A 227529-nucleotide genomic window follows, 5' to 3' on the forward strand; every position below is an offset into this window, starting at 1 on the left:
CCTTTGTTGTTGAAGAACAGTTTTGCCCAGTTGGGCCAGCGCCAGGACATTTGTTCGTAGAAGGCGTTGGTGGCGGTGTCTTCGGAGTATTGGCGTCGGCCGGCGTAGTCCAGGGAGAAGAACCAGTGGATGCGGTCTTGGGCGCCTTGTTGGTCGGCGGCGGGTTTGTTGTTGTAGTCGATCATGTAGCGCTCGTAGTAGACGGGTTCGACGTCGCGGGCGGCGGCCATGATCTGTTCGGCGGTGCAGGGGGTTTTGAGGATGCGGTTGGGGATGGGGTAGTCATCGGTGGCGTCGGCTGACGCGATGCCCGAGGTGGTCAGGGCGCCGGCCAGGGCCAGTGCGGCGATGCCGTAGCGGATTGCGGTGGATGCCATGGTGTTTCTCCGGTTCAGTGCTGGGCGGCGGCGGCCTGGTCGAGGATGACGCGTTTTTCCGGGCAGTAGTAGTTCAGGGCGGCGCCGAGGAACTGCCAGTTCTGTTGGGTGGTGTTGTGCCGGTCGAGGTTGTCGCCGATGAATTTGGCCGAGGCGAACGCGTCGTGGTCGACGTTGTTGTAGAGCCGTTTGCAGACCAGTTTGCCGATCCAGGCGTTGTAGTCCTTTTGCCCGTAGATGCCGTAGGTGTGCAACTCGTGGGCGAAGTTGGTGTCCGGATCCCGATCATACGCCGGATCCGCGGCCGCCGGTGCCGCCAACCCGATTGCGGCGCAGGCGATCACGATACCGATGGCGAACTTCATGACAGGGCCTCCTCGGACTCTTTCTGAATGGGAGCCGGCCACGGCGCCGGCACCGGGCGTTGGCGCACGGGCACCGGCCACCAGAACCACTTACCCAGCAAGGCCGCGATGGATGGCGTCATGAACGACCGCACGATCAACGTGTCGAACAACAGACCCAGACCGATCGTCGTGCCGATCTGACCCAAGACCACCAGGTCGCTGAAGATGAACGACGCCATCGTCGCCGAGAACACCAGTCCGGCGGCGGTGACCACGCGGCCGGTGCCCGCCATGGACCGGATGATGCCTGTGTTCAAACCCGCGTGCAACTCCTCTTTGAATCGGGATACCAGCAGCAGGTTGTAATCCGCACCGACCGCCAGTAGCAAAATGATCGCCAGCGGTACCACGATCCAGTACAGATGGATCCCGAAGATGTACTGCCACACCAAGACTGCCAGACCGACCGAGGCGCCCAGGGAGACCGCGACGGTTCCCACGATGACGATGGCGGCCACGATGCTGCGGGTCACGAACATCATGATCAGCAGGATCAGTGCTATCGCGGCCAACGCCGAGATCAGCAGGTCGTACTTCATCCCTTCCTGGATGTCTTTGTTGGTGGACCCGATTCCGGCCACATAGATCTTGGCGTCGGACATCGGTGTCGCCTTGAGCGCATCGAATACCGCGTCCTTTATGGCGTCGATGTGCGGGATGGCTTGAGGGTCGGCCGGGTTGCCCTGGTGGGTGACGATGAACCGGGCGGCTTTGCCATCGGGGGAGAGGAACAGTTTGAGGCCGCGCTTGAAGTCGGCGTTGTCGAAGGCCTCCGGGGGCAGGTAGAACGTGTCGTCGTTCTTGGAGTCGTCGAAGGCCTGCCCCATCGCGGTGGCGTTCTTGAGGGCCTCATCGCTTTGGGCGTTGGTGCCACCCGTGGTCGCGTAGTTCGACAGCGTGAGTTCCTTGTTGCGTTCCTGGATGGCGATCTGCGGCGGCAGCAGGGCAACCAACTGCGGCTGCAGGGCGTCCAGTTTGTCCAGGCTTGCGGTGATGTTGGTGAACTTGTCGGACAGCTCGGAAATGCCGTCCAGTGAGTCGAACACCGACCGCAGCGCCGAACACATCGGGATGTCGAAGCAGTGCGGCTCCCAGTAGAAGTAGTTTCGCAGCGGGCGGAACTGGTCGTCGAAATTGGCGAGCTTGTCGCGCAGGTCGTTCACCGTCTCGACGGTGTCGTGGAACGCCTCGGTCTGCTCGTGGGTGTATGCCGCGCTCTGCTTCTGCAGCGCCAGTTGCTGTTTGAGAACGTTGATGGTGTTGTCGATCTCGTTGGCCTGCTTGAGCAGATCGTCGGCCCGGTCCTTCTGGTAGCCCAGGTTCATGATCTGGCTGGCGCTGGTGGCGCTGATCTGGAAGGGGATCGAACTGTGCGTGATCGGGGTGCCGAGCGGGCGCGTGATCGACTGCACCAGCGCGACACCCGGTGTGTGCAACACCGCCTTGGCCGCACGCTCGAGGATGAGCATGTCCGCCGGGTTGCGCATATCGTGATCGGCTTCGATCATCAGCAACTCCGGATTGATCCGCGCCTCGGTGAAATGTCGTTCGGCGGCTTCCATTCCGACGACGCCGGGCGCGCTGGCCGGAATGTAGGGCCGGTTGTCATAGCTGGTCTGGTAGCCGGGTAGGGCCAGCACACCGATGAGGGCGATCCCACATGTCACCACCAGGATGGGTCCGGGCCAGCGCACGATCGCGGTGCCGATCCGGCGCCAGCCGCGGGCACGCAGCTGCCCTTTGGGTTCCATCAGCCCGAACCGGCTGGCGATCAACAACACTGACGGGCCCAGCGTGAGTGCTGCCGCCAAGGTGACGACGACACCCAGCGCCGCGGGGACACCCAGGGTTTGGAAGTAGGGCAGCCGGGTGAAGGCCATACAGGCCACCGCGCCGGCGATGGTCAACCCGGATCCGACGATGACATGGACTGTGCCACGCCACATGTCGTAGTAGGCCGGGATCCGGTCCAGTCCGTTACTACGGGCTTCCTGGTAACGGCCGACGACGAAGATCGCGTAGTCCGTGCCGGCGGCGATCGCGAGCAGCGTGAGCAGGTTCGTCGAGTAGGTGGACAGCCCGATGACGCCGGAATGGGCCAGCACCGCGACGACACCGCGAGCGGCGGCGAGCTCGATGGCGACAGTCACCAGCACGATCAGCATGGTGACCACCGAGCGGTAGACGAACAGCAGCATGATCCCGATGACCAGGAACGTGATGGCGGTGACCTCGTTGGTGCCCGCGCTGCCCACCTCGAAGTTGTCGGTCACCAGTGGCGAGGCGCCCGTGATGTAGGCCTTGAGCCCGGGCGGGGGCGGGTCGTCGGCCACGATTTTGCGTACCGCGTCGACCGATTCGTTGGACAATTCCTCGCCCTGGTTGCCACGCAGGTAGAGCTGTGTGAGGGCGGCCTTGCCGTCCTTGCTCTGCGAACCGCCCGCGGTCAGCGGGTCACCCCAGAAGTCCTGCACATGCTCGACATGTTCGGTGTCGGCTTGGAGCTTCTTGACCAGCCCGTCGTAGTACTTGTGAGCATCGTCGCCCAACGGTTGGTCGCCTTCGAGGACGAGCATTGCCGCACTGTCGGAATCGAATTCGTGGAAGACCTGGCCGATATGGCGCATCGCCAGGATGCCCGGCGCGTCAGCGGCGTTCAATCCGACCGAACGCTCCCAGCCGACCACTTCGAGTTGGGGCACGAGCACATTGGACAGCGCAGCGATGGCGATCCAGAGGAACAGGATGGGGACCGACAAGGTGCGGATGAGCCTGGCCGGCAGAGAGCCCTCGACGCCGGTGTCGGCCTGATGCTCGCTCATGCTGTCTTGTCCAAGCAGGCGATGTATCCGTTCACGTTGTCCGAAGACCTTTCGTCTTTGACGATCCCGTTGACGGTGATGCGGCAACTGATGACATCACCGTCACCCTGGGCCCGCAGATCGGCGTACATCGTCGGGTCGTCGGTGACCAGTTCCTGGGACCACGGCAACGGCACGTTGTCCACGCGTTGCGGCTGGGCGTGTATATCGAGGTAGTTGATGGTCGCCACCGATCCGGGCGACCCGAACACCTCGAACAACACGCGTTTGGGGTTGTAGCCGGTGTTCTCCAGGGCATCCGAGCCCGGCCTGGAGATCTCATTGTCGGAGCCGAAGATGCCGTGCAGTCGGCTGATCGCGAAGGCAACCACGGCCACCACCAGGATTGCGACGATCACCGTCCACTGCCGGCGTGCCAACGTGCTCAGCGAGAACTTGCTCAACCCCGACCCTTCCGACGCCCCCGCAGGCGACCGCGTTCCGCTAAGCGAAACGGGTCATAGAAGGAGAACGGTACGGTACCGTACGATCACTTGCAACCGCTTGACGTGCCAGTAACTGACTGCTCTCACGGTGTTTTCCGCACGGCGTTCGGTGTAATCCTGATCCGGCAGAGAACACGGGCAGAGAAAGGGGCAGGGTGACTTCCGATCTGCGCGACGACACCTCGGGCTGCCCGTGGAGCGCGCGGGAGGCCGAACTCCTCGCGATCACGCTGGAGCTGCTCCAGGAGCACGGGTATGACCGACTGACCGTCGATGCCGTCGCCGTCAGGGCCAAGGCCAGTAAGGCCACCATGTACCGGCGCTGGCCGTCCAAGGCCGACCTCGTGCTCGCCGCGTTCATCGAGGGCACCCGAAGTGCGTTCGTCCCGCCCCACACCGGCTCGCTGCGCGGTGACCTGCTGGAGATCGGCCGGTCGACCTGCCAGCAGGCGTGTGAGCACATGCGCACCATGCGGGCGGTGCTCAACGAGATGTCGCACAGCCCGGCACTGCAGGAGGCAATGCGCGAGAAGTTCATCCTGCAGCGCAGGTTGGTCATCGAAGGGGTGTTCGCCGAGGCGATCGCCCGAGGCGAGATGGCGGCCACGGCAATCAACGAGGAGATCTTCGATCTGCTGCCGGGGTATCTGGTCTTCCGGTCGCTCATCTCGGACCGGCCGCCGAGCGACGAAACCGTACGGGTACTCGTCGACGATGTGTTGCTGCCCAGTCTGACCGGTCACGGCAAGGCGTAGTCCATCGGCGCGCCGTTACCGCCGGTGGCCTCGCGGTGCGCGACCACCGTCGCGACGTTGGCACCGTCACGCGTCACCCCGAGGATGGCGACCTCGTCATTGACCGCAAAGGCGTTGGCCGCCGCCCCGACATGACTGCCGGACATGGTGATTCCGTTGGTCTGTGCGTCGATGACGTAGGTGCGTGCGACGCCGTCGGCGCCCTGAGCGGTCAGTGAATTGGGCGTCACAGCGATCAGCCGGCCCTCCTGCATGATCGGCTGCCCAGCCCCGACGGTCGGCGCGGGCGCGGATGCCGGGGTGGACGCCGAGTCGGCGATGTGCATGAGAACCGCCGCGGCCACCGCGGCGAATGCCACGACGAACGACACGGTGAGCGCGACCGCGGTGGCGCGCGGGGTCCTGCGCGCGTGCTTTCCGTGTCCGGAACTCATCTCACACCCACCTCTCGTTGGCTGCCACCCGGGTACCCGAGGGCTCGACGCGAAAAACCCCGGCAGCGTCGCACCCCTGCTCACCAGAACCCCGCCGACGGCCGTTCACATTCCCGCGGACCGGCCGACAACCTGGTGTGATCCCGCAGTCCTGCCCGCTTAATCGCCGGGTGCGCGGGTAGACGGGTGCCATGGCGAAGATCGGATACTTCTTATCGTGCGAGCAGTTCGGGCCGAAGGACCTCGTCGACCAGGCCAAGCGCGCCGAAGACGCGGGTTTCGAGGCGTTGTGGATCTCGGACCACTTCCATCCGTGGAACGACGAGCAGGGCCAGAGTCCGTTCGTGTGGGGAGTGCTCGGGGCGCTGTCGGAGGCGACGGCGTTGCCGGTGTCGACGGCCGTGACATGCCCGACGGTGCGGATCCACCCCGCCGTCATCGCCCAGGCCGCCGCGACGGCCGCGGTGCAACTCGACGGCAGATTCGTGCTCGGCGTGGGCAGCGGCGAGGCGCTCAACGAACACATCCTCGGCGATCCGTGGCCGTCCGTGGGCATCCGTCAGGAGATGCTCGAGGAGGCGGTCGACGTGATTCGGCTGCTGCTGACCGGTGACGAGGTCAGCCACCACGGATTGCACTATGAGGTCCAGGAGGCTCGGATCTACACCCGGCCCGCCCAGCCCCTGCCGATCTATGTGTCGGGTTTCGGTCCGCAAGGTGCCGCGCTGGCCGGACGCATCGGGGACGGCTACGTGCTGACCATGCCCGATGCCGAACTGGTGCAGACTTTCCGGTCCTCCGGCGGCGGGGACAAGCCGGTGCAGGCGGGGACCAAAGTGTGCTGGGATGCCGATGCGCAGCTGGCGCTGGACACCGCACACCGGCTGTGGGGTAATGAGGGCCTGCCCGGGCAGACCGCCCAGATCTTGCCGCGGCCAAAGGATTTTGCGGCGTTGCAGAATTTGGTCCCCAAACAGGACATCGCCGAGTCCGTGGCCTGCGGCGCCGACCCGGACAAGCATGTGGCGCAGGTGCGCCAGTACCTCGACGCCGGTATCGATGAGGTGTACGTGCAGCAGATCGGTCCCGACATGGAGGGCTTCTTCGCCGCCTGGCAGCGTGAGGTGCTGCCGCAACTGCGCTGACGGTGCTACGTCTTGATCGCCGTGACCAGCGTATTCGAGTTCACCATCATCGATGATTGCGAGCCTGGTGCCGGCAGCGGGCGACCGAGACCGCTGATCTGATCGGCCAGTGGCGTCGCTTCGGCGGTCCACCCGTGGCCGGCGAACCAATCGGCGGCCTTTGCGATCTGCTCGTTGTAGATCAGCTGGAAGAACGCGCCGTCACCGTCGGTATCCGCCGCTTCGGCCTGCTTGGCCGCCTCGTAGGCGGCCGCCGGCATCGGGTCACCCTCTTCGATGCCGGCATAACTGCCCGGGGCGGCCAGGGCATCGACACCGCGGAAGAGTTCGCCCTGCGCGGTGCCCGGCAAGTAGATGAGCAACCCTTCGGCGATGAACGCCGCGGGTGCGCCTGGGTCGAAACCGGCATCCCGCAACGCTGCCGGCCAATCATCGCGTAGATCGATGGGCACCTCGACACGGTGTGCGCCCGGCCGGGCGCCGTGCGCGTCCAGCACCTCACCCTTGAACTCCAGCACCTGCGGTTGGTCCAGTTCGAAGACGACGGTGCCGTCGGCCCAGGACAGCCGGTAGGCACGAGAATCCAGACCGGCCGCCAGCATGACCACCTGCCGCACGCCGGCAGCGGTGGCCCGCGTGAAGTAGTCGTCGAAATACCTTGTGCGCGCGGCTTGGAACGCGACGAAGTGGGTGCCGAAGTCGGCGGTTGTGAGCTTGCTGTCGGTGTCCTTACCGTCGACCAGGTCGGCCCACCGCCCGCCGACGGCCCGACAGAACAGGGCCGCGTACGGATCGACGGCCAGCGGATCGGGTTTGCGAGCCTCCAACGCTCGGGCGGCCGCGACGAACAAAGCCGTCGAACCGACGCTGGAGGTGATGTCCCAGGTGTCGTTGTCGCTGCGCATGGCGAGAGGCTACCCGCGCGCGCTGACACCGTGCTGTCGCGTTGTCGGTCAGGTCTTTTCGACTCGACGTCACCCAGGAACCGCTCGCGTGCCGGGGGCGGCGGTGCTGCCCGGGCGAAGACCTTGCCCGAGCACCCGGAAAATCGGGGGCCGGCGGCTGACTTTTCAGGACCAAGGTGTTTGCCAACGGAACTACTTACATGTGCCGGTGGCCACCGATCCGCATCCGCAACTGCATCCGCGCCGTCCACTTAGCTGCGCTATGGACTGATCACCACCCGTTTGTTAGATTGCTCACGCGCCGGTGGGGGCGTCGCGTTGTCGATTCGCCGGATCGGGACTGTGAGCGGGGGGCGTTTGCTGTCTAAGTTGAAGAGCCTGCGCGCGGTCATGCGCTTGTTCGGCGTGTGGTGGTCCGCCGAGGTCGAACCGGAATCGCATGTCAGGTACTTCGCGCACCGGGGCCTGCTCGACGGCATCCAACTGCTCATCGGGGCGTGCACCTTGGTGTTCGCCCTCATCCCGTTGATCATCCAGTTCTCGCCGAGCGGGCCCGCCACTCACGCGGCATGGCTGGTGTCCTTCGCGCTGGCGTTGTCGGCGCTGATCTGGACCGGCGTGTGGTGGTTCGGTCCGTGGCCGTCACGGCTGTGGTCGATTCTGTTCACGGTGTATGCCGACGTGGGGATCACCGTCGTCGCGCTGACCTACTCCAATCGGGTGGCCGGGATGTTCGGTCTCAACGCCCTGGTTTTGGTGTCGGTATATGCCAAGTTCTTCGAAACACCGAAAGTGCTTGCGCTGCATACCGTCGTGATGCTGTTGGCGGTGGGCGTCTTCGCCACCTCGATCGCCACCGGCTCGGATGGCGATCCCTACCTGGCCGCGGCCAATGCGCTGGCGGCCGTGGTGTCGTTGATGGTGACACCGGTGGTGATCCAGTTCGGGATCTGGATGCTGCGCAGCGACGCCAACGACTCGATGACCGACGAGCTGACCGGACTGCTCAACCGGCGTGGGCTCAACTTCCACATCGCGGACCTGGTCGGGGAGCGTCATCGCGATGGTGCCGGTGCGGTCATGGCGGTGGTCATCGACCTGGATCGCTTCAAGTCGATCAACGACGCCTTCGGGCACGCGACGGGCGATGCCGTGCTGGTGCGGAGCGCTCGCAGGATCGTGCACTCGGTACGCGGCTCCGCGCTCGTCGCCCGGCTCGGGGGAGAAGAGTTCGTCGTGGTGGACATCGCCCCACCCGAACACACCCGTGGCATCGCGGAGCGGATCAGAGCCGCGATCTCGGCACCGGCAGACGTCGCGCCGGTCACCGCGAGTGTCGGCGTCGCCTCGGTGGCGCTCGCCGACTTTCAGCGGATCGGCGCCGAACCGTCGGCGGTGCTGGCCGAGGCCATCGAGTGCGCCGACCGTGCCATGTTCGACGCGAAACGAACCGGCGGGGACGCTACCGCGGTGCCGGCGTCTACATCGAAAACGGTTCGATGCCAGCCTGATTGCCCGTCCGGCGGCAGATGCGGGGAGGCGGTTGCGGTGGGTGGCGCGGGGTTCGGCGACCGGTGTCGCCGCGCCGGGGAATGCTAGAGCGCGGAGACGCCCAGCGCGGCTAGCATGACCTGGCGACGCTCAGGAGACAACATGGCAATCACCCCGCGGGACCTGGTCAAGGCAAAGGGCCTCGGTCTGACGCTGGCTGCCGGAGCGCGGGGCGCCGACCGCGAGGTGACCTGGGCGCACGCCATCGAACTCGCCGACCCCACGCCGTACCTGTCCGGCGGCGAACTCGTCATGACGACGGGCATCAACATCGGCCGAGACGACGCCGCTCAATTCGACTATGTGGCACGGCTGTCCTCGGCCGGTATCACCGCATTGGCGGTGGACACCGGAACCACTCTGACCGACATCCCCGCCGGAATCATCGCTGCGGCAAACCAGTTGGGCCTTCCCGTCCTCAAAGTGCCGGCATCGACGCCGTTCATCGCCATCACCCGGGTGGTTATCGATGCGCTCAAGGCCGCCGAGCTGCGGGCTGTTCAGGAGGTGGTCGACCAACAGGAGGTCCTCGCCAGGGCGACCTTGCGCGGGGGTATTCCCGGCGTCGTCACGGCGCTGGCGGAGGGGCTGTCGGCCGGCGTCGTGGTGGTCGACGTCGACGGTAGGGTGCTGGCGGCCGCTGGGGCCGACCACGAACGAGTGACCGCGCTCTTGACCGGCCCGCCACAACCGATCGGCAGTTCCCGTGGTCACGCCGGGCGGGTCATCACCGATGGGGAAGCCTTCGTCGTCGTGCAGAGCCTGCGGGCCGCACAAGCATTGCGCGGGTATCTGGCGGTGCGTACCACCGCACCCCTGTCCACGACGGCCAGGCTTCTGGTGGCACATGCGGTGTCGCTGGTGTCGATTGCGATCGAGAAGCCGGCCAGGGTGGTCGACGCCGAACAGCGACTGCGATCGGCGGTGACCCGCACCGTGCTCGCTGGGGGCGACATCGACCGCGGCGTGTTGAGGTACTTCGGCTTCGACCCCGCCGGCGACGTCGTGGTGCTGCTGCTCACGGGTATCGGCCCGGTGCTGGCGGCCGAACATCACGCCGGTCGCCTGCTGGATGGTGTCGGCCCGTACCTGCTCGCCGCCGATGATCAGGACATCGTCGTCATCGTTCCCGCCTCGACCAAGCGGCGCGTCCTCGGCCTGCACGGGCAACTGGCCAAGCAGCTGAACGGACTGGGCGGGGGTCTGAGCCGGCCCACTCGACTCGCCGACCTCAAGGTGGCCGTCGCGCAGGCACGCATCGCGGCGACGGCCGGAGCCCACGGCACGTTCACCGATTTCGGCGAATTGGGCGCCTACGGCGTACTTCTCGGAGCCCGGACGCCGGCCGAATTACGTGTTCTCGCCGGCCTGCTGGACCCCCTGATCGGACAGCGAGACGATCTGGTGGGTGCCCTCACGGCCTTCCTGGAACGCAACGGGCAGGTGGAGGCCGCCGCGGCGGATCTCGGGATTCACCGCCACACCGTGCGAAACCGCATGCAGCGCATCAGTCACCTGCTGGGTGATGACCTCACCTCGGCCGATACCCGGGCCCAACTCTGGATGGCGATCAAGGCCCATCAGCTGCTGGCGGTTCGGAACGTCGGTCAGGATTGATCGCCGAGCCGCGGCGGGCCGCTGCGGTACGTCGCGGGTGTCGCCGACAACGAGATCGGATTGGCGACCTGCCCGGTCGAGGTGCCCGGCACGCTGACGATGGCGCCGAGTCCGAGGCGTTCGGCGAAGGCGAAAGCCTCCGACATGTCGTTGATCGGGCCCGCCGGGACGCCGGCCGCGGCAAGTGCGTCATACCAGTGGTCGGCGCCGTGTGCCTGGAATGCGGTTTGCAGGATGGCGCACAGCACATCCCGGTGACGCACCCGCAGCGCGTTGGATCCGAACCGCTCGTCGGCGGCCAGCCAGTCCACACCCAGTACCCGGGTGAGTGCCTTGAACTGCTTGTCGTTGCCGACGGCCACTGCCATCGGCCGGTCGGCGGTGGAAAACGTCTGATACGGGGCGATACTCGGGTGCCGATTGCCCATCCGCGTCGGCACGGCGCCTGCACCCAGGAACCCGGAGGCCTGATTCACCATGGACGACAACAACACCGACAGCAGGTTGGTGTCGACGCGCTGACCTTCCCCGGTGCGGGCGCGGTGGGCCAGCGCGAGCAGGATCCCACTGAGCGCATGCATCCCGGCGAGGACGTCGACGACGGCGACCCCCACCTTGGTGGGCTCACCGTCGGGCTGCCCGGTGACACTCATCAGGCCACCGACCGCCTGGACCAGCAGATCGTAGCCCGGTAGGTCGGCGCCGCCGTCCCGGCCGAATCCCGTTATGGCGCAGTAGATCAGGTCCGGGTTGAGCTCCCGCAGGGACTCGTACCCCAGGCCGAGTTTCTCCATGGTGCCCGGCCGGAAATTCTCCACGACGATATCGGCACCGGACACCAGCTCGCGGGCGCGCGCGATGTCGGCGGCGTCGGTGAGGTCGAGCACCACCGATCGCTTGTTGCGGTTCACCGCGTTGAAATAGGTGGCCACACCCTCGGCGTCGTACGGTGGGCCCCATTCCCGGGTGTCGTCACCCACACCCGGCCGCTCGATCTTGATGATGTCGGCGCCGAAATCACCGAGCATCATGGTGGCGTACGGTCCGGCCAGCACGCGGCTGAAATCGACGACCACGATGCCGTCGAGGGCGGTGCCGCTCACGGTCGCGTCGCCCCGCCGCGCAGATACACGGTGGTGGTGTGGGTGAAGAACTCCCTGGCCGCGCGGCCCTGTTCTTTCGGGCCCAGCCCGCTCTTCTTCGCGCCACCGAACGGGACGTGCGGGTCGGCGCCCGCCGACTCGGAATTGATGTGCAGCACGCCCACGTCGATATGCTCGACTGCCTCCAGTGCGCGGGTCAAGTCCTGCGTGAAAACCGCTGCGGAGAGGCCGAATTCGCTGTCGTTGGCGAGTTCGAAGGCCGCCGCGGTATCGGCGGCGCGACGCACCGCCAGTACCGGGCCGAAGAGCTCGTCGGTCCAGACATCGGCAGGCCGCCCGTCGAGTTCCAGGACGGTCGGTGCGACGAAGTAGCCGTCGGCCAACGGTCCGTCGCCGGGGAGGCGGCCGCGAGCCAGCGTGGTGGCCCCCTGCGTGGCCGCCGCCTCGATCCCCGCGGTGATGGTGCGCCGGGCGGATGCGCTGACGACCGGCCCGAGCTGGGTGGCGTCATCGGTGGGGTCGCCGGTGCGCAAGACGTGCACCCGTTCGGCCAATACGGTCAAGAACCTGTCGGCGATACCGTCGGTGACGATCAGACGTGAGGTGGCGGTGCATTTCTGCCCCGATGAGCGGAACGCGCCGAGCATGACCTGTTCGACGGCGAGGTCGGCGTCGGCGTCGTCGAGCACCACGGCGGCGTTCTTGCCGCCCATCTCGGCCTGGACCGGGACACCACGCGCCGCCGCCGACGAGGCGATGCGCCGCCCGATCGTGGTCGAACCGGTGAAGGAGATGGCATCGACCTCGGGGTGGTTGACGATGGCATCGCCGATATCCGTCCCGCCGATGAGCAGGTTGAGCACACCGGCCGGTAGTCCGGCGCTGCTGAGCGCGGCTGCCAGCCGCTGCGCCAGCAGCGGGACCGTGCCGGCGGGCTTCCACACGACGGTGTTGCCGTAGATGAGCGCCGGGGCGATCTTCCACGCCGGGATGGCGATGGGGAAATTGAACGGGGTGATGATGCCGACCACGCCGACCGGTTTGCGGGTCACCAGGATCTGCTCACCGGCGCGCGGCGATGCGTAGATGTCACCGGACCGGCGATCACCCTCGTTGCCGTAATAGCGCAGGATCTGGGCGGCGCGGCGCACCTCGCCGATGCCCTCGGCCTTGGTCTTGCCTTCCTCCAGGGTGAGGTCCAGCCCCCAGTCGTCGGCGTTTCGCTCCACGATCGCGGCCGCCGCGAGCAGCACCGCGCCGCGCTGATGCATCGGGGTGGCGGCCCAGCCGGCGCCGGCCCGGGTCGCGGCCGCCACCGCGGTGTCGACATCGTCCGCGGTGGCCGAATCACCTTCGGCGACAACGATTCGGGGCTGCGCCGGGTTGACGCTGTGCAGCCGGTCGCCGCCGCCGGCGATCCACTGGCCGTCGATCAGGTGCTGTAACGGGACGGGGCTGGATAGGGGGCTGGATGACGTCATGCGTGCTTCCTGTTCGGCCATGTGGTCAGCGGAATGCGGCGTGGCCGGTCAGCGCCTTGCCGATGGACAACAGGTGCATCTCGGAGGTGCCCTCGTAGGTGAGCACCGATTCCAGGTTGTTGGCGTGCCGCAGCGGTGAATACTCAAGAGTGATACCGCTGCCGCCCAACAGGGTTCGGCATTCCCGCGCGATGCCGATCGCTTCGCGCACATTGTTCAGCTTGCCGAGGCTGACCTGCTCCGGTCGCACACCCTCGGCGTCCTTGATGCGGCCCAGGTGCACGGCAAGCAAAGTGGCCTTGCCGAGTTCCAGGGTCATGTTGGCTAGTTTCTCCTGGGTCAGTTGGAAACTCGCCAGCGGGCGATCGAAGACCTCACGCGACTGGGTGTAGGCGATGGTCGTCTCCAGGCTGTCACGCGCCGCGCCGAGCGCACCGAAGACGATCCCGAACCGCGCCTCGTTCAGACAGGACAGCGGTGCGCTCAGACCCGCCGCATGCGGCAGCTGAGCCGATGCCGGCAGCCGCACCTCGTCGAGCACCAGCTCCGAGGTGACCGAGGCCCGTAGCGAGAGCTTGCGGTGAATCTCGTTGGCGGTGAAACCCGGTGTGTCGGTGGGGACGAGGAAACCGCGTACCCCCTCATCGGTCTGGGCCCACACGGTGGCGACATCGGCGAGGTTGCCGTTGGTGATCCACATCTTGGTGCCGGTGATGATCCAGTCGCTGCCATCGCGGCGTGCCCGCGTGCGCATCCCGGCGGGGTTGGACCCGAAGTCGGGCTCCGTCAAACCGAAACACCCGATCGCCTCGCCGGCCGCCAGGCGGGGCAACCATTCGTTCTTCTGCTCCTCGGAGCCGTAGCGGTGGATCGAGAACATCGACAGCGATCCCTGCACGGACACGAAACTGCGGAAGCCGCTGTCGCCGGCTTCCAGTTCCATGCAGGCCAGGCCGTAACTGACCGCGTTGGTACCGGCGCATCCGTAGCCGTCGAGGTGCATGCCGAGCACGCCGAGCGCACCGAACTCCTTGGCCAGTTCGCGCGGCAGGGTGGCCGACTCGAACCAGCCCTCGATGTTGGGCCGCAGCCGGGTGTCGACGAATTTGCGCACGGTGGAGGCGATATCGCGTTCGTCGGCATCCAGCAGCCGGTCGATGTCGAACAATCCCAGCGGGGAGTAGGTGGACGCCGAAGGCGTTGTGGTGGTTGCGGTCACGGTGGTTGCTCCAGGATCCTCGGATTGGGTGGTGTGCGGTATCAGAGCGCGGCGAAGCCGTCGCGCAGGACGCCGAGGGCCTCGATGAGCAGGTGGTCGGGGATGGTCAGCGGCGGCAGGAACCGCAGGACATTGCCGAAAGTGCCTGCCGTCAGGGTGAGTACGCCATTGTCGTGGCAATGCCGGGTGAGTGCGGCGACCGCGTCGCGGTGCGGTGTCCGGGTGCCGGGCAGGACGAGTTCGGCGGCGACCATCGCCCCACGGCCGCGGATCTCACCGATGACGTCGGTGCTGGTGGCGATGGCTTCCAGTTCGACGGTGAGGATTTCGCCGATCTCCCGGGCACGGGCGAGCAGCCCGCCGTTCTCGATCTCGTCGAACACGCCGAGGGCCGCGGCACACGCCACCGGGTTGCCGCTGTAGGTGCCGCCGATCCCGCCGGGATGCGCGGCGTCCATGATGTCGGCCCGGCCGGTGACCGCGGCCAGCGGCAGCCCGCCGGCCAGACCCTTGGCGGTGGTGATGAGATCGGGCACGATGCCTTCGTGCTCGCTGGCGAACCATGCGCCGGTGCGGGCGATTCCGGTCTGCACCTCGTCCGCGACGAAGACGATGCCCCGGTCCCGGCAGAAGTCGGCAACCCGGGCCAGGAATCCGTCGGCGGGCACGATGAACCCACCCTCACCCTGGATCGGTTCGACCACCACGCAGGCGACGGCGTCGGATCCGATCTGGCTGTCGACCAGCTGAGCAAACTGGGCGAACGCTTCGTCGGCGCAGTTCTGCGGCCCGGACGGCCAGCGGTAGGGGTAAGCCATCGGCGCCCGATAGACCTCTGGGGCGAATGGCCCGAAGCCGTGCTTGTAGGGCAGGTTCTTCGCCGTCATGGACATGGTCAGCAGTGAGCGGCCGTGAAAGGCGTGGTCGAACACCACCACCGCGGGGCGGTTGGTGGCGACGCGCGCGTACTTGACGGCGTTCTCCAGGGCCTCGCTGCCGGTGTTGAACAGCGCGGTGCGCTTCTCGTGGTCGCCGGGCGCGATGCGGTTGAGGCGTTCGGCCACCTCGATGTACTGCTCGTAGGGAGTCGCGAGGAAACAGGTGTGGGTGAAGCGGGCCACCTGTTCGGAGGTGCGCACCACCACTTCGGGTGCCGCGTTGCCGACGGTGGTCACCGCGATACCGCTGCCCAGGTCGATGAACGAGTTGCCGTCGACGTCGACCACCACGCCGCCCCCGGCGGCAGCGGCGTAGACCCCCGCGGCACTGGCCAGGCCCGCCGGCAGGGCGGCGTGCCGACGGCCGGCCAGCGCCAGCGATCGCGGTCCAGGGATATTGGTGACCAGCCTTCGCTCTTGCGGTAGTGCCGGGCCGCCGAGCACGGAGTCCGCCAGCGTCATATCGATCGTCCCTTTCGCCGATTTCACGTCAGCGTAGGAAGGGAGGGCTCGTCCCTCCATCGCCGAATTGGACAATATGTCGGCGTATGTTGTCCGACTCGGCGATGTCGCGGACGAACGGGACGAGCTGCCAGGGCGTCGCGTTACGAGAGGGCCATCCACGCACCGAGCGCCACCATGATGACGGCGATGGTGCCGTCCAGGATGCGCCACGTCAGCGGCGTCGCGAACAATCCGGCCAGCCGCCTCGCGCCCAGGCCGAGCCCGGTGAACCACAGTGCGCTGGCCGCCACCGAGCCGGCCCCGAAAAGCCAACGCTGATCCCGGTGTTCGTTGGCCAGTGAGCCGAGCAGCACCACGGTGTCCAGGTAGACGTGCGGGTTCAGCCACGTCATCGCCGCGCAGGTGAGCAGCACCTCGGCCAGCCGGGCCGGATTGCGCTCGGAGGGATTCAACGCCGACGGGCGGAACGCCCTGCGGGCCGCCAGCACTCCGTAACCGATCAGGAAGGCCGCGCCCCCGAGTTTGGCGACGGTCATCGCGTCGGGGTGAGCGCTGATCAACGCCCCGACGCCCGCGATGCCGGCCGCGATGAGGATGAGGTCTGACAGGGTGCACATCGCGATGACCGGAATGACATGTTCGCCGCGGATGCCCTGACGCAGCACGAAGGCGTTCTGCGCACCGATGGCGGCGATGAGCGTCATGGTGGTCAGGAAGCCGAGCAGGACGGGCGAACTCATGAAAACGACGGTAGGGGAGTGCTTCGATGCAGTACAGCTAATTATTTTTACGGTGCTTAAGACCTGCTCATGTCGGAGGGCGCCTCATCCCGTGAACACCGACAGTTCGTTCCCGCGGCTCGGCTCGAACGGAAGTGCCACGGACAGATATGCGGTGCCGGGGTCGCGGACATGGTGCCGATAGGCCGGTGTTGCGTTCTCGGCGAGGATCAGTGCGTTGGACCGCAGGTGTGGTTCCAGCAGCCGAAGCACGGGGAGGTAGAGGCTGAACGCTCCGTCGAGATGGACGAGGTCGATCGGTCCGCCCGCGCCATGCCGCAACGTGTCCAGGGCGTCACCGGTGCGGATCTCCACCACGTCGGCCAGGCCCGCGGCGTCGAGATTCTGCAGTGCCCGAGCGGCTTTGGCGGGTTCCAGCTCGGTGCCGACGACCGTGCCGCCACCGTTGTCCCGGACCGCGCAGGCCAGGTGAATCGTCGAAATCCCGAAGGAAGTACCGAATTCGACGACGCGCGCCGCTTGCCTGCCGCGCGCGCAGACGTAGAGCAGCCGCCCGAACTCCGGCGTGACGTTGAGGAAGTTGTTCACGGCCTGGCGGTAGAGACCCTTGTAGTCACGCGCCTCCGCGTCCAGCAGGGCGGCCACCGGTTCGATGCCGGGCTCGGCGTGCTGCTGTAAACGGGTGATCATCGCAGCGTCCGCGATCTCGGCTTCGGAGAACAGCCGTTGCAGGACGTCGGCGACCGGGGCTGTGGTGAGTGACTCCATCGGGTGCTCCCTGTCCTGTGCGGTGGTGGCGTTCGAATGTGGCTGCGGCAGAACGAGTTCAACTCGTCCGACAGAGGAATTATCGCGGCCGCGGCGCGGCCTGGCTACTCGCGTTCTGCGCTCGTCATCACCGGCGCGTGCCGGAGTTTCCGTCGGGTGTCGCGCCGGTGCTGCTCACATTCGGTGTGGTGATCGAGCCCATGCGCGCGGCGCAACGCACGGCGGTCCGGTGCGATCCGGTTTAGGCTGGGGTCGGCGCACACAGCGAGGAGGGTGTAGTGACAGCCGAGGGGACACTTCAGCCGCGCAAGCGCCCGCGTCAGCGCCGATCGGAACTCACCCGCGACCGGATCCTCGATGCGGCGGTCACCGTGTTCAGCGAGTACGGATACGCGCGGGGGACGACGAACCGCATCGCCGCTTTCGCCGATGTTTCCATCGGCTCGCTCTATCAGTACTTCCCGAACAAGGACGCCATCGTCGCCGAACTCGCCTCCAGGCACTTGGACGCCGGCGTCACGACGGCCGCCCAGCGCCGATCGCTGTACGGACCGGCCTCGCTGGAGCAGGTGATCGGTGACATCGTCGGCGCCGCGATCGACAACCACCGCCAGGATCCGGAGTTCCTTCGGGTCCTCGTCGAGCAGGCGCCGCGCTCACACGAGTTGCTGGTGAGGGTGGCCCAGCGGCGCACCGAGTCGATCGAGGCCATGCGGGAGATCCTCGCGGCGCACCCCGAGGTCGCGGTGGTCGACACCGAGGCGGCGGCCCGACTGGTGGTCATCACGGTCGAATCGGTGGTCCATCACGCATTGGCGGCGCCGCAAACGCTCGAAACAGCGGATCTGAGCCGGCACCTGGTGGACATGCTGACGCGCTATCTCGCGGCGGCCTGACGGCCGGCCCAACCGGAAACACCGGTCAGGGGTGCAGGTTCCACTGCCCGCAGTCCTGGGCCAGCACGTCGTTGACGTCGACCTCCAGCCCGCCTACCACCGGGCCCGGATTCGACGCGGTGCTCACGATGCGCTGATAAAGAACGGCGGCGGGGTGGATCTGCCCGCGCGACCAGGACCGGGTCTGCCACGCCCAAGCCCGGCCGGGCGTACTGGAACGGCCGATGACACCGTCGGCGATGGCCCACTGGCACGGGTTGATACCCGCATAGATGCCGGTGCGCTGCACCCCGATCACCGAGTTGATCCCGCGAAACCATTGCAGGGCAACGTTGTTCCATGTATTGCGGTCGATGTCGTCGTCGACGCTGAAGAAGATCGGCGCGCTGCGCCCGCCCCCGGCCGCGGTGTGCAACTGCCAGGCGGTGCGCGCGTCGGCGACACCCCCGGCGTAGCCGCGGGTGAAATCCGACGGTGCCGTCCCGCCGGGTTTGCCGTATTGGTAGTTGCTCACGATCACCAGTCCGGCGGCGGTGAGCGACTGGGCGTAGGGCAGGGTGATCGGCTTGGCGCCGAAGGACGATCCGGGCCGCGATGTGGAGACGTAGTTGATCACCCCGGAGTGGCCGGCCGCCAGGATGTCCCTGGCGGGTATCTGGCGCATGGCGAAGTCGATCAGGGTGGGCGCGGCGGCCGACGCCGTCGGCATGCCGGTCGACGCCAGGGCGGCGCCGAATCCCACCGCGGCGGTCGCCGCGCCGGCATAACGCAGCGCATCGCGCCGGGACACCATGCGTGATCGCCGGCGATGCGGCGTCCACGGCTCGTCGGACATTGCGCAATGTTAACAGAGTGGTCATTGTGAATGAAGTGACTGACGCGTTCGTGGCCGTCGCCGGCGGCGTGAGTTGTTCTCGTGAACATAATGTGCGGAATCTGGTGCTGACCCGGCGTGGACCCGACGATCTAAACGGCATCGTCGAGTGGGAGGTCATGAGCGTGGGTTCATCGCGGGTCGCCGAACGCATCCGTAGACCGCACTGGTCACTGGCCCGGACGTGGCTGTTGCAGCCGGGCCTGCCCGGCGGCGGGGACGCATTCGACTCCGCGGCGGCCGGGCGCGCCGACATCGTGGTGCTCGACATCGAGGACGGCCTGCCCGACTCCCAGAAAGCGGACGGTCGCCAGGCGGTGGCCGAGTACCTCGGCACCGGCGGGCGGGCGTGGGTGCGGATCAACTGCGTCAGCACACCGGCATGGTCGGCCGATCTGGACGCGCTGGCGCAGACCCCGGGCCTGGCCGGTGTGATGCTGGCCAAGACCGAGGGCGCCGACGATGTGGCCGCGACCGCCGCCCGGCTACCCGAGGGAACGCCGGTGGTGGCACTGGTGGAATCGGCGCTCGGCCTGGAATCGGCCGCCGATATCGCACGCACCCCCGGCTGTGGCCGAATCGCTTTCGGCGTGGGCGATTTCCGCCGCGACACCGGTATGAGCGATGACCCCACCGTGCTGGCCTACGCCCGGGCCAGGCTCGTCGTCGCGAGCCGTGCCGCGCAGCTACCGGCGCCCATCGACGGACCGACACTGCGGACCGCAGCGAACCGGCTGGCGCGGGAGACCGCCGTGGCCAAGGCCGCCGGGATGAGCGGACGGCTGTGCCTGGATCCCGCACACGCCGAGACGATCAACAGTCTGCTCAGCCCGTCGCCGATGGAGATCGACGAGGCACGCCGCACGCTCGCCCAACTGGACGCACCCGCCGGCCCCTACGACGGAAGCGTCGGCCCCACCAAGGCGCGCGCCGAAGCGGTGCTCGCTCTCGCGGCCAAACTCGGCCTGGATTAGACGCGCGGAACCCTACTCGGCGGGTGTCACATCGGTGCCGGCCCCCTTGACCGAGGCCTTCGCCCGGTTCTCCGCCCGCACCGGCTTCTTGCCGCGCACGAATCCGGTGGCCGAGATCGACGCCGCCAGCAGCGCAGCTTCGCCGGCCGCGAACGGATGGAATCCGACGCCCGCGCCGCCGCGCCCCTTCACCGGGATGTCGGCGACTTCGGTGACCTTCCAACCCTTTTCGGAGATGGACAGGATGGCCTCGCCGTTCTGGCAGGAGATGGGCAGCGCTGCGATCACCTCATCGCCGTCCGCAGCGAGCTTCACGCCGGCCACGCCGTTGCCTGCCACGCCCTGCGGATTCACCGCGGCCGGGTCGATCCGCAGAATCTTGCCGCGCCGCGTCACCAGAGCCAGGTGGTACCCCTCGGGCAGCACACCCGAGCGCAGCAACCCGGTGATGTCCGGGGCCACCGGGATGTCCCGGATCTTGAACGGCAGGCCGCCGCCGGTGGTGAACTTGATCCGCCCGTCGGTCCAGACGGCCCAGCCCAAACCCGAGGTCAGCAGCTCGCCGTGGCTGTCGGAGAACACGCCCCGATCATCGAGGCGCCACGCGGTGTTGACCTTCCGCTCGCGGGGCCCGTCCTCGTCCGACCCGGAGGTCACCGGCGTGGCGTCGAAGTCGAGCACGGTGCGACGGTCGAATTCCGGGCCCTTGAACAGCTTCGCCGTCTCGACCAGCTCCTGATCGATCACCGTGCGGCGCGCATCGGGGTTGGCCACCAACTCGGTGAGCTCGGCGAACTCGGCGTCCAGCTTCTCGGCTTCGGCCTGTAGTTCGATGACGTCCAGCTTGGTGAGCCGCCGAAGTTGCAGTCCCAGCACGTAATCCGCCTGTTCGGCGTCGATGGAGAACCTCTCCTGCAGACCGTGGCGGGCCTCGTCGACGGTCTCGGAGCCGCGGATCACCGCCACGGCCGCGTCGATGTCCAGGTGGATCGTCATCAGCCCGGCCACCAGGTGCCGGCGGGCGGCCACCTTCTCCAGTCGGTACTCACTGCGGTGCAGCACCACCGAATCGCGCAGGTGCAGGAACGCGGAGATCAGTTCACGCACCGACCACCAGCGCGGCACCCGGTTCTCGTCGAGCGCCACCAGGCTGGCGGCGAAGGTGGACTCCAGCGGTGTCAGGGCCAGCAATTGTTCGCGGATCTGCTCGGCGCTGTGCCCACGTTTGGCCGTCACGACGATGCGCAGCCCGTTACGGCGGTCGGTGAGGTCCGACATGTCGGCCACCCCGGACAGCTCGCCGGACTCGACGAGGGCCCGGATCCGGTCCTGCACGGTGTTGCTCGCGACACCCGGCGGGAGTTCGGTGATGACGCAGTTCTTCCCGTCCACCGACACCGTGCCGCGCACCGTGAAGGCGCCACGTCCGGTGGTGATGTACTCACGCAACCCGGCGGTGCCGACCACGGTGGCCCCGCAACCCCAGTCCGGACCGGGAATGAGTTTCACCAGCCGGTCATCGGTCATGTTCGGGGTCTTCAACAGGGCCCGGCAGGCCGCCATCACCTCGCGGGGATTGTGCGCGGGCACCTTGGTGGCCCAGCCCTCGGCAATGCCGACGGCGCCGTTGCACAGCAGCACTGGCCATTGGGCCGGCAACCACGTCGGCTCGACCCACTCACCGTCGAAGGTGGGCACCATCGGCACCGCGTGGCTGTCGAGTTCGGCGGTCAGCGCCGCGCCGGGGGCCGACAGCCGCATCTCCGTGTAGCGGTCGGCCGCGGGAATGTCACCCTGGATGCGGGGGAAAGCGCCTTGCCCGTCAATGACTTTCACGCGCTGGAACTCGGCGGCCATCAACGCCGCGGCACCGTACATCGATGCGCCGCCGTGCGGATGCAGGTTGCCGGTCACCGCCGAGCAGACCTTCGAGGACTTCTGCGGCTTGTTCCCGGGCAGCAGTTTGGAATCGTGCATCTGGTAGAGCAGCCGCCGCTGACCCGGCTTGAGCCCGTCGAACGCCGACGGGATGGCGCGATCGCTGACACTGTAGAGCGCGAAGGTCAGCTGGTAATGGTTCCAGTAGTCGTCGGCGCTCTGGTCGAGCACCAGGTCGGGATTCTGCTCGATAACGGCGGTCACGGGGTGTCTCCTAGGTCAGGTCCAGCGCGGAGGTGTCGACGCGGGAGGCGATATCGGCCATCCACGTGCGCCGGCCCTCGGGTGGCCCGCCGAACAGGGTGTGGTGCAGGTTGCGCTCACCGTCATCGGGATGAACCCGAATCACGGTGCGGCGCTGCGGATCCAGCACCGTGTTCCAGAAGTCGTCGGCATCCATCTCACCGAGACCCTTGTTGCGTTGGACTTCCACACGTTTCTTGGAGGTCGCTTTCAACTGGGCCACCGCGGCGTCGCGCTCGGACTCGTCCTGGCAGTAGATCCTCTCGTCGCCGTTCTTCACGACGAACAGCGGCGGCATGGTCACGTACACCATGCCCGCCTCGACGAGGGGTCGGTAGAAGTCCAGGAACATCGAGATGAGGCTCGAGTTGATGTTGCCGCCGTCGGGGTCGGCGTCGGAGGCGAACAGGATCCGGTCGTACCGGCACTGCTCCGGATCGCAATGATCACGGATGCCGCAGCCCAGGATCCGTTCGATGGCATCGAACTCGTCTTTCACCCGCGCCTTGCTGACGGTGAACCCGTAAACGTTGGGTGGCTTGCCTTTCAGCGGGAACGCCGCCTGGAACGTGGCGTCGCGCGCCGCCTTGATGGTGCCCAGTGCGGAATCGCCCTCGCACAGGAACAGCTCGGCACCGGACCCGCGCCCGGTCTCCCGGCTGGGCAGCAGCTTCGGCGGCAGCGACAGGTTGGTGCCCAAGCCCTTGGCCTTCGACGCCGCCCGGGACCGCGCCTTGGCACCCTCGGCGCTGCGCCGGGCGCGAGCCGATTCCAGGGCCAGCTTGGTCCACAGCGTCACCACGTCACCGTTGGCGGGATTGGCGGCCCAGATGGTGACGCTGCGCGCCACGTCCGGCGCCATCGCCACGTTCAGGGAGCGGGAGGACACCGCGGTCTTGGCCTGGGAGTCCCACGCCACGTCGGGGGCGCGGGTGTCCACCGCCAGCGCGGTGACGGCGGCGAAGTCCTGGGGTTCGGGGCCGTCCTCACCCTTGGCCAGGCCCAGGTCGCGGATGCGGGATGCCCGGTCGGCCAGCGCCTCGGACAACCCTTTCACCGCCGCCGTCAGATGTGATCCGCCACCGGGGGTGCGCACGGTGTTGCAGAACGCGGCCACCGTCGCCGGTTCGGCCGGCCCCGCGGTCAACGACCAACGGAACGGGGTCGGGCCGCGGCCGGTGGTGTACTCACCGCGGCCCTCCACGACGGCGCGCACCTCGGGCAGCGGGGTGCCCGCCGCGGTGCACATCAGGTCCAGCAACGTGTCGGTGCCCCAGGGGCCGCTGAACGGCTGCGTCAACGCCGGCGGGACCTCGCCGCCGGGCCAGCCCTCGTCGACCACCACCAGGTGCACGCCGGGCGACATCCGGGCGGCGGCGTGCGCCCGTAACAGCACCTCGCCGATGTCGATGCTGGAGTCGGGCACGACGGCCTGGTCGAACAGGATGCGCACCTCGGTGCCGTGCGCATCCGGCTTGCGGTTGCCCGCGCCGCGCAGTTTCTGCGTGTCGGCGCGGGTGAACGGGGCCTCCGGATCGAAATCCTTGCCCTCGAAGACGCCCGGATAGCCGCCCCCGAAGCTCTGCAGATAGGTCTTCCCACCGCGGCGCACCGTCACGTCGGTCCTGGCGGAGATGAACACGGCGGCCGCTGCGCCGATGCCGTTGAGGCCGGCGCCCGTGCTGCTCGCGTCGGCGTGGGCGGAGAACTTGCCGCCCGCGCGCGCGGTGCCCAGCGTCTTGACGATGCCGTTCTTACCGGTCACCGGGTCGGAGTCGACGGGCAGGCCGCGGCCGTCGTCGGCGACGCTGACCGATCCGTCGGCGTGCAGGGTGATGGTGACCGTCGATCCGCCGTGGCTGGGGTCGGCAACCTCTTCGATGGCATTGTCGACCAGCTCGCGCAGCGCCGTGTTGAGGACGTCGAGGCCCAGGTTGACCGCCGGCCGCAGGCGGGTGTGCTGGACATCGTCGAGCTCGGTGATGTCAGCGGCGTTGTAGCTCACGGCGGGTCCTTTCCTTGCCGGGCCGGGTGGGCGAGGACCGAGCCTGGGTCCTGGCGGGTTCGCGGTCGTCATCCGCGACGCGACGCGTGGTGCCGGCGACCGGTGCTCCGGCACGGTCTGCCGCAGAGATACTAGGCGCCCCGGGCGACAAGTTTGCGCACCCGCACCGGGAGCCACGGGCACGGCTGGATCACACCGTGCTCCGGCTGGACACCCAGATGCGGCGCGGTGAACCGTTCGTCGCGCACTCGACCAGGCACCTCATCGAGGCGCGGCGCTGATACCTCCTTGCGCGCAACGTTTTCGGGTAGCGGCCACGTTGTCCGCCGGGGACGGCGAACCGGCCTGACACAATGGTCTCATGGTCGAGCAGAGCCTCTGGATGCAAAAGGTCGCCGCCGACCCCGGGCACTCGCAGTGGTACATCGACCGCTTCCGGGCCATGGCGGCCGCCGGCCGCGACCTGGACGGCGAGGCCCGCCTGGTGGACGCGATGGTGCCGCGTGGCGCGCACATCCTCGACGCCGGCTGCGGGCCGGGCCGGCTCGGCGGGTACCTGGCCACGGCGGGGCACCGGGTGGTGGGTGTCGACGTCGACCCCGCGCTCATCGAGGCCGCCCGACAGGACCATCCCGGGCCGCGCTGGCTCGTCGGTGACCTGGCCGAACTGGACCTGCCCGCACGTGGCATCACCGAACCATTCGACGTCATCGTCTCGGCGGGCAATGTCATGACGTTCTTGGCCCCGAGCACCCGCGGCCCGACGCTGGCCCGGCTGCGCGCGCACCTGGCCGCCGATGGCCGGGCGGTGATTGGGTTCGGCGCCGGTCGCGACTACGAATTCGACCGGTTCCTCGACGACGCCGCCGACGCGGGCTTGCAGCCGGATGTCCTGCTCTCGACGTGGGACCTGCGGCCGTTCGCCGACGACTCGGATTTCCTGGTCGCGATCATGCGGCCGGCCTGACCCGCCTCACCCCTCGTCGAGTCGGGCAAGTTCGGAATCCGCTTGCCGCAGGGCCGTTTCCGCGGCTTCCAGGTTCTGGTGCGCGCGGTCGGCCGCACGCTGCGCGTCGTCGTACTCGCGTTGTGCCGTTGCGACATCGTGTTCCGCATCGGCCAGCGCCGCCCGCACTTCCGTCAAGCGGCCGCGGGCGGTGCCGAGCTGCTGCTGCCGCTCGTCGGCGTGTGCGGCGGCCTCGGCATGCGCGCTGCGGGCCTCGTTCAGTGCGCTTGCGGCGGTCTCGCGCCGGCGCAGCGCTCGCCCGAGCGCGGCCCGGTCTTCCGGCTCGGCGGGTGCCGGTTTGTTCGCGGGCGCGGTCCGCTTCGTCGCTGGGGCCCGTGTGCTCACCTCCGAGGACGCCCCGAAATCGGCGAAACCCGACCAGGTCTCGGCTTTGGAGAGCCGCCCCAGACGGGCGGCGACTTCGGGGTCGGCGACCGCGGCCTGCAGGGTGCCGGCCACCTCCTCGCGTAGCGCCGCCGTCGGATTTGCCGGCCCGGCCGCCGATACCGCTGCCGTGGTGAGTTCCTGCATCAAAGTCCGCTGCGCCTTGGACAATTCGCGGATTCGAGGCCCGTCCATGTCGGCATGCGCGGTGCGCAAAGCCTGATAGAGCTCGGCCAGCCTGGGCCGCACCGTCGGATCGGTCAGCACCAGCAGATTGACCACCCACGCCGAGGTCGTGGGTCGCCGCGCCGCACCGATGGTGCGGGCCGCGTCCGCGTCCCCACGCTCCTTGGCGGCGGTGGCCAACTCCTTGCGCCGGGCGGTGAACCGCTCCGGCGGAGTACGGAAGAGGTCGTCAAGGTCGGTGTCAACGACAGACATGCAACCAAGCCTCGCTTCCTCGGTGCCGCGATGAGATGGCGTCCCGGCGGGTATGCCCAACCATGCATCCAGTAGAGGCGCTCATGGCGGAATTTGCGCAACGCGGCATCGCGGCGCGCCCCGGCCATCGCGGCACCGAACGCTCGGTCCGCGCCGGCATCAACAACGTCGAGGTCGACATTCGCTTCCACGACGGCGGCGTCACCTGGCAGGGCAACGACGGCCGGATACACCGCAGGGCTGGCGACAGTGCACCCGGCACCCTGGCCGACGCGATCGTCGAGAGCCTGCTCAACCCGGCCTGACCGGCAGGCCGGCCTTCCACCGCCGATAGGCCCGTGGCAGGCAGACCGCGCAGGGACGGTACCCGGCCGCGACCGCGGTCGGCTCGTCGGCGAAGAACACCCGGTGCGCGGCATAGCCGCCGGCCGCCAGCGCCCGCAGCGCCGACGGGCAGTCCAGCCGCCCGTACAGCTTGCCGCTCCGGTGCCCACCGACGGTGCCGGGGACGGCGCTGCGGTAGGACCGCCCGTCGGCACCGACGAGCAGATAGCCCGTCATGCGGCGTCGTGGAACACCAGACCGAGGCTGAACCTGGTTCCGCTCAACACGGTGGACACCCCGTGCCGGACGGGTGCCGCCGACCACCCGCGCCGGGACGGCACCGGACGATCACGGGTGGTGAACACCAGCCCGTGGCCGTGCGGAATGAGCATCGCGGTGCCCCGCGACTGCGCCCGCGGGCGCTGCTCGTAGAGCAGGAACTCGCCGCCGGTATGGTCGACGCCGGGCGCGCTGAGATTCACCACCACCTGCAGCGGAAACACCATCTCCCCGTACAGATCTCGGTGCAGGGCGTTCCAGTCGCCCGGCCCGTACTTCAGCAGTATCGCCGTCGATTTGCGTTGCCCCGCGGCGTGGCATCGGCGCAGCCACTCGTCCAGGCTGTCCGGCCACGGCGCGTCGCGCCCCAACTTGGACCACCAGTCCCGCGCGATCGGCACCAGGCGGGGGTAGAGCGCCCGTTTGAGGTCCGCGACGACCGCCGGGTAGGGCGTGCCGAAATACCGGTATTCGCCCTGCCCGAAGCGGTATCGGCCCATGTCCACGGTGGAGCGGAACCGCGCGGCGTCGTCGTACAGCGCGGCGATGGCGGCGGCCTCGGGCGCCGACAGCAGTGGCCCGGTCGACGCGGCACCGACGGCATCCAATTCGGCGTGCACGCCGTCCCAGTCCACCGCCGCCACGCGGTCGGTGACCGGGGTCATGCGGCCTCCAGGTCGAGCAGCAGCCGCTTGGCCTGCGGGCCGCCGAGGTAACCGCCCATCGTCCCGTCGCTGCGGACGACGCGATGACACGGTACGACCACCGGTAGCGGATTGGTGGCGCAGGCGGTACCCACCGCGCGGACGGCCTTCGGGTTGCCGGCGAGTTCGGCGACCGCGGCGTAGCTGGCGGTCCGGCCGTATCCGATCTCGGGCAGGTGCGCCAGGACGGCACCGCGGAACCCGGCGGCCAGCCGCCAGTCCAACGGCACGTCGAATTCGCGTCGCGCACCGGCGAAGTACTCCTCGAGTTCGCGTGCCGCGGTGTCCAGACGGTCGGGTGCCAACACGATGCGGGGGCTGACCTTGTCGGCCAGCCGCTGCAGCACGGCATCGTGGCCCTCGTTGGCGTACGCGACCCGCAGCAGCCCGACCTCGGTGGCGGCGATCAACAGCGGCCCGACGGGGCTGTCGACCACGCGGTAGGCGATGTCGAGGACACCGTCGCGCTGTGCGGCCGCGGCCAACCGGTGCTGCAATGCCGCCAGGTGTCCGGCGTCTGCGCCGGTGACGGCGGTGAGGGGGCCGATGACGTCGTGGTGGTCGGTGATCATGAGTGCTGTCCTTTCCTGGACGCGCCCGACGCGGCGGGCGGAGAGCTGAGGCGACGGCGCAGCGCGGCTATCCCGTCGGCGGCAGCGCGGCGGGCGGCGCCGGGGCTGCTGCCGGTGATGTCGGCGACTTCGGTGTAGGGCAGGCCGGCCAGATAGTGATAGGCGACGGCCTGTTTTTGTTTGGGCGACAGGCGGTTCACCGCGTCGATGAGGTCCTGGTGTTCCCCATGGTGATCCCCGTCGTGCGGTGCGGTGGGGTGCTCCGGGAGATCGGCGGTGGGGACGGCGTGCCGGGCGCGGCTGCGGAGGATGTCGATGGCCTTGCGGTGTGCGATGGTCACCAGCCAGGCCGCGACGTTGGCATCCGCCGGCAGGTCCGGATAGGCCTTCAGCGCGGATAGGAAGGTCTCCGACCAGGCATCGTCGCCGTCGACGGGACCGACCAGAACCCGGCAGACCCGCAACACCGTGGGGCCGTGCTCGGAAACCACCGCCTGGAAGGGCTGTTTGAGTGTCACACCAAGTAGACGGCCCAGCCGCGGGTTTTGTGAGGATCAATTCGACGGGGCGGCGAACAGGAGCGCGTCGGCCGAGGTTTCACGCTTCTCCTGTCCGCCGGGGGTGCCTCGTATTCTCGCAAGCCGGTCAGCCGGCGGCGGCGAACAGCCGCGCGAGCACCGTGCGCGTGGTGTCGAAGCCCATGCAGGCATCGGTCACCGATTGCCCGTAGACCAGGTCGGGGCCCAGACTCTGGGCGCCGGCCACCAGGAAGCTCTCCAACATCAGACCGCTGATCCCGCGTTCGCCTGCCGCGATTCGGTCGGCGATCTCGGTCGCTACCTCGGCCTGGCGGACATGATCCTTGCCCGAATTGGCGTGTGAGCAGTCGATCATCACCAGGCCGGGTAAGCCGGCTCGCTCCAGATCGTGCACCGCGTTGCGGACCGATTCGGCATCGTAATTGGGTCCGGCCGTGCCGCCGCGCAGAATCACGTGGCAGTCCGGGTTTCCGGCGGTCTGTACCGCCGAGCCCTGGCCGAGCTCGTCGATGCCGAAGAAGACATGTTGCGCTGCAGCCGCGTTCACGCCGTCGATGGCCACCCGGAGGTTCCCGTCGGTGCCGTTTTTGAACCCGACGGGCATGGACAGGCCCGAGGCCAGCTGGCGGTGAATCTGGGATTCGGTGGTGCGAGCACCGATGGCGCCCCAGGCGATGGCGTCGGCGATGTACTGCGGGCTGGTGGGTTCCAGGAACTCACAGCCGACCGCGAGCCCGAGCGCGCCGATGTCGAGCAGCAGTGCCCGCGCGGTCCGCAACCCGCGTTCGACGTCGAAGCTGCCGTCCAGCCCCGGATCGTTGATCAGGCCCTTCCACCCGACCACGGTGCGCGGCTTCTCGAAGTAGACGCGCATGACGATCTTCAGCCGGTCGGCGTAGTCGGCGGCCAGCGGCGCCAGCCGGCGGGCGTAATCGAGGGCGGCGACCGGGTCGTGCACCGAGCAGGGGCCGACGACAAGCAGCAGCCGGTCATCGCGGCCGGCGAGGATATCGGCGATCTCGTCGCGGTGACGTTGGACGTCGGCGGCCAGGGCCGCGGTGAGCGGCAGTTCGGCCCGGATGTCCCGCGGACTGGGGATGTGGCGGAACTCGGTGATCCGTCGGTCGGAGGTGGGGATGTCGACGGCGGCGGTGATGGTCATGATCGGGGTGGTCTCCTTGATTGATATCAGGGCTCACCCGACCCGTCCGGTGCCCTGAAATGACGAAAGCAGTGACCGAAAGGTCACTGCCGGGCTCCGGGTGGTGGCGTCGCGCGCTGGTTACCGCACTTTATCCGTGGCTCCACCCGGAGCCGGGATAAAGCGCCAATAGCGACGCAGGCCGATGTTCACGAGGTCGACTATAACCACTCCGCCGGGATCGGGCGAACACCGGGCTGACCTCAGCCCGCACCGATCTGAGTCAGGTCGGGCCGCGCCGGGGTGGCGTCGGGGCGTCGTCCCCCGACCGCGGCGACCGCGGACGCGATCACCACCGTGACGATCGCAGCGGTGTCGACCCAGGTCAGCGATTGGCCGAGCAGGGCCCAGCCGGCGATGCCCGCGACGGCCGGTTCGAGGCTGAGCAGCACGCCGAACGTCTGGGTGTCGAGCCGGCGCATCGCGGCGAATTCCAGGCTGTACGGGATCACCGAGGACAGGACGGCGACGGCCGCGAGTGGCAGCAGCAGGCCGGGGGCCTGGGGCAGCGCCGGCAGGGCGGGCACGGCGAACGGCAGGGTCGCCGCGGCCCCGACCAGCATGCTCACCGGCAGGGCGCCGTGGCCGGGCACCCGGGCGCCGACTCGCTTGCCGGCGACGATGTAGAGCGCCCAGAAGCCCGCGGCGACCAGGGCGAGGACGACGCCGACGGCGTCGAGATGGGTTGTCGCGGTCCCCGAACCGTGCAGGCCGAGGGTGGCGATGGCGATCGCCGCCGCGGCGACGCACAGCAGGTGCCGGCGACGCCGGGCCAGCACGGCCGCCAGCAGCAGCGGACCGGCGAACTCGATGGTGACCGCGGTCCCCAGCGGAATTCGCGCGATCGCGGCGAAGAAGAAGCCGTTCATGCCGGCCATTGCCAGCCCGAACAGCAGCACCGATTTCCATTGCGCCGGTGTCCAGTGCCCGACGCGGGGGCGGAACACCGCCGCCAGCAGGCCGCCGGCCACCAGCAGCCGGAACATGACCGGCAGACCGGCGCCGAGCTGATGCAGCAGGGGCGTCGCGACCGCGGCGCCGAACTGCAACGAGATACACGACCCCAGCACCATCAGCACGCTTTGGGTGGACCCGGAGCGGTGGGGCGCGGACGACGGCATGACACCAGCCTGTCAAGATCAAAACAATCAGTCCAGCGAATGTTTATGATCAGAACCGGTAAGTAAGTTTGATGAATGTGGGTCGCGGGTGCTCAACTTGCAACGATTGACCATGCTCTACGAGTTGGACCGGCGCGGCACGCTGGCCGCGGTGGCGCGGGCCCTGTCCTACAGCCCGTCGGCGGTGTCCCAGCAGCTTGCTCAGCTGGAGCGGGAGGCCGGGGTGGCGCTGACCGAACCGGTCGGACGCGGCGTCCGGCTCACCGAGGCGGGCCGCATCCTGGTCGATCACGCCCGGGTGGCCATCGCCGCGCTGGAGGACGCTGAAACCGCATTGGCGGCGGCGCAGGGCAGGGTCGGCGGCCGGCTGCAGGTCGCGTCCTTCCAGACGGTTCTGCTGTCGCTGCTGCCCGCCGCACTCGATGCGCTGGAGCGTGATCACCCCGAGTTGCGGGTGGACGTCGCCCAGCGCGAGGCCGAGGCGGCCATGTCGGGACTGCTCACCGGCGGATTCGACGTCGTGCTCGGCGAGGAGTATCCCGGTGAACCCTTCCGGGGCCGTCCGGACATGCACCGGGTGGACCTCGGCGCGGACGAGGTGTTGCTGGCGGTGCCGACGTTCGGGCCGTGGAGTGCGCCCACCGCGCTGGCCGACCTCGCGGACGCGCCGTGGGCACTCGATCCCCGCGACTCCGCGCCCGGGCGCTGGGTGCGAGAACTATGTCGCGACAACGGATTCGAACCGCCCACTCGATTCGACGGGGTCGACCCGCTGGTCCATGTGCAGATGGTGGAGTCCGGTCGGGCGGTCTGCTTCGTGCCTGCGTTGCTCGGTCGGCAGCGACTGCAAGGTGTGCGGCTGTGTCGGCTGCCCGGTGCGCCCACGCGTCAGCTCTTCACGCTCGTCCGCGCCGCCTACGCCGTGCACCCGTCGGTGACCGCCTTCCGGGACGCCCTCGGTACCGGCTTCTTGGCTCACGAGTCCCGGACACTGGGAGCAAAACGGTTGCGCTGAAGCCTGTTTCGGATTCTGTCACGGTGCGCTGCGGTCGGCGGTTTCTCTTTCACCGACCGGCAGCATGTTGGGATGGAAGAACTTCAGCCAGGTGTAGGGATGTTCGGGCGAGGTCGTACCGCCCAGGATGAACGTCCGGTCGGTGCGGCTGGCCCGGGCAATGGTCACCAACCAGCTGCCCAGCGTGCTGATCCGGTTCTCGATGCCGGTGAGGAACGCGATGTGGATCAAGCCCCAACCCAGCCAGCCCAACAACCCCGCCAGGCGGATGGGTCCGGCTTGCAGCAGCGCGTTACCCCGGCTGATATAGGCCGCCGAACCCAGATCGCGGTAACGGAAGGGTCGCCGCGGCTTGCCCGCCAAACCGCGGCGGATACAGGACGCGGCGTGGATGCCGCCCTGCATGGCGTTTTCGGCGACACCGGGGAGGTGATCGCGGCCGACGAGATCGCCGATGACGAAGATCTCCGGATGGCCGGGAATCGACAGGTCCGAATCCACCGCGATGCGGCCGGCGCGATCGGATGGAGCTCCGGTGACCTCCGCGACGCGGCGCGCGAACGGCACCGCCTCCACACCGGCGGTCCACAACACCGTGCGCGCCGAATAATCCGTCGACGGACTGCCGTCCTTCGGGGTGACGGTCACGCCGTCGGGCCGGACATCGGTGACATGCACACCCAGGTGCAGTTCGACACCGAGTTGCTGCAGTGTCCTGGTGGCCTTTTCGGTCAGGTCGGGGGCGAAGCTGCCCAGAATGCTGTTCCCGCCGTCGAACAACAGCACCCGGGCCTCCTCGGGCTCGATGCTGTGGAACTCGTGTGCCAGGGCGCGGGTGGCCATCTCACGGATCTGGCCCGCCAGTTCCACCCCGGTCGGGCCGCCGCCGGCCACGGCGAAGGTGAGCCAGCTGTCGCGTTCCGGTCCCGGCGGCAGCGTCTCGGCGATCTCGAACGCGCCGAACAACCGCCGGCGGATGCTCAACGCGTCATCGAGCGTCTTCATCCCAGGTGCCCATTGCGCGAATTTCTCGTTGCCGAAATAGGCCTGCCGCATGCCGACCGCCACCACCAGCACGTCGTAATCCAGCGTGTAGGTGGACTCGTCGGGCCTGCGCACGGTCACCCGGCGCGCGTCGGCATCCAGGTCGATCGCCTCTCCGAGCAGTGTCGTGACGTTGCGGTGCCGTGCCAGTTCCTCGCGCAGTGACCGGCTGATCTGACCGATGCTGAGCGTCCCGGTGGCGCACTGGTAGAGCAGGGGCTGGAACACGTGGCAGGCCGCCCGGTCGACCAGCGTGACGTCGACGTCGGCCTTCCCGAGCCGGCGGGCGCAGAACAGGCCGCCGAATCCGCCGCCGACGATCACTATCTTGGTCCGAGACGTCGTCATCACCATCACTCCATGTCGCTAGCAGGGGCTCATCCCGTAGTACCCGTTGTGCGGCGTCTTGGGTACCTGACGGGCCGACGGATCACGCGTTGTCCAGCCTGGGGTACAGGATTTCGGCGACGAGCAGCGCAATGGCGGCGGCGACGGGGATGGCCACCAGCGCGCCGACGATGCCCAGCACCGCACCGCCGATCAGCACCGCCACGACGGTGACCAGTGCCGGCACGTCGACCGCTCGCCCGATGATGCGCGGTATCAGCAGATAGTCCTCGGCGAGCCGGAACACCACGAAGAAGACGATGGTCGCCACACACACCGGCCAGGACACCGTCCACGCCACCGCCGCGACCGTGACCCCGGCGATGGTCGAACCGACCACAGGCACCAGATCGAGCAAGGCGACCAAGATGCCGAGCAACAGGGCATAGGGAACGTCGAACGCGTAGAGCCAGATCATGGTGGCCGCACCGGCGATGAGCGAGATGATCACATTGCCCAGCAGATATGCCCCGACCTTGGCGAACACCTCGTCGCCGATGAGGATCGCGCGAGGTCGCCGGGAGTGCGGCACCAAGCGGTAGAGGAACGTCCGGATCCGCGGCAGGTCGATGAGGAAGTAGATGGTCAACACGACCACGATGACGGTGTCGACCACCGCCTCGACCAGAGCCGAACCCGCACTGATGACCTGGTTCAGCGCCGATCCTCCGGACGCGTCGAGCATGTCGGTGAGCCTGCGTTGCAGCTGGAAACGCTCGTTGAGCCGGCCGATCGTCGACGAGTGGTCCTGGGCCTGCTGCAGGTAGTGCGGCGCTTGGGTGATGAGCTGGCTGACCTGTTGGGACAGTGGCGGGATGGCGGCGGCCATGAACGCGCCCAGCAGTGCGGCGACCACCACGAACACGATCGTCGTCGCCGCCCAGCGTGGCAGCCGGCGATTCACCAGCCATGACACGGCCGGCTCGAGCCCGAGGGCGAGAAAGAAGGCGACACCGATCAACAGCAGCATCGACGACATGATCGACAACAGGTGAACCGCGCCGTAGGTGACCGCGACCCCGGCGGCCGCCGTCATCCCGATGTAGAAGGGCGAGCGGCGATCGAAGCGCCGGCCGGGAACGCCCAACGGCCGGTCGCCCGTGCTGATCTCGGCGGCGCGCTGCTCGGCGTCGGCCACCGGGCCCTCGTCGAGGACGGTGTGCGGCTGACCGACCCGGTCGTGATGGCCGTCCGGCGCCTGGGCGTCTGTCTGGACATCGTCAGCCGACATGACGCCTCGCCGAATCGAAGGAAGGAATCACGGCGACCTCCAGCTCCCGAGCGGGAAAGTGCGTGCTCGCCCGGCATAGCGGAAATACCCTGCACGAGGGTCAATTAATCGTCGTCCGGGAACGGTTGCCGCCCCCGACCGTGGTTATCCGGTGCCGCCGACCGCTCCCGCCCTGGAGGACATCGCGTTCTCGTAGACCCATTCGTATTCTTGTGCCACACGCGGCCAGCTGTAGCGGCTGCGGGCCCGGGCCCGACCGGCCGCACCCATGCTCATTCGCGCAAAGGGCTGGGCCAGAAGCGTTTTGATGGCTGCGGCCAGCTCCCGGGGCCGCCCCGGCGCAATCAGCAGGCCCGTGACGTCGTCGATGACGGTGTCGGCGAGGGCGCCGGTGTCGTGGGCGATCAGCGGGATGCCGGCGGCCATCGCCTGGAGCACCGTCGAGTGATCGGTGCACAGGGCCGGCGTGCAGGTGGCGATATCGGCACGTTCGAGCCGGGCCAGTGCCTCGGCCGGGGTGAGCACCGCCATCTCGACGCGGTCCTGCACCCCGAGCGCGTGGGCCAGCTGCATGGCGGCGTCCAGGCGGTGTCGTTGGGGCGGTCGACCGATGCCGAGGAAGTGCGCTTCCGGCACGACCGGCAGGGTCCGGATCACCGCCTCGAACCCGGGATCCAGGTCGTCGGAACCTGCCAGGCCGGCGATCAGGTGTCCGGGCCCGTGCGTCCGCGCCTCGGGCGGCAAGGACTGCTCGAACATCGTGACGTCGATGCCCCCGGCGATCACCGAGGTGCGGCGGCGTGACCGGCGCAGCCGGGCGACCGTCTCCAGTTCCTGGCTCGATCCGGTCGTGACCCAGGTGGCGGTTCGCGCCACCAGCGCCGCCAGCCGGGTCTGCGCGGGCTTGGCCATGCCGACACGCGGGCCGAGCGGGGCGGTGCCGTGGAACGACTGGACGGTGGGCAGCCCGTGCCGGTCGGCGGCGAGCTGGGCGAAAAGCCCGATCGGCCAGGAGTGTGCCTGGACCACATCGGGGCGGTCCCGCTCCCAGGCGGTGTCCAGCTTGGCGGCGAGTTCGCTTGCGGCCCCGGTGATCGTGACGACTTCCGATGCCGGCAGTCCCGGCGCGGCGGGGGCCTGCGACGCGTCGTCGCCGAGGCTGTACACGGTCACTTGATGGCCGGCCTGGCTGAGCAGCCCGGGCAACCACCGGCCGTGCTCGGATGCCGCGCAGGACTGCCCGGTCGTACCGATCACCATTGCGATTTTCAATGCGCCCCCTGAACCGCGCGTGCCTGAACACGAATTTGCTACCCGATCGCGAGGCGCGCGCAAACGCTGTCCGGTCAGCTCTTCGCATCGCGGTGAAGTGTTTCGCTGCGCGGACGATCGCCGCCATGCGGGCGCGGGGCGCGGGTCAGCGCGGGCGGATGCCGACGGCGGCCAACCCCAATCCGGCGACCGCAAGCCAGAAGGCGTAGGTCGCGGTCCACATCGGCGCCGTGACCGGCAGCTGTGTTGCGAGGGCGGCACGCAGCGCCCCGAAATGGGTTTTCCAATATGCGGCCGCCAGCAGGCAGGTGAGCACGAGGACCACCGCCCGCGCGGGCCATCCGGCGAGACGGCGGTCGCGCATCACCACCGCCAACACCACCGCCGCTGCCACGGCGACGAACAGCGCCGTCCAGCCCAGCAGCAGGGTCCGGTCGACCACGCGCCGGCACACGTACAGCCCACCGCATTCGGGCAGCGGTCCCACCACGGTGTAGGCGCCGGCGACGAGGGAGCCGACCGCACACAGCGCCCCAGCCGCCCATGCCGCGCGTCGGAGCGCGGACGGCGCGCCCCCGGTGCTGCGGGCCTGGATCACGCTCAGCAGGTTAGCGGGTCCGGCCTCACGGTGGCCGACAACGCGGCGATGGGACTGGTGTCGAGGTTTGCCAACAGGTCGCGCGGGTCGTCGTAGATCACCTTGGCCCCGGCACAATCCAACTCGCAGGTGCCCACCCCGCCGCTGCGCAACCCGATGGTGACCACACCGGCGCGCCTGGCGGCCAACGCATCCCAGGTCGAATCGCCGACGAACACCGCGCACGACGCGTCGACGCCGGCCCGGTCCAGCGCCACGTGCACGATGCCGGGGTCGGGTTTGGCCATGTCGACGTCTCGCGAGGACGTCACCATGGAGATCACGTCGTCACAATCCAGTACGCGCCGCAGCAGCATCAACTCGTCCTCGGGCGCCGACGTGACGAGCACGACATGCATGCCCAGGTCCGAAACCCGGTGCAGCAGATCGCGCGCACCGGGCAGCACCGTCAGCAACGAGGCCATCTCACGGTAGAACTGGCCGTGGTGATCCTTGAGCCGGTGCTGCATGGCCTCGTCGGCGCCCCGTGCCAGGGTGCGGATCAAGGTGTCGCCGTCCATGCCGATACAGCGGTGCACCCGCCAGGCGGACACGGGCTGATCCTCGACCTCGAAGGCACGCACCCACGCGTGCACGTGCACGTAATTGGAGTCCACGAGCGTGCCGTCGACGTCGAAGAGGACCGCAGGAACATCGGAAGAAGCCGGCCGCATCGTCTACTCCTCTTGTCACGTCGAAGTGTTCGAGGCATACCCGATGCCCGGCTGGGGCAAACTGGACGACAGACTGGCGCTCAGCGCACCGCGGGACGAAGCGGGGCGACGGCGAAATCGGTGATCCCGTCGGCGGGATCGACCGCCGCGCGGAACCCCAGCCGGGCGGCGGCCCGGCCGGGATCGGCGACGATGTGCCGGACGTCACCGCTGCGGTAGCGGCCGGTGATCTCCGGTTCGCCACGCCCGCGCGCTGCGCACAACCATTCGGCCACTTCCCGAATGGCCACCGGCCGCCCGGAACAGACGTTGAACGCCTCGAACCCGCCCGACTCGGCGGCGATGGCCGCGAGATTGGCGGCGGCGATGTCGTCGACGTGGACGAAATCGCGCATCTGCCCGCCGTCTTCGTAGACCTGCGGCAGCGTCCCCGCCTCCAGCGCCGACCGGAAGATCGCCGCCACACCCGAGTAGGGCGTGTCGCGCGGCATGCCGGGCCCGTACACGTTGTGGTAGCGCAGCGCGACGACCGACGCGCCCGTCGCCTCGGCCCAGGCCAGTGCGTAATGCTCCTGTGCCGCTTTGCTTGCCGCGTACAAACTGCGCGGACGCACCGGTTGATCCTCGTCGACCAGGCGCCACCGCAGCGGCTCACCGCCCAGCGGGCAGCGGTGTTCGAAGACCCCTCGATCCAGATCGGCCTTGGTGCGCGGCAGCGGGTCGACGGGCCCGTGAACATCGCAGTCGTACCGCCCCTGCCCGTACACCACCATCGACGACGCCAAAATCAGTCTGCGACAGCCGGTGGCATACATCTGGGCGAGCAGAACCGCGGTGGCGTAATCGTTGTTGGCCGCGTAGGCCGGCGCGTCGGCGGCGTCCACGCCGGCTCCGACGACCGCCGCCTGATGGCAGACCACGTCGACCCCGCGCAGCAGCGCGGCCAGTCCGTCGGCGTCGCGCAGGTCGAGGCGTGTGCAATCGTGCGGTACCTCGGCGCCGGGACCGTGCGCCGCGGTCAGCATGGCATCCACGGCCACCACCTCGTGCCCCGCGGCCCGCAACGCACCGGCGATGCGGCCACCGATGAACCCCGCGGCGCCGGTCAGCAGAACCCTCATCGGCTCAGATCTCCTCGGCCAGCGGCAGGCGCACCTCGAACCGGGCGCCCGTTCCCAGGTTGTGCGCCGACAACGTTCCCCGGTGGGCCTGCACCAAACCCGCCGCGATCGCCAATCCCAGCCCGGATCCACTGGGTAGCGACGAATCAGCGCGGGGCACACGGCCATTGGAGCCACGGTAGGCAATGTCGAAAACTCTGGGCAGGTCGGTCTCGTCGATGCCCACACCGGTGTCGTCGACGCGGGCCCACGCACCGAGGTCGTCGCGACCGGCCGTCAGCTCCACCCGCCCGCCCTCGGGGGTGTGCGCGATGGCGTTGGCGACGAGGTTGGACAGCACCCGCACCAGGGCCCGCCCGCTGCCGACGACGTGCACCGGCTGCGACGGCAAGCTGGCACGCAAGTGCACTCCGGCGCGTTCGGCCGCTATCCGGTGTGCGGCCACCACGTCGTCCACCACCTCGTCCAGGGCGACGGTGTCCAGCGCCGGTTGCACCGCGCCCGCGTTGATCTTCGACATCTCGAAGAGGTCGTCGACCATCTCCGAGAGTCGAATCGATTCCTGCTCTATGTGTTTGGCGTGTTCGCGGGTTTCGGCGCCGTCGACCAGGCCGTCGGCGATGGCTTCGGCAACCGCCCGGATCCCGGCCAGCGGTGTCCTCAGGTCGTGGCTGACGAAGGCCACCAACCGGCGCCGGGACTGTTCGGCGGCCCGCTCGGAATCGCGGATCTCCTGCTCCCACACGGTGCGGCGGGCCTGGTACCGGGCCAGCATGACCGCGGCCGGGATGGTGACCACCGAGACGATCACCAGGACGACCGCGGTGCGTTCGAAGGTCTCGGTGATCATGAAACCGCTGGCGCCCAGGACACCGGTGAAGGTGGCCAGCGTCGGAATGAGAACCAACGCCACCATGCTGACCGCCAGCGACCAGGAGCGCGCCAACCTGATGGTGAGCGCGCCGGCGATGACGACCGGCACTGAACACGCCAGCGCCCACCCCACGATCTCCCACACGTCGGTGGCCGGCATCGGCTAGTTCTCCCCGCTGATGTGTTCGGCGGTGCCCCAGAGATATCCCCGCCCCCAGACGGTCTGGATGCGGTGGTGGGCGCCGAGCTTGGCGCGCAACCGCTTGATGTGCACCGTGACGGTCGACATGTCCCCGAAGTCCCACTGCCACACCAGCTTCAGCAGTTGATCGCGGGAGTGCACCGTATCGGGATGCGACAGGAAGAAGGTCAGCAGATCGAACTCCCGCGCGGTCAAGCTGACCGGTCTGCCGTCCGCCGTCACGGTCCGCGCGGCGGTGTTCAGCCGCAGCCCCGCACAGTGCAATTCGGCGGGGAGTTCCGCCGGCGGCGGGGTGCGGCGCAACACCGATCGAACCCGCAGCGCCAGCTCACGCGGGCTGAACGGCTTGGTGAGATAGTCGTCGGCGCCCGCTTCCAGACCGGCGATGCGGTCATCCTCCTCACCGAGCGCGGTCAGCATGATCACCGGCATGCCGTAGTCGTCGCCGCGGCGCAGGCTGCGGCACAAGGTCAGACCGTCGGGGCCGGGCATCATCACATCGAGGATCGCCAGGTCGATGTGCAGGGATTGCAGCAACCGCAAAGCCTCTGCACCGTCCCCGGCCGCCGCCACCACGTGGCCGTCCCGTTCCAGATAGCGGCGCACCACGTCCCGGACCACGGGGTCGTCGTCGGCGATGAGTACCCTCGTCACCCCCGTGACACTACTGCGCCGACGTCGCGACCTGCAGCGATGTCACGGACTCGTCATTATTGCGCCCTTTCCATGCCCCTGCGGCAGGCATACGTTCGATGGCATGCGGCAATCCAGGGTGACGGTGGTGCTGCCTTGTCTGAACGAGGCGGCATCACTTCCCGGCGTGCTGGCGGCCGTCCCGCCCGGTTACCGCCCGCTGGTCGTCGACAACAACAGCACCGACGGCACCGCCGAGGTGGCCCGTGCCCACGCGGCCGAGGTCGTGCACGAGCGCAGGTCCGGCTACGGGGCCGCGGTGCACGCCGGGGTGCTGGCAGCCGACAGCCCGATCGTCGCAGTCCTGGACGCCGATGGATCGCTGGATCCCGCGGCACTGCCGGCGTTGGTGACCGAACTGGACAACGGTGCCGACCTGGTGGTCGGACGGCGCCGCCCGACACCGGGTACCCACTGGCCGTGGCACGCCCGGCTGGGAACCGCGGCGGTGTGTTGGCGGCTGCGCCACCGCCACGGCCTGCCGGTACACGACATCGCGCCCATCCGGGTGGCCCGCCGGGATGCCCTGCTGGCGCTGGGGATTGCCGACCGACGATCCGGGTATCCGCTGGAGTTGTTGGTGCTGGCAGCGCGCAATGGTTGGCGCGTAGTGGAACGCGATGTCAGCTATCGGTCGCGCACCGGCGGCCGGTCGAAGGTCAGCGGATCACTGCGTGGCAGCATCACCGCGGCGGTGGATTTCTGGCGGGCCATCACATGAGGGCGCCGTGGCCGGTGAACATCGTCGTGGTGGCCAAGGCACCGGTTCCCGGTATGGCCAAGACCCGGCTGGCGGCGACCATCGGCGCCGAATTGGCAGCCGATTTCGCGGCGGCCGCCCTGCTGGACACCCTCGACGCGGTGGCCGCCACCCCGGTGTCGGCCCGCACCGTCGTACTCACCGGTGATCTGCGCCGGGCCAGCGCCGCCGCCGAAATCCGGGAGCGATTGCAGGCCTTCACCGTCATCGGCCAGCGCGGCGCCGACTTCGCCGCCCGCCTGGCCAACGCCCACCGAGACGCGTCCCGCGCCGGATATCCGGTGCTGCAGATCGGCATGGACACCCCTCAGGTGAGTGCCGCACTGCTGGCCGAGTGCGCGCAGGCGCTGCTCGGTGCCGAGGCGGTCCTGGGCCCCGCCGACGACGGCGGCTGGTGGGCACTCGGGCTGTCCGACGCATCCGAGCCTGACTGGTTGGCGACCGTGCCGATGTCCCGGCCGGATACCGGCGCGCACACCCTTCGCGCCCTGCGCGGCCGTGGACTGGATGTCCGCCTACTGGCGACGCTGGCGGACGTGGACACCGTCCACGACGTGGAACCGGTTCGGCGCCAGTGTGACCCTGCCAGCCGGTTTGGCCGTGCGGCAAGCGCTTTGGAGGTCTGATGTTCGGTAACCTCTACGACCGCGCGCTCACCGGAGAGCGCTGCTGGATCCGGCACACCGACGGAACCGTGCATCGTCTGCCGGTACACAACTGGCTGGGTGGTCGGCATGCCGACGTGCGTTTCGACCGGGCGGTGCTGGACCGCTGCGACGGACCCACGATCGACCTGGGGTGCGGGCCGGGGCGGCTGGTCGCCGACCTGATCCGCCGTGGCATTCCCGCCCTCGGTGTGGACGTGTCGGCGACGGCGGTGGAATTGGCCCGGCGCAGCGGCGCACCGGCATTGCTGCGTGATGTCTTCGGCCCCCTTCCCGGCGCAGGACGGTGGCAGACGGTGGTGCTCGCGGACGGCAACATCGGGCTCGGCGGTGACCCGGTCAGGATTCTGCGGCGTGCCAGGGACCTGCTGAGTCACGGCGGGTGCTGCCTCGCCGAATTCGACTCGGCGCCAGGCGGAATACGCCACCAATGGGTGCGGTTGGAGTCACCCCGCACGATCGGCCCGTGGTTCCGTTGGGCGACAGTGGGATTCGACAATGCTGCGCGCGTCGCGGGGGAGGCCGGTCTGGCCATCACCGGGATTCATCCGATCGGTGAGCGGATGCTGGCCAGCCTGGCTCCGCGATGACCGGCGTGCGGGGGACCGCGGTGACCGCACGCGTCGGTATCGCGTTGGGTGTGGCCATCGCGGTGTGCTTCGGCACCGGACTGATCAGCCACCTGATCCAGCATCCGGTGCCCTGGTTCTCCTGGCCGACGAGGCCGGTCTGGCTGTACCGGTTCACCCAGGGCGCTCACGTCATCGCCGGCATCGCGGCTATCCCGCTGGCCATCGTCAAACTGTGGTCGGTGTGGCCGAAACTGTTCGAGCGTCCGGTGATCGGAGGTCTCACCCGCCAACTCGAGCGGCTGTCGATCCTGGTGCTGGTGGGATCGGTGCTGTTCGAGTTGTCCACCGGCCTGCTGAACATCGCCCAGTGGTACGTGTTCGGGTTCTTCTTCACCACCAGCCACTATGCGGTGGCCTATCTGGCGGCCGGGGCGGTGCTGGTACACGTCGCGGTCAAACTGCCGGTCATCCGCCGCGCGCTCGGTGATCGGATCGACGACGTGGCCGCCGGCGGCACCGTCGGGCCGACCCGGCGCACCGTGTTGCGGGGCACCTGGCTGGCGGTCGGCGTGGCGACGGTGGTCACCGCCGGGCAGACGATTCCGCTGCTGCGGCAGGTGTCGGTGCTGGCGCCCCGGTCCGGGGCGGGGCCGCAGGGGCTTCCGGTCAATCGCACCGCGATCGCGGCCGGTGTCCTGCGCCGGGCCTACGCTCCCGATTACCGGCTGACCGTCGTCGACGGGGCGGTGACCCGGTCGTTCACGCTGGCCGAACTGACCGCACTGCCGCAGGTGACGCACCGGCTGCCGATCGCATGTGTCGAGGGCTGGAGCGCGGATGCCGACTGGACCGGTGTCGTGCTGGCCGACCTGCTGGCGGCGGCCGGTGCAGGTCTGGACCGGGAGCTGCGGATGGTGTCCCTGGAACCTCCCGGCCCCTACTCGAGAACCGTGCTGCCTGCCGCGCATGCGCGCGATCGGATGACCTTGATTGCGTTGCGGCTCAACGGCGAACCGTTGCACGCCGACCACGGCTATCCGTGCCGGCTCATCGCACCGTCGCGTCCCGGGGTACTGCAGACCAAGTGGCTCAGCCGGATCGAGGTGATTCCGTGACCGCCGTGCGGGCAGGGCTGTTGCTGGCGGGTGCCGGGTTGGCGGGTTACGGCGCCTGGTTGTTGTCGGGCCAGCCGCCGGTGGTTCTGCTGCGCATGCTGACATGGGCGCTGGCGGCCGTGTTGATCCACGATCTGGTTTTCGCGCCGCTGTGTACGGCCGCCGGCTGGGCGGGCCGTCGGATCCTGCCGCAGCGCTGGTGGGCCCCGGTGGCGGTGGCCGGGTTGTGCACCGTCGTGCTCCTGGTGTTGGCGATTCCGGTGTACGACAAACCGGGGCTGCGGCCGGACAACAACACGGTGTTGAACCGGGATTATCCACGTGGCCTGTGGCTCAGCCTTGCGGTGGTGTGGCTGGCCGTGCTCGGGTATCGATTCATGGTGCGGCGCCTACCAATTCGTGAGAATGAGGTGGTTGAGCGCCAGCGCGCCGACGACGTTGACGGCCAGCCACCAGCGGCGTGACGACGCGGGTAGCAAGGCCCCCGCCGCGGTGAGCCAGACCGTGAACGGCAACCAGATCCGCTCCGTCTCGGCCTTGCTCAGCATGCTCAGATCGGCACAGACGACGGCCAACAGCGCGCCGAACAGCACCAGCACGAGCCCCCGGTGCTCGCGCAGCGCGGCACGGTCGAAGGCCCGGCTCAGGCCGGCGACCGAACCCAGCCCGATCGCGCAGACCACCGAGGCCAGGTTCGCCCAGGACCAGTACGCGAACGGCCGGTCGGCCGCAATGCCCTGCCAATATCGTTGCTGCACCAAGGTGTAGCCGTCGAACCACCAGAACCCGGCCACCGCGAACGCACCGGCCACCAGCCCGGCGGCGACGGCCGAGGCAGTCAGCAGCCGCACCGCGGTGCGCCGGTCGGTGGTGAGCAGGACCGCCAGCGCGGGCAACCCGATCAGCGCGAGCCCGTAGTTGAGGAAGATGCCCCAACCCAGCAACAACCCCGCTGCCAGGCCCAGAGAAACCGGGTGTCGGCTGCGGGTGGCCAGGGCCAGCAGAGCGATGCCCCACGCCGCGACTCCGGCGTAGTAACCGTCGGCCGACACCGCGATCCAGATCGCCGTGGGGGCCACCGCCACAAAGGGTGCCGCGGCCCGGGCCAGAGCTTCGCCGCAGAGGACCCGGACCGTGACGACGATCGCCGCCGCGGCGCTGGAGCCGATGAGCAGACACCACCATCCCGCCCACGCGCCGCCGCCCAAGCCCAGTCGATCCAGCCAGACGAAGGTCAGCAACGCACCGGGCGGATGGCCGGAGACGTGGGTGATCCAGGAGTCGGGCTGGTAGTCGAGAATCCTGGCCGAGAAGGTGCGGACCGCTTCGGGGATATCGGTGACCGTCGGCACCTGGCGCAGATACTCATGGCGGGCGGTCAGGCGCCCGGCGAACCCGCGCTGCCAGCCGTCCACCATCGCCAGCGCGAACGCCCACCCGCATGCGGTGGCCCAGGACGCCCAGGGCAGAGCACGCCATGGGAGCCGGTCTGCCACCGCCGGCCCCCACCACACGACCGCGGCACCGATCAGCAAGGCGGGACCCGATCCCCATCCGACATGCGCGTCCCACCAACCGAAGATCGGCGCGGTCTGGGCGAACGCCCTGATCTGGTCGGCGGAACTGTGGATCAGCGGGGTGACGCTGCCGAGGTGCAGATGGGGTACCGCGAACGCGGCGATGACGAGGAGCAGTCCGGCGCCCGCGGCGGCGGCTTCTCGGCTACGGACCTTCACACCCGACCACGTTATGGGACGCGGGCCGGCGCAGACCTGACGAAACGGTGACGTTGCGGCCGGTCAGCCGCACCGCCCTCACGAACAGTCGAAGCAGACCCGGGCGTCCTCGTCGGCCATGTTGTGCCGGTGATGGACCAGAAGACAACGACTGCAGACGAATTCGTCGAACTGATAGGGCAGCAACCCCACGGTGTCGCCGCGGCGCGCAAGATCGTGAGTCATGGTCACTGGCGGGTCCCTTCGAGTGCGGTATCACTGGCCTCAAACGCTGCGAGGATGATGCCCGCGCCACGCCCGTTATAAACCGGTTACCGCCGGCGGAGCTCGATGACGGGGATCACCCGGGTGGTCTTGGCCTGGTACTCGCCGAATCCGGGGGCCTGCTCGACGATGCGGTCATAGGCGTCGTCGCGTTCGGCGCGCGGTAGTTCGCAGGCCAACACGTCGTAGCTCTCGGTACCGATCTCGATATGGGCATGCGGATCGGCCCGCAGGTTGTGCAGCCAGGCCGGATCATGGTCGGCGCCCGCATAGGAACCGACGATGAGCAGTTTTCCGTCCAGCTCGAACGCCATCACCGGGTTGACCCGGGTCTGACCCGACTTGGCGCCGGTGGTGTGCAGCAACAGCAAGGTGTGCCCCTCGAAGGGGCCGCCCACTTTGCCGTCGTTGGCTCGGAACTCGGCGATGATCGAGTCATTCCAGTTGTCCGCCATGGTCGTCCGCTCCTCGGTGGGGTGGTCAGCTGCCGGGCCACTCTCCGGTTGCTCGCTCGAACATCCGGGCTCCCTGGCGATCGATCACCGTCTTGACGACGGAGAAGATCACGCCCTGCAGCGCCGCGGCCAGCAGTATCTCCCGGAAGGAGTATTCCGTCTGCAACGCACCGGGCGGGTCGGTTTGCTTCTTGTTGCCCACCGACCGTGCGGCGAGTTTCCAGACCTGTTTGAAGATCGCCCCGGCGACCAGGCCGCCGGCCACCGAACTGGCCAGGCCGACCGGCCGATACAGCACCCGGGCGGCCACACTGGGCTTGTTCGCGGCCATCGTCACCTCTCTTGTTTCTTGCGCCGCCAGATCACCAGGCCGATGACGGCCGCCGCCGCCCCTATCAGGGCCAGCGGAACTTTCCTGGCCGCGGCGGCGTCCTTGGTGTCGCGAGCGCGGTCGACGAGGTGGTCCTTGGTCGCCCGCGCCGTCTCGGTGGCCTTGTCCTGGACACGTCCCTTCACATCCAACTTGTCCGACAGTGCGCTCACCGTTTCGCCGAGTTCGTGCCGCGTCCGCTCGATATCGCGCTCGATCTCGTCGACGGCGGCATCGGCGCGCAACTCCGCGCGTGGTTGCTCAGGACCGGTCATGGCGCGCTCCCTTCACCTCGTCGATATCGGTCTTGACGCTGGTGACAACCTCGCGGGCGGCCGGCGGTACCTGCTGCACCTCTTTCCTGGCCACCACGCCGGCTATCGCTGCGGCAACGAACAGCAGCGCCGCGACGATCAGGCAGGATGCCCAGACCGGTAGGACCAGCGCCAGCGCGGCGGCTGCGGCGGCGACCACCGTGAGAAAGCCGGTGCCCGCCAGCAGGCCCGCGGTGCCGAACAAACCGGCGCCGAGGCCGGCTCGCTTCGCCGAGAGTTGAAATTCCTTCTGCGCCAACAGGATCTCATCCCGCACCAACCGTGACGTCTGGGCGGACAGCTGGGTCATCAGTTCGGTGACCGATGCCTCGTCCGCCGGTCGATGTGCAACGCTCGCCTCCGCCATCACACGCTTCCCTTCGCTCGCAGCTTCTCCGGCTGTGCCCGTCCGGAGGCGCCGTTAAACATCGCGGCACGCCCACATCAAGATCACCGTGAGTTATGACTTGGCCATGTCGAATGGGTATTGTCGGTTCTGTCACTGAAGCAGACGGTCAGCGCGACCAGGGTGACCTTCATACGTACTTTTTGAAGGACGTGATCATCCATGCGCGCCCCCTTGGATCCACCGCTCATGCCGGCACCGGTTGCCGGTGCCGCCGGGTTACCCGGTGCGCGGTTGTCGTTGTTGCTGGTCGAGGACGACCGCGCCGACGCCCTGCTGGTGGAGGAGCTGATCGCCGATACCGCCGCCGACATCGACTTCGTCTGGTCGCATTCGATGTCCGATACCGAGAGCAAACTTGCAGCGGCCCGGCCGGACTGCGTGTTGCTGGACCTGAACCTGCCCGACGCCGACGGCATCGACGCGCTGCACCGGATGGGCAAACTCGACCCCACCATTCCGATCATCGTGCTGACCGGACTCAACGACGAGCACTTCGGTGTCTCCGCGGTGGCCTCGGGTGCGCAGGACTACCTGGTCAAGGGGCGGGTGGACCCGGACACGCTGCGCCGCGCGGTGCTCTACGCCATCGAGCGCAAACGCGCCGAGCTCACGGCGGTGGACCTGCACGCCAGCCGGCTGCGCGCGGCCGAGAACGCGCGGCTGGAACGCGGGTTGCTGCCGTTACCGCTGCTGCTCGACGAGCCGGGGGTCAACATCGTCACCCAATCCCTGCCGAGCCGGCGCGAGGCCCTGCTCGGCGGTGATTTCTTCGACGTGGTGCAGACCGCGGACCGCACGGTGCACGTCATGATCGGCGACGTGTCCGGGCACGGCCCGGACGAGGCAGCACTCGGCGTCGCGCTGCGCATCGGCTGGCGGGCGCTGACCTTCGCCGGTCTGCGCGGAAACGACCGCATGCGTCAGCTGGACCGGATCCTGATGACCGAGCGCCCGGGCCGCGGGACGTTCGCCACGCTGCTGAGCGTCGCACTGGACCCGGACACCGGCGCGTTCAACGTGGTGCGTGCCGGGCACCCCGGCATGCTGCTGCACGGCGCGGGCACCGTGGAGTGGCTCGAACCCGCGGCCGGCCCGGCGCTGGGCCTGGGCGCCACCGAGTGGCCGGTCAACCGCCTGCAACTGCCGAAGAATCACGGTCTGCTCCTGCTCACCGACGGTTTGTTCGAGGGGCATTCGGGGCGCGGGGAGGAACGACTCGGGGAAGACGGTCTGCTGGCGCTGGCCCGCTCGGTGGCCGAGCTGCCGGGCCCGGACTTCGTGCACGCCCTGATCAGTCAGGCCGATGCGCGGGCCCGACCGCGCGGTGGTCTCACCGACGACATCGCGGTGATCCGGGTCGAGCGGGATGGCCGCGAGCCTGGGCCGACTCGATGAAGCTGACCGTACAAGGCTGGCAGAACCTGGTGCTGTCGGTGATGGGCTTGGTGGTGCTCTCCGGTGCGGTGGGCGGTGCGGTGCTGATGAGCCGGACCGACCAGGTCGCCGCCGAGCTGATCGACCACATCCAGCCCGCGCGGGTCGCCGCCTACGAACTGCAGGCCGCCTTGCGCGATCAGGAAACCGCGGTGCGTGGATACGCCATCGCCGCCGACCGGCAGTTCCTGAATCCCTATCAGGTCGGACAGCGCACCGAAGCCTCGGCGGCGCAGAACATCCGCGAGGACCTGGCCGGCCGTGCCGATCTCATCGGTGATCTCGACGCGATAGAACGCGCCGCCAACGACTGGCGTGCCGGGTATGCCGAACCCCTGATCGCCAGTGTCACCCCGGGGCGTCCGGCCGTGGTCGACGCCGCGACAGCGGAGCGTGGGAAGAACGAATTCGACGGGCTCCGTGATCTTTTCGATGTCCAGAACGGACATCTGGGCCAGGCGCGCAGCGCGGCGATCGACGAGCTGGACTGGGTGCGCAGCTGGCGCGACGGTGTGCTGGTGGCGATGGTGGTGGCGTTCCTGGTGATGGGGCTGCTGCTCGCGGTGGTGGTACGCAACGCTGTCACCCGGCCGCTGGACCTCCTTGCCGCGTCGTGCCGGCGCATCACCGAGGGCAACTTCGGCGAGCGCATCGTTCCCCGAGGCCCCCGCGATATCAGGGCCATCGCGGTCGACGTCGAGAACATGCGGCAGCGGATCGTCGAGGAGTTGGCGTCGTCGCAGTCGGACCGGGCCACCCTCGACGAACAAACCGAAGAGCTGCGGCGGTCCAACGCCGAGCTGGAACAGTTCGCCTATGTCGCGTCCCATGACCTGCAGGAACCGTTGCGCAAGGTCGCGTCGTTCTGCCAACTGCTGGAAAAGCGCTACGGGGACAAGCTCGACGAGCGCGGCGTCGAATACATCAACTTCGCCGTCGACGGTGCCAAGCGCATGCAGGTGCTCATCAACGATCTGCTCACGTTCTCCCGCGTCGGACGGCTCAACGCCACGCACACCGAGGTCGACCTCGATGCCACCCTGGACTCGGCGTTGAAGAACCTCTCGGTGGCCGTCGCCGAGTCGGGGGCAGAGCTGATCCGACCGCCGACGCCGCTGCCGTCGATCGACGGTGATCCGACCCTGCTGGTCATGTTGTGGCAGAACCTGATCGGCAATGCCGTGAAGTTCCGCCGCGAGGGTGTGGCACCGCGGATCACGATCGATTGCCGGCAGGGCGACGGCCAGGACGCGGACAATTGGGTCTTCACGGTGTCGGACAACGGCATCGGGATCGGTGAAGAATTCGTGGACAAGGTCTTCGTCATCTTCCAGCGCCTGCACGGCCGGGATGCCTACAGCGGCACCGGTATCGGATTGGCCCTGTGTAAGAAGATCGTCGAGCACCACGGCGGCACCATCTGGATCGACACGTCGTACACGGACGGCACCCGCTTCGTCTTCACGCTGCCCGTCACCCCCACCACAGAACCGAACGCCATCCCAGAGGCCGTCTTGGAAGGAACCCGCGAATGACCTTGCCCGAAGGTAGAGCAATCGACATCCTGTTGGTCGAGGACGACCCCGGTGATGAGCTGATCACCCGGGAAGCCTTCGAACACAACAAGATCAAGAACACTCTGCACGTCGCGCACGACGGCCAGGAGGGGCTGGACTTCCTGTATCGACGTGGCCCGTACGCCGACGCCCCGACGCCCGATCTGATCCTGCTCGACCTGAATCTGCCGAAATACGACGGACGGCAGCTGCTGGAGAAGGTCAAGTCCGATGCCGAGTTGTGCCACATCCCGGTCGTGGTGCTGACGACGTCGTCGGCGGAGGAGGACATCCTGCGCAGCTACAAGCTGCACGCCAACGCCTATGTCACCAAACCCGTCGACCTCGATCAGTTCATGAACGCGGTCCGGCAGATCGACGAGTTCTTCGTTCAGGTGGTCCGGCTGCCGCAGTTCTGAACCTCGGGTGGGCCGCCGGGAACCACGCCGATGTGGTCCCACTGCATCCGTACCTGGGTGCCAGCCGGCGTGCTGTCGATGTCCGCCCGGTCGGACAGGGCGTGCATCAACGGAATTCCGCGCCCCCGAGCCGGATCGGTGATCGTGGGGTCCTTGGGCCGCCACGTTCCCTCGTCGGCGACCGTCACGGTCAGCGTGCCCAGCCGCCGGTCGTGGTCGGCCTCGATGTGCATCAAGCCGGGCTGCTCGATGTTGACGTAGGCGAATTCCGCGGCGTTGGCCAACGCCTCGTTGACGGCCAGCACGATATCGCTGGCCTTGGTCGGGTCGAGCGTGAAGTGGCCACGCAACCATTCCGAAAACTCATGGCGCACAACGGCTGCGCGCTCGGGCGCCGCCGTTACGCCAATCCGCGTAAAGCGTGCACCTGATTGCGCTGCATCTACCATGTCGACTGCGGGCTACCCGATCGTGGTCCGTTTATGTCGCGATCGCGCTGAGGGCTTCGTCGAGTGTGGGGAACACGTCGACGACGTCGGCTATCCCGACGAGCTTGAGCGGCCGGCTGGTCGCGGGCCCGTCTGCCACCACGGCGAAGCGCACGGCCGGTGTCAGATCGCCGTGGGCGGCCACCAGCAGACCCATCCCGGCCGAAGCCAGGAAGTCCACCGCGGCCAGGTCGACCACCACGGCCTGTGGCGACGTCGCCGACGCCGCGGAGATCGCGGCCTCCAGTTGTGGCGCAGTGAGCATGTCGAGCGTTCCGGTCACCGAGATCACGCTGACCTCACCGATCCGCTTTTCTTCGACCGTGCAGCTGGGTGCGCCAGCGGCACCCTGCTCCGGCTGGTCAGTCATCGCCACCTCCGAGGTGTTCTTCGCTACTCCGGCAGTTGACAAAGTCTAACGACGAGCGCGGCACAACCCGCCGAAGCCTCGGGCAGCCGTCGATCACGGTTTGACCGCGGCGATGACGGCCAGGGTCTCGACGCGCTTGCCGACCGGCAGCAGCCCGGTCTCTTCCAGCCACCGGGCGCGGCTGTGCAGCACCGGTCCGAAGGGAATGCGCTTCTGGGCCACCACCGAACTGCGCAGGCCGTTGGCCGCCAGGGTGTTGACCGTGCGAGGGATGTCGGCCAGTTCCGACTGCACGACGAGCAGGGTGCCGTGCCGCCGCAGGAGCGCCGGCGCGGCCGCGCACAGGGGGTCGAGCACCTGCCTGCCGTCCCGGCCGCCGTTGACCGCCAGCGCGGGCCCTGGCACCTGCGACGGGCGCAGCTCAGGCGGCGCGGGGACGTAGGGCGGATTGCACAGCACCAGGTCGTACGGTCCCGTTGCCACGGCGCGGGTCCAGGTGCCTTCGAGCACCTCGATGTCGGCACCGGTGGCCAGCGCGTGAGCCCGGGCGCATTCGACGGCGGCGGGGGAGCGGTCGAAGGCGCTGACGGAATACGCGCCGGCGGCCGCGGCGGCCAGCGCCACCACACCGGATCCGGTGCACAGGTCGGCGACCGACAGCCCCTCCGGCGGCGCGACGGCCATCATCGCCTCGATCAGGAGATACGAATCGTGTTGTGGTTGATAGACGTCGGGGCCGACATCGAGCAATGGCCCGCTGAAGTCAGGCTTGGCGAGGCCATCGGCGGTGACGGTCATGGCATCCTTCCGGGCGGGCAATGTCGGCCGCTGGTCGGCCGGTCGTTGCGGACGGCTGATGATTCCCAGTTACGTGGGCCGTTAAACCCGGCCATGGGTGATCGCCGGCCGATGTTCGTGCACCGCGAACTCCAGACCGAACTGGTTCAACGTGAGGGGCAGCGCCCCGTCCGGCGGCAAACCCCGCGGCGAGGTGAGTTCGAGGTGCGATGTGCCGAAAAGATGGGCCAGCAGCGTGCTTCCGGTGAAGAGCACCAGATTCTGTCCGGGGCATGCGGCGGGTCCGGCGCTGAACGGCACCAGTTGGGGATACCGTTCGGCTCGGCCGTCCAGCCAGATGTCGGGCTCGAAACTGTTCGCGAACGGCATGGCGGCGGAGTCACGGTGGAACGCCGGGACGCAGATCAGGACGGCGGCGCCGCCTTCGGAGACCAGCGTTCCGTCGCGCCACTCGGTCGGTTGGGTGGTCTCCCGCAGGATGGCCGGCGTGGTGGGCCACAGGCGCACAGATTCCAGGACGGCGGACCGCAGGAAGGGGCGCACCGCCGGGGTATCCAGCTCGGTCACCTCGCAGCGGGACTGCAACCGTGGGCGCGATGCCAGCAGCGCGGCGGCCCGGATGGTGGCCATCCCGGCCGCGTCGAACGCGAACAGCCAGTGCGGTAGCTGACCGATCGGATCGACGCCGGGCGGAGCGGGGATCGCGGACAACGCGCCGAGCAGGCTCTCCGGCGCGGGATTCTCGGCGTACCGATGCAGCCGCTCGAAGAACCTGCTCCGCCGCCGCGTGTGCTGCGCGGCGGCGAACGACCAGTTGGCGGCCTTGCGCAGGCGCCAGAGGTCATCGGTGACGGCGTCGTCGTCGCGGGCCGACGGTCCCAGCACCACTTGCCGCACGACACGCCACCACGCCCTGGTGAACTGGGCGGCATCGAACCCGCCCGTTCGGCGCGCGGACGTGAGCAGCTCGGCGGTCTCGGCGGCGATGACGGCGCTGAACGGGCCGGCCAGCCGGTGCAGCGGCGCCGCGGTGTCCAAGGCCGTCTCGTTGACGACGCGTCGGGGCCCGCGCATCGCCCCTCGGGTGATGAGCACGGCATGTGGCTGGAACTGGCGTAGGGCCGCCCGCTTCTCCCAGCTGGCCGGGTCGAACGGGGTGGGCGTTGCGGCCAGGACGGCACCGACGTCATCGGCGTCGAGGACCGCGACGATGCGCCGTCCCGGGATCGCCAACTCGACGGGACCGCGCCCGTAGCGCTGGCGCAGCCCATGCAGCCGGCGTAGCGAGCGGTTGTCGGCCTGCACCCGCTCCAGGAAGCCGACCACGGGGCGTCGGCGGGCGATCACCCCGGCGGCGATAGACGCACCCGCCAGGTCGAGCAGGGCGGCGAGGGCGGGCAGGCCGGAGATCCGGGGAACGGCGTCGACGCTGTGACTGGGTGTCTCGCTCATCCGCGCTGGTTACCCCGCTCTGGGCAGGAGACACATTCCACCGAATCGATGTCGACGTGGCCACAGGTGGGGCAGACGAACGGGATCACGGTCACCTCCAGTTGACGGTCCGGCACCGACGGCGCGGCTGCCGCACCTGTACCCGCCGAGCGGCCGGACCGAAACGGGTTAGATTTCGGTGTTAGATTCCGAAGCCGAGTGGGTACCCCGGCCGCTATGGCGGTACGGGAGGTTCTGAACTCGGCATTGGCGTTCCTGCGTCCGGGCCACGCCGTGCACCCGGTGCCGGGCGCCTACATTCCGCTGTTGGCCCTGCAGCCCCGCGGGCCCGGGCCGGGGCCCAGCGGCGCGCGCTGACTTCCGGCTCCGCGATCGGCTCCGATCGGACGAATCGGTTAAATTTCATCGGTGGAGGGAAACGAGAATCGGCCGGTCGGCGGATCCGATGTCTCGCCGGTGGAGCAGGCGCTCGCGGGTGGTATCCCGCAGCGCGCGGGCTGGTACCGGTTCTTTTTCGCCGACGAGCGCTGGGAATGGTCGCCGGAGGTGGAGAGCATCCACGGGTACGAGCCGGGAACGGCCGCGCCGACCACCGAGCTGGTACTCCGGCACAAGCATCCCGACGACCAAGAAGCGATGGCGGCGACGCTGCACGACATCAGGCGCAGCCGCAAGCCGTTCAGCACCCGGCATCGGATCATCACCGTGCAGGGCACCATCCGCGAAGTCGTGGTGATCGGTGAACTGCTCCGCGACGACTCCGGCGATGTGGTCGGCACGCAGGGCTACTACATCGACGTGACACCCGCGCGCGACGCCCTGATCAGCGACGCGGTCGCCGAGATCGCGGACAACCGGGCGGTCATCGAGCAGGTGAAGGGTGCGCTGAGCCTGGTGTACCGGATCGAACCGGAGGTCGCCTTCGACGTCCTCAGATGGCGTTCGCAGGAGACGAACGTGAAGTTGCGGGCCCTCGCCGAGCAGTTGATGGCGGACTTCGCGATTGTCGGCGGCGGTGAGCGGTTACCGCCGAGGGAGGTCTTCGACCGGCTGCTGGTCACCGCGCATCAGCGCATCCGGGCGCGCAGCGCCCGGGCGAAGTGAGCCGGCAGTCAGCTGCTGACCAGGCGTGGAAAGCCTGATCCCCCGCGACGCACACTTGCCAGCGCGCCGCGCAGCGTGTCGTGAGTGGGCAACGCCGCGTCGGGGTCGCAGATTCGCAGCAGCCGGGTGACCTCGCGGCTGGGGATCAACGCCCAGTTCACATCGTGGCCGGCGGCCCGCACGCTGAGGGTGTGCAGCGCCGAGAACGCGGAGGTGCCGAAGAACCGGACGGCACTCAGATCGAGGATCAGACGTTCGGTCGACGGCAGCAGTGCCGAGACGCAGCGGATGAACTCGCCGGCGTTGGCCGCGTCGAGCTCGCCGTGCACGCTGACCGCGGCGGTCGACGTCTCCAGCCAGGTGGTCGAGAACGCGGCGAGCGCGCTTTCCTGTACGGGAAGGGGTGCGGCGGTGGATGCGGATCCCATGGTGACTCCATCAGTCGGAATAACGTGTATTCGACCTGCGGGAACAGCTCAGATGACGCACTGGCGGCAAAGCCAGAAGATGTCGGACGCGAAGTGGTGGCAGCCTCCGCGTCATCGTGCGACGTCCCGCAGCTGGCTGTGAACTCAACCTGCATCGACCCTACGTCAGGACCCCGGCCCACACAATCGTTGCCAGTGGATTCTCATAAAGCGACGGCGCGCAGAGATGTCAAATGTGACAATAGGGTCGCGGCCTGTTCAATTAGATTGTCGGACAGTCGATTCCGGTGTTGCGCGGGCCGTTCGTTTCGGCCCGGTTACGTGTTACCGTGGCGCGTTTCCGGCGTACCGGCCCGGGGTATACACGGGTAATGACGCAATCCGACGCTGTAGAAATCTGGCCGGGCAAAGCGTATCCACTGGGCGCCACCTACGACGGTTATGGAACCAATTTCTCGGTGTACTCCGAGGTGGCCGAACGGGTCGAGTTGTGCCTGTTCGATGCCGACGGTACCGAGACACGGGTCACCCTGCCGGAGGTGGACGCATTCGTCTGGCACGGATTGGTGCCCAACGTCGAACCGGGGCAGCGGTACGGCTACCGCATCCACGGGCCCTACGATCCGGCCAACGGGCAGCGCTGCAATCCCAACAAGCTCCTCGTCGACCCGTACGCGAAGGCGATCGACGGTCAATTCCAGTGGGATCAGAGCTTGTTCGGTTACAACTTCGGTGACCCCGACAGCCGCAACGACGACGACTCCGCGGCGAGCATGCCCAAGTCGGTGGTGATCAACCCGTACTTCGACTGGGCCGCGGACCGGTCGCCCCGGCACGAATACGCCGACACGGTGATCTACGAAGCCCACGTCAAGGGGTTGACCCAGACCCATCCCGACATCCCCGAGCAGATGCGCGGCACGTACGCGGGCGTCGGTCACCCGGCGATCATCGAGCATCTGAAATCGTTGGGGGTCAACGCCATCGAGCTGATGCCGGTGCACCACTTCGCCAATGATTCGACGCTGATCGACAAGGGGCTGTCCAACTACTGGGGCTACAACACGATCGGTTTCTTCGCCCCGGACGGCAAGTACAGCTCCAACACCACGCCGGGCGGGCAGGTGCAGGAGTTCAAGGCGATGGTGCGGGCGCTGCACGAGGCCGATATCGAAGTGATTCTCGACGTCGTCTACAACCACACGGCCGAAGGTAATCATCTGGGGCCGACTATCAGCTTCCGCGGTATCGACAACTCGGCCTACTACCGTCTGGTCGACGACGATGCGCGGTATTACATGGACTACACCGGCACCGGTAACAGCCTCAATGTCCGCAATCCGCATGCGCTGCAACTGATCATGGATTCGCTGCGGTACTGGGTCACCGAGATGCACGTCGACGGCTTCCGGTTCGACCTCGCCGCCACGCTGGCCCGGGAGTTCTATGACGTGGACCGTCTGTCATCGTTCTTCGAGCTGGTGCAACAAGACCCGACCGTCAGCCAGGTCAAGTTGATCGCCGAACCGTGGGATGTCGGTCCGGGCGGGTACCAGGTCGGCAACTTCCCGCCGCAGTGGACGGAGTGGAACGGCAAGTATCGCGACACCGTCCGGGACTACTGGCGCGGCGAGCCGTCCACCCTCGACGAGTTCGCCTCCCGGCTCACCGGCTCGGCCGACCTCTACGAGCACACCGGCCGGCGGCCCGTGGCCTCGATCAACTTCATCACCGCACACGACGGCTTCACCTTGCGAGATCTGGTGTCCTACAACGAGAAACACAACGAGGCCAACGGCGAGGACAACAACGACGGCGAGAGCCACAACCGGTCGTGGAACTGCGGCGCCGAAGGGCCCACCGACGACCCGGCCGTCAACGAGCTGCGTGCGCGGCAACAGCGCAACCTGCTCGCCACGCTGCTGTTGTCCCAGGGCGTGCCGATGATCTGCCATGGTGACGAACTGGGCCGCACCCAGCAGGGCAACAACAACGTCTACTGCCAGGACAACGAACTGTCCTGGATCGACTGGGCCAACGCCGATGAGGAGCTGATCGAGTTCACCAGGCACGTCGGTGCGCTGCGGCGCGCCCACCCGGTGTTCCGCCGGCGGCGATTCTTCGACGGCAGGCCGGTTCGGCAGCGTGCCGCCGGGGGGCTGCCCGATATCGCCTGGCTGCGGCCCGACGGCACCGAGATGGGCGATGCCGACTGGGACAGCGGATTCGGGAAGTCGGTGGCGGTGTTCATCAACGGCAACGGCATTCCCGACCGCGACGCCCGCGGGCAGCGGATCACCGATGATTCGTTCCTGCTGTGCTTCAACGCGCACCACGAGCCCATCGAATTCACGCTTGCCGCATCGGAATTCGGCGAACGGTGGGAACCGGTGCTCTACACCGCTGATGCCGTGCAGACCGACGGTACCAAGCCGATCGACGCCGGGCAGACGTTGCCGGTCGAGGCGCGCTCCATCCTGGTGCTGCGCGCGGTGCCGTCGTCGTGACCGTGGTCACCGCCCTGACCAGCGCACACGCCCGCCACACCAGGTTTGGGACGGTGCCCCGGCGGGGTATCCAGCGGCCACGAGTTCCCCGAGCGAGAGGAAAAACCATGGGCGACAGTGGACCCGAAGAAGCCGTGAAGGGCGTCGTCGAGGACGTCAAGGGCAAGGCGAAGGAAGTGGTCGGCATCGTCACCGGCCGCGACGACCTCCGCGAGGAGGGCCAGGCCCAGCAGGACAAGGCCGATGCCGCCCGCGACGCCGCCAAGAAGGAAGCCGAAGCCGATGCCGCCCGCGCCGCCGAAAGCGCCGCCGAGGCGCGCCAGCGGGCTGCCGAATAACCATCGCCGCACTCGAGCGGCAGGGGTCCACCGGGCTCCTGCCGCTCGTCTGCTGTCTGACACCGAGGATTCCGATGCGTGATTTCACCTGCCCCAACTGCGGGCAACGGCTGGCCTTCGAGAATTCGGTGTGCCTCAACTGCGACAGCCGGCTCGGCTTCTCACTGGACGCGATGGCGTTCCTGGTGATCGCCGACGACGACGCCGCCGATCAGGCCGGCTCGGTGCCCAGAAGTGAGTATCAACTGTGCGCCAATCTGCATCTGGCCGAATGCAATTGGTTGGTACCCGTGGCGCCGATTCGCAAGCTCTGCGTGTCCTGCGCGCTGACCAGGACCCGCCCCAACGATGCCGACACGGTGGCACTGGCGGCGTTCGCCCGGGCCGAGAAGGCCAAGCGCCGGCTGATCGCCGAACTGCACGGGCTCGGCCTGCCGATCGTCGGCCGCGACGCCGATCCGCGGTACGGGCTGGCGTTCGACCTGCTGTCGAGCGCGCAGGAGAAGATCTTCACCGGCCACGAGAACGGCGTGATCACGCTGGACCTCGCCGAGGGCGACGACGTGCACCGGGAACAACTGCGCATCGCGATGGACGAGCCGTACCGCACGCTGCTGGGCCACTTCCGGCACGAGGTGGGGCACTACTACTTCTATCGGCTCGTCGCGGGGGAGCCGGACCGGTCGCAGCAGTTCGGCGAACTGTTCGGTGACCCGGACCAGGACTATCAGGACGCGCTGGACCGCCACTACCGCAACGGTCCGCCGAGCGACTGGCAGCAGGACTTCGTGTCCTCGTACGCGACCATGCACCCGGCCGAGGACTGGGCCGAGACGTTCGCGCACTACCTGCACATCCGCGACACCCTGGACACCGCCGCGGCGTTCGGTTTCGCGCCGGCCGGTGCGGCCCTGGACCGGCGGGTGCTGGGCCCCAGCGGGTTCGGCACCATCACCGAGATGTGGTTGCCACTGTCGTGGGGGCTGAACATGGTGAACCGGTCGATGGGCAAGGATGATCTGTATCCGTTCGTCCTGACCTCCACCGTGCTGGACAAGATGCGCTTCATCCACACCGTCATCGACACGGTGATCGACGAACAGACATCCTGACCGTTTGGGTCGCTCATGTGCGGGTACTCACGGGTGTGCCGTCGACTGCCACGAATCTCCAGCCCGCACTTCCCTCCGCCGTCGGACCCGTCTCGGGTGCCCTTCTCGATCATCTGGCCTGCCGGGCCCCGCGTCGGCATTACGTCCCGGTGGAAGCCCCGGTGGGGGACACCCGGCCCTACGGCCACGATCTGCAACTGGCCCTCTACGTCTGCTACGAACTGCACCATCGGGGCTTCGCCGATGTCGATCCGCGGTGGGAGTGGGATCCGGGGGTGCTGCAGTTCCGGGCCCGGCTGGAAGAGGCGTTCGGCACCGCGCTGCGCGAGGATGTCGGCGACGTGTCGACAGACACCGCCGCCGCCGAGATCCGCCGCTTGTACACCCGGCCCTCGGCGCTGGCGGAGCACCTGCGCGAGCACGGCACCTGGTCGCAGATGCGGGAGTACTTCGTGCACCGTTCGGTGCACCGGCTCAAGATCGACGACGCCGGCGCCTGGGCCACCTACGCGATGACGCCGGCCGAATTCGACCGATCGGTGTCCGGTGCGCCGCAGCGCAGCACCAGATGCCGGTTCGCCGACGTCCTGAGCGCGGCCGGGCTGGACGACGCCTACCTGCATTACCTCGACGAGGTCACTCCCGAGGCGCTGGCCCTGGTCAACATGATGTCCATGTTCGGCCTGCACCGGAACCTGCGCGGCGCGGCCACCGGCCAGGTGGCGGCAACCAGGATCACCGTCAGGCGCGCCTCGGCCGGCCTGCTCGACGCGCTGCTGCGGCTCGGGGCGCCGCGGGCGTGCGTGCAGTTCTACCGCGACCACGCGGGCACGCCCGACGGACCGCCCCGCTGCGAGACGGTGGGTGCCCTGCTGGAGCGCGAGCCGGAGCTGGAACCCGACGTCGTGCTTGGCATCCGGGCCTTCGAGCTGCTCGAAGACCGCTTCGCGAATCGCTTGTTGGCGTGCTGGGCCGACGGGCGTTCGTCGCTGCGGCACCTGTCGCTGCGATGAACCAAGCCCTCCCCGAACTGGATCACGTCCTGCTGCGCGAGCTGCTGGCCACCTACGGGCCCTGCGGGCAGGAGGACGCCGTCCGCGACATCTGCCGGCGTGAACTGGAGCCGCTGGTCGACGAGACCTGGGTCGACGCCGCGGGCAACCTGGTCGGATGGCTGCGCGGCCAGGATTCCGGAGCCTCGCCGGTACGGGTGATGGCGCACATGGACGAGCTCTCGATGCTGGTAAAGCGGGTCGAGTCGGACGGATCCCTGCACGTGACCCAACTGGGCACGATGTATCCGGGCAACTTCGGGTTGGGGCCGGTCGTGATCCTGGGCGACCGCGAGCGGTTGACCGGGGTGCTCACGCTGGGTTCGGAGCACACCACCAAGGAGAGCCGGCGGATCTGGGAGACCAAACCCGACCAGGGCGACAAGGCGATGGACTGGTCGCACGTCTATGTGTTCACCGGGCGGACCCCGGAAGAGTTGGCCCGCGCGGGAATCGGGCCGGGTACCCGGGTGTGCATCGACGGCAGCAAGCGCACGCTCGTCGAGTTCGGTGACTATCTCGGTTGCTATTTCATGGATGACCGCGCCGCGATCGTCGCGGTGGTGCAGGCGTTGCGCGAGCTGGTGCGCGACGGTGGCCGCCCGGCGGGTGACGTCTACGCCGTGTTCACCACGAATGAGGAGATCGGTGCCGCCGGTGGTTCGTACGCCAGCCGCACGCTGCCGGGCGATCTCACGCTGGCGGTGGAGGTCGGGCCAACGGAGGCCGAATACTCCACCACCTGTTCGGGCGGGCCGATCGTCGGCTACAGCGACGCCCTGTCCGTATACGACAAGGTGGTGGCCGACCGGCTGGTCGACATCGCGGCCGGGCTCGGCCTGGACCCGCAGCCGGCCGTGCTCGGTGCCTTCGAATCCGATGCGTCCCACGCGAAGGCGAGCGGGGTGAGCGCGCGCGCCGGGCTGCTGTGCCTGCCCACGATGAGCACCCACGGTTATGAGGTGATCACCCGTGCTGCGATCCCGTCGGTCGCGGCGACGCTGGTCGCCTTCCTGCGCGAGCCCGGCCCGGCGGCCACCGCGCTGACCGGCTGACAGGTGTGTGGGCACCGGCCCGCGGGTATCCGGACAGGGTGAACCAGTCCGAGGCGCCGCTGCTGGAGGCGTTGGCGCAGTACCACAACCTCAACCGGTACGGCTTCACGCCGCCCGGGCACCGGCAGGGCCGGGGAGTCGATCCGCGGGTGCTGGCGGTGCTCGGCCGGGAACCCTTCCGTGACGACGTGTTGGCCAGCGGGGGCCTCGACGATCGCCGCACCTCCGGTCGCTTCCTCAAGCGTGCCGAGGATCTGATGGCCGCGGCGGTGGGCGCCGACGTCGCGTGGTTTTCCACCTGCGGCAGCTCACTGTCGGTCAAGGCCGCGATGATGGCCGTCGCGGGCGGCGACGGTGGCGGTCTGCTCGTCAGCCGCGACAGCCACAAGTCGATCGTCGCCGGCCTGATCTTCTCCGGCGTGCAGCCCCGCTGGGTCACCCCGCGCTGGGACCGCGAGCGGCACTTCTCGCATCCGCCGTCGCCGCAGGACTACCGCGACGCCTGGGACAAGTACCCCGATGCCGCCGGGGCGCTGGTGGTCAGCCCCAGCCCGTACGGCACCTGCGCCGACATCGCCGGGATCGCGCAGGTGTGCCATGAGCGGGGTAAGCCGCTGATCGTCGACGGGGCGTGGGGCGCGCACCTGCCGTTCCACGAGGACCTGCCGACCTGGGCCATGGACGCCGGCGCGGACGTGTGCGTGGTCAGCGTGCACAAGATGGGAGCCGGATTCGAGCAAGGGTCGGTGTTCCATCTGCAGGGTGATCTGATCGACCAGGATCGGTTGTCGGCCTGCGCCGATCTGCTGATGACCACCAGTCCCAATGTGCTCGTCTACTCGGCGATCGACGGCTGGCGCCGCCAGATGGTCGAATCCGGACACCAATTGCTCTCCGCCGCACTGGATCTGGCGGCACAACTGCGGGACGAGCTGGAACAGATTCCCGATGTCGAGGTGCTCGACGACGAACTGCTGGGCGTCGAGGCGTCCCACGACATCGACCGCATGCAGGTGCTGCTGGATGTCGCCGGCACGGGCACCTCCGGATATCAGGCCGCCGACTGGCTGCGTGAGCAGGAACGCATCGACATGGGGATGAGCGACCACCGGCGGATCCTGGCCACGCTCTCGTTCGCCGACGACACCGACACCACCAAGCGTCTGGTGGATGCGCTGTGGTCCTGGCGCAGTGCGGCCGAGCGGTTCGACCGCCCACCGGCCATCCGGCTTCCGGCACCCGAGGAGATCCAGCTGGAAACCGCGATGCTGCCGCGGGATGCGTTCTTCGGGGCCGTCGAACAGGTGCCCGCCACCGAGGCGGTGGGACGGATTGCGGCCGAACAGATCACGCCCTACCCACCGGGCATCCCGGCCGTGGTGCCGGGGGAGCGGCTCAACGAGGCGGTGATCGACTACCTGCGCTCGGGGGTGACCGCCGGGATGAACGTGCCGGACCCGGCCGATCCCAGCCTGCAGACCATCCGCGTCGTCGCGGAGTGATTTGTGGAGCCGCACCCGTAATGGTTACGGGTGCGGCTCCATGAATCGCCAGGAGCTAGGCCGACCGGTCGATGAGGTAGTCGGAACCGCCGACGTAGACGATGCCCGGGTGGTACGGCGAGCGGGTCGCACCGGCGATGGCCGCGGCGAACTCATCGATCGTCGGCAGCGGGGCGTGGGCGCGACGGGCATCGACCGCGCCGGGGTCGCGGCGCTGCAGCAACCGGATGATGATGGTCCCGTCGATCATGTCCCCGGACACCACCGTGAAATGGATTCCGCGCCGGTCGAACTCGTGCTTCATACCGTGCAGGGCGGTCTCGCCGGCCCGCTTGCTCAGTGCGATCGGGGCGTAGCCCTTCGGGACGGCCTTGTGCGGGTAGAAGTGCGCCTGGTGGCTGGTGACAAAGACGATCCGGGCGCCGGGCGGCATGAGCGGCAACGCCAACTCGACGAGCCGGCGCTGCGCGTCGCGGTTCAGCCGCATCGCATAACCGGCGTCCGCGCCCTGTTCCAGGCCGCCCGAGGCGTTGAGGACCAGCACGTCGAGGCGCCCGAAGCGCCGCCCGATATCGGCGATCATGGCGGCGGCCGACGCCTCGTCGGAGATGTCGGCGGCGACGGTCGACGCATGCCCGCCCAGGTCGCGGATGCTGTCGGCGACCGTCTCGGCCCGCTTGGCCTTCTCCCGGTAGTTGACGATCACGTGGGTGTCGGGCTCGGCGAGTTGCCGGGCAACCTCGGCGCCGATGCCGCGAGACGCACCGGTGACCAAGACGATCTGGTTGGCGGTCCGGGTGTCGTGCATGTCGGTTCCTTCCGCTGGTCACGGCGGAGATCGCTCCGCCGCGCTGGCCCTACCCGGGATCACGGTACACCGAATTTAAGAAAAATAAGAGATGCCTAAGGTAACGGTAAGGTGGAGTGTCGATCGCTTTCCGCGTGATGACGCAGGTGTGAACCACTACGGTGTGCCTGACAGCGGGCCGACGGGGCCGGCCGTGAACACGTGAGGAGAGGCCTTGTCCGACGAAGCGGGTGCCCGGATGGTGGCCCCGGTGTTGCCGGGCGGCGGTGTGCTGCCGTTCGCGCCCGTCCCGTCGGCCAGCATCGCCGGCCGCACCTTGGCGGAGTCGACGTACGCGCAGCGTGAGGTACCGCGCCGGCTGCATCCGGATACGCCGAACATCGTCATCGTGCTCATCGACGACGCGGGTCCAGGCCTGCCGTCCACCTTCGGTGGCGAGGTCACCACGGCGACGCTCGACCGCATCTGCGGCGAGGGCGTGTCCTACAACAGGTTCCACACCACCGCGATGTGCTCGCCGACGCGGGCGTCGCTGCTGACCGGCCGCAATCACCACGAGATCGGCAACGGCCAGATCGCCGAGCTGGCCAACGACTGGGACGGCTACGCAGGCAAGATCCCCCGGTCCAGTGCCACCGTCGCCGAAGTGCTCAAACAGTACGGCTACGCGACGTCGGCGTTCGGCAAGTGGCACAACACCCCGGCCGAGGAGACCACGGCCGCCGGTCCCTTCGAAAACTGGCCCACCGGACTGGGATTCGAGTACTTCTACGGTTTCCTCGCCGGTGAGGCATCACAGTACGAGCCACACCTGGTGCGCAACACCACCGTCGTCGCACCCCCGCGCACTCCGGAGCAGGGCTACCACCTGTCCGAGGATCTGGCCGACGATGCGATCGGTTGGCTGCGCAGGCACAAGGCCTTCAACGCAGACAAGCCGTTTTTCATGTACTGGGCCAGCGGTTGCCTGCACGGCCCGCACCACATCATGAAGGAATGGGCCGACAAGTACGCCGGGAAGTTCGACGACGGGTGGGATGCCTACCGGGAGCGGGTGTTCGAACGCGCCAAGGCCAACGGCTGGATCCCGCAGGACTGTGAGCTCACCGAGCGGGACGAGACGCTGGCGGCGTGGGACGACATCCCCGACGACGAGAAGCCGTTCCAGCGGCGGCTGATGGAGGTCGCCGCCGGGTACGCCGAACACGTCGACGTCCAGGTGGGCCGCATCGCCGACGAACTGGACGCGCTCGGATACGGGGACAACACCCTGTTCTTCTACATCTGGGGTGACAACGGATCCTCGGGTGAAGGCCAGAACGGCACCATCGCGGAGTTGTTGGCGCAGAACGGGATCCCGACCACGGTACGCCAGCACATCGATGCCCTCGACGAGCTCGGCGGCCTGGACGTGCTCGGCTCGCCGCTGGTGGACAACCAGTACCACGCCGGATGGGCCTGGGCGGGCAGCACCCCGTACAAGGGCATGAAGTTGCTGGCCTCACACCTGGGCGGGACGCGTAACCCCCTGGCCGTGCGCTGGCCGGCGAAGATCGCTGCCGACCCGGTGCCCCGCGAGGTGTTCCTGCACTGCACCGATATCGTCCCGACCATCTACGAGGTGGTGGGGATCGCCGCTCCGCGCACGGTGTACGGGGAACAGCAGATGCCATTGGCGGGAGCAAGTTTCGCGCGCACGTTTGCCGACCGCGCCGCGGCGGGTGGCAAGAAGACGCAGTACTTCGAGATCATGGGCAGCCGTGCCATCTACCACGACGGGTGGCTGGCCTGCGCCCGCGGTCCTCGGCTGCCGTGGGTTCCCGGGCAGCCCGCCGGGATCGCCACGTGGACCCCGGACAACGACCGGTGGGAGCTGTATCACCTGGACGAGGATTGGTCACAGGCCCACGACCTCGCGGATGCGATGCCGGACAAGCTGACCCAGATGCGGGAGATGTTCGCCATCGAGGCGGCCCGCAACGCGGTGCTGCCCATCGGCGGTGGGCTGTGGGTGCCGGTGTATCACCCCGAACTGCGGATCGCCCCGCCGTATCGGGAGTGGGAGTTCGCCGGGGACATGGTGCGGATGCCCGAGTTCTGTGCCCCCGCACTGGGCAACAAGAACAACACCGTCACCATCGACGCCGAGTTGCCCACTTCGGCCAACGGCGTGCTGTACGCACTGGGTGCCGGCGCCGGCGGCCTGACCTGCTATCTGGACGACGGCTACCTGTGCTACGAGTACAACCTGTTCATCTTGTCGCGCACCAAGATCCGCTCCGCCGCCGCCCTGCCGGCCGGCCCGGCCACCATCACGGTGACCACCCGGTACGCCGAAGTTCGGCCGGCCGGACCGCTGGACGTCACCATCGACGTCAACGGTGCCACCGTGGCCTCCGGGCAGGTTCCGGTGAGCGCGCCACTGCTGTTCACCGCCAACGACTGCCTCGACATCGGCACCTGCCTCGGCTCGCCGGTATCGCTGGATTACCGCGAGCGGGCACCCTTCCCCTTCGAGGGCCGGATCCACCGCGTGCACGTCGCCTATACGTGAGGACGTGCGGGCTCAGCCGCTGCCGTAGACGCGGGTCGGGTCGATGAGCACCGCAGTGCGGCCCTGCTCGCGCATCACCGCGTCGTAGGTGTCCCAATCGTCGTGCGTGCCGCCGGCCGCGGTGAAGATGTCGCGCAGCAGCACCCGCAACCGGTCGGGATCGGTCAGCCAGGGCCGCGGGTCGGCGGGGCCCGCCAGCTCGGCGCGACCTTCGACGGTGGCCCAGCGCCAGCCCGACCGGAAGGTCACCGAGATCTGCGGGCGCAGACGGAGATTGGCCAGCTTCACCGGTCCGTAGGTGACGAATGCCAGCACCGGTTCCGCCGTCGCGGGGTGCGCCAGCACGCCGGCGTTGATCAACGAGGACTGGATGGTGGCATCGGCACGCACCGTCGACACCACCGCCAGCCCCTGGTCGGCGGCCGCCAACGCGGCGGCCTCGGAGAGTGTGGGCATGGGACTCCTTCGGATCACCTCGCTGGTGAGGTCATTCTGGGGCCGCGCCGGGACCGGCGACCACATTCGACGGGATACCGCCCGCGGCGTGGCGCTCGATCTGGGTGCGGGCGACGAGCCACGCCCGTTCCTCGGCGCCCTCGGTGCTCCCGGCGACGTGCGGGGTGATCAACAGGCCGGGCGCCGACCACAAGGGATGTCCCGGCGGCAACGGCTCGGGATCGGTCACGTCGAGCGCCGCCCGCAACCGCCCGCTGGTCAGCTCGGCCAGCAGGGCGTCGGTGTGGATCGCGCCGCCGCGGCCGGCGTTCACCACCACCGCGCCGTCCGGAAGCTGCGCGAGCACCGCACCGTCCACCAGGCGGTAGGTCGATGCATCGGCGGGCAGCATCGCCACCAGGACATCGGCGCGGGGCAGCAGGTCGGCGAGATCGTCGAGTGCGCGCACGCCGGCGCGGGGCCGACGGCCGACCAGGGTCACCTCCGTTTCGAACGGGGCCAACCGCGCCGCGAGATTGACCGCCAGATCGCCCGCACCCAGGATGACGACCCGCTTCCCGATCAGTGTCTCGGTCGAGCGATGCTCCCACACTCCCGCCGCCTGCTGGTCGCCGAACGACCGCAGGTCCCGGAAGATGTTCAGCAGCGCCGCGACGACCCATTCCGCCGACGAACCGCCGTGCGCACCACGGCCGTTGGACAGGGCAACTCCCGGCGGGATCCACGGCAGCCACTGTTCATATCCGGCGTTGAGGGTCTGCACCAGACGCAGCCGGGGTAGTTCGGCGAGGTGGGCGCCGACGGCCGCTGCGTTGTCGAAGCCGACCACGACCACCTCGGCGTCGTGCCCGTCGGCCGGCCACACGGCGCCCGGCTCATAGCGGATGGCCGCCAACGCCGGCGATTCGCCGAGCACCTTGACCCCGAGGTCGTCGGGAACCAGCACCTTCACGGGGCTCACCAGCGTCCCCGGTGTACGACCTCGTCGAAGGGCCGGCGATCCGGTGTGGCGATCGGCCGCAGCGGGCGATCGGCCGGGTACCCGATGCCGAGCAGGTAGGACACCACGTGGTTCTCCGGCACACCCAGGATCGCCCTGGCCTTCTCCTGGTCACCGACGGAGGAATGCCCGGTCCCGATACCGAGGTCGGTCGCCGCCAGCGTCATCGCCAGCGTCGCCTGACCGAGGTCGTACTGATCGATGAGTTTGGTGCGCTCGTCCGGTGGCTCGGGCACCACCAGCGCGATGGCGGCGGCGGCCGACGCGATATGACCTGCACCTCGCCACACCGTCGAGAGTTCGGTCAGCTGCTGCCGGTCGGTCACAATGACGAAATCCCAGTGCTGCTGATTGCGCGCCGACGGCGCCCGCCAGGCGGCCTCGGCAATGCGCTCGAGGTCTCGCTGCGGCACCGGTTCCGGGCGGTACGTGCGCACGTTACGCCGGGCCCGGATGGCATCCCACGTTTCCACTTGGTCTCCGTTCGTCGACTCTCCTGCAAAACCGCCGTCTGGCGCGCGGTATTTCGGTGGGCACCTACGATTTGGCTGTGACCATCCTCGAGGTGCTGCACACCCACCCCTTGGCCGAGGAGATCCTCGAGTCCCACCGGTACCGCGCGCACGGTGACGACGAGGGGTTCGATGCTTACAAGGCGCATGTGTACCGCGTGCTGAACTTCGCCCGAGCGTTGGCCGGGGATGTCCCCGACCGCGACGACAAGCTGGCGATCGCCGCGGCGTTTCACGACCTGGCCGCTTTCGACTCCCTCGATTACCTGGCGCCCTCGATCGTGGCGCAGGACGCCTGGCTGCAGCGCACCGGACGGACCCAGTGGTCCGACGAGTTGGCGCTCATGGTGGCCGAGCACCACCGGTTCACCCGGTACGCCGCGCCGCGCCCGCACCCCGAACTGGTCGAGGCGATGCGCCGGGCCGACCTGGTCGACGTCAGCCAGGGGCTCATCCGATTCGGTCTGCCCGGCGCCTTCGTCAAGGAGGTGCGCGGCAGTTTCGACGCCGGCGTGTTCTTCAGACGGGTCATCCCGGCCGGTGCCGTGCGCACCGTGCGCACATTGCAGCCGCTGGGGTTCCTGCGGCCCGGTGACGCGCTGGCCCGCTCCGGGCATCGCGGTGCCGATCGCTGACCGCGCGGTCACGCCGCCCGCTGCTCCAGGCGCCGCACCCGCGGCAGGACGTGCTCGGCGAACCGGCGCATCTCGGACTCGAACGGCTGGAACTGCAGCATGAACAATTCGATCCCGAGACTGCCGAACCGCACGATGCGTTCGGCCACGGTGTCATAGCTGCCGACCAGCCCGGCGGCGGTACCGCCGTTGGTTCCGACGTGCGGATGCCTGGCGAAGGTCTTGAACATCTCGGCCTGCGGGTCGGCGTTGGACAGCACCGAATGCGTCTCGGCGGTGTCACGCCCGGCCAGTTCGAACGCGTAGGCCAGTTCGTCGGCGGCCGCCCTGGCGGTGTCCCTGGCGATGACGAAGGCGGCCAGGCCGAAACGGGCCGGTGTGCCGCTGCGCGGACGACGTGCCACATCGGTGACCAGCCGCCGCACGTCCTCCTCGGGCTGCCCGTTGACGAACCAGACGTCGGCATGGTCGGCGGCCAGCGCGCGGGCCGGTTCGGACTCACCGCCCACGTAGATAGCGGGCCGGGGGCGATACCGCCCTGCCGGCTTGAGCTGGTAGTCCTCGACATGAAAGTACTTGCCGTGGAACGTGGTCCGTTCACCGCGGACCAGCGAGTCGACGACGGTCAGCCATTCCCGGCCGTAGGCGTACCGCTCGTCGTGCTCCAGGAAGGGCAGACCCGCCCTGGCGATCTCGGGCCGGAACCAGGCGTTGACCACGTTGATGCCGAACCGGCCGCCGCTGATCTCCTCGATCTGCAGGGCCTGTTTGGCCAGCACCACCGGGTGGTAGAGCGCGGGTTTGATGGCGGTGATGATCTCGATGTTCTGGGTCACCGCCGCCAACGCGGCGCTGGCGGTCCAGGCCTCGAGCTGGTCGTAGTGATCACCCGACGGGTTCACCTCGTGCTGGGCCACCAGGGTGGCGTCGAAACCGAGCCGCTCGGCCTCGACGATCTGATCCCGGTTGCGCGCCCACGATGCATCGACCGGTTCCAGCGGGTGCTGCTTGGCGCCCCAGGTCCCGTACACCAGCGCCCACACGCCGAATCGCAACGCAGTGCTCATCACCCAAGGCTAGGAATCGGACGGCGGGCTGAAAACGGTTGGCTTCAGGCTGATTCTGTCAGCGGGGGTTCTGTTCGCCGGCTTCTACGGCGAACGTCAGCCGGTTCTCTGCCGGTGCCACCGGGCACGTCGCGAAATCGGTGAACGCGCAGGGCAGATTGGCGGCCCGGTTGAAGTCGAGGGTCACCACACCGTCGGCGCCGGGCGCGGGCACCGCGAGTGACCGCACACCTGGGTAGGTGGTGACACCGCTGGTGGCATCGGTGAACAACACCTGCAGGCCGTCCGCCGTGCCGCCGGCGCCCGCGAAGGCGACGAGGTGCTGCGTGGTGCCCTCCCATTCGAAATCGATCACACCGACCGCGTTGTGGTGGTGCTCAAGGCCTTCCACGACCGCTCCCGTGGTGACGGTGCGGGGCTGCGCGAAGGCGGTGAACGTGCCGGCGACCTGCCAGCGCGGGTCCGGCGCGAACGTCGGGATGCCCTGGTATGCAGTCAGATACGGCGACTTCGGGTCGTGTACCCGCAAGGCCACCGAACCGGTGCGGCGGATCACCTCGATACGCCGGTCGCCGTCCTCGACGAGCAGGCCGGGTGCACCCTCCACCGGTTCCAGGCGCTCGGTCCCGGCGACGCCCTCGACGTACACCCCCGCGTCATCGGCCCGCCAGCGGCCGGGCAGATCGGCCACCGTCTCGAATTCATCGGTGAGCCAGTACAAACCGGTCAGGCTCACCCACCCCAACGGGTCCCCGTAGTAGCGCTCCCGCTCGGCATGCCACTGGTTCCACAAGGCTTCGAAGGTGCCGGCATCAGTGACATCGGTGGACAGGGTCATCGTGGGTGCTCCTCATGTGATCGGATCGGTTACAGCGCAACGCTTCTACGGGTTGCCGACAGGGGCCGGCTCGGTATCTGGGCGCGCAGCACAGGGGCGACCTCGGACTGGAACAGCTCGAGGCTGGTGCGCTTCTGCGCGGGGGTGACGCCGTCGGTGTCGGCGCTGAGGTGGATGACCTCGTGACCGAGCTGTTCGTGATAGCGCCCGACCTTGTCGGTGACCTGCTGCGGGCTGCCGATCAGTGCGGAGCTGCGCTCGACGAAGTCCTCGATGGATTCGAAGACCACCGGCAACCCCGCGCGCCGGGCGAAGGCGAGTCTGGCCTCGAACGCCGGCCGGAACTCGCGCACCGCCTGCTGTGAGGTGGCCGCGACGTGGAATCCCGCGGTACCCGCGCCCACCAGGGCATCTTGGGGCTGGTGGCCGTACTCCTCCCACCGCCGGCGGTAGTGTCGGATCAGCGCGGCGTACGGTTCGACCGGGTAGGTGACGTTGGCCGAGAAGACCGGATCACCATGCCGGGCGGCGAGATCCACCGACTCCTCGCTCGTCGCGCTGCCGTGCCAGATCCGGATTCGGTCCTGCAACGGCCGGGGGAGCGCTTTGGCGGCGACGAGTTCCGGGCGGAACCGGCCCGACCAGGTGACCTGATCGCTTGCCCAGAGGGCGCGGAACAGCTCGTAGCCCTCACGGTTGCGGTCCCATTGATCGGCGGTGGTGACGTGGAACAGTTCGGCCTGCGCGGCACCGTTGCCCTTGCCGATGATCAATTCCAGGCGGCCGTCGGACAGGTTGTCCAGCGTCGAGTAGTCCTCGAACGCCCGCACCGGATCCAGCAGGCTCAAGGTGGTCACCGCGGTGAACAGCCCGATCCGTGCTGTCCGGGCCGCGATGTTGCTGAGCACAACGGGCGGGGACGACGAGATGAACGGGTCTTCGTGACGCTCACCGACGGCGAAACCGTCGAACCCGAGTTCTTCGGCGCGCACCGCCGACTCGACGACATCGAGCAGTCGCTCGGCCGGGCTCTTCTGCACACCGGTCACCGCGTCCGGCTGGTGTGTGATGAGGGTGAGCAGCAGAAACTTCACCGAGCTGCCTCCGTCGGTCGGGGCGGGAGTATCCGCACAAACCCGGCGGTGTCAGGATTCATTCCCCGGCCGCCATGACCCGAACGGTTGCAGACGACCGCGCTGGACGCCCCGGTTGCGATCACCGGGATTCGTGGCCGGCTACGCGGGGTGCGCTCGGGCGGTCGAGCAGCCCGCGGGTCATCGTCTGCCGGCCGCCCAGGATAGTGGAGGCACCAGAGAACGAACCGGCCACCGAACCGGTCCGGTGGCCAGGGCAGAACGACCGGCGGAAGGACAACCATGACCGACACTGCACCCTTCACCCGTCTGATCACGCTCGAGGACCTCGGCGACGGCGCGTTCACGGCGATCGTCGACCCGATCTGGACCATCGGCCCCAAGGTGCACGGCGGTTGCATGATGGCGGTGTGTGCCGCGGCGGCGCAGCAGGTGAACGCCGGTCTTTCCCCCGTCGCGGTGAGTGCCAGCTACCTCAACGCCCCGGATCCGGGACCGGTCCGGCTCACCACCACGGTGCGCAAGCGGGGCCGGCAGGTCAGTGTGGTCGACGTGGAACTGTCCCAGGGCGACCGGACGGCGGTGTCGGCCACCGTCACGCTCGGGCCGCTCGACGTGGCTGAACCCCGTCATCGGGAACCGCTCGCGCTGCACGATATGCCGATCGCACCGCCGGCCGACGCCGTCCACATCACCCCCGAGCACCCCATGGGGCAGATCGTGCACGTGGCGCAGGGCTGCGATCTGCGGGTCGATCCGTCGGCGGCGCACTACCTGTCCGGGCGCCAGGGCGAGCCGGTCAACCGGATGTGGTTGCGGCCGTTCGCCGACGACGAGGCCGACCCCGACACCGCACTGCTGTTCGCGTTGATGGCCGGTGACATCAGCGCACCGGTCACGATGAACCGTGGCCTGTTCGGCTGGGCGCCGACGGTGCAGCTCACCACCTACCTGCGTCGCCGTCCGGCCCCGGGGTGGATGCGCGTGATGGCGAGTGCCACCGTGCTCGGCGACGTGTGGTTCGAGGAGGACCATGTCATCCTCGACGCCGACGGGCACGTCGTGGTGCAGAGCAGGCAGCTGGCGATGATCCCGAAAGAGGCGTGACCGAATCAGTTTCGGCTGGCCACGGCGTCGACGGTGGGACGAAGTTCGGCGTCACCGGCGATGCCGGCCCGGCGCAGCTTCCCGACGATCATGCCGCGCAGCCGGCGGCCGACCTCGAACTGTTTGCCGGGCAGCGTGCGAGCCACCATCCGCACGTGCACGTTGTCGACCTCGATGCTCTCCACGCCCATCAGGGACGGGGTGTCGAGCAGCAGATCGCACAACTGCTCGTCCTTGGTGGCTTCGGTGGTGACATCCTGCAGTAGTTGGTTGACCTGGTTGAGGTCCTCGGACACCGGCACCGGGATGTCGATGACGGCGCGGGCCCAGTCCTTGGACAGGTTGTTCGACCGCACGATCTGCCCGTTCGGAATGGTGTAGACCTCCCCGTCGCTGTTACGCAGCTTGGTGACGCGCAAGGTGACGTCCTCGACGGTGCCGACCGAGTCCGTCGACGCGCCGGTCACCGTCAATCGCACGAGATCGCCGAAGCCGTACTGCTTTTCGACGATGATGAAGAATCCGGCCAGCAGATCCTGGACCACCCGCTGCGCACCGAAACCGAGCGCGGCGCCGAGCACCGCCGCAGGGGCCACCAGGGACCCGATGGGCAGGCCGAGCAGACCGATGATGTCCAGCCCGACGATGATGTACACCACCGCGATCGCCACCCAGGAAATCACCGAGGCGACCGCCTGCCGGTGTTTGGTGGCCTCCGAACGGACCAGCGTGTCGCCTTCGGATACGCCGAGCCGACGGGTGATCCGTTGTGCCGTATAGCGGATGAGCCTGGCCGCCAGAATGGAGAACAACACCAGCACGACGATGCGCAGGCCCTTGTGGGCCACCCAGGTGCCGACTTCGCTGTGCCAGAAGGAATTCCAATATTGTGCCGCCGAGGCGGTCAGTTGTGTTCCCTGCATGCCACCTCAGCTCACCGTGAACGTGTCGACGGTGGCGATGTGATGTTCCGGCATCCGGAACAAGAGCTGATCCATGAGAACCTTCCTGTTGATCGCGCGCCGCTCACCGCTGCTGGCGGCGACGCGTCGGCGGTCTTCGGCGACGTCCTGTCCGCGCACACGGCGCACGGCGCATCAGGACGAGACCTCTTCGGAGTTTCCCGGGGGTGTGACGGCCAAACCTGGCGGGAGGTTTCAGCTGGTGCGGGTCTGGGCATCATCAAACGGCACACGATTTGCCGAGGGGGTAGTCACGGTGCCCAATGCATCGATCAAGAACGAGGAGATGTACCGCGACCTGCGTGAGGAGGGCAACTCCAAGGAGAAAGCGGCCCGCATCTCCAACGCGGCGGCCAAACGCGGGACGTCCGCGGTGGGGCGTAAGGGCGGCCGGTCCGGCAGCTACGACGCCTGGACGGTCGCGGAGTTGCGTAAACGCGCCAAGGAACTCGGACTGTCCGGCTATTCGAACCTGCCGAAGGACAAGCTGATCAGCAAGCTGCGCGACTATTGAGATCGGCCGGCGGGGACCACTCCGCGCGGCACGATGAGCGGCAGGTCGTTGTAGGTGACGATGCCCGGTGCCGCTGCCACGACGGCGGGAATCGCGTGCAGCGGGGGTGTGGCGGTCATGATGTGGCCGAGCACCATGAATTCCGCCAAGGTGGTGGCCCCGAAGTCCGGTGGCGGCAGGAAGCCGACCTTCATCGTGACGGTCGGGCGCCCGGCGACCTCGATGACCCACCCGTCCTGGTCGATGTGCCAGTCGGGCTCCAGCGTCCGGCCCTTGCGCCAGCGCAGCGTCAGTTCGACCCGGGTGACCCCGGCCACGATTCCCAGCCACCGGACGAACACACCGGCGACGCAGCCGGCCGGGATGGTCCAGGAGCCCAGGTCGAGGTCCTCGGTGGTCTTGGCGTAGTCGGCCTCGCAGCGCACCTCGTCGAACTCGATGCCCAGCGCGTCACCGATCATCCGGACCGCCTCGCCGAACACACCGGTGCCGTGGGCGGTCATCGACGGCAGGTCGGGGTCGCCGATCGGGCGGCCGAAACCGACCGGCTTCTCCGTCTCGGGAGAGTCGTAGAAGGTGGTGTCGGCGGCCTCGTTCACGGTGATCCTGTCCACCCGGTCGCAGATGCCGGCCGCCACGATGGCCAGTTGGTTGACGTACCCCGGGCTGATGCCGGACCCGAACATGGTCGATGCGCCCCGCAGGCAGGCGTCGGCGATCCGGTCCCGGCCCTGGCCCTGGTTGTGCCCGGTGATGAACGACGCGGTCGCCACCACGTTGACGCCGGCCTCCAGGATGCGGACCAACTCGTCGACGTCGATCCACATCGGGTTGTAGACCACCACGTCCGGTTCGAGCGCCAACAAGGCGTCCACGTCGTTGCTGGCGGTCACCCCCATCGGCGCGATGCCGGCGAGTTCGCCGACATCTCTTCCGGCCTTGTCCGGTGACCACGCGTAGCAGCCGACCAATTCGAGCGTGGGATTGCGGGCGATGGCCGCCACCGAACTCTTGCCCACGTTGCCCGTCGTCCACTGCACCACGCGGTACGGCTTCGTCATGGCAGGAGTTTTTCACGGTCGTGAGAAAAAGGAAAGAGGGCTAGTGTCGGCCGGGTGACTGCGCAGCCGGAACCCGTCGACGGTGCCCCCCGGCGCCGAGGGCGGCCGCGCCGGATCAGCCGAGAGCAGATCGTCGCCGCCGCACGACGCATCGCCCCCGCGGAACTCACCATGCAAGCCGTCGCGGATGCGCTCGGCGTGGACCGCACCGCGCTGCACTACTACGTCGGTGACCGCGACGGTCTGCTGGAACTGGTGGTCGCCGACCTCTTCGACGCCGAACTCGGGGCCGTGCGGTTACCGGAGGATGCCGACTGGCAGGAGGTGCTGCGCGCCTACGCGACGGCGATCCGCGCGGGCGTGCTGCGGTGTGGGGTCACCACGACCAACTTCCGGATCCGGGGGATCGGCGGCGCCGCCGGCCTGGCGCTGGCCGAGCGGGTACTCACCGCCCTGACCGGCGCCGGGTTCGCCGTCGATCACGCGGGCCGGGCGCTGACCCTGGTCGCCGGTATCGCCATGTCCGCCGCGCACGACGTGCTCGGCAGTGCCCAGTCGCGGCTGCACCACCAGACTCCCGAGGTGGCGCGTGCCCTGAAAGAGCTTCCCGCGCAAAATTTCCCGGTGCTCGCGGCCGTCGTCGCGGGCCGTCCGGGGACCGACGATTTCGATTTCAACCTGGGCATCGTGATCGCCGGGCTGGAGCGCCATCTCCAGGGGTAGCCGCGCCGGCGTCGCGGCGCATGCGCCAGGATGGCGGTATGGCTCTCATCCCGATGCCGAAAGCCGAGCTCACCGACGAGGACGTGACCAGCGCGCTGGGCCGTGCGGTGGGCCTGATCGACCTGATCCTGGATGTGCTGGCCGAGGCCGACCCGCTCGGGTTACGGCCCCGACTGAGGTGCGTCGACGTCCCGGGCACCACGGCGTGGGACGCCAAGGATCGCGCGGCCCGGATCCGCTGGTGGGTCCGGCGCGTGGGCGCCCTCGACACGCTGCTGGTGGCGTTCCCGGGGGTCCTCGGTGCGGTCGCCGACCGCCTGCCGATCCAGGATCTGCTCGGCTTCACCAATCAGGCGATCGTGTTGTGCGCCGTGGCGCGCGAGCACGGCATCACCGATACGCCGACCCGCGTGCGGATGCTGGCGGCCGTGCTGTGCGGCCGCGACGTCAGGCCCGAATCGGACCCCGGATCGGACCCGGCGCCGCAGGATCCCGGCTGGGCCCAGATGTCGCTGGCCAGGAAGGTGTGGCAGCTGGCGGGCATCCTGGGCGCCGTCGCCGCTGAACTGGGCAAGCGGCCCCAACCCCGCGGCCTGTTCCGTTACCTGGGCATGCTGCCCTGGCTGGGAGCGGTGGCCGACTATCTCGGTGAGTACGGCGCCCTGGTGCGCGCCGCCGCGGCCGCCGAGCAGTGGATCACCTCGCACGCCGGCGTCACCGCGTCACCGGCCGGTCAGTAGCGGCTCGCGCGCGGTCTGGGCCCGCGGCGCCACACTGCGGCAGGCGGCAAGGCACAGTCCGGCGATGGCGAAGCACACCAGGGTGTACCAAAGGCTGCCGATCGGGTCGCCGTCGGCCGTGACCCCGTCGACGGCGCCGAAGTAGGCCGGCAGGGCCGCGACCCACAGCACCGCCATGACGACCAGGTACACCGCGGCGTAGCCGAGAATCAGCGGATTGCGGTGGCCGGACCCGGTTTCGCGCAGGCTGCGCCATTGACCGATCAGCACCGGCACCGCGACGATCGTCACGGCGACCAGCTCCAGCGCATACACGACGCCGCCGATATCGGTGCTACCGGTGATCCTGCCGACCACGGTGGCGGGCAGCGGCAGCACCGCGGTGCCGACGGAGGCCAGCACGCCGACCACGATGGTGCGCCAAAGTATCTGCAGGCCGGTGTAATTCGTGCCGGCATCGACGTAGCGGCCGACGAACAGCTGCACGCAGAAGGCCAGCGACATCGGCCACAGGGCGGCGAACACCACGACGCTGGGCAATGGGACCGAATCGAAGAACGGCTGATTCATCGGATGGTCCAGCGTCCATTCCCACCACCGCAACTGGGGCCCGAGATGGTCGAAGATCTCGTAGAACGCGTGATGGACGAAGCCGACGCAGATCGCGCCGACCAGTACCCCGCGCCGAGCGAACACCCCGAGGATGCGGACGATCTCGAACGCGACGGTGGCCATCATCGGGTAGATCGCGATGATGTAGAGGGGGAGCCGGCCCCACAGGAAGTCGACGGTGAACACGTTGTGCGCGAACATGGTGTCGACGTACTCGCCGATCCCGAACTGCGCCGGGAAGTACAGCGGCGGCTCGATGATGAGCAGATACGCGATCGCGCCGAACCACAGCACCACGTTGGTGGGGTCGCCGTGGCGGCGCCACCGGTTGACGGCGTAGACCAGCGACAGCACCGCGCCGGCGATGACGATGAGCTCCAGCACCGGCAGGGTCCAGTTCTGAAGGGCCAGCGGGTTGCGGAAGGAGATCAAACCACCCATCTCGTCGCACGAGAACCCAAGGCGCGCAGCCAGACCGGCGAACGTCGCGGCACAGAGATCAGACATCGGCGGCCGCCTTGGCGGTGTCGCCTGCGGTATACCACTTGGTCACGTCGTAGCCCTCGTCGTAGCGCCGGAACCACTCACCGGCCAGCGCAGGCAGCTTCTCGTGCGCCGGATCATGTCCGGGGATCTGGCTGCGCACGATACCCACAAACGCGGTGAGCAGTTCCCGCTTGGACAGATTGGGGAATGGGCTCTGGAACGGGCCGTAGTCGGGCCGGCGACCGATCTTCTGCAGAAAGGCGTTCTTGCCGCGCTCGAGGGCGAAGGTGGACACGGCGTCGACCTTGCGCACCTCCAACGGGATGTGCTTGTTGAAGCCGTCGCACGCCATCCGCACGACGTCGAGCACGTGCTTGAAGATGGACGGGGCGACCCTGGCCCGGTACCAGGGGTCGCCCACCAGGCCGTTGTAGATGATCAGGGCGGAACTGCGGTGTTCGACCTCCTCGACGAAATGCCACAGGAACAGCGAGGCCACCCGGTCGTCACCCGGGGCGAACAGCGTCGCGTCGTTGTCCAACATCAGCTTGAACACCGGGGTGAAGGTGGCTTCCAGGTCGGCGGTGTAGGCCAGCCGGTATTTCAGTGGTGTGTTCTCGACCAGATCGTCGAACGCGGCCATCACCTGGTCCAGCGTCTCCTTGAGCGCCGGGTAGGCCTTGATCAGTCCCCGCGCGTGCTGGCGATGGGCCATCGAATGCTGGCCCTCCTGCCGGGTGAACGCATCGGCCTCCTCGGCGATCACCGGATCGGTGAGCAGCGGCTTGGCCTCGGCCATGGTGCTGACGATCATCTTCTCGAACGCGATGGCCAGGAAGGACACCGCATTCGCCATCGCGGAGAACGCCGGATTGGTCTCGTTCCACAGGAACGGGACGTCGTAGTCGGCGAACGCGAACCGCATCTTGCGCACCACCAGGTCCGTCATCGGAGCACCTCGCTGTAATCATACAAATAAGCCGTCGTGTGTATGTTGACATCGTGCGGTGTGCCCCGTCAACGCGGGGTGGCGATATCCTGCGACCATGGCGCGCAGGCGCGGATGGGGCGGCGAACCGCCGCGCAGCGACGAGGAGGCGACGGCGCGGATCGTCGACGCGGCCGTCGAACTCATCGCAGAAACCGGCAAGGGCATCAGCATCGCGGATGTCGCGGCCTCCCTGGGCGTCATCCGCCAGACGGTGTACCGCTACTTTCCGACGGCCGATTCGCTGATGCACGCGGCGGCCATCGCGTCGGTGGACGGCTTCCTGGATCGGCTGGCCGGTCAGGTGAGCGGTATCGCCGACCCCGCCGAAGCGATGACCGAAGGCGTGATGTTCACCCTCGAAGAGGTGGCGCGCATCCCGCACCTGGCGATCCTGCTGTCCGAGCCGTACGAGAACGCCCGGCCGGGCAGCATGGCCTCCGACGAGGCGCAGGACTTCGGTATGCGGATGATCAACCGGTTCGACGTGGACTGGGCGGCTCACGGGTACGACGACGCGGCGCTGCACGAGTTGGTGGAGTTCACGCTGCGCGTGATGCTGTCCTTCTTCGTGGCGCCCAATCCGGCCGGCCGGTCACGGGAAGACTTGCGCCGCTTCGTCAAACGCTGGCTGGGCGGCGCGATCTCGGCCCAGCGTTGACTACCGGACCGGGGCGGCGGCCAGCAGGGTGTCGGCCAGCCGCGCGGTGGCCGGGGTCATCTGCCCGACCGGCGGCGAGGCGAGGTAGACCTGCCAGATCACCGGGTCGACCAGTTCGACGGCGTGCAGATGGGGGAACCGGCGCGCCTCGCAGCGTGGCATGAACGTGGTGCCCAGCCCGTTGCTCACCAACTCGGCGATGGCGGCGAAGCCGGCGGGCACCTCGTACTGGGTCTGGGCGTGCACGCCGGCGGCGTGAAAAGCGTTGTCCACCAGCTTGCGCAGCCCGAAGTCGGGCGGGAAGCCGACCAATTCCTCGGTGGCGACATCGGCAAGGTCCAATCGTCGCGATGCCGCCAGCGGGTGGTCGGAACGGCACACGAAGGTCATCGGCTCTTCGAACAACAGCCGCAGATCCAGCTGCGCGGGAAACCGGTTGGGCATCGACACCAGGGCCAGGTCCAGTGAACCCTCGGTCAACGCGGCCAGGTAGGCCGAGGCGCCACTCTGGCTGAGCCGCAACCGTAACCGCACATGCGGGTGCGCCCGGTGGAACTCGCCGAGGGCGCCGGCCACGTCCAGTGGGCCGAAGGAAATCAGCGATCCGAACTCGACCGTGCCGGAGAGGGTTCCGCGGAACTCGCCGATCGACTCGGTGGCCGCCCTGGTTGCCCGCAACACGTCGAACGCGTGCGCCCGGAAACGTTCACCGGCGGCGGTCAGGGTGATCTGCTGGCGGCTGCGGTCGAACAGCTGCACACCCAGCTCGCGCTCGAGCTTGCCCACCGAGGTGGACAGGGCCGACTGCACGACATGGGCGCGCTCGGCGGCCCTGGTGAAGCTCAGCTCGCCGGCGACGGCGAGGAAATGTTCGATCTGACGCAGTTCCACATCTACACAATAGATGGCATGCATGAAAGAGAATCGTTGGACCAGATGACGCCGTCGTGCTCAGATGAACACATGACTGGTGCGGCCTCACCCGCGATCAACCGTCGGAACTTCGCCCGGCTCACCACCCTTGCCGCGGGCGCGCTCACCGTGGCCGCTTGCAGCCCCGCGCCGAAGGAGGCCCCGGCCACCCCGGCCGGACCGTCCGGGCCACCGGCCGCGCCACGGCACTCGCTGGGGCCCGTCAAGCAGATCGACGCGGGACCGTTGACCGTCGGTTACGTCGACGCCGGGCCCGCCGACGGGCAACCGGTGATCCTGCTGCACGGCTGGCCGTACGACATCCACAGCTATGCCGATGTCACCGCCACCCTCGCCGGGCAGGGCTTTCGGGTCATCGTCCCGTTCGCCCGCGGCTTCGGGTCCACCCGGTTCCGGTCGGCCGACACCGTCCGCAACGGCCAGCAGTCGGCGTTGGCCCACGACGTCATCGATCTGATGGATGCGCTGAACATCCGCAGTGCCATCCTCGGCGGCTACGACTGGGGTGGTCGTACCGCCAATGTGGTGGCCGCGCTGTGGCCGCAGCGGGTAGCGGGACTGGTTGCCGTCAGCGGTTACCTCATCGTCAACCTGGAAGCCAATCTTGCGCCGCTGCCGCCGAAGGCCGAATACGGTTGGTGGTACCAGTACTACTTCGCCACCCCGCGCGGCGAACTCGGCTACCGGCAGAACACCAAGGAGTTCAACCGCTTGATCTGGCAGAACGCCTCTCCGCTATGGCATTTCGACGACAGCACCTATGACCTGTCGGCGGCGGCGTTCGACAACCCCGACCATGTGGCGATCGTCATCCACAACTACCGGTGGCGCCAGAGCCTCGCCCCCGGAGAAGCCCGCTACGACGAGGACGAACGACGGCTGGCCGCGAAACCGCCGATCACCGTGCCCACCATCACGATCGGCAGCGACTTCGACGGGCCGGCCAAGGACGGCGCCGGCTACCGTGCGCGCTACACCGGCCGCTACGCGCACCGGGTGCTCGACGGTATCGGACACAACGTTCCGCAGGAAGCGCCCGATCAGTTCGCCGCCGCGGTCAACGACGTGCACCGGATGGCGTGAGCCAGGCCGCGATATTGCGCACGTAGTCCTTGAAGGTCTCCAGACGCGACGGATCGTCCTTGATCGCACAGCCGGGCGACTCGGTGACGAAGGTCGGCGCGCCGCGGCCGACATCCCAGTTGTAGTCCGCGAAATGGTGGAACGTGGACTCCGCCAGGGCCCGGCCCGTCCTCTCGTTCGCCTGCGGCCCCGGTTCCTCCAGTGCCACGGCCAGATTGAACCGCCGACCGGTCGACGTGCTGCGACCCTGGGCCACCACTCGTGCACCCGGCACGTCGGCCGCAACCAACCCCTCGTGCGGGTGGGCCGGGAACCACTCGATGCGCCCGCTGGCCGTTCGGCCGGTGCGCAACAGTTCGTGCACGACACCGTCGACCAGCACCGGCTGGTAATCACCATTGGCGCCGGAATGGAAATTGGGCCAGGAGATGTCGGGATTGTCGCGGTCGTCGCACATGCTGTCCGGGTCGACCGCCGGATCGTGGAATCGATTGACCGCCCCCAGTGAACCCAGCCGCAGCAGACAACTGCCGAGTTCCTGATGATCACGCGCGGTGAGCACCCCGCCGCCGGCCAGCCGGAACCGCGTGATGGCCTCGCACTCGGCGGCGGTGAGACCGCCGCCGGTATCGACGGCCATCAACCACAACTGGTCGTACCCGAGCTCGTCGAGATGTGACAACACCGGATCGTCGTCATGGCCGGCGCGGTTGCGAGCGATCACCTGGTGCCCGGCCGCGCGCAATTCGTCGGCCAGCAGGGTGAACCGGGAGATGTCCCAGTCGTCGGCGGCGGCCGGAATGGTGGTCTGTAACAGGATTCTGGACATCGAGCTCACTCCTGGGACGGTGTGGCCGGCACGCGTAGGTGCGCGCGGGCGGCCAGTTCCTCGTCGTCGACGAGGGTCAGCATCGGTTGCCCGGGCACGCACATCATGGTGACCAGGAATCGGCTGCTGATGTCGTCACGGTTGTTGGCGTCGGAATAGTGGATGACGTCGCCGCCCGGCTCCCAGAACGCCTCACCGGCCCGGATCACCCGCGGCGGTTCGCCTTCCAGCTCGAACAACATCTCGCCTTCGAGCATGTAACCGAAGGCGGGGCCGGTGGGATGCCGGTGCGGCGGCGCACCGGCGCTGCCGGGTGGGTATTCGATGATCACCGTCATGGCGTGTGCGCCTTCGGGCATGAACGGCGGGACGACGTCCTGGACGACGGTCAGCGCGTCCTCCCAGCCCGGGTCGTAGCTCTTGGTCATGGGTGCTCCTCGGTGGTCGAGTCAGTCGGCGCTGCCGCGATATCCGCCGTGCCGCAGGTGATCTGTGCGGTCTGCTGTGCCAGCTCCACGGGTCAGGCGATCCGTCGCTCGTGCGGGGCCAGTGAGGTGCGCAGCCGCTGGCGGCCACGTGACACGCGGGACATCACCGTGCCCATCGGAATGTCCATGATGGCAGCGGTTTCGGCGTAGGTGTAGCCCTCGACGTAGGCGTAGAACATCGCGGTGGTGAAACCCTCCGGCAGCTCGGCCAGGGCCTCGGTGAGTTCCGGATCGGGCAGCGCGCCGAGCACCACGGCCTCGGCGGAGTGCAGGCCACCGGATTGATGGGTGGCGGCGCGGGCCAGCTCGCGGTCGGTGATGTCCTCCACCGCCACCTCGGCGGGGCGGCGTTGCCTGCCCCGGTGGTTGCTGACCCACCGGTTGTACATGATCCGGAACAGCCAGGCCTTCAGATTTGTGCCGGTGCGGAACTTGCGGAACCCGGTGTAGGCGTGCAACAGGGTGTCCTGCAACAGATCTTCGGCGTCGGCCTCGGTGCGGGTCAGCCGACGTGCACCGCGATGCAGCACGTCGAACAGGGGCTGGGTGTCACGGGTGAAGCGTGCCGCGAGTTCGGCATCGGATTCGGGCCCGTCCCCGTCTGCCGGGACGGATGTCAGGGTCATGAGTGCCTCCGCGCGTGATTGGGTTTCTCGTTCGAGAACCAGCCTCATCCGGCGAAGGGGCGCGGCGGACCTTTGAAAGTCCGTAGTCCGTAGTTCGTGGTCGGCTTCGTGGCCGGGGGTCACCCCGCCAGCCCTGGTGCCAGCGACAGCGTGCGCAACTGTTTGCGGGAGGTGATGCCGAGTTTGACGAACACCTTGCGCAGATGCCATTCCACGGTGTGGGCGCTGATGAACAGCTGGGCGCCGATCTCCTGGTTGGTCAGGCCGTCGCGGGCCAGCCGGGCGATCTGGGCTTCCTGCGCGGTCAGCTCGTCCCCGGAACCGACCCGTTGTTTGCGGATCTTGTCACCGCTGATGCTCAATTCGCGGCGGGCCCGCTCGGCGAAACCGTGCGCCCCCATCTCGGTGAACAGATCGTGGGCGGCGGTGAGCTGTTTGCGGGCGTCCCCGCGACGGTTGGCCCGTCGCAACCATTCCCCGTAGGACAACCGGGCCCGCGACAGCTGCAGGGCGATATCGGCGCGTTCCAGCCGCTCGATCGCCTCGACGAAGGCGCCCTCGGCGGCGTCGTTGTCGGCGAGCAGGGCCTGGGCGGCGGCGACCGCGCCGAGACCCCAATCGGTGCCGCTGGCGCCCGCGCGTTCGGCGAGCTTCGGCAGCGCCGCCGCGGCGGCGGCCCGGTCGCCGGTGTGTACGGCCGCCTCGATGAGTTCGTACAAGCACCAGCCGTAGAACCCCAGATCCTCGTACTCGCAGCAGCGGTGCGCGGCGGCCAGCGCCTCCTCGTACCGGCCGAGTCCGTTATAGAGCACGGCCCTGCTGAAGCCGGACAGGCCGAGCAGCCGCCCCTCGCCGCGCGCCGCACCGTCGGCGGCGGCCGCCTCGATGACGGTCTCGGCCTCGGCGACCGCGCCCCGCCAGGCCGCCAACAGCAACGTGTGATACCGCACCGGCGCATTGCCCATCGACGCCGTGATGGCCTTCGACTCCTCGATCAGCCTTGTGGCCGAATCGAATTCGCCGCGGTAGAAATGCACACCGGCCCGATAACCGAGCGCAGGCGGCAGCGCTGCCAGTGCGCCGGCCTCCCTGGCCCGGCGCACCGTGTCGCCGGCGATCCGTTCCAGCACCTCGTCGTCCCACATCTCGTGGGCGGCCGATTCCTGGGCGACCGGGAACGGCCAGTACAGCCATTGGCCGGCCCGCTCCTGAGCATGGGCGTTCCACAGCTCGAGCGCCGTGCGCAGGTCCGCCGAACCGGTGCCGGGACCGTCGACGATCCGGGTCGCCATGCCGCGCAACAGATAGTCGACCGGCCGCTGCAGCTGTGCAACGGTGCCCGCGGCCGTCAGGCCCGCGGTGGCCACCTCGGCCAACAGGCCGGGCTCGCCGAGGCGCCCGGCGTAGATCGCCGCGGTGAGGGCTTCCAGGTAGGTTTCGCGGGCCAGCTCGTCGTCCAGTCCGGTCAGCCCGTGTGCGGCGTCGAGCAGCTGAGCGGCGGCCGCACCGACCGGTGGCGTTCCGGTCGAGGTGGCGCGGCTGCGGACGAAGTCCATCTGGGCCCGCATCCGGGCGACCAGTGCTCGTTGCAGGGCCGAAAGCGGTCCCGCTTCGGCCAGCGCCAGCAGCTCGTAGGCGGCCTCGGGCGCGGCGGCCTCCCGCTTGGCGTCGGCCGCCGCGATGGCGCGTGCCCCACGGAGCGACGGGTCCAGGGTGAGGATGGCCGCGCGTTCCAGAAATGCTGCCGCGGCGGCGATTCCGCCTCTGGATTGGGCACGGCCCGCCGATGCCTCCAGCTCCGCGGCGATGGCATCGTCGGGTCCGGTCGCGGCATTGGCGGCGTGCCAGGCCCGGCGGTCGGGGTCGGCCTGCGGATCGGTGGCCTCGGCCAGCGCGCGGTGCACCATCCGGCGGTCAGCGAGGTCGGCGGCGCGGTACGCGGCCGAGCGCATCAGCGGGTGGTGGAACCGCATCCGGTGCCCGAATTCGATGACGCCCGCCTCTTCGGCCGGGGCCAGGGCATCGACCGGGATGCCCAATGCCGCGGCCGCCCGCAGGAACAGCGCCGAGTCACCCACCGGCTCGGCGGCGGCGACCAGCAGCAACCGCTGTGTCTCGGCAGGCAGCGCGGTGATGCGTCGCACGAAGCCGGCTTCGATGGCCGCCGTCGACGATCTCTTGCCGGCAATCCAGAAGCCACCGGCCAACTCGGTGGCGGTCACGGTGCGCGGGACATCGACCAATGCCAAAGGCAATCCCCGGGTTTCGGCGACGATCCGGTCTCGAACCCGCGGGTCGATCCCGCCGAGCATCACCGACTCCAGCAGTGCCCTGGCGTCGGCGTCGGACAACCCGGTGACCGGTAGTTCGGGCAGCCCGGGCAGGATCTCGCTGTAGCCCTCGCGGATGGCGAAAACCATGGCGATGCGCTCGGCGAGCAGCCGCCGCGCGACGAACGCCAGGGTCTGCACCGACGCCTGGTCGAGCCACTGCGCATCGTCGATCAGGCACAGCAGTGGGCGGTCGTCGGCGGCCGCCGCGAGCAGGCCGAGTACCGCCAGACCGACCAGGAACCGGTCCGGGGCGGGTCCGGTGCCGTAGCCGAACGCGACCGCAAGGGCTTGCCGCTGCGGCGCGGCGAGGCTGTCGGCGTGGCGCATCAGGGGCGCGCACAGCTGTTGCAGACCGGCGAACGCGAGTTCCATGTCGGTCTGCACCCCGGCGACCTGGACGATGCGGAAATCGGCGGCCGCGCCGGACACGTACTCGAGCAGCGCCGTCTTGCCGACCCCGGCCTCGCCGCGCAGCACCAGTGTCCGCCCGGTGCCGGAGCGTGCCTGGGACACCAGATCGGCCAGCGCGGCGCACTCCCGGCCGCGGCCGCGCAACTGCGTCCCCCGCCCCCCGGCCTGGCTCGACATAGCTACCACCGTGTCTGTTGATTCGATCTTGGATGCTAGCGAGTGCGAGCACGGGAGGCGATGGTGGGCCGCTGCGCGGTCGAGAAGGGGGACAGTTTCGGTCAGGTGCGTTGCCCGGTGGCCGCGGCCTCGAGAATCCAGTCGGCGAACCGGGTCTCGAAGAACATCGCATCGGCCGACGGCACCAGGGTGTCGGTGTCGATGTCGATACCCCAGTACTTGGCGGTGGGGTCGGCGATCACCGCGCGGTTGTCACCACGGGCGGTCAGCGCGGTCCGGATCAGGTCAGGCAGATCGAACCGTTGCGGCCCGCCGATCTCGGAGAACCCGTTGACCGGTTCGCCGAGGGCGGCGATGGCGACACCCTCGGCGACGTCGACCGCGGCCATCGGCTGAATTCCCTTGGCGGGCAACCGGACCGCACCGTCAGCCGTCGCCGAGTCGGCGATGACGCCCAGGAACTCGAAGAACTGTGTCGCCCGCACGATGGTGTAGGGAATCGGGCCCGCGCCGATGAGCTTCTCCTGGGTCAGTTTCGCGTCGAAATAGCCGCTCTGCTGGGCCAGTGTCGGGGTGCCCACCACCGAGAGGGCCACGTGATGCCGCACCCCGGCGCTCGCCTCGGCGGCCAGCAGATTGGTGGCCGACCTGGTGAAGAACTCCAGCGCCGGCCCGTCCTCGAAGCTCGGCGAGTTCGATACGTCGACCACCACGTCGGTCTGCCGGCCGGCGCCCGTGAGCACGTCGGTCAGCCCTTCGCCGGTGACGGCGTTCACCCCGGTCCGCGGCGATGCCGCGATCGCCTCGTGGCCGTGTGCGGTCAAGGCGTGCACCAGCTTCGATCCGATCAGGCCGGTGCCGCCGATGACGACGATGCGCATGCTGTCCCTCTCCGGCCGCAGCCCACGGCGGCCTCCGCGGACCAGAACGGATGCGCCGGTGGGGATTCATCCCGCGGCCGGTGGTGCGGTGGTACCCCGCACCACCAGCGTCGGGGGCACGACGAGGTCGACCGGTCCGGCATCGCCGGCCGCGTCGTCGAGTCGGCCCACCAGCCGGGCCACCGCCGCGCGGGCCAATTGCGGGGTTTCCTGGCGGATGGTGCTCAGGTCGATGTGCGCCAGCCGGGCCAGCGGGCTGTCGTCGAATCCCAGCACCGAAACCCGTTGGGGTACCGCGATGCCCGCGCGCACCAGGACGTCGAGCACGCCGAGGGCGCAGCGATCGTTGAAGGCGAAGATCGCCGACGGCAGGGCCGCGCCGGAGCCGAGCAGGGCCGTGGCGGCGGCCGCGCCTTCGCGTTCGGTCAGACCGCCGGGCACGGTGGTTGCCGGCAGGCCGGCGGCGCGCATGGCTTGCGTGTAACCGCGGCGCCGCTCGGCGGCGCCGGCTAGCCGGCCACCGTCGAGGTGGACGATGTCGCGATGCCCGAGACCGCGCAGGTGCTCGACGGCCATCGCCGCGCCGGCGGTGTCGTCGCTGCGGACGGCGTCCACGCCGCGTACCCGCCGCGCCACCACGACCAGCGGGGTGGTGGCGGCCAACCGGGTCAGGTCGGCTGCCGGTAGCTCGGGACCGAGCAGCAGCACGGCCTCGCACCGGTCGTCCAGCAGGGTGCGCACGGCGCGGCGTTCGTCGTGGTGTCTGGTGACGCCGCTGAGCACGACCTCGTAACCGAATTCGTCGGCGGCGGCGTAGACGCCGTCGACCAGTTCGGCGTGGAATTCCTGACCGGCGGCGAAGGTCACGCCGAGCAGCTTGGTGCGCAGTTGGCGCAGTCGCCGTGCTCGTGGGTCGGGGCGATAGCCGATCTCGTCGGCGGCCCGGCGCACCCTGGCGCGGGTCTCGTCGCTGGCGCCGGGGACGTCGCGCATGACGATGGACACCAGCGCGCGCGAGACACCGGCGTGCCGGGCCACATCCTCCAGCGTGGGGCGGTGCTGCATGACACGACACTAGAAGGTTCTAGTCGAGCCGTGCTTTACTGAGCGCAACTAGAACGTTCTAGTCGAACGGAGAGAGAAGATGGGTTTCCAGCTGGCCGTGTGCTCGGAGATGGTGTTCCGGGACCTGCCGATCGTCGAGCGGGTCGAGCGGATTCACGAGCTCGGCTTCGCCGCGGAGATCTGGAGCTGGCACGACAAGGACCTGGCCGCGCTGGCCGCGACGGGGGCCTCCTTCACGTCGATGACCGGTTATCTGCACGGCGACCTGATCGACCCGGCCACCGCCGGCGAGGTGGTGCGCACCGCGGAACTGAGCATCGAGGCCGCCGAGACGCTCGGCGTCACCCGGCTGAACCTGCACACCGCCGAACTGGTGGACGGTCAGGCGGCCCGGCCGCGGCAGCGCGCCACCGGGGAGATGTGGCTGACAGCGCTGCGCACCCTGGAGCGCATCGGCGAACTCGGGGCGCGTGCGGGCGTGACGTTCTGCGTGGAGAACCTCAACACCATCGTCGACCACCCCGGTGTGCCGCTGGCCCGTGCCAAGGACACCCTCGCGCTGGTGGAGGGCGTCGGGCATCCCAACGTCAAGATGATGCTGGACCTCTATCACGCGCAGATCGGGGAGGGGAACCTCGTCGAGTTGGTGCGGCGGTGTGGCCCGGCGATCGGGGAGATCCAGGTGGCCGACGTGCCGGGCCGCTGCGAACCGGGCACGGGGGAGATCAATTACCCGGCGGTGGCGCGGGGGCTGGACGGGATCGGGTTCACCGGCACCGTCGGCATGGAGGCGTGGAATTCCGCGGACAGCGAGACCGCGCTGACGGCGTTCCGGGCGGCGTTCACGGTGTGAGCCGCGTTGACTTGGCGTTGGTGGCGGGCGCTTCTCGCACTTTTGCGCCGCCACGGCCAAGTCAACGAGGTGTGCGGCCGCGCCAGGCGCGGTAGCCGCGGTGGGCGGCGAAAACCCCGACGATGGCGGTGACACACCACACCGCGGCGGCGGCGAACGCGAGCGCGGCGGACTTCTCGCCGAGCGCCGCGCCGAGTGAGGTGTACACGAACGCACGCGGCGTCGACCCGATGAGCGCGCCGAGTGCCATCTGCCACAACGGCATTCCGAACGCCCCGAACGCATAGGCGGCCATCGTGTCGGACATGCCCGGAATGAACCGCTGCCCGACGACGGCCCACAACCCGCGCCGCTCGATCAAGCCGTCGAGTCGATCGGCCCGGTCGGCGCCGAGCAGCGCGCGGGCGCTGTCGCGGCCGGCCCGGCGCGCGATCTGGCTGGCGATCATCGCGGTGCCGACGGTGGAGCCGAGCGTGACGCCGAGTCCCACCGCCGGCCCGAACAGCAGTCCGCTGCCGGCGGCCAGGATCGGGCCGGGCACGAAGAGGGCACCGAGCACGGCCGAGACCACGACGTAGGCCAGCGGCGCGGCGGGCCCGGCGGCGGTGACGACGGCGCGGATCTCGTCAGCGTCGACCACGCGGCCCACCGCCATCAGGGCGAACAGTGCCGCCAGCACCGCCGCGAACAAGACCAGGCGCACGATGTGGCGGCGCCGGTCTGCGGTGTCCGGGCTCGCTGCGCCCTCGGTATCGGTCATCTCGCCCGTCATTCTTCCTCACCTGTCCGGCGGCGCCGTGGCGGCGAAATCACCCTTGCCGTGGACCGGCACCCGGAGGATAATTCTAGACAGACTAATTAATTGGTCTGAGCAAGGAATGGCATGAGAGATGAAGGCGAAGATCGCCGGCGCCGTTCTGGTGGCGTTGGCCTTGTCGGGGGCGGGCGCGGTCGCTTCGGCGCCACCGGCCTCCGCGGAGTGTGGAAGTGCCGTCGTCTGGGGTAACGGCGGCGGCCAGTGCGACGGGCCGTTCTATCCGGACGGGAGTTTTCAGCGCTGCGTGACGGTGTACGTGCTGGGTATCGGCGGTTCGAACTGCTTCATCGTTCCTCCTCCGCCGCCCCCGCCCTGACGCTGACGCGGCCGGCATGTGCGCGTACCGCGGGCGCGACCCAGTCGTCGAGGTAGTCGCGCAGCGCCTGACCGTGCCGCGCGGGGCGGCCAGGGTCGACGATGAACGACTGCAGCAGGCGCAGCATGAACTCGACCAGCTCGTCGAGCTTGCTGTCGTCGAATCCCGCTGCGGCCCAGTCGATGTCGAAGCGCTGCAGGATGCTGCGGCCGAACCCGATGGCGATATCGGAGGTCACCCCCGCGGTGAAGGCGCTGGCCTTGCCGGGTTGGAGAACCAGGCCGAGGTAGCGGTCGTGCGGCAACTGCTCGACGGTGTAGGCGATGCCTTCGATGACGGCCTCCGTCGGATCGGTGATCGAACCCAATTGGCCGGCAAGGCGATCCAGGAATCCGGCCACCGATGCGACCGCCGTCGCGGCCATCAGCGTCTCCTGGGTGGGGAAATACCGGTAGACCGTCTGGCGGGTGACGCCGAGGGCCTGGGCCACCGCCGACACGCTCACCGTCCCCTGGGTGTCGATGGCGCGGCGGGACGCGGCGATGATCCGGTCCACCGCTTCCTCGTCGTCGGCCGGGATGTCGCCGGACCAACCATGCCTGCGCATGCGTCGATCGTCGCATGACGCGGCGTACGATCTTGACAATACAGTTACTAAAGAATGTATGGTCAACGCATGGTGGCCCAACCCGCGAACTTCGCCGACGAGGCGCTGACCCGGCGTGCCCTGCGGCACGCGCTCGACGGCACCACCGACATGGCGGATGCCGTGCTCAAGGTGCCGTTGCACTACTACCGCGATCCCAAGATCACCGAAATCGAAGAGACGCAGATTCTGCGGCGGGTGCCGCTGGCGATCGTCCCGTCCGCGCAGTTGCCGAAGAACAACGACTACGTGGTGCGCTCCGTGCTGGGCGACTCGCTGCTGGTGACCAGGGACCGGGCCGGTACCGCCCACGTCTTCCTGAACTACTGCCGGCACCGCGGGGCGATGCCGGCCTGTGGGTCCGGAAATGCCGCGCGCTTCGTGTGTCCCTATCACGCCTGGACCTATCGCAACACCGGCGAATTGTTCATGGTGCCCGGCAAATCGGGCTTCGACACCATGGACACTGCCGACTACGGGCTGGTCGAACTCCCGTCACAGGAACGGTACGGGTTCGTCTGGGCGGTGCTGACCGCCGACGCGACCATCGATGTGGACGACCACCTCGGAGCGCTGGGACCCGAACTGGCGCAATGGAATTATGGATCCTACGGCTACCACACCGATCGCGAGTTCTCCTCCGAGGTGTCCTGGAAGGGCGCGCTGGAGGCGTTCGCCGAGGGGTATCACTTCCCCTTCGTGCACGGCGAAAGCCTGATCGGGCAGAACACGCTGCCCAACACCTCGATCTACGACGAGTTCGGTAAGCACCACCGGATCGGGTTCCCGTTCACCTGGATCATGAACGTCGAACAGGACGCGGACGCGTCACGCGATCCGTCGGCGAACATGGGCGTCATCTACTGGGTGTATCCCAACCTCATCCTGGCCAACAGCCCCGTCGGGGTGGAGATCATCGACATGCTGCCCGAGGGTGAACCGACGCGCTGCACCGTGCGGCATAGCTGGATGGGGCGCGTGCCCGCGGTCGACGACGAGATGCGCGCGTTCTACGACGCCGTCTACGAGGGGGTCCATGCCGCGGTGCGCGACGAGGATTTCGCGATGCTGCCGCAGTGCGGCCAGGGCGTCCGGCACGGTCAGCATGACCACATGATCATCGGCCGCAACGAGATCGCCGTGCAGCACATGGTCAAGGTGTTCGCCCAGGAGCTGGGTATCGCCCTCGGATGAGACGTGCCTGTTCAGCGGCAGTCATGCCGCTGAACAGGCACCGCTCGGGCTATTCGACGGATTATTCGACGACGAAGACCGGGATCTGCCGGTCGGTCTTGGTCTGGTACTCGGCATACGGCGGGTAGGCGGCGACGGCCAGCTCCCACCAGTGCGCCCGCTCGTCACCCTCGACCTCGCGGGCGGTGCCCTCGGTGACCTTGTCCCCGTCCTGGACGGTGACCTGCGGGTGCACCTTCACGTTGTGATACCAGGACGGATGGTTCGGGTCGCCGCCCTTGGAGGCCACCATGGCGTACTTGCCGTTCTCCTCGACGCGCATCAGCGGGACGTAGCGCTTCTTGCCCGACTTCGCTCCCGTCGTGGTGAACAGGACGATCGGACGATCCAGGACCTCGACGCCGTCGGTGGTCCCGGTCTGCAGGATCTTCTCGGTCTGGGTACGGACCCAGTCGGTGGGGCTCAGTTCAGGCTGCTCAGTCACCTGCTGCGCAACACCGATCGGGGTGCGGATATTCCCGGCGATTGTGACGCAACGTTACGGAAGAGAATCGCACCGATTTGATCGCTATCGCAAAAATGTCCGGTCGGCCATCGTGTCGGCGGTGACCCGCCAGATCGTCCTCAACGCATTCGACATGAACTGTGTGACGCACATCGTCGCCGGGACCTGGCGGCACCCGGAATCTCAGGCGGCGCGGTACAAGGACCTGGACTATTGGATCGACCTGGCCCGGCTGTTGGAGCGCGGGCTGTTCGACGGGTTGTTCATCGCCGATGTGCTGGGCATCTACGACGTGTACGGCGGCGGTCCGGAGGCCGCGCTGCGCTCGGGTGCCCAGGTGCCGGTCAACGATCCGCTGCTGGTGGTGCCGGCGATGGCGGCCGTCACCGAGCATCTCGGGTTCGGCATCACCGCGGCCACCTCGTTCGAGCACCCGTACTCGTTCGCGCGCCGGATGTCCACCCTGGACCACCTGACCAAGGGCCGGGTCGGCTGGAACATCGTCACCGGCTACCTGGAGAGCGCGGCCCGCAACCACGGCCTGGACACCATCACCCCGCACGCCGACCGCTACGACATCGCCGACGAGTACACCGAGGTGCTGTACAAGCTGTGGGAAGGTTCCTGGGAGGACGACGCCGTCGGCACCGAACCGGGCCGTGCCCACTACGCCGACCCGGCCAAGGTGCACCCGATCGAGCACTCCGGCAAGCACTTCCGGGTGCCGGGTATCCACCTGTGTGAACCGTCCACCCAGCGCACCCCGGTGCTGTACCAGGCCGGCGCGTCGAACCGGGGTCGGCAGTTCGGCGCGGAGAACGCCGAGGTGATCTTCATCGGCGCACCCACCAAGGAGGTGCTGCGCGAGGCCGTCGCCGACATCCGGACCCGGGCCTCGGATGCCGGGCGCGACCCGTACGACGTGAAGATCGTCAACGGGCACGTCGCGGTCACCGGACCCACCCGGCAGGCCGCGCGCGACCGCTACGACGACTTCCGCCGATACACCGATCCCGAAGGCGCACTGGCCCTCTGGTCGGGCTGGCTGGGCAGCGACCTGTCCCGGTTCGACCTGGACGACCCGGTCGCCGTCACCGACAACGAGTACCTGAAGTCGTCGGTGCAGATGTTCGGGCAGGGCCAGTGGACGCTGCGCGACTTCATCGACGCGCACGCCATCGACGCCGAGGGCGGCTTCAGCGTCGGCGGCCCCACCGAGGTGGCCGACGATCTGCAGTCCTGGGTCGAGGAGACCGACGTGGACGGATTCAACCTCACCAACGTCATCACCCCGGGCTCGTTCGTCGACTTCATCGAGCACGTGGTTCCCGAGCTGCAACGGCGCGGCGTCTACAAGACCGCTTACGAACAAGGTTCGTTGCGGCACAAACTGTTCGGGCGCGGTCCGCGGCTGCCCGAATCACACCGCGCGGCGCGCTACCGCCGTGTCACCGAGGAGGTATCACGATGACCAACACCCTGTCCACCGAACCGCTGACCTACGGCTCCGACCGGCTGGCGCAACTGATCGCCGAGATCGGCGAGGGCGCCCTGGAACGCGAACGCAACAACGAACGGCCGTTCGCCATCATCGATCTGATCCGCGCGTCCGGGCTGGGCGCGCTGCGGATCCCCGCCGAACACGGCGGTGGCGGCGCCACCCTGCGGGAGTTGTTCGCCACGGTGATCGCGCTGGCTGCCGTCGACGTGAACGTCGCGCACATCCTGCGCGGGCACTTCTCCCACGTCGAGGAACGCCTGCGGCTCGACGAGGACCAACGCCGGCGCGTCATCGACCTGGCGCTGCGCGGCGCGATCGTCGGCAACGCGTCCACCGAACTCGGCTCCACCCCGGCCGGGTCGTTCACCTGGAAGACCAAGCTGACCCCCGACGGCGACGGCTTCCGCCTCAACGGCACCAAGTACTTCACCACCGGCACGCTGTACGCCGACTACGCCGAGGTGCTGGCCAGTAATCCCGAGGGCGCCACGGTGATCGCGCTGGTGCCCACCGACCGGGACGGGGTGAGCGTGCTCGACGACTGGGACGGCTTCGGGCAGCGCGCCACCGGCACCGGGACCGCCGTCTTCGACAACGTCGAGGTGCACGCCGAGGAACTGCTGCAGTTCGCGCCGCCGGACGCCGATGCCGAGCCGCCGGCGCTGTATCTGTCCGGGGCGTTCTTCCAGCTGTACGTCACCGCGCTGGAAGTCGGTGTGCTGCACGCACTCCGCAACGACGCGGTGGCCCATGTGCATCAGCGCCCGCGCAGCTTCACCTGGGCGCCGAATCCGTCGGCGCCCGATGATCCGCTGCTGCAGCGGGAGATCGGGGAGATCGCCGCGGCCGCCTACGCGGGTGAGGCCACGGTGCTGGCCGCCGCCGACGCGCTGGAGCGGGCCTACGACGCCGACGTCGCCAAGACCGATCCGAACCTCGAACTGGCGCATGAGGCGTCGCTGCAGGCCGCCGCGGCCAAGGTCGTCATCGACGGGCTGGCGCAGAAGGCCGCATCGCAGATCTTCGATGTCGGCGGGGCGTCGGTGGTACGCCAGGCGCATCTGCTGGACCGGCACTGGCGCAACATCCGCACGCTCGCCTCACACAACCCGACGTCGTACAAGGCCCAGGCCATCGGCGCCTACTACACCCGCGGCACCAAACTGCCCGGCAGCGGCTACTTCTGACCGGTGATTTGTGGAGCCGCACCCGTAATCATTACGGGTGCGGCTCCACAAATCGCGGTGATCCAGACGCTGGGGGTTTGTTTCGGCAGCCATTACCGTCTGCCCGATGAACGCCGAAGAGCGCCGCGCGATCGACCCCATCCTCGAGCGCCTGGACACCTACGGTCTGGGCCGGCGGCAGTTCGTGAAACTGTTGGCCGGCAGTGCCGCCGCGCTGACCGCCGCGGGTGCGTTGACCGCCGTCGGCCGGCGCAGCGAGGTCCACGGTGACGCGGTCGCCTACACCGACGGCCAGTTCGCCCTGCTGAACTGGTCGGCCACCGGTGACTATCAGGTGCAGTGGGCGAAGGCCTACCAAGAGGCTGCCGCCCAATTGGGTTACAAGAGCGTGGTTTTGGACGGTAAGAGCGACGCCGCCGTGCAGTCCAACCAGTTCAACCAGCTGCTCACCCAGAAGACCACCGCGATCTTCGTCGGGCTCAACGACGCCGGCGCGCTGCCCACCCTGGCCCACGACTCCAACGATCGCGGCGTGCTGTTCCAGGCGGCCTGGAACTCACCGGCCTGGTACACGCCGTGGCACAGTGACCCCGCCGGGAACAAGTACAACAGCTTCCTGATGCCCGACGAGTACGTCGCGGTCGGCAAGGCCGTCGACGTGCTGGCAAAGAAGATCGGCGAACAGGGCACCGTGGTCCGGGTCGGCGGGTACTACCCGTCGATCGACGGCTGCGAGGTGCAGCGCCGGCTGGCCGTGCACGACACGCTGAAGAAGTACCCGAAGATCACCTTCGCCGGTGAACTGCACGCCAAGTACGACGTGGACCTGTCCCAGCGGGCCGCGGCCTCGCTGCTGGCGCGCTATCCGGACACCGTCGGCATCGTGGCGGTCAACGACGACGTCGCCACCGGAGTGGTGGCCGGCATCGAGGCCGCGGGCAAGGTGCCGGGCAAGGACGTGTTCGTGGTGGGCGCCAACGGCTCCACCGCCGGTATCGACCGGATCGTCGCGGGCACCCAGCTGGTCACCACCGGCAACGTGCCGGCCTATCCGTCGTTCGTCACCATCGCGCAGTTCCACGACCGGCTCAACGGCTGGAAACCCGAAGCCGCCGAACGCTTCTACAGCTGGCACGCCGAGATCATCACGGCCGACAACGTGCAACCGTTCAAAGCGCGGTACGTCGACGGCCCGATCGGCGAATCGTTCGACGTCAAGCTCCTGTCCCGGGTGGAGCACCCGCACGACTTCGATCTGCAGTTCGATGCCTACCCGGTGGAGAACCTGGAGAGCATCTGGCCGGGTGTACCGAAACCCAAGGACTTCCAGCTGCCGGAGGCCTATGTGAACGCCCAGCGCAACGGGGATTTCGACCGGATACGCGCGCTCTACGCAGACCACTACCGCACCCCGGTGTTGGCACCGTCCCCCTACCAGAAGGTGTGACATGACCTCACGACCAGAACCCCGGTTGCAAGCCACCGGCATCGTCAAATCGTTCGGTGCCAACCGGGCCCTCAAAGGTGTCGACCTGACGGTCGGCGACGGTGAGGTCGTCGGGCTGATCGGCGAGAACGGCGCGGGCAAGAGCACGATCCTGAACATCATCTCGGGTGTGCTGCCGTACGACTCGGGCTCCCTTGTCCTCGACGGGCACGAGATCGCACCCAAGACCTATCAGGAGGCCAACAAACTGGGCATCTTCCGGGTGTTCCAGGAGGCCAACCTGGTGGATTCCCTGGCGGTCTACGAGAACGTGTTCTTCGGTTGGGAGCACCTGTTTCGCTCCCGCACCGGCGGATTGGACCGGCGTAGCCTGCGCCGGGCCGCCGCGGAGGCGCTCGGAAAGGCCGGTGTGGACGGTGTCGACGTCAACGCCCAGACCGGAAAGCTGACCCCCGGCCAGAGGCAGAACCTCGACATCGCCCGGGTGACCGCACTGGCGCAGCTGCTGGAGGTGGAACGCCCGGTCGTCCTGTTCGACGAGCCCACGACCGCGCTGGACTCCGAGCACGAGGACAACTTCCTGCGTCTGTTGAAGCGGCTGCGTGGTGTCGCCGCCGTCGTGTTCGTCTCGCACCGGTTGCCCGAGATCATCGAATCCACCGATCGGATCACGGTGTTCAAAGACGGTGAATCGGTTGCGCATCGCCCGACCGAGGGCGTCGACGAGAACGAGCTGCACCGCCTGATGGTGGGCCGAGTCCGCACCGAGAACTACTATCGCGAAAACGCCCAGCGGGCCATCGGAAGCGACACCCAACCGCGGTTGGTCGTCGAAGGTGTCGGCGGCGCCGGAGTACTGCGCGAGGCCTCCCTGCAGGTGGCGCCCGGTGAGATCGTCGGGCTGGCCGGCACCGAGGGATCGGGCAAGCGGGTACTCGGCGAGATCATCGCCGGTGCGGTGCGCCCAACCCACGGTCGCATCCTGGTCGACGGGAAACCGGTCGGTGGCACCATCGGTGATCACGTTCGTGCCGGAATCGCCTATGTGCCACCGGATCGCGCCGACAAAGGACTCGTCGTCACGCAGTCCATCGTCGACAACATCCAACTGGCCTCCCTGCACGACCGGTTCGCCACTCCCCGGGTCGGGTTGTGGGCTGTCGGCCGCGCGCGCAAGGTCGCCCAGCGGTATGTCGAGGAACTGGGCATCGTCGCCGAGAGCATCGACGCCCCGGTGTCATCACTCTCTGGCGGTAATGCTCAGAAGGTGCTCATCGCCAAATGGCTACTGCGCCAACCGAGCATCCTGGTCCTGGACGAACCCACCCAGGGTGTGGATACCGGAGCCCGTGAGGGAATCTACGACCTGCTGCGCACGGTGGCCGCCGCGGGCACAACGATAATCCTGGTCAGCGACGACCTGCCCGAACTGATCGGGCTGTCGAATCGGGTCGCGGTGATCACCGAAGGCAGGTTGGTGGCGACCGTCGACGCGCCGCCGGATGCCAAACCCGACGAGCACGACCTCGTCGCCCTGATGATCCCCGGCGCCTCCGCCGTCCCTACCACCATCGGATGAGAAATGACTGCTGAACTGACCGCCCCCGCACCCGAAACCGCCTCCGCCGCACCCCATGCCGCTGCGAGTGCGTCACCTCCGGGCGTGCTCACCCGCGTCAATCTGGTGCGCGACGTCCTGCCGCTGGCCGCGCTGCTGGCTCTGGTGGTGTTCTTCTCGGTGCGGGCCGAGGCCTTCCTCACCGCGGCCAATCTGACGCTGATCAGCGGACAGGCCGGCATCCTGCTCCTCGCCTCGCTCGGCGCCACGCTGGTGATCGTGGCCGGCAGCGTCGACCTCTCGGTCGGGTCGATCGCGCTGCTCACCGGTGCGGTGGTGGCCTCGCTGATCAACGACGGACTCGGCAATCCGCTCGTGGTGTTGCTCATCGCGATCGCGGTCGGCGCCGCGATCGGGCTGCTCAACGGCGTGGTCTTCGCCTACGGGCGGGTGCCGTCGTTCATCGCGACGCTGGGCACCCTGTCACTGTTCGCCGGTATCGGTCTGACCATCCTGCAGGGCAGCACCATCAACTTCACCAACCAGGGCATCCGCGACCTGGCCATCGGGCAGTTCGTCCCGAACATCCAGAACGCCGCGCTGATCGCGCTGCTGGCCCTGGCCGTGGTGTGGTTCTTCGCCCGGCGCACCCGGTTCGGGCTGTACGTGTACGCGGTCGGCGGCAACGAGAAGGTCGTCGAACTGGCCGGGGTGAAGACGCGCCGGGTCAAGGTCCTCATCCTGGTGGTCTCCGGGATTACCGCCGGGGTGGCCGGTCTGCTGCTGACGGCCCAATTGGGCGCGGCCGGACCGACTTTGGGGTCGCAGATCCTGCTCGACTCGGTGGCGGCCATCGTGATCGGCGGCACCGCGTTGTCCGGCGGCGTGGGCGGTGTCGGCCGGACCGTGTTGGGAGTGCTGATCCTGACGGTGCTGTCCAACGGACTGAACCAGATCGGCGCGGCCGACTACACCCAGACCATCATCAAGGGCCTGGTGATCATCGTGGCCGCCGTGTTCACCATGGCGTCGCAGCGCAAGCTGATCGTCAAATAGCGTGGCGGGGTCGCCGGTCGAGGATCGCCGGCGAGACTGAAGTCAGGGACGCGATAGCCGCGGAATCGGTCCCAGGATTCAGTCTCGACGGGACCGAAGGGGGAGAATCACGGTATGCCCCGAACCTATGCCACCGCCGACACCGTCAGCCTCGAGCAATTGCTGGAGTTCGTCCGTCCACGTCATCGGATGGTGTTGACCACCTTCCGGGCGGACGGCTCGCTGCAGAGTTCCCCGGTCACCGGCGGGGTGGACGACCAGGGCCGCATCGTGATCGCCAGTTACCCGCAGCGTGCCAAGTCGGTGAACATCGGCAGGACCCCGCGGGCCAGCGTCACGGTGCTGTCCGACGAGTTCAACGGCCCCTACGTCCAGGTCGACGGTGACGCCGAGCGCATCGACCTGCCCGATGCGGTCGAGCCGCTGGTCGACTACTTCCGGGCGGTCGCCGGTGAGCATCCGGACTGGGACGAGTATCGGCAGGCCATGGTGGATCAACGAAAGTGCCTGCTGCGCATCACTCCACGCCGGTGGGGCCCGGTGGCCACCGGTGGGTTCCCGCCGCCCGGCGACTAGGCCGTGGATGTCGCCTCGAAGAACCCCAGTTCCAGCCGCATGGCGCGGCGGTAGGTGTCGTGCAACGCCGGCGTGTCGATGTCCTGCTGGTCCAGCAGTGTCTCCAGCTGCGCCGCCAGCGCCTCGAATCCCGGATCGGCATAGGTCTGCACCCAGTCGGTGTACGGTCCGGCGTCGCCGCCCACCAACGACTGACCCAGCCACGCGTAGAGCCGCATGCACGGCGTCATCGCGGCGTACACCGCGGCGGCGTCCTGGGTGGACGCGGTGGCCAGCAGGAAATCGGTGTAGGCCAGGGTTGCCGGCCACGGTGTCACCCCGGCCATGTCGATACCCCACGAGTCGGCGTAGGACGCATGCAGGCGGAGTTCGTCGCGGACCCCGGCGAGCAGGTCCGCCAGCGTCAGTAAGGTGGTGGTGTCGGCGCTGCGCGCGAGCGCCAAAGCGTAAGCCCGCGCGAAGGATTCGAGAAAGAATGCGTCCTGGGCGACGTACCCGGCGAACAGCTCCCGCCGCAGTGACCCGTCGCCGATACCCTGCACGAACGGGTGCGCCAGGGTCTGGGCCGCGAGGTCGTCGTTCTCCGACCACAGCCGGGCGGACAGTGTCATGCGCCCGCCATCTCCCAGAAGTCCACCTCGTGGGAGAGCACCTCGTCCACCAGTGCGTCGTTGTCCCCGGGATTAGCCAGCGCGCCGAGGGCGTCGACGTAGGACGCGAATTCCGGTGTGCTCCAATGCTCGACGAACTCGCGGAAGCGTGAGCTTTCCGAGTGTGCATGTTGCCAGGCCAGCAAGTACACCCGCTCCAGCGCCCACAACGCGGTGATGGCCGCGTCGAACGGTTCGGCGTCGAGCACCCGCAGCAGTTCCCGGTAGGCCAGGGTGGCCGGCAGCGCTTTGCCGTGCAGCTCGATGCCGCGCCGAGCGGCCTGCTCCTCGAACCAGTCCAGCTCGGCGACCAATGCCCCGCAGCCGGAGACGAGGACCGCCTGGGCGGCCCGCGGCGAGCGGGCCAGCAGCCGCGCCTGGAACTTCAGCAGGTCGGCGACGAAGATGGCGTCCTGCACCAGCCAGCGGTCGAAGGCCTCGTCGGTGATGGTGCCGTCGCGCACCGCATTCAGGAACGGATGCCGGGTGGCCGACGTCCAGAGCTCATCTGACACGCTCGAAGAATAGCGCCCACCGCCTGGTCGCCGGGGCGGCGCGGTAGTGCTCATTCGTCGTCGGTGAACACGGGGCGTGCCGGCGGAAACCGCGCGGCGACGGCCGGCAGGAAGAACACCTCGATATAGCGCCTGGCGGTTTCGGGGTCCTGCGAGCCCGGCACGACGCCGAGCAGCAGGCTCATGCTGGTGGCGATGAGAAAGCGGGCGAGGTCCTTGCCGCGCAGGCCCGGCCGCAACGACCCACCGTCATCGGACTCGACGACGGTGGCCGTCCATTCCTCGACCATGCGATGCAGTTCGGCGTGGTTGGCCAGCATGTTGGCAACGATGCGGTCGTCGGCCTGGTCCGAGATCGACCGCACCAGCGGGTCTCGGTTGAGTTCGCTCGCGACGATCACCAGGCTCTCGACGATGATGTCGAGCGGCTCGGCATCAGGGGGTAACCGGTCGAGGATGCCCACCATGTGCCGCCGGGTGGTGCGTTGCACGAGCGCTTCGACCAGGCTGTCCCGGGTGGGGAAGTGCCGGTAGACGCTGCCGCGTGAGTACCCGGCCGACCGGGCGATGGCCTCGATGGTGGTGGCCCGGTAACCCCGCGTGACGAACAACCGTTCCGCCGTATCGAGGAAGGTCTCCCGCAGTTCTTCTGCCACCGCGCCGCCGCCGGCCGGGCGGCCCCGACGGCGGCGTACCGGCTCCTCGCCCACGTGCGTGCCCGTCCTTCGTGCTGTGCCGTAACACCAAAACGCTACTCCGGATCCGGCGACCGCTCTCGACACATAAATATCAAATGATCTAGTTTGTGCAATTACGGCGCATCGTGCGGCGCAGGGCAGGGGGATTCGGATGGTCGCTCGGTTGATGGCATGGCTGGGTGCCGTGGTCGCGATGACGGCGGTCGCGGCCACGCTGCTGGTCGGCGCGGCGACCGCCGTCGCCGACACCGATGCGGAGTCAGCCGGTGGCAGCGGTAAGCCGGCCGCCGAGGGCCCGCACGACACGAAGACCCCGGACCCGGCGAAGAAGGAGGAACCCGCCGCCGAGCCCGAGCAGGAGGCTCCGAAACCGTCGACGCCGGCCGACGAGAAACCGGCACCCGGCGAAAGTGTGAAGTCCGGCACCGCCAAGAAGAAGGGGACGACCACCCGGTCGCCCAACGCCGCTGCGGCCTTCCGTCGCGCCGCGACTGTCCCGTCCACCGCCAAACCCGCACCGGCGCAGGAGCAGACGAAGGGCGCCGCGGTGCGCCCGAAGGCCGCGTCCGAGCCGGTGGCACCGGCGGTGACGGCCGATATGCCGCCGTCGGTCACCGCGGCCGCGGTCACCGCTCGCCCGGCCGACCCCGTCGTCGCCCAGGCCGCCGCTCCACGCCGGCCGACACTGGTCGACGCCCTGGGATCGGCCATTCTCAACGCGGTCATGGGGCTCGTGCAGTTCTTCTCGGGACCACCGGTGCTGCCGGCCGACGCCAAGGTCACCGTCCGGACGTCGACACTGCGCATCCCGGTCGCGGGCGGGCGCACCGTGATCGCCGACTGGTATTTCCCCGAGCATTCCGATGACCAGGCACCGACCCGGCTGATCTATCTGCAGCACGGGTTCGCCGCGGTGGGATCGATGTACAGCTTCACCGCGGCCGCACTGGCCGAACGCACCAACAGCGTCGTCGTCGCGCCGACCATCACCTCGAATTTCCTTGCCGCCGACGGCGCCTGGCTGGGAGGCACGGCCATGCAACAGGGCGTCGCGGACCTGTTCGCCGGGGACCGAGCGGCCCTGACGGCGAGCGCGTCGGCGGCGGCCGGACACGAGGTGACCCTGCCCACCCGCTTCGTCCTGGTAGGGCATTCCGCCGGCGGCAGCCTGGTGATGGGTGCGGCGGCCGACATGATCGACAACGCGGCGCTGGCCGACCTGGCCGGTGTGGTGCTCCTGGATTCGGTGGACATGAACGGCACGGTGCCCAGGGCCTTGGCGCGGCTCACCGGCGCCAATTACCGCCCCGTGATGGATATTTCGTCGGAGCGCTACGTGTGGAACATGTTCGGCGTGGTGGGCGACGAACTGGAGGCCGCTCGTCCCGGCCAGTTCAACGGTGTGATGCTGGCCGGTGGGCGTCACATCGACGCCCTGCTGGGCGGCAACAAGATCGTCCAGTTCGCCGAATATCTGGTGGCCGGCTTCTCGGCACCCTCGAACGTCCAGGCCGTCCCGACCATCGCCGCCGGCTGGATCAACGACCTGTTCGCCGGCACCTACGACGGGTACTACCCGTCGCCGGGCCAAAGCGTCGAGATCCCCACCTCGGCCGGGGCCGCCACGGCGGTCGCGCTGCCGTTCGCCTCCACCGAGCGCGTCCAAGCCACACCGCTGGACGGCATCTTCGAACTCGTGCTCGGCCTGATCACCCGAGTGGCACTCTTCGATACGGTGCCGGATCAGTTGCGGCTCTTGGCTCTAAGGCCGTGACCGTGCATTAGCATGGCGGGTATGAGGCTGGACGGTCAGCAGCTGGCCGCCTACGCGGCCGTCATCGAACTGGGCAGCTTCGACGCCGCCGCAACCCATTTGCACATCACCCCGTCGGCGGTCAGTCAGCGCATCAAGGCGCTGGAGCAGCGGGTCGGCCAGGTCCTCGTCGTTCGCGAAAAGCCCTGCCGGGCAACACCAGCCGGCACACCGCTGCTCCGACTGGCCGCCCAGATGGCGCTGCTGGAGGCCGAGGCGCTGGCCGAGACCGGGGACGGGCCGCGGGAACCCATCAGGGTGGCCGTCGCGGTGAACGCGGACTCCATGGCGACGTGGTTCGCCGGCATCTTCGCCCGGCTGCCCGGCATCCTCTTCGATATCCGGATCGAGGACCAGGACCATTCGGCCCGGCTGCTGCGCGCCGGTGAGGTGATGGGGGCCGTCACCACCGAACGGACGGCCGTCTCCGGATGTCGCGTGCAATCCCTGGGCGTGATGCGCTACATCCCGGTGGCGACCCAGGACTATCTGCGGCGGTACCTGCCGGGCGGCTTCACCGCAAAGGCGGCGGCCGAGGCGCCCTCGCTCGCCTGGAATCGCGATGACGCGTTGCAGGACAACCTGGTGCGCAAGGCTTTCCGGCGTGATGTGCGTCGGCCGGTGCACTATGTGCCGACCGCCGAGGGGTTCCGTGCGGCGGTCCGAGCGGGATTGGGCTGGGGCATGTACCCCGAGCAGCTGATCGGCCCGGACTTCGTCCGGATCGCCGAGATCCATCTGGACGTCCCGCTGTACTGGCAGTGCTGGAAGCTGGACAGTCCCGTGGTGGACACCGTGACCGAGGCCGTCCGCAACGCCGCCGCGGTGCTGGAGCTCAAGACCGCAACACGCCGACGCAACTGACTTATTACGGTCGTCATAAGACCAGTTAGACGTACACTATGACGACTGTCATAAGAGGAGGGTGAATGCGCGGCGAGGATGTGGATGCGCGGGCCCGGATGGTGGCCGGTGCCGCCGAGATGATCCGGCGCCGCGGCATGAACGCCACCAGCGTGCGCGAGCTGGCCAAGCACACCGGCGCCCCACTCGGCTCGACCTATCACTATTTCCCCGGTGGCAAGAGCCAACTCGCCGCCGAGGCCGTCCGGTGGGCCGACGACCTCACCGCTCACAGGCTGACCGAGGCGACGGCGGCGGGGCCGGCCGACGGCCTGGAGGCCTTCCTGGCTATGTGGCGAGAGACGCTGGTGGACAGCGACTTCCGAGCCGGTTGCCCGGTGCTGGCGGTCGCGGTCGAGGAGATGGCCGACGGCGATTGCGCCCCGCGCGATGCGGCGGTGTTCGCGTTCGGGAACTGGACGACCATCCTGGCCGGCGCACTGCGCAAGAGTGGCGTGCCCCCGCACCGCGCCACCGGGACGGCCACCCTGATCGTCGCCGCGGTGGAGGGGGCGGTCGCGATGTGCCGGGCGGAGCGGGCCACCCAACCGCTGGACACCGTGGGGGAGCAGTTGCGCGACGTGCTGCGGGCGGTGCTCGGCTGAGGCCGACTAGGGCAAGGGCACCTGCCAGCGTAGGACGGTTCCGCCGCCGGCGGCCTCGCTCAGGGCGAGATCGCCACCGTACTCCTGGGCCCGCAGACGCAGGTTCGCCAGCCCGCTCTCGGTGATCGGCCCGTCGAAACCCCGGCCGTTGTCGGTGATTTCGACGGTCAGGTCGTCGTCGACACGCACCGATACCGCGATCTCCGTGGCGCGGCCGTGCCGCACCGCGTTACTGACGGCTTCCCGCACCACGGCCTCGGCGTGGTCGGCGATCGCCGGCTCGATGACCGACAGCGGGCCGTTGTACTGCGCGGAGGCGCGGACGTCGGCCGATGTGAACTGTGCCAGGGCGGCGTCCAGGCGCTGGCGCAACCGGGTGCTCCCCGCGGCTCCGCTGTGCAGATCGAAGATCGCGGTCCGGATCTCGGAGATGACGTCCTGCAGGTCGTCCACGCACTTCTCGACCCGCTGCGCCGCGTCGGCCGGGCGGATCCGGGGGATGGCCCCCTGCAACGCCAGTCCGGCGGCGAACAACCGCTGGATGACATGGTCGTGCAGGTCCCGCGCGATCCGGTCGCGGTCGGTCAGCACGTCCAGTTCGTGCATCCGCCGCTGCGTGGTGGCCAGCTGCCAGGCCAACGCCGCCTGGTCGGTGAACGCGGCGGCCATCGAGAGGTCGTCGTCGGTGAACGGCGCCGAGCCGGCCTCGCGTTGGGTGATCACCACGCCGGCAACCGTTTCGGTGGTGCGCAGCGGAAGTATCAACGCGGGTCCCGCGCTGCCCGCCACGTCGAGATGATTGGCACACAGCGGAATTCGCCGGGTATACGCCTCACCGACCGGGCCGTCGGCCACCGGGATCGGCGCCAGCGCCGCGATGTCCACCGATTCGGCGCCGGTGACCTCGGCCACGAGCAGCTCGCCGACGGCCCCCGGCTCTTCGTCCTCGTCCTCGGCGATCGCGACAACGGCGACCGCGGACGCGGTGAGTTGGCGGGCGCGCTCGGCGATGACCCGGAACACCGCCGCCGGGTCGGTGCCGGACAGCAATTCGGTTGCGATGTCCCGGGTGGCCTCGATCCAGGCCTGCCGTTGTTGCGACTGCTGGTACAGCCGGGCGTTCTCGATCGCGATGCCGGCGGCCGCCGCCAGGGCCTGCGCGAGCACCTCGTCGTCCTCGCTGAAGGGCTGCCCGGATTTCTTCTCGGTGAGATAGAGATTGCCGAAGACCTCGTCGCGAATCCTGATCGGAACACCGAGGAAGGTCGTCATCGGCGGGTGGTGCGCCGGGAAGCCGACCGACGCCGCGTGATCCCGGATGTTCTCCAATCGGATCGGGCGTGGATCGTCGATGAGCACACCGAGCACACCCAGGCCCTGCGGCAGATTGCCGATCCGGTGGCGGGTGGGCCCGTCGATGCCCTCGTAGACGAATTCGACGAGTTCGTGCCCGTGCCCACGCACACCCAGCGCCCCGTAACGGGCGTCGATCAACTCGATCGCCGTGTGCACGATCGTCGTCAGGGTGGCGTCGAGTTCCAGGCCGGCGGTGACCGTCAGCATCGCGTCGACCAGCCCGTCCAGCCGGTCCCGGCCCTCCACGATCTGCTCGACCCGGTCCTGGACCTCACTGAGCAGCTCCCGCAACCTCAATTGCGACAGCGTCTCGCGCATCGGTCGGTTGCGTCCGTCATCGGCTGCAGGCACAGCTGGAGTCTATTGTCCGCGCTGGACCGGACGATCGAGCTTCGAGACATAGACGGCGGCCTGGGTGCGGCGCTGCATGCCGAGCTTGGCCAGGAGCCGGGACACGTAGTTCTTGACGGTCTTCTCCGCGAGGAACATCCGGGCGGCGATCTGCTTGTTGGTCAATCCTTCACCGAGCAGGTCCAGCAGCACCCGTTCCTGGTCGGTGAGCCCGGACAACGGGTCGGAATGGTCGCTGGAGCCGCGAAGCTTGGCCATCAGCGCCGCGGCGGCCCGGTTGTCGAGCAGGGATCGGCCGGCTCCGACATCCTTGATGGCCTGCGCCAGCTCCATCCCCTTGATGTCCTTCACCACATAGCCGCTCGCGCCGGCCAGGATCGCGTCCAGCATCGCCTCGTCGGAGGTGAACGACGTGAGCATCAGGCAGCGCAGATCGGGCAGCTGTGACAGCAAGTCGCGGCACAGCTCGATGCCGTTTCCGTCGGGCAGCCGGACGTCGAGCACCGCCACGTCCGGGCGCAGCGCCGGTATCCGGGCCAGTGCCTCGGACACCGACCCGGCCTCGCCGATGACATCGAGATCGGGATCGGACCCGAGTAGGTCGACGAGCCCGCGGCGCACCACCTCGTGGTCGTCGACGAGGAACACGGACACCATGGGCGGACCTTTCGGAAGAGAGTCTGTGCTCATCATTGTGGACGCAGGCCGCGTGCGGCGGCGGTGGAAGCGGGATCAGATCTCGACGCGCAGCACGTCGTGCAGCGGGCGGCGCGGTGTCGGCGGGGGCACCTCCTCCAGCGGCGATGCGACCCCCAGCCGCACGACCACCTGCGGTGCGGCACGCCCGACGAGCGCGCCGACGATCTCGCGGCTGACGGGCACCTCGGTCAGATGGCTCAGCGTGCAGGACGACAACCCGGCCATGGTGGCGTCCAGCAGTACCGCCGAGAGCGCCTCGCCGGCGGCCAGGATGCCTTCCCGGCTGTCGTCGAGGGCGGAGACGACCAGCAGGCGGGCCTGATCCTCGCCGACGTCGAGGCGGCGCTCACGATTGCCCGTGACCGGGAAGGTCCGGCCGACGTCGACGCGATCGGCTTCCTGCGCCGAAATCAGGGCGGTGTGCGGTATACCATCGCTCACCTCATAAGGCGTTGTCCACCAGGTGATCTCGTGGTGATACTCGGAATCGTAGAGGCGCACCGCGTCGGTCAGGGCGGACGCCTCGGCCAGGGCCGGGCGGTCGGCGGGGTCGACGACGTCGACGGCGCAGCCGAAGTGGTCCGTGGCACCCAGCAGGCGCTCGAAGGCGTCCCAGTCCGGTGGTGCCGCGAACGGCAGCCGGTCGGTGCGTCTGCGCAGGATGGCATCGGCCCGCCGCCGCTGGTCGTCGGTGACCTGGGCAAGCTTGCTCAGACCGATGTCTGCGACGCGATACCGGTCCTCGGCGTCGGGGTACAGCGCGATATGGGTGGCGTAGCCGGCCGCGGCGATGGCCACCCGGAAATGATCGAGGGCGGCCCCGCAACTGATCAGGGCTTGCCGGCCGCCGGCGTCCGAGGCGACCAGATGGTCGGGATCGATGAACAGCGATACCGTGCCGGACCGGATCACCCAGCGCCACGGCTGGCTGTTGTGATACGACGGGGCGCGGCACGCCAGGTGTACGGCATCCTCGACGAGCGTGACGGGGACGAGTGTCGTCGGCATGTCTCGATCTTGCGCCGCGGACCGGCCGGTGGGGCAGGGCCAGAAGTCCCTAATCGGATGTGAGCTACGTCGGCGGTTTCACGAGCCCGGGCGCGAACCCTCCAGGTAGGCCACGATGGCGTTGGACAGTCCGCGGCGCGCCTCGTCCAGGTCGATATAGCTGCCGAGTTGTCGCTCCGAGGTGATGCCGCGCATGGCGCCGGGGATGAACAACGCCACCTCGCGCACCCGGGCCGGATCGACGTCGAGGTCGGCAAAAGCCTTCTGGCAGGCCTCGATCCAGTCCAACTGCCACGATGCCAGTTCCGCCGCCGTCTGCGGGTACAACCGCTCCAACTCGGCACGGTCGCGCGGCAGGGCGGCCCGCAGGTTTTCGATGGCGCGGGAGTCCGTCGCGGTCAGGCCGTCATACATGACATCGAGGATGGCCGACACGCGACCGGCGAGCGGCCCGTGCGGTGCGGCGCGCGAGGGCAACTCGCCGCGTCGCTCGGCGGTGAATTTCAGTACGGCCGCCCACAATCCGTCGATGTCACCGAACTGGTACTTCACCGTGCCCCAGGTGGCGCCCGCGTCCTTGGCGATCCGGTTACCCGACACCGATCCCGGTTCACCGGACGCCAGCGCATGCAGTGCGGCGTGCAGCATGCTCTCCCGGGTGGCCTGGCCGCGCCGGTTGGTGCGGCGTTCGGCGGCGTCGGTCACCAGGCAGATGCTACGCGAGTCTTGACTTTGATAGAACCCTCTGTGATTGTTGGCCGCATGGCAAAACCGCCACTGTCGATGGTCCCGACGGGCTGGTTCCAGGTGGCCTGGTCCGATGAGATCGGTGCCGGCGAAGTGCACCGGATGACGTACTTCGGCCGCGAGATGGTGGCCTGGCGGGCCCGATCGGGGCGGCTGACGGTGATGGATGCCTACTGCGAACATCTCGGCGCGCACCTGGGCCACGGCGGGCACGTCGAGGGCGAGGTGATCCAATGCCCGTTCCACGGGTGGCAGTGGAATCACGAGGGCCGCAACGTCTGCATCCCGTACCAGGACCGGCCCAACCGGGGCCGGCGGATGACCACCTACCCGGTGGTCGAGCGCAATGCGTCGGTGTACATCTGGCACGACATCGAAGGCCGGGAGCCCTATTTCGAGGTGCCCGACATCTTCGCCGACTTCGGTGAGCGCACCGCCGACGACTATTACCCCCAACAACGGCTGTACCGCACGGGGTTGGAGATCCATCCGCAGTACGTGCTGGAGAACGGCGTGGATTTCGCGCACTTCAAGTTCGTGCACAAGACGCCCATCGTCCCCGAGTTCACCCGGCACGACTTCGCCGAACCGTGGTCCTACGTCGATTTCACCATCACCTTCGAGGGGGACGACGGGCAGCGCATCGAGGATGTCAACAGCGGGGTGGAGGCCATCAACGGGGGGCTGGGTATCGCGGTGACCAAGAGCTGGGGGATGGTGGACAACCGCACCATCTCCGCGGTCACCCCGATCGATGACCGCACCTCCGATGTCCGGTTCATGGTGTACATCGGCCGCACCCCGGGCCGGGACGACCAGCGCACCGCGGACAGGGCGCGCAAGTTCGGCGACGAGGTGATCCGCCAGTTCGCCCAGGACATCGATATCTGGCGGTACCAACGTTATTCGGATCCCCCGGCCCTGGCCACCGCGGAGTACGAGGGTTTCACCGCTATCCGGAAATGGGCCGTCCAGTTCTATCCCGATGGTCTGGGCGGCTCCGCGGCAGACCTTGCGAAAGTCAGGAAGGTAGACACGCTATGACCGAGCAGATCCGCGTCTTCCAGGTGGCCACCGGCAATGTCGGTACCGAGATGATCAAGCGCATCGGCAAGCACCCCGATCTCGAACTCGTCGGCTTGCATTGCTACTCACCGGAGAAGATCGGCCGCGACGCCGGCGAGATCGCCGGGTTGGATCCCATCGGCGTCCTCGCCACCGGGTCGGTCGAGGAGATCATCGCGGCCAAACCCGATGTGCTCACCTTCCACGGTGTCTTCCCGGATGAGGACCTCTACGTGAAAGTCCTTGAGGCGGGCATCAATATCGTCACCACCGCGGACTGGATCACCGGCTGGCACCGCGACACCAATCACCCGCACCCGTCCGGGCGCCCGGTCAGCCAGGTGCTGGCGGAGGCGGCGGCCAAGGGTGGGGCGACGTTCTACGGCACCGGCATGAACCCCGGGGTGAACCAGATCCTCGGTGTGGTGTGTTCGGCAGATGTCGCCGAGATCGACAACGTCACCACCATCGAATCGGTCGACGTGTCGTGCCACCATTCCGCCGACACCTGGAAAGAGGTGGGTTACGGCCTGCCGGTCGACGATCCGCGCCTGCCGGGCATGCTGGAGCGCTACACCCGGGTGTTCGCCGACAGCGTGCTGCTGATGGCCGACTGCTTCGATGTGCAACTGGACGAGGTGACGTTCAGCTACGAACTGGGTGCCTGCACCAAGGATGTCGACCTGGGCTGGTACCAGCTGCCCAAGGGGTCACTCGGCGGCAACTACATCAAGTACCAGGGCCTGGTCGGCGGTGTGCCGAAGATCGAGACCCACCTGGAGTGGCAGATGACCCCGCACACCGATCCGAGCTGGGATATCAAGGGCTGCTACATCACCCAGATCATGGGTGACCCGTGCATCTACAACAAGCACATGATCTTCCCCAAGCCCGGCGTGGACCTGTCCGACCCGGCCAGCTTCGCCTCGATCGGGATGACCGTGACCGGCCTGCCTGCGCTGAACGTGATCACATCGGTGGTGGCCGCCCCTCCGGGCTTGCTCACCAGCGCCGATGTGCCGCTGCGCGGATTCGCCGGCCGGTTCAGGTGACGTTGAGCGCCGGTCCGATCCAGCGCCGCAGGTAAGCCCGCAGCCGGGCGCCGGTCCGCGGCGGGTCGGTCGGCGCGACGATCATCGACTGGATGTTGCGCAACAGGAATTCGACCAGCTCGTCCAGCATGTCATCGTCGTAACCCATTGCCGCCCAATCGATATGGGTGTGACGCAACATCGTCCGGCACCGGGCGATGACGCCGGCGGTGAGCATGCCACGGCTGAAGCTGCTGGTGCGGTCGCTGTCCAGCAGCAGTTCCAGCAGTGGCTCGTGGGGGAGGCGTTCGATGATGTGGGCGACCACCTCGACCAGTTGGTCGGTCACGTTCAGGTTGGCGGTCAGGATACCGACCTCGGCGACGAAGCCCTCCAAACTCACCTCGGCCACCGCGGTGAACAGGTCCTCGGTGCCGGTGAAGTAGCGGTAGATGGTCCTGCGGGTGATGCCGAGCGCCTCGGCCACGTCGGCCAGTGCGGTGCGGCCGGCGCCCCGCTCGTCGATCATCGCCCTGGTGGCGTCGATGATCCGCTTGCGCGCCTCGGCATCGTCGGTCGGTGGCGCGCCGCCCCATCCTTTGCGTCCCACACCCTCGACTCTTCCAGATGGCGACATCGGCGCGCACGCAGCATCACGGGCACTGTCCGTTGTTGACGCACGTCGGTGCCGCGGTCGCCTTGAAGGTCGGTGCCGCGAACGTGGTGGCCGGCATCGACGCGGGCACCTGCGCGGTGGCCGTGGAACCCAGCTTCATGGCCGCCGTGGGGTTGACCAACATGACCGGCACGGTCGGTGACGAGTAGGTGCCGGTGGTCGAGGAATCTCCCGAACCACCGGCCACCGTCGAGCCGGGGGCGCCGCCGTCGACGATGTCGATCAGGAGGCCGACGGCGATCGCCCCGCCGCCGACCACGGCACACACTCTTTTCTGCAGACCCGCCATCGTCGCTCCTCCACGGGATTTGGCATCGGGTGACAGCAGGAACAAAGACGCCCGGGGTATGCGGCATTCCCGAAAAAGGCTGTCTCAGCGGCCTTTACGTGCACCCACAAGGGACAGGCAGCTCACAGTTGGACACACAGGGCTCAGCCGGACAGGCGGCGCGGATCTGGAATCGGCAGGCCGAACAGCAAAAGGCCCGGCCGGTGAGTCGGGTGACTCGCCGGCCAGGCCTCTGGACGATGGAGTTAGTGAGCCGGCTTGCGGTGACGGCGTACGAGAGCGGTCAGCCAGCGAACGTCGAGCAACATGCGATCCGCCTTTCCTTGTTATGCGGTCTTGTGCAGCAGTGGGAGCAGGCGCCGGCGGGCCAGGGTGCCCTCGGCGAAGTGATGCAGCGCCTCGGGAACCGACGCGGTGATCGGGAAGGCGTCGTCGAGGAGCCGCAGGATGTCGAGCACCTGCGGGCTGGCCACCAGGGCCCATTCCACCCCGGCCAGATCGCACTCGTCATCGAGTCCGTACAGCAGGGACACGCCACGGGCGGACAGTCCGGTCACGCCGCTGAGATCCAGCACGAACGGCTTCTCGGTGAGTACCAACTGCCGGACCCGGTGGGTGAGTCGCTCGAAGTTGGCGTCGTCGATGACGCCGGTCAGTGTCGCGACGGTCGCCAGATGGCGGCACTGCGCGCGCAACTGGGCACCGTCACACTCGACCGCCGGATTGCCGTACCGGAATGCGATCGTCATGTTGGGCCTCCCTTCGGTGTCTCTCCACGTCGGTGAACGTGATACCGAAGTTATCCACCGAATTTAAGGTACCTGGGAGTACGCATTAATACTTTGCTAAGAAGTACCCCTGAAGCGCGCGTAAGGGTTTGCTGAGAAAATCGTACACCGTTGTGCGACAACATATTTCGTGAAAATAAGACATTTTCTCAGTAATTGACGCCAACTTACCGTGCAGTAGCCTCAGTTTATTCTCAGTGTCGAAACTGGCCGCCGGTGTAACCGATCCACGGCGAATAATCGGCGATCAACGCCTCCTGTGCAGGGCGTTCCTCCTCGGGCACGTGCTGCAGATTGATCCGCACCCGGTACCAGATCGAGCTCGGCCCGCGCATCCCGTCGACGAGCACATCCACCGGGGCCAGCCGTGCGGCCGCGCCGGGATGGCGGCCACGCCATACGTCGAGCGCCGCCAGCGCCTCGTCGCGGGTCTTGGTCCGGGCGACCTCGATGAGCGGCATGGTTGATTGCCTGCGCCCGTCTTTCGGCGCCTTGCCCCGCTTCTCCATCGGCCCGAGCTGCTCGGCCAGCTCCAGCAGCGGCTCCAGCCCACCTGCGGAATTGTCCATGCCCTCCCACGGATCACCCATCTCGGCGAACCGCGCGGGCACGGTGGCGATGGTGAACGCCTCGGCGCGGCACCCCGCCACCTCGTCCCAGCGCAGCGGCGTCGACACCCGCGCGTCCGGTGTGGCCCGCACCGAGTAAGCCGAGGCGACGGTGCGGTCCTTGGCGTTCTGGTTGAAATCCACGAACACCCGCGCGCCGCGTTCCTCTTTCCACCAGCGTGCGGTGGCCAGGTCGGGGGCGCGCTGCTCCACCACCCTGGCCACCGTCTCGGCGGCCAGCCGGACCTGTTTGAACGGCCAGCGCGGGTGGATGCGGGCATAGATGTGGAAGCCGCGCGACCCCGAGGTCTTCGGCCAGGCCGTCAGCCCGTGATCGGCGAGCACCTCACGGGCCACCTGGGCCACCGCCAGAATCTGCTCCCACTCCACACCAGGCATCGGATCCAGATCGACCCGCAGTTCGTCGGGATGGTCCAGGTCCGCGGCGCGCACCGGGTGCGGATTGAGGTCGACGCAGCCGAGGTTGACGGCCCAGACCAGCCCGGCGGCATCCGTCAGCACGGCCTCCTTCGCCGAGGTGCCGGAGGCGTATTTGAGTTCGGCCACCTCGATCCAGTCGGGCCGTTTCTCCGGGGCCCGTTTCTGGAAGATCGCCTCCTCGGTGATGCCCTTGACGAAGCGCTTCAGGATCATCGGCCGGTCGGCGACACCGCGCAGCGCGCCATCGGCGACGGCCAGGTAGTAGTCGATCAGATCGCGCTTGGTCACCCCGGCGTCGGGGAAAATCACCTTGTCGGGATGGGTGATGGGCACCCGTCGGCCACCCACGTCCAATGCGACCGCGTCGGCCATAGCGCCATCCTAGTTAGCTCTCCGGCTGCGACCTGAGTCACATATTGTGGCCGTATGCCCAGTCTCTTGGACCTGCCTGCGCAGGCGGTGGCGAAAGCCCAGCAGTATTTCGACCGCGGCTCGGCGGAGCTGCATTACGCGCGCAAGATGTTCGAGGCCGGTGCCTTCAAGCTCGAGCCTCCGCAGAACTTCGTCGCCATGCTGGCCGATATCCGGCGCTGGGGCGAATTCGGGATGATCCCGGCGCTCAACGCGCGGCGCTACCCGGACCGGATCGCCGTCATCGACGACGACGGCGCGATCACCTTCGCCGAGCTGGACCAGGCCGCGCACGCGGTGGCCAACGGCCTGCGCACCATGGGCGTCAAAGGCGGCGATGGCGTCGCCCTGCTGATCCGCAACCACCGCTGGTTTCTCATCGCCCTGTACGGCGCGGCCCGGGTCGGTGCCCGCGTCATCCTGCTCAACAGCGAGTTCTCGGGTCCGCAGATCAAGGAGGTCTCCGAGCGCGAAGGCGCCAAGGTCATCGTCTACGACGACGAGTACACCGGCGCGGTGGCGCTGGCCGAACCGCCGCTGGGCAAGTTGCGTGCCCTGCCCACCAACCCCGACAAGCCCGATGAGCCGTCGGGCACCGACGACACGCTGGCCGACCTGATCAAGCGCAGCAGCAAGCAGCCCGCACCCAAGGCCACCAAACACTCCTCGGTGATCATCCTCACCAGCGGCACCACCGGAACGCCCAAGGGTGCCAACCGCAGCACCCCGCCGTCACTGGCGCCCATCGGCGGTGTGCTGTCCCACGTCCCGTTCAAATCCGGTGAGGTCACCTCGCTGCCGGCACCGATGTTCCACGCGCTGGGATTCCTGCACGCCACCATCGCGATGATGTTGGGCACCACCCTGGTGCTGCGCCGGCGCTTCAAACCGGCGACCGTGCTGGCCGATATCGAAAAGCACCAGGTGACCGCGATGGTGGTGGTCCCGGTGATGCTGTCGCGCATCCTCGACGAACTGGAGAAGACCCAGCCCAAGCCCAACCTGTCCAGCCTGCGGATCGTGTTCGTGTCCGGTTCCCAGCTGGGCGCCGAACTGGCCACCCGGGCGCTCAAGGACCTGGGGCCGGTGATCTACAACCTGTACGGCTCCACCGAGATCGCCTTCGCCTCGATCGCGCGGCCCAAGGACCTGTCCGTCAACCCGGCAACGGTCGGCCCGCCGGTCAAGGGCATCACGGTGAAGATCCTCGACGACAACGGGATCGAGGTGCCCCAAGGCGAGGTCGGGCGCATCTTCGTGCGGAACACCTTCCCGTTCGAGGGTTACACCGGCGGGGGCGGCAAGCAGATCATCGACGGCATGTTGTCCTCGGGGGATGTCGGGTACTTCGACGAGAACGGGCTGCTCTACGTGTCCGGCCGCGACGACGAGATGATCGTCTGCGGCGGCGAGAACGTCTTCCCGGCGGAGGTGGAGGACCTCATCAGCGGGCATCCCGAGGTGATCGAGGCGACCGCCCTCGGCGTCGAGGACCAGGAGTTCGGCGCGCGGTTGCGCGCCTTCGTGGTGAAGGCCGAGGGGGCCAGCATCGACGAGGACGCGATCAAGGCGTATGTGAAGGAGAATCTGGCGCGCTACAAGGTGCCCCGCGACGTCGTCTTCCTCGACGAGTTGCCGCGCAACCCGACCGGCAAAATCCTCAAGCGCGAGCTGCGTGAACTGTGATCGCGGAATAGATGTGGGTGCCCACGGGTAGTAACTGCTCGTGAATATCGACCTCTCCGGGAAAACCGCGCTCGTCACCGGCTCCACCCAGGGCATCGGCCTGGCCATCGCCGAAGGCCTGGCCCGCGGCGGGGCGCGGGTGGCGGTCAACGGTCGCACCGCGTCCCGCGTGGACGAGGCCGTGGAACAGTTGCGGACCATCGGCGGTGACGTCTTCGGGGTGGCCGCCGATGTGAGCACCGACGAGGGCGCGGCGCAGCTGCTGGCCGAACTGCCCGAGGTCGACATCCTGGTGAACAACCTGGGCATCTTCGGTGCGGTGCCGGCCCGGGAGGTCACCGACGAACAGTGGCGCACCTACTTCGAGGTGAATGTGCTTGCCGCGGTGCGGCTTATCCGCGCCTACCTGCCGGGCATGACCGAGCGCGGCTGGGGCCGGGCGATCCAGATCGCCAGTGACTCCGCCATCGTGATTCCTGAGGAGATGATCCACTACGGCGTGTCCAAGACCGCCCTGCTGGCGGTGTCACGCGGTTTCGCCAAGGACGCTGCCGGCACCGGGGTTACGGTCAACTCGGTGATCGCCGGGCCCACGCACACCGCCGGGGTGGAGGATTTCGTCTACCAATTGGTGGACAAGAGCCTGCCGTGGGACGAGGCGCAGCGCGAGTTCATGCGCAAGCACCGGCCGCAGTCACTGCTGCAGCGCCTCATCGAACCCGCCGAGATCGCCAACATGGTCACCTATCTGGCGTCGCCGCTGGCGTCGGCCACCACCGGCGGGGCGCTGCGCGTCGACGGCGGATACGTCGACGCGATCCTGCCCTAGGGGTTGTTGACGTAGTAGGACAGGCAGACCGGGTCGTGCCGGCACGCGATGATCGCCCCGGCATCGGGTGCCGAGCCGCGGATCTTGGGCGGCCGCGGGCCGAGATTGCAGTTGACCACATAGGGGTTGAGCGGGACGACACCGTTGACACAAGGCTGCGCCAGCGTGCGATCGGCGTTGTGCTCCGACATCGCGACGACGGCCGCGGGGCCGAGCAGGGCCAGACCCGCGACCGCGGTACAGAGTGCGCGGACGGCGCGATGGTGCGAGGTACTCACTCTCTCAAGCAACGGGTGTCGACGGCGGGCTGATTCCCGTTTGGCCCGTTGTGTCCGAGATCACGCCGTTACGGATCGCGGGGCAGGCCCAGCAGGCGCTCGGCGATGATGTTCAGCTGCACCTCGGTGGTGCCGCCGTAGATCGTGGTCGCCCGGCTGAACAGCAGGTAGTCGGCCCACTTGCCGGTGATCTGATCCTTGTCGCCGATCACGGCGTCGGTGCCGAACGAGGACACCCCGAACTCGGCGTAGCCCTGACCCGTCTTCATCGAGAGCAGTTTGGAGATGGCCGCGGCCGGCATCGGATCACCCCCGGCCAGGGTCAGCAGCGTCGAACGCAGGTTGAGCACCTTGGCGGCGTAGCCCTCGGCGATGAGCTTGCCCGCGTGGTTCTGCTCGATCTGGTCGAAGTGCCCGTCGGCCAAGAACTGCACGAACTGGTCCAGGCTGGCCAGGAACGGGGGCTCGCCGCTGCCGATGGACACCCGCTCGTTGGTCAGCGTGTTGCGGCTGACCTCCCAGCCCCGGTCGACCTCGCCCAGCACCATCGCATCCGGCACGAACACGTCGTCGATGAAGACGGTGTTGAACATGGCGTCGCCGGTCAGTTCGCGCAGCGGCTTCACCTCCACGCCAGGCGATTTCATGTCCAGCAGGAAATAGGTGATGCCATTGTGCTTGGGGGCGCTGGAATTCGTCCTGGCCAGCAGGGCGCCCCACTGCGAATACTGGGCGCCGGTGGTCCAGATCTTCTGCCCGGTGATCCGCCAGCCGCAGTCGACCTTGGTGGCCTTGGTGGTCAGGCTGGCCAGGTCGGACCCGGCACCGGGCTCGGAAAACAGCTGGCACCAGATCATCTCGCCGCGGAAGGTCGGCGGCAGGAACTGCTGTTGCTGCTCGTCGGTGCCGTAGGCGACGATGGACGGGATGATCCACGCCGCGATGCCCATATTGGGACGCGCGACCCGCCCGGTGCTGAACTCCTGCGCGATGATGATCTGTTCGACCGGACCCGCGTCGCGGCCCCACGGCTTGGGCAGGTGCGGCTGCACCCAGCCACCCTCGGCAATCGCGGCGTTGCGTTCCTCGCGCGCAATGGCTTTCAGGGCGGCGACCTCGGCCCGGATCTCCTCACGCAGCTTCTCGGTCTCCGGGTCCAGGTCGATGTCCAGCTTGCGCAGGCCGGTGCTGGTGGCGGTGTCCACCACCAGCTGCGGGTAGTCGGCGGCGCGCCCGAAGCCGGCCGCCAGCACCAGTGCCCGGCGGTAGTACACGTTGGTGTCGTGTTCCCAGGTGAACCCGATACCACCGTGCACCTGGATGCACTCCTGCGCGCAGTGCTGCGCGGCGACCGGGGCCAGCGTTCCCGCGACCGCTGCGGCGAACTCGAAGTGCGAATCCGCTGTACCGCCGGCGAATTCGTCGAGCGCACGGGAGGCGTCCCACACCGCGGCGGTGGCCCGTTCGGTCTCGGCGATCATGCCGGAGCACTTGTGCTTGATGGCCTGGAACTGGCCGATGGGCCGGCCGAACTGTTCCCGGATCTTGGCGTACTCGGTGGCCGTGTCGGTGGCCCAGCGCGCGACACCGACACATTCGGCCGACAGCAGCGTGGTGATGAGCGCACGGGCATGGCCGCGAGTGAGGTTGGAAAGCACCTTGTCCAGGCCGATCTCGACGGCGTTGGCGCGCACATGCGCCACCGGGCGCAGCGGGTCGATGCTGGTGACGGGTTCGATCTCCAGCGCGTGCGCGTCCAGGACCACCCATTCCTCGCTGCTGTCGATCGACACCGGTAGCACCAGCAGCGACGCCTGCGCGGCAGCGGGCACGGCCCGCACCTCGCCGCGGATGGTGAGGGTGTCGTCGTGCCGGGTGGCCGTCAGGCCAGAGTCGATGGCGTAGGCGGCGATGACCGCACCGGAGGCCAGCCCGGTCAGCAGCGTGGACCGCGGGTCGTGGGCCGAGATCAGGGCACCGGCGATGGCCGACGGCACGAACGGGCCGGGGACCGCGCCGTAACCGAACTCGGCCAGCGTGATCGCCAGCTCGAGGATGCCGAAGCCCTGCCCGCCAACCTCTTCGGCGATGTGCACACCGTGCAGCCCTTGCTCGGCGGCGGCCTTCCAATAGCCGGGTGGGTTGGCAATGGGGGTTTCCAGCGCCTCGTGCAGCACCTCGGAGGGGGCGACCTTGGCCACCAGGGACCGGACCGAATCGGCCAGGTCGTTGTGCTCAGGATTGATCGCGATCGGCATGTGCGCCCTTCCCTAATAACCGGTCGGTTGGGACCGAGGTTACCCCCATCGTGACGGGCGCCACTTTCGGGGGCTATCTGACTTCGTTTACCAGGTGTACCAGCGCGGCGCCGTCGCGAAGCCGCCGGCAGTTGTCGACGGCCATCTCCAGATAGCGGCGCATGGTGTCGACGGTGTACCACGTGACATGCGGGGTAACCACGACGTTGTCCAGCGTCAGCAGGGCGGCGTCCGCCGGTACCGGTTCCTCGGCGAAGACGTCCAGCCCGGCCGCGGCCAGGTGACCGGTCCGCAGCGCGTCGACCAGGGCCGGCTCGTCGACGATCGGGCCTCTCGAGGTGTTGACCAGGACCGCACCGGGTTTCATCGCGGCGATCTCGGCGGCACCGAGCAGGTGCCGGGTGTGCTCGTTCAGGGGCAGGTGCAGCGAGACGATATCGCTGGACGCCAGCAGCTCGGGCAGGGTGCGCCAGCCGCGGGTGCCGTCGTCGCGGGTGCTGGTGTGCACCACGTCGGCACCCATGGCCGTGACGATGGCCTCCACCTGTCTGGCGATGTTGCCGTACCCGATCAGCCCGACCGTGCACCCGCCGATATCGCGCACCGTCTCGCCCAGGCTGGGATCCGATGGCCAGCCGCGGCCCGCCCGGGTGGCCCGGTCCAGGATCGGTAGCCGGCGCAGCGCCGCCAGCATCAGCAGCAGGGTGCCCTCGGCGACCGACGGCGCATTGGCCCCCGGCATGTTGGCCACCGCGATGCCCAGTCGGGTGGCGGTGTCCACGTCGATGGTGTTCACGCCGGCACCGAGCTTGTGGACCAGCTCCAGACGCTTGCCCTGCTGCAGATCCGCTCCCGAGATGGGCCGTAGCACATGCCAGATCACCTCGGCATCGGGCAGTTCGCGGTAGAACGTCGCGTCGTCGTCCTCGGCGCACCACCGGATGTCCAGCCAATCAGATTCCGGTGCAACGAAATCCAGTACCCTGGCGCCGGGGGTGAAGTGCGCGAGAACTCTCACCGCGCAGCGCCCGGGAGGGGAATCATCGGCTAGCGCCACCGCTTCGCGATCCATTTGGCGATCGTATCGGCCTGTTCGGTACGGGCGCCCGGGGTGGTGAAGTAGTGATCGGTGTCGATTGAGCACAGCGTCTTGTCCTGGGACGCCAGGGCGGTGTGGATGCGTTGCGCGTCCGACGGATACACCCCGGTGTCCTGGTCGGCATTGATCACCAGGGCCGGGCAGTCGATGAGCGCCAGGTGCGGTTCGGCCCTGGTCTGGGCGTGGCGCAGGCTCCACATGCCGAGCCAGTTGCGCAGCGTGCAGGCCGCCGCGATACCGCGCGCGGATCGGTTGGCGTGCATCGGAACTCCCGCGTAGCACAGGTTTGCCTGGCGCCTGGTCGGTTCCAGCGTGGGGTCCACCATCCTGGGGTCGGCCCAGGTGCGCAGCACCGAGAACGGCCGGTCGCTGAAGCCGGCCGCGCGCACCCGCTTGAGCTCGGCTTCGGCCCAATCGGTGATGGACTCGTTGCGTGCGACCTGTGCCGCGCGATACCGGGTGACGAAGTCCTCGGAGTACGGCGGGCCGTTCTGCTCGTGGAACAGGTCCAGCGCGAGATCGGTGGCCACCGGGTCGTTCTCGTCGACCACCGCGGCATCCATCCAGGCCGTCAACACGTCGGGCCGGCCGGGGTGCGCGGCGCTGGCGACGTAACCGTCGGCCGGCGGCAGGTCCGACACGCCGGCCGCGGGACGCATGCCCTCCAGCGCCGGCCGGACATGGTTGTGCAGCGCCTGCGCCTGATAGGCCGCCATCAGCGATCCGCCGCCGGAATTACCCAGCAGCACCACGGTTTCGATGTTCTGCACCTCCCGCAACCAGCGCACGCCGACCCCGATGTCGACGAGCGCGTGGTCGAGCAGGAAGCTGCTCTCGAAACCGCGGAACCGGGTGTTCCAGCCCAGGAAGCCGATGCCCCTGGTGGCCATGTAGTCGGCGAGATAGTGCTCGGAGAAGTCGATTTGATAGTGCGTGGCGATCATGGCGATCTTGGGCTTCCGCCCGACGCCGCGGTAGTAGAGCCCCTGGCACGGATGACCGCCGGCGCCGGCGCGCAGGGCGGTCGGTGAATCGAGCCCGACGAATTCACGGGTCACGCCGGCTGCTGCGCTCCTGCTCATGGTGCGGCGGTCTCCTCGTGGTAGATCGTCCGGTAGAAGATGTTGGCCAGGGTGGCGATGCAGGCGTCGTCGTCGACGGTGGCCGCGCCGTCGCCACTGAGCTGGGTGTAACAGAACTGGTTCAGCATGGACACCAGTGCCACCGCCACCAGCTGCGGATCGTCGTCGGGGCAGAACCCTTGGCGCTGAGCGTCTTTGACCATGGTGGTGACGAGGCTGATGGGCAGTGCGCAGATGTCGCGCCAGTACTGCGCGAAGTCGTCGTTGATCATGGCCAGCTGCGAGACGCTGATGATCTCGGCGAGCCGATGCCGGTAGGTGTTCCAGTGCGCCGCGGCCGCGGCGTGTGCCCGCTCGGCGTTGCTCAGGCCGGGTTCGGCGGCCGCGCGTGCGCGGTCGCGGGCCTCGTCGCGGAACCGCAGCGCCCACTGCCGGACCATGGCCTCCTTGGAGTCGTAATAGTTGTAGAACGACGCGGTGGAACGTCCCGCCTCGGCCGCGATGTCGGCGATGGTGGTGGCCAGGATTCCCTTGCGGGCTACCACATTTCGCGCCGCGACATCGATCGCGGCCTGCGTCTGGCGTCCGCGCACGGTCGGCAGCTGCACGCGTGCGGTCACCGTGTTCCCCTCGTCCGTCCGGGCATTGATCGAAACTGAATCTGATGTTAGATTCAGTTTCGGATCTGCGCTAGAGGTGGGAGATCGTCATGATCAAGCCGGACAATCCGAATTCCGAATTCCAGCTCGGCGGTATCAACCACGTCGCGCTGGTGTGCTCGGACATGCAACGCACCGTGGAGTTCTACTCCGGGGTGCTCGGCATGCCGCTGATCAAGGCGATCGACCTGCCCGGCGGCATGGGGCAGCACTTCTTCTTCGACGCCGGCAACGGTGACTGCGTCGCCTTCTTCTGGTTCACCGACGCGCCCGACGGCGTCCCCGGGATCTCCGCGCCGATCGCGCTGCCGGGCCTCGGTGAGATCACCAGCGCGGTGTCCACCATGAACCACCTGGCCTTCCACGTGCCGGCGGAGAAGTTCGACGAGTACCGGGAGAAACTCAAGGCCAAGGGCGTTCGGGTCGGACCGGTGCTCAACCACGACGAGAGCGAATGGCAGGCGTCGCCGACCCTGCATCCGGGTGTCTACGTGCGGTCGTTCTACTTCCAGGACCCGGACGGCATCACGCTGGAATTCGCCTGCTGGGTCAAGCAGTTCGACCCGGACGAAGCCAAGGTGGCACCGCGGACCGCGGCCGACCGCCGCGTCAAGGTTTCTTCGCGCGAACGTTGACTACCGCTCGAAGTTCACGCGGCGATTCTTCGAGCGGTAAGCAACGTTCGCGCGGAATGGCCGCGGCGTCTTGACACCTGTCCAATCCGAGCGGCAATATCAGGAAACAACCGTTCGCACATTTGGGTAGGGGTGTCCATGACCATCGCCGAACGTCCGGTCAACGAGACCGCTCGCACCGCGGTGCGCCGGCCGCGGTGGGGCGCCGGCTTCGACGACGGGCTGATGGGGGTGGCCCTGCTGGCCGGTCCGGCGAACGTGATCATGCAGTTGGCCCGCCCCGGCGTCGGCTACGGCGTCATGGAGAGCCGGGTCGACAGCGGCCGGGTGGATCTGCACCCGATCAAGCGGGCCCGGACCACCTTCACCTATCTGGCGGTCGCCGGCCGGGGCAGCGACGCGCAGAAGGCGGCCTTCCGGCGCGCGGTCAACCGGGCGCATGCCCAGGTCTATTCCACCGAGGACAGCCCGGTGCAGTACAACGCCTTCGACAAGGATCTGCAGCTGTGGGTGGCGGCGTGTCTGTACAAGGGTGCGGTCGACGTGCACCGGCTGTTCGTCGGGGAGATGGACGAGGAAACGGCGGACCAGCACTACCGCGAGGGCATGACGCTGGGCACCACCCTGCAGGTGTCGCCGGAGATGTGGCCGGCCGACCGGGCGGCCTTCGACAAGTACTGGGCCGAATCGCTGGAGCAGGTGCACATCGACGACGCGGTGCGTGAATACCTGTACCCGATTGCGGTGGCGCGGTTGCGCGGCTTACAGCTGCCCGGCCCGCTGCAGCGGTACGCCGAGGAGTGGGCCGGATTGATCACCACCGGTTTCCTGCCGCAGCGATTCCGCGACGAGATGCGGCTGCCCTGGGATGCCCGGCGCCAGCGCCGCTTCCACCGGTTGATGACGGTGCTGCGGACGGTCAACAACGCCATGCCGGGATTCGTGCGGCAGTTCCCGTTCAACGTTCTGCTCAAGGACCTCGACTGGCGTATCCGCACCGGCCGCCCATTGATCTGACCAAGCTCTGACCAAGCTCTGACCAAGCTCTGGTCAAGCTCCAGCCAACTTGTGGCGGGTGCGCCGGGACCACGAGGCGAACCGGCCGAATCACGCAAATCACAAGGTCGCGGGGTGGTGAACGTCTCGACAGTTAGTTTATGCAATGCTAACTTCAGCGGAGTTAGCATAGGCAAACTTAAGGAGACGGCGGGCGGCGTTGTGCCCCGCGATGGCATATGGATACGGTCAGTGGCACGCTCACGCCGAGCGTAGGAGGAGCGCGCGTCGACCGCGACGTCGCGAGCAGGTTCGCGACATGCTGTCGCGCCCTGGGGCTGTCGGTCCACGATCGGCAGCGTCCCGCCGATCTTGCCGCAGCCCGGTCGGGCTTCACCGAGCTGACCCGCATCGCGCGGGAGCACTGTGACGGGTGGGTGGGCCTGGCCGCCGCGGGAGCCGGCACCGGCGACCAGGCCGGCCGGGTCATCGAAACCATCTGGCGCACCGCCGCGACGCTGGGCGTCCTGCAGCGCAATATCGAGCTGAGCCCCGGCGCGCTGGGCTTCATCTATGACACCGGGTTGTATCTGCAGTTCCGGGCGACCGACCGCGACGATATCCAGCTCGCGTATGCCGCCACCCTGGCCGATTCCGGTGACTTCGCCGCCGCGGACAGCCTGGTCGCCGAGCTGGTCGAGCGCAGGCCGCACTGGCTGCAGGCGCGCTGGGTCCGGGTCGCGATCTTCCACCGCACCCGCCGGTGGGCCGACGTGGTGCGCCTGCTCACCCCCGTCGTCAACGATCCCGCCCTCGACCAGCACTACGCGCACGCCGCCCGGGTGACCCTCGGTATCGCGCTGGCCAACCTCGGCATGTTCGCCCCGGCGATCTCGCACCTGGAGGACCCGGACGGCCCGGTCGCGGTGGCCGCCGTCGACGGCGGCCTGGCCAAGGCGCTGTCGCTGCGCGCCCAGGGCGAGACCGAGGAGGCGGCCGACGTGCTGGCCGCGTTGTACGCCGCCAATCCCGAACACGCGGGAATCGAAGAGGCGCTGCAGGATTCGTCATTCGGGTTGAACACCACCACCGCTGCCCGGATCGACGCGCGCACCGATCCGTGGGATCCGGGCACCGAGCCGGGTGAGGCCGATTTCGTCGACCCGGGAGCCAAGGAGCGCAAGGCGCACCTGCTCACCGAGGCCGAGGCCGAACTGGCCGAGTTCATCGGCCTCGACGAGGTCAAATACCAGGTGGCCCGGCTGAAGAGTTCGGTCGCGATGTCGATCCGGCGCCAGGAGCGCGGCCTGGCCGTCGCCCAGCGCACCAACCACCTGGTGTTCGCCGGCCCACCCGGCACGGGTAAGACCACCATCGCCCGTGTCGTCGCCAAGATTTATTGCGGCCTGGGCCTTTTGAAGAAGGAGACGGTGCGCGAGGTGCACCGCGCCGACCTCATCGGTCAGCACATCGGCGAAACCGAAGCCAAGACCAACGCCATCATCGACAGCGCCCTGGACGGCGTGCTGTTCCTCGACGAGGCCTACGCGCTGGTGTCCACCGGCGCCAAGAACGACTTCGGTCTGGTGGCCATCGACACCCTGCTGGCCCGGATGGAGAACGACCGCGACCGGCTGGTGGTCATCGTGGCCGGCTACCGCGCCGACCTGGACCGCTTCCTGGACACCAACGAGGGCCTGCGTTCCCGCTTCACCCGCAGCATCGACTTCCCGTCCTACAGCGCCCCGGAACTCGTCGAGATGGCGATGCGGATGGCCGAGAAGCGCGACAGCGTGTTCGAGACGGCGGCACACGACGAGATGGAGAAACTGTTCGCGCAGCTGGCGCAGGGAACGACCCCCGATGCCAACGGCGTGCCGCGGCGCAGCCTCGACATCGCCGGTAACGGCCGCTTCGTCCGAAACCTCGTGGAACGTTCCGAAGAGGAACGCGAATACCGATTGGACCACATGCCGCGATCGATCGGCGCCGCCGCGGATTCCGACGACTTCACCGACGACGAATTGATGACCATCACCGCCGATGACGTGAGCCGCTCGGCCGGCCCGCTGTTGCGCGGCCTCGGACTGACGGTGCCCGAATGAGCCCACAGGACAACGACGACCGCCGCGAGTTCGCTTCGCGCACACCGGTGAACGAGAACCCGGACCAGATCCGCCATCGGCGCGGGTTCGTCACCCGGCACCAGGTGTCGGGCTGGCGGTTCATGATGCGCCGCATCGCCTCCGGGGTCGCCTTGCACGACACCCGGATGCTGGTGGATCCCTTGCGCAGCCAGAGCCGTGCGGTGCTCGTCGGTGCCCTGGTGTTGGTCACCGGGCTGGCCGGCTGTTTCGTGTTCTCGTTGATCCGGCCCGCCGGGGACGCCGGCGCGTCCACCATCCTGGCCGACCGGGACACCTCCGCGCTGTACGTACGCATCGGGGACGTGGTGCATCCCGCCCTCAACCTCACCTCGGCCCGGTTGATCGCCGGCCGGCCGGACAATCCGACACTGGTCAAGAGCAGCGAGATCGACCGGTTCGCCCGCGGCAACCTGATCGGGATCCCGGGTGCGCCGGAACGCATGGTGCAGAACACCTCTCGGTCGGCGGACTGGACGGTGTGCGACGCGACCGCGTCGTCTCCCGTCGCCCCGGCGGGTGTCACCGTACTGGCCGGGCCTGCGGACCAGTCCGGTGAGCGGGCCGCCGCGCTGCCGCCCGGCCGTGTCGTCCTGGTGCAGAACGTGGGTGGCGTGCACGCCGGGACGTGGCTGTTGTGGAACGGCAAGCGCAGCCCGATCGACCTGGGTAACCGGGCCATCACCGATGCGCTCGGCCTGGGCGCCGACATCCCCGCCCCGCGGGTCATCGCGCCCGGCCTGTTCAATGCCATTCCGGAATCGGCGCCGCTGGTGGCCCCCACGCTGCCCGGCGCCGGCGCCCCGCCCCGTTTCGCGTTGCCGGTGCCGGTCCCCGTCGGTGCCGTAGTGGCCGCCTACGAGGCGAACAACAGCATTCGCTACTACGCCGTGCAGGCCGATGGCGTGCAACAGATCTCGCCGGTGCTGGCGGCCATGTTGCGCAACACCGATTCGTACGGCCTGCAACAGCCGCCGCGGCTCGGTGCCGATGACGTGGCCCGGCTCCCGGTGGCGTCGGGTATCGACACCGCTGCCTACCCGGCCGAGGAGGTGACCCCGGCGGACGCCGCCGCCGATCCGGTGACCTGCGCACACTGGTCCAAGCCGGCCGGCGCCACCGAAAGCTCGCTGACCCTGCTGGCCGGGGCCGCCCTGCCGCTCCCGGACGGGCTGCGCACCGTCGACCTGGTGGGAGCCGGCTCCGGCGGCACCGCCGACCGGGTCGCCCTGCCGCCGGGTCGGGGCTACTTCGTCCAGTCGGTGGGCGCGGAAGCCGGTGCCCCACAATCAGGTTCGGTCTTCTGGGTGAGCGATACCGGCGTTCGGTACGGCATCGACACCGTCGGCGACACCAAGGCTGTCGAGGCGCTGGGCCTGACCCCGCCGCCGGTGCCCATCCCGTGGTCGGTGCTCACGCAGTTCGCGGCCGGGCCGACGCTGTCGCGCGCCGACGCGCTGGTCGCTCACGACGCCCTGCCCGCCGACCCCAAACCTGGCGTGGTCACCACCGCGCGCGAGGGAGAAAACTGATGAGCCGCTTGATTTTCGAGGCCCGGCGGCGCCTGCCCGCGCCGGAGGTCCGTAAGGGCGCCATCACCATCGAGGCGCCGCCCACACTGCCGCGCCTGGTGCCACCGTCGCTGCTGCGCCGGGTGTTGCCGTACCTGATCGTCATCCTGATCGTGGGCATGATCGTGGCGCTGGTGGCCACGGGTATGCGGCTGATCTCCCCGACGACACTGTTCTTCCCGTTCGTGCTGCTGCTGGCCGCCACCGCGCTGTACCGGGGTTCGGACAACAAGTTGCGCACCGAGGAGATCGACGCCGAACGCGCCGACTACCTGCGCTACCTTTCGGTGGTTCGGGACAACGTGCGGGCGCAGGCTCAGGCCCAGCGCGCGGCGCTGGACTGGTCACACCCGGATCCCGAACTGCTGGCGGCAATCCCGGGCACCCGCAGGCAGTGGGAGCGCGACCCGCACGACACCGACTTCCTGGTGCTGCGGGCCGGTCTGCACGATGCGCCGTTGTCGGTCGCGCTGCGCGTCAAGGACGCCGTCGACGAGGTCGACCTGGAACCGGTCTCGCACACCACGCTGCGCGGTCTGCTGGACGTGCACCGCACCGTGCGTGCCGTGCCTGCCGGGATCGAGGTGGCCAAGGTTTCCCGGATCACCGTGCTCGGTGATCGCGACGAGGTGCGGGGTGCGGTGCGGGCCTGGCTCGCGCAGGCGGTCACCTGGCACGACCCCGCGGTGCTCGGGGTGGCCCTGGCCACCCCCGACCTGGAGGCGCCGGACTGGTCGTGGCTCAAGTGGTTGCCGCACGCCGACATTCCCGGTGCCGCCGACGGCGTCGGACCGGCCCGCTATCTGGCGACCGGCACCGACGAATTGCGCGCGCTGCTGGCGCCGGTGCTCACCGACCGCGGCCCGTTCACCGGCGAAATCGCGGGCAAGCACCTGCTGATCGTGCTCGACGATCCGGAGATCGACCCCGACGAGATTCTCGACCGGACCGGGGCGGCCGGTGTCACGCTGGTGCATCGGAGCACCAAAGAGCCGCACCGCGAACAATATTCGGATCCGGAGCGGCCGATCCTCAAGGTCGCCGACGGCAGGATCGTCCGGTGGCAGAACGGGGGCTGGCAGCCCTACATCGACGCCGCCGACACGTTGTCGGCCGCCGCGGCCACCCACCTGGCACGCCGGTTGGCCCGCTGGGACTCCAATCCCGACCAGGCGCGCACCGCCGCCTCGGGTGCCTCGACGTTCACCACGCTGTTCGGCATCCCGGATGCCTCGGCGCTCGATGTCGCGAGCCTGTGGGCGCCGCGCAGCCGCGAGGACGAACTGCGGGTGCCCATCGGCGTGACGGCCACCGGTGAACCGTTGATCTTCGATCTCAAGGACGAGGCCGAGGGCGGCATGGGTCCGCACGGCCTGATGATCGGGATGACCGGATCGGGCAAATCGCAGACGTTGATGTCGATCCTGTTGTCGCTGTTGACCACCCACCCGGCCGACCGGCTCATCGTCATCTACGCCGACTTCAAGGGTGAGGCCGGGGCCGACATCTTCCGGCACTTCCCGCAGGTCGTCGCCGTCATCTCCAACATGGCCGAGAAGCGGTCGCTGGCCGACCGGTTCGCCGACACCCTGCGCGGTGAGGTGGCCCGGCGGGAACAGCTGCTCAGGGACGCCGGCCGCGCGGTGCAGGGCAGCGCGTTCAACTCGGTGACCGAATACGAGGCGGCCAGGGAATCGGGGGTGGCCGGTGCCGCTGATCTGCCCCCCATCCCGACATTGTTCGTGGTGGCCGACGAGTTCACCCTGATGCTGGCCGAGCATCCCGAGTACGCCGACCTGTTCGATTACGTGGCGCGCAAGGGCCGATCGTTCCGGATCCACATCCTGTTCGCATCGCAGACCCTGGACGTCGGCCGGATCAAGGACATCGACAAGAACACCTCCTACCGGATCGGCCTGAAGGTGGCCAGCCCGTCGATCAGCCGGCAGATCATCGGCGTGGAGGACGCCTTCCACATCGAGGCCGGGCGGGAGCACAAGGGCGAGGGCTTCCTGGTGCCCGCCCCCGGCGCGACGCCCATCAAGTTCCGCAGCACCTATGTCGACGGCATCTACGACCCGCCGCGCACCGCGCGTTCCGTGGTGGTGCAGTCGCTTCCGGAACCGCAGCTGTTCACCGCGGGCCGGGTGGAGCCGGCGGTGGAGACCGTGATCCTGTCGAGTGAGCCGGACGAGGCACCGATCCCGCGCAAGCTGATCACCACCATCGGCGAGCAACTGGCGGCCTACGGTCCGAAGGCGCCGCAGCTGTGGCTGCCCCCGCTGGAGGAATCCATCCCGCTGGCCGAGCTGCTGGGCCGCGCAGCGACGGGAATCGACCCGATCGCCGAGCATCAGTTCCGCTGGCCGCTGGGCGAGATCGACAAGCCGTTCGAGATGCGCCGGGACACACTGGTCTTCGCGGCCGACTCGGCGGCGGGCAACGTCGTGGTGCACGGTGGGCCGAAGTCCGGTAAGTCGGGCGCGTTGCAGACGTTCATGCTGTCGGCGGCGGCCCTGCACGCCCCGGGCGAGGTCAGCTTCTACGTGCTGGACTACGGCGGCGGGCAGCTGGCGCCGATGGCCGACCTGGCCCACGTGGGTGCGGTTGCCTCACCGCTGGAGCCCGAGCGCATCCGCCGCACCTTCGCCGAACTGGAGCAGTTGCTGCGGGCCCGGCAGGAACGCGGCTCGGCGGCCGGTGCCGGCGGGTACGCCGACGGCCACGGCGAGGTCTTCCTGCTCATCGACAACCTGTACGCCTTCAGCCGCGACAACGTCGACACCTTCAACACCCGTAACCCCTTGCTGGCCAAGGTGACCGAACTGGTCAACACCGGGTTGGCGTACGGCATCCACGTGGTGATCACCACGCCGAACTGGCTCGAGGTGCCGCTGGCCATGCGTGACGGGCTGGGTCTGCGCCTGGAGCTCAAGCTGAATGATTCGCACGACAGCAATGTCCGGGTGGTCGGCGCGCTGCGCAGGCCTGCCGAGGCCGTGCCCGCCGACCAGCCGGGCCGTGGCCTGACCATGGCAGCCGAGCACTTCCTGTTCGCCGAGCCGGATCTGCGCCTGATTCCCGCGATCAACGCCAAGTACCCGGATCGGCGCGCCCCGGAGGTGCGGTTGCTGCCGACGCAGCTGTCCCCGGAGGTGTTGGGCCCGTTGTACGTCGGTTCCGAGCAGGTGGTCATCGGCCAGCGCGAACAGGATCTGCGCCCGGTGGCGATCGACTTCGCCCGCAACCCGCTGATGATGGTGTTCGGGGACACCCGCTCGGGCAAGACCACCCTGCTGCGGCACCTGATCCGCACCATCCGGGAGGGCTCGACCGAAGATCAGGCCGCGTTCACCGTCGTGGACCGCCGCCTGCAACTGGTGGACGAGCCGCTGTTCCCCGACAACGAGTACACCGCCAACATCGACCGCATCACGCCCGCGATGCTCGGGCTGTCCGCGTTGATCGACAAACGCCGGCCACCGGCCGGGTTGTCACCGCAGGAACTGCGCAACTGGACGTACACGGGGCACACCCACTACCTGATCATCGACGACGTCGACCAGATCCCGGACGGGCCCGCCGTCAGCGGACCGTACGTCGGGCAGCGGCCGTGGACACCGTTGCTGGGCTTGCTGTCGCAAGCCGGGGACCTGGGGCTGCGGGTCATCGTCACCGCGCGGGCCAGCGGGTCGGCGCACGCGGTGATGACCGCGCCGCTGCTGCGCAGGCTCAACGACCTGCAGGCGAACATCCTCATGCTCTCGGGCAGCGCGGCCGACGGCGGCAAATTGCGTGGCCACCGGTTCCACCGGCTGCCCCCCGGGCGTGCCGTGCTGCTGAGCGACAGTGCCGACGCCACCCACGTGCAGTTGGTGAATCCCTTCGCTGCAGAGCATGTTTCGGCCAGTACAAACGGAAAGGAATACAGCTGATGACGCTGCGTGTCGTTCCCGAAGGTCTGACCGCGGCGGCCGCCGCGGTGGAGGCGCTCACCGCACGGCTGGCCGCGGCGCACGCCGCCGCCGCGCCGGTGGTGAACGCCGTACTGCCGCCGGCCGCCGACCCGGTGTCGCTGCAGACCGCTGCCGGTTTCAGCGCGGCGGGCACCGAGCACAACGCGGTCGCCGCGCTGGCCGTGGAGGAGCTGGGCCGGTCTGCCGCCGGGGTGGCCCAATCCGGCGCCAGTTACGCCGCCGGTGATGCGCTGGCCGCCTCGTCGTACCTGATCGCCCGCGGCTGACCCATGTTCACCCCCGTCTGGATGGCGCTGCCGCCCGAAGTGCACTCGGCACTGCTCAGCAGCGGTCCGGGACCCGGGCCGCTGCTGGCTGCCGCGGGGGCCTGGCAATCGCTCAGCGCCGAATACGCCTCCGCTGTCGCCGAACTGACCGCCACCCTGGGTACCGTCGGCGCCGGTTCGTGGGAAGGCCCGAGCGCGGAACAGTACATCGCCGCGCACCAGCCGTACCTGGCCTGGCTGGCCCAAGCGGGCGCCAACAGCGCGATCGCGGCCGCCCAGCACGAGACCGCGGCGGCCGCGTACAGCACCGCGCTGGCCACCATGCCGACGCTCGCGGAACTGGCCGCCAATCACGTCATCCACGGAGTGCTGTTGGCCACCAACTTCTTCGGTATCAACACGATCCCGATCGCGGTGAACGAGGCCGACTACGTCCGGATGTGGATCCAGGCGGCCACCGTGATGAGCACCTACCAAGCGGTGTCGGCGGCGACCGTCGCGGCCACACCCGCACTGCCGCCCGCGCCGATGCTGGTGAAGCCCGGGGTCGGCGAGGCGGGCAACGCCACCGCGACGGCCACCCAATCGGTCGCGCAGGCACAGGCACTGGATTCCGGTACCGCGCTGGACAGTTCGAACTCGATCCTGAGCTACCTGGAGTCCTACATCAAGTCGCTGCCGGGCGGCGACCTCATCTGGGACTTCCTGCAGAACCCGATCGGGACGACGCGGCAGATCATCATCGACTTCCTCACCAACCCGTCCGCGGCGCTGGTGCAGTGGGGACCGCTGCTGGCAGCGCTGTTGTACCAGGCCATCTTCCAGCCGGTCGGCTGGGGCACGTGGGGCGCGCTGCTCGTCGCCCCGTTCCTGCTCCCTGTGCTGGCCGGGGTCGGCCTCGGCATGCTGGGGCTGCTGGCGCTGCTGCCGGAACCGGAGGTACCCGCCGAGGCGGCGCCCGAGGCGCCGGCGCCGCAGCGGGCCGACCAGCCCAACGTGTGGCCGGTCGCCAGCGTCGCCCCGACCATCGGCACCCCGGCAGGCGCTCCGGCCGGGGCGCCGGCAGGTACGGCTCCCGCCGGCGCGCCCGCCGCCACCCCGGCCGCGGCCACCACCGTCGCCTACGCGGTGCGCGGTGGCGACCCCGGCGAGGGCTTCACCCCGGTGATCCGGGATCGCACCGCGGCCAAGGCGCCGGCCTCCGGATCGGCAGCCGCGGTGGGGTCGGCAGCGGCGCTGAGCGCCGCCGAACGCCGGAAACGGCGCCGCAAGAAGGCCGCCGAGATCCAGGATTTCGCGTATGCCGACGAGTACATGGACTACGACGAGAACGACGACCGCCCACCGGTGCCGCACGAGCAGGAGCCCGCGGTCACCGCGTCCACCCGCGGGGCGGGAACGATGGGCTTCACCGGCGCGGTGAGCGGTGACGCCGAGGACACCACCGCCGCCGGCCTGACCGAACTGACCGGTGACCAATTCGGTGGTGGACCGGTCAATCCGATGTTGCCGGGTAACTGGCCATCCGATGGACAAGGGGGACAACGCAACTGAACGCAGCACCCAACGTGACCAGCACTGATCGACACATCGAGAAGGAAATCCCATGAGCATGCTCGACGCCCACATCCCGCAGATCGTCGCCTCGGAGAGCGCCTTCGGAGCCAAGGCCGCGCTGATGCGCAGCACCATCGCCCAGGCCGAGCAGGCCGCGACGGCCTCACAGGCCTTCCACATGGGCGAGGCCTCGGCCGCGTTCCAGGCCGCGCACGCCCGTTTCATCGAGGTGGCCGCCCGGGTCAACGCCCTGCTGGACATCGCCCAGGCCAATCTCGGCGACGCGGCGGGCACCTACGTGGCGCAGGACGCCGCCGCCGCCAGCAGCTACACCTCCATCTGACCTTCCACCAGGAGAACACCATGTCGCAGATCATGTACAACTACCCGGCCATGCTGGGGCTCGCCGGTGAGATGGCCGGGTACGCGGGCGCTCTCAACGCGGTGGGCGCGGATATCGCCGCGGAGCAGGCCGCGCTGGGCAGCGCCTGGCAAGGTGACACCGGGATGACCTACCAGGCCTGGCAGGCCCAGTGGAACACCAGCATGAGCGAGCTGGTCCGGGCGTACCAGGCGATGGCCAGCACGCATGAGACCAACACCGTCGCGATGAACGCCCGCGACCAGGCCGAGGGCGCCAAATGGGGCTAGATGGCTGCTAACGCGGTCGAGCTGACCGTCGAGCAGGCCTGGTACCTCGCCGAGTTGACCGGCTCCGGCTCGTTCCCGTGGGTGCTGGCGATCACGCCGCCCTACAGCGAGCCGTCCGCCGGTGCCGGCTTCGCGGCCGACCGCACCGCCGAACTGGTCGACCTGGGCGTGTTGTCCGGCAGTGGGAGCGTCAATCCCGCTGTCGCCCGGTGGATCCGGATGACCTGCCGGGCCCGGCAGTGGCTGGAGCTGCGGGTGGTGAGCCCCGGCGGCGGGATGCTGCGGGGTGTGGTCGGCAGGCAGGAGGGGCACACCGTCGTCGCGCTGCGCAGCGGCGGACTGGTGACGTTCACCGAGGTGGACCTCGCCGACCCGGGCGATATGGTGCCGGTGGTCACGGCCGGCCTGCAACGCCGGCGGCCGGCCGACTTCGACGAGTTCACCATACCCATGCGGGCCGGCGCGCGCGCGGACGAAAAGCTGCGCGGCGGAGCCGATCTCACCGAAGTCGTGGCCCACCTGGGTATCCCGGCGTCGGCGCGGCCGGTGGTGGAGGCGGTGTTCACCGGACCGCGCAGCTACGTCGAGATCGTGGCCGGTGAGCACCGGGACGGCTACCGGGTGAGCACCGAGGTCGGGGTCAGCGTCATCGACTGCGCCGCGGGACGCATCCTGGTGCACCCGCACCGGGCGTTCGACGGGGAATGGGTGTCGACCTTCACCCCGGGTGACCTGCCGGCGATCGCCGCCGCGGTGGACCGCTTGACCGCAAGCCTGCCGGACGGCTCGTGGTTCGCCGACGCGAGGAACGATCGACCTTCAGCCGCACCGCCCAACCGAGATTTCGAACAGAGAACGGAAAACCGATGCCCGACAACACTGTGATGCCGATCGTGCGGGTGGCCGTGCTGGCCGCCGGCGCCGACGAGGAGTCCGGTCGTGCCGCCGGGCGGCTCACCGAGCTGGCGCTGCCGGCCGAACTGCCGCTACGCGAGATCATCCCGGCCGTGCAGCGCACCGTGCTGCCCGCCGACGACGGTGCCGATCTCGACGGCACGCCGGCGAGGTTGAGCCTGGCCCCGATCGGCGGCGCACCGTTCAGTCTGGACGCCACGCTGGACACCGTCGGGGTGGTCGACGGCGATCTGCTGGCATTGCAGGAAATTCCGGCCGGCCCGGCCGCACCACGCATCATCGAGGACATCGCCGATGCCGCGGCCATCTTCTCCACCGCCCGGGAACGCGCCTGGGGGGCCGGCCAGATCCAACGCGGCGCCGTCGCGGCGGTGATCGCCTTCCTGCTGCTGGCCACCGCTTTGGCGGCCACCTTCCGGGTCGGCACCGGCCATGCGGGCGGGTTGTTCACCCTGGCCGGAGTCGCCGTCGTGGCGGTGGTGGCGTCGCTGGTCGCCCGACCGCGGTCGGTGTCGCTGGGTACGGCGCTGGCGGTGACCGCACTGGTTCCGGTGGCCGCGGCATTCGCGCTGGCCGTCCCCGGTGACTTCGGTGCCGCACAACTGCTGCTCGCCGCGGCCGGCGTGACCGCCTGGTCGATCATCGGCATCGTCGTGTTCGAGCGCGCCATCGCGACCTTCACCACGACCGCGGTCACCGGATTCGGTGTGTTGCTGTTTGCCGCCCTGGCTTCGGTGTGGGAGCTGAACGACACCCGGATCGGTTGCGGCTTGCTCGTTTTCGCGCTCGTGGTCACGGTGCAGGCCGCCCAACTGTCGGCGCTGTGCGCGCGGCTGCCCGTCCCCGTCATCCCCGCACCGGGCGACCCGACCCCGTCGGCGCAACCGCTGCGGGTGCTGGAGGATCTGCCCCGCCGGGTGCGCGTCACCAACGCGCACCAAACCGGTTTCCTGGCCGCCGGCGTTCTGCTGTCGGCCACTGGTTCGGTGATCCTGGTCGCCGGACCCGTGGTGTCGCCGTGGGCGTGGGTTCTGGTGGTCGTCGCGGCGCTGGGCACGGCCTTGCGCGCCCGGGTGTGGGATTCGGCCGCCTGCAAGGCGTGGCTGCTGAGTCATTCGTTCCTGGTGACGTCCGCGCTGCTGATCGTCCTGCTGGTCACCGATCGCTACACCGCGGCCTGGTGGGCCTTGGGTGTGCTGACCGTGCTGGTCGCCGGCTGGGTGCTGGTCGCGTCGAATCCACGGATCGCCGCGCCGGACACCTACTCGCTGCCGGCGCGGCGCCTGCTGGGCTTCGTCGCGGCCGCGGTGGACGCCTCGGTGATCCCGCTGGCCGCCTACCTGCTCGGCCTGTTCGAATGGGTTCTGAATAGGTGACCGGATCCCGTTGTGGCTCAGCACTCCTCGGTGCCGTCGGTGCCGTGGTGCTGCTGAGCTGTCCCGCCGCGGGCGCCGTCACCCCGCCGGCGGTCGACGATCAGGTGGCTCCACCCACCGGTGCCGCGGGTCCGGTGCAGGCCATGGCGCTGCGCACCCCGTGCGTGACCACCGGCGTGCTGCCCGGCACCGACTCGGCGGCGGTGAACCCGAACCAGGTGGCGCTCGACCTGCCCGGTGCCTGGCGGTACAGCCGCGGTGACGGGCAGACCGTCGCCGTCATCGACACCGGCGTCCGCCCTGGCCCGCGGCTGCCGAATGTCGAGCCCGGCGGTGACTTCGTCGAAGCGGGGGACGGGTTGTCCGACTGTGACGGGCATGGCACGCTGATCGCCGGGCTGATCGCCGGGCAGCCCGGCGCGGACGGGTTCTCCGGGGTGGCCCCTGGTGCCCGGCTGGTGTCGATCCGCCAGACCTCCGCGCACTACTCGCCCGCGCAGCAGGGTGCAGACCCGGTGCTCACCCGGGCCGGGATCGATATCGCGACGCTGGCCCGCGCGGTGGTGCGGGCGGCCGACCTGGGTGCGCGGGTGATCAACATCTCCGCGGTGACCTGCCTGCCCGCCGACAACACCGTCGACCAGTCCGCGCTCGGCGCGGCGCTGCGGTACGCCGCGGTCGACAAGGACGCCGTGATCATCGCGGCGGCCGGTAACAGCAGTTCCACCACCGCAGCCGGAACATCATGTGCGGCAAACCCACTCGCCGATCCGGCCCGGGCAGGCGATCCGCGCAACTGGGGTGGCGTCACATCGGTGTCCATCCCGTCCTGGTGGCAGCCCTATGTGCTGTCCGTCGGTGCGCTGACCCGCCAGGGTGAGCCCGCACCGTTCACCATGGCCGGACCGTGGGTCGGCATCGCCGCGCCGGGGCAGGACATCACGTCGCTGAGCAACAGCACCGACGGTGGACTGGCCAACGGGTTGCCCGATGCCAGAGGCGAACTGGCGCCCGCCAGCGGCACCAGTTACGCCGCGGCGTACGTGTCAGGGGTGGCTGCGCTGGTGCGGGCCCGTTTCCCCGAACTGACCGCGGAGCAGGTGGTGCGGAGGCTGACGGTGACCGCGCACGGTGCCGACCGCTCACCGTCGAATGTGGTGGGCGCGGGCAGTATCGACCCCGTAGCCGCCCTGACCTGGGATGTTCCCGGACCGGGCGGTCCCGCCGATACGGCGAAAGCGGTTGCCGCACCGCCGGTCCCGGCGCCCGAAGACTCCACCCCACGGACCGTCGCATTCATCGGCACCGGGGTACTCGCGTTGGTGGTCCTGGTGGTCGCCGCTCTTCGACGGAAGGACTCAGCCGCATGACGGCCCGACTCGCCCTGGCGTTGCTGTTCATCATCCCGGCCGCGCTGGCCTATCCCTGGCCGACGGTCACCTCGCGATGGGTGCTCGGAGTGGCGATCACCGTGGTGATCCTTGTGTTTGCCTGGTGGCGAGGCGAATTCGTCACGACGCTGCTGGGCCGCCGGCTGGCGATCGTCGTGCGCAATGCCCGCAAGTCCCCGACCGGTGGGCAACCGGCCGATCGTGGCTCGGTGCTGCTGCGGATCGACGGCACCGGTGACCTACCGGTGCCGCTGATCGCCGGGTACGTCGACCGGTACGGACTGCGCTGCGACAAGGTCCGGATCACCAGTCGGGACCAGGGCGGGCAGCGGCAGACCTGGGTGGGACTGACCCTGGCCGCCGAGGACAATCTGCCTGCACTGCAGGCACGTTCGGCGCACCTTCCGCTGCACGACACCGTCGACGTGATCGGCCGCCGGTTGGCCGGCCACCTCAGGGAACATGGTTGGACGGTCACCGCGGTCGAGGGTGGTCAGCCGGCACCGGTTCGCGGTGACGCGCGTGAATCGTGGCGTGCGCTGGCCGATGACGCCGGATTCGTTGCGGCCTACCGCATTCCGGTGCAGGCGCTGCCGGAGCTGCTGGACGCCGTATGGGCGAGCCCGGCGCAGGAGACCTGGACCGCCGTCGAGTTCGGCGTGCACAGTGTCGCGGCTGTCGTCGCCTTCCGTACCGCCGAGGCCCCCGGCGCCGCGGTACCGGTACCGGGGCTGGCCCGGCTGGGCGGGCGGCAACGGCCCGTGCTCGACGCGCTCGAACTGTCCGCCGCGCAACGGCTGGACGGTCACGGACCGGCCACCCCGGACCTGCCGACGTGGTTGTCCTGGCCGGTGGATGCCGCCGGTGTACCGGTCAGGACGTAGCACGCACACGGGTCAGTTCAGCCCGAACAACGCCGCACCGTTGTGGTGGAACACCGCACGCAGCCAGGCGTCGTCGACGCCGGGCAACCGGGTCAGCGCCGTCATCGCATCCAGGTAGCCGTACGGAATGTTGGGGAAGTCGCTGCCCCACAGGATGCGGTCACCGAGTGCGCGTAGCCGCGGGTATTCGGCGGCGGGAAACGGCATGGTCTCCTCGGCGAACCCGGTGAAGGCCATGGTGGTGTCCAGGGCCACGTCGTAATCTTCGGCCAGGTCCAGGAATTCGGTGTACTCCGGCATGCCCATGTGCGCCACGATCAACCGCAACCGTGGGTGGCACCGCAGGACGGCGCGCACCGGATCGGGTCCGGTGTGGTTGCCCGGCTGCGGCCCCGACCCACAGTGGATGACGATCGGGATACCGGCGTCGGCCAGCATGCCCCAGACGTCGTCGAGCAACGCGTCGGTGGGGTCGAACCCGCCGACCTGCACGTGCACCTTGAACACCCGGGTGCCCCCGGCGATGGCCGCTTTCACGTACTCGGCGGCGCCCGGTTCGGGATAGAAGGTGGCCGTCGACAGGCAGTCCGGGGTGTCGGCCGCGAACCGCGCGGCCCACTGGTTCAGCCACGCCGCCATGTCGGGCTTGTGCGGGTAGAGCAGGGAGGTGAAGGCGCGGACCCCGAACGCTCGCAGCGTGTCCAGCCGGGCCTGCTCGTCGCTGCGGTAGGTGATGGGCCAGGGCCGGCCCACCAGCGGGCCCGCCGCGTCGAAGTACTGCCAGACCTTGTCCATGACGTTCTTGGGCATGAAGTGGGTGTGCACGTCGACGATGCCGGGCAACCCGAGGGATTCCCAGATCCGACGCACCGAAGTCGGTTCGTCCATCGTCACCGAACATACTCACAGCCCGGGGAGGACAATCGCAGGCGTGTGGAATCCCGATGTGTACCTCGCGTTCGCCGATCACCGCGGACGCCCGTTCTTCGACCTGCTGTCGCGGGTGGCCGCCGACGCGCCACGCCGGGTGGCCGACCTGGGCTGTGGTCCCGGCAACCTGACCGAGACGCTCGGCCGGCGCTGGCCGGGTGCGCAGATCGAGGCGTGGGACTCGTCGCCGGAGATGGTGGCGAAGGCGCGCGAGCGTGGCCTGGACGCCGCGGTCGGCGACATCGAGGGCTGGACCCCGCGCCCCGATACCGACGTGGTGCTGTCCAACGCCGCGCTGCAGTGGGTGCCGGGGCATCGGGACATCGTGCTGCGGTGGACCCGGCAGCTGGCACCCGGTTCGTGGATCGCCTTCCAGGTGCCCGGCAACTTCGACGCGCCTTCGCACCGGGCGATCCGGGAGGTGGCGCGGCGCGAACCGTTCGCCGAGCCGCTGCGCGAGATGCCCTGGCGGGAGGCTGATGTCGTCGGTGACCCGGAGGATTACGCCGGGCTGCTCACCGACGCCGGTTGCACGGTGGACGCCTGGGAGACCACCTATATCCACGAACTCCGCGGCGAGACACCGGTGTTGGACTGGATCACCGGGACCGCGCTGACCCAGGTGAAGGCCAGGCTGTCCGAGGAGCTGTGGCAGCAGTACCGGCGGGCGATCATCCCGGTGCTCGCGCAGGCCTACCCGGTGCGTGCCGACGGCATCACGTTCTTCCCGTTCCGGCGGGTGTTCGTCGTCGCCCAAACGCGGTGATTCGTGGAGCCGCACCCGGAATGGTTACGGGTGCGGCTCCACAAATCGCTTCTTGTCGAGCAGTTCGATGACCTGTCGGACCAAATGTTCGATATCGGCGCCGGTGGTGTCGACCACCAGGTCGGGGGCGTCGGGTGCCTCATAGGGCGCATCGATCCCGGTGAGGCCCTTGAGTTCCCCGGACTTGGCGCGTGCGTACAGGCCCTTCGGGTCGCGGCGCGCGCACTCCTGGACCGGGGTGGCGACGTGGATTTCGATGAACGGCAGCTTGGCGGCGTCGTTCAGGGATCGGGCGATCTCGCGATCCGAGCGCAGCGGCGACACCAGCGCGGCCAGCGCGACGACGCCGGCGTCGGCCAGCAGCCGGGTGAGATGGCCCACCCGCCTGATGTTCTCGGTGCGGTCGCCCGCCGAGAAGCCGAGATCGTCGGACAAGCCGTGCCGCAGATTGTCCCCGTCCAGCAGATAGGCCACCTGGCCGGACTCGACCAGTGCCCGCTCCACGGCCACGGCCAGCGTGGACTTGCCCGAGGCGGGCAACCCGGTGAACCAGATGGTGGCGCCGCGCTGCCCGGTCTTGCTCCAGCGGTACTCGCGGTCCAGGGACGACGGATGCCACTTGATGTCGGAGCGGTTGTGACCGCTGGGCTTGAGCTCGCGGGCCTCGACGATGATGCCGGCGCCCACGGTGTCGTTGGACACCTCGTCGATCAGGATGAAGGCGCCGCTGTCCCGGTTCTCGGCGTACGGGTCGGCCACCACCACCGAGCTGGTGCGCAGTGTCACCGAACCGATATCGTTGAGCGCCAGTTCGACCGGGCCGTCGAGCTCGTCGAGCGTCTCGGGGTCCAGCTTGGTGTGCAGATCCTGCACGGTGGCCCGCACGGTGCGGGTGCCCTGCTTGAGCGCCAGCCGATCACCGGCGCGTAACGGGCTGTCCTGGAACCAGCACACCGTGGCGTCGATCTCGCGGGCCAGCACCGGCAGCGCGGCATGGTCGGCCGCGCTGACGAACACGTCGCCGCGCCCGACGTCGATATCGTCGGCCAGTTCGATCGACACCGACAGCGGCGCCACGGCGGTGGTCCGGTCGTCGTCGAGGGTGTCGAGCACGGTGACGGTGGACCGGGTGCCCGCGGGCAGGCTCACCACCTCGTCGCCGACGCTCAGCGTGCCGGCCGACAGCCGGCCGGTGTAGCGGCGACGCTGTTCTGAGGTGGGGCGCGACACCCACTGCACCGGGAGCCGCAGATTGGCGGGCTCCGGGTGCGGTGCCGAGAGTTCGATGGCCTCAAGGTATTCCAGTAGCGTCGGGCCGGCGTACCACGGCGTGTTGGTGGAACGGTGCACGACGTTGTCGCCCAGCTTGGCCGCGATGGGGATCACGGTCAGCTCGGCACCGCCGAGCCGGTCGGCGACCAACTGCAGTTCGCGCTGCACCTCGGTGAACCGGCCCTCGTCGAAGTCGACCAGGTCGATCTTGTTGACGGTGGCCACAAAGTGCTTGATTCCCAACAACTTAGCGATCCTGGCGTGCCGGCGGGTTTGGCGCAGCACGCCCGCGCGGGCGTCCACCAGCAGGATGGCCACGTGCGCGTTGGAGGCGCCGGTGAACATGTTGCGGGTGTAGCGCTCGTGCCCCGGGGTGTCGGCCAGGATGTAGCTGCGGGTCTCGGTGGAGAAGAACCGGTAGGCCACGTCGATGGTGATGCCCTGCTCGCGCTCGGCGCGCAGGCCGTCGGACAGGGCGGCCAGGTCGGCCACGCCCTCCTCGTCGGTGACCGCCTCCAGATGATCCAGCGGCAGGCTGTCGGTGTCGTGCAGCAGCCGGCCGATCAGGGTGCTCTTACCGTCGTCGACCGAGCCGGCGGTGGTGATGCGGAGCAACTGCCGGGTCGTCGAGCCCGTCTGAGAACCCATCAGAAGTAACCCTCTCGCTTGCGGTCTTCCATGGCCGCCACGGATGTACGGTCATCGGCCCGGGTCTCGCCCCGTTCGGAGACGGTGGCCGCCGAGATCTCGGCGATCACCCCGTCGATGGTGGTGGCGGTGGACCGCACCGCGCCGGTGATGGTGAGGTCGCCGACGGTGCGGTAGCGCACCCACTCGACGGCGGCCTTCTCGTCACCGGTCGGCTGCGTGTACTCCGACACCGCGAGCAGGATGCCGTCCCGCTCGAACACCTCGCGTTCGTGGGCGAAGTAGATCGACGGCAGCTCAAGGTTTTCCAGTTCGATGTAGCGCCAGATGTCGATCTCGGTCCAGTTCGAGAGGGGGAACACGCGGACCTGCTCACCCTTGCGGATGCGGCCGTTGTACAGCGACCACGGCTCGGGCCGTTGGGCCCGCGGGTCCCACTGGCCGAACTCGTCACGGAAGCTCAGGATGCGTTCCTTGGCACGGGCGCGTTCCTCGTCGCGCCGGGCTCCGCCGAACGCGGCGTCGAAACCGCCGGCCTCCAGCGCGTCGAGCAGGGTGCGGGTCTGTTGCCGGTTGCGGGAGGCGCCGGGGCCGGGATCGGCCACCCGGCCGCTGTCGATGGTCTCCTGCACCGAGCCGACGAGCAGCTTGTGACCCTGGCCGGTGGTGCGCCGGTCCCGGAACTCGATGACCTCGGCGAAGTTGTGCCCGGTGTCGACGTGCAGCACCGGAAAGGGCAGCGGGAGAGGCCGGAAGGCCTTCTCCGCCAACCGGAGCAGCACGATGGAATCCTTGCCTGCGGAGAACAGCAGCACCGGGCGCTGCAGTTCGGCCACCACCTCGCGGATGATGTGCACCGCTTCGGCCTCCAGCAGCCGTAGCTCGTCGACGTGGACGGTGTCGGTGGTCATGTCGGCAGTCCTTCCCGGTGCGCATCCGCGCGGTAACGGTCGACCCATTCGTCGGATCGCTGATCGGCCTGGCGTTCCAGTACCGGCTGCGGCGCCAACCGCGGGTCCAGGCCCAGTTGCTCCAGCACGGTGGCCACCACGGTGGTGAGGTTGCGCCACAGATACGGGTAGGAGACGTCGATCGGTTCCACGCCTTCCTCGGCGAACCAGTTGCGCCAGCCCTCTTCCTGGGCGCGCAGCAGTTTCACGACATGCGCGATGCCACCGGCGTGGTATTCGGCGCGGGCATCGCGCACCGGGTCGGGCCGCCCGCGCCACACCCGGGTCTGCACCGCCCGCCAGAACGACACCGCCTGGGACACCACGTCGGGCCGGTAGACGTGGATCAGTACCGGGTCGCTGCCCACCACATCGCGGATGGCGGCCAGCAGCCCGTCGCCGGAGCGGTTCGGTAGATCCTTGGCCCGGTCCAGCAGCAGCGGCGTCTGGTTCCACATCAGCTTGCCGCCCCACACCCCGTTCGGGGTGCGCCCGACGGTCTGGATGTAGTCGCGCCAGATCTCGGCGGGCGCCAGGTCGGGTTTGCCCTCGACCAGCGGGTCGAGCAGTCGCAGGATCGACTCGTCGGTGACATCGGCGAACCACTCCCGCGGCTGCGGCGACATGCTGGTGGTGGGCAGGTACTGGAAGAACTCCTGCGGCTCGCCGGCCACGCCCGTCGCGCGCAGCGATTCCACCAGCAGCGTGCTGCCGCTGCGCTGCGAGGCGAGGACCAGATACGCCGTGGGTGCCGTCGGTGAAGCCATGCGCGAGAGCCTAACGGGTGCGGTTATCTGCTGCTCAGAGGCATTTTTTACTCATGGTGAGCATTAGTCTTGCCCGCTGCGTTCGCGGTCGACGCCGCGGTCGGCCGCGATGCCCGAGCGGCTGGTGGCGGGGCGGCCGTGGATGCTCAGATACGTCTGGGTGTAGCGCTCTGAGATGCGGGTACCGGCGAAGTCCGACGGGATGACGTCATTGGTCTTATGTCGCCAGTCGTCGAGTTTCAGGGCGAGCTCCCCGGCGAGCGCCTCGGCGGCGAGCACATCGTCACCGGAAGTGTTCTCGGTGAGCAGATTTCGGCTCTCGGCGGGATCGGCGGTGAGGTCGTAGAGTTCGCGCGCCGGCCGCGGTGTGGTGACCCGAGGCCCGACGGCCTGCCCGGGTGGGCTGTCGGCGATGTCCCACGGCAGATCCAGCAGCGGTCGCGGCGCGTAGTTCTCGATATAGCTGTACTCCTTCGTCCGGATCGCGCGGATCGGATCGAAGGAGTCGTGGAAGGTCTTGGTGGTGTAGACCTCGGTGCGGACCTCGTCCTGCGCCGCCCCGCGCAGATTGGCGGCATGCGAAAGGCCTTGCACCGCTTCGGGGATCGGCACCCCGAGTAGGTCGAGCAGGGTGGGGGTGAGGTCGACCCCGCTGAACAGGTCGTCATAGATCCGGGGGGCGATGTTCGCGTCCCGTGGCGGGCGCACGATCAGCGCGATGCCGGTGCCCGCGTCGTACAGCGTGGACTTGGCGCGCGGCAGCGCGGGCCCGTGGTCGGTGAGGAACACCACCCAGGTGGTGCGGTCCAGACCGGTCTCGGCGAGCGTGTCCAGCAGTTCGCCCACCGCGGCGTCGGCCACCGTGATGGACCCGTAGAAATCGGCGAGGTCCTGACGGATGTCGGGCGTGTCCGGCAGATAGCCCGGCACGGCCACCGCGTCGGGATCGGCCGGGTCGTAGCGTTCCGGCGGGTAGGGCCGGTGCGTCTCGAAGAAGCCGGTGGTGAGCAGGAACGGCGTGCCGGTCGGGTCGGCGGTCCGCCGGCGCAGCCAGTCCACCGCCCGCTCGACGACGTATTCGCAGTACGAGTTGGACACGTCGAACTCGTCGAAACCCAGCCGCGCGGGATACGACGTCTCGTGCTGCATCCCGAACAGGGCGGTGTGCCAACCGGATTCGGACAGCAGGGCAGGCAGGGTCTGCACGTCCGCGCGGTACTCCCAGCCGTGGTGGGCCAGGCCGAGCAGTCCGTTGCTCTGCGGATACCGGCCGGTGAACAGCGACCCGCGCGACGGCGAGCACAGCGGGGCGGTGGCATGCGCCCTGGTGAACAGGATGCCTTCGGCGGCCAATCGGTCCAGCCGCGGGCTGTCGACGTCGGTGTGCTGGTAGGCGCCGAGGTAGCGGCCCAGGTCGTGCCAGTGCACGAACAACACGTTGGCGCGGGGGCCGGTCACAGGAAGTCCTTCATCGGAGGTACAGGCAACATCGTGAACCGCGGTTCGGCAACCCTTTCGTTCACCGAGATGATCACTTCCAGGCGAACACCGGTTGTTCGAGATCGTCGACGCGGTCGGGTCTGCCCTCCAGGCCCAGCCAGCGCAGCTGTAACAGGACGGCACCGGTCGGCGCGTGGATCAGGTCGTTGCCCAGCGGGATCTGCACCACCGGTCGCGGGCTTTCCGGGATGCTGATGTAGCGCGGTGAATCGTCGCGCAGCAGCTGGTGCAGGCCCACCCGGTAGGCGGCGACCACCTCGGCGGGTTGTGGCCGCAGTTCCAGCCGCCCGCCGCCCCACATCACCACGGGGGTGATGACGTACCCGGAGCGGGTCGGATAGTCGTCGAGCAGCCCGAGCACCGACGAGCCGGGCAGCTCGACGCCGACTTCCTCATGGGTCTCGCGCAGCGCCGCGTCGACCGCTGTCTCGCCGGGGTCCAGGCGCCCGCCGGGCAGGGCCCATTGCGCCGCATGGGAATTGAGCCGTGCCGCGCGCCGGCACAGCAGGAAGGCCGCGCCGCCGGACACGTCGACCATGCGCCCGTCCAGACCGGCGTCGGGCATCGGCCGGCCCGCGATCCACTCGTCGACGGGGGCCGGATCCACCCGGTCCTCGCCGAGTTCGGAATCCACCAGCACGATCGCGACCGCGGCGTGCCGCTTGGTCGGGTCGGTGATATCCCGCCGGTCATGCCCGGCCAGGTTGGCCCTGATCCGCTCCCGCAGCTCCGCGTCGTAGCCGATCGTCGCCGTCACGAGGTGCGGAGCAGCGCGACGTCGGACACCATCCGGATGTGTTCGGCCATCGCCCGGCCGGCACCGACGGGATCCTGCCGGCGCACGGCATCGGCGATCTTGCGATGCCCTTCCAGCGATGCGCGCGGGCGCTCGGACTGCGACAGCGACTCGATGCGTGTCTCGCGGACCAGTTCGGCGATCTCACCCATCAGCCGGGCCAGCAGCGGGGAGTGGGCGGCGGCGGTGATCGCGGCGTGGAAATGTTCGTCACCGGACACCCCGCGCTCACCGTCGGTGATCTCGGACTCCATGATCGCGAGCGCGTCGTCGATGGCGGCCATCTCTGCCTCGCTGCGGCGCGCCGCGGCCAGCTCGGCGAGTTTGACCTCCAGCGCCTCGCGCGCCTCGATGACCTCGGGGAGCCGGTCGGCGTGCTCACGCAGGGCGCGGACGGCCGCATCCTCGACCGGGCGACGGACCAGGACGGCGCCGTCGCCGTGCCGCACCGACAGGATGCCCTGCACCTCCAGGGCGACCAGGGCCTGGCTCAGCGAGGCCCGGCTCACGCCGAGCTGAGCGGCCAGTTCCCGTTCCGGTGGCAACCGCTCGCCAGGCTGCATATCGCGGTCCGCCATGTGCTTGCACAGCTGTTCCACGATGACCTCGTAGAGCCTCGGTCGGGCTACCGGGCGAATTTGCTCAGCCACTGGGTCACTCACACTCCGTTCCTTCGAGCCAAGGATAACTGCCGTGGCAGCATGATCTCGGGCACATCTGGGGTTGACAGTGACCTGTTTCACTGTTTCACTGCCTAGTGACTTAGTGGCTAGGCCAATTAGCCACAGGGAGAGTGGAGTTCCGATGCCTGTAGAAGTGATTCCGATCCTGGCGTTGGTCGTCATGTTCGTCGCCGCCACGGTCCTGCCGGTCAACATGGGTGCGCTGGGCTTCGTGGCGGCGTTCTTCGTGGGGACGATGGCCGTGGGTATGGACGCCGACAAGATCATCGGCGGTTTTCCGAGCAGCCTGTTCCTCACCTTGGTGGGCATCACCTACCTGTTCGCGATAGCGCAGAACAACGGGACGGTCGACCTCCTGGTGCGGGCGGCGGTACGACTCGTCCGCGGCCGGGTCGCGTTGATCCCGTGGGTGATGTTCGGCGTCACCGGCCTGCTGACGGCGATCGGGGCGCTCGGTCCCGCGGCGGTGGCCATCGTGGCCCCGATCGCGCTGGGCTTCGCCGCGCGCTATCGGATCCGGCCGCTGTTGATGGGGATGATGGTGGTGCACGGCGCGCAGGCCGGCGGCTTCTCGCCGATCAGCATCTACGGCGTCACCGTCAACAACATCGCCGCCAACGCGGGGCTGCACAACAGCCCGCTGACCCTGTTCCTGGGCAGCTTGTTCTTCAACGCCGCCATCGGCGTGCTGCTGTTCGTCTTCCTGGGCGGGCGCGAGCTGATCGGCCGCAGCGTGCACGACGACGACGAGACGCGGCCCGAGGGGGATACCGGTGCGGTCGGCGGCGGCCGGACCCCGGCCACCGTGATGCGCGGCTTCGGCACCACGACCACCAAGGCCCGGTCCCAGGCCGTCACCGCGGAGAACGCCCCGCCGCTGGCGACGGCGGTCAAGGCGATCACCTTCGACCAGATCCTCACCCTGGTCGGCCTGGCCTCGCTGGCGGTGTTCGCGCTGATCCTCGACCTGGACGTCGGTTTCGTGTCCATGACCGTCGCCGTCGTCCTCGCGCTGGCCTCACCCAAGGCGCAGAAGGGCGCCATCAACCAGATCAGCTGGTCGACGGTGCTGCTGATCGGTGGTGTGCTGACCTTCGTCGGCGTGCTGCAGGAGGCCGGCACGGTCGAATGGGTGGGCAACGGCGTCGCGGCGCTCGGCGCGCCGTTGCTGGTGGCCCTGCTGCTCTGCTACATCGGCGCCATCGTCTCGGCCTTCGCATCCTCGACGGCGATCCTCGGCGCCACGATCCCGCTGGCGGTGCCGTTCCTGATGGCCGGCGAGGTCGGGGCGGTGGGCGTGATCGTCGCCCTGTCCATCGCGTCGACCATCGTCGACGTCAGCCCGTTCTCGACGAACGGCGCACTGGTGCTGGCGAACGCGCAGGGCATCGACCGGGACGCGTTCTACAAGCAGATCCTCAAGTACAGCGGGCTCGTCGTGGCGGTCGGGCCGTTCATCGCCTGGGCGGTGCTCGTCCTCCCCGGGTGGTTATGACCGCATGACACCGGCCGGCGGCGGCGACCACACCAGCGTGGGGTCGCCGCTTCCTGCTGCCCGGAAAATGGCGCTGAGCTGCACGGATGACTCTTGACAGCGGTGCGGACGCGATGCTGAAATGAATTGGCTAGGCCACTAGGTCACCAATCCATAGGAGTCGCGCTGATGGCAAGCACACTGAATACGACGGGTCGCACCGGTCCGCTGAACGGGACCGTGGTGGTCGACCTCACCAGGGCGCTGGCGGGTCCGCACGCCGCGATGATGCTCGGCGATCTCGGTGCCGACGTCATCAAGGTCGAGAGCCCCAAAGGCGGCGACGACACGCGCGGCTGGGGCCCGCCGTTCGTCGAACCCGCCGGCGCCGAGCGCGAGTCGACCTACTTCCTGTGCGCCAACCGCAACAAGCGCTCCATCACCCTGGACCTGAAGACCGATGACGGCCGCCACGCGCTGGCGGAGATGGTCGCCAAGGCCGACGTGCTGATGGAGAACTTCCGCACCGGCGTCCTGGACCGGCTGGGCTTCTCACCCGAGCGCCTGGCCGAGCTCAACCCGCGCCTGGTGATCCTGTCGATCAGCGGGTTCGGTCACGACGGCCCGGAAGGCGGCCGAGCCGGCTACGACCAGATCGCCCAGGGCGAGGCCGGCCTGATGTCGTTCACCGGTTCGGGTCCCGACGACGTGCAGCGAGTGGGTGTCCCGATCGCGGATCTGCTGGCCGGCATGTACGGCGCGTTCGGGGTGCTGGCCGCGCTCCGGCAGCGCGACCGCACCGGGACGGGCACGGTGGTGCGCACCTCGCTGCTGGCCAGCGTCGTCGGTGTGCACGCGTTCCAGGGCACCAAGTGGACGGTCGCCGGCGAGATCGGCGAGGCCCAGGGCAACCACCACCCGTCGATCTGCCCGTACGGCCTGTTCCCGACGGCCGACGGTGCGGTGCAGATCTCGGTCGGCAGCGAAGGTCTGTGGCACCGGTTCTGCGCGGGGTTCGGCGTGGACCCCGACACCGAGGGCATGGCCACCAATCCGCAGCGGGTGGCCAACCGGTCGGAGGTCATCGCCTTGGTCTCCAAGCTGTTCGCCGGGTACGACACCACCTCACTGCTGCGGTTGCTCGACGAAATCGGTGTTCCGGCAGGGAAAGTCCGCAATGTCCGGGAGGTTTACGAGTGGGAGCAGACCCGGTCGCAGGGACTCCTGGTCGACGTCGAGCACGCCACCCTGGGCCCGGTCACGCTGCCGGGGCCGCCGTTGCGTTTCTTCCGGCCGGACGGCACCGAGGTCACCGAGACCCGGCATCTGGCACCGCCGGTCCTCGGCGCGGACGAGGACCTGGTGCGCGCCTGGCTCAAGGAAGCGGTCTGATGCGCCGGCTGTCCGCGCGTGAGGTGCTCGACATCGTCGCCGACGCCGACAGCTTCGAGTGCTGGGACGCGCCGATCCCCGAGTACGCCGTGGATGCCGGCTACGCCGAGGAACTCGCGGCGGCCAGGAGCAGGACGGGTCTCGACGAATCGGTCACCACGGGTGCGGTCACCATTCGCGGCCGCCGGGTCGTCGTCCTGGTGAGTGAGTTCGGGTTCCTGGCCGGCTCCATCGGCGTCGCGGCGGGGGAGCGGCTGGTCACCGCCATCCACCGCGCCACCGCCGAGGGGTTGCCGCTGCTGGCCCTGCCCACCTCCGGCGGTACCCGGATGCAGGAAGGCACGGTGGCCTTTCTGCAGATGGTCAGGATCACCGCCGCGATCACCGCGCACAAGGCGGCCCATCTGCCCTATCTGGTGTATCTGCGGCACCCCACCACCGGCGGTGTGTTCGCATCCTGGGGGTCACTGGGACATCTGACCGTCGCCGAGCCGGGCGCACTCGTCGGTTTCCTCGGACCGCGGGTCTACGAGGCGCTCTACGGCGACCGCTTCCCGGCCGGCGTGCAGACGTCGGAGAACCTGCAGGCGCACGGCCTGATCGATGCCATCCGCCCGCCCGAACAACTCGGCGAGATCGTCGACCGCGCCCTGCGCATCATGACCGACAGCCCGCGCAGTTGCCCGCACGCGGTGGACGGACCGGACTGGGAGGTCGACGACGTCCCCGCCTGGACCTCGGTGCTGGCCTCCCGCCGCCGCGATCGCCCGGGCGTGCGGGAACTGCTGTTCCACGCCGCCGCCGACGTGCTCCCGCTCAACGGCACCGGGCAGGGCGAAGCGGACCCCGGACTGATCCTGGCGCTGGTGCGCTTCGGTGACATGCCCTGCGTGCTGCTCGGGCAGGACCGCAGCGGTCAGACCCCGTTGACCCCGCTCGGTCCCGCGGCGCTGCGTGAAGCGCGACGCGGGATGCGCCTGGCCAACGACCTTCGGCTGCCGCTCGTCACCGTCATCGACACCGCCGGGGCCGCGCTGTCCAAGGACGCCGAGGAAGGCGGGTTGGCCGGGGAGATCGCTCGCTGCATCGCCGACATGGTCGATCTGGACACCCCGACGGTGTCCCTGCTGCTGGGCCAGGGCACCGGGGGCGGGGCGCTGGCACTGGTACCGGCCGACCGGGTGCTCTCGGCTCAGCATGCGTGGCTGTCACCCCTGCCGCCCGAAGGTGCCAGCGCGATCGTGCACCGCGACGTGGAGCATGCCCCGCAGATGGCCGTGCGCCAGGGCATCCGCTCCCTGGATCTGTGCCGCGCCGGGATCGTCGACCTGATCATCCCCGAACTGCCCGATGCCGCCGACGAGCCGCGGCAGTTCTGCGAGCGCGTCGGCGCCGCGCTGCACCGCGCGCTGAGCGAACTGATCGCCCAGGACGCCGACATGCGGCGTATCGCGCGCGGCAAGCGCTTCAACCGGGTGGGACCCGTCCCGCCGGCCGGTGCGCCCCGGACCGGCCCGTGACAATGCTGTCGTTCCTGGTGACGCTGGAGGCGCGGCATGGCCGGGAGGCCGACGTCGCGGCCGTTCTCCGGGAAGCCAACAAGCTGGTGGGTGCCGAACCGGGTGCCCATGTCTGGTTCGGATTCCATTACGGGGGAACGACGTTCGGGATCTTGGATGCCTTCGAAACCGATTGCGAGCCGCACGCGCGGCTGCACAGCCGGGTCCGGACGGCGGTCGAGGCCCATGCCGAACTGTTCGCCACGCCGCCCGTCATCACCATCGTGGACGGGCTGGACGCGCCGCTGCCGCGCGGTCCGGTCTAGGGGTGGTACGGCACCCCGACGGCCCGGAACACCCACTCCGGCGGCACGTCATAAGCCAGGTGCAGGGCGGGCAGCCGCGCCAGGACCTCGGCGGGCAGCGGCTCCTTGTAATGCAGCGACAACTGTCCGCTGCAGCGCGGGTCCACCCGGCCGACGTCGACCTCGATGTGCAGCCCGGATTCGGAGATGTCGGCGGCCACCATCCCGGATTGCGGTGCATCCCAACGCTGGTCGATCACCCGGCCGGCCAGCTTCGGTACCGAGGACAGGGTGCCCAGCACGCGCTGTGAGGTCAAGACCAGCGACCCGGTGTAGCTGCTGACGCTGCCAGCCGAGCGCAGCCCGGGGACCCGGCCGGCGAAGTGCCGGGTGACGGCCACGTATTCGGCCAGGTGGATGATGCCCTCGGCTTCCACCGCGGCACGCAGATCGTCGGGCAGCTTGCCGATGCCGAACAGCTTGCGCAGGAAGACGGCCATGGGCACACAGTACGACGACTTGTGCACGTTCCGTAACGCTCGGCGTCACGGAACGTGCACAAATCACCCGCGATCAGGCGGGCAGCACGTGCTCCCCGGTCTTGTCGGTGCTCAGGCACAGCGAGCAGATGAACCCGTTGCCGGTCGCCGATGCGATCATGTCGGGCCGCTCGTAATCGTGATGGCAGACAAGGCATTTCAGGTGGTCGGCGGCGGGGTTGCCGTGTTCGTCGAACATCGGCAGGTCGATGCCGTCGTCGGTGCGGCGCAGGTAGTACTTGCCCTTGGTGGCGATCGCGATGATCGGCGGCAGCACCACCGCCAGGCCGATGGCGACCAGCGGCGAGTACGGCCGGATGGCCGCGCCCAGGCCACCGAAGAAGGCGATGACCGACAGGCCCGCGGCGATCAGCATCGAACCGAAGCCGACCGGGTTGAACGCGTAGAGCATGCCGCGGCGGAACTCCGGCACCTTCGGCGACAACTTCAGCAGGTACTTGTTGAACACGATGTCCGAGGCGACCACCACCACCCAGGCCATACCGCAGTTGGCGTAGAAGCCCAGGATGGTGTTCAGGAAGTCGAACATGTTGGCTTCCATCAGGATCAGCGCGATCAGCAGGTTGACCCCGAGGAACACCAGCCGGCCCGGGTAGGTCTTGGTGACCCGGGTGAACGAGTTGGTCCAGGCCAGCGAGCCCGAGTAGGCGTTGGTCACGTTGATCTTGATCTGGCTGATGACCACCAGCACCACGGCCAGGGTCATCGCCAGCCAGCCCGGCAGGAAGTTCTGGTAGATCTCCAGGAACTGGTGCACCGGCTGGTTGGCGATGCCGGCGCTGTCGGCGACGTTGGCGATCAGGTACACCGCCAGGAACAGGCCGACGATCTGCTTGATGGCGCCGAAGATCACCCAGCCCGGGCCGGCCAGGAACATCCACGTCCACCAGCTGCGCTTGTTCTCCGGGGTCTTCGGCGGCATGAACCGCAGGTAGTCGTTCTGCTCGGCGATCTGGGCGATCAGCGACAGGCACACGCCGGCGGCCAGCAGGGTCGAGCCGATGTCGAAGCCCTGCACCCCGTTCTCGCCCTGATAGGCGAAGAACTGGCCGACCGATTCGGGATGGCTGATCACCAGGTAGATGAACGGTGCCACCATCAGGATCAACCACAGCGGCGTCGTCCACACCTGCAGGGTGGACAGCACTTTCATGCCGTAGATGACCAACGGGAAGATGATCAGCGTCGACACCGCGTAGCCGAGCCACAACGGGACGCCCAGCCCGAGCTTGAGGCCCTGGGCCATGATCGAGCCCTCGAGGGCGAAGAAGATGAAGGTGAACGTCGCGAAGATGACGTTGGTGACCACCGAGCCGTAGTAGCCGAATCCGCTGCCGCGGGTGACCAGGTCGAGGTCGATGTTGTAGCGCGCCGAGTAGTAGGCCACCGGGAAACCGGTCAGCATCACCACGACGGCGAAGATGAGGATGCCCCACAGCGCGTTGGTGGTCCCGTAGGAGATGCCGATGTTCGCGCCGATCGCGAAGTCGGCCAGGTAGGCGATGCCACCGAGGGCCGAGATGCCGACCACCCTGGTGGACCACTTGCGGTAGCTGCGCGGGGCAAAACGCAGCGTGTAGTCCTCGAGGGTCTCTTTGGTGGCGGTGAGCCGGTCATCCGGGTCGACGGCGGCGTCGGCCGGCTCGTCCGTGAGCTCTTGTGTCATGGTCAGCAAACTTATGGGGGCTATGTTTCCGCCGTATCACCGTGGCGTTGCCCTCAGGCTGCGTCCAGCTGTGGGTGGTAGGACTGATCTGGTGACACGCATGACGCGGGGGGCGGCGGTGCCGGCGGCCGTCAGTGCCCTCGTGTTCGTCGTCCTCCTCGCCGCGGTGCTGACTCATGCCGCCTGGCTGGCAACGGTGGACGCGGCGATCCTGGATCCGCTGCACCGGTACGGTCTGCAGCATCGGGACTGGGTGCGGGGCTGGACGGTTTTCTGCGATGTGTTCCATCCCGGAGTGTTCCGCGTCGTGGCCGGAATCTGCATCGTCGTCGCCCTGCTGCGCCGGCGGTTCCGGGTGGCGCTCTTCCTGACGCTGTCGGTGGAGGCATCCGGTCTGCTGGTCGCCGCGCTGAAGATTGCGGTGCGCCGACCGCGCCCGTCCTTCGATCTCGCCTACGAGCCGTCGTGGTCGTTCCCGTCCGGGCATGCGCTCGGGGTGATGGCCGGTGTGCTGGCTCTGACGATCGTGGCGTTGCAGCTTTTTCCGGGGACGTTGCGCCCCGGCCGGCGGACGGCGCTGGTGGCCGTCGGCGCGGTGATCGTCATCGGGATCGGGGTGGGGCGCGTGGTGCTCAACGTGCACAACCCCTCCGACGTGCTGGCCGGCTGGGCGCTGGGCTACCTGTGGGTGCTGGCGTGCCTGCCGGTGTTGAGCCGGGAGCCGGTCAGGCCAGCGGCCGAAACACCGGCAGCGCTCGGTAGCGCACCTTGAACGTGGCCTCCCGGCAGGAGTTCTCGACCTCCCCGTCGTGAGCAACCGGTGTCGGTCCGTCCACCGCGACGAAGCTGAACTCGGGCACCCGCAGCTCGTGATAGAGCGGGCTGCGCACCAGGCGGCCCAGTGCGAGGGACACCAGGATGCGGGTGCGACTGAACCGGCGCCCGGTCTCCAGGATGCGGACGTCGATCAGCCCGTCGTCCATCCGGCTGCGCCGGGACGGGGCGAAGCCCGACGGCGCGTACACCGCGTTCCCGAGGAAGAACAACGACGTCTGCACGGTCTTGTTGTCGTAGGTGATCCGGACCGCGGCGTCGCTGCGCAGCGTGCGCCACAACGCGTACGCCCCGGCCAGCGGTTTGCCGATGCGGTGTTCGAGCTTCTCCCGGATCCGCACGAACGCCGGGTAGGCGCCGATGCTAGCGGTGTTGACGATGGTGTCGGCCTCGTTGAACTGGATCACGTCCACATGCGCCCCCTGCCCGGCGCGGATGGCCGCCACGGTGGCGGCCACGGTGTCACAGCCGATGTCCTTGGCGAAGTGGTTGAACGTCCCGCCCGGGAACACCGCCAGCGGCACCCCGGCGTCGACGGCGATCCCGGCGGCGCACGACACCGTGCCGTCCCCGCCGCCGACGGCCAGTACCTCGGCGCGGGCGGCGGCGCTGCGCAGCACCTCGGCGATGTCGTCGCCTTCGCCCACCTCGACGATCTCGGTGCGGGGCAGCGCCCTGTGCACTTCGTCGACGACGCGGGCCCCGGTGCCGCTGCCCGAGGCCGGGTTGATGACCAGCACGACGCCTTCGCCGTCGGGGCGCGGCGGGGTGTCCAGTCGCAGTAGTTCCGACGTCGGGGGCGGGGCCTCGACGATGGGCGGGACGATGCGGGCCCCCAGCACCGCCACGGCGGCCCCGATGCCGAATCCGGCGAAGACGTCACCGGGGTAGTGGGCACCGGTGGCAACCCGGGACAGGCCGACCAGACCGGCCAGCAGGGCCAGGCCCAGCCCCAGCGGCGGACTCTCCAGGCCGACGCCCACCGCGAAGGCGGCCGCACTGGCCGAATGCCCGGACGGCAGCGAGTTCGACGTGGGAGCCCGCCGCGACCTGCGGATCAGGGGAACCGGGGTGCGGTCCGGCCGGGGCCGCAGCCACAGCCGTTTGGCGCCCTGGTTGGTCACCAGGCTGGTGACGGCCAGCGTCACCAGGCCGCGCGCCGCCCCGCGCCGCATGGACGGGGTGCCCGCGGCCGACAGCGCCGCCCCGATGGCGATCCACAGTTTGGAATGGTCGGCCGCCGAGGTCAGCCGGGGCATGAGGAAGTCCAGCAGCGGGCTGGGCGATTCGGCGACCGCCTCGAAGATCTCGCGGTCCAGGGTGCCAAGGCCCCGACCGATCTGCTGGAGTCCGCGTGCCCGTCTTCCGATCATGGCTCCAACCTACGTGTGCGTTTCGTGTGCCTAACGTGTCCGAACCTTGACTTGACCCCGCTCGGTGCGGCTGCCGACGATGGTGTGATGCGCCGACTGGTCACGCTGCTGTGCGCGCTGATCCTCATGTCCGGCGCGACGGTGGGTTCGCCGGTGGCCCGTGCGGTGGAGACGCCGTGGTTCGCCGACGCCGTCGGCGGCGCCACCCAAGTGATTTCGGTTGTCGGCGTTGGTGGTTCGGCGGCGAAGATGGATGTCTGGCAGCGCACCACCGCCGGCTGGGAACCGATCGGCGTGGGTATTCCGGCGCATATCGGGGCCAACGGCATGGCACCGCAGACCCACGACGGCGAAATGAAAACGCCGATGGGCATATTCACCCTCGACTTCGCGTTCGGCACCAAACCCAATCCCGGGACGGGGCTGCAGTACGTCCAGGTCGGGCCCGATCACTGGTGGGACGGCGACATGAAAAGCCCCACCTACAACACCATGCAGGTGTGCAAGAAGGCCCAGTGCCCGTTCGACACCGACCCCAGCAGCGGCACCGAGAACCTGCAGATCCCGCAGTACGCGCACGCGGTGGTGATGGGCGTCAACAAGGCCAGGGTGCCGGGCAACGGCGGCGCGTTCTTCCTGCACACCACCGATGGCGGCGCGACGGCGGGCTGCGTCGCCATCGACGACGCCACCCTGGTCAAGATCATGCAGTGGCTGCGGCCGGGCGCCCTGATCGCGGTCGCGAAGTGATCAGATGTTCAGTGCCCGACCGGGTTTCAGATGAAAGTTCAGGTTTTCCAACGACATGGTGGCGTCGTATGTGCGGTCATACGACGTCGCGCTGATCCGCCAGCCGTCCGGGGTGCGACGGTAGCGGTCGTGGTAGAAAGCGGCGCCGATGAGCATGAAGTTGAAGTCGGGCGCGATGACGCGGTCTTGCAGGTACCAGGTGGCCGAGGCTTCGTCGGGGCCGTCGATGGTGATCTCCGGATGGTCCACCCGATGTTCGGTGATGATCGACGGGCCCAGTGACGTCCGCATGAAATCCACCAGCGCGTCCCGGTCGGTGAAGTGCAGTTCGTTGCCCAGTGACGGGCCGTAGTCACCCTTGACGTCCTCGACCAGGGTGTCGGCGAAGTCGTCCCAGTGTTTGGTGTCCAGCGCCCGCAGGTAGCGGTACTTGACCTCTTTGATGGCCTCGATGTCGCGTGCGTTATCACTCACAGGCGACATTGCAGCACAAATGTCTCCTCACGCAGGCCGATCGGGCGCAGTTGGGCCACGCCCTCGACTGACGGCAACGTCAAAAATGACGAGTCGCCGCGGTGGGGTGGCGCAAAGCGGACACACAACGGATCCAAAAGTTCAGCGGCGGAACGCAGTTCGAATCGGTGCGGTGTGTCCGTTCGTGCCGGCGGCCCGTCGGCGGCTAAGGTGTGCTCAATATGAGCGACCCGTTGGGGTTGTCGATCGGGACGACCAATCTGGTCGCGACGAGTGTCGGCGGCCAGTCTGTCACGCGGCGCGCTGTGCTGACACTGCCCACGCACGGTGCGCCGGTCGTCGGCGTGCCCACCGGAGACGGCCTGGTGTTCGCCGGCTTCGTGGACCGGGTGGGTGATCCGGTGCCGCTGGTGGCGACGGACGGATCGTCGTACTCCGCCGACGATCTGCTGGTCGAGGCGCTGGAGGCGATGGTCGGCGCGGCCGGCGCCGGGCCGGCCCCGCAGGCCGCCATCGCCGTCCCGGCGCACTGGACGGCCGCGACGGTGCGGACCCTGCGCGCGGCCATCCGCACCAATCCGGTGCTGGCGCCGAACGGGACTCCGCCCCGCCTGATGTCCGACGCGGTCGCCGCGTTGACCTCGCTGCGCACCAATCCCGGTCTGAACGGTGGCGGCCCGGTGGTGCTGCTGGATTTCGGCGGTGGCGGTACGAGCATCACGCTCGCCGACGCCGGGGCCGCGTTCGACCCGTTGGACGAGACGCTGCGGGTGACCGAGTTCTCCGGTGACCTGATCGACCAGGCAGTGCTGACCAAGGTGCTCGGCGGCTCAGCCGACACCCGTGCCGATGCCGATGCCACCGCCGCGGTGGAGCTGCTCGGAACGCTGCGTGAGGAATGCCGGCAGGCCAAGGAGCGGTTGTCGTCGGTCACCGCCACCGAAGTGCCCCTGGCGCTACCGGGCCGGCCGCCGGTGGTCCGCCTCACCAGGGCGGAATTGGAGGAACTGCTCGACGAGCCGTTGGCCGACGTTCTGAGCGCCCTGGACAACCTGCTGCGGCGCAACAGGATCACCTTCGCGGACCTGTCCGCGGTGGCCGTCGTCGGCGGTGGTGCGAGCATTCCGCTGATCACCCAACGACTTTCCGAACACACCCGGCTCCCGGTGGTGAGCACCGCCCAGCCGGCGCTCGACGCGGCCACCGGCGCAGCACTTTTCGCCGCGTACGGCGCCGAATCCGACCTGCGTACCGGGCTGGCGCCCATCGCCCCGGACGCGCCGACCGGCCTGGCGCCCGCCGCGGCCGACGCACCGACGGGTCTGGCGCCCAGCGTCGCCGACACCCAACAGGCGCCCGCCGCCGCGGGCGCGGTCGGTGCGCTGGCCTGGTCACAGGACGACGCCGCCGGCGCCGACCCGGTCCCGTACACCGGGCCGGAGATTCCGTACGTCATGGACCACCGGGACGACCGGGACAACCCGTACAGCCTGGACACCAGCACACGTGCTGTGGCGCAGCATGTTCCGCGCACCTATGACGAACCGGCGCGAGCCTGGCAGCGACTGCCCATCCTGGTGTTCGCCGGAGCGGGGGTACTGACCCTGGTCGCGCTCGGCGGGGTGGCGGTCGCCCTGACCGGCAACTCGGAGCGCCCCAGCCCGGCACCGTCGACCGCACCGGCCACCCACGCGATCACCCCGCCACCGGCCGAGACACCGCCCGCCGCGATCGCGCCGTCGTCGGTACAGGCCCCGCCACCGGTGGTGACCGTGACCACCGAACTGCCGCCCCCGCCGCCGACACAGACACCCGAACCGGTGGTCACCGCGACGCACACCGTCACCGTCACCACCACCACGCAGCCCACCACCACGACCACGACGACAACCACGACCACGACGACCACCACCACGACGCCGAGCACCACCACAACCACCCCGCCGACCACCACCACGACCGAGACCACCACGCCGGCGATGACCACCACCTACATCAAGGTGCCGTTGATCCCGGTGCCCATCCCGATCCAGGTGCCCAACCGCGGCGAGTCGACCTATCCGACCCCGGCGCCCTACCCGGGCTTCCCGCAATGACCCGGTAACGAGGACGGCAGCAACATCACAGCCAGGGTCCAGCCAGTCTGAGGTTGGCCGCAGCACGATCTGGGCATGAACACACAACCGCCATCACGCTCTCGGCGCGCGATTCTGGGCGTCGTCGGTGCCGGCGCGCTGATCACCCTCGGCGCGCTCAGTGCCACGCACAGTGCCGGAGGCCCGGCAAGCATGCTGGCAGGATCGGGCGACGCCCCCGCCAACACCACCTACTCGTCGCCGGTCGTTCAGCCTGCCAACATGGGCGCGACCGCGACGTGGACGACTCCCTCGGCGGTGGAAGCCACCACCATGGCCGTCCCGAAGAAGGGCTGACCATGAAACGCATTGCCCTCGGCGCCGGACTCGCCGCGGTGTCGGCCGGTGTCGTCGTGGTGATCAGCACCGGCAGCGCCGCCGCCGCGAATACCGATGTGACGGGCCAGAAGTACAGCGACGCATCGTCGACGCTGAGCGGGGCCGGCTACACGGTCATCGTGGGCACCACCTTCGGTGACGAGCAGCAGCGGGATGACTGCATCGTCGTCAACGCCCAGCCCCGCACCGCGCAGCCGCCCCCGAACAGCAGTGGATCGGCCACCAAGGAGATGGTGGTTTCGCTGAACTGTGATTCCGGTGCCGCCTCGAACAAGTCGGCGGGCTACTCGGCCGGCAGCCCGGAGGGCCGGGCCGCCAAGGCCGCCGCCGCATCGGCCGCCGCGCAGGCGTCGGCGCAGGCTGCGCCGTCGGGTGGCTGACGCCACCGCGGCTGCTCTCCGGGGGTCGTCGGGCTGACCGTTTTTGTCGGACCCCTCTGCGAGAATGGGTGTCATGTCCACCGCCGCAGCGTCTTTGGAGCCCAAAGAGCGGTTGGCGGTGCTGTTCGGTGAGATCGGTGAGTTGTGCGGGCAACGCAACGCCATCGACGGCCGACTGGTCGAGATCGTGGCCGAGATCGAGCGCGAGGATCTGGCCGGGATGACCGGTTGCCGCTCGATCGCGGCCCTGGTGGCCTGGAAAACCGGGCAGGCACCGCGCAACGCGGAAACCATGACCGCCGTCGCGCACCGCCTCGACGACTTCCCCCACTGCGCCGACGGCCTACGCGAAGGCCGACTGTCGTTGGATCAGGTCGGGGTGATCGCCGAGCGCGCCGCCGACGGCTCCGACGCTCACTACGCCGAACTGGCGCTCTCAGCGACCGTCGAGCAGTTACGCACCGCGATCAAACTGGCACCCCACCCGGACTCACCGCCCTAAGCCCGAACCCACGCCGCAGATCACCAAAACCGAGCACGGCGAGCACACCACCTACCGCATCACCCTGCCCCGGCTGGAAGCCGTGAAGTTCGACGCCGCCCTGAAATCCCGCCACGACGGGCTGATCGCCGACCACCCCGGAGACCAGACACCGTTCCCCACCCAGGTCGATGCGTTCATGAGCCTCGTCAAGGCCGGCTGGGACACCGACGTCGCCGCCCGCCCGCACGGCCAGCACACCACCGTCATCGTCCACGTCGACGTCGATCAGCCCGCCGCCCTGCATCTCGGGCCCGTCTTGACCGATGAGCAGCGCCGGGAACTGCTCTGCGATGCCACCTGTGAGGTGTGGTTCCAGCGCGACGGCCGACCGATCGGGGCCGGGCGCTCCACCCGGACCATCAGCCGCCGGCTCCGCCGCGCCCTGGAGCACCGTGACCGCCACTGTGTCGTGCCCGGCTGCGCCAACAGTCGAGGATTGCACGCGCATCACCTCGTGCATTGGGAGGACGGCGGCCCTACCGAGCTGGACAACCTGGTCCTGCTCTGCCCACTGCATCACCGCATGCATCACCGTGGCGAGATCACCATCACCGGCCCCGCGCATCGGCTCGTCGTCACCGACAATGACGGCGACCCACTGCACGGCGGGTCACTGGCCCACCCTCCCACCACGGCGCCACCGACCGTCGGCGCCTACAAGGGCCCGACCGGCGAACGCGCCCAATGGTGGTGGTACCAACCCTTCCAATCACCACCGACAACGAATGGTGACAACTAGGTCGCCGACCGGCATCGATTGCCTGCCGGGCTGCTGTGACCCGTCGCGCCCGGCGGATCACGCACCTACGGTGAAAGCGTGTGCTGCGGAGGCGCTTTCAGTCAAGGATCGACGACGCGACGTGATGTGTTGCGCTATGCGGCGGCGGCGCCGGTCTTTCTTGTGCCCGCTGCGGTGCTGAGTGCCCCCGGCGCCCACGCCGCCTCCAGCGTGGCCGGCCGGATCGTCTTCCTCGATCCGGGTCACAACGGGGCGAACGACTCGTCGATCGTCCGGCAGGTCACCGACGGGCGAGGCGCCACCAAGGAATGCCAGACCACCGGCACCACCACCGACGCCGGTTATCCCGAGCACACTTTCAACTGGGACACGGTTTTACGGATCAGGGCCGGTCTGAGCCAGCTCGGCGTGCGGACCGCGCTGTCCCGGGGTGATGACAATGCCCTCGGCCCGTGCGTGGATCAGCGTGCGGCCATGGCGAATTCGATACGTCCTGACGCGATCGTCAGTATTCACGCCGACGGCGGCCCGCGGCAGGGCCGCGGATTCCACGTGAACTACTCGGATCCGCCGCTGAACGCGGCGCAGGCCGGCCCGGCGCGCCGGCTGGCGCAGGTGATGCGCGACGAACTGGTGGCCTGCGGCATGCAGCCATCCACCTACCGCGGCACCGACGGCCTGTACGGACGGTCCGATCTGGCGGGCCTGAACCTGGCGCAGTACCCCTCGATCCTCATCGAGATGGGCAACATGCGGAACCCCGACGACGCGGCCGCCCTCACCGATGCCGGCACCCGGGCCCGCCTCGCCGATGCCGTCACACGCGGTGTCGCAGGCTACCTCCAAACGCTCACCTAGATCGCGATTTGCCGGAATGGGCGCTCCACCAGGCTTTTCGGGCATCGGCCGGCAGGCGTCGACCGCGAACCTGGGAACTCGAGTTGACGGCGGCCGGTTTTCCTCAAAGATGGTCCACAGCCCGTTGAGGTGGCGTACAGCTTATGGACATCAAATCGACAGCTGGTGGACGAGGGGAAATGGCAATGAGCAGGCTGCGCAGAGGCGCGACCACAGTATTCGCGGTCGCGCTGACGGCGTTCGGGGTGGCCGCGTGTGGAGGAGAGTCGTCGGACAGTGCCGGCGGTGGTGGTGGCGGTGACATCAACATCTCGATGACGTCGTTCCCGGACTACATCGATCCGCAGCTGTCCTACACCGTCGAGGGGTGGGAGGTGATGTACAACGTCTACACCCCGCTGCTGACCTACAAGCACCAGAAGGGTGAAGCCGGCACCCAGGTGGTGCCCGGCCTGGCCAAGGCCATGCCCGAGGTATCCCCGGACGGCAGGACCTACAAGCTCGCGCTGCGGCCCAACATGAAGTACTCCGACGGCACCCCGATCAAGGCATCGGACTTCACCTACGCGATCAAGCGGCTGTTCAAGGCGAACTCCGGCGGCTCGGTGTTCTACGAACCCATCGTCGGCGCAACGGATTACGCCGAAGGCAAGGCCGACACCATCTCCGGTATCAAGACCGACGACGGCACCGGCGACATCACCATCACCCTCACCGAGCCCAACGGCACGTTCGAGAACGTGCTGGGGCTGCCGTTCGCGGCGCCCGTGCCGCCCACGACGCCGCTCGACAAGGACGCGACCAACAACCCGCCGCCGTCCAGCGGTCCGTTCGTGATCACCAAAGTCGAAGCACCGCAAACGCTCACCATGGAGCGCAACCCCAACTTCAAGACCGTGAAAGACGCCGGGGCCAGCGAGGTTGCCGACGGGCACGTCGACAAGATCACCGTCACCCAGAACAAGAGCAACTCCGCTCAGGTCACCGGTGTCGAACAGAACACCATCGATCTGATGGTCGACCCGCCCGACGCCGACCGGCTGACCGAGGTGAAAACCAAGTACGGTGACCGATTCCGGCTGGAACAGTCCATCAACACCTACTACTTCTGGATGAACACCCAGAAGGCGCCGTTCAACGATCTGCGGGTGCGGCAGGCGGTCAACTACGCCGTCGACCCGGAGGCGCTGAACCGGGTGTTCGGCGGCCGCATGCATCCGACGCAGCAGATCCTGCCGCCGGGAATGCCCGGCTACCAGGAATACAAGCTGTACCCGGGACCGGATATGAACAAGGCGAAACAGCTGATCGCCGAGGCGAATCCGGCCGACAAGGACATCACGGTATGGACCGATGACGAGCCGGACCGCAAGCGCATCGGCGAGTACTACCACGACGTGCTCACCCAGCTCGGGTTCAACGCGACGCTCAAGGTGATCGCCGGCGACGTCTACTTCACCACCATCGGCAACCAGTCCACCCCGGACCTGGACACCGGTTTCGGTGACTGGTTCCAGGACTTCCCGCACCCGGACGACTTCTTCCGCCCGCTGCTCAACGGTGCAAGCATCCTGCCCACCAACGGCAACAACTTCTCCAGGGCGAACATCCCGGCGCTGGATGCCACCATGAACAAGCTTCGCACCGAGGAACTGACCGACGACGTGAAGAAGCAGTACGCCGACCTGGACCGTGCCTTCATGGAGCAGGCGGTGTGGGCGCCGTACGGTAACGAGGAGTTCAGCACCTTCGTCTCGGAGCGGATCGACTTCGACAAGGCGTATTACCATCCGCTGTTCAACGAGGACTACTCGGCGCTGGCGCTGAAGTAATCCCACGGTGACCATCCAGATCTCGGAGTCCGCACGTACCCGTGGGCCCTGGTACCTCGGCTGGTTGCGGTTGCGCCGCAACAAGATCGCCCTCGCGTTCGGGGCGCTGTTCCTGCTCATCGTGTTGGCCTGCCTGGCGGCACCGGTGTGGGCCGAGCACGTGGCCCACACCGGCCCGAACGACAACCACATCACCGACAAGGTGCTCATCGACGGGCACGAGGAGTACGTCGTCACGCCCGACGGCACGCCCCTGGGGCCGGGCCTGCACGGCCGATACCTGCTCGGTGCCGATCAGAACGGCCGCGACGTCATGGTGCGGCTGCTCTACGGCGGGCGTACCTCCATCTTCATCGGGGTGTTCGCCGCGCTGGTGACGACGGTGCTCGCGGTGATCACCGGCCTGCTGTGCGGTTACTACCGCGGCTGGATCGACGCCGTGTTGTCCCGGGCCATGGACGTGGTGTGGGCCTTTCCGGTGCTGCTGCTGGGCATTGCCCTGGGCACCGCACTGGCGTTGGGCGGGTTGAAGATCGGTGACCTGGTGGTCGCCGGCGACTCGTTGTGGATCCCGATCCTGATCATCGGGTTCGTGTACGTGCCCTATATGGCCCGGCCGATCCGCGGTGAGATCCTGGCCCTGCGTGAGAAGGAGTTCGTCGAGGCCGCCGTTGCCCAGGGCATGGGCTCGGTGCGGATCATGTTCACCGAGCTGCTGCCGAATGTGGTGTCGACCATCATCGTCTTCTTCACCCTGAACATCGCCAACAACATGCTGTTGGAGTCGTCGCTGTCGTTCCTGGGAGCGGGGGTGCGGCCGCCCAACGCGTCGTGGGGCACGATGATCGCCGACGGTTACCAAACCATCTACACCGCACCGCATCTGACGATCGTGCCCGGCCTGATGATCGTGTTGACCGTGTTGTCGCTCAACGTGTTCGGTGACGGCCTGCGCGACGCACTGGATCCGCGGGCCAAGATCAGGCTGGAGCACTAGGCCATGGTTCGTTTCGTCGCCCGGCGGCTGGCCGGCATGGTCGCGGTGCTGTTCGCGATCTCGGTCGTCGTCTTCCTGATCTTCAACGTGATTCCCAACTCCGACCCGGCGGCGCGGATCGCGGGCAAGAACTCCGACCCGGCGCTGATCGCCAGGGTGAGCGCCGATCTGGGACTGGACCAGCCGCTGCCGGTGCAGTACCTGACCATGATGCGCAAGATCCTGACCGGTCAGCTGACCTCCTACGCGAGTTCGCAGAACGTCACCGAGCAGATCTGGAAGGGGCTGCCCGCGACGTTCTCGCTGTGCATCGGCGCGGCGGTGCTGTGGATGACGCTGGCGATCCTGTTCGGCTATCTGTCGGCGGTGCACTCCGGCAAGTTCACCGACCGGATTCTGACCGTGCTGTCGCTGACCGGCGTGTCCATGCCGGTGTTCTGGCTGGCCGCAATTCTGTTGTACTACTTGAGCTTCAAGGCCCAACTGTTCCCGACCAGTAGTTACGTCCCGTTGACCAAGGACCCGGTGCAATGGGCGTATCACCTGATCCTGCCCTGGATTACGCTGGCCGTGCTCTACGTCGGCTTCTACAGCCGGGTGTTGCGGTCGAACATGCTCGACGCGATGAACGAGGACTATGTCCGCACCGCGCGGGCCAAGGGCATCAGCGAACGTCAGGTGCGGATCCGGCATGTGTTGCGTAACTCGATGATTCCGGTGGTGACGATGTTCGGGCTGGACTTCGGCGTGGTGGTCGGCGGTGGCGCGATCCTCACCGAGACGGTGTTCAACCTCAACGGGGTCGGGTTGTACGCCGGGCAGGCCATCGGCAGCCTGGATCTGCCACCGCTGATGGGAGTGACGATTTTCGGGGCGTTCTTCATCGTGCTGTTCAACACCATCGTGGACATCCTCTACGCATTCCTCGACCCACGGATCCGGCTCGGAGAGGCGGCACCGGCATGATGCTGCAAGTGGACGGGCTGACCGTCGGTTTCAACACCGAAGGCGGGCTGGTGCACGCCGTCGACGGTGTCAGTTTCGGGCTGGACCGCGGCGAGATCCTGGCCATTGTCGGCGAATCCGGCTCCGGCAAGAGCGTCACCGCGCAGACCCTGCTCGGCCTGACCCGGGCCCCGAACGCCAAGATCGGCGGCTCGGTGCGCTTCGACGGGATCGAATTGAACACCCTCGACGACGACGGTTGGCGGGCGGTGCGCGGCGAACGTATCGCGATGATCTTCCAGGATCCGATGACATCGCTGAACCCGGTGTACCGCGTCGGCGATCAGCTGATCGAGATGATCCGGGCGCATCGCGACGTCTCCAAGAACGAGGCCCGGGACCGCGCCGTCGAACTGCTGCGCTCGGTGGGCATCCCGAATCCGGAACGGCGCGTGCGGGATTACCCGCACGAGTTCTCCGGCGGTATGCGCCAGCGGGTGATGATCGCGATGGCATTGTCGTTGGATCCGGACGTGCTGATCGCCGACGAGCCGACGACCGCGCTCGATGTCACGGTGCAGGCCCAGATCCTGCGGCTGCTGGCGCGGCTGAACGAGGAGCGCAGCCTCGCCGTCGTGCTGATCACCCATGACCTGGGCGTGGTTGCCGAAGTGGCCGACCGGGTGGCCGTCATGTATGCCGGGCAGATCGTCGAAGAGGCCACCCTGGACGAGTTGTTCTACGACCCACAGCATCCCTACACCTGGGGGCTGCTGGGCTCGCTGGCCCGGCTGGACCAGCCCAACCCGGAACGGCTGGCCCAGATCGCCGGGGCGCCACCGTCGTTGACCGATTTGCCGAGCGGCTGCCGGTTCGCCCCGCGCTGCCCGCATGTCTTCGACGCGTGCGCCGAACCGCCACCGCTGCACCGGGATCGGTGCTGGCTGTCCGCTGAGCAGAAGCGCACGCTGCGGGTCGTCGACGGCCGGATCGGATTACGGAAGCCGGTGACCACATGAGCGCGCTCCTCGAGGTCACCGACCTGGTGAAGCACTTCCCGATCAAATCGGGCGTGATCGTCGACCGGGAGATCGGCCGGGTGCGCGCCGTCGACGGCGTCAGCCTGAGCTTGTACGAGGGCGAAACCCTCGGGCTGGTCGGTGAATCCGGCTGCGGGAAGTCGACCCTGTGCCGGCTGATCATGCAGCTGACCGCGCCGACGTCGGGTTCGGTGCGGTTCGACGGGCAGGAGCTGGTCGGCCGGAGTCAACGCGACCTGCGCGGCATGCGGCGGCAGATCCAGATGATCTTCCAGGATCCGTACGCGTCGCTGAATCCCCGCAAACGGGTGGCGCAGATCATCGGTGCGCCGATGGAGCTTCACGGCCTGGCGTCGGGTCGCGACACCCGCACCCGGGTGCAGGAGCTGCTGGAGCGCGTGGGTTTGCGGCCCGAACACGCCGACCGCTTCCCGCACGAGTTCTCGGGCGGCCAGCGTCAGCGCATCGGCATCGCCAGGGCGCTGGCCCTGCGGCCCAAGCTGATCATCGCCGACGAACCGGTCTCGGCCCTCGATGTGTCCGTCCAGGCCCAGATCGTCAACCTGCTCAAGGACCTGCAGGACGAGTTCGGGCTGTCCTATCTGTTCGTGGCGCACGACCTGGGCGTCGTCCGGCACGTCTCCAATCGGGTCGCGGTGATGTACCTGGGCAAGGTCGTCGAAAGCGCCCGCGCGGCCGAGCTGTATCAGCACCCGCTGCATCCCTACGCCAATGCGCTGCTGTCGGCGGTGCCGGTGCCGGATCCGCGGCGCAACGCGACCCGTGAGCGGCTCGTGCTCGAGGGCGACGTGCCCAGTCCCATCGACCCACCGTCGGGGTGCCGGTTCCACACCCGTTGCCCCTGGTCGACGGAGGTATGTCAGACCGACGAGCCGCAGCTGGTCGACCACACCGGAGGCCGGGAGCCCGGGCACGTGGCGGCCTGTCATCACCCTCGCAACCTCGACTGAAGGCATCCGGCCTGCGGAAATACGCTCACTCTCAACTTGAGCGTCAGCGACACGCCCGGTTATGATCACGAACTTGTAACAACAAGTGCACGGTGAGATATCGGAAGTTGCTGCGTATGCCTCGTCTCGGTCGTAATGTGCTGTCGGTGAGCCGACACGCATTGGCCAAGAAGCGGCGTGCTGTTTCCCCCTCGGCTGCCGTGGCTGCGCTCGTCGTTCCCGCCGCCATCCTGGCCGCCACCGCCGGTGACGTGCATCCCCTGACGGCTCAACGGCCCGCCCCGCCCGTGCTGGGTGATGTCGTCACGGTCGCCGACAGCGCCCCGTACGGGCTGGAGATCGTGGCCGCCCCGGCCGCCTTCTCCTCGGCGCCCACCGTCGTACAGCCGGCAGCGAACTTTGCCGCCGCGCCGACCGGTGTGGCCTCACGGTGGCGGGTGGACACCCGGCCGCTGTTGCTGCCGGTCGGCCTGGCCCCCGAACGTGGCCTGCAGGTGCGCACCATCCTGACCTCACGCGCCGTCACCGCAACCTTCCCGGAGATCCACAGCATCGGCGGGGTGCGCCCCGACGCGCTGCGCTGGCATCCCGACGGCCTGGCATTGGACGTCATGATCCCGGACGCCGGCTCGGCGTCGGGCATCGCGCTCGGGAACGAGATCGTGTCCTACGTGCTGAAGAACGCGGTTCGGTTCGGCATCCAGGACGCCATCTGGCGCGGCGTCTACTACACCCCGGGCGGCGCGCAACGCGGCGGCTACGGCCACTACGACCACGTGCACATCACCACCACCGGCGGTGGTTATCCCACCGGCAACGAGGTGTACCCCCGCTGATCGCGTTTGTGGCGCGCGAAAGCCGAACATCGCGCATCCTGATCGCGTGTCCGACGCTCGAGTCAATACATCCCGCCTGATCTGGCGCAGCCTCGGCATGCTGCGCGCGGTGCGCGGCCTCATCGTGATCTCCCTGTTGCTCGGCGTGATCGCCTCCGCGCTGCCGTACCTGTCGGCCGCGGCGTTCGGCCCGATGATGCAGGTGGTCGCCGACGCCGGAAACGGCGGAAATCTCAGCGACGTGTGGAATATGCGGGGCCCCATGGTGGCCCGCGAGGACGGGTTGCTGCACTCGGTGGCGGGATCGGTTCCGTTCGCGGTGCTGCTGGCCACCTGGGCGGTGTCACTGGTGCTGACCCAGTTCATGTACTTCGTCAACGGCTGGGTCGGGGCGAAGGTCGAGCAGATCCTGGTGGTGGACATCCGGCAGCGGGTGCACGACCATCTCCAGACACTGTCGATGGACTTCTTCGCCCGCTCGCGCACCGGTGAGCTGATCCAGCGGGTCACCACCGAATCGGCCGGGGTGCAACGACTGTTGACCGGATGTCTCATCCCGCCCCTCATCGACACCATCGTGCTGTTGGTCGCCGTGAGTTATCTGATGATCCTGTGCTGGCAGATGACCATTGCCGCGCTGGTGCTCACACCGCTGGCGCTGTTCACGTTGCGCTTCGCGGGAGCGCATGTGCAGGCGGCGGTCCGCAAGGAGATGACCGCCGACCGGGCCATGTCCACCGAGTTGGAGCAGACGGTCAGCGGGATCTCCGAGATCCAGATGTTCAACGCCCAGTCGTTGCGCAGCAAGCGCTTTCACGAGGTGTCCGAGAACGCCGCGAAAGCCGGCGCCTCGTCGGTGGCGTGGATGCAGGCCACTGCCAACGGTTCTCAGATCTTCGTGGCGCTGAGCACCGTGGTGGTGTTGCTGGTGGGCATCGGGTTCAGCGCCAGCTTCGGTTTGACCTTCGCCGGGCTGCTGGTGTTCGCGGGCATGGTGCCGACGATGTTCGGTGCGGCGCAACGGGTGATGGGCGCCTACACGACCTACAAATCCGTCGCGCCCAACGCCGCCTCGACCTACGAACTGCTCGACACGCGGCCCTCGGTCGTCGAGATGCCCGGCGCGGCCGAACTCGGTGCGGTACAGGGCAACCTGGTGTTCGAGGACGTCACGTTCGGCTATACGCCCCAGCATGCGGTGCTGGACGGCCTCACGTTCAGCGTCGCCGAAGGCGAGACCGTCGCCCTGGTCGGCGGCATCGGATCCGGCAAGTCCACGGTGTTCAACCTGCTGTTGCGGTTCCTGGACCCGCAGCGCGGGCGGATTCTGCTCGACGGGCACGACATCTCCGGCGTCACCGTCGCCTCGCTGCGCGAGCAGGTTTCCAAACTGGCCCAGTTCCCGTTCTTCACCAAGGACACCATCCGCGAGAACATCCGCCTGGCTCGGCCGGCGGCCACCGACGCTGAGATCGAGGCGGCCTGCGTCCAGGCGCACATCCACTCGGTCATCACCGACCCGGTCAAGATGCACGACGGCTACGACACGGTGATCGACGTCCAGGTGCCCTCCGGCGGGCAGAAGCGGCTCATCGCACTGGCGCGTTGCCTGTTGCGCCGCCCGGAAGTGTTGCTCCTCGACGAGCCGACGGAGAACCTCGACGCCGATCAGCGGGCCCGGCTGACCGGGGTGATCCGCGGCTACGCGCGGGACCGCACGTGCATGGTGATCAGCCACGACATGGATTTCATCGCCGCCGTCGCCGATCGGATCCTGGTGCTGGAGGACGGCAGGATCGTGCAGTCGGGAGATCACCGCGCGCTCATGGCCGAGGGCGGTCTGTACAAACGCCTGTACGAAGCGCAGAACGCCGAGACCGGCTGAGGTGTTGCCGCACGTTAACGGCGCGCAAACACAGGCTGAATCACCATCGTCACTTGCATCGTCTAAGGTTCTGCTGTGCCTGAGATGGATCGTCGCAGCGTCATGATGATGATTGGTCTGGGTGCGGCCGCCGCCGTGCTGCCCACTCAGACGGCCCACGCGGAGCCGCTCCCAGGAGATCTGGGGCCTGGTCCGGTCCCCGGGCCGGCAGCGCCGGGTGCGCCCGCCCCGACCCCCGCCGCGGCCGAACCGGCTTTCCTGTGGCGCGACGAGTTCAACGGTCCCGCAGGCGCACCGCCCAACCCGGCGGACTGGTTCATCGTCCCGGCGCGCGAGACCATCCGGAACCCCGTCGAGTGGGACAAGCCCTACAACATGGGCCGCTACGTCACCGACCAGGAGCACGTGTTCCAGGACGGCAAGGGCAATCTGGTCATCCGCGCCACCCGTGGGCCCGGTAACAACATCCAGGAGCGCTACGCCAGTGCCAAGATCATCGGCAACTGGCGCGGTGCCATCGGGACCACGTGGGAGGCCCGGGTCAAGCTCAACTGCCTCACCGACGGTGCCTGGCCCGCCTTCTGGCTGCTCAACGATGATCCGGTGCGCGGCGGCGAGGTGGACCTGGTCGAGTGGTACGGCAACCGGGACTGGCCGTCGGGCAGCACGGTGCACGCCCGGCTGGACGGCACCTCGTTCGCGACGGATCCGCACCCGATCGACAGTGCCTGGCACACCTGGCGGATGACGTGGCTGCCGACCGGCATGTACTTCTGGAAGGACTACGCGCCGGGTATGGAGCCGTATTTCACGGTTCCGGCCAACTCGCTGGAGGACTGGCCGTTCAACGATCCCGGCTACACGCTGGCCCCGGTGTTCAACATCGCCGTCGGCGGCTCGGGTGGGCGTGAGCCGGCGGGTGGCAACTACCCGGCCGAAATGCTGATCGACTGGATCCGCGTCTTCTGATCCGTCACCGGTGCATCCGGCGGGCGTTGGCGACGATCGCGTCGCGCAACGCCTGCTCGGGCTCGGACAGCGCGCTGCGCCGGCACACCAGCACGAACTCCAGTTCGCCCAATTCCGGCAGCCCGTCGTCGACGGGGTAGAGGCCTTGTGGCAGAAGGGTTTCGGCGTGCGGCACGACGCCGAGCCCGGCCAGCACCGCCGCCTGCAGGCCCAGTTGACTGTCGCTGACACAGGCGATGCGCCAGCTGCGGTGTTCGCGTTCCAGCGCCCGCAACGCCATGTGCCGGGTCAGGCTGGGCGGGGGATAGGTCACCACCGGCACCGGGTCACCGACGCCGGCCAAACCGGCTCGGCCGGCCCACACCAACCGGTCCTGCCACAGCAATTCGCCGTGCTGCTCGCCCGGTAACCGCTTGGCCACCATCATGTCCAGCTCGCCGGCGGCCATCCGCACCTTGAGGTTCTCGCTGAGCCCGACGACGAGTTCCAGGTCGACGGCCGGATAGGAGCGCTGGAACTCGACGAGCACATCCGGCAGGTCCAGGGTGACCAGGTCGTCGGAGGCGCCCAGCCGGATGAAACCGGTCAGGCGGGACTCCGAGAAATACCGGTCGGCCTGCGCCTGGGCGTCCAGGATGTTGCGTGCGAAGCCCACCATGGCGGCACCGTCGGCGGTGAGGGCCAGATTGCGGGTGTCCCGGCGGAACAGTTCGCGGCCCACCGCCTGTTCCAGGCGGGCGATGTGCCCGCTGACGGTGGACTGCCGCAAGCCGAGCACCCGCCCGGCCGCGGTGAAACCACCCGCCCGCTCGACGGCCAGGAAGGTGCGCAACTGCTCGGGATCCAACATATTCATCACGCTACGTGATCAGAGATATCCAGCGCATCGCCTTTCGCAATGAGTCGAGTGGCTCCTACCGTGGAGCGGTGACCTTGCTGGCCAAACTCCGGATCGACGGCTTCCTCCTCGGATTGTTCGCTGCCATGGCGATCGGGCTGCTGCTGCCCGCCGGCGGGGCGGCCGCCGATGTACTGGACTGGGCCACCAAGATCGCCATCGCCGTGCTGTTCCTGCTCTACGGCACCCGACTGGAACCGCGCGAGGCGCTGCACGGGTTGCGGCACTGGCGGCTGCACACCACGGTCCTCGCCTGCACCTATGTGCTGTTCCCGGTGCTGGGCTTGGCGCTCAAGCTGCTGGTGCCCTCGGTGCTGACCGACGACCTCTACACCGGCGTGCTGTATCTGTGCCTGCTGCCGTCCACCGTGCAGTCCTCCATCGCATTCACCTCGATCGCGCGCGGCAATGTGGCGGCGGCCGTGGTGAGTGCCTCGGCGTCGAACATGCTGGGCATCTTCGTCACCCCGGTGCTGGTGACGCTGCTGATGCAGACCACGGGTGCCGCCACCGTCTCGCCGCGGCAGATCCTGGAGATCGTCGTCCAGCTGCTGCTGCCGTTCATCGTCGGACAGTTGTTGCGGCCCAAGCTGCATCGGGTGCTGGCGCACACCACGCTGACCAAGGTGGTCGACCGCGGCTCGGTGTACCTGGTGGTGTACGCGGCGTTCAGCGCCGGCATGACCGAGCACATCTGGGCCGGCATGACCGCAGTGCACCTGCTGGCGGTGGTGGGGGTGTGCGCGCTGTTGCTGGCGGTGGTGCTCGGCGTGACGGCGGGGCTGGCCCGGCTGCTGCGGTTCAACCGGGCCGACCGCATCGTGGTGATCTTCTGCGGGTCCAAGAAGAGCCTGGCCACCGGGCTGCCGATGGCGACGGTGCTTTTCGCCGGTCATCCGGTGGGGCTGATCGTGTTGCCGCTGATGATCTTTCACCAGATCCAGCTCATCACCTGCGCGACGCTGGCCGGGCGCTGGGGGCGGGCCGCCGAGGCGGCGGACGCCCGGCAGGCCGTCGCTCAGGGTTGCGCGTAGACCGTACCGGTCTGCGGGGACGGCCCACTCACGCGCCGGACACCTCGGTGAACTCGATGTGCAACTCGGTCAGCCCGCGCAGCAGGAACGTCGGCTCGTAGGCATAGTTACGGTGCCCCGGCGCACCGTGTTTGGCCTCGCTGATCCGGATGTCGCGCATCCGGTCCAGCAGCCGGTTGATGGTGACCCGGCCCTCGACGCGGGCCAGGGGAGCGCCGGCGCAGGTGTGGATGCCGCGGCCGAACGTGATGTGTTCACGCACGTTCTTGCGGTCGATGCGGAATTCGTCGGGGTCCTCGAATTTGCGCGGATCCCGGTTCGCGGCGCCCAGGCACAGCATGATCACGGTGCCGGCCTTGATCGGCACCCCGCCCAGGGTGGTGGACTTGCGTGCCAGCCGGAAGTCCACCTTCGTCGGGCTCTCCAGGCGCAGCGCTTCCTCGATGAACGACGGGATCAGCTCACGGTCGGCTCGCAGCCGCTCCTGTAGTTCGGGCTGATCGCCGAGCACCCGCACGGCCGAGCTGAGCAGCTTGGTCACCGTCTCTTGCCCGGCGGCGAACAGGAACGTCGCCGGGCGGACCACCTCCAGCAGCGGCGGGACGGAACCGTCGGGATAGGTGGCCGTCGCCAGGCCGGTCAGCACATCCTCGCGCGGGTTCTCCCGGCGATCGGCGATATACGTGCTGAACAGATCGTCGAGGTATTGCAGCGGATTCGATCCCACCGGCTCGTGGTCCAGGGCGCCCACCCGCGAACCCGGGGCGTTGCCGGCGCCGAGGTTGCGCCGGATCTCGGGACGATCCGCCTCGGGGACGCCCAGCAGGTCGGCGATGGCCAGGGTGGCGAACGGCTTGCCGTACTCGCCGAGGAATTCGCACTGGCCGTTCGCGATGAACTCGTCGAACTGCCGGTCGGCCAGGGTCCAGATGTAGTCCTCGTTCTCCTGCAGCCGGCGCGGTGTCAGCAGCCGGCCGAGCAGGGAGCGTGCCTTCTCGTGCTCCGGGGGGTCCATCACCACCATGTGCTCGAAGATCGGGAATTCGTGCCGGTGCGCCTCGATCAGCTCGCTGATGTCGTCGCCTTCCGGCGTGAACGGCAGCGGCGGGAACGGACCCCCGATGGCATTGACGGCGGAAAACGCATCGACGTCCTTGAAGGCCGCCTGGACTTCCTGGTATCCGGTCACCGCGACCACACCGTAGTGCGGCTCGCGCACCACCGGGCCGAGGTTACGCAGGTGGTCCCAGTACGCGTACGGGTCCTGGGCGATCTCGGCGTTGGTGAAGTAGTCGACGTCGGCGAGGTCGGTCATGGTGCGGGCCTTCCGGGCTAGATCCAGCTGATGGCTTGACGGGGACATGCTGCGATGGCGGCTTCCACACTGTCCCAATGTGATCGACCGATCTCGGGGGTGCAGGTGGCGATGTCGTCGCCGAGATCGAAGACCTGGGGGGCCAGTTCGATACAGAGTGCGTGCGCTTCGCACAGTTTCGGGTCGACCCGGAGCCGGCGGCTCGTGGTCGGCGTGGACTGGGGTTGCACGGTCGTACCTCCTTGCCGCCGCGGCCCCGGGGGGTGCGGCGGAAACTGATCGACTGACCAAAATGTTAGACTGCCGTATGCCTACCACGCGGCGTGATCGCCGGTCAAGCATTCGCGGGCCGGTTCGGTGATGGCATCGGCACCCAGATCGAAGGCCGATGACGGCGGGGCTCGGCAGCGCCTGATCGAGGCGACCGTGCAGATCATGCACGACGAGGGCTACGCGGCCGCCACGTCGCGACGGGTCGCGGCCAAGGCCGGCGTCAAGCAGGCGCTGGTCTACTACTACTTTCCGACGATGGACGACCTGTTCATCGAGGTGCTGCGGGCCGGTGCGGAGGTGGCGCTGGAACAGATGCGCGCCGTGCTGCTCGACGACGATCCGCTGCGCGCGCTGTGGCGCATCAACAGTGACCCCCGACAGACCGTGCTGAGCACCGAGTTCATGGCTTTGGCCAACCACCGCAAGGCCATTGGCGCCGAGCTCAAGGCCTACTCGGAGCGGGTCCGCGATATCGAGACCGCGGCCGTCACCCTGGTGCTGCGGGCCAACGGGGTGGATCTCAACGACTACCCACCGGTGGTGATCTCGATGATCGTCGCGCAGATCGCCCGCAGTGTCGGTAACGAGAACGCGGTGGGCGTGACCCAGGGCCACGACGAGTTGCGCGCGTTCATCGACCGACAGATCGACCTGCTGTCCAGGCCGTCGGAAGTCGTGCGCGACTGAACGGCGCGCCGGCCTCGGCCGGCCGCGGTGCTCGGGCTGCGTGCGGTCCCGGTCGAAGCTTTTTGGTTGACAGTGCGTCGCCTCCGTGTCATGGTTCCTGATCGATCGACAAAATCTGATCGACGGATCGGACCGCCCCCCTCTGTGGCGGCCGCAAGAACCCGAACAGTGAGGTGACCCCATGGCGGGACGGGTAGAGGGCAAGGTCGCATTCATCACCGGCGCGGCGCGTGGGCAAGGGCGCAGTCACGCGGTGCGACTCGCCGAAGAGGGCGCCGACATCATCGCGGTCGACATCTGCGGTCCGGTGAGCAGCAATCCACAGATCGAACCGGCCACCCGCGACGACCTCGCCCAGACGGCCGATCTGGTCAAGCAACTGAACCGGCGCATCGTCACGGCGGAGGTGGACGTGCGTGACTACGACGCCGTGAAGGCCGCGGTGGACAGCGGAGTGGAGCAGCTGGGCCGGCTCGACATCATCTGCGCCAATGCCGGTATCGGCAATGGCGGACAGACCCTGGACCAGACCAGTGAAGCGGACTGGACGGACATGATCGACGTCAACCTGTCCGGCGTCTGGAAGACGGTGAAAGCCGCCGTGCCGCATCTCATCTCGCAGGGGCAAGGCGGATCGATCATCCTGACCAGTTCGGTGGGCGGCCTGAAGGCGTACCCGCACACCGGGCACTACATCGCCGCCAAACACGGTGTGGTCGGGCTGATGCGGACCTTCGCCGTCGAACTCGGCCAGCACTCGATCCGGGTGAACTCGGTGCACCCGACCAACGTGAACACCCCGCTGTTCATGAACGAGGGCACCATGAAGCTGTTCCGTCCCGATCTGGAGAACCCGGGCCCCGATGACCTCAAGGTGGCCGCACAGTTCATGCACGTGTTGCCCGTCGGCTGGGTCGAGCCGGTGGACATCAGCAACGCCGTCCTGTTCCTGGCCTCCGACGAATCGCGTTATGTGACCGGTCTTCCCGTGACCGTCGACGCCGGAAGCATGCTCAAGTAACCCCTTCCCCCTCCAACTGAATAACCAACTGAATAGGAATCAACCCAACGGCAACGGAGCCAAAGCCCATGGCCAGTACCAGTTCTCGTGTCAACCCCCTGTTTGCTGCAGATCCGCCTGACGTGCCTGCCCTCCGAACATGTCAGCGCGCCGCGAAGATCGGCGGTTATGGCGGCCTGGCGGTGGCGGCCTGGCTGGTCACCGCGGTAGCGACCGGCCACGGGGTGGCCGTCGCGGACACCACCGGCGGATCGACGGATTCGAGCGGGTCGACCGCGTCGAGTTCCTCGACGTCGTCCGGCGACACCTCGGGTGCCGCGTCGTCGTCCGGGAGCACGGGTACGTCCGGGGCGGCGGTCAGCACCGGAACGACCGGTGGCACCGAGGTGTCCGGTGGCACCGGCGCGACGGGCAGCACGGGAACCACCGGAACGACATCGGGAACCACCTCGGGATCAACCTCGTCGAGCACCGAGGTGGGCTCCGGCGTGATCGTCAGCAGCAGCGGCGGGGCTCATACCAGCGGCTCGTCGACGACTCCGAAAGACGACACGTCCGACAACCACACCGACGAGACGCCGAGCTCCACCACATCGAGCACGACCACCAAGTCTTCGTCCAAATCGACGCATACCGAGACGACCACCGCCGTCGCGAAGACCTCGGCACAGGCCACGGTGAGCACCGCCGCCGCCGTCAGCACAAACGTCACCACCAAGACCGCCGCCGTGGCCGCGGCAGCGGTGGCGCCGGCGACCCAGGCGGTGCAGGTCGCCCCGGCTGCGGCCACGCCGGCCACTGCGGCGGTGCCGGCCGCCGTGACGGCTCAGGTCGTCTCGCCGGCAACGGGTTTGGTCGGCTTCCTCAACAATGTGGTGACCAACCTGCTGAATCCGTTCCTCAAGCCGGTGCCCAACACTCCCGACCCGTTCACCCCAGCGGTGTGGGCGGTACTGGCCTGGGTGCGTCGCAACGTCTTCAATCAGGCCCCCACCATCGCCTACAACCCCACCACCACGGTGCAGACCGGTCAGACGGTGACCGGCAACATCGGCGCCACGGACGCCGAGGGTGACGCTCTGACCTACAAGGTGACCCAGGGGCCGAAGTACGGCACCCTGTCGATCGATCAGGCCACCGGAAACTTCACCTACACACCGAACGACATCAATTACACCGAGGTGCAGACCGATTCGTTCTCGGTGTCGGTGACCGACGGCAAGTTCAACCTGCTGGGCCTGTTCAGCCCGCACAGCGCCAAGGTGGGTATCGACGTGTCGGTGCTCAACCCCGAAGTCCAGCGGGTGATTCTCGACCTGCCCGACACCATCGCCAGCCCGGCCAACCCGCGCTACTCGGCCGACGGTAAGTCCATCTTCTTCGCCGGCCAGCCGACCGCCGGGGGCCGCTCGGAGATCTACCAGATCAACACCGACGGCACGGGCCTGCAATGTGTCACCTGCGGTGTCACCGTCAGCGAGACCGGCAACCTGGCCAAACCCGTTCCCGTCGAGGATGGTTCGGGGCGGGTGCTGGTGCTGGTGAACGTCGCCGGGCAGTCGCCGCGGTACTCCATGCTGGAAACCGGGGTGAACGGGCCGCAGCTGCTGTCCATCACCACACAAGCCGGCGGCGGCACGATCCTCGACCGACAACGCGAGATGCGGATCTCACCGGACGGCACCCATGCGCTGTACACCAGAATCGTGCTGGGTCCCAACGGCCTTCTGCAGGCGCTGCCGATCGTCGGGACGCTGACCCGCACGGACACCGGTTACACGGTGACCAATGAGCGGGTGGTGTACCCCACCGGTGAAGGCAAGCAGTGGACACCGGACGGCAAGGGCGTGGTGATCCTCGGCGGCCAGTTCGACGCCGGCAACGTCGACGATATCGAGGTCGACCTGGCCACCGGCAAGGTCACCAGGGTGACGGCCAACCTCGATTACGACGAGGACATGGACTACTCACCCAACATGCAGTGGATCGCCATCGGCAGCACCCGCGGGTTGAACGCGCTGACGCCGATGACGCAGATCATCCGGCAGAACTTCCTGCCGGTCTACGTCGGCGCGCCGGTGTACGACGCGTACGCACTTCCGATCAACGTCTCCAATCAGGAGTGGATTGTCGCCGTCGGCGACGAGTTGAACCGGGAGAACGGTGTTCCGCTGTTCGATACCGGTGACGGCTACACCGCGCGCAGCATGCCCAGTTGGAATCCCACCGGCGACGCCGTTACGTTCTGGGAGTCCAGCGTCACCGATCCGACGGTGTCCCGACTGGTCATCGCGAACCTGAAGTACACCACCAGTGTCGGTCCGGTGGCGGCCGATCGGTCGACCCCGAGCTCGGATTCGTGGGCGCCGGCCCTCGGCAGCTACGTCGCCGCCACCACGCCACTGCCGGCCACCGGGACCTATGCCGGGGTGAACGGTGGTACGGCGGTGGTCACCGAGACGGTGGACCCCAACGATGCCACGCGCACCATCCGCACCGTCACGTATACCGATTACGTGAACGAACTGGGGATGATCCTCAACGGCACCGAATCTGCCGACTACAACGCCAGCCAGACGACGGTGCACTACCTGGCCGATATCACCGTCACCGGAGCCCACACCGGGTATCTGACGGCCGACGCGAACATCAACGCGTTCCAGCAGTCGTTGACCGGCACCATCACCTCCAGTGTCGACGGTGATGTGCAGTCGTTGCCGGATCCGGATGCGGCACATCAGGCGCAGCAGGACGCCTAGCGGTACAACGTGATCTGCCGGCGGTCGCGGACCGCCGGCAGAGCACGTGTCGTGGAAGGACATATGCGCAAGATCGCGGTGGCCGCGCTATCGGTGCTGTGGTGTGGACTGTCGATGATGCCGCAGGCCCACGCCGAGTTCGGCTTCGAGCTCAACGGCACCTATCGGGTGGTGTCCAACGGTGAGTGGGCCAAGACCAACGAGGTCTATATGGACGAGAAGGTCGTCATTTCGACCTGGACGTTGCGCTCGTCGTGTGCCGACTCGCAAACGTGCACCGGCACGGTGAGCAGTGACCAGGGCTGGACCGCGCCCCTGGTCTACCGGGGAAGTCGCTGGATCGTGGACCGCGATATCCCCGACTGGGAGCCATGCCCGGACGGCAGTCTCGCGCCGGGACGGCAGCGTTTCCAATTCTTCGGTACCGATGCCAACGGTCAGCTCGACCAGAGCAACGTGACGACCCTGCAAGGTTACGAACGCACCGTCGGTGTCAGCGGTGCATGCGGTATCAACAAGCCGTTGGTGATCCAGATGCCGATCACGTTGCACAAGATGTGAACCGACGTCGTCTCAGCGCCGCGCCGCCCGAGGCTCGTCGTAGGCCACCACGATCACCACGGCCGGCTGATCGCCGAGCTGACGCAACTTGTGCGGCACCGAGGCGTCGATGTACGCACAGTCACCTTGGGCCAGTGTGACGATGTCGCCGTGGTAGCTGAGTTCGGCCTGCCCAGCGTGGACGAACAGGAACTCCTGGCCGGGATGGCTGGGATGTGGATGACCGGCGAACTGACGCCCGGGCCGCACCACGAACGGTGACATGGCCTTGCCGAGCATGGCTGCCGCGACGGGATGGTGCCGGTCGGCACTGCCGGTCACCGCCCGTTCGACGGTGATCGAGGATGCCGCTGCATCGTCGGAGAACAGCTGTGCCACATCGACATCGAGTGCGCGCGCAATCTTCAGTGCGGCCGCGATGGACGGTGTGCTCTGGCCCCGCTCGACCTTGGACAGATAGCTCTTGGTGAGGCCGGTCGCGGCCGCGAGGTCATCCAGTGTCATGCCGTGTTGCGTCCGTACGGCACGCAGGAGGGCCACCATGCGGTGCAGTCTACGCCATTGACGATATGACACAAAGTGTCCTATCGTTTCCTCTGTGTCATTCCGATGGAGAGGAGACGGGCTTTGGCTTCCACCTTGCAGGACTCGAAGGACGATCTGATGCGCCGAGCTCACGATGAGCTCAGCCGCGATGTCGCCGATTCCACACTGACCGCGCGGGAAAAGCTCGCGCTGACCTGCCGGGCGTTGTTCGACGCGGGGCACGACTCGGGGCTCGCCGGGCAGATCACCGCGCGGGCCGACGAGCCGGGCACCTACTACACGCAGCGCCTCGGCCTCGGATTCGACGAGATCACCGCGGGCAATCTGCTGTTGGTCGACGAAGACCTCAACGTGCTGGACGGTAAGGGAATCGCCAATCCGGCCAACAGGTTCCACACCTGGATCTACCGGGCCCGGCCGGATGTGAACTGCATCGTGCACACGCACCCGTTCCACGTGGCCGCGCTGTCCATGCTTGAGGTTCCGCTGGTGGTGTCCCAGATGGACATCGCGCCGCTTTACGACGATTGCGCGTTCCTGCCCGACTGGCCGGGGGTTCCGGTGGGCAACGAGGAAGGCGAGATCATCTCTGCAGCACTGGGGGACAAGAAGGCGATCCTGCTCGCTCATCACGGCCACGTCGTTGCCGGTGCCAGCATCGAGGAAGCCTGCTCACTCGGCATGCTCATCGAGCGGGCGGCCAAGCTCCAGCTGACCGCGATGGCGGCAGGCGCCATCGCTCCACTGCCGGAGCGGCTGGCGCGGGAAGCGCACGACTGGACGCTCACCCCGAAACGCAGCCAGGCCAACTTCGCCTACTACGCGCGCAGAGCTCTGGCGAAACACCCTGATGCCCTGGACAATTGAGAGGAAAACTATGACAACACCAGCCCTGCACGGAATCATCGCCTACCCCGTCACGCCGTTCACCGCAGACGGCGCCGGCATCGACACCGATAAGCTCGCGGCACTCGTCGACCGGCTGGTCGAGGCTGGGGTGCATGCCATCGCGCCGCTCGGCAGCACCGGCGAATCGGCATACCTGACCGAACCAGAGTTCGACGCCGTCGTCGAGGGCACGGTCGCCGCCGTCGCCAAGCGTGTGCCCGTCGTCGTCGGCGCCTCGGATCTCACCACTGCCAACACGGTGCGTCGGGCCCGGTACGCCCAACGGGCCGGTGCGGACGCGCTGATGATCCTGCCGGTGTCGTATTGGAAGCTCACCGACCGTGAGATCGTGGCCCATTACGCGGCGGTCGCGGCCGCCGTCGACCTGCCGATCATGGCGTACAACAACCCGGCCACCAGCGGCATCGACATGACGCCGGAACTACTGGTGCGAATGTTCACCGAGATCGACAACGTCACCATGGTCAAGGAATCCACCGGTGATCTCACCCGGATGCTGCGGCTTGCCGAACTGACCGGTGGTGCGCTGCCGTTCTACAACGGCAGCAATCCGCTTGTGCTGCAGGCCCTGACGGCCGGGGCGGCCGGGTGGTGCACCGCGGCGCCCAACCTGCGACCGCAACCCTGCCTGGACCTCTACGGGGCGGTCCGCGCCGGCGACACTGCGGCGGCCCAGTCGATCTATGACGAGCTGGCCCCGCTGTTGCACTTCATCGTCGACGGCGGCCTGCCCACCACGGTGAAGGCCGGGCTGGACCTGCTCGGCCGCGGTGTCGGTGATCCCCGACCGCCGCTGCTGCCGCTGGATCCGGCCCGGTGCTCCGACCTGCGGACGCTACTGGCCGCCGGCTAGGTATCAGCCCAGCGGCGGAAGCGCACCCCAGGCACCGTAGGGTCCGTTCATCACGCCGCCGGTGCCGGACTCCGGAACGGAGAAGCCGCCGATGCCCTGCGGGCCCAGGCATCGCGACGTCGACACCGCAACGGTGCACGGGTCGTTCCCGGCCGCGAGTGCGGTGGGGGCGCCGGACAGCCCCAGGGCGATACCGGCTGCGGCGAGAACGGGGACGGCAAATCGCTTGAACGACATGAGAAACCTCTCTTTCGGGACAGCCGCACCGTGCGCAGCTGTTGGGGAAGGTGTCGCGGCCGTGGGTCGTGCGCCGCGCCTGACTCCTGTCTACCCGCCGTTCGTATCGCCGCAAAGTATGTGAAATGCACTCATAGACAACACATATTCGATTCGTGGTGGGTGTGACGCGCGCCTCGCGAAAGATATGAGGTTCACATGTTTGTGGTCCAGCGGTCTTCGGTGACCGCTGGACCACAAGCGTTCGGGAGTGTTCAGAACGGCAGGTCGACCTCGCCGTTGGAGGTGATGCCCTCGTCGTGGTTGCGGTTGACGTAGCCGGTGGTGACGGGCGGTTGGGGATCGGTGCCGTACGGGATGAGCGGGTCGGTGCCGGCCTTCGCGTCGCCCAGCGGCGCTCCGGTGTCGGCCGAGATGGGGGTGTTCTTCTGCCACGACGCGGTGGAAGTGGGGCCGGCGGCGACCGCGATGGTTTCGCCGGCGGGTGCCAGGGCGACGAAACCGGCGGCCAGGCCGACGGCCAGCAGGGGGGCTGCGAATGCGATCCGGGTCTTCATGGTGGTCTCCTGTTCCTTTCGGGTACTTCGATCAAACGCCGGCTTGCTGGAGGAATCGCCACGGCTAGCTGGCAACTTGCACTTCCGGCTAGCCGGTAGTCCGAGGGGTCTTGGCGGACCGGAGGGTAAGTGGTAACTTACCGTTAGTGACGACTTACGGAGTGGCCGATCCCTGGTCAGCCCTCGCCGACGGCACCCGCCGGACGATCTTCAAGCGCCTGGCCGACGGGCCGATGGCGGTGGGGGAGATCGCCGAGGGGTTACCGGTGAGCCGGCCGGCCGTCTCGCAGCATCTCAAGGTGTTGCGGTGCGCCGGCCTGGTCGCCGACCGCCGGGTGGGGACGCGGCGCCTGTACCACGTCGATCCGCGCGGTGTGAATGCGCTGCGCGCCGAGCTGAATGTGTTCTGGGACAAGGCGATGGCCGCGTTCAAGGCGATAGCCGACGAAGGGGAGTGATCATGACAGTGGAACCGATCCGCAAGAGCGTGGTGGTCAAGGCGCCGCTGGAACGGGCGTTCGCCTTGTTCGTCGGCAAGTTCGACGCCATCAAACCGAGGGAGCACAACCTATTGGCGGTGCCCATCGCCGAGACCGTTTTCGAGCCGCGCGTGGGTGGACACATCTACGACGTCGGTGTGGACGGCAGCAGGTGTCTGTGGGCGCGGGTACTCGAGTACCAGCCGCCCCATCGGGTGGTGTTCTCCTGGGATATCGGACCGACCTGGCAGGTGGAGTCCGACCCGGCGAAGACCAGCGAGGTGGAGGTGCGCTTCACCGCCGAACCGGACGGGCGCACCCGGGTGGAGTTGGAGCACCGCCACCTCGAACGGCACGGTGACGGTTGGCACTCGGTGGCCGACGGGGTCGGCGGCGAGGCCGGCTGGCCGTTGTACCTGCAGCGCTACGGTGAGGTGGTGGCGGCCGCGGAGTCGTGACCGCCCGATGCCGACAGTGACCGCGACGGCCGCCACGCCAGGAAGCCGATGACCAACCCGGCGAACGGGATCGCGGCCAGGATGGTGCTCAGCGTCGGGCTGCCCCCGGTCACCAGGGTGAAGTTCGACAGCACCAGCCACAGGCTGCCGAGCAGGCCGAGAACGGCCAGGCCGGGCGCGATCCGCGTCGACCACAGCCCGTGCGTGCGGTCGCGGTTGCGCAGGAAGAACACCAGCACGGCGATGGACGTGGTGAGCATCAGCAGCACCATGCCGACGGTGGCGACACCGGCCATCGACCCGAACACCCCGACCAGCGGATCGATGCCGAGCACCGCCAGTACGGCGACAATGATTGCGGCCGTGCCGGTTTGCACCACCGAGGAGAACGACGGCGAGTGGTGGCTGCCGTGCACCTGGGCCAGCCGCGCGGGCAGCAGCCCCTTGCCGGCCAGCACGAACTGGTAGCGCGCGATCACGTTGTGGAAGGACAGCACACAGGCGAAGAGGCTGGTCAGCAGCAGCACGTTGACGACGTCGCGGCCGACGGTGCCCAGCATATCGCCGGTGGTATCCAGCAGCATGTTGCCCTCACCGGCGAGGGTGCGCTGCGCCACGCCGGTCACCTGGTCCGGGCCGAGGGCAACGACGAAGGACCACACCGTGATTGCGTAGAAGGCGCCGATGATGATGACGGCGGCGTAGGTGGCCCGCGGGATGGTGCGCTCCGGATCGCGCGCCTCGTCCCGGAACACCGCGGTCGCCTCGAATCCGATGAATCCGGTCAGGGCGAAAAGGATTGCGATGCCGATGGTGCCGTTTGTGAACGTGGCCGGGTCGAAGGAGGTGAACGTGATTCCGGCCGGGCTGGGCTTGGCCACCATCACGATGTCGAGCAGCACGACGATGCCGATCTCGCACGCCAGCGCCACCCCGAGGACTTTGGCGCTCAGTTCGATGTGCCGGTAACCGAGTACCGCGACGATGGCCAGCACGGCGAAAGAGTAGACCGGCCAAGGGATCGACGGGCCGTGGTAGTGGGCTACCGTGTCGGAGATGGCCCAGCCGATGTAGCCGTAGATGCCGATCTGGATGGCGGTGTAGGCGATCAGCGCGACGACGGCGATGCCCTTGCCCATCCGTTCGCCGAGGCCGACGGTCACGTAGGAGAAGAAGGCGCCCGCCTCGGGGACGTGCGGCGTCATGGTCACGAACCCGACGCTGAACAGCAGCAGCACCAGCGCGGCGATCACGAAGCCCATGGGTGCGCCTGCGCCGTTGCCCAGTCCCATGGCCAACGGCATGTTGCCGCCGATCACCGTCAGCGGTGCCGCCGCCGCGACCACCATGAAGACGATCCCGACGGGCCCCAGGTGCCCGGTCAGGCGTCGCCGCTCGGCCGTGCTGGGTGTGGTGGTCATGAGGCCTCCTGGGGTCGAGAGGTGTTGGGAGACAGTACTTGACGTAGCAGGTCGTGGTCGATGGCGTGGGCGGTGAAACCGTTGCGTCCGGTGACGGTGGTGGCCGCGACCATGGCGTTGACGATGGCCTCCTCGGTGGCCTCGATCGTCAGGTCGAACAAACGGGTCATCAGCTGCGGCGCGACCATCCGCAGCGGGATCTCCGGGCGCGGGGTGGCAGCGTCCTCATCCCATGCGTACGGCGGGATGCCGCGGTTGCCGGTGGCGAAGGCCAGCATCAGGTCACCGCTGTACTGTTCGCCGGTGCCGCCGAGGCGGCCGACGGCCAGTGTCGCGCGCTGGGCCAACCGGGTGCATTGATGGGGGAGCAGGGGGGCGTCGGTGGCGACGATGACGATGATCGACCCGGAGCCCGGCTCGTACTGGCGCGGCAGGTCCGGCAGCGGTACCTCGTTCGGTCCGATCAGCTCGCCGACCGGCACCCCATTGATCCGAAGTCGTTCGCGCCGACCGTGATTGGCCTGCACCAGCACACCGACGGTGTATGTGCCGGCGGCCGTCTCGGTGGTGCGCGACGCGGTGCCGATGCCCCCTTTGAATCCGTGACAGATCATGCCGGTGCCGCCCCCGACGGTGCCCTCGGCCGGGGCGTCGGTGGAGGCGTTCTCCAGGGCGGAGCGGGCGTGTTCGGGCCGGACGTGGAAGCCGTTGATGTCGTTGAGCAATCCGTCATAGGTCTCGCCGACGACGGGCAGTGACCAGTACAGGCCCTCGCCGCGAGCGCGGACCTGGGCGGCCACCAACTCGTCGCGCACCACGCCGACGCTGTGCGTGTTGGTCAGACCGATGGCGGTGGTGAGCTCGCCGGACTCACGGATCCATTCGAGACCGGTGAGCTCGCCGCTGCCGTTGAGCCGGTGCGCCCCGGCGAACACCGGCTCGGTCCAGATGTCGTCGTGCGGGACGATCATGGTGACGCCGGTGTTGATGCCCTCGCCCTGCAGCGTGGTGTGCCCGACCCGCACGCCGGCGACGTCGGTGATGGCGTTGAGGGGGCCGGTGGGGTGTTCCCCGATGACGACACCGAGATCTCTGGCACGCATTGGTTCCGCTCGCTTCATCAATAGTTTTTTTCCTGATTGGAAAAGAACTATGCGCCTGTGTGCGGCGTCACGCAACAGAACGGGCAAGATTGGTGTCATGGCACGGCCGAACAAGCAGGTGGAACGGCGTCACGACATCATGGACGCAGCGATCACGCTCATCGAGCGCCACGACCTGGCCACCCTCAAGCTGTCCGATGTCGCCGACGAGCTCGGGCTGACCACCAATGCGGTGCGCTACTACTTCAAGGACATGACGCAGCTGCTCTCGGAGCTGGCGCTGCGCTCCGACGTCCGGTTCTACGACGAGCGCCTGGAGCTGCAGCGCTCATCGGGTGATGTGTGCGAGCAGCTGATGCTGACCATGGCCGCCGGCTTGCCCACCGGGCCCGAGGACGCCGAGTGGCGCGCGATCTGGCGGGCGGTGCTCTCGGCCGGCTTCGAACTGGACCAACGTCGCGATGTGCAGGGCATCTATCACCGGCAGGTGGGGCTGTACGCCGACCTGTTGACCGCCGGCGCGCAGCAGGGCGTGTTCGTCCTGCGGCATCCGGCGCGCGATATCGCCATGACGATCATGGGGATGGAGGACTACTTCGGCTACCGCATCGTCGCGCGGGACCCGGACTTCAGCCGGACGACCGCGCTGCGGTTGATGCGGCAGTACGCGGAGCTGGCGGTCGGGGTGGCGTTGCCGGAGATCGACTGACGGCGATGACTTCTGCGTCCCACGCCGGTCGATACCGGTGTGGAAAGGAGAATTCCGTGAGCGCGGAAGCCGACGTTCGAGACGTGATCACCCGGTGGGTCGACGGCATCAAGGCCTGTGACGTGGAGACCGTCGTCGCGGCGCACTCCGATGACTTCGTGCAGTTCGACGTGCCGCCACCGTATGACGGTGTCCGAGGGGTGCCGGCGTACCGCGACACCTGGCCGCCGTTCTTCGAATTCCTCCGTGGCGGAGCAGTTTTCGAGATCGTCGAACTGAACATCGTGGCCGGTGCGGACGTCGCCTTCGCCTACGGGCTGGCGAAGTGCGGGCGTGCCGAGGATTTCGCGAAGAACCCGGACATCCGGCTGCGGATGACGGTGGGGCTGCGCAAGGTCGACGGCGAATGGCTGATCGTGCACGAGCACCATTCGTTTCCGATGACGGGGTAGGTCAGTCGGGGCGGTGCGGTGTCACCCCGCGTCGGTACGGTGGGCCGGTGTTTGACGATCACCGTGAACCCGATGACGAACTGGCCGACCTGATCGCCGAGGAGGAGGACGACGAGCAGACGGCCAACGGGTCGATGCTCTCGATCCGCAACGCGGACGGTGAGGAGGTGGTGAGCATCTTCGCCACCGGTGACGAGTGGAACGTGCACCTGCAGCCCGGCGGCTCGATCCGCAACGCCTTCCTGGGCAGCCGCGCCGAGTCGCCGGTGTGGGTGAGCAGCGCGGACAGTGAGATCGAGCGGGACGAGGACGGGACGTACGTGATCCGGCTGGGCTGACGGTCAGCGGATCATCGCGGCCGCCTTCTCGCCGATCATGATGGCCGCGGCGTTCGTGTTCACGGGCATGATCCGCGGCATGATCGATGCATCGGCAACCCGTACACCGGTCAGCCCGTGCACCCGCAGATCCGGTCCGACCACGGCATCGGGCCCGATGCCCATCGCGCACGTGCCGACCGGGTGGTAGTAGGTGCTGGTGCCGTGAGCCAGGAAGCCCCGCAAAGCCGCCTCGTCGGCGGCGTCGGCGCCCGGCAGCACTTCGCGCGCTCGCCAGGGGGCGAAGGCCTCGTCGGCGGCGATCTCGCGCGCTACCTCGATCCCGTGGACCATGCGCCGCACGTCCGACTCCACGCCCAGATAGTTCGGGTCGATCAACGGCGGGGTCTCCGGATCCGGTCCCGCCAGCCGGATCGAACCGCGCGCATCCGGCACCGTCGCGACCGCCAGTGTGAAGCTGTTCGGTGGTGCCGCCAGGTGTGGGGGATGGAACGGCACGTGGATGAACATCAGCTGCATGTCCGGGCCGGCCAGCGAGGCGTCGCTGCGCCACAGCAGCGACACCTCGGCGTGGTTCGTCTTCGCGGCCGGAATCGGTTGCGCCGCTTCGTAGACGACGCCGCATAGCGGATGGTCGTGCAGGTTGCGTCCGACCCCGGGCAGGTCGTGGACAACCTCGACGCCGGTGGCGCGGAGTTCCGCGGCGGGTCCGACGCCCGACAGCAGGAGCAGTCGTGGTGAATCCACGGCACCGGCACTGATCACCACCTCCGCGGCGGCGTGGACGGTCGTTTTTCGACCGTCGTGTACGAAATCGACTCCCGTACAGTGCGTCCCCGCGAATCTCAGCGCGTGCACGCGGGAATCCGTCATGACCGTCAGGTTTGCCCTGCCGCGCACCGGGTGCAGATAGGCGGTGGCGGTGCTCTGCCGGGTACCGCCGGAGATCGACAGGTCGTGCCAGCCGGCGCCCTCGGCTCGGCTGCCGTTGAAGTCGTCGGTCGATGGGAACCCGGCCGCGGCCGCAGCGTCGAGGAACACCTGCGACAACGGATTGGCCACGTCGGCGGTGGCCGGCGCCGGGGTCATCGGACCGGCGGTGCCACGGTAGTGCGGATCGGCGGCCGGTACCGTCTCGATGCGCCGGAAATAGGGCAGTACCGACTCGTAATCCCAACCAACACAACCCGATTTGGCCCACCCGTCGAAATCGTTCGGGTGGCCGCGCAAGTACACCATTGCGTTGATGCTGCTGCTGCCCCCGAGTGTGTGGCCACGGGGCCAGTTGTGGGCGTGTCCGGCGGTGCCGGCCTGTGGGACCGTGTCGTAGGAGTAGTCGACCTCGGTGCCCCACAGCGCCGGCCAGGCGGGTGGCGCGGAGATCTCAGACCGGGTGTCGGCGGGCCCGGACTCCAGCAGCAGCACCCGGGTTGTGGGATCCTCCGACAGCCGGGCGGCGATCACACACCCGGCCGATCCGGCGCCGACCACTACATAGTCAAACTCGGCGAATTCTGTCATCTGCCAATCACTTCCAGTCGTCTTCACACCATCGTCCAGCGCTGCGGCTGGAGCACGAAGTCGTATGTTGCGAGCAGCCACGGCTCGTCGGACGTCCGCCCGTCGGGTGTCGGGCCTGCCGGGCGGCGTTCGAACTCGACCACCAGCTCGGCCTTGGTGCCGTACACGGCATCGGTGTCGAGGTACGGTGCGCCCGCCTCGAACAGATGGGTGATCAGCGGCTCGTAACCCGGGGCGGTGATCAGGAAATGCACGTGAGCCGGGCGGTGGCGGCTGATACCGGCGCGCGAGATCAGCTCGCCGACCGGGCCGTCCATCGGTATCGAGTAGCCGCGCGGTGCGATGGTTCGCACGCAGTAGCCCCCGCCGGGTTGCGAGGTGTACTTCGCACGCAGGCGCGCGTCCCCGTCGGGGAGCTGTCCCTCGTAGATGCCGTGGGCGTCGGCCTGCCACACGTCGAGCACCGCCCCGCCGACGGGCTGGTCGTGGAGGTCGCGGATCACGCCGGTGATGTAGAGCGGAGTCCCACTCGACCCCTCGGCCATGTTCGCGCCGTACTCCAGTTGGGGGGAGCCCGCGACGTGGAACGGCCCGAGGACCGTCGGCGGGGTCGCTCCGGGGTCGCGGCGGTGATTCATCTCGACGACGAGCATCGACAGTCCCAGGACATCGGAGGCCAGGATGAACTCCGCGCGCTTGGCGTCACTGATCTGTCCGGTGCGGGCGAGCCAGGACATCGCGGTCTTCCATTCGGACTCGGTGAGCCGCACCTCGCGCGCCATGGCATGCAGGTGGCGCACCAGCGCCCGCATCACCTCGGACAGCCGGGCGTCACGGGCGCCCGCCCAGCGTTCCGCCGCAAGGGCTGTGATGTCCGCACCCACGGATTGGCCCGTGGTCACGAGGCGGTGGCGCGAGCGGCCTGACCGATCAGCTCGGCGACGGCGTCGGGGTGGGAGACCGTCACGGCGTGGGACGCGTCGATCTCCACCGAGTGTGACGTCGCCCGGTCACCCATGAAGCGCATCGACTCGGCGGGAATCGCGAGGTCGGCGGTGGTGACCATGTTCCACGACGGGATGTTCTTCCACGCGGCTTTACTGGCCGGCTCGTTCAGGGCGTCCTCGGTGATGGGCCGCTGGGTCGCCGCCATCAGCTCGGTGACCTCCGGTGCCACGTCCGCGGCGAACACCCGCTGGAAATCTTCCTGCTTGATGTAGAGGTCATTGGCCGTGCCGCCGCTCGGCAGCGGCGCGGCGACGGTCTGCAGGGCGGGGCCGAGCTGTCCACCGGGGAACTTGCCGGCCAGCTCGGAGGTGCTCTCTCCCGGTTCCAGGATGAAGCTGGCGATGTACACCAGAGCCTTGACATTGGGGTTGCCCGCGGCGGCCTCGCTCATGACCGATCCGCCGTACGAGTGGCCGGCCAGCACGACCGGACCTGGCACACTCTTCAGGACAGCGGCGACATAGGCCGCATCGTCATGCAGCCCGCGCAGCGGGTTCGCCGCAGCGATCACCGGGTAGCCGTCCCGTTTCAGGCTCGCGACCACGCCGTTCCAGCTCGAGGAATCGGCGAACGCCCCGTGGACCAGCACCACGGTGGGCTTGGCCGCCGGGGCGGGCTGGTCGGGCGAGCCCGGTTGCTCGGCCGATGCGCCGCCGCAGGCCGAGAGCGCCAGCACCGCGCCGGCGGTCATCGTCGTCAACAGGGATGTGAATCTCATTGATCTCCTTGGATTTCGACCGGGACGTGGTCTCGGGCAAGCTGGCGACGGACACGGCAGTCCATCGGCGCCTTCGGCCCGCACGGACCACTCTGGTGCCCGTGGCGGCTGGGGGAATCAGTCATCCGACTGCCGAAGCGCCGAGCCCGGATCGGTCGCGATGCAGTCATTCGACTCGACTGCATCGGCGGTGGTTGCCTGCCGTCGGTACGCCGCGATATATTGCATATCGCTTGCCCGTCGGTCGAAGCGCCGCCCAACCGGGCCCGGTGAGCCACGGCCATGAAGGGGGCGCCATGTGGCACGTCGTCAGCGAAAATGTCGTTGACGCAGTCGAAGTCGACCCTCGGCGATCAGCCGTCGGAGGCGTGCGCGTCCAGGGTCATCCAGTTCTTCCGGGTCTCGGTCGCGGCGGCGTCCGCGTCACCGGCCTCGGCGAAGGTGATGATCCGGGCATGCTGAGCCACCGAATCGCGTCCGCGCAGCGAGGCGAACCGGATGCGCTCCACCCGCCTGAGCACCGGCGTGTACTGATCGAGCACGGTGCGAACCGCCGCGTTCCCCGCACGGTCGACGAGAATCCGATGGAATGCGTCATCGGCCGCGACGGCAGCGACGACGTCTCCCGCCGCCAATGCCTCGGCGAACGCGGCGTTGGCCGCCCGCATGCCGGCCAGATCGTCGGCGGTGAGCAGCGGTACGGCCGTGCGCGCCGCAAGCTCGTTCATCGCTGCCGTCACCGCCTGCGCGTCGGCGAGGGTACGCGGGTCGATCGGGCTGACGATCGTGTACCGGCCGGGCCTCGTCTCGACCAGGCCCGCCGCGTCGAGGCGCGCGAGTGCTTCCCGGATCGGGGTCCGGCTGACGCCGAGCCAGGCACTGAGCTCGCCGTCGACCAGTCGCTCTCCCGGCTCGAGGGTCCCGTCGATGATGGCGTCGCGAATTCGCACGAACACGCTGTCGCGCAGCAACTGCCGCCCCTCAAGGGCACTGGCAACGGGAACCGGCATACCCCATCATGCACCGTCGAACGCGCCCCGCGAACGCCGACCCGGCGCCCGATCCCCACTCCATGGAACGAGGAATCATGTCCCTTGCCGACTTCGAACGCCATCCCCTGCTCTTCGGCCCCAGCCCCGTCCACCCGCTGGAACGCCTGACCGAGCATCTCGGCGGCGCGCGGATCTGGGCCAAGCGCGAGGACTGCAATTCGGGACTCGCCTACGGCGGCAACAAGATGCGCAAACTCGAGTACATCGTTCCCGACGCCCTGGCCAAGGGTGCCGACACGCTGGTCTCGATCGGTGGTTACCAGTCCAACCACACCCGCCAGGTGGCCGCGGTCGCAGCGCGGCTGGGGATGAAGGCGCGGCTGGTCCAGGAACGCTGGGTCGACTGGCCCGACGTCGTCAACGACAAGGTCGGCAACATCCTGCTCTCCCGGATCATGGGCGCCGATGTACGCCTGGACCCCGCCGGATTCGGTATCGGCATCAAGGATTCCTGGGAGACGGCGCTCGAAGAGGTGCGCGCTGCCGGCGGTGTGCCCTACGGCATCCCTGCCGGTGCATCCGAACATCCGCTCGGCGGACTCGGTTTCGCGAACTGGGCCTACGAGGTGCAGCAGCAGGAGCGGGAACTCGGCGTCTTCTTCGACACGATCGTCGTCTGCACCGTCACCGGCTCGACACACGCCGGGATGATCGCCGGATTCGCGGGGCAGGACCGGCCTCGCCGTGTCCTGGGCATCGACGCCTCCGCGACCATCGTCAAGACCCGTGAACAGGTGGCGCGCATCGCCAGGCACACCGCCGACCTCATCGGCCTGGGCCGGCCGCTGGAGGACGACGAGATCACCGTGCTTGAAGGGTGGGCCGGTGATCGCTACGGCATCCCGGTGCAGTCCACGATCGACGCCATCCGGTTGACCGCCCGCCTCGAGGGAATGATCATCGACCCGGTGTACGAGGGTAAGTCGATGGCCGGGCTCATCGACCTGGTGCGGCGCGGTGACATCGCACCGGGGTCGACGGTGCTCTATGCCCATCTGGGCGGACAGCCCGCGCTCAACGCGTACGCGGGTGCGTTCGACTGACCGGGATGTCCGGGCTCGCGTCGGCGGACAGCGCGTCGCGAAGCCCGGCTCGTGAGGACACGCCCAGCTTGGGGAACGCGCGATACAGGTGGGCGCCCACAGTGCGGTGTGACAGGTACAGCCGCTCGCCGATCTGCCGGTTGGTCAGACCGCTGGCGGCCAGGTGGGCGATTTGCAGCTCCTGCGACGTCAACGTCGACTTCGACGGCGGGTTCGAAGACCGAAATCCGCTGGCACGCAACTCCTGTCGGACACGCTCCAGCAACGGCTGCGCGCCCATCGCGGCGAAGCCGTCTTCGGCGATGAGGAGGTGCCGCTGCGCTCGCTGCGATTCCTTACGTCTGCGCAGGGCTTCGGCGTAGGCCAGACGGATGCGGCATGCCTCGAACAGCCACCGATCCGAGGCCGGGGAGGCCAGTGATTCCTCGAGCGCGGCGTCGGCGGTCTCGTGGTCGAGCACCAGCGCCGCCACCCCGCGCTGGATCAGGTTCATTCGCGGTGACAGTGCCGCGACATCGGTAGCCCGCATGGCACCGAGGTGGGCCCGGGCTTCCGCATCGCGACCGGTGCGTAGCGCCGCCTCGACGAGGTCAAACATGACCCAGGTGCACTGCGGGACATGGACGTTGAGGACACCGGGCGCGCTGAGCGCAGCAGCGTGGCGGAAGGCGGCGTCGAAGTCGCCGGTGACCGCGGCGGCGAGCGCACGGGGGTGGTGCGCATAGAGAAGGACACTGGTGGCGCCGCGGGGTCGTGCCCAATGGCTCATCTCGTCGGCCAGTGCGGACGCCTCGTCGTTGCGACCCCGGCCGGCCGCGATCACCGCTCGGTTGTACAGGAAGTACCACGTGAAGAAGGTGAAACCGGTTGCGTTGCACAGCTCTTGCCCCTCGTGGGCGAGTTCCTCGGCTTCGTCCCAACGTCCGGTGAGGTAGTCGTCCAGGCACAGGTGCATCAGGGCGCCGATGTGTCTGCGCGGGGAACCACCGTCGCGGCCGTGGCGGACCACCCGCCAGTGCGCTTCGCGCGTGTCTGCCAGCCGGTCCAGGAAGACCGATGCCGCACCGATCCGGACGATCCGCGAAGGGTCGGTCTCACCGGGGAGCGTGGCCAGGACGCGCTCCAGCTCGGGTGCTGCCGCCGCACCGGTGCGCAGCGGGTCGGCGAAGGTCCTGCTGGCCAGTGCCAGCAGCTCAGGTGGTTCGGGGGTCAGCATGCGCAGAACGCGGAAGAACGACTCCCAATGGGCGGGCGTGCCCGCGTACCAGGAGAGCAGGAGCAGCGTGTGCATCGCCTCGACGAGTGCCGCGTCGTCGGCCCGGTAACCGTGGTCGGCGGCCTCGATCGCGCCGAGGAGGAGTCGGTGCGCGGCGTCGACGGCTCCGCCGGCGTTGAGCATCAGGAACGTCGCGGCGTTCGCCGCGTGCAGCGATCCCGTCGAGTCCGGACCGGCCCGACGGGCCTCGGTGAGAAGGGTTTCCGGATCGCCGAGCGTGCTGCCGGACTCCGCGCCGATATAGGCGGCCTCGGCCAGTCTGCGTCCTCGAGACTGGGGCGTGGTGCTGAGCTCGGCTGCCCGGACCAGTGCCGACACCGCCCCGCGCGGATCCCCGCGGTGCATGGTCCGGCGTGCCACCCGGTCGAGCACCTCGGCCGTCGCGTCGTCGGGGCCAACCGCTGCCGCGGCCAGATGCCAGGCCTGCCGTTCCTGGTCGGCGTGCAGTGATCGTGCCAGCATGAGGTGGGCGTGACGACGGTCCTCGTGGGTGGACATCGCGACGACAGTCGCTCGAATCAGAGGGTGGCGGAAGGTGATTCGAGCGGTGCCGTCATCGACGTGGACGAGCTGCGCGTGCTCGGCCGGGGCGAGATCGGTGAGGCCCGGTTGCTCGCCGGCGACCTGACGCAACAGGCGCACGTCACCGGTGCCCTCGAACGCCGCGACGAGCAGCAGCCGGCGGGTTGCATCCGGGAGGGCAGCGATGCGGGAGGTGAACAGTGCCTGGAGCCGATCGGTCAACGGCACGGCGTCGGGCTGGTCGACGGGAGGCGGCATGCAGCTCAGCGGGTCGGGGAGTTCGACCAGGGCGAGCGGGTTTCCCTGGGCGAGGTCGAGCACCCGTTCCCGGAGGCCCAGCGACAGGTGCGGGAAGCGGTCGTCGACGAGGCGTTCGGACGCCTCGCGGTCGAGCGGCTCGACCACTTGCTCGGTCAGTCCCCGGCGATCGAGCGGACAAACAGTGCCGGTCCGGCACGACATCACCAGCCCGACGGGGTGACCCGCCACCCGTCGCGCGATGAAACCGAACACCATGGCGCTGGCGCCGTCGATCCACTGGATGTCGTCGATGAGCAGCAGCAGCGGTTTCCGTTCCGCGACCGCCAGGAGGAGGGACAGCGCGGCATTGCAGACGAGCAGCGCATCCGGTTGGGGACCGGGCCCGAATCCGAGCGCCACCATCAGCGCATCGCGCGATCCAGGCGGAAGACGGTCCACGTCGTGGCGCAGCGGCAGAAGCAGTTGGTTGAGCCCGGAATAGCCGATGTGGACCTCGAACTCCGAACCCGAGGCGCTCAACACGAGCATGTCCGCCGCGCGCGCCCGGTCAGCCGCGGCGGCGAGCAGAGCGGTTTTGCCGACGCCGGGCTCGCCGTTGACAAACCGGGTATCACCGCCGGTGGTTCGCACGCCCTCGAGGAAGCGCTCGATCCGGTGCAGCTCGACCCCGCGGCCGAACAGTTCCACCATGTCCACCCCTCTGCTGCAATATATTGCATATCGCAGCGCCAGGATTGTCAAGGCGCCGCGGCGGGACGGACCGCCGGGTCTTAAGTGCTCGCTCGCTCGATCCTGCGCCCTAAGTCGTCGAGTTCGTCGAGGACAAGGCTTGCGCCCCATACTTGGTCTCGTTTGCGGTCGGTCAAGGGACGTAGAACGCCGGTCTCGTGTAGGCGTTTTATCGCGGCGAACACGCTGCTTCGGGGTGCGTCGACAAGTGATGCGACGTCGTCGGACGAAACGATCGGCGTCGACGGTAGTAATTGGAGGAGTTTGTCGGTCGCACTGTGACGCCTGATCGGTCCGGCCATGTTGCGCCACTCCGTTGGTATCTCGGCCAATCGCTCTGCGGTGGTGCGTGATTCGGCTGCGGCGGTCCTCGATGCGTTCGCAAATGTGACTATCAGTGGGCGTAGGTCGCCGGCCCGGTAGGTGTCGAGTGCGCCGAAGTAACGCTCTCGGTGGGCAACAAGCGCCGATGCCAGGGGGACGACGACGCGCGTAGTTGCTGCCTTTCGCCGAAGGATGGCGTTGATGAGTGCCCGGCCGATCCGGCCGTTGCCGTCGGTGAACGGATGAATCGATTCGAATTGTGCGTGGACGATGGCGGCCTGAATGAGAACGGGAATGTCGGTTCGGTTTGCGAACTCGATCAGGTCGTCCATATACGCGGGCACCGTGTCTGGTGGTGGCGGCACGTAGAGCGCATCTCTCGGCGAGTGGTCGCTTCCGCCGATCCAGTTTTGGACAGTCCTTATGTGACCAGCGTGCGGCCCCTCTGTCGGATCGTCTCGCATCAGCGCCTCGTGTGCGCGCAAGATAGCGGTCATCTGTACGGGGTCGTTTTGGTTGACGCTCTCGATCATGCTGTTCAGGGCTGTCGTCGCCGCCACCATGGATACCGCGCTTGAGTTGCCGCGTCCGCCGTGCAGCGCGCGGGCGTAGTCGTCCAAGCTCGCTTCGATGCGCTCGATCTTCGACGATGCCACCGATTCTGTTCGAAGCAGGAGAGTGCTGAGCGCCCCGAGGTGCGTTCCGTGCGTGCTGTCGAGTCGAGAGATCTCGCTCATGGCGGCTTCGACTTCGACAGCGGTATCCGCGTCGACGGTCGGATGGACATCGGCGATGTACGGGGGAAGGGACACCGTGACGGAACGAAGTGTTCGGTCTTCGCGGGTGCCACCCCGTTGGGTCTGTGCCCAAGGGCGTCGCTCTGCGTTGTGGCGAGGCCACGCGCCGCTGGGTCGCATCGATGCCTCCTAACTCGGACTAACGATAGCGTTAGTCCGAGTTATTACGGTAAGTCGGACATTTGCCCGCGTTGGTCCGGGTTGTCGAGCAGCGAACCATCGGCGCAGGCGCTTTAGCCGCTGGAGGCAACGTTCGCATGGGGCAATCGCACGGCGAGATCTGCAGGACTCGGCTGGTCCCCTTGGTGACTACATGAACCGATGGTGAAGCGGTTCGAACCCTACTGGCGGCTGTGAAAAATGGAGCCGATGACGGGAATCGAACCCGCGTATTCAGCTTGGGAAGCTGATGTTCTGCCATTGAACTACATCGGCGTACCAGCGGTGCTGGTGATCAGGAAGGTTAGCACCGCCGGGGTCGGGCACCGCAATCAGGCCGCCGCCGCGCCGCCATCCTGGCTGCTCGGGGCGTTGGCCTCACCGCCGCCGGTGGTCCCGGCCGAGGTCGTATCACCCGACGTGGCTTCACCCGTCGTGGTGGTCGTTGTGGTGGTAGCCGGCGTCCCAGCGGTCGGCGTACTCGTCGGCCCGGTGGATCCCGAGCTGGTCTCGACATCGGAGACCTTGGAACCCGGCTCGAACTTGTTGCCCGTCTTGGTGACGTCCTCGGTGGGCTTGGGCGCTGCCGTCGGGCTGGGCGCTGCCGTGGCGCTCGGCGTCGGATCCGCCGTCGGTTGCGGGTCGGCCGTCGGCTTCGGATCGGCGGTCGCACTGGGCGTCGCGACGGTGGCCGAGCCGGTGGTATCCGTCCCCGTCTTCAGTGTCACCACAGTGGTGTCGGCCGTACTCGGTGGCGTCGACACCGACAGGGCGGCAGCCCCGGCCACCTTCGCCGTCGGTGCGAGCGTGCTCGTCGGCTGCGCGGCCAACGCCGTGGCGATGGTCTGCTGCGCGAACACGATGCCGTCGACGATCTTGCCGGCGCCCTCGCCCAGCCCCTGCGCGATCAGCTTGACGCCGTCCACCAGTGCATTGATGACATTGCCGATATTGATGGGCAGCAACGAATCGACGACGTTCTGTCCGGCGATGATCACCGACCGGGCGAAATCGTCGAACCCGGCGACCAGTGCGGTGCCCAGCCCGATCAGCGCGGCCGGCACGGCCTCCTGCATCGCCAGATCCACGGCCAACGTCCGCTGGTTGCGTTCGATGAGCGACACCAGCAACGGCCCGCCGATCACCGTGACGGCGCCGGCGAAGCCTTTCTCGATGGTGGTCAGTGCCCCGAGCAGATCGCCGGCGAATACCTGCTGGAGCAGGGTGCGCGCGAACTCGGGGGCGCCGCGCAGTGTCATGCCGACGCCTTCACCGGCTTTGGCCCAACCGACGGCCAGAGTGGCGACGTCGGTGACCTGGTTGCGCACCCACTGCTTGAGCGCCGGGAACTCCAGGATGTCGGCCACCGTGGCGGCCAACTGAATATCCGGCATCTGCATGCTGTGCACGATCGGTGGCGCGGCGAGCGTCAACGCCGGCGGCGGGGCCACCGCGGGTGTCACGGTCACGACACCGGCAGCGACCAGCGCTGCCGCGGGAAGGGTCAATCGGGTTGCGAGTGCGTGCATTTGGAAGCTCCTGTCCGGGCCGACACCATGTGATGGATTGACGCTAGCGTCAATACTGTGTGTTGGCTGAAGATCGGCGATGTCTGCGCGACTCGGCACGGACCGACGCGGGGTGGCTAGGCTCATCGCGTGCTGCTCTCCGACCGCGACATCCGCGCCGAGATCTCGGCAGGCCGTCTGGCGCTCGACCCGTTCGATGACGCCCTGATCCAGCCGTCCAGCGTCGACGTCCGCCTGGACAACCTGTTCCGGGTGTTCAACAACACCCGCTACACCCACATCGACCCGGCGCAACGACAGGACGACCTCACCTCGCTGGTCGAGCCCAAGGAGGGGGAGCCGTTCGTGCTGCACCCCGGCGAGTTCGTGCTGGGCGCCACCCTGGAACGCTGCAGCCTGCCCGACGACCTGGCCGGGCGCCTGGAAGGCAAGTCCTCACTCGGTCGGCTCGGCCTGCTGACCCACTCCACCGCGGGCTTCATCGACCCCGGCTTCAGTGGCCACATCACGCTGGAGCTGTCGAACGTCGCCAACCTGCCGATCACCCTGTGGCCCGGCATGAAGATCGGCCAGCTGTGCCTGCTGCGACTCACCAGCCCGGCCGAGAACCCCTACGGCAGCGCCGCGGCCGGCTCCAAATACCAAGGCCAACGCGGCCCGACGCCGTCTCGCTCCTACCAGAACTTCATCCAGTCATAGCCCCCGCACAGCCCGCGGTGGCAGGGTGTGGGCCGAAGACGGCAGAGCCATCGCGGCGTGACGCGAGTAGGGTCGATTAAGTGGTCTAGCTAACGTCGTCGGATGTAACGACGGCGCTGGTGAAGGCGATGAACCATCTAGTCGGCGCTTTGTGCCGCACGCGCGCGACCTCGGCGATCTGGATGGTGTAGCAAACACTTTGGAGGGGTAAGTGGACATCGTATTAGGTGTGTCTTTGACACCTACGACGGTGCGGATGGTGCTGGTTGAGGGCGACAAAGCCGACGGGGCCACCGTCGACCACGACGTCTTCGGTGTCTCGCCATCGAACGACTCAGCAACACCCAGCGCGGCCGATCAAGTGGTCCAGGCGGTGCTCGGCACGCAGGAGAGTGCGGAAGCCGGCGGTCACCATCTGGCCCACATCGGCGTGACATGGACCGACCACACCGAAGCCGCGGCGCTGCGCGACGCCCTGGCCGCCCACGGCATCACCGACGTCATGCTGGTCTCGGAACTGCACGCCGCCAGCGCCCTGGCCCAGGCGGCCGGCGCCGCCGTGGGCTACCAGTCCACCGCGCTGCTGTTCCTCGACCGCGACACCGCCACCTTGTCGGTCGTCAACGGTGACGACGGGTCCGTCGTCAAGGTCCTCAGCCGCAGCCTGCACAGCACCGACGCCATGGCCGTGCTGGCCGAGATGGCCGCCGCGGTCGCCGGTCAGTCGACCGCGCCGCAGGGCATGTTCATCGTCGGTTCCGGCGTCGACGTGTCCTCGGTCAAGGACCACCTGGAACACCTGGTCGACATCCCGGTCAGCGCCCCGGAGGAATCCGAGCTGGCGCTGGCCCGCGGCGCCGCCCTGGCCGCCGCCAACGCGCCCACCTTCGAGGCGTCCACCGTCGGCCTGGCCTACTCGCAGGACCCCGACGGTCCCACCGCCGGATCGGCGTACGCGGCCATGGCCGCCGCCGACACCCAGCTGGCGATGTCGTCCGCCGAAGCGCCGCTGTTCGCCGACGACGTCGACGCCGCGTTCGCCGAAACGCCGGCACCGGTCGAGGAAGGCCGCAAACCCTTCTTCCTGGTGGGCAGCGCCCTGATGTCCATCTTCGTGGTCGGTGTTGTGGCCCTTGCCGTTTCGCTGGCGGTCAGCATCCGGCCCACCGCCGATCAGCGTCCGTCGCCGGCGCAGAACGCGGTCGCTCCGAGCGCGCCGCCCGCCGCGCCCGCGCCGGTGCCCGAAGCGGCCCCCGTGCAGCCGGCCGCGCCGCCACCGCCGGCCGCCGAGACCATCAAGGCGCCCATCCCGGTGGTGCAAGAAGCCCCGGCACCGCGCAAGGTGTACGTCGAGCAGGCCCCCGCGCCCGCGGCGCCGGCACCCGAACCGGCCGCGCCGCCGCCGGCCCCCGCGCCCGAGGCGCCGGCGCCAGCTCCTCCGGTGGTCGCGCCGCCGGTCGTGGTGCCGCCGCCGGTGATCGTCTGGCCGCGCCCGCAGGTGCCGGTGTGGCGGCCGCCGTGGGATCCGGGCCCCAAACAGCAGGATCCCGACGACGACTACCCGGGCCAGTACCCCGGCGGCTATCCCGGCCAATACCCGGGTGGCTCCAACGGTGGCTATCCGGGCCAGTACCCGGGTGGCTCCAACGGTGGCTATCCGGGCCAGTACCCGGGCGGTTCGAACGGTGGCTACCCCGGTCAGTACCCCGGCGGTTCCAATGGCGGCTACCCGGGCTCGGGTAACCCGGGCGGCGGCGGTCCCGGTGGCGGCCGTGGTGATCACGGCGACGGGCCGAAGAAGAGTGGCCCCTGCTTCCTGATCTTCTGCGCCCCGCGCTGAGTGATCTTCTGCGCCCCGCGCAGGGCGCCGTAAGCTCGAGAGCCATGCGGCAACGGATACGTTGGCTGGCTCTGCACGGGGTGATACGCGGGATCTCCGCGGTGGCCGCGCGGCGGGGCGACCCGCAGGCGCGGCTGATCGCCGACCCGCAGGCCCGCACCGATCCGGGCGCCTTCGCCGACGAGATGCGGACCCTGGGCCGGGTGGTCCGCGGCCGGGCCGTGCTGCTCACCTTCGACCACGCCATCGCCGCCGAAGTGCTGCGCTCCGAGGACTGGCGGGTCAGCGCGCTGGGCGTCAACCTGCCCAAGCCGCTGCGCTGGATCGTCGAACGCACCTCCGACGACCTGCTGCACCCCATCCAGCCGCCGTCGCTGCTGTCCATCGAGCCGCCCGAACACACCCGGATGCGCAAGCTGGTGTCGTCGGTGTTCACCACCCGGGCCGTGGCGCGGCTGCGCGAACGCGTCCAGGAGCGCGCCGACCAGTTGCTCGACGAACTCGGCGGCGACACCGTCGACATCGTCGACCGCTACTGCTCCCAACTGCCCGTCGCGGTGATCGGCGATATCCTCGGCGTCCCCGAAGCGGACCGGCCCAACATCCTGCGCTTCGGCGAACTGGCCGCGCCCAGCCTCGACATCGGCCTGTCCTGGGCGCAGTCCCAGCAGGTCGAGGAGGGCATCGCCGGTTTCGACAACTGGCTGGGTGGGCACCTGCGCGAGCTGCGCCGCAATCCCGGCGACGACCTGCTGAGCCAGATCATCGCCGCCGCCGACAGCGGTGCGGCCGGCGCCCCGCTGACCGAGCGTGAGCTCAAGGCACTGGCCGGGCTGGTGCTGGCCGCCGGTTTCGAGACGACGGTCAACCTGCTGGGCAACGGCATCCGCATGCTGTTGGACCACCCCGAACACCTGGACACCCTGGCGGCCCGGCCGGAGCTGTGGCCCAACACGGTCGAAGAGATCCTGCGACTGGATTCGCCGGTGCAGATGAGCGCCCGCATCGCCGGGCGCGACCTGGACCTGGCCGGCACGCCGGTGCAGCGCGGCGAGCTGATCATCGTCCATCTCGCCGGGGCCAACCGCGACCCCGCGGTGTTCGCCGACCCGCACCGCTTCGACATCGAACGCGACAACGCCGGCCGGCACCTGTCCTTCTCGGCCGGCCGGCATTTCTGCCTGGGTGCCGCGCTCGCCCGCGCCGAGGGCGAGGTGGGTCTGCAGACTTTCTTCGCGCGGTATCCCAACGCCCGGCTGGCCGGTACCGGAGCTCGGCGGGACACCCGGGTGCTGCGCGGGTGGGCGACCCTGCCGATCGCCCTCGGGGAAGCCCGTCCCGCGCTACGGTCGTAGGCGTGGACTTCCGGGCCGCCCTGCTCGAGCAGACCAAACTCTTCGGCGACGTGATCCGTCAGTCGGATCCGTCGACGCCCGTCCCGACATGCCCGGACTGGACACTGAAACAGTTGTTCCGCCACGTCGGCCGCGGAAACCGTTGGAGCGCAAAGATCATCAGCGACCGCCGGTCCGAGCCGCTGGACCCGCGCGACGTGCCGGACGGCAAACCACCCGACGACCCGGACGCCGCCATCGCGTGGCTGCACGCCGGAGCCCAGCTGATCCTCGACGCCGTGGAGCAGGTGGGGTCGCAACGGGTGTGGACGTTCCTGGGTCCGCGGCCGGCGGGCTGGTGGATCCGCCGCCGCCTGCACGAGCTGACCGTGCACCGCGCCGACGCCGACCTGGCGACCGGAGCGGATTTCACCCTGTCGGCCGAGTTGGCCGCCGACGGGGTGAGCGAGTGGATCGAGCTCAGCACCGCCCGCGGCCAGGGCCTGACACCCGGGCAGCGGCTGCACCTGCACGCCACCGACGACGCCCTGGGGCCGACGGGGGAGTGGCTGATCGTCAACGACGAAGACGGCCTGGCGTGGTCGCACGCGCACGCCAAAGGTGATGCGGCGGTGCGTGGCTCCGCCAGGGACCTGCTGCTGGCCATCACCCGGCGCCGCGCCGACGGTGTCGAGGTGCTCGGCGACTCCGCCGTGTGGGATGGCTGGCTGGCCAGCACGCCGTTCTAGAGTTGTGGCGTGAGTACCTCCGAGATCGCCACCGTCCTCGCCTGGCATGACGCCCTGAACGCCAGGGACTTCGCCACCTTGGACCGGTTGTGCAGCGACGACATCGAATTCGGGGACGCCGGCGGCGCCGCGCAGGGCCGTGCCGCGTTGCGGGATTGGGCCCAGGGCCTGGGCGACACGGTGACCGTGGGCCGGCTGTACGTGCACGACGGTGTGGTGGTGGCCGAGCAGACCGTCACCGGTGACGACGGTGCCGACGCGGACACCTTCGGGTCGGCGTTCCGAGTGGTGCACGATCACGTCACGTCGGTGTTCCGGCACGCCAGCCTGGAGGCGGCGCTGGCGGCCACCGAGCTCTCCGAGTCGGATCTGGTCTAGCGAGCGGCCGGCCCGGGCGTGGCCAGCACCGCGGCGATCGCCGTCGTCAACGGCACCGACAAGGCCAGCGCGATGCCACCCACCGCGGAGCGCGCGATCTCGATGGCCACGCTCTCACTGGTCAGCACGTCGCCCAGGGAGCGGTTGGCCACGCTGAACAACAGCAGCAGCGGCAGCGCGCTACCGGCATAGGCCAGCACCAGCGTGTAGACGGTGCTGGCGATGTGGTCGCGGCCCACCCGCATGGCCCCGGCAAAGATGGCCCGCCGTGACGTCGCGTGCTCGGCCAACTCGAACGCCGTCGACGCCTGCGTGACGGTGACGTCGTTGAGCACACCCAGCGAGCCGACGATGAACCCGGCCAGCAGCAGGCCGGTGATCGACACGTTGCCCATATAGGTGGCGACGGCGTTGTTCTCCTCTTCGGACAGGCCGGTGAGGTTGGTCAATTCGATTGCCGCCCACGACAACAACGCCGCGAGGAAGAGTGCCGTCAGGGTGCCCAGCAGGGCCGCGCTGGTGCGCAGGCTCACGCCGTGCGCCAGGTAGATCACCGCGTAAAGGATCGCCGAGGACGCCACCAGCGCCACCGGAACGGTGGGCGCACCGTCGCGCAGCGCGGGCAGCAGGAACACCACCAACACGATGAACGCCACCACGATGCCGATCAGGGCGCGCAGCCCGCGCCACCGCGCCACCGCCACCACGACGAGCGCGAACGCGGCGGCCAGCGAGACCAGCGGCCACGTCCGCTCGTAGTCGTAGAACGCGTAGGTGGTGGTGCCGGTGGGGTCGACCTGGCGGGTGATCCGGATCTGGTCACCGACCGCCAGTTGCGGTTGGCTGGGGCCGCCGCTGAATTCCAGGGCGGTCATGGCGCCCGAATTGGGCCCGGACTCGATGGCGACCATGGACCGCACGCACGGCGAATCCGCGGGCCCGGTGGGCAGGGATTCCCTGGTCAGCACGGCGCCGACGTCCTGGCCGCCGCACACCGACTTGCCGGTGGCCAGCACTCGGCCGGCCTCGGTGGTGACCGCGCCGCCCGACGAGTTCTGGAACGGCAGCGGAATGTCGACCTTCTGCTGGCTGGGCCACAACCACACCGCCCCGACGACGGTGGCGACGCCGATGGCCGCCAGCAAGCCGATGACGATCCGGGCGGCCAGCGGGCCCAGCGGTGAGGGTCCGTCCAGCGAGTGCGAATGCCCGTGCGAGTGCGTCACCTGAGCAAGGGTAAGGGGTCGGGCTGGCGCCTTACTGGCGGTAGCTCACCAGGAAGTTGCCCAGCCGTTCGATGGCCTTGGCCAGGTCGCGGGCCCAGGGCAGGGTGACGATGCGCAGGTGATCCGGTGTGGGCCAGTTGAATCCGGTGCCCTGGGTGATCAGGATCTTCTCCTGCAGCAGCAGATCGAGCACCAGCTGCTCGTCGTCGTGGATGTCGTACACCTCGGGATCCAGCCGCGGGAACGCATACAGCGCGCCGGACGGTTTCACGCACGACACCCCGGGAATCTCGTTGAGCTTCTCCCACGCGATATCGCGCTGCTCGAGCAACCGGCCACCCGGCAGCACCAGGTCGTCGATGCTCTGATGGCCACCCAGGGCCACTTGAATGGCATGCTGCGCAGGCACATTCGGGCACAACCGCATATTCGCCAGCAGGCTGATGCCCTCGATGAAACTGGTCGCGTGTTCCTTCGGGCCGGTGATCACCAGCCAGCCGGACCGGTACCCGGCCACCCGGTAGGCCTTGGACAGGCCATTGAAAGTCAAACACAGCAGGTCCGGCGCCACGGAAGCCATCGCGACGTGCTTGGCGTCGTCGTAGAGGATCTTGTCGTAGATCTCGTCGGCGAGCAGCAGCAGTTGATGCTTGCGGGCCAGATCCGCGATCTGGGTGAGAGTCTCACGGGTGTACACCGCACCCGTGGGGTTGTTCGGGTTGATCACGACGATCGCCTTGGTGCGGTCGGTGATCTTGGATTCCAGGTCGGCGATATCGGGATTCCAGCCCTGCGTCTCGTCGCACAGGTAATGCACCGGGGTGCCACCGGCCAGCGAGGTCGACGCCGTCCACAGCGGATAGTCCGGCGCGGGGATGAGCACCTGATCGCCGTTGTCCAGCAGGGCCTGCAGGGTCATGGTGATGAGCTCGGAGACACCATTGCCCAGGAAGACGTCGTCGACGTCGAATTTCGGGAAACCGTCCACCAATTCGTAGCGGGTGAACACCGCGCGCCGGGCGCTGAGGATGCCCTTGGAGTCGGAGTAGCCCTGCGCCGTCGGCAGGGCCTGGATCATGTCGCGCATGATCACATCGGGCGCCTCGAACCCGAACGGGGCCGGGTTGCCGATGTTGAGTTTGAGGATGCGGTGACCCTCGGCCTCCAGCCGTGAGGCGTGCTCGTGTACCGGACCGCGGATCTCGTAAAGGACGTCCTGCAGTTTGGTGGACTGCGCGAATGTCCGCGGCCGCGGGTGTTGCCCGGTGTTCTGCCACGACAGCTGGTGGGTGCTCACGCGGCTAATTCTCCCATGGGCCCGCAAACCGGTTTTTCGATGCGGTTCGACAAGGTTGCAATTTGACGTCGGGGTCGGAGTTTTCTGCGTGATCGGTGTTAGGTTCCTGAATCACTATGACGTCGATGACACGTGGGGCGGTTGCGGCCTTCGCGATGGCGGCCGTTGCCGCACTTGGTTTCGCTGCGTCGGCGCAGGCCGATCCACCGTTGCTCAACGGCACCTATGCCGGGGGTGACGACGAGAATCTCTGGACCATTTCCAGCGCGTGCGGTGTCGCCGGGTGTACCGGCACGGTGGCCAGCAATCAGGGCTGGACCAGCCCGATGACCTTCGCCGACGGCCGGTGGAATTTCTCGGTGACCAAGCCCGACGGATATGTCTGCGACGACGGGAGTTATCAGCCCGCCGTCATCTATTTGACGATCGATCCGGTGACGCTGGGCGGTGTTCTTTCCGCGGATTCGAATGGCGCCTGCCCGGGCGGAATTACCAGCGCGACCCCATTCCAATTGCGACTTGTGGAGCCGCAGCCGTAACCATTACGGCTGCGGCTCCACAAATCGCTGGGGTTTTCAGCGCTTGCCGGGGCGGCGGGCGCCGGGCTTGATGCCCAGCCCGACCACCGGGGGCTCCGGCTTGGCCGGTTCGGCGGGCTCGGCGGCGGCAGCCGGTTCGCTTGCCGTGGACTCGGGCTCGACGGCCGTGGCCGGCGGCTCCGCCGGTGCGGCCGGGGCCGGCTTGGGCGCGGCCTTCTTGGCGCCGGGACGACGTGCACCCGCGGCGATGCCCAGGCCGACGACCGGCGGTTCCGGCTTGGCGGGCTCGGCCGGTGCCGCAGGCGCTTCGGCCGGTGCGGCCGGCGCCTCGGAGGATGCCGCCGGAGCGGCGGCAGCGGCAGGCGCGGCCTTCTTGGCACCCGGACGCTTGGCACCGGCGGCCAACCCCAGACCCTTCACCGGGGCCGCGGGTGCCGCGGGCGCTTCGGCCTCGGCGGGCGCTTCGGCCGGAGCCGCGGCGGCCGGTGCTGCCTTCTTGGCGCCGGGACGCTTGGCCCCACCCGCGATGCCCAGGCCCTTGACCGGTGCCGGGGCCGTAGCCTCGGCGGCCGGAGCGGCGGATGCGGCTGCCGGGGCGGCCTTCTTGGCGCCGGGACGCTTGGCCCCACCCGCGATGCCCAGCCCCGTGACCGGTGCCGGAGCCGCAGTGGGCGCCTCGGCGGCAGCGGCGGGCGCTTCGGCCTTCTCTTCGACCTTCTCCTGCACGGGTGCGGCCTTGGCTTCTGCGGCTTCGGTAGCCGCCCTGGCCTCGGCGCGAGCGGCCGACGCCGCGGCGGCGGTGCCCTTCTCCGGCAGCGTGTAGACGCTGGTGTCCAGCGAGTTCAGCAGCAGCTGAGCCACGTCGAGCACCTCGGCCTTGGCGCGGTCGCTGCTGGCGGTGACCTCGTCGACGCCGTCGGTGATCATCACCCGGCAGAACGGGCAGCCCGTCGCGATCGCGGATGCCCCGGTGTCCAGGGCCTCCTCGGTGCGTTCCTGGTTGACGCGCTTGCCGATGTGCTCTTCCATCCACATCCGCGCGCCACCGGCACCACAGCACAGACCGCGGTCGGCGTGCCGCGGCATCTCGGTGAGCTTCGCGCCCGCCGCGCCGACCAGCTCACGCGGGGCCTCGTACTCCTTGTTGTGCCGGCCCAGGAAGCACGGGTCGTGGTAGGTGACCTCCTGGCCGACCGGGGTGACCGGGATCAGCTTCTTGTCCCGGACCAGGCGGTTGAGTAGCTGGGTGTGGTGCACCACGGTGTAGTTGGCGCCCAGCTGCGGGTATTCGCGGTTGATCGTGTTGTAGCAGTGCGGGCAGGTCACCACGACCTTGCGGTCCACCGCTTCGACACCCTCGAACAGCTCGTTGATGGTTTCGACGTTCTGCGCGGCGAGCTGCTGGAACAGGAACTCGTTGCCGGCGCGGCGGGCCGAGTCGCCGGTGCAGGTCTCACCGGTGCCCAGCACCAGAAACTTCACCCCGGCGGTGGCCAGCAGCTCGGCCACGGCCTTGGTGGTCTTCTTGGCGCGGTCCTCGTAGGCGCCGGCGCAGCCGACCCAGAACAGGTACTCGAAGCCCTCGAAGGAGTCCACGTCCTGGCCGTACACCGGGACGTCGAAGTCGACCTCATCGATCCAGTTGGTGCGATCCTTGGCGTTCTGGCCCCAGGGGTTGCCCTTGTTCTCCAGGTTCTTGAACAGCACACCCAGTTCACCGGGGAACTCCGACTCGACCATGACCTGGTAGCGGCGCATGTCGACGATGTGGTCGATGTGCTCGATGTCGACCGGGCACTGCTCGACGCAGGCGCCGCAGTTGGTGCAGGACCACAGCACGTCGGGGTCGATGACACCGCCCTGCTCGAGGGTGCCCACCAGCGGCCGGGTGGCCTGGTCCGGGCCGGAGCCCATGATCCGCTCGAAGCCGGACTCGGGGACGTGGTCGTGGGAGTGCTTCTCGCTGTGCTTCTCGCCGCGGATCTCCTCGCCGAGACCGCCCTCGGGGGTGTTCTCCAGCGGGCTTTCCTTGTCACCCAGGATGTAGGGCGCCTTCGCGAACAGGTGGTCGCGCAGGTTCATGATGACGAGCTTGGGCGACAGCGGCTTACCGGTGTTCCAGGCCGGGCACTGCGACTGGCAGCGACCACATTCGGTACAGGTGGTGAAGTCGAGGTAGCCCTTCCAGGTGAAGTCCTCGATCTTGCCGCGGCCGAAGACCGCGTCCTCGGCGGGATCGTCGAAGTCGATCAGCTCGCCTTTGTGCTCCATGGGCAGCAGCGGACCGAGGCCGTCCGGCAGCCGCTTGAAGGTGACGTTGATCGGGGCCAGGCCGATGTGCAGATGCTTGGAGTGCAGCACGATCAGCAGGAACACCAGCATGACGCCGATGTGGCCCATCAGCGCGATGGTCTCGATCCAGGCGTTGGCGGTGTGACCCAGCGGGGCGAGCAGGGCGGCCATGCCGTCGGAGAAGAACGCTCCGCTCTGGTAGGGGAAGTTCTCGCCGAGCACGTTGACCGCGGCGCCGCGGAAGATGGCGTAGGTCAGGATGACCAGGAAGATCATGAACAGGATCTCCCACGCGCCGCCGGTGTGGGATCCGTAGAAGCGCGACTCGCGGCCGATCTTCTTGGGCTCGCGGGCGATGCGGATGATGGCGAACACGACGATGCCGGCCAGCACGGCCAGGGCGAAGAAGTCCTGCAGGAAGCCCAGCACGGCCCAGCGGCCGACGAACGGGATGTGGAACTCCGGGTCGAACAGGACGCCGTAGGCCTCCAGGTACACCGAGGCCAGCACGAAGAAGCCCCACATGGTGAAGAAGTGCGCGATACCGGGGATCGACCACTTCAGCAGCTTCGACTGGGCGAAGACTTCCTTGTTCTGGTTGAGGAAACGGGTGACCAGATGGTCTTTGCGGCCGCGTTCGTCGCCGACGCGCTGCCCCGAGTTGATCAGCTTGGTCAGCCACAGCACCCGCTTGGCGGCGAACACCAAGACGATGGCGGTCATCAACAAACCAAGGATCAACCGGCCCGTCGTGAGCGTGTGCTCCAGGCTGTTTTCCACCGTGCGCCTCCCGTGGTTTAAGTTACTCAAAGGTAACTTAAGGTGTGTTACTCGCCAGTAACTTAGGCTAGATGCCTGCTCATAGTTGCATCCGCCCCGGAAGCCCCGCTAGCAAGGCTGACCTAAGTAGGTCATATGTCAGCTCGGTGGGTGGCCGACGGGCGCCCGGATACCCGGTCCGCCGGTACCGGAAAAGTCTTGGTGACACCGGACGATGGCTGTGTAACGGCGCCGGCGGAACGGTCGACGCCGGGGTCTGGCAAACCACCCGCTGTGGCGGTTGCCACAGTTGCGACGAGGCGCCGTCAGCCCTGCGGGCCGACCAGGGCCCGCAACATGGACAGCATCTCCGACCGCGATTCGGCCCCGAGCCGGCGGCGGATCCGCGCGACGTGGTGCTCGACCGTCTTGGCCGAGATCAGCAGCTGGTTGCCGATATCGCGATACGGCATGCCCTGCAGCACCAGCTCGGCCACCTCGCGCTCGCGGTCCGACAACCGGGTCCACGTCGGCATCGCCGGTCCCGGCGCCGCCGCGGCACGGGCCGGGGCGCTCGGGACGGCATCGTCGGTCACATCCGACTTCAGGTCGCGGGCGAGCTGCAACATCGAGCCCGACACCTTGCCGTCCGGTGTGTGCAGCGCCGCCTGACTGGCCAGCCGGGTGGCGTCCCAGGTCAGCCCGAACCGGGCCAGGCCGCGCGCGGCGGCCGTCACCTCCTCGGGATCGACCTGGTTGGCCAGCACCCGCAGCCAACTGCGGCCCGCGGTGGCCAGGCTGCGCGCGAACGGACTCTGCCCGGCCGCGGCGGCCAGCGCCTGACCGTGCGGGGCGACCGCCTCGGGGGAGTTGGCCAGGATGCCCGCATGCACGCCGGCCCAGTGCAGCGGCACCGACCACAGCACCGGGTTGCCGAGCCCGGCGAGCAGGCCGAATGCCTCGTCGATGTGGTGCGCAATCCGGTCGACCTGGCGCAGCCGCGCCGCGGCCACCCACACCTCACCCAGCGGCAGCGTGCAGTAGACGTCCAGCGAGTATTCGGCCAGCACCTCCACGGCGGCATACCAGTACTTCTGCACGGCGCCCCCGTCACCACTGCGACGCGCGATCGCGGTGCGCAGGGCCGCCGCCCACAGCGCGTCCCGGCGATGCGGCGCCGACGGTATCGTCGCGACGTCGGCATTCGCCGCGCTCAACTGGCCGTCCTGCATGCGCACCCAGCCGAGCAGCAGCCGGTGCCGGGCCGCGGTGAACCCGTGGTCGTCGGCCGAGTCGGTGCCGGCGGCCCTGGCGATGATGCTGCGCGCCCGCACCGCATCGCCGCCGTGCAGCGCGGCGAGGGTGACCAGCGCCGCCGGGCTGTCGGGGGTGACACCGGCATCGGTGCGCTCGGCGGTGATCGCCTGGCTCAGCCGCCCGATCGCGGCGGCGTACGGCTCGTCCAGGGTGGCCAGCAACCCGACTGTCAGGCTGCGGGCCGCCCGCGCCGTCGACGTCGGCGGGCCGGTGTCCGCGACGGCCAGCGCGGCGCGGGCCGCCGCCGCGTCGCCGGTGCCGATGGCCACCATCGCCGCGGCCGACCCGACGACGGCGTCCGGGTAGGGGCCCAGCCAGCGGAACAGGTCGGCGGCCTGTCCGGCCGCCCCGTCGTGGGCGGCGATGCTGGCGGCGATCCGGACCGCGGCCGCGCGTTCGGCCGCGTCGGACGAGCCGAGCAGGTCGTCGGCCAGCCGTGCCGCGGTCGTGCAGTCACCGGTCATGGCCAGGGCATCGGCCAGCCCGGCGCTGTGCGCGCGGGGCCCCGCTCCGGCGTCGGCCGCCGCCCGGAACAGCCGGGCCGCCCGCGCCGGCTGGCTGCGATGTTCGGTGGCGAGCGTGATCAGCGCGTCGGCCAGCAGCGGGTCGCGCAAGCCGTGCTCTGCCATGCGCAGGGCCAAATCCGTTGACAGCGTTCCCAGCTCGGATTGCGACCGCAACAACGCGGTCTCGTTCTCGTGGTGCCGGGCGGACCCGAGGATCTCGGCAACCGCCCGGTGCAGGATGCCCAGGAACGGCCGGCGATGCACGGGGTCGATCAGTCCGGTGGCGCGGGCGTGATCCATCACCCGGCCGGCCTCGTCGGCGTCGATGCCCAGCGCCGCGGCCATGTCGTCGGCGCCGAGACCGGGGCTCAGCGAGCACAGCAGCAAGGCGTCGAGCACCGGTCGGCCCAGCCGGTGCAGCCGTTCCACCAAGGCGACCCGCGTCGCGGTGCCGATGACGGCCGCGGCGGAATCGGCGTCCGGTGTCCCGACGGCCGCGGCGACCGGGGCCACCAGGAAGAGCAGGCCGGAGGTGGCCGCCTGCACGGCGCGCACCAATTCATGTGGCAGCGAAGGGAATTCGCTGGGCGGCAGGGGCCCCAGCGTGACAACCGGATTCTCCCGCGCCAGGGCGGTGGCCAGACTGCCCAGCGCGGCCCGGTGCGCCAGCGGTGCGGCGGCGACGACGATGGTCAGCTCCGCGCGTTCGACGAGCGTCGTCAACCGGACCAGGGCATCGTCGTCGAGCAGTTCGGCGTCGTCGATGACGATTGCCGCGCCGTCGATTTCGGATTCCTCCGGCACCCACGACAACACCGGCCGGCCGGCGTCGCGCAGCGCGCTGCGCACCTCGCTGACCCGGGTGGTCTTACCGGTGCCGATCCCCCCGGACACCAGCACCTTGGCCGGCCTGGTCGGCGCCTCGATCAGACCGGCGAGCGGATCAGCGGAGCTCGCCCCGTTGCGCCGCGCGCCTGACCCCATCGGTGCGGCTATCCGTTACCGGACTGGACCACCGTGGTGGTGGTCGGTGGGGCGGCCGACGTGGTCGGCGGTGCGGCCGAGGTGGTCGGCGGCTTCGTCGTGGTGGTGGTCGGCGGCTGCGTCGTGGTCGTGGTGGTCGGCGGAGTCGTGGTCGTGGTGGTCGTGGTCGTCGTGGTGGTGGTCGTGGTGGTGGTGGTGGTCGTGGTCGAGCTGGTGGTCGACGGCGTGGTGGTCGTCGTCGTGCTCGGCGGCGGCGGTGGCGGCACCTCGGAGGTGGTGACCAGCCCGTCGGACCCGGTGACCGTCACGGTCTGCGGCTCGGTGACCACCGGCTCGGTGCTCTGGCCTGGCTGGGTGGAGAAACTGGTGGCCGTCTCGATCACCGTTCCGCCCGGTTCGCTGTTGCCGGTCAACGTGATCGCCAGCCCACCACCGGCCAGCAGCACCGCCGCGGCGGCCGCGCCGAAGAGCAGCGGGGGCCGCTTGTACCAGGGCAGCGGCGCCGCCTCGCCCTCCTGTTCGTCGTCATGGGCGAAGGCCACCTCGGGCCTGGCATCGGTGAAACCGGTCGCGTAATCCGGGCCCTCGTAGGGCACCGGCTCGCCGGCTTGAATCGGATTGTCCTGCGACCAGGCCAATCCCGGCGCCGCCGCGGTCGGCGGAGCACCGGCGGCACCGGCCCAGCCCATGGTCGGGGCCAGACCGGTGGGCGCGGCGTCCGGGGTCGCGGCCGGCGCCAAACCCGTTGCGGCAGCGGCTTCGGAGGCCAGGCCGGCCACCAACGCCGCGCCGACCGCGGTGCTGACCTGTGCGTACGGCGTGGTGATCACCGGCGCCTGCAACCGCTCGGACAGACGCTGGGTGACCAACGGAATCGCCGCGCCGCCACCCACGGTGGCGATCGCCGACACACTGGACACCGGAATCCTGTTGCGCTGCAACACTTCGTCCACCGCATTGAGCAAGCCGCCCAGCGGTCCGGAGATCAGTTGCTCCAGCTCCGGTCGGGTCACCCGGACATCGGAGGTGAACCCGGGAAGTTCGGCGGGCACCACGGTGGCGGTCTCGGCGGACAACCGCTCCTTGGCCAGGCGGCACTCGTCGCGCAGCTTGCCGAGCGAACCCACCGCCGCCGTGCCGGCGGGGTCGGCGTTACCCGCCTCGGCGATGCCGGCGATGACATGGTTGAGCAGGGCCTGATCGATCTGGTCGCCGGAGAAATCCGGGTAGCGCTGCGTGGTACCCAACGGGGCAAGGTCCGCGCCCGCGTCGGCGAGGGTGATGCTGGTACCGCTGCCGCCCAGATCGACCAGCACGACGACGCCCTGAGCGGGCAGGCCCGGCCCGCTGCGCAGACCGGCGAGGGCGGCCACCGAGTCGGGCACCAGGGTCGCCGAGGACAGGCCCGGCTTGGCGCGCAACGCGACCTGCAGCGCGGAGACCGCGGCCGGGCTCCAATGCGCCGGGGCGGCAATGGTGATGGGTGAGCCACCGCCGACGGTGTGGGCCATCGCGTCCAGCGCCTCGGCGAGCACCTGATCACCGCGGTGCGACGACCCGTCGGAGGCGACCAGGGGCACCGGGTCGCCGACACGGTCCACGAAGCCACCCAGCACCAGGCCGGGCTGATTCAGATTCGGGTTCTGACCCGGCACACCCACCTCGGGGGCGCGGTCGTTGAACAGGGTCAGCACCGCGCGACGCACCACCGGCGGCCGGCCTTCCCGCGCGGCCACCAGATTCGTGACACCGATCGACAACCCGAGAGAGTCGCCCATGTGATCTCCTGTCGAGAGTCGTGACGCCCTCACCTTAGTGGCAGCCGACGGCGGTCCGCGGCAATTCCCCTAACGTGTCGAAACCCCTAATGGGGCATCCCCTAATGGCGCGATCGACGGGGTGGGTTCGGCACCGATTTGCGCCGCGACGTGCATCGATAGCATCGAAGGCAACTCACAGGAGAAAGGAGGGCGATCCGATGGCAAACGAACTGCTGGACTTCGTCATGTCCCTCGTGCGCGACCCCGATGCCGCGGCACGCTACGCCGCCGATCCCGGCCAGGCGATCGCCGACGCCCACCTCACGGACGTGACCACCGCCGACGTCAACCATCTGATCCCCGTGGTCACCGAATCGCTCTCGGCGGCGGTGCCCACCGGCGGCGCCGACCTGCTGGACTCGGGGGACAACGTCTGGGCCAGCGGCGCCGCGACGGCCGCCTTCGACGCGTTCGGTGATTTCGGCGCCGTCAGCGATCACGTCCCGGTCGTGGTGACCGACGATCCGCACTCCGCGGTGCCCGACGCGTTCGAGCACGGCGTGCCCGCCGTCGTCGACGACTATGCGGCCGACGTTCCGAACTTTGCTGAGGATCTGCACCCGGTCGACGATGTGCCCGTGGTCGACACGGGTCTGGACACCCACTGGAACCCCGACATCGGCGGTGATCACCACACGCCGGTCGATGACGGAGGCTTCGACATCTTCGGCTGATCCCGCGAAAAACCCGCTCACCTGCAAGGGAGCGGGTTTTTTCATGCCCTGAACCCGCCAACCCCAACTACCCCCTAATCCCCTAATGGGTGCAGCCCCTATACCCCTGATGGGGGTGGCGAAAGCAGGGGTTTCGGCCCCGTTCCAGCCGCCGGGCGGAATCCATAACGTTGTTGTCAGTTCGCCGGACCACCCGGAAACAGACAGACCACCACCGAATGAAAGGCACTCCGATGACCACTCTGATCGACTACATCCTCGACCTGTTCCGCAGCCCCGACGTCGCGGCGGCCTTCGTGGCCGACCCCGACCAGGCCATGCGGGACGCCGGCCTGCCGAACGTCAGCGCCGCCCAGCTCGCGTCGGTCGCCGCCAGCGTCGCGCCGGCCGGCGTCGCACTGGGCAACGGCGATCCGGTGTACGGCCTGCAGAGCGCGGTGTCGAGCTACCACAGCTTCGCCTCGCCGTTCTCGCCGCAGACCTCCTACACCTCGGCGCCGACCTTCGCGCCGCAGACCGATTTCGCCAGCCACAACAACACCGACTTCGCCAGCCACAACGACGTGCCGGTGTTCAGCCCCAACCAGGATGCCGGCGCCAACGCCCAGCAGGGCGCGGTCAACCTCGGCTTCGGTGACATCACCCTGTTCGGCAGCAAGACCACCACCACGACGACGACGACGGCCACCAACGGCGGCGTGGTGGTCGACGGCACCAACACCGGCACCGTCACCACCGGGCACGACAACACCGTCGGCGACGACAACACCAACGTCCACGACGTGCTGACCGGCAGCCATTCCCCGGTGATCGTCGGCGCCGGCAACCAGGTGCACGACAGCTCGCAGACCGCGGGCGGGGACGTCATCTCGCACAACAGCGGGCCCGTCATCAAGGACGTCGACACCAGCGGCGGCAATGGCGGCGGGGCCAGCGCCGGCGGCGGCATCCTCGGCGGCGGTCACGCCAGCGGCGGCAGCGGTGGCAGCGGTGGCAGCATCGTGATCAACGACAGCCACGGCTCGACCAACGTCGACAGCGGCAACACCAACGTGGTGGACAGCTCCAGCCACACCTCGACCACCACCTCGGTCAGCGGACACTCCACGATCGACAGCTCGGTGCACGAGGACAGCTCGGTGCACACCACGGTGACCGACGAGTCGGTGCACCAGGCCGGCGGCATCAACACCTACGCCGACACCGACCTGCACAACACCACCACCATCGAGCCGCACACCGATTTCCACGCGTTCTGATCGACACCCGATGGGCGGGGACCACAAGGTCCCCGCCTTTCGGCGCGCATAGCCTTTGATGGGTCAGGAGAGGACGACATGACGCAACCGCAGGACCGGACCGCCGGCAGGCCGGCCAGAACAGTCGAAGTGATCGTCGAGCTCATCGACCACACCTCCCGGATCGCGGCCGCCCACGACCGCCCCGACCTGGTGGAGCGGCTGCGCATCGCCAGGGACCGGATCACCGATCCGCAGATCCGCGTCGTCATCGCCGGACAGCTCAAACAGGGCAAGAGCCAGCTGCTGAACTCCCTGCTGAACATGCCGGTGGCGCGCGTCGGCGACGACGAGAGCACGGTTCTGGCCACCGTCGTCTCCTACGCGGAGACGCCGTCGGCCCGGCTGGCGATCGCCCGGCCCGACGGCGAGCCGGAGTTCGTCACCATCGACATGGCCGAGCTGCGCAACGATCTGCGCAACGCCCCGCAAGCCCAGGGCCGCGAGGTGCTGCGCGTGGAGGTCGCCGTGCCCAGCCCGATGCTCAAGAACGGCCTGACCTTCATCGACACCCCCGGCGTCGGCGGTCACGGCCAGCCCCACCTGTCGGCCACCTTGGGCCTGCTGCCCGAGGCGGATGCGCTGCTGATGATCAGCGACACCAGCCAGGAGTTCACCGAACCCGAGCTGACCTTCCTGCGTCAAGCCGTCGAAGTCTGCCCCGTCGCCGCCATCGCGGCCACCAAGACCGATCTGTACCCGCACTGGCGTGAGATCGTGGCGGCCAACACCGCACACCTGCAGCGCGCCGGCATCACCACCCCCATGATCCCGGTGAGTTCGATACTGCGCAGCCACGCGATCACGCTCAACGACAAGGAACTCAACGAGGAATCCAATTTTCCCGAACTCGTGAAGTTCCTCGGCGACAAGGTGATGTCCCGGGAGACCGACCGGGTGCGCGACCACGTCGTCGACGAGATCCGGGCGGCCGCAGAACATCTGGCACTCGCGGCGGAAGCCGAACTGTCGGCGCTGAACGATCCCGACACCCGCGGGAAGCTGGCCGCCGACCTGGAACGGCGCAAGCAGGAAGCCCAGGACGCGCTGGCGCAGACCGCGCTGTGGCAACAAGTGCTCAACGACGGCATCGCGGACCTGACCGCCGATATCGACCATGATCTGCGAAACCGCTTCCGCCACATCACCGCTCACACCGAGCGGGTTATCGACAATTGCGATCCCACCCATCACTGGGCCGAGATCGGCGCGGAGCTCGAGGACGCCGTCGCCACCGCCGTCGGCGACAACTTCGTCTGGGCCTATCAACGCGCCGAGGCGCTGGCCGCCGAGGTGGCCCGCACCTTCACCGAAGCCGGCCTGGACGCCATCGAACAACCGCATGTCAGCGCACGCGAGATGGGCGCCAACCTCGGCGAGTTCAAGGCCCTGGCCCGGCTGGACGCCAAGCCGATCAAGACCGGCCACAAGATCGTCACCGGGATGCGTGGCTCCTACGGTGGCGTGCTGATGTTCGGCATGCTCACCTCGTTCGCGGGCCTGGGCATGTTCAACCCGCTGTCGCTGGGGGCCGGACTCCTGTTGGGCCGCAAGGCTTACAAGGAGGACATGGAGAACCGGATGCTGCGGGTGCGCAACGAGGCCAAGACCAACATGCGCCGGTTCGTCGACGACGTGTCATTCGTGGTGAACAAGGAGTCCCGGGACCGGCTGCGCGCCATCCAGCGCCAGCTGCGTGACCACTACCGCGGGATCGCCAACCAGACGTCGCGTTCACTCAACGAATCGCTGCAGGCGACGCTGGCGTCGGCCAAGCTGGAGGAGAACGAGCGCAACACCCGCATCGCCGAGCTGGAGCGTCAACTCAACATCCTGCGGCAGGTGATGGACAACGCCGACAAATTAAGCTGATCGGCGGTATGAGCACCAGCGATAATGTGCGCGCGATCCTGGCCGGCACCGTCCGCGCCTACCAGGCCGACCCCGCCTACCGGAACCGGCCGGACGTGCACAACGAACTCCAGCGGATCGGCGCCCGGCTCAACGAGCCCATCCGCATCGCGCTGGCCGGTACCCTCAAGGCCGGCAAGTCGACCCTGGTCAACGCCCTGGTGGGGGAGGAGATCGCGCCGACCGATGCCACCGAGGCGACCCGCCTGGTCACCCGGTTCCGGCACGGGCTCACCCCGAAGGTGACCGCCAACCACCGCGGCGGCCGCCGCTCCAACGTGCCGATCACCCGGGACCCGCACGACCGCGGGCTGACGTTCAGCTTCGACGGCCTCGACGAGGGCGATATCGAGGACCTGGACGTGCAGTGGCCGGCCGCCGAGTTGATCGACACCACGATCATCGACACGCCGGGCACGTCGTCGCTGTCGCGCGACGTCTCGGCGCGCACGCTGCGGCTGCTGGTTCCCGAGGACGGCGTGCCCCGGGTGGACGCCGTGGTGTTCCTGCTGCGCACCCTCAACGCCGCCGATATCGCGCTGCTCAAACAGATCGGTGAGCTGGTCGGTGGGGAGGCGGGGGTGTCGAGCGCACTGGGGGTGATCGGCGTGGCCTCGCGGGCCGACGAGATCGGTGCCGGCCGGATCGATGCGATGCTGTCGGCCCGCGAGGTGGCCACCCGGTTCACCTCCGAGATGGAGAAGACCGGCATCTGCCAGGCCGTGGTCCCGGTGTCGGGGCTGCTGGCCCTGACCGCACGCACCTTGCGGCAGAGCGAGTTCGTCGCGCTGGAGAAGCTCGCCGCGGTGGAACCGGCCGACCTGAGCAAGGCCATGCTCAGTGTGGACCGGTTCGCCCGCGAGGACAGCTCGTTACCGGTGGACGCGGCGACCAGGGCGGCCCTGCTGGACCGGTTCGGCATGTTCGGCATCCGCATCGCCATCGCGGTGCTGCGCGCCGGGATCAGCGATTCGGTGGCGCTGGCCGAGGAACTGCTGGAGCGCAGTGGGCTGATCGCGCTGCGGGACGTTATCGACCAGCAGTTCGCGCAGCGGTCGGATCTGCTCAAGGCGCACACCGCGCTGCTGGCGCTGCGCCGATTCGTCCAGGTGAACCCGGTCTACGCCGGCAGGCAGATCCTCGCCGACATCGATCCGCTGCTGGCCGACGCCCACCCGTTCGAGGAACTCCGGCTGCTGAGCCAACTACGTTCTCGACCAACCACTTTGAACGACGACGAGATGGCGTCGCTGCGCCGCCTGATCGGCGGGTCGGGTACCGACCCGGCCAGCCGGCTGGGGTTGGGCCCCGACGATCCGTACGACGGGCCGCGGGCGGCGTTCGCGGCCGCGCAGCGCTGGCGGCGCCGGGCCGATCACCCGCTCAACGACCCGTTCACCACCAGGGCCTGCCGGGCCGCGGTGCGCAGCGCGGAGGCGCTGGTGGCCGAGTACCACGCCATGGGGCGGTAGGGATCCTCAGGGATACAGTGTCCGGGTCTCGTTGAGCCGTGGCCTGCGCCGGGTGGTGGTCTGGTCATCGCTGGATTCGGTGCTCCGGTGCCGGGTCTGCGGCCCCTGCGTCGGCGACGTCGACGAGGTGGTCGATGACGTCGTCGACGAACTGGTGGCGTCCGGATCGTTGATGTCGGTGGTGGCCGGCGGGCTGGTGCTGGTGATGGTCTCGGTGGTGGTGGTCGCCGACGATGTGGAACGGTCCGAGAAGGTGGGCGTGACGAACTCCGTCGGCGCCTGCTGCGGCTGATTGAACTGACGGGCGACGAACAGGGCGCCCCAGACGATCAGCGCGATGGCCGCCAGCGCGGCGAGGCTGGCCCCGGCCAACGTGGACGTGCGTTCGTGCCACTTACGCTCGTCCGTCACGGGCACCGATAGTAACCGCGCCGTGCCGGTGGCTGCCGGGTCAACCGAGTTGACCGATGACCTCGGAAGCGAAGAATTCCAGGTGGTCGAGATCGGACATGTCCAGAACCTGCAGATATACCCGCGTGACGCCGGCGTCGAGGTAGGCGCCCAGCTTGTCGGCGATCTCGCCCGGGGTGCCCACCGTCGGCGAGTTCTGCCGCATCTCGTCCAGCTCGCGGCCGATGGCCGCCGCCCGCCGGGTCAGTTCCGCCTCGTCGCGACCGGCGCACAGCACGAACGCCGCCGAGTAGACCAGCGAGTCCGGTGCCCGGCCCGCCGCGTCGACCGCCGCGGCGACCCGTCCGAACTGCTCGGTCACCTTGTCCAGCGGGGCGAACGGGATGTTGAACTCGCCGGCGAACCGGGCGGTGAGTGCCGGGGTGCGCTTCGGGCCGCCGCCGCCGATGATGATCGGCAGCGGGCGCTGCACCGGCTTGGGCAGGGCCGGCGAGTCCTTGACGGTGTAGTGCTTGCCGGTGAAGTCGAAGGTCTCGCCGACGGGCGTGTCCCACAGGCCGGTGAGAATCTGCAATTGCTCGGTGAGCCGGTCGAACCGTTCGCCCAGCGGCGGGAACGGGATGGCGTAGGCCTGGTGCTCCTCTTCGAACCAGCCCGCGCCGATACCCAATTCGACCCGGCCACCGCTCATCTCGTCGACCTGCGCGACGGCGATGGCCAGTGGTCCGGGGTGGCGGAAGGTGGCCGAGGTGACCATGGTGCCCAACCGGATGGTGGAGGTCTCCCGCGCGATACCGCCCAGGGTCACCCACGAATCGGTGGGACCGGGCAGTCCGTCACCGCTCATGGCCAGGTAGTGGTCCGATCGGAAAAACGCGGAGAAGGCCAACTTCTCGGCGGCCTGCGCCACGGCGAGCTGGTCGCCGTAGGTGGCACCTTGTTGCGGTTCGACGAAGACGCGGAAGTCGGTTGTTCCCATCTGCACAACACTAAAGGCCGCGGCGGGCCGCCCGCAGAGCGGCAACGGCGTCGTCGTCGCCGTCGAAGGTGACCCGCGCGGGTTCACGGCCGGCGGCGAACAACAGCAGTTCGCCGGGTTCGCCGGTGACGGTCACCGGTGCCCCGCTGCCTGCGCTGGCCAGCACCTTGCCGTCCGGCGCGGCCAAACTCACCCGGGCCGGTGACTTCGACAGCGTCATCCTGGCGAACTGGGCAACCTGCCGCTCCAGCGCGCGTCCGGTCTGATCGTCGAGAACCCTTGGTTCCCAAGATGTTCCGGCCCGTCGTACATCCTCGTGATGGATGAACATCTCGGCGACGTTGACCAGCGGGTCGAGCAGGGCGAACGGCGAGTACACCGGCGGCCCGGCGGCGACCTTGTCCAGCAGGGCGGCCCAGTCGTTGGACGCCGTCACCTGCTCCTGCACCTTGGCCGTGTAACCGGCCAGCGCCGGAAGCAGGATGCCGGGAGCGGCGTCGATGCGCCGTTCGCGCACCACCAGGTGTGCGGCCAGGTCGCGGGTCGTCCAGCCCTCGCACAGGGTGGGGGCGTCGGGCCCGGCCTCGCGCATGGTGGCGACCAGGGCCGCGCGTTCCCGTCGTGCCACCGACATCACATTCCCCCGCTCATGATCAGAAGACGTCCACGCCCTCGACCCGCACGAGCATGCCGTGGCCGGTGCCGTCGTTGGTGAACCGGGTCCCGTCCGACGACGCGGCGATGGTCCAGCCCAGCGCCCGGTAGGTCTTGTAGTCCAGCGTGACAGCCGGGATATCGCCGAGATTGCCCAGTACCCAACGGACTTCGCCGTCGGCACTCAACCGCACGCCGTTGGCCGGCGCTCCGTCCACCTCGGGAGAGTTCTGGAACTGCGACTCACAACCCACGTCGGCGGTGGACACCTGGCAGCGCGTCAACCCCGATTTCGTCTGGATGAAGACGTACCCGTTCTGCGGGGCGAGGGTTTCGCCGCCCGGCGGGGCGGCGGTGGGCACCGGGCTGGACGGGGCCGGCGTGCTCGGGGGTGCGGGGGTGCTGCGGCTCGGGCGCGGGGTGGGCACCGTCGGCTCGATGCCGTCGGTGTTCGGCGCCCCGGTGGGATGGCCGTCGGTCAGGTCGGAGCAACCACCCAGGCTCAGCACGGCGGCCGCCGCGCACACCGCCACTCGCATCCCCCTGCCGACCACACGTCGAGGCTACCGGCTGGAATGTCGCGGCTTCGGGAACGTTACGTCGCATCTCGGTAACTTCACAGCCTGGCCACCTAGGGTCGACGCAATGCTCGGCAAGCACGGCGCCCGTTTGTGGGACAGGTTCCTGGACTCACCATTCTCCGGTCTCGCGCCGTGGGTGTGGATGGCGATGCTGGCCGGCCCTGGGCGTTACGAGCTGGCGGTATCGGGGGCGCTGGCGATCTCGGTGCTGGTGCTCCTGATGTGCGCGCGGCGGGGGATCCCGGTGCACGTCATCGAATTTCTCGGCGTCGGCTACTTCGTGCTGATGGCGATCATCGGGTTCTTTGCCTCGACCGCCACGAAGGCTTGGCTGGAGCTGTGGTCCGGCGACATCACCAATGCGCTGCTGGCCGGGTACGCCATGGTCACCCTGGTGATCAGGCGACCGTACACGATGGTCTACGCCCGGCACCGGATGGCGCGTGAGCATTGGGGCACTTCGCTTTTCGTGCGGATCAACATGATGGTGACGGCCGTCTGGGCGGCCGTGTTCGCCTTCGCGGCGGCCAGCGGCTTCATCGGCGATGCGCTGTGGCACGACACCGACAACTTCTGGACCGGTTGGATACTGCAGCTGGCCGCGCTGTCCTTCGGGGTGGCGTTCAACGACGTGTATCCCGAGCGCGCCTTGGCCGTCGCGCACGCGCACGCGCACGTTCCGTCCTGGGTGCGCGTCGTCGAGTGGGTGCCGCCGTTCGTGGCAGGCACCGGGGTGGCCGGCTGGTTGCTCGGCGCGCTCGCCGCCGCCGGTTGCGCGGCCCTGGTCGCCGGCGGGGCGGTCAGCGCGGGGGTGCTGCGCTGGGCAGCACACCGCCCAGTGCGGTCCGCGCCAACCGCCGAGCATTCTCCTCGGTGAGCGCGCAGTGCCCGGTCATCCGGCGAAAGATGAGGGGGCCGAACAGGATGTCGATGACATCGTCGATCGCCAGAGTCGGGTCGGCGTCGCCGCGGTCCAGGCCGCGCTGCCACAACGTGGCGATGGCCTCGCGCCGTCCCCGCAGGAAGTACTCCCGGAAATACGCCGCCCCGGTCGGATCGTCCGCGCAGGCCGCGAGCAGCTGGGCGAACACCTGCCCGCGCGGGCTGTCGTAGAACGCCGACACCCGGACCACCTGCTCGGCCAGGTCGTCGACGGTGCTTCCGGTGTCGGGTAACGGTAGGGCCTGGGCCATCATGGTGCCGAAGGCCTCGGCCGCGACCGCGGTGCGGGACGGCCAGTGCTTGTACAGGGTGGCCTTGCTGGCGCCGGAGCGCGCAGCGATCGCGTCCATGGTCGCCGCCGGGAAACCACCGTCGTCGAGCAGCTCGGCGGTGGCGGCCAGGACGGCGTGGTGGATGCGATCGCTGCGCGCGCCGGTGGGGCGGACGAAATCAGGCGACATCGTCGAAATCGGTCGATTCCGCCACGGAACGCCACTGCACCAGTTCGGCTTGTACGTGCGCGATCTTGGCCTCGACGGCGGCGATCGTGTCCTTGCCCAGCAGCAGCCGCAGCGGCGGCTCCGGGGAGTCGACGACGTCGATGATCGCTGCGGCCGCCTTGACCGGGTCACCGGGCTGGTCGTGGTTGCGCTCGCCGGCGTGCACGCGCATGGCACCGGCGGGGCCGTCGCTGTAGTCGTCGATGACCGTCTGCTGGGTGTGCAGGCTCGAGGAGTCCAGGAAGTCGGTGCGGAAGTAGCCGGGTTCGACGACCATGACGTGCACGCCCAGCGGTTTCAGTTCGGCGTGCATGGCCTCGGTGATGGCCTCGACGGCGAACTTGGTGGAGGCGTAGACACCCCAGCCGGGGGAGCTGGCGAAACCGCCCACCGAGGAGATGTTGACGATGGTGCCGGACCGCTGCGCGCGCAGCACCGGCGTCACCGCGCGGGTGACGGTGAGCAGGCCGAACACGTTGGTGTCGTAGACGGCGCGCACCTCGGCGTCGGAGGCCTCTTCGACCGCGCCGAGCAGTCCGCGGCCGGCATTGTTGATCAGCACGTCGATCCGCCCGAAGCGTTGCACGGCGGCGTCGACGGCGGCCGTGGCCTGGCGCTCGTCGGTGACGTCCAGGGCGACGGCCAGTAGGTTCGCACCACCCTCGGGCAGCGCGTCGTACACCGCGGCGGTGTCGCGTGCGGTGGCGACCACGCGGTGGCCGCGGGCGAGGGCGTCGCGGGCGATCTGAAGCCCGAAACCGCGGGATGCTCCTGTGATGAACCAAACGCTCATGGTGATGACCAGCCTTTTCTCGGTTCAACTGAACTGTACGATCAGTTTAGTTTAGTGGGACGCCCGGTCCAACGGTGCGATGCGCGGGTTTATTTCCCGGCTTACTGCCGCAGCACGATGCGGGTCAGGTCGGCCAGCGCCACGTGCGGTGGTTCGTTGCCGAAGTGCTCGATGAGCTGCACCTGGATCTCACCGACGACACCGCCGAGGATGGCGCCGACGGCGATCATGGTCGGCTCGTCATCCTTGAACACCGGCCGCAGGATCGACTCGTACTCCTCATTGCTGAGCTGGCTCATCTTGTCGATGATCGTCTGCTCCAGGTCCAGCGCGTTCATGGCGTAGTCCTGGGCCTCGTGCAATGTCGTCGGCAGTTTCTCCAGCACCATGTGCACCAGGTTGTTCTTCACCGCGTTGTAGCGCTCGGTGCCGACGGCGAACTTCACCAGCGGCTTGGCCACCCCGGTCTGCGCGTCGATCGCGGCGTCCACCTCCTTGGCCACGAGCGCGAACAGCTTGTCCGCCCCCGGGCCGCGCAGCACCCCGTCGAACAGGATCTCGGCGGAGAACAGGTCCTCGGAGAGGATCCGCGCGTAGTCGCGGGTGATGGTGTCGCGCTGGGCGTGCAGCAGCCCCTGGAACGGGATGAAACCGAGATATTTGGTCGGGTGGATCGGCCGGAACAGCATGTTCAGCGCGATGTAATCGCTGATGAAACCCACGCCGAAGCCGAACGCCGGCATGATCCACGGGTTCTGGAACAGGGCCCAGGCCACCATCTGCACCACGCCGATGGCCAGACCGAAATAGATGCCGCTGCGCCGGACGAACGCCATGGCGTTGTCGCCGAGGCCGCGCATCAGCTTGTTGAGCTTGTCCTTGTTGCGCACCAGCGTCGTGATCGCCAGGAACTGGACGTCGACGAAGCGCGGCAGATCCGACTGCATCTCGCGCAGCAGGCTTTCCACCACCCGCGGCGTCTCGGCATGCACCCGGGACTTGATGGCCGCCCGGGCGGCCTCGGGCAGCGAATCCCATAATCCCGGGCGGATCTGTTCGGCCAGATCGCGGGAGATCTCGTCGACGGCCTCGGTCAACGGCTCCCGCAGCGCCTCGACGGCTTCCTTGGCGTCGACCTTCTGGAGCAGTTCCTCCGGCTTGAGCAGGTTCTGGGTCAGCAGTTCGATGGTCTTGGACCCCACCTTGCCAGCCCGGCGCGGCACGATGCCCTGCCAGCCGAACGGCCCGATGCCCTTGAACTCCTGCGGCCGGTACAGCATCTCCAGCGCGACGATCTTGGTGCTCCAGCCGACGAACGCGGCCACGAACGGCATCGACAGGTAGATCAGCCAGTTGACGCTGAAATCGGCCTTGATCTCGTTCCAGCTCTGGATGGCGAGAAGGGTCTCGCTGGTGGTCATGCGCGGATCACGGGCCGTCCTGTTGCATCGCAGCCTCCCACAACCCGCGGCCCAGAGCCGACAGGCTCAAGGTCTGCTTTTCCACCCGTGCGACGAGTGGCCCGCGCGTTGCGTTCTTGATGGCCCGCAACACCATGGGCTCGGCCATGAGCACCTCGTAGTCCGCCTTCTTGGACGGGTCCTCCTGGCCGGTCTCGACCAACCCAAGAGATAGCAGATGGCCGACGTACTGCGGGACCATATTGGGCAAAGCGACGTTGGCCGTGCGGCCGATCAGGCAGGCGTTCTCCAGCACGGCGCCGCCGGAGGTGCGCGACCGGGAGTAGACGTTGACCAACGGTGAGGACGCACCCTCGGAGAGGGCGCCGATGATGCGTGCTTCGTCGGCCACCAACTGGTCCAGCAGCCGGTGATACAGCTCGGTCTGGCTCCCGGCCGTGCTCTGGTCCAGCGCCCGGTCGAGCAGCTTGCCCATCTTGCCGTGCAGCGAGTCGGTGTCGGCCGGTTTGACCGACGCCACGGTGCGCGCCGGCGCCTCCAGCGCTTCCAGCCGGTTCTTCACCAAGGTGGCCAGTTGCTCTTCACCCCACGTCGCGAGCTTGAAACCCACTTTGGCCGCATCCATAGCCCGGTCGGCGATGCCGAACGGGTCGAAGCGCTTGGGCACCACCGGTCGCCGCCGCGGCGTCCGCAGGATCACCGCGAGGTCTCCCACCGGCGTGGTCAGCCGGAACGCGCGGCGCTCATGGCCTTCGCGGTTCGCCGGCTCGTCGGCTGTGACGTCTGGGCCGACGTCCGGGCCGACTCCCGACTTCGATATTTCCTGTGACACCGTCACCCTCCCGCACCCCTTGAGTTGTTGGCACGGTACCGGACACCCCGGTGTTACTGCGGAGGCAGCAACGGCGGGCGACACACGTTGCCCACCGGGTCCCACCACCAGCCGTTGTCGCATGCCAGCGGCGTGGTGGCGATGGCAGGCCGGCAGGTGTTGGCCACCGGGTCCCACCACCCGTCGGTGCAATTCGGGACCAGCGGCGCCTGGCACACATTGGCGACGGGATCCCACCATTGGCCGCCCGCGCAGTCGGCGGAGCCGATGGCCGGGGTGACGGCTGCGGTGAACGCCATGGGGAGAAACGCTGCCGCG

226 protein-coding genes, 1 tRNA gene and 1 pseudogene (1 of these 228 only partly in view) are annotated in these 227529 nt (G+C 68.5%); 106 read left to right on the top strand and 122 right to left on the bottom strand.

All coding sequences use genetic code 11. The features are described 5' to 3' along the window. From BN977_RS18990 to BN977_RS19005, 4 genes are all read right to left on the bottom strand, one after another. A partial coding sequence (locus BN977_RS18990) for a DUF5078 domain-containing protein (protein ID WP_036400636.1) occupies positions 1 to 377 on the bottom strand: 377 nt, incomplete at its 3' end. Positions 378 to 391: 14 nt separating this feature from the next. Further along, a complete protein-coding gene (locus BN977_RS18995) occupies positions 392 to 742 on the bottom strand; it encodes a DUF732 domain-containing protein (protein WP_024455258.1) in 351 nt (116 codons plus the stop codon). Beyond that, positions 739 to 3606, bottom strand: coding sequence for an MMPL/RND family transporter (locus BN977_RS19000; RefSeq protein ID WP_036400638.1), 2868 nt, complete (start codon positions 3604 to 3606; stop codon positions 739 to 741). Before BN977_RS19000 ends, BN977_RS18995 begins: the two co-directional genes overlap by 4 nt. After that, positions 3603 to 4049 (bottom strand): MmpS family transport accessory protein, encoded by a 447-nt coding sequence (locus tag BN977_RS19005; protein ID WP_024451060.1) that lies wholly within the window; start codon positions 4047 to 4049, stop codon positions 3603 to 3605. The genes BN977_RS19000 and BN977_RS19005 overlap by 4 nt, the downstream gene beginning before the upstream one ends. Positions 4050 to 4246: 197 nt before the next feature. Between BN977_RS19005 and BN977_RS19010 the strand changes: the two genes are divergently transcribed. Further along, positions 4247 to 4846 carry a TetR/AcrR family transcriptional regulator gene (locus BN977_RS19010; RefSeq protein WP_051561711.1) on the top strand — a complete coding sequence of 200 codons (600 nt, stop codon included), beginning with the start codon at positions 4247 to 4249 and terminating at the stop codon, positions 4844 to 4846. Here BN977_RS19010 and BN977_RS19015 read toward each other — a convergent pair. After that, on the bottom strand, positions 4831 to 5280 hold the full coding sequence (locus BN977_RS19015) for a hypothetical protein (protein ID WP_051561713.1): 450 nt from the start codon (positions 5278 to 5280) through the stop codon (positions 4831 to 4833). The genes BN977_RS19010 and BN977_RS19015 overlap by 16 nt on opposite strands. Before the next feature lie 191 nt (positions 5281 to 5471). Here BN977_RS19015 and BN977_RS19020 point away from each other — a divergent pair, with 191 nt between their 5' ends. Further along, a complete protein-coding gene (locus BN977_RS19020) occupies positions 5472 to 6425 on the top strand; it encodes a TIGR03557 family F420-dependent LLM class oxidoreductase (RefSeq protein WP_036400641.1) in 954 nt (317 codons plus the stop codon). A 5-nt stretch (positions 6426 to 6430) separates the two neighbouring features. Here BN977_RS19020 and BN977_RS19025 read toward each other — a convergent pair whose 3' ends face one another. Further along, positions 6431 to 7330, bottom strand: coding sequence for a class I SAM-dependent methyltransferase (locus BN977_RS19025; protein WP_036400645.1), 900 nt, complete (start codon positions 7328 to 7330; stop codon positions 6431 to 6433). A gap of 369 nt (positions 7331 to 7699) precedes the next feature. Here BN977_RS19025 and BN977_RS19030 point away from each other — a divergent pair, with 369 nt between their 5' ends. Further along, positions 7700 to 8929 carry a GGDEF domain-containing protein gene (locus tag BN977_RS19030; protein WP_131590178.1) on the top strand — a complete coding sequence of 410 codons (1230 nt, stop codon included), beginning with the start codon at positions 7700 to 7702 and terminating at the stop codon, positions 8927 to 8929. Between the two features lie 54 nt (positions 8930 to 8983). After that, entirely contained in the window at positions 8984 to 10498 is a 1515-nt protein-coding gene (locus BN977_RS19035; RefSeq protein ID WP_036400647.1) for a PucR family transcriptional regulator, read from the top strand. On the opposite strand, the gene BN977_RS19040 is transcribed toward BN977_RS19035, so the two are convergent. From BN977_RS19040 to BN977_RS19065, 6 genes are all read right to left on the bottom strand, one after another. Next, a complete protein-coding gene (locus BN977_RS19040) occupies positions 10489 to 11601 on the bottom strand; it encodes a CaiB/BaiF CoA transferase family protein (RefSeq protein WP_036400650.1) in 1113 nt (370 codons plus the stop codon). The genes BN977_RS19035 and BN977_RS19040 overlap by 10 nt on opposite strands. Beyond that, complete coding sequence (locus BN977_RS19045) at positions 11598 to 13082, bottom strand: aldehyde dehydrogenase family protein (protein ID WP_036403959.1); 1485 nt, start codon at positions 13080 to 13082, stop codon at positions 11598 to 11600. The genes BN977_RS19040 and BN977_RS19045 overlap by 4 nt, the downstream gene beginning before the upstream one ends. 25 nt (positions 13083 to 13107) lie before the next feature. Further along, a complete protein-coding gene (locus tag BN977_RS19050) occupies positions 13108 to 14301 on the bottom strand; it encodes an acyl-CoA dehydrogenase family protein (protein WP_036400652.1) in 1194 nt (397 codons plus the stop codon). A gap of 41 nt (positions 14302 to 14342) precedes the next feature. Further along, positions 14343 to 15701, bottom strand: coding sequence for a 4-aminobutyrate--2-oxoglutarate transaminase (gabT, locus tag BN977_RS19055; protein ID WP_036400655.1), 1359 nt, complete (start codon positions 15699 to 15701; stop codon positions 14343 to 14345). A gap of 143 nt (positions 15702 to 15844) precedes the next feature. Further along, positions 15845 to 16444, bottom strand: a complete 600-nt coding sequence (gene lysE, locus BN977_RS19060; RefSeq protein WP_036400658.1) for an L-lysine exporter — start codon at positions 16442 to 16444, stop codon at positions 15845 to 15847. An 84-nt stretch (positions 16445 to 16528) separates the two neighbouring features. Further along, positions 16529 to 17212 (bottom strand): O-methyltransferase, encoded by a 684-nt coding sequence (locus BN977_RS19065; protein ID WP_036400660.1) that lies wholly within the window; start codon positions 17210 to 17212, stop codon positions 16529 to 16531. Positions 17213 to 17490: 278 nt separating this feature from the next. On the opposite strand from BN977_RS19065, the gene BN977_RS19070 reads away from it, so the two are divergent. Continuing rightward, positions 17491 to 18108 carry a TetR/AcrR family transcriptional regulator gene (locus BN977_RS19070; protein ID WP_024451047.1) on the top strand — a complete coding sequence of 206 codons (618 nt, stop codon included), beginning with the start codon at positions 17491 to 17493 and terminating at the stop codon, positions 18106 to 18108. Positions 18109 to 18133: 25 nt separating this feature from the next. Here the strand turns inward: BN977_RS19070 and BN977_RS19075 are convergent, their stop codons facing one another. After that, positions 18134 to 18943 carry a DUF1906 domain-containing protein gene (locus BN977_RS19075; protein ID WP_024451046.1) on the bottom strand — a complete coding sequence of 270 codons (810 nt, stop codon included), beginning with the start codon at positions 18941 to 18943 and terminating at the stop codon, positions 18134 to 18136. Between the two features lie 158 nt (positions 18944 to 19101). Between BN977_RS19075 and BN977_RS19080 the strand changes: the two genes are divergently transcribed. Continuing rightward, a complete protein-coding gene (locus BN977_RS19080; protein ID WP_046872616.1) occupies positions 19102 to 19956 on the top strand; it encodes an HpcH/HpaI aldolase/citrate lyase family protein in 855 nt (284 codons plus the stop codon). Positions 19957 to 19968: 12 nt separating this feature from the next. Here the strand turns inward: BN977_RS19080 and BN977_RS19085 are convergent, their stop codons facing one another. Continuing rightward, the gene (locus BN977_RS19085; RefSeq protein ID WP_036400665.1) at positions 19969 to 22098 is read right to left on the bottom strand and encodes a DNA gyrase subunit A; all 2130 of its coding nucleotides are present in this window, start codon (positions 22096 to 22098) and stop codon (positions 19969 to 19971) included. 10 nt (positions 22099 to 22108) lie between these two features. Then, entirely contained in the window at positions 22109 to 24142 is a 2034-nt protein-coding gene (locus tag BN977_RS19090) for a toprim domain-containing protein (RefSeq protein ID WP_036400667.1), read from the bottom strand. 361 nt (positions 24143 to 24503) lie between these two features. On the opposite strand from BN977_RS19090, the gene BN977_RS19095 reads away from it, so the two are divergent. Further along, positions 24504 to 25109, top strand: a complete 606-nt coding sequence (locus BN977_RS19095) for a class I SAM-dependent methyltransferase (RefSeq protein WP_024451042.1) — start codon at positions 24504 to 24506, stop codon at positions 25107 to 25109. A gap of 6 nt (positions 25110 to 25115) precedes the next feature. On the opposite strand, the gene BN977_RS19100 is transcribed toward BN977_RS19095, so the two are convergent. Then, positions 25116 to 25973: a hypothetical protein gene (locus tag BN977_RS19100; protein ID WP_024451041.1), complete on the bottom strand. Its 858-nt coding sequence runs from the start codon at positions 25971 to 25973 to the stop codon at positions 25116 to 25118. An 83-nt stretch (positions 25974 to 26056) separates the two neighbouring features. Here BN977_RS19100 and BN977_RS19105 point away from each other — a divergent pair, with 83 nt between their 5' ends. Continuing rightward, the gene (locus tag BN977_RS19105; RefSeq protein ID WP_024451040.1) at positions 26057 to 26278 is read left to right on the top strand and encodes a hypothetical protein; all 222 of its coding nucleotides are present in this window, start codon (positions 26057 to 26059) and stop codon (positions 26276 to 26278) included. On the opposite strand, the gene BN977_RS19110 is transcribed toward BN977_RS19105, so the two are convergent. The 6 genes from BN977_RS19110 to BN977_RS19135 all read right to left on the bottom strand — a co-directional run bounded on the left by BN977_RS19110 (position 26265) and on the right by BN977_RS19135 (position 30713). Further along, positions 26265 to 26534: an Ada metal-binding domain-containing protein gene (locus tag BN977_RS19110; protein WP_024451039.1), complete on the bottom strand. Its 270-nt coding sequence runs from the start codon at positions 26532 to 26534 to the stop codon at positions 26265 to 26267. The genes BN977_RS19105 and BN977_RS19110 overlap by 14 nt on opposite strands. Beyond that, positions 26531 to 27241, bottom strand: coding sequence for a 2OG-Fe(II) oxygenase (locus tag BN977_RS19115; RefSeq protein WP_036400669.1), 711 nt, complete (start codon positions 27239 to 27241; stop codon positions 26531 to 26533). The genes BN977_RS19110 and BN977_RS19115 overlap by 4 nt, the downstream gene beginning before the upstream one ends. After that, a complete protein-coding gene (locus BN977_RS19120) occupies positions 27238 to 27852 on the bottom strand; it encodes a methylated-DNA--[protein]-cysteine S-methyltransferase (protein WP_036400671.1) in 615 nt (204 codons plus the stop codon). Before BN977_RS19120 ends, BN977_RS19115 begins: the two co-directional genes overlap by 4 nt. After that, entirely contained in the window at positions 27849 to 28370 is a 522-nt protein-coding gene (locus BN977_RS19125; RefSeq protein WP_036400674.1) for an RNA polymerase sigma factor, read from the bottom strand. Before BN977_RS19125 ends, BN977_RS19120 begins: the two co-directional genes overlap by 4 nt. Positions 28371 to 28497: 127 nt before the next feature. After that, complete coding sequence (locus tag BN977_RS19130; RefSeq protein WP_036400677.1) at positions 28498 to 29553, bottom strand: 3-deoxy-7-phosphoheptulonate synthase; 1056 nt, start codon at positions 29551 to 29553, stop codon at positions 28498 to 28500. A gap of 242 nt (positions 29554 to 29795) precedes the next feature. Continuing rightward, on the bottom strand, positions 29796 to 30713 hold the full coding sequence (locus tag BN977_RS19135) for an EamA family transporter (RefSeq protein ID WP_084172623.1): 918 nt from the start codon (positions 30711 to 30713) through the stop codon (positions 29796 to 29798). A gap of 88 nt (positions 30714 to 30801) precedes the next feature. Here BN977_RS19135 and BN977_RS19140 point away from each other — a divergent pair, with 88 nt between their 5' ends. Then, positions 30802 to 31728: a LysR family transcriptional regulator gene (locus BN977_RS19140; protein WP_036400680.1), complete on the top strand. Its 927-nt coding sequence runs from the start codon at positions 30802 to 30804 to the stop codon at positions 31726 to 31728. An 18-nt stretch (positions 31729 to 31746) separates the two neighbouring features. Here BN977_RS19140 and BN977_RS19145 read toward each other — a convergent pair whose 3' ends face one another. The 8 genes from BN977_RS19145 to BN977_RS19180 form a co-directional block, all read right to left on the bottom strand. Continuing rightward, positions 31747 to 33120 (bottom strand): NAD(P)/FAD-dependent oxidoreductase, encoded by a 1374-nt coding sequence (locus BN977_RS19145; RefSeq protein WP_051562092.1) that lies wholly within the window; start codon positions 33118 to 33120, stop codon positions 31747 to 31749. Positions 33121 to 33202: 82 nt separating this feature from the next. Next, the gene (locus tag BN977_RS19150; protein WP_036400683.1) at positions 33203 to 34390 is read right to left on the bottom strand and encodes an AI-2E family transporter; all 1188 of its coding nucleotides are present in this window, start codon (positions 34388 to 34390) and stop codon (positions 33203 to 33205) included. 144 nt (positions 34391 to 34534) lie between these two features. Continuing rightward, positions 34535 to 35647 carry a glycosyltransferase family 4 protein gene (locus tag BN977_RS19155; RefSeq protein WP_165576355.1) on the bottom strand — a complete coding sequence of 371 codons (1113 nt, stop codon included), beginning with the start codon at positions 35645 to 35647 and terminating at the stop codon, positions 34535 to 34537. A 160-nt stretch (positions 35648 to 35807) separates the two neighbouring features. Continuing rightward, entirely contained in the window at positions 35808 to 36260 is a 453-nt protein-coding gene (locus tag BN977_RS19160; RefSeq protein WP_036400686.1) for a hypothetical protein, read from the bottom strand. Between the two features lie 2 nt (positions 36261 to 36262). After that, complete coding sequence (locus BN977_RS19165) at positions 36263 to 36973, bottom strand: HAD family hydrolase (protein WP_036400688.1); 711 nt, start codon at positions 36971 to 36973, stop codon at positions 36263 to 36265. A gap of 80 nt (positions 36974 to 37053) precedes the next feature. After that, positions 37054 to 38094: an NAD-dependent epimerase/dehydratase family protein gene (locus BN977_RS19170; protein WP_036400690.1), complete on the bottom strand. Its 1041-nt coding sequence runs from the start codon at positions 38092 to 38094 to the stop codon at positions 37054 to 37056. A gap of 4 nt (positions 38095 to 38098) precedes the next feature. After that, positions 38099 to 39127 carry a sensor histidine kinase gene (locus tag BN977_RS19175; protein ID WP_024451026.1) on the bottom strand — a complete coding sequence of 343 codons (1029 nt, stop codon included), beginning with the start codon at positions 39125 to 39127 and terminating at the stop codon, positions 38099 to 38101. A gap of 3 nt (positions 39128 to 39130) precedes the next feature. Next, on the bottom strand, positions 39131 to 39823 hold the full coding sequence (locus BN977_RS19180) for a response regulator transcription factor (protein ID WP_036400692.1): 693 nt from the start codon (positions 39821 to 39823) through the stop codon (positions 39131 to 39133). A gap of 103 nt (positions 39824 to 39926) precedes the next feature. Between BN977_RS19180 and BN977_RS19185 the strand changes: the two genes are divergently transcribed. Genes BN977_RS19185 through BN977_RS19205 form a run of 5 tightly spaced genes read left to right on the top strand, consistent with a single transcriptional unit; the run spans position 39927 to position 43438 of the window. Next, positions 39927 to 40583: a glycosyltransferase family 2 protein gene (locus BN977_RS19185; protein WP_036400694.1), complete on the top strand. Its 657-nt coding sequence runs from the start codon at positions 39927 to 39929 to the stop codon at positions 40581 to 40583. After that, entirely contained in the window at positions 40580 to 41248 is a 669-nt protein-coding gene (locus BN977_RS19190; RefSeq protein WP_036400696.1) for a TIGR04282 family arsenosugar biosynthesis glycosyltransferase, read from the top strand. Before BN977_RS19185 ends, BN977_RS19190 begins: the two co-directional genes overlap by 4 nt. Next, on the top strand, positions 41248 to 41877 hold the full coding sequence (locus BN977_RS19195) for a methyltransferase domain-containing protein (RefSeq protein WP_036400699.1): 630 nt from the start codon (positions 41248 to 41250) through the stop codon (positions 41875 to 41877). Before BN977_RS19190 ends, BN977_RS19195 begins: the two co-directional genes overlap by 1 nt. Next, a complete protein-coding gene (locus BN977_RS19200; RefSeq protein ID WP_036400701.1) occupies positions 41874 to 42974 on the top strand; it encodes a molybdopterin-dependent oxidoreductase in 1101 nt (366 codons plus the stop codon). Before BN977_RS19195 ends, BN977_RS19200 begins: the two co-directional genes overlap by 4 nt. Continuing rightward, the gene (locus BN977_RS19205) at positions 42971 to 43438 is read left to right on the top strand and encodes a hypothetical protein (protein WP_036400703.1); all 468 of its coding nucleotides are present in this window, start codon (positions 42971 to 42973) and stop codon (positions 43436 to 43438) included. Before BN977_RS19200 ends, BN977_RS19205 begins: the two co-directional genes overlap by 4 nt. On the opposite strand, the gene BN977_RS19210 is transcribed toward BN977_RS19205, so the two are convergent. From BN977_RS19210 to BN977_RS19230, 6 genes are all read right to left on the bottom strand, one after another. Next, on the bottom strand, positions 43364 to 44710 hold the full coding sequence (locus BN977_RS19210; RefSeq protein WP_036400705.1) for a hypothetical protein: 1347 nt from the start codon (positions 44708 to 44710) through the stop codon (positions 43364 to 43366). The two genes, BN977_RS19205 and BN977_RS19210, sit on opposite strands and share 75 nt — an antisense overlap. A 78-nt stretch (positions 44711 to 44788) precedes the next feature. Continuing rightward, the gene (locus BN977_RS32015) at positions 44789 to 44935 is read right to left on the bottom strand and encodes a DUF4193 family protein (protein WP_084172624.1); all 147 of its coding nucleotides are present in this window, start codon (positions 44933 to 44935) and stop codon (positions 44789 to 44791) included. Positions 44936 to 45021: 86 nt separating this feature from the next. After that, positions 45022 to 45429, bottom strand: coding sequence for a nitroreductase family deazaflavin-dependent oxidoreductase (locus tag BN977_RS19215; RefSeq protein WP_024451018.1), 408 nt, complete (start codon positions 45427 to 45429; stop codon positions 45022 to 45024). 25 nt (positions 45430 to 45454) lie between these two features. Then, positions 45455 to 45760 carry a DUF4235 domain-containing protein gene (locus tag BN977_RS19220; protein WP_024451017.1) on the bottom strand — a complete coding sequence of 102 codons (306 nt, stop codon included), beginning with the start codon at positions 45758 to 45760 and terminating at the stop codon, positions 45455 to 45457. A gap of 2 nt (positions 45761 to 45762) precedes the next feature. Beyond that, entirely contained in the window at positions 45763 to 46074 is a 312-nt protein-coding gene (locus BN977_RS19225) for a DUF3618 domain-containing protein (protein ID WP_036400708.1), read from the bottom strand. After that, a complete protein-coding gene (locus BN977_RS19230; RefSeq protein ID WP_036400710.1) occupies positions 46061 to 46480 on the bottom strand; it encodes a phage holin family protein in 420 nt (139 codons plus the stop codon). The genes BN977_RS19225 and BN977_RS19230 overlap by 14 nt, the downstream gene beginning before the upstream one ends. A 201-nt stretch (positions 46481 to 46681) precedes the next feature. Between BN977_RS19230 and BN977_RS19235 the strand changes: the two genes are divergently transcribed. From BN977_RS19235 to BN977_RS19245, 3 genes are read left to right on the top strand one after another with little or no spacing between them, the layout of a single operon-like run. Then, positions 46682 to 47917: a PP2C family protein-serine/threonine phosphatase gene (locus BN977_RS19235; protein ID WP_084172625.1), complete on the top strand. Its 1236-nt coding sequence runs from the start codon at positions 46682 to 46684 to the stop codon at positions 47915 to 47917. Beyond that, positions 47914 to 49491: a sensor histidine kinase gene (locus BN977_RS19240; protein WP_036400712.1), complete on the top strand. Its 1578-nt coding sequence runs from the start codon at positions 47914 to 47916 to the stop codon at positions 49489 to 49491. Before BN977_RS19235 ends, BN977_RS19240 begins: the two co-directional genes overlap by 4 nt. Next, on the top strand, positions 49488 to 49931 hold the full coding sequence (locus BN977_RS19245) for a response regulator (protein WP_024451012.1): 444 nt from the start codon (positions 49488 to 49490) through the stop codon (positions 49929 to 49931). The genes BN977_RS19240 and BN977_RS19245 overlap by 4 nt, the downstream gene beginning before the upstream one ends. Here BN977_RS19245 and BN977_RS19250 read toward each other — a convergent pair. From BN977_RS19250 to BN977_RS19265, 4 genes are all read right to left on the bottom strand, one after another. Beyond that, on the bottom strand, positions 49904 to 50380 hold the full coding sequence (locus BN977_RS19250) for an ATP-binding protein (protein WP_024451011.1): 477 nt from the start codon (positions 50378 to 50380) through the stop codon (positions 49904 to 49906). The genes BN977_RS19245 and BN977_RS19250 overlap by 28 nt on opposite strands. Before the next feature lie 31 nt (positions 50381 to 50411). Beyond that, positions 50412 to 50789: an STAS domain-containing protein gene (locus BN977_RS19255; RefSeq protein ID WP_036403971.1), complete on the bottom strand. Its 378-nt coding sequence runs from the start codon at positions 50787 to 50789 to the stop codon at positions 50412 to 50414. Between the two features lie 93 nt (positions 50790 to 50882). Beyond that, positions 50883 to 51587, bottom strand: coding sequence for a HemK2/MTQ2 family protein methyltransferase (locus BN977_RS19260; RefSeq protein ID WP_024451009.1), 705 nt, complete (start codon positions 51585 to 51587; stop codon positions 50883 to 50885). An 81-nt stretch (positions 51588 to 51668) separates the two neighbouring features. Further along, a complete protein-coding gene (locus BN977_RS19265) occupies positions 51669 to 53039 on the bottom strand; it encodes a cytochrome P450 (RefSeq protein ID WP_024451008.1) in 1371 nt (456 codons plus the stop codon). A 216-nt stretch (positions 53040 to 53255) separates the two neighbouring features. On the opposite strand from BN977_RS19265, the gene BN977_RS32905 reads away from it, so the two are divergent. Further along, a complete protein-coding gene (locus tag BN977_RS32905; protein WP_165576356.1) occupies positions 53256 to 53396 on the top strand; it encodes a hypothetical protein in 141 nt (46 codons plus the stop codon). 51 nt (positions 53397 to 53447) lie between these two features. Then, entirely contained in the window at positions 53448 to 54143 is a 696-nt protein-coding gene (locus tag BN977_RS19270) for a PAS and ANTAR domain-containing protein (RefSeq protein WP_036400715.1), read from the top strand. A gap of 8 nt (positions 54144 to 54151) precedes the next feature. On the opposite strand, the gene BN977_RS19275 is transcribed toward BN977_RS19270, so the two are convergent. Then, a complete protein-coding gene (locus BN977_RS19275; RefSeq protein ID WP_051561716.1) occupies positions 54152 to 54571 on the bottom strand; it encodes an STAS domain-containing protein in 420 nt (139 codons plus the stop codon). 371 nt (positions 54572 to 54942) lie between these two features. Here BN977_RS19275 and glgX point away from each other — a divergent pair, with 371 nt between their 5' ends. From glgX to BN977_RS19305, 6 genes are all read left to right on the top strand, one after another. Beyond that, positions 54943 to 57078, top strand: a complete 2136-nt coding sequence (glgX, locus tag BN977_RS19280; RefSeq protein WP_024451005.1) for a glycogen debranching protein GlgX — start codon at positions 54943 to 54945, stop codon at positions 57076 to 57078. Positions 57079 to 57185: 107 nt separating this feature from the next. Beyond that, positions 57186 to 57416, top strand: a complete 231-nt coding sequence (gene mbp1 / locus BN977_RS19285) for a microaggregate-binding protein 1 (RefSeq protein ID WP_024451004.1) — start codon at positions 57186 to 57188, stop codon at positions 57414 to 57416. A gap of 74 nt (positions 57417 to 57490) precedes the next feature. Further along, positions 57491 to 58528 carry a zinc-binding metallopeptidase family protein gene (locus BN977_RS19290; RefSeq protein WP_036400718.1) on the top strand — a complete coding sequence of 346 codons (1038 nt, stop codon included), beginning with the start codon at positions 57491 to 57493 and terminating at the stop codon, positions 58526 to 58528. A gap of 35 nt (positions 58529 to 58563) precedes the next feature. Then, on the top strand, positions 58564 to 59541 hold the full coding sequence (locus BN977_RS19295) for an iron-containing redox enzyme family protein (protein ID WP_036403979.1): 978 nt from the start codon (positions 58564 to 58566) through the stop codon (positions 59539 to 59541). Further along, positions 59538 to 60635, top strand: coding sequence for a M42 family metallopeptidase (locus tag BN977_RS19300; RefSeq protein WP_036400721.1), 1098 nt, complete (start codon positions 59538 to 59540; stop codon positions 60633 to 60635). Before BN977_RS19295 ends, BN977_RS19300 begins: the two co-directional genes overlap by 4 nt. Before the next feature lie 38 nt (positions 60636 to 60673). After that, the gene (locus BN977_RS19305; protein ID WP_036400723.1) at positions 60674 to 62137 is read left to right on the top strand and encodes an aminotransferase class I/II-fold pyridoxal phosphate-dependent enzyme; all 1464 of its coding nucleotides are present in this window, start codon (positions 60674 to 60676) and stop codon (positions 62135 to 62137) included. Between the two features lie 55 nt (positions 62138 to 62192). Here BN977_RS19305 and BN977_RS19310 read toward each other — a convergent pair whose 3' ends face one another. Then, positions 62193 to 62945, bottom strand: coding sequence for an SDR family oxidoreductase (locus BN977_RS19310; protein ID WP_036400726.1), 753 nt, complete (start codon positions 62943 to 62945; stop codon positions 62193 to 62195). A 238-nt stretch (positions 62946 to 63183) separates the two neighbouring features. On the opposite strand from BN977_RS19310, the gene BN977_RS19315 reads away from it, so the two are divergent. Further along, positions 63184 to 65499 carry an arylsulfatase gene (locus BN977_RS19315; RefSeq protein WP_036400728.1) on the top strand — a complete coding sequence of 772 codons (2316 nt, stop codon included), beginning with the start codon at positions 63184 to 63186 and terminating at the stop codon, positions 65497 to 65499. A 12-nt stretch (positions 65500 to 65511) separates the two neighbouring features. On the opposite strand, the gene BN977_RS19320 is transcribed toward BN977_RS19315, so the two are convergent. From BN977_RS19320 to BN977_RS19330, 3 genes are read right to left on the bottom strand one after another with little or no spacing between them, the layout of a single operon-like run. Beyond that, complete coding sequence (locus BN977_RS19320) at positions 65512 to 65955, bottom strand: TIGR03618 family F420-dependent PPOX class oxidoreductase (protein WP_024450997.1); 444 nt, start codon at positions 65953 to 65955, stop codon at positions 65512 to 65514. A gap of 31 nt (positions 65956 to 65986) precedes the next feature. Then, positions 65987 to 66916 carry a 2-hydroxyacid dehydrogenase gene (locus BN977_RS19325; protein ID WP_024450996.1) on the bottom strand — a complete coding sequence of 310 codons (930 nt, stop codon included), beginning with the start codon at positions 66914 to 66916 and terminating at the stop codon, positions 65987 to 65989. Continuing rightward, positions 66913 to 67428 (bottom strand): nitroreductase family protein, encoded by a 516-nt coding sequence (locus BN977_RS19330; RefSeq protein ID WP_024450995.1) that lies wholly within the window; start codon positions 67426 to 67428, stop codon positions 66913 to 66915. Before BN977_RS19330 ends, BN977_RS19325 begins: the two co-directional genes overlap by 4 nt. Positions 67429 to 67505: 77 nt before the next feature. Between BN977_RS19330 and BN977_RS19335 the strand changes: the two genes are divergently transcribed. Beyond that, positions 67506 to 68102 carry an HD domain-containing protein gene (locus tag BN977_RS19335; RefSeq protein WP_036403981.1) on the top strand — a complete coding sequence of 199 codons (597 nt, stop codon included), beginning with the start codon at positions 67506 to 67508 and terminating at the stop codon, positions 68100 to 68102. 8 nt (positions 68103 to 68110) lie between these two features. Here the strand turns inward: BN977_RS19335 and BN977_RS19340 are convergent, their stop codons facing one another. From BN977_RS19340 to BN977_RS19350, 3 genes are read right to left on the bottom strand one after another with little or no spacing between them, the layout of a single operon-like run. Further along, on the bottom strand, positions 68111 to 69169 hold the full coding sequence (locus BN977_RS19340; RefSeq protein WP_024450993.1) for an LLM class flavin-dependent oxidoreductase: 1059 nt from the start codon (positions 69167 to 69169) through the stop codon (positions 68111 to 68113). A 58-nt stretch (positions 69170 to 69227) separates the two neighbouring features. Continuing rightward, a complete protein-coding gene (locus tag BN977_RS19345; RefSeq protein ID WP_036400730.1) occupies positions 69228 to 70007 on the bottom strand; it encodes a DUF1684 domain-containing protein in 780 nt (259 codons plus the stop codon). Between the two features lie 29 nt (positions 70008 to 70036). Then, positions 70037 to 71101, bottom strand: a complete 1065-nt coding sequence (locus tag BN977_RS19350; RefSeq protein ID WP_036400733.1) for an LLM class flavin-dependent oxidoreductase — start codon at positions 71099 to 71101, stop codon at positions 70037 to 70039. Positions 71102 to 71383: 282 nt separating this feature from the next. Between BN977_RS19350 and BN977_RS19355 the strand changes: the two genes are divergently transcribed. Further along, a complete protein-coding gene (locus BN977_RS19355) occupies positions 71384 to 72208 on the top strand; it encodes a thioesterase family protein (RefSeq protein ID WP_036400736.1) in 825 nt (274 codons plus the stop codon). 5 nt (positions 72209 to 72213) lie between these two features. Here the strand turns inward: BN977_RS19355 and BN977_RS19360 are convergent, their stop codons facing one another. Next, positions 72214 to 73131: a mechanosensitive ion channel family protein gene (locus tag BN977_RS19360; RefSeq protein WP_036400739.1), complete on the bottom strand. Its 918-nt coding sequence runs from the start codon at positions 73129 to 73131 to the stop codon at positions 72214 to 72216. Positions 73132 to 73137: 6 nt separating this feature from the next. Beyond that, positions 73138 to 73290 (bottom strand): hypothetical protein, encoded by a 153-nt coding sequence (locus BN977_RS32910; RefSeq protein WP_165576357.1) that lies wholly within the window; start codon positions 73288 to 73290, stop codon positions 73138 to 73140. Positions 73291 to 73426: 136 nt separating this feature from the next. On the opposite strand from BN977_RS32910, the gene BN977_RS19365 reads away from it, so the two are divergent. After that, complete coding sequence (locus BN977_RS19365; protein WP_024450988.1) at positions 73427 to 73684, top strand: DUF7218 family protein; 258 nt, start codon at positions 73427 to 73429, stop codon at positions 73682 to 73684. Here the strand turns inward: BN977_RS19365 and BN977_RS19370 are convergent. Beyond that, a complete protein-coding gene (locus BN977_RS19370; RefSeq protein ID WP_024450987.1) occupies positions 73678 to 74745 on the bottom strand; it encodes an NAD(P)H-dependent amine dehydrogenase family protein in 1068 nt (355 codons plus the stop codon). The genes BN977_RS19365 and BN977_RS19370 overlap by 7 nt on opposite strands. A 54-nt stretch (positions 74746 to 74799) precedes the next feature. Between BN977_RS19370 and BN977_RS19375 the strand changes: the two genes are divergently transcribed. Together BN977_RS19375 and BN977_RS19380 are read left to right on the top strand one after the other, a co-directional pair. After that, positions 74800 to 75468 carry a TetR/AcrR family transcriptional regulator gene (locus BN977_RS19375; protein WP_036400742.1) on the top strand — a complete coding sequence of 223 codons (669 nt, stop codon included), beginning with the start codon at positions 74800 to 74802 and terminating at the stop codon, positions 75466 to 75468. Between the two features lie 38 nt (positions 75469 to 75506). Beyond that, positions 75507 to 76208 carry a hypothetical protein gene (locus tag BN977_RS19380; RefSeq protein ID WP_024450985.1) on the top strand — a complete coding sequence of 234 codons (702 nt, stop codon included), beginning with the start codon at positions 75507 to 75509 and terminating at the stop codon, positions 76206 to 76208. On the opposite strand, the gene BN977_RS19385 is transcribed toward BN977_RS19380, so the two are convergent. Then, positions 76191 to 77327 (bottom strand): hypothetical protein, encoded by a 1137-nt coding sequence (locus BN977_RS19385; protein ID WP_036400744.1) that lies wholly within the window; start codon positions 77325 to 77327, stop codon positions 76191 to 76193. The two genes, BN977_RS19380 and BN977_RS19385, sit on opposite strands and share 18 nt — an antisense overlap. Further along, positions 77320 to 78255, bottom strand: a complete 936-nt coding sequence (locus tag BN977_RS19390; protein WP_036400746.1) for a metal-dependent hydrolase — start codon at positions 78253 to 78255, stop codon at positions 77320 to 77322. The genes BN977_RS19385 and BN977_RS19390 overlap by 8 nt, the downstream gene beginning before the upstream one ends. A 97-nt stretch (positions 78256 to 78352) precedes the next feature. Here BN977_RS19390 and BN977_RS19395 point away from each other — a divergent pair, with 97 nt between their 5' ends. Next, a complete protein-coding gene (locus tag BN977_RS19395) occupies positions 78353 to 78955 on the top strand; it encodes a TetR/AcrR family transcriptional regulator (RefSeq protein ID WP_024450982.1) in 603 nt (200 codons plus the stop codon). On the opposite strand, the gene BN977_RS19400 is transcribed toward BN977_RS19395, so the two are convergent. Further along, positions 78956 to 79846, bottom strand: a complete 891-nt coding sequence (locus tag BN977_RS19400; protein WP_036400749.1) for a LysR family transcriptional regulator — start codon at positions 79844 to 79846, stop codon at positions 78956 to 78958. It lies immediately after the preceding gene. A gap of 72 nt (positions 79847 to 79918) precedes the next feature. On the opposite strand from BN977_RS19400, the gene BN977_RS19405 reads away from it, so the two are divergent. Then, a complete protein-coding gene (locus BN977_RS19405; RefSeq protein ID WP_036400751.1) occupies positions 79919 to 80971 on the top strand; it encodes an alpha/beta fold hydrolase in 1053 nt (350 codons plus the stop codon). Here BN977_RS19405 and BN977_RS19410 read toward each other — a convergent pair. The 6 genes from BN977_RS19410 to BN977_RS19435 all read right to left on the bottom strand — a co-directional run bounded on the left by BN977_RS19410 (position 80946) and on the right by BN977_RS19435 (position 87781). Further along, the gene (locus BN977_RS19410; protein WP_051562095.1) at positions 80946 to 81800 is read right to left on the bottom strand and encodes a hypothetical protein; all 855 of its coding nucleotides are present in this window, start codon (positions 81798 to 81800) and stop codon (positions 80946 to 80948) included. The genes BN977_RS19405 and BN977_RS19410 overlap by 26 nt on opposite strands. Positions 81801 to 81805: 5 nt before the next feature. Beyond that, on the bottom strand, positions 81806 to 82228 hold the full coding sequence (locus tag BN977_RS19415) for a cupin domain-containing protein (RefSeq protein WP_036400755.1): 423 nt from the start codon (positions 82226 to 82228) through the stop codon (positions 81806 to 81808). Positions 82229 to 82320: 92 nt separating this feature from the next. Then, entirely contained in the window at positions 82321 to 82914 is a 594-nt protein-coding gene (locus BN977_RS19420) for a sigma-70 family RNA polymerase sigma factor (RefSeq protein WP_024450977.1), read from the bottom strand. Between the two features lie 119 nt (positions 82915 to 83033). Further along, positions 83034 to 85835 carry an AAA family ATPase gene (locus BN977_RS19425; protein WP_036400757.1) on the bottom strand — a complete coding sequence of 934 codons (2802 nt, stop codon included), beginning with the start codon at positions 85833 to 85835 and terminating at the stop codon, positions 83034 to 83036. A gap of 101 nt (positions 85836 to 85936) precedes the next feature. Beyond that, positions 85937 to 86716: an SDR family oxidoreductase gene (locus BN977_RS19430; protein WP_036400759.1), complete on the bottom strand. Its 780-nt coding sequence runs from the start codon at positions 86714 to 86716 to the stop codon at positions 85937 to 85939. Positions 86717 to 86782: 66 nt separating this feature from the next. After that, positions 86783 to 87781 carry a LacI family DNA-binding transcriptional regulator gene (locus BN977_RS19435; protein ID WP_036400761.1) on the bottom strand — a complete coding sequence of 333 codons (999 nt, stop codon included), beginning with the start codon at positions 87779 to 87781 and terminating at the stop codon, positions 86783 to 86785. A 79-nt stretch (positions 87782 to 87860) separates the two neighbouring features. Between BN977_RS19435 and BN977_RS19440 the strand changes: the two genes are divergently transcribed. Further along, complete coding sequence (locus BN977_RS19440; protein ID WP_036400762.1) at positions 87861 to 88634, top strand: TIM barrel protein; 774 nt, start codon at positions 87861 to 87863, stop codon at positions 88632 to 88634. A 61-nt stretch (positions 88635 to 88695) separates the two neighbouring features. On the opposite strand, the gene BN977_RS19445 is transcribed toward BN977_RS19440, so the two are convergent. Then, complete coding sequence (locus BN977_RS19445; RefSeq protein ID WP_036403983.1) at positions 88696 to 89394, bottom strand: TVP38/TMEM64 family protein; 699 nt, start codon at positions 89392 to 89394, stop codon at positions 88696 to 88698. 130 nt (positions 89395 to 89524) lie between these two features. Here BN977_RS19445 and BN977_RS19450 point away from each other — a divergent pair, with 130 nt between their 5' ends. After that, complete coding sequence (locus BN977_RS19450; protein WP_024450970.1) at positions 89525 to 89767, top strand: CDGP domain-containing protein; 243 nt, start codon at positions 89525 to 89527, stop codon at positions 89765 to 89767. Here BN977_RS19450 and BN977_RS19455 read toward each other — a convergent pair. Beyond that, positions 89736 to 90374, bottom strand: coding sequence for a TetR/AcrR family transcriptional regulator (locus BN977_RS19455; protein ID WP_036400766.1), 639 nt, complete (start codon positions 90372 to 90374; stop codon positions 89736 to 89738). The two genes, BN977_RS19450 and BN977_RS19455, sit on opposite strands and share 32 nt — an antisense overlap. A 69-nt stretch (positions 90375 to 90443) precedes the next feature. On the opposite strand from BN977_RS19455, the gene BN977_RS19460 reads away from it, so the two are divergent. Beyond that, positions 90444 to 91607, top strand: coding sequence for an aromatic ring-hydroxylating oxygenase subunit alpha (locus BN977_RS19460; RefSeq protein ID WP_036400769.1), 1164 nt, complete (start codon positions 90444 to 90446; stop codon positions 91605 to 91607). A 61-nt stretch (positions 91608 to 91668) separates the two neighbouring features. Here BN977_RS19460 and BN977_RS19465 read toward each other — a convergent pair whose 3' ends face one another. Next, the gene (locus BN977_RS19465) at positions 91669 to 92091 is read right to left on the bottom strand and encodes a nitroreductase family deazaflavin-dependent oxidoreductase (protein WP_024450967.1); all 423 of its coding nucleotides are present in this window, start codon (positions 92089 to 92091) and stop codon (positions 91669 to 91671) included. A 121-nt stretch (positions 92092 to 92212) separates the two neighbouring features. Between BN977_RS19465 and BN977_RS19470 the strand changes: the two genes are divergently transcribed. From BN977_RS19470 to BN977_RS19495, 6 genes are all read left to right on the top strand, one after another. Beyond that, on the top strand, positions 92213 to 93583 hold the full coding sequence (locus BN977_RS19470) for an LLM class flavin-dependent oxidoreductase (protein WP_036403985.1): 1371 nt from the start codon (positions 92213 to 92215) through the stop codon (positions 93581 to 93583). After that, positions 93580 to 94800, top strand: coding sequence for an acyl-CoA dehydrogenase family protein (locus BN977_RS19475; protein ID WP_036400772.1), 1221 nt, complete (start codon positions 93580 to 93582; stop codon positions 94798 to 94800). The genes BN977_RS19470 and BN977_RS19475 overlap by 4 nt, the downstream gene beginning before the upstream one ends. A 106-nt stretch (positions 94801 to 94906) precedes the next feature. After that, the gene (locus tag BN977_RS19480) at positions 94907 to 96247 is read left to right on the top strand and encodes a sugar ABC transporter substrate-binding protein (protein WP_036400774.1); all 1341 of its coding nucleotides are present in this window, start codon (positions 94907 to 94909) and stop codon (positions 96245 to 96247) included. A gap of 1 nt (position 96248) precedes the next feature. Beyond that, positions 96249 to 97826, top strand: coding sequence for a sugar ABC transporter ATP-binding protein (locus tag BN977_RS19485; protein WP_036400776.1), 1578 nt, complete (start codon positions 96249 to 96251; stop codon positions 97824 to 97826). 3 nt (positions 97827 to 97829) lie between these two features. After that, the gene (locus BN977_RS19490; protein ID WP_051561718.1) at positions 97830 to 98861 is read left to right on the top strand and encodes an ABC transporter permease; all 1032 of its coding nucleotides are present in this window, start codon (positions 97830 to 97832) and stop codon (positions 98859 to 98861) included. A 114-nt stretch (positions 98862 to 98975) separates the two neighbouring features. After that, positions 98976 to 99437, top strand: coding sequence for a PPOX class F420-dependent oxidoreductase (locus tag BN977_RS19495; RefSeq protein ID WP_024450961.1), 462 nt, complete (start codon positions 98976 to 98978; stop codon positions 99435 to 99437). Here BN977_RS19495 and BN977_RS19500 read toward each other — a convergent pair. Genes BN977_RS19500 through BN977_RS33350 form a run of 3 tightly spaced genes read right to left on the bottom strand, consistent with a single transcriptional unit; the run spans position 99434 to position 101312 of the window. Beyond that, positions 99434 to 100048 (bottom strand): TenA family protein, encoded by a 615-nt coding sequence (locus BN977_RS19500; RefSeq protein ID WP_036400778.1) that lies wholly within the window; start codon positions 100046 to 100048, stop codon positions 99434 to 99436. The two genes, BN977_RS19495 and BN977_RS19500, sit on opposite strands and share 4 nt — an antisense overlap. Next, positions 100045 to 100602, bottom strand: coding sequence for a TenA family protein (locus tag BN977_RS19505; protein WP_036400780.1), 558 nt, complete (start codon positions 100600 to 100602; stop codon positions 100045 to 100047). The genes BN977_RS19500 and BN977_RS19505 overlap by 4 nt, the downstream gene beginning before the upstream one ends. A 50-nt stretch (positions 100603 to 100652) precedes the next feature. Continuing rightward, positions 100653 to 101312: a TetR family transcriptional regulator gene (locus tag BN977_RS33350; protein WP_036400784.1), complete on the bottom strand. Its 660-nt coding sequence runs from the start codon at positions 101310 to 101312 to the stop codon at positions 100653 to 100655. A gap of 139 nt (positions 101313 to 101451) precedes the next feature. On the opposite strand from BN977_RS33350, the gene BN977_RS33355 reads away from it, so the two are divergent. The 3 genes from BN977_RS33355 (at position 101452) to BN977_RS19525 (ending at position 104621) form a co-directional block, all read left to right on the top strand. Next, entirely contained in the window at positions 101452 to 103074 is a 1623-nt protein-coding gene (locus BN977_RS33355) for an alpha/beta fold hydrolase (RefSeq protein WP_131590180.1), read from the top strand. Positions 103075 to 103095: 21 nt separating this feature from the next. Further along, positions 103096 to 103977: a LysR family transcriptional regulator ArgP gene (locus BN977_RS19520; protein ID WP_036400787.1), complete on the top strand. Its 882-nt coding sequence runs from the start codon at positions 103096 to 103098 to the stop codon at positions 103975 to 103977. 65 nt (positions 103978 to 104042) lie between these two features. After that, a complete protein-coding gene (locus tag BN977_RS19525; RefSeq protein WP_036400790.1) occupies positions 104043 to 104621 on the top strand; it encodes a TetR/AcrR family transcriptional regulator in 579 nt (192 codons plus the stop codon). A gap of 6 nt (positions 104622 to 104627) precedes the next feature. Here BN977_RS19525 and BN977_RS19530 read toward each other — a convergent pair whose 3' ends face one another. The 4 genes from BN977_RS19530 to BN977_RS19545 all read right to left on the bottom strand — a co-directional run bounded on the left by BN977_RS19530 (position 104628) and on the right by BN977_RS19545 (position 108683). After that, a complete protein-coding gene (locus BN977_RS19530) occupies positions 104628 to 106295 on the bottom strand; it encodes a GAF domain-containing sensor histidine kinase (RefSeq protein ID WP_051561723.1) in 1668 nt (555 codons plus the stop codon). Positions 106296 to 106337: 42 nt separating this feature from the next. Further along, positions 106338 to 106985, bottom strand: coding sequence for a hypoxia response regulator transcription factor DosR/DevR (gene dosR / locus BN977_RS19535; protein ID WP_036400795.1), 648 nt, complete (start codon positions 106983 to 106985; stop codon positions 106338 to 106340). 75 nt (positions 106986 to 107060) lie between these two features. Next, entirely contained in the window at positions 107061 to 108035 is a 975-nt protein-coding gene (locus BN977_RS19540; RefSeq protein WP_036400798.1) for an Acg family FMN-binding oxidoreductase, read from the bottom strand. Between the two features lie 78 nt (positions 108036 to 108113). Further along, the gene (locus BN977_RS19545; protein ID WP_234709704.1) at positions 108114 to 108683 is read right to left on the bottom strand and encodes a TetR/AcrR family transcriptional regulator; all 570 of its coding nucleotides are present in this window, start codon (positions 108681 to 108683) and stop codon (positions 108114 to 108116) included. A 114-nt stretch (positions 108684 to 108797) separates the two neighbouring features. On the opposite strand from BN977_RS19545, the gene BN977_RS19550 reads away from it, so the two are divergent. Together BN977_RS19550 and BN977_RS19555 are read left to right on the top strand one after the other, a co-directional pair. Further along, on the top strand, positions 108798 to 109826 hold the full coding sequence (locus BN977_RS19550) for an aromatic ring-hydroxylating dioxygenase subunit alpha (protein ID WP_036400802.1): 1029 nt from the start codon (positions 108798 to 108800) through the stop codon (positions 109824 to 109826). Continuing rightward, entirely contained in the window at positions 109823 to 110899 is a 1077-nt protein-coding gene (locus tag BN977_RS19555; protein WP_036400804.1) for an NAD(P)H-dependent amine dehydrogenase family protein, read from the top strand. Before BN977_RS19550 ends, BN977_RS19555 begins: the two co-directional genes overlap by 4 nt. Here the strand turns inward: BN977_RS19555 and BN977_RS19560 are convergent. The 4 genes from BN977_RS19560 to ligD all read right to left on the bottom strand — a co-directional run bounded on the left by BN977_RS19560 (position 110892) and on the right by ligD (position 114052). Beyond that, positions 110892 to 111488: a TetR/AcrR family transcriptional regulator gene (locus BN977_RS19560; RefSeq protein WP_036400807.1), complete on the bottom strand. Its 597-nt coding sequence runs from the start codon at positions 111486 to 111488 to the stop codon at positions 110892 to 110894. The two genes, BN977_RS19555 and BN977_RS19560, sit on opposite strands and share 8 nt — an antisense overlap. A gap of 43 nt (positions 111489 to 111531) precedes the next feature. Then, positions 111532 to 111843 carry a hypothetical protein gene (locus BN977_RS19565; protein WP_131590182.1) on the bottom strand — a complete coding sequence of 104 codons (312 nt, stop codon included), beginning with the start codon at positions 111841 to 111843 and terminating at the stop codon, positions 111532 to 111534. A gap of 326 nt (positions 111844 to 112169) precedes the next feature. Next, positions 112170 to 112592: an STAS domain-containing protein gene (locus BN977_RS19570; protein ID WP_024450946.1), complete on the bottom strand. Its 423-nt coding sequence runs from the start codon at positions 112590 to 112592 to the stop codon at positions 112170 to 112172. 233 nt (positions 112593 to 112825) lie between these two features. Next, entirely contained in the window at positions 112826 to 114052 is a 1227-nt protein-coding gene (gene ligD, locus BN977_RS19575; protein ID WP_036400812.1) for a non-homologous end-joining DNA ligase, read from the bottom strand. Positions 114053 to 114106: 54 nt separating this feature from the next. On the opposite strand from ligD, the gene fadD2 reads away from it, so the two are divergent. Together fadD2 and BN977_RS19585 are read left to right on the top strand one after the other, a co-directional pair. After that, complete coding sequence (gene fadD2 / locus BN977_RS19580) at positions 114107 to 115777, top strand: long-chain-fatty-acid--CoA ligase FadD2 (RefSeq protein WP_036400815.1); 1671 nt, start codon at positions 114107 to 114109, stop codon at positions 115775 to 115777. Positions 115778 to 115817: 40 nt separating this feature from the next. Beyond that, positions 115818 to 116606 (top strand): SDR family NAD(P)-dependent oxidoreductase, encoded by a 789-nt coding sequence (locus BN977_RS19585; RefSeq protein WP_036400816.1) that lies wholly within the window; start codon positions 115818 to 115820, stop codon positions 116604 to 116606. On the opposite strand, the gene BN977_RS19590 is transcribed toward BN977_RS19585, so the two are convergent. The 5 genes from BN977_RS19590 to BN977_RS19610 all read right to left on the bottom strand — a co-directional run bounded on the left by BN977_RS19590 (position 116603) and on the right by BN977_RS19610 (position 121943). Next, positions 116603 to 116884, bottom strand: a complete 282-nt coding sequence (locus BN977_RS19590; RefSeq protein WP_036400817.1) for a hypothetical protein — start codon at positions 116882 to 116884, stop codon at positions 116603 to 116605. The genes BN977_RS19585 and BN977_RS19590 overlap by 4 nt on opposite strands. A gap of 68 nt (positions 116885 to 116952) precedes the next feature. Next, positions 116953 to 119142 (bottom strand): acyl-CoA dehydrogenase family protein, encoded by a 2190-nt coding sequence (locus BN977_RS19595; protein ID WP_036400819.1) that lies wholly within the window; start codon positions 119140 to 119142, stop codon positions 116953 to 116955. A gap of 73 nt (positions 119143 to 119215) precedes the next feature. After that, positions 119216 to 120214 carry a 2-hydroxyacid dehydrogenase gene (locus BN977_RS19600; RefSeq protein ID WP_109790249.1) on the bottom strand — a complete coding sequence of 333 codons (999 nt, stop codon included), beginning with the start codon at positions 120212 to 120214 and terminating at the stop codon, positions 119216 to 119218. Beyond that, entirely contained in the window at positions 120190 to 121323 is a 1134-nt protein-coding gene (locus BN977_RS19605; protein ID WP_036400822.1) for an alpha/beta hydrolase, read from the bottom strand. Before BN977_RS19605 ends, BN977_RS19600 begins: the two co-directional genes overlap by 25 nt. Further along, positions 121320 to 121943, bottom strand: a complete 624-nt coding sequence (locus BN977_RS19610; protein WP_024450939.1) for a TetR/AcrR family transcriptional regulator — start codon at positions 121941 to 121943, stop codon at positions 121320 to 121322. Before BN977_RS19610 ends, BN977_RS19605 begins: the two co-directional genes overlap by 4 nt. A gap of 89 nt (positions 121944 to 122032) precedes the next feature. Here BN977_RS19610 and BN977_RS19615 point away from each other — a divergent pair, with 89 nt between their 5' ends. From BN977_RS19615 to eccE, 13 genes are all read left to right on the top strand, one after another. After that, a complete protein-coding gene (locus tag BN977_RS19615) occupies positions 122033 to 122617 on the top strand; it encodes a VOC family protein (RefSeq protein ID WP_036400825.1) in 585 nt (194 codons plus the stop codon). 138 nt (positions 122618 to 122755) lie between these two features. Beyond that, a complete protein-coding gene (locus BN977_RS19620; RefSeq protein WP_036400826.1) occupies positions 122756 to 123634 on the top strand; it encodes an oxygenase MpaB family protein in 879 nt (292 codons plus the stop codon). 218 nt (positions 123635 to 123852) lie between these two features. Next, positions 123853 to 125718, top strand: a complete 1866-nt coding sequence (eccA, locus tag BN977_RS19625; protein WP_051561725.1) for a type VII secretion AAA-ATPase EccA — start codon at positions 123853 to 123855, stop codon at positions 125716 to 125718. Then, on the top strand, positions 125715 to 127289 hold the full coding sequence (gene eccB, locus BN977_RS19630; RefSeq protein WP_036400827.1) for a type VII secretion protein EccB: 1575 nt from the start codon (positions 125715 to 125717) through the stop codon (positions 127287 to 127289). The genes eccA and eccB overlap by 4 nt, the downstream gene beginning before the upstream one ends. Continuing rightward, a complete protein-coding gene (locus BN977_RS19635) occupies positions 127289 to 131263 on the top strand; it encodes a type VII secretion protein EccC (RefSeq protein WP_036400828.1) in 3975 nt (1324 codons plus the stop codon). Before eccB ends, BN977_RS19635 begins: the two co-directional genes overlap by 1 nt. Next, positions 131263 to 131571 (top strand): PE family protein, encoded by a 309-nt coding sequence (locus tag BN977_RS19640; RefSeq protein ID WP_024450933.1) that lies wholly within the window; start codon positions 131263 to 131265, stop codon positions 131569 to 131571. The genes BN977_RS19635 and BN977_RS19640 overlap by 1 nt, the downstream gene beginning before the upstream one ends. Before the next feature lie 3 nt (positions 131572 to 131574). Then, positions 131575 to 133125, top strand: coding sequence for a PPE family protein (locus tag BN977_RS19645; protein WP_036400829.1), 1551 nt, complete (start codon positions 131575 to 131577; stop codon positions 133123 to 133125). Between the two features lie 52 nt (positions 133126 to 133177). Then, positions 133178 to 133471 (top strand): hypothetical protein, encoded by a 294-nt coding sequence (locus BN977_RS19650; protein ID WP_024450931.1) that lies wholly within the window; start codon positions 133178 to 133180, stop codon positions 133469 to 133471. A 20-nt stretch (positions 133472 to 133491) separates the two neighbouring features. Then, positions 133492 to 133779 (top strand): WXG100 family type VII secretion target, encoded by a 288-nt coding sequence (locus BN977_RS19655; RefSeq protein ID WP_024450930.1) that lies wholly within the window; start codon positions 133492 to 133494, stop codon positions 133777 to 133779. Further along, positions 133780 to 134664 (top strand): ESX secretion-associated protein EspG, encoded by an 885-nt coding sequence (locus BN977_RS19660; RefSeq protein ID WP_036400830.1) that lies wholly within the window; start codon positions 133780 to 133782, stop codon positions 134662 to 134664. It begins immediately after the preceding gene. Further along, complete coding sequence (gene eccD / locus BN977_RS19665) at positions 134646 to 136070, top strand: type VII secretion integral membrane protein EccD (RefSeq protein ID WP_036400831.1); 1425 nt, start codon at positions 134646 to 134648, stop codon at positions 136068 to 136070. Before BN977_RS19660 ends, eccD begins: the two co-directional genes overlap by 19 nt. After that, on the top strand, positions 136067 to 137440 hold the full coding sequence (gene mycP, locus BN977_RS19670; protein WP_036400832.1) for a type VII secretion-associated serine protease mycosin: 1374 nt from the start codon (positions 136067 to 136069) through the stop codon (positions 137438 to 137440). The genes eccD and mycP overlap by 4 nt, the downstream gene beginning before the upstream one ends. Continuing rightward, positions 137437 to 138345 (top strand): type VII secretion protein EccE, encoded by a 909-nt coding sequence (eccE, locus tag BN977_RS19675; RefSeq protein ID WP_036400834.1) that lies wholly within the window; start codon positions 137437 to 137439, stop codon positions 138343 to 138345. The genes mycP and eccE overlap by 4 nt, the downstream gene beginning before the upstream one ends. Before the next feature lie 12 nt (positions 138346 to 138357). Here eccE and BN977_RS19680 read toward each other — a convergent pair whose 3' ends face one another. Beyond that, positions 138358 to 139233: an amidohydrolase family protein gene (locus BN977_RS19680; RefSeq protein ID WP_036400835.1), complete on the bottom strand. Its 876-nt coding sequence runs from the start codon at positions 139231 to 139233 to the stop codon at positions 138358 to 138360. A 43-nt stretch (positions 139234 to 139276) separates the two neighbouring features. Here BN977_RS19680 and BN977_RS19685 point away from each other — a divergent pair, with 43 nt between their 5' ends. Continuing rightward, on the top strand, positions 139277 to 140041 hold the full coding sequence (locus tag BN977_RS19685; RefSeq protein WP_036400837.1) for a trans-aconitate 2-methyltransferase: 765 nt from the start codon (positions 139277 to 139279) through the stop codon (positions 140039 to 140041). 24 nt (positions 140042 to 140065) lie between these two features. Here the strand turns inward: BN977_RS19685 and cysC are convergent, their stop codons facing one another. The 6 genes from cysC to BN977_RS19715 form a co-directional block, all read right to left on the bottom strand. Further along, the gene (gene cysC, locus BN977_RS19690; protein ID WP_036400838.1) at positions 140066 to 141961 is read right to left on the bottom strand and encodes a sulfate adenylyltransferase subunit CysN; all 1896 of its coding nucleotides are present in this window, start codon (positions 141959 to 141961) and stop codon (positions 140066 to 140068) included. After that, the gene (cysD, locus tag BN977_RS19695) at positions 141961 to 142872 is read right to left on the bottom strand and encodes a sulfate adenylyltransferase subunit CysD (RefSeq protein ID WP_036400841.1); all 912 of its coding nucleotides are present in this window, start codon (positions 142870 to 142872) and stop codon (positions 141961 to 141963) included. The genes cysC and cysD overlap by 1 nt, the downstream gene beginning before the upstream one ends. Continuing rightward, a complete protein-coding gene (stf0, locus tag BN977_RS19700) occupies positions 142869 to 143678 on the bottom strand; it encodes a trehalose 2-sulfotransferase (RefSeq protein ID WP_036400845.1) in 810 nt (269 codons plus the stop codon). The genes cysD and stf0 overlap by 4 nt, the downstream gene beginning before the upstream one ends. 63 nt (positions 143679 to 143741) lie before the next feature. Beyond that, positions 143742 to 145136 carry a sulfatase family protein gene (locus tag BN977_RS19705; RefSeq protein ID WP_036400847.1) on the bottom strand — a complete coding sequence of 465 codons (1395 nt, stop codon included), beginning with the start codon at positions 145134 to 145136 and terminating at the stop codon, positions 143742 to 143744. Positions 145137 to 145209: 73 nt separating this feature from the next. Next, the gene (locus BN977_RS19710; RefSeq protein ID WP_036400850.1) at positions 145210 to 145935 is read right to left on the bottom strand and encodes an NUDIX hydrolase; all 726 of its coding nucleotides are present in this window, start codon (positions 145933 to 145935) and stop codon (positions 145210 to 145212) included. Beyond that, the gene (locus BN977_RS19715) at positions 145932 to 146624 is read right to left on the bottom strand and encodes a FadR/GntR family transcriptional regulator (protein WP_024450918.1); all 693 of its coding nucleotides are present in this window, start codon (positions 146622 to 146624) and stop codon (positions 145932 to 145934) included. Before BN977_RS19715 ends, BN977_RS19710 begins: the two co-directional genes overlap by 4 nt. Before the next feature lie 154 nt (positions 146625 to 146778). Here BN977_RS19715 and BN977_RS19720 point away from each other — a divergent pair, with 154 nt between their 5' ends. The 4 genes from BN977_RS19720 (at position 146779) to BN977_RS19735 (ending at position 151348) form a co-directional block, all read left to right on the top strand. After that, the gene (locus BN977_RS19720) at positions 146779 to 148152 is read left to right on the top strand and encodes an SLC13 family permease (protein ID WP_024450917.1); all 1374 of its coding nucleotides are present in this window, start codon (positions 146779 to 146781) and stop codon (positions 148150 to 148152) included. A gap of 168 nt (positions 148153 to 148320) precedes the next feature. Next, positions 148321 to 149523, top strand: coding sequence for a CaiB/BaiF CoA transferase family protein (locus tag BN977_RS19725; RefSeq protein ID WP_024450916.1), 1203 nt, complete (start codon positions 148321 to 148323; stop codon positions 149521 to 149523). Then, the gene (locus tag BN977_RS19730) at positions 149523 to 151043 is read left to right on the top strand and encodes a carboxyl transferase domain-containing protein (RefSeq protein ID WP_036400852.1); all 1521 of its coding nucleotides are present in this window, start codon (positions 149523 to 149525) and stop codon (positions 151041 to 151043) included. Before BN977_RS19725 ends, BN977_RS19730 begins: the two co-directional genes overlap by 1 nt. After that, positions 151040 to 151348, top strand: a complete 309-nt coding sequence (locus BN977_RS19735) for an antibiotic biosynthesis monooxygenase (RefSeq protein ID WP_206666852.1) — start codon at positions 151040 to 151042, stop codon at positions 151346 to 151348. Before BN977_RS19730 ends, BN977_RS19735 begins: the two co-directional genes overlap by 4 nt. Here BN977_RS19735 and BN977_RS19740 read toward each other — a convergent pair. Together BN977_RS19740 and BN977_RS19745 are read right to left on the bottom strand one after the other, a co-directional pair. Beyond that, positions 151345 to 151827, bottom strand: a complete 483-nt coding sequence (locus BN977_RS19740) for a hypothetical protein (protein WP_036400856.1) — start codon at positions 151825 to 151827, stop codon at positions 151345 to 151347. The genes BN977_RS19735 and BN977_RS19740 overlap by 4 nt on opposite strands. Positions 151828 to 151900: 73 nt before the next feature. Beyond that, on the bottom strand, positions 151901 to 153553 hold the full coding sequence (locus BN977_RS19745; RefSeq protein ID WP_024450912.1) for a purine-cytosine permease family protein: 1653 nt from the start codon (positions 153551 to 153553) through the stop codon (positions 151901 to 151903). A 100-nt stretch (positions 153554 to 153653) separates the two neighbouring features. Here BN977_RS19745 and BN977_RS19750 point away from each other — a divergent pair, with 100 nt between their 5' ends. Next, the gene (locus tag BN977_RS19750) at positions 153654 to 154325 is read left to right on the top strand and encodes a phosphatase PAP2 family protein (RefSeq protein ID WP_036400859.1); all 672 of its coding nucleotides are present in this window, start codon (positions 153654 to 153656) and stop codon (positions 154323 to 154325) included. Here BN977_RS19750 and BN977_RS19755 read toward each other — a convergent pair. After that, positions 154279 to 155760 (bottom strand): bifunctional phosphatase PAP2/diacylglycerol kinase family protein, encoded by a 1482-nt coding sequence (locus BN977_RS19755; protein WP_036400862.1) that lies wholly within the window; start codon positions 155758 to 155760, stop codon positions 154279 to 154281. The two genes, BN977_RS19750 and BN977_RS19755, sit on opposite strands and share 47 nt — an antisense overlap. 87 nt (positions 155761 to 155847) lie before the next feature. Here BN977_RS19755 and BN977_RS19760 point away from each other — a divergent pair, with 87 nt between their 5' ends. Continuing rightward, positions 155848 to 156510 carry a L,D-transpeptidase family protein gene (locus BN977_RS19760; protein ID WP_024450909.1) on the top strand — a complete coding sequence of 221 codons (663 nt, stop codon included), beginning with the start codon at positions 155848 to 155850 and terminating at the stop codon, positions 156508 to 156510. On the opposite strand, the gene BN977_RS19765 is transcribed toward BN977_RS19760, so the two are convergent. After that, on the bottom strand, positions 156511 to 156993 hold the full coding sequence (locus tag BN977_RS19765; protein WP_024450908.1) for a nuclear transport factor 2 family protein: 483 nt from the start codon (positions 156991 to 156993) through the stop codon (positions 156511 to 156513). It abuts the gene before it with no gap. A 212-nt stretch (positions 156994 to 157205) separates the two neighbouring features. Between BN977_RS19765 and BN977_RS33515 the strand changes: the two genes are divergently transcribed. From BN977_RS33515 to BN977_RS19830, 13 genes and pseudogenes are all read left to right on the top strand, one after another. Beyond that, positions 157206 to 159080 (top strand): Hsp70 family protein, encoded by a 1875-nt coding sequence (locus tag BN977_RS33515; RefSeq protein WP_036400865.1) that lies wholly within the window; start codon positions 157206 to 157208, stop codon positions 159078 to 159080. A 75-nt stretch (positions 159081 to 159155) separates the two neighbouring features. Then, entirely contained in the window at positions 159156 to 159416 is a 261-nt protein-coding gene (locus BN977_RS19775) for a hypothetical protein (RefSeq protein ID WP_024455213.1), read from the top strand. Between the two features lie 2 nt (positions 159417 to 159418). Further along, positions 159419 to 159838 carry a hypothetical protein gene (locus tag BN977_RS19780; RefSeq protein WP_036400867.1) on the top strand — a complete coding sequence of 140 codons (420 nt, stop codon included), beginning with the start codon at positions 159419 to 159421 and terminating at the stop codon, positions 159836 to 159838. Between the two features lie 64 nt (positions 159839 to 159902). Continuing rightward, positions 159903 to 161121 (top strand): annotated as a pseudogene (locus BN977_RS19785) (DUF222 domain-containing protein). A gap of 126 nt (positions 161122 to 161247) precedes the next feature. Next, positions 161248 to 161979, top strand: coding sequence for an Rv3717 family N-acetylmuramoyl-L-alanine amidase (locus BN977_RS19790; RefSeq protein WP_084172626.1), 732 nt, complete (start codon positions 161248 to 161250; stop codon positions 161977 to 161979). 185 nt (positions 161980 to 162164) lie between these two features. Continuing rightward, positions 162165 to 163811 (top strand): ABC transporter substrate-binding protein, encoded by a 1647-nt coding sequence (locus BN977_RS19795; protein WP_036400869.1) that lies wholly within the window; start codon positions 162165 to 162167, stop codon positions 163809 to 163811. 7 nt (positions 163812 to 163818) lie between these two features. Next, a complete protein-coding gene (locus tag BN977_RS19800) occupies positions 163819 to 164808 on the top strand; it encodes an ABC transporter permease (RefSeq protein ID WP_024455221.1) in 990 nt (329 codons plus the stop codon). Between the two features lie 3 nt (positions 164809 to 164811). After that, positions 164812 to 165774 carry an ABC transporter permease gene (locus BN977_RS19805; RefSeq protein ID WP_024455222.1) on the top strand — a complete coding sequence of 321 codons (963 nt, stop codon included), beginning with the start codon at positions 164812 to 164814 and terminating at the stop codon, positions 165772 to 165774. Continuing rightward, positions 165771 to 166772, top strand: coding sequence for an ABC transporter ATP-binding protein (locus BN977_RS19810; RefSeq protein ID WP_036400872.1), 1002 nt, complete (start codon positions 165771 to 165773; stop codon positions 166770 to 166772). Before BN977_RS19805 ends, BN977_RS19810 begins: the two co-directional genes overlap by 4 nt. After that, a complete protein-coding gene (locus BN977_RS19815) occupies positions 166769 to 167764 on the top strand; it encodes an ABC transporter ATP-binding protein (RefSeq protein ID WP_024455224.1) in 996 nt (331 codons plus the stop codon). Before BN977_RS19810 ends, BN977_RS19815 begins: the two co-directional genes overlap by 4 nt. Positions 167765 to 167910: 146 nt before the next feature. Next, positions 167911 to 168600, top strand: a complete 690-nt coding sequence (locus BN977_RS19820; RefSeq protein ID WP_084172735.1) for a VldE C-terminal domain-containing protein — start codon at positions 167911 to 167913, stop codon at positions 168598 to 168600. A 46-nt stretch (positions 168601 to 168646) separates the two neighbouring features. Next, positions 168647 to 170485: an ABC transporter ATP-binding protein gene (locus BN977_RS19825; protein ID WP_234709643.1), complete on the top strand. Its 1839-nt coding sequence runs from the start codon at positions 168647 to 168649 to the stop codon at positions 170483 to 170485. 84 nt (positions 170486 to 170569) lie between these two features. Beyond that, positions 170570 to 171454, top strand: a complete 885-nt coding sequence (locus BN977_RS19830) for a glycoside hydrolase family 16 protein (protein ID WP_024455226.1) — start codon at positions 170570 to 170572, stop codon at positions 171452 to 171454. Between the two features lie 4 nt (positions 171455 to 171458). On the opposite strand, the gene BN977_RS19835 is transcribed toward BN977_RS19830, so the two are convergent. Then, on the bottom strand, positions 171459 to 172310 hold the full coding sequence (locus tag BN977_RS19835) for a LysR family transcriptional regulator (protein ID WP_036400876.1): 852 nt from the start codon (positions 172308 to 172310) through the stop codon (positions 171459 to 171461). 71 nt (positions 172311 to 172381) lie between these two features. On the opposite strand from BN977_RS19835, the gene BN977_RS19840 reads away from it, so the two are divergent. Next, positions 172382 to 173386, top strand: coding sequence for a bile acid:sodium symporter family protein (locus BN977_RS19840; protein WP_036400879.1), 1005 nt, complete (start codon positions 172382 to 172384; stop codon positions 173384 to 173386). Between the two features lie 28 nt (positions 173387 to 173414). Here the strand turns inward: BN977_RS19840 and BN977_RS19845 are convergent, their stop codons facing one another. Next, complete coding sequence (locus tag BN977_RS19845) at positions 173415 to 174701, bottom strand: cytochrome P450 (protein ID WP_036400881.1); 1287 nt, start codon at positions 174699 to 174701, stop codon at positions 173415 to 173417. Between the two features lie 17 nt (positions 174702 to 174718). Beyond that, positions 174719 to 174931: a ferredoxin gene (locus BN977_RS19850; protein ID WP_046872612.1), complete on the bottom strand. Its 213-nt coding sequence runs from the start codon at positions 174929 to 174931 to the stop codon at positions 174719 to 174721. Between the two features lie 130 nt (positions 174932 to 175061). On the opposite strand from BN977_RS19850, the gene BN977_RS19855 reads away from it, so the two are divergent. Then, positions 175062 to 175661 carry a TetR/AcrR family transcriptional regulator gene (locus tag BN977_RS19855; RefSeq protein WP_024455230.1) on the top strand — a complete coding sequence of 200 codons (600 nt, stop codon included), beginning with the start codon at positions 175062 to 175064 and terminating at the stop codon, positions 175659 to 175661. Between the two features lie 181 nt (positions 175662 to 175842). Then, the gene (locus tag BN977_RS19860) at positions 175843 to 176682 is read left to right on the top strand and encodes a mycofactocin-coupled SDR family oxidoreductase (RefSeq protein WP_024455231.1); all 840 of its coding nucleotides are present in this window, start codon (positions 175843 to 175845) and stop codon (positions 176680 to 176682) included. Between the two features lie 166 nt (positions 176683 to 176848). Here BN977_RS19860 and BN977_RS32495 read toward each other — a convergent pair whose 3' ends face one another. Beyond that, the gene (locus tag BN977_RS32495) at positions 176849 to 177154 is read right to left on the bottom strand and encodes a hypothetical protein (RefSeq protein ID WP_051561727.1); all 306 of its coding nucleotides are present in this window, start codon (positions 177152 to 177154) and stop codon (positions 176849 to 176851) included. A gap of 42 nt (positions 177155 to 177196) precedes the next feature. Beyond that, on the bottom strand, positions 177197 to 177394 hold the full coding sequence (locus BN977_RS19870; protein ID WP_131590184.1) for a hypothetical protein: 198 nt from the start codon (positions 177392 to 177394) through the stop codon (positions 177197 to 177199). Here BN977_RS19870 and BN977_RS19875 point away from each other — a divergent pair. After that, the gene (locus tag BN977_RS19875) at positions 177360 to 179441 is read left to right on the top strand and encodes a cadherin-like domain-containing protein (protein ID WP_234709644.1); all 2082 of its coding nucleotides are present in this window, start codon (positions 177360 to 177362) and stop codon (positions 179439 to 179441) included. The two genes, BN977_RS19870 and BN977_RS19875, sit on opposite strands and share 35 nt — an antisense overlap. Before the next feature lie 63 nt (positions 179442 to 179504). Then, positions 179505 to 180002 carry an Rv2253/PknI dimerization domain-containing protein gene (locus BN977_RS19880; RefSeq protein ID WP_036400885.1) on the top strand — a complete coding sequence of 166 codons (498 nt, stop codon included), beginning with the start codon at positions 179505 to 179507 and terminating at the stop codon, positions 180000 to 180002. A 12-nt stretch (positions 180003 to 180014) separates the two neighbouring features. On the opposite strand, the gene BN977_RS19885 is transcribed toward BN977_RS19880, so the two are convergent. Next, a complete protein-coding gene (locus tag BN977_RS19885; protein ID WP_036400887.1) occupies positions 180015 to 180545 on the bottom strand; it encodes a helix-turn-helix domain-containing protein in 531 nt (176 codons plus the stop codon). Between the two features lie 84 nt (positions 180546 to 180629). On the opposite strand from BN977_RS19885, the gene BN977_RS19890 reads away from it, so the two are divergent. Beyond that, complete coding sequence (locus BN977_RS19890; protein ID WP_036400890.1) at positions 180630 to 181415, top strand: aldolase; 786 nt, start codon at positions 180630 to 180632, stop codon at positions 181413 to 181415. A gap of 10 nt (positions 181416 to 181425) precedes the next feature. Further along, a complete protein-coding gene (locus BN977_RS19895) occupies positions 181426 to 182310 on the top strand; it encodes a dihydrodipicolinate synthase family protein (protein ID WP_036400893.1) in 885 nt (294 codons plus the stop codon). Positions 182311 to 182313: 3 nt separating this feature from the next. Here the strand turns inward: BN977_RS19895 and BN977_RS19900 are convergent, their stop codons facing one another. Together BN977_RS19900 and BN977_RS19905 are read right to left on the bottom strand one after the other, a co-directional pair. Then, a complete protein-coding gene (locus BN977_RS19900) occupies positions 182314 to 182547 on the bottom strand; it encodes a hypothetical protein (protein WP_024455238.1) in 234 nt (77 codons plus the stop codon). Positions 182548 to 182801: 254 nt separating this feature from the next. Then, entirely contained in the window at positions 182802 to 183104 is a 303-nt protein-coding gene (locus BN977_RS19905; RefSeq protein WP_024455239.1) for a hypothetical protein, read from the bottom strand. 146 nt (positions 183105 to 183250) lie between these two features. Here BN977_RS19905 and BN977_RS19910 point away from each other — a divergent pair, with 146 nt between their 5' ends. Both BN977_RS19910 and BN977_RS19915 read left to right on the top strand, forming a co-directional pair. After that, on the top strand, positions 183251 to 183562 hold the full coding sequence (locus tag BN977_RS19910) for an ArsR/SmtB family transcription factor (protein WP_036400895.1): 312 nt from the start codon (positions 183251 to 183253) through the stop codon (positions 183560 to 183562). Between the two features lie 2 nt (positions 183563 to 183564). After that, positions 183565 to 184041: an SRPBCC family protein gene (locus BN977_RS19915; protein ID WP_036400897.1), complete on the top strand. Its 477-nt coding sequence runs from the start codon at positions 183565 to 183567 to the stop codon at positions 184039 to 184041. Here the strand turns inward: BN977_RS19915 and BN977_RS19920 are convergent. Together BN977_RS19920 and BN977_RS19925 are read right to left on the bottom strand one after the other, a co-directional pair. Beyond that, positions 184008 to 185462, bottom strand: a complete 1455-nt coding sequence (locus tag BN977_RS19920; RefSeq protein WP_051561731.1) for an APC family permease — start codon at positions 185460 to 185462, stop codon at positions 184008 to 184010. The genes BN977_RS19915 and BN977_RS19920 overlap by 34 nt on opposite strands. Next, entirely contained in the window at positions 185459 to 186565 is a 1107-nt protein-coding gene (locus BN977_RS19925; protein WP_036400899.1) for a DmpA family aminopeptidase, read from the bottom strand. Before BN977_RS19925 ends, BN977_RS19920 begins: the two co-directional genes overlap by 4 nt. Before the next feature lie 97 nt (positions 186566 to 186662). On the opposite strand from BN977_RS19925, the gene BN977_RS19930 reads away from it, so the two are divergent. From BN977_RS19930 to BN977_RS19940, 3 genes are read left to right on the top strand one after another with little or no spacing between them, the layout of a single operon-like run. Further along, a complete protein-coding gene (locus tag BN977_RS19930) occupies positions 186663 to 187274 on the top strand; it encodes a TetR family transcriptional regulator (protein WP_109790252.1) in 612 nt (203 codons plus the stop codon). A gap of 56 nt (positions 187275 to 187330) precedes the next feature. Further along, complete coding sequence (locus BN977_RS19935) at positions 187331 to 187726, top strand: YybH family protein (protein WP_036400903.1); 396 nt, start codon at positions 187331 to 187333, stop codon at positions 187724 to 187726. Between the two features lie 47 nt (positions 187727 to 187773). Then, on the top strand, positions 187774 to 188064 hold the full coding sequence (locus BN977_RS19940; protein WP_036400906.1) for a hypothetical protein: 291 nt from the start codon (positions 187774 to 187776) through the stop codon (positions 188062 to 188064). Positions 188065 to 188067: 3 nt separating this feature from the next. On the opposite strand, the gene BN977_RS19945 is transcribed toward BN977_RS19940, so the two are convergent. The 4 genes from BN977_RS19945 to BN977_RS19960 all read right to left on the bottom strand — a co-directional run bounded on the left by BN977_RS19945 (position 188068) and on the right by BN977_RS19960 (position 192321). Next, positions 188068 to 189585: a GMC family oxidoreductase gene (locus BN977_RS19945; RefSeq protein ID WP_036400909.1), complete on the bottom strand. Its 1518-nt coding sequence runs from the start codon at positions 189583 to 189585 to the stop codon at positions 188068 to 188070. A 23-nt stretch (positions 189586 to 189608) separates the two neighbouring features. Continuing rightward, complete coding sequence (locus BN977_RS19950) at positions 189609 to 190469, bottom strand: dioxygenase family protein (protein ID WP_036404004.1); 861 nt, start codon at positions 190467 to 190469, stop codon at positions 189609 to 189611. Between the two features lie 14 nt (positions 190470 to 190483). Further along, positions 190484 to 191311 carry an alpha/beta fold hydrolase gene (locus BN977_RS19955; RefSeq protein WP_084172630.1) on the bottom strand — a complete coding sequence of 276 codons (828 nt, stop codon included), beginning with the start codon at positions 191309 to 191311 and terminating at the stop codon, positions 190484 to 190486. Positions 191312 to 191664: 353 nt separating this feature from the next. Then, the gene (locus tag BN977_RS19960) at positions 191665 to 192321 is read right to left on the bottom strand and encodes a GntR family transcriptional regulator (RefSeq protein ID WP_024455250.1); all 657 of its coding nucleotides are present in this window, start codon (positions 192319 to 192321) and stop codon (positions 191665 to 191667) included. 77 nt (positions 192322 to 192398) lie between these two features. On the opposite strand from BN977_RS19960, the gene BN977_RS19965 reads away from it, so the two are divergent. Further along, positions 192399 to 193406, top strand: coding sequence for a 1-aminocyclopropane-1-carboxylate deaminase (locus BN977_RS19965; RefSeq protein WP_036404006.1), 1008 nt, complete (start codon positions 192399 to 192401; stop codon positions 193404 to 193406). Here BN977_RS19965 and BN977_RS19970 read toward each other — a convergent pair. The 4 genes from BN977_RS19970 to BN977_RS19985 all read right to left on the bottom strand — a co-directional run bounded on the left by BN977_RS19970 (position 193378) and on the right by BN977_RS19985 (position 199003). Beyond that, a complete protein-coding gene (locus BN977_RS19970; protein WP_165576358.1) occupies positions 193378 to 196155 on the bottom strand; it encodes an ATP-binding protein in 2778 nt (925 codons plus the stop codon). The genes BN977_RS19965 and BN977_RS19970 overlap by 29 nt on opposite strands. Positions 196156 to 196235: 80 nt before the next feature. Continuing rightward, positions 196236 to 197330 (bottom strand): Fic family protein, encoded by a 1095-nt coding sequence (locus tag BN977_RS19975; protein ID WP_227456379.1) that lies wholly within the window; start codon positions 197328 to 197330, stop codon positions 196236 to 196238. Positions 197331 to 197676: 346 nt separating this feature from the next. Further along, positions 197677 to 197750: transfer RNA gene (locus BN977_RS19980), tRNA-Gly, on the bottom strand. 56 nt (positions 197751 to 197806) lie between these two features. Beyond that, positions 197807 to 199003: a hypothetical protein gene (locus BN977_RS19985; protein ID WP_036400911.1), complete on the bottom strand. Its 1197-nt coding sequence runs from the start codon at positions 199001 to 199003 to the stop codon at positions 197807 to 197809. A gap of 129 nt (positions 199004 to 199132) precedes the next feature. On the opposite strand from BN977_RS19985, the gene dcd reads away from it, so the two are divergent. The 5 genes from dcd (at position 199133) to BN977_RS20010 (ending at position 204003) form a co-directional block, all read left to right on the top strand. Continuing rightward, complete coding sequence (dcd, locus tag BN977_RS19990) at positions 199133 to 199702, top strand: dCTP deaminase (protein WP_024455255.1); 570 nt, start codon at positions 199133 to 199135, stop codon at positions 199700 to 199702. A 211-nt stretch (positions 199703 to 199913) separates the two neighbouring features. Further along, positions 199914 to 201542 carry a DUF7159 family protein gene (locus BN977_RS19995; RefSeq protein WP_036400914.1) on the top strand — a complete coding sequence of 543 codons (1629 nt, stop codon included), beginning with the start codon at positions 199914 to 199916 and terminating at the stop codon, positions 201540 to 201542. A gap of 44 nt (positions 201543 to 201586) precedes the next feature. Continuing rightward, positions 201587 to 202897, top strand: coding sequence for a cytochrome P450 (locus tag BN977_RS20000; protein ID WP_051561735.1), 1311 nt, complete (start codon positions 201587 to 201589; stop codon positions 202895 to 202897). 2 nt (positions 202898 to 202899) lie between these two features. Next, complete coding sequence (locus BN977_RS20005; protein WP_036400916.1) at positions 202900 to 203625, top strand: maleylpyruvate isomerase family mycothiol-dependent enzyme; 726 nt, start codon at positions 202900 to 202902, stop codon at positions 203623 to 203625. A gap of 9 nt (positions 203626 to 203634) precedes the next feature. Then, positions 203635 to 204003 (top strand): nuclear transport factor 2 family protein, encoded by a 369-nt coding sequence (locus BN977_RS20010; protein ID WP_036400918.1) that lies wholly within the window; start codon positions 203635 to 203637, stop codon positions 204001 to 204003. Here the strand turns inward: BN977_RS20010 and BN977_RS20015 are convergent. Then, positions 204000 to 205229, bottom strand: a complete 1230-nt coding sequence (locus BN977_RS20015) for a YibE/F family protein (RefSeq protein WP_036400920.1) — start codon at positions 205227 to 205229, stop codon at positions 204000 to 204002. The two genes, BN977_RS20010 and BN977_RS20015, sit on opposite strands and share 4 nt — an antisense overlap. Positions 205230 to 205260: 31 nt before the next feature. Beyond that, entirely contained in the window at positions 205261 to 206535 is a 1275-nt protein-coding gene (locus BN977_RS20020) for a pyridoxal phosphate-dependent aminotransferase (RefSeq protein ID WP_109790319.1), read from the bottom strand. 146 nt (positions 206536 to 206681) lie between these two features. Here BN977_RS20020 and BN977_RS31530 point away from each other — a divergent pair, with 146 nt between their 5' ends. Further along, complete coding sequence (locus BN977_RS31530; RefSeq protein ID WP_234709645.1) at positions 206682 to 207065, top strand: hypothetical protein; 384 nt, start codon at positions 206682 to 206684, stop codon at positions 207063 to 207065. A 36-nt stretch (positions 207066 to 207101) separates the two neighbouring features. Here BN977_RS31530 and BN977_RS20030 read toward each other — a convergent pair whose 3' ends face one another. The 3 genes from BN977_RS20030 to BN977_RS20040 all read right to left on the bottom strand — a co-directional run bounded on the left by BN977_RS20030 (position 207102) and on the right by BN977_RS20040 (position 214701). Then, complete coding sequence (locus BN977_RS20030) at positions 207102 to 210080, bottom strand: (Fe-S)-binding protein (protein WP_191262565.1); 2979 nt, start codon at positions 210078 to 210080, stop codon at positions 207102 to 207104. Between the two features lie 362 nt (positions 210081 to 210442). Beyond that, a complete protein-coding gene (gene iniR, locus BN977_RS20035) occupies positions 210443 to 212923 on the bottom strand; it encodes an isoniazid response ATPase/transcriptional regulator IniR (RefSeq protein ID WP_036400926.1) in 2481 nt (826 codons plus the stop codon). Positions 212924 to 212931: 8 nt separating this feature from the next. Further along, on the bottom strand, positions 212932 to 214701 hold the full coding sequence (locus BN977_RS20040) for an Hsp70 family protein (protein ID WP_036400929.1): 1770 nt from the start codon (positions 214699 to 214701) through the stop codon (positions 212932 to 212934). Between the two features lie 200 nt (positions 214702 to 214901). On the opposite strand from BN977_RS20040, the gene BN977_RS20045 reads away from it, so the two are divergent. From BN977_RS20045 to BN977_RS20060, 4 genes are all read left to right on the top strand, one after another. Continuing rightward, complete coding sequence (locus BN977_RS20045) at positions 214902 to 215417, top strand: Rv0340 family IniB-related protein (RefSeq protein WP_036400931.1); 516 nt, start codon at positions 214902 to 214904, stop codon at positions 215415 to 215417. A 233-nt stretch (positions 215418 to 215650) separates the two neighbouring features. Then, positions 215651 to 216676, top strand: a complete 1026-nt coding sequence (locus BN977_RS20050; RefSeq protein WP_024455513.1) for an IniB N-terminal domain-containing protein — start codon at positions 215651 to 215653, stop codon at positions 216674 to 216676. A 78-nt stretch (positions 216677 to 216754) separates the two neighbouring features. Continuing rightward, complete coding sequence (locus BN977_RS20055; protein ID WP_036400933.1) at positions 216755 to 218587, top strand: dynamin family protein; 1833 nt, start codon at positions 216755 to 216757, stop codon at positions 218585 to 218587. An 8-nt stretch (positions 218588 to 218595) separates the two neighbouring features. Further along, the gene (locus BN977_RS20060) at positions 218596 to 220098 is read left to right on the top strand and encodes a dynamin family protein (protein WP_024455511.1); all 1503 of its coding nucleotides are present in this window, start codon (positions 218596 to 218598) and stop codon (positions 220096 to 220098) included. A gap of 6 nt (positions 220099 to 220104) precedes the next feature. On the opposite strand, the gene BN977_RS32915 is transcribed toward BN977_RS20060, so the two are convergent. From BN977_RS32915 to BN977_RS20080, 4 genes are read right to left on the bottom strand one after another with little or no spacing between them, the layout of a single operon-like run. Next, complete coding sequence (locus tag BN977_RS32915) at positions 220105 to 220509, bottom strand: hypothetical protein (RefSeq protein ID WP_024455510.1); 405 nt, start codon at positions 220507 to 220509, stop codon at positions 220105 to 220107. A 40-nt stretch (positions 220510 to 220549) separates the two neighbouring features. Then, entirely contained in the window at positions 220550 to 221488 is a 939-nt protein-coding gene (locus BN977_RS20070; RefSeq protein WP_024455509.1) for an LLM class F420-dependent oxidoreductase, read from the bottom strand. A gap of 10 nt (positions 221489 to 221498) precedes the next feature. Then, complete coding sequence (locus tag BN977_RS20075) at positions 221499 to 222122, bottom strand: TIGR03085 family metal-binding protein (protein ID WP_036400938.1); 624 nt, start codon at positions 222120 to 222122, stop codon at positions 221499 to 221501. Positions 222123 to 222141: 19 nt separating this feature from the next. Further along, positions 222142 to 222681 (bottom strand): hypothetical protein, encoded by a 540-nt coding sequence (locus tag BN977_RS20080; RefSeq protein ID WP_036400940.1) that lies wholly within the window; start codon positions 222679 to 222681, stop codon positions 222142 to 222144. 106 nt (positions 222682 to 222787) lie between these two features. Here BN977_RS20080 and BN977_RS20085 point away from each other — a divergent pair, with 106 nt between their 5' ends. Then, on the top strand, positions 222788 to 223600 hold the full coding sequence (locus BN977_RS20085; RefSeq protein ID WP_036400942.1) for a hypothetical protein: 813 nt from the start codon (positions 222788 to 222790) through the stop codon (positions 223598 to 223600). On the opposite strand, the gene BN977_RS20090 is transcribed toward BN977_RS20085, so the two are convergent. The 5 genes from BN977_RS20090 to BN977_RS20110 form a co-directional block, all read right to left on the bottom strand. Continuing rightward, positions 223524 to 224126, bottom strand: a complete 603-nt coding sequence (locus tag BN977_RS20090; RefSeq protein WP_024455505.1) for a TetR/AcrR family transcriptional regulator — start codon at positions 224124 to 224126, stop codon at positions 223524 to 223526. The genes BN977_RS20085 and BN977_RS20090 overlap by 77 nt on opposite strands. After that, on the bottom strand, positions 224116 to 224958 hold the full coding sequence (locus BN977_RS20095; protein ID WP_036400944.1) for an oxidoreductase: 843 nt from the start codon (positions 224956 to 224958) through the stop codon (positions 224116 to 224118). The genes BN977_RS20090 and BN977_RS20095 overlap by 11 nt, the downstream gene beginning before the upstream one ends. A gap of 101 nt (positions 224959 to 225059) precedes the next feature. After that, positions 225060 to 226379, bottom strand: a complete 1320-nt coding sequence (locus tag BN977_RS20100) for a DUF445 domain-containing protein (RefSeq protein WP_036400945.1) — start codon at positions 226377 to 226379, stop codon at positions 225060 to 225062. 7 nt (positions 226380 to 226386) lie between these two features. After that, a complete protein-coding gene (locus tag BN977_RS20105; protein WP_306372251.1) occupies positions 226387 to 227217 on the bottom strand; it encodes an Abi-alpha family protein in 831 nt (276 codons plus the stop codon). Between the two features lie 47 nt (positions 227218 to 227264). After that, positions 227265 to 227529: the 3' portion of a hypothetical protein gene (locus BN977_RS20110; protein WP_036404013.1), read on the bottom strand. It continues 35 nt past the right edge of the window; the window shows 265 of its 300 coding nt (coding positions 36-300); its start codon lies off the right edge, out of view; the stop codon is at positions 227265 to 227267.

This window comes from Mycolicibacterium cosmeticum, from assembly GCF_000613185.1.
In the GTDB taxonomy this organism is placed as follows: domain Bacteria; phylum Actinomycetota; class Actinomycetes; order Mycobacteriales; family Mycobacteriaceae; genus Mycobacterium; species Mycobacterium cosmeticum.

Bases quoted from the DNA above. Each gene is read 5' to 3' on its own strand.
- BN977_RS19780 (WP_036400867.1), top strand. From the start codon at position 159,419: ATGAAACGCATTGCCCTCGGCGCCGGACTCGCCGCGGTGTCGGCCGGT.
- mbp1 (WP_024451004.1), top strand. From the start codon at position 57,186: ATGGGCGACAGTGGACCCGAAGAAGCCGTGAAGGGCGTCGTCGAGGAC.
- BN977_RS19405 (WP_036400751.1), top strand. From the start codon at position 79,919: ATGACTGGTGCGGCCTCACCCGCGATCAACCGTCGGAACTTCGCCCGG.
- BN977_RS19395 (WP_024450982.1), top strand. From the start codon at position 78,353: ATGGCGCGCAGGCGCGGATGGGGCGGCGAACCGCCGCGCAGCGACGAG.
- BN977_RS19225 (WP_036400708.1), bottom strand. From the start codon at position 46,074: ATGACCGGTCCTGAGCAACCACGCGCGGAGTTGCGCGCCGATGCCGCC.
- BN977_RS33515 (WP_036400865.1), top strand. From the start codon at position 157,206: ATGAGCGACCCGTTGGGGTTGTCGATCGGGACGACCAATCTGGTCGCG.
- BN977_RS19900 (WP_024455238.1), bottom strand. From the start codon at position 182,547: ATGTCGTTCAAGCGATTTGCCGTCCCCGTTCTCGCCGCAGCCGGTATC.
- BN977_RS19315 (WP_036400728.1), top strand. From the start codon at position 63,184: ATGGTGGCCCCGGTGTTGCCGGGCGGCGGTGTGCTGCCGTTCGCGCCC.
- BN977_RS19970 (WP_165576358.1), bottom strand. From the start codon at position 196,155: ATGGTGGAACTGTTCGGCCGCGGGGTCGAGCTGCACCGGATCGAGCGC.
- BN977_RS19370 (WP_024450987.1), bottom strand. From the start codon at position 74,745: ATGACGAAGCCGTACCGCGTGGTGCAGTGGACGACGGGCAACGTGGGC.
- BN977_RS20090 (WP_024455505.1), bottom strand. From the start codon at position 224,126: ATGTCGCCTGATTTCGTCCGCCCCACCGGCGCGCGCAGCGATCGCATC.
- BN977_RS19300 (WP_036400721.1), top strand. From the start codon at position 59,538: ATGAACCAAGCCCTCCCCGAACTGGATCACGTCCTGCTGCGCGAGCTG.
- BN977_RS19960 (WP_024455250.1), bottom strand. From the start codon at position 192,321: ATGCCGGTTCCCGTTGCCAGTGCCCTTGAGGGGCGGCAGTTGCTGCGC.
- BN977_RS19430 (WP_036400759.1), bottom strand. From the start codon at position 86,716: ATGCGCATCGTCGTCATCGGCGGCACCGGCCTGATCGGATCGAAGCTG.
- BN977_RS19100 (WP_024451041.1), bottom strand. From the start codon at position 25,973: ATGTCTGTCGTTGACACCGACCTTGACGACCTCTTCCGTACTCCGCCG.
- BN977_RS20075 (WP_036400938.1), bottom strand. From the start codon at position 222,122: ATGTCGGTGGCACGACGGGAACGCGCGGCCCTGGTCGCCACCATGCGC.
- BN977_RS19955 (WP_084172630.1), bottom strand. From the start codon at position 191,311: ATGAGATTCACATCCCTGTTGACGACGATGACCGCCGGCGCGGTGCTG.
- BN977_RS19605 (WP_036400822.1), bottom strand. From the start codon at position 121,323: ATGAGCAGGAGCGCAGCAGCCGGCGTGACCCGTGAATTCGTCGGGCTC.
- BN977_RS19645 (WP_036400829.1), top strand. From the start codon at position 131,575: ATGTTCACCCCCGTCTGGATGGCGCTGCCGCCCGAAGTGCACTCGGCA.
- BN977_RS19920 (WP_051561731.1), bottom strand. From the start codon at position 185,462: ATGACCACCACACCCAGCACGGCCGAGCGGCGACGCCTGACCGGGCAC.
- BN977_RS19730 (WP_036400852.1), top strand. From the start codon at position 149,523: ATGCGCCGGCTGTCCGCGCGTGAGGTGCTCGACATCGTCGCCGACGCC.
- iniR (WP_036400926.1), bottom strand. From the start codon at position 212,923: ATGGGGTCAGGCGCGCGGCGCAACGGGGCGAGCTCCGCTGATCCGCTC.
- BN977_RS19440 (WP_036400762.1), top strand. From the start codon at position 87,861: ATGGGTTTCCAGCTGGCCGTGTGCTCGGAGATGGTGTTCCGGGACCTG.
- BN977_RS20000 (WP_051561735.1), top strand. From the start codon at position 201,587: ATGCGGCAACGGATACGTTGGCTGGCTCTGCACGGGGTGATACGCGGG.
- BN977_RS19390 (WP_036400746.1), bottom strand. From the start codon at position 78,255: ATGACGGACCTGGTGGTGCGCAAGATGCGGTTCGCGTTCGCCGACTAC.
- BN977_RS19260 (WP_024451009.1), bottom strand. From the start codon at position 51,587: ATGACCGTCACCGCCGATGGCCTCGCCAAGCCTGACTTCAGCGGGCCA.
- eccE (WP_036400834.1), top strand. From the start codon at position 137,437: ATGACGGCCCGACTCGCCCTGGCGTTGCTGTTCATCATCCCGGCCGCG.
- BN977_RS19495 (WP_024450961.1), top strand. From the start codon at position 98,976: ATGCCCCGAACCTATGCCACCGCCGACACCGTCAGCCTCGAGCAATTG.
- BN977_RS20085 (WP_036400942.1), top strand. From the start codon at position 222,788: ATGCTCGGCAAGCACGGCGCCCGTTTGTGGGACAGGTTCCTGGACTCA.
- BN977_RS20080 (WP_036400940.1), bottom strand. From the start codon at position 222,681: ATGCGAGTGGCGGTGTGCGCGGCGGCCGCCGTGCTGAGCCTGGGTGGT.
- BN977_RS19360 (WP_036400739.1), bottom strand. From the start codon at position 73,131: ATGCAGGGAACACAACTGACCGCCTCGGCGGCACAATATTGGAATTCC.
- BN977_RS20095 (WP_036400944.1), bottom strand. From the start codon at position 224,958: ATGAGCGTTTGGTTCATCACAGGAGCATCCCGCGGTTTCGGGCTTCAG.
- BN977_RS19570 (WP_024450946.1), bottom strand. From the start codon at position 112,592: ATGACGATCGCATTCCGGTACGGCAATCCGGCGGTCGAGTGTGACGGT.
- BN977_RS19380 (WP_024450985.1), top strand. From the start codon at position 75,507: ATGGCTCTCATCCCGATGCCGAAAGCCGAGCTCACCGACGAGGACGTG.
- BN977_RS19000 (WP_036400638.1), bottom strand. From the start codon at position 3,606: ATGAGCGAGCATCAGGCCGACACCGGCGTCGAGGGCTCTCTGCCGGCC.
- BN977_RS19345 (WP_036400730.1), bottom strand. From the start codon at position 70,007: ATGACCCTGTCCACCGATGTCACTGATGCCGGCACCTTCGAAGCCTTG.
- BN977_RS19130 (WP_036400677.1), bottom strand. From the start codon at position 29,553: ATGACCATCACCGCCGCCGTCGACATCCCCACCTCCGACCGACGGATC.
- BN977_RS19065 (WP_036400660.1), bottom strand. From the start codon at position 17,212: ATGGAGTCACTCACCACAGCCCCGGTCGCCGACGTCCTGCAACGGCTG.
- BN977_RS19175 (WP_024451026.1), bottom strand. From the start codon at position 39,127: ATGCCGGCCACCGACGTGTGGGAGATCGTGGGGTGGGCGCTGGCGTGT.
- BN977_RS19110 (WP_024451039.1), bottom strand. From the start codon at position 26,534: ATGACGGGCTATCTGCTCGTCGGTGCCGACGGGCGGTCCTACCGCAGC.
- BN977_RS19565 (WP_131590182.1), bottom strand. From the start codon at position 111,843: ATGGCGGGTCTGCAGAAAAGAGTGTGTGCCGTGGTCGGCGGCGGGGCG.
- BN977_RS19475 (WP_036400772.1), top strand. From the start codon at position 93,580: ATGACCAACACCCTGTCCACCGAACCGCTGACCTACGGCTCCGACCGG.
- BN977_RS19845 (WP_036400881.1), bottom strand. From the start codon at position 174,701: ATGACCGACCTCGCCGACGTCGACTACTTCACCAACGCCGAGATCGCC.
- BN977_RS19525 (WP_036400790.1), top strand. From the start codon at position 104,043: ATGCGCGGCGAGGATGTGGATGCGCGGGCCCGGATGGTGGCCGGTGCC.
- lysE (WP_036400658.1), bottom strand. From the start codon at position 16,444: ATGAGTTCGCCCGTCCTGCTCGGCTTCCTGACCACCATGACGCTCATC.
- BN977_RS20030 (WP_191262565.1), bottom strand. From the start codon at position 210,080: ATGACCGCCATCGTCTTGGTGTTCGCCGCCAAGCGGGTGCTGTGGCTG.
- BN977_RS19425 (WP_036400757.1), bottom strand. From the start codon at position 85,835: ATGTCGAGCCAGGCCGGGGGGCGGGGGACGCAGTTGCGCGGCCGCGGC.
- BN977_RS19500 (WP_036400778.1), bottom strand. From the start codon at position 100,048: ATGACACTGTCCGCCCGGCTGTGGTCGGAGAACGACGACCTCGCGGCC.
- BN977_RS19220 (WP_024451017.1), bottom strand. From the start codon at position 45,760: ATGGCCGCGAACAAGCCCAGTGTGGCCGCCCGGGTGCTGTATCGGCCG.
- BN977_RS19540 (WP_036400798.1), bottom strand. From the start codon at position 108,035: ATGCCGACGACACTCGTCCCCGTCACGCTCGTCGAGGATGCCGTACAC.
- BN977_RS19320 (WP_024450997.1), bottom strand. From the start codon at position 65,955: ATGCCCACACTCTCCGAGGCCGCCGCGTTGGCGGCCGCCGACCAGGGG.
- BN977_RS19215 (WP_024451018.1), bottom strand. From the start codon at position 45,429: ATGGCGGACAACTGGAATGACTCGATCATCGCCGAGTTCCGAGCCAAC.
- BN977_RS19240 (WP_036400712.1), top strand. From the start codon at position 47,914: ATGAAGCTGACCGTACAAGGCTGGCAGAACCTGGTGCTGTCGGTGATG.
- BN977_RS19025 (WP_036400645.1), bottom strand. From the start codon at position 7,330: ATGCGCAGCGACAACGACACCTGGGACATCACCTCCAGCGTCGGTTCG.
- BN977_RS19655 (WP_024450930.1), top strand. From the start codon at position 133,492: ATGTCGCAGATCATGTACAACTACCCGGCCATGCTGGGGCTCGCCGGT.
- BN977_RS19755 (WP_036400862.1), bottom strand. From the start codon at position 155,760: ATGATCGGAAGACGGGCACGCGGACTCCAGCAGATCGGTCGGGGCCTT.
- BN977_RS19660 (WP_036400830.1), top strand. From the start codon at position 133,780: ATGGCTGCTAACGCGGTCGAGCTGACCGTCGAGCAGGCCTGGTACCTC.
- BN977_RS19265 (WP_024451008.1), bottom strand. From the start codon at position 53,039: ATGAGCGAGACACCCAGTCACAGCGTCGACGCCGTTCCCCGGATCTCC.
- BN977_RS19880 (WP_036400885.1), top strand. From the start codon at position 179,505: ATGCGCAAGATCGCGGTGGCCGCGCTATCGGTGCTGTGGTGTGGACTG.
- BN977_RS19775 (WP_024455213.1), top strand. From the start codon at position 159,156: ATGAACACACAACCGCCATCACGCTCTCGGCGCGCGATTCTGGGCGTC.
- BN977_RS19450 (WP_024450970.1), top strand. From the start codon at position 89,525: ATGAAGGCGAAGATCGCCGGCGCCGTTCTGGTGGCGTTGGCCTTGTCG.
- BN977_RS19740 (WP_036400856.1), bottom strand. From the start codon at position 151,827: ATGGCCGTCTTCCTGCGCAAGCTGTTCGGCATCGGCAAGCTGCCCGAC.
- BN977_RS19930 (WP_109790252.1), top strand. From the start codon at position 186,663: ATGGCACGGCCGAACAAGCAGGTGGAACGGCGTCACGACATCATGGAC.
- BN977_RS19795 (WP_036400869.1), top strand. From the start codon at position 162,165: ATGAGCAGGCTGCGCAGAGGCGCGACCACAGTATTCGCGGTCGCGCTG.
- dosR (WP_036400795.1), bottom strand. From the start codon at position 106,985: ATGGTGTCCGTGTTCCTCGTCGACGACCACGAGGTGGTGCGCCGCGGG.
- BN977_RS19550 (WP_036400802.1), top strand. From the start codon at position 108,798: ATGGCAAAACCGCCACTGTCGATGGTCCCGACGGGCTGGTTCCAGGTG.
- BN977_RS19195 (WP_036400699.1), top strand. From the start codon at position 41,248: ATGTTCGGTAACCTCTACGACCGCGCGCTCACCGGAGAGCGCTGCTGG.
- BN977_RS20055 (WP_036400933.1), top strand. From the start codon at position 216,755: ATGACGCAACCGCAGGACCGGACCGCCGGCAGGCCGGCCAGAACAGTC.
- BN977_RS19115 (WP_036400669.1), bottom strand. From the start codon at position 27,241: ATGACCCCGGTCACCGACCGCGTGGCGGCGGTGGACTGGGACGGCGTG.
- BN977_RS19445 (WP_036403983.1), bottom strand. From the start codon at position 89,394: ATGACCGATACCGAGGGCGCAGCGAGCCCGGACACCGCAGACCGGCGC.
- fadD2 (WP_036400815.1), top strand. From the start codon at position 114,107: ATGCCCAGTCTCTTGGACCTGCCTGCGCAGGCGGTGGCGAAAGCCCAG.
- BN977_RS20070 (WP_024455509.1), bottom strand. From the start codon at position 221,488: ATGGGAACAACCGACTTCCGCGTCTTCGTCGAACCGCAACAAGGTGCC.
- BN977_RS19805 (WP_024455222.1), top strand. From the start codon at position 164,812: ATGGTTCGTTTCGTCGCCCGGCGGCTGGCCGGCATGGTCGCGGTGCTG.
- BN977_RS19455 (WP_036400766.1), bottom strand. From the start codon at position 90,374: ATGCGCAGGCATGGTTGGTCCGGCGACATCCCGGCCGACGACGAGGAA.
- cysD (WP_036400841.1), bottom strand. From the start codon at position 142,872: ATGACCACCGACACCGTCCACGTCGACGAGCTACGGCTGCTGGAGGCC.
- BN977_RS19485 (WP_036400776.1), top strand. From the start codon at position 96,249: ATGACCTCACGACCAGAACCCCGGTTGCAAGCCACCGGCATCGTCAAA.
- BN977_RS19635 (WP_036400828.1), top strand. From the start codon at position 127,289: ATGAGCCGCTTGATTTTCGAGGCCCGGCGGCGCCTGCCCGCGCCGGAG.
- BN977_RS20040 (WP_036400929.1), bottom strand. From the start codon at position 214,701: ATGGGCGACTCTCTCGGGTTGTCGATCGGTGTCACGAATCTGGTGGCC.
- BN977_RS19650 (WP_024450931.1), top strand. From the start codon at position 133,178: ATGAGCATGCTCGACGCCCACATCCCGCAGATCGTCGCCTCGGAGAGC.
- BN977_RS19905 (WP_024455239.1), bottom strand. From the start codon at position 183,104: ATGAAGACCCGGATCGCATTCGCAGCCCCCCTGCTGGCCGTCGGCCTG.
- BN977_RS19255 (WP_036403971.1), bottom strand. From the start codon at position 50,789: ATGACTGACCAGCCGGAGCAGGGTGCCGCTGGCGCACCCAGCTGCACG.
- BN977_RS19720 (WP_024450917.1), top strand. From the start codon at position 146,779: ATGCCTGTAGAAGTGATTCCGATCCTGGCGTTGGTCGTCATGTTCGTC.
- BN977_RS19640 (WP_024450933.1), top strand. From the start codon at position 131,263: ATGACGCTGCGTGTCGTTCCCGAAGGTCTGACCGCGGCGGCCGCCGCG.
- BN977_RS19745 (WP_024450912.1), bottom strand. From the start codon at position 153,553: ATGACACAAGAGCTCACGGACGAGCCGGCCGACGCCGCCGTCGACCCG.
- BN977_RS19250 (WP_024451011.1), bottom strand. From the start codon at position 50,380: ATGGTAGATGCAGCGCAATCAGGTGCACGCTTTACGCGGATTGGCGTA.
- BN977_RS19135 (WP_084172623.1), bottom strand. From the start codon at position 30,713: ATGCCGTCGTCCGCGCCCCACCGCTCCGGGTCCACCCAAAGCGTGCTG.
- BN977_RS19490 (WP_051561718.1), top strand. From the start codon at position 97,830: ATGACTGCTGAACTGACCGCCCCCGCACCCGAAACCGCCTCCGCCGCA.
- BN977_RS19145 (WP_051562092.1), bottom strand. From the start codon at position 33,120: ATGACGACGTCTCGGACCAAGATAGTGATCGTCGGCGGCGGATTCGGC.
- BN977_RS19420 (WP_024450977.1), bottom strand. From the start codon at position 82,914: ATGACCCTGACATCCGTCCCGGCAGACGGGGACGGGCCCGAATCCGAT.
- BN977_RS19765 (WP_024450908.1), bottom strand. From the start codon at position 156,993: ATGTCGCCTGTGAGTGATAACGCACGCGACATCGAGGCCATCAAAGAG.
- BN977_RS19080 (WP_046872616.1), top strand. From the start codon at position 19,102: ATGAGCGTGGGTTCATCGCGGGTCGCCGAACGCATCCGTAGACCGCAC.
- BN977_RS31530 (WP_234709645.1), top strand. From the start codon at position 206,682: ATGGCGGCCGTTGCCGCACTTGGTTTCGCTGCGTCGGCGCAGGCCGAT.
- BN977_RS32905 (WP_165576356.1), top strand. From the start codon at position 53,256: ATGGCGGTACGGGAGGTTCTGAACTCGGCATTGGCGTTCCTGCGTCCG.
- BN977_RS19290 (WP_036400718.1), top strand. From the start codon at position 57,491: ATGCGTGATTTCACCTGCCCCAACTGCGGGCAACGGCTGGCCTTCGAG.
- BN977_RS19915 (WP_036400897.1), top strand. From the start codon at position 183,565: ATGACAGTGGAACCGATCCGCAAGAGCGTGGTGGTCAAGGCGCCGCTG.
- BN977_RS19200 (WP_036400701.1), top strand. From the start codon at position 41,874: ATGACCGGCGTGCGGGGGACCGCGGTGACCGCACGCGTCGGTATCGCG.
- BN977_RS19725 (WP_024450916.1), top strand. From the start codon at position 148,321: ATGGCAAGCACACTGAATACGACGGGTCGCACCGGTCCGCTGAACGGG.
- BN977_RS19520 (WP_036400787.1), top strand. From the start codon at position 103,096: ATGAGGCTGGACGGTCAGCAGCTGGCCGCCTACGCGGCCGTCATCGAA.
- BN977_RS33355 (WP_131590180.1), top strand. From the start codon at position 101,452: ATGGTCGCTCGGTTGATGGCATGGCTGGGTGCCGTGGTCGCGATGACG.
- BN977_RS20045 (WP_036400931.1), top strand. From the start codon at position 214,902: ATGGCAAACGAACTGCTGGACTTCGTCATGTCCCTCGTGCGCGACCCC.
- BN977_RS19600 (WP_109790249.1), bottom strand. From the start codon at position 120,214: ATGGATCGCGAAGCGGTGGCGCTAGCCGATGATTCCCCTCCCGGGCGC.
- BN977_RS19615 (WP_036400825.1), top strand. From the start codon at position 122,033: ATGATCAAGCCGGACAATCCGAATTCCGAATTCCAGCTCGGCGGTATC.
- ligD (WP_036400812.1), bottom strand. From the start codon at position 114,052: ATGGCCGACGCGGTCGCATTGGACGTGGGTGGCCGACGGGTGCCCATC.
- BN977_RS19945 (WP_036400909.1), bottom strand. From the start codon at position 189,585: ATGACAGAATTCGCCGAGTTTGACTATGTAGTGGTCGGCGCCGGATCG.
- gabT (WP_036400655.1), bottom strand. From the start codon at position 15,701: ATGACGCTGGCGGACTCCGTGCTCGGCGGCCCGGCACTACCGCAAGAG.
- BN977_RS19480 (WP_036400774.1), top strand. From the start codon at position 94,907: ATGAACGCCGAAGAGCGCCGCGCGATCGACCCCATCCTCGAGCGCCTG.
- BN977_RS19020 (WP_036400641.1), top strand. From the start codon at position 5,472: ATGGCGAAGATCGGATACTTCTTATCGTGCGAGCAGTTCGGGCCGAAG.
- BN977_RS19595 (WP_036400819.1), bottom strand. From the start codon at position 119,142: ATGCCGATCGCGATCAATCCTGAGCACAACGACCTGGCCGATTCGGTC.
- BN977_RS19150 (WP_036400683.1), bottom strand. From the start codon at position 34,390: ATGTCGGCTGACGATGTCCAGACAGACGCCCAGGCGCCGGACGGCCAT.
- BN977_RS20050 (WP_024455513.1), top strand. From the start codon at position 215,651: ATGACCACTCTGATCGACTACATCCTCGACCTGTTCCGCAGCCCCGAC.
- BN977_RS19170 (WP_036400690.1), bottom strand. From the start codon at position 38,094: ATGAGGGTTCTGCTGACCGGCGCCGCGGGGTTCATCGGTGGCCGCATC.
- BN977_RS19075 (WP_024451046.1), bottom strand. From the start codon at position 18,943: ATGTCCGACGAGCCGTGGACGCCGCATCGCCGGCGATCACGCATGGTG.
- BN977_RS19105 (WP_024451040.1), top strand. From the start codon at position 26,057: ATGGCGGAATTTGCGCAACGCGGCATCGCGGCGCGCCCCGGCCATCGC.
- BN977_RS19760 (WP_024450909.1), top strand. From the start codon at position 155,848: ATGCGCCGACTGGTCACGCTGCTGTGCGCGCTGATCCTCATGTCCGGC.
- BN977_RS19165 (WP_036400688.1), bottom strand. From the start codon at position 36,973: ATGCGGCCGGCTTCTTCCGATGTTCCTGCGGTCCTCTTCGACGTCGAC.
- BN977_RS19385 (WP_036400744.1), bottom strand. From the start codon at position 77,327: ATGTCTGATCTCTGTGCCGCGACGTTCGCCGGTCTGGCTGCGCGCCTT.
- BN977_RS19035 (WP_036400647.1), top strand. From the start codon at position 8,984: ATGGCAATCACCCCGCGGGACCTGGTCAAGGCAAAGGGCCTCGGTCTG.
- BN977_RS19415 (WP_036400755.1), bottom strand. From the start codon at position 82,228: ATGACCAAGAGCTACGACCCGGGCTGGGAGGACGCGCTGACCGTCGTC.
- BN977_RS19410 (WP_051562095.1), bottom strand. From the start codon at position 81,800: ATGTCCAGAATCCTGTTACAGACCACCATTCCGGCCGCCGCCGACGAC.
- BN977_RS19830 (WP_024455226.1), top strand. From the start codon at position 170,570: ATGGATCGTCGCAGCGTCATGATGATGATTGGTCTGGGTGCGGCCGCC.
- BN977_RS19435 (WP_036400761.1), bottom strand. From the start codon at position 87,781: ATGCAGCACCGCCCCACGCTGGAGGATGTGGCCCGGCACGCCGGTGTC.
- BN977_RS19545 (WP_234709704.1), bottom strand. From the start codon at position 108,683: ATGCTGCACGCCGCACTGCATGCGCTGGCGTCCGGTGAACCGGGATCG.
- BN977_RS19530 (WP_051561723.1), bottom strand. From the start codon at position 106,295: ATGCGCGAGACGCTGTCGCAATTGAGGTTGCGGGAGCTGCTCAGTGAG.
- BN977_RS19815 (WP_024455224.1), top strand. From the start codon at position 166,769: ATGAGCGCGCTCCTCGAGGTCACCGACCTGGTGAAGCACTTCCCGATC.
- BN977_RS19925 (WP_036400899.1), bottom strand. From the start codon at position 186,565: ATGCGTGCCAGAGATCTCGGTGTCGTCATCGGGGAACACCCCACCGGC.
- BN977_RS19855 (WP_024455230.1), top strand. From the start codon at position 175,062: ATGGCATCGGCACCCAGATCGAAGGCCGATGACGGCGGGGCTCGGCAG.
- BN977_RS19620 (WP_036400826.1), top strand. From the start codon at position 122,756: ATGACCATCGCCGAACGTCCGGTCAACGAGACCGCTCGCACCGCGGTG.
- BN977_RS19045 (WP_036403959.1), bottom strand. From the start codon at position 13,082: ATGACGTCATCCAGCCCCCTATCCAGCCCCGTCCCGTTACAGCACCTG.
- BN977_RS19310 (WP_036400726.1), bottom strand. From the start codon at position 62,945: ATGCACGACACCCGGACCGCCAACCAGATCGTCTTGGTCACCGGTGCG.
- BN977_RS19275 (WP_051561716.1), bottom strand. From the start codon at position 54,571: ATGGGATCCGCATCCACCGCCGCACCCCTTCCCGTACAGGAAAGCGCG.
- BN977_RS19460 (WP_036400769.1), top strand. From the start codon at position 90,444: ATGGTGGCCCAACCCGCGAACTTCGCCGACGAGGCGCTGACCCGGCGT.
- BN977_RS19120 (WP_036400671.1), bottom strand. From the start codon at position 27,852: ATGATCACCGACCACCACGACGTCATCGGCCCCCTCACCGCCGTCACC.
- BN977_RS19245 (WP_024451012.1), top strand. From the start codon at position 49,488: ATGACCTTGCCCGAAGGTAGAGCAATCGACATCCTGTTGGTCGAGGAC.
- BN977_RS19985 (WP_036400911.1), bottom strand. From the start codon at position 199,003: ATGCACGCACTCGCAACCCGATTGACCCTTCCCGCGGCAGCGCTGGTC.
- BN977_RS20060 (WP_024455511.1), top strand. From the start codon at position 218,596: ATGAGCACCAGCGATAATGTGCGCGCGATCCTGGCCGGCACCGTCCGC.
- BN977_RS19895 (WP_036400893.1), top strand. From the start codon at position 181,426: ATGACAACACCAGCCCTGCACGGAATCATCGCCTACCCCGTCACGCCG.
- BN977_RS19680 (WP_036400835.1), bottom strand. From the start codon at position 139,233: ATGGACGAACCGACTTCGGTGCGTCGGATCTGGGAATCCCTCGGGTTG.
- BN977_RS19835 (WP_036400876.1), bottom strand. From the start codon at position 172,310: ATGAATATGTTGGATCCCGAGCAGTTGCGCACCTTCCTGGCCGTCGAG.
- eccB (WP_036400827.1), top strand. From the start codon at position 125,715: ATGAGCCCACAGGACAACGACGACCGCCGCGAGTTCGCTTCGCGCACA.
- BN977_RS19230 (WP_036400710.1), bottom strand. From the start codon at position 46,480: ATGGCGGAGGCGAGCGTTGCACATCGACCGGCGGACGAGGCATCGGTC.
- BN977_RS20100 (WP_036400945.1), bottom strand. From the start codon at position 226,379: ATGACCACCAGCGAGACCCTTCTCGCCATCCAGAGCTGGAACGAGATC.
- BN977_RS19015 (WP_051561713.1), bottom strand. From the start codon at position 5,280: ATGAGTTCCGGACACGGAAAGCACGCGCGCAGGACCCCGCGCGCCACC.
- cysC (WP_036400838.1), bottom strand. From the start codon at position 141,961: ATGGGTTCTCAGACGGGCTCGACGACCCGGCAGTTGCTCCGCATCACC.
- BN977_RS19555 (WP_036400804.1), top strand. From the start codon at position 109,823: ATGACCGAGCAGATCCGCGTCTTCCAGGTGGCCACCGGCAATGTCGGT.
- BN977_RS19810 (WP_036400872.1), top strand. From the start codon at position 165,771: ATGATGCTGCAAGTGGACGGGCTGACCGTCGGTTTCAACACCGAAGGC.
- BN977_RS19965 (WP_036404006.1), top strand. From the start codon at position 192,399: ATGTCCCTTGCCGACTTCGAACGCCATCCCCTGCTCTTCGGCCCCAGC.
- BN977_RS19355 (WP_036400736.1), top strand. From the start codon at position 71,384: ATGACCGACACTGCACCCTTCACCCGTCTGATCACGCTCGAGGACCTC.
- BN977_RS19185 (WP_036400694.1), top strand. From the start codon at position 39,927: ATGCGGCAATCCAGGGTGACGGTGGTGCTGCCTTGTCTGAACGAGGCG.
- eccA (WP_051561725.1), top strand. From the start codon at position 123,853: ATGGATACGGTCAGTGGCACGCTCACGCCGAGCGTAGGAGGAGCGCGC.
- BN977_RS32015 (WP_084172624.1), bottom strand. From the start codon at position 44,935: ATGACTCACGATCTTGCGCGCCGCGGCGACACCGTGGGGTTGCTGCCC.
- BN977_RS19860 (WP_024455231.1), top strand. From the start codon at position 175,843: ATGGCGGGACGGGTAGAGGGCAAGGTCGCATTCATCACCGGCGCGGCG.
- BN977_RS19095 (WP_024451042.1), top strand. From the start codon at position 24,504: ATGGTCGAGCAGAGCCTCTGGATGCAAAAGGTCGCCGCCGACCCCGGG.
- BN977_RS18995 (WP_024455258.1), bottom strand. From the start codon at position 742: ATGAAGTTCGCCATCGGTATCGTGATCGCCTGCGCCGCAATCGGGTTG.
- eccD (WP_036400831.1), top strand. From the start codon at position 134,646: ATGCCCGACAACACTGTGATGCCGATCGTGCGGGTGGCCGTGCTGGCC.
- BN977_RS19885 (WP_036400887.1), bottom strand. From the start codon at position 180,545: ATGGTGGCCCTCCTGCGTGCCGTACGGACGCAACACGGCATGACACTG.
- BN977_RS19750 (WP_036400859.1), top strand. From the start codon at position 153,654: ATGACGCGGGGGGCGGCGGTGCCGGCGGCCGTCAGTGCCCTCGTGTTC.
- BN977_RS19340 (WP_024450993.1), bottom strand. From the start codon at position 69,169: ATGAGCACTGCGTTGCGATTCGGCGTGTGGGCGCTGGTGTACGGGACC.
- stf0 (WP_036400845.1), bottom strand. From the start codon at position 143,678: ATGGCTTCACCGACGGCACCCACGGCGTATCTGGTCCTCGCCTCGCAG.
- BN977_RS19235 (WP_084172625.1), top strand. From the start codon at position 46,682: ATGCGCGCCCCCTTGGATCCACCGCTCATGCCGGCACCGGTTGCCGGT.
- BN977_RS19190 (WP_036400696.1), top strand. From the start codon at position 40,580: ATGAGGGCGCCGTGGCCGGTGAACATCGTCGTGGTGGCCAAGGCACCG.
- glgX (WP_024451005.1), top strand. From the start codon at position 54,943: ATGACGCAATCCGACGCTGTAGAAATCTGGCCGGGCAAAGCGTATCCA.